This window comes from Burkholderia cepacia, assembly GCF_001039005.1.
In the GTDB taxonomy this organism is placed as follows: domain Bacteria; phylum Pseudomonadota; class Gammaproteobacteria; order Burkholderiales; family Burkholderiaceae; genus Burkholderia; species Burkholderia theae.
The window spans coordinates 1-198,418 of sequence record NZ_LDWR01000018.1 but is presented as its reverse complement, the minus strand read 5'-3'; the positions used below and the strand labels follow the sequence as shown (position 1 = coordinate 198,418).

The following is a 198,418-nucleotide window of genomic DNA, read 5'->3' as shown; positions in this document are numbered from 1 at the left end:
CCGGCCGGACCTTCCCGGCCAGGTCAGAAGTTCACGCGGATCCCGGCCATCACCGCCAGTTGCCGGCTCGAATTGCTGTTCGCGAGCACCGGGATCTGCGCGTAGTTCACCGCGTTGCCGTTCGCGTCGGTGCCGAGCCCCGTCCCGCTCGCGATCTGGCCGATCGCGACCGCGTACAGCGCCGTGCGCTTCGACAGGCTGTAGTTCGTGCCGACGTTCACCTGGTGGAAACGCGTCGTGCCGCGCCCGTCGGTATGCGCGGCGTTGAAGATGTACGCGACGCCGCCCTGCAGCGCGGGCGTGAACATGTACGTGACGTTCAGCTCGCCGATATCGAACGTGAACGCCTGTGTGCGCGGCTGCGCGGTGGTCGAGAAATAGCGGCTGTCGCCGAGGCGCGTATGCGTGTAGGTGAGCGCGACGGTCGCCGCGCCGAGCGTCAGCGAGCCGCCCGCGCCGAACGCGCGCATCGAGCCGGCGTCCTGCAGCAGGCAGTACATCGCGCCCGGGTTGCTGCACGCGAAATCGCCGATATAGCCGCTCGCGCCGCCGAGCGCCGCGTCGAGCGGCTGGTGCAGGTCGAGATAACCGACCGAGAACGCCACCGGCGCGCGCGTGTACGTCGCGGCCACCGAATAACCGCGCTTCGCGGAAAAGTCGCCGGCCTGCCCGCCGAAGCTGAACGTGCCGCCGAACGTGAGGCCGTTGAAATCGGCGCTCGTGAACTTCACCGCGTTGTTGAAGTTGAACGCGGCATTCAGGTTGTCGACGTCGCCGAGATGCGAGCCATACGGCGTCGCCCAGTTGTTGCTCGACACATACGCGCCGAGCATGTCCGTGTACGAATCGTACTGGCGGCCGAGGCCGAGCGTGCCGATCGTGTCCTTGCGCAGCCCGACCCACGCCTGCCGGCTGAACGCGGTGCCGCCCTGCAGCGCCTGCCCGTTCGCGGACAGGAACTGCTGCTCGAGGTTGAACACCGCGTCGAGCCCGCCGCCAAGCGGCTCGGCGCCCTGGAACCCGAAGCGGGACGGCACGAGGTTGCCGCCGCCCATCTGCCACGCATGGCCGCCGCCCGTGCTGCCGTCGGCGCGCGTGAACTGCTGGTTCGTCGAGTAAATGATGCCGGTGTCCACCGTGCCGTACAGCGTCACGCCGCCCGAAGTCTGTGCGTGTGCGTGCATGCAACCCAGCGTGGCCGCGGCTGCGGCCAGTCGTCGTCCGATCTTCATGTCCCGCCCTTTGTGATTATCGATTCGCAGTGCAAACCGATGGTGTTGTCGATATGGGTGACAGGACTCTATCCAGCGAAAATTCAGGACCTCTATCGCAAATCGGCAAACGGTGGAGTGCGCGCCCCGCGACGCGGCCCGACGGCTGCGTCGCGGGGCGCGTGCGTCATGCGGGACGCGTCGTCTGGGAAGGCAGCTCGCCGAACAGGTCGCGATACTCGCGCGCGAAATAGCCGAGATGCGTGAACCCCCAGCTCGCGGCGGCCTCGCCGACGCCGAGCTGCTGCACGGAGGTCGTGCGCAGCATGCGCCGCACCGCGTTCAGCCGGATCGTGCGCAGATAACCGACGGGCGTGACGTCGGCGACACGCTGGAAGCTCGTTTGCAGCGTGCGGCGGCTGCAGCGCAGCGCGCGGCACAGTTCGAGCACCGTGACGGGTTCTTCGGGCCGGTCGCGCAGATGCTTCTCGCAGCGGCTCACGATGTCGCTGTAGGTGGCGTGCGTGATGTCGCGGCGCTCGACGCCGATGCCCTGTTCGAGCGCATCGAGAAACATGCCGAGCATCGCGTCGCGGAACATCTTGCGGGTGGCCGCGTATTCGAGGTGACCGGGGTTGCGCTGCGCATCGTCGATCAGCGCCGACAGCCGCACACCGAGCGCGACGCCCTGCGCATCGGACAGCCGCGTCACGTGCCGCAGCTTGCGCGCGCCGGCCGTGCCGAATTCGGCCTCGCACAGCTCGTCGACCATGTCGGACGCCGCGCTGATCCCGACGAGCCCCATCCCTTCCGGCGTGTGGAACTCGAAATCCTCGCCGGCGCGCAGCGCGAGCAGCGCATAACCGTCGACCGGCTGGCCCTGGAAGGTGCCGGCGAGCGGCACGGACAGCGGCACCGCGAGCGATGTGCGCCCGGCCGGCGCGAGCCCGGTTTGCGCGACGCGCCGGTTGGTCGTTTCGCGGAAGAAGTGGAAATCGTCGTACAGCACCTGCGTGACCGTGCCCTTGAAGCGGCCCGGCGTCATCTGGCGGTAGACCTGATGCCAGCCCGCGATCGCGAGCCCGTGATCGTGCACGTCTTCGTGTGAGCGAGACTGGAACAACATCGGCGCCTCCGGTGAAACCCTGATTCCTGGATGCGACCGACGCGTTCGCCGGGCCGCAACGCCACAGCTTACCCGCGCAAAAACCTGTGCAGTGCGGTTTCGAACGCAAGACAGGCCGCCGACAGCGCGGCGGCCTGCTCGCCGGTCAGGCGGACATAACGGCGAAACGACGGCATCCGGTTCACGATCTCGCTGCCGCCGAACGGCACGATCGCGAGTGTCCAGCGGCCGTCGCGCGCGTCGATCGCGCAGTCGGTCAGGTGCAGCGGCCGCAGCGCGTCGGCCAGCGACGGCTCGGCGACCAGCGCCGCCACCGTGTCGAGGAATCCGGGGTCACATCCGGGCACAAGCACCGCGTCGATGCCCGTGCTGCGCAGCCAGCCGGTCTGCCGCATGCGGGCGCTGCCCTGCGCGGCCGGGCCGCTGGCGGTCGCCGTCACCATCACGCTGACCGTATGCATCAGGAACTGGCGCTCGACGCGCTCCTCGACGCTCACGCGCACGCCGTTCGGCAGCCGCGCCGTCGGGCTGCCGACACCGTCGGCATCGCGCGCGGCGTGCAGATCGGCGAGCACGCGCGCGGCGATCGCGCCGGGCCGATGGCCGGGCGGCGGCGCATCGGGCGCCGCGCGCCACCGGGCGAGCGCGGCCTTCACGACGCGACGTGCTCGTTGCGCAGCACTTCCTCGACCGGCACCGGCTTGAACGGATGCCGGCGCTGCACGACCAGCGTCCAGAACAGCGCGTACAGCGCGGTGAGCCCGAGCATCGCGCCGAACGGCACGTAGATGTCGCGCGCGTTCATGCCGGGCGGCGTGATGTACCAGATCGCGAGCACGATGCCGACGCTCGACACGATCTGCGGCAGCGGGAACAGCGGCGAACGGTACGGGCGCGGCAGGTCCGGGCGGCGGATGCGCAGCATCACGACCGACGCGGTGACGAGCAGGTACGCGGTGCCCCACGCGCACGTCGCGGCGAGCACGAGGTGCAGGATGCTGTCGAGATTGCCGTTGATCAGCCACGCGTGAAAGATCGGCACGATCGCCGCCGCGACGATGCCGACCACGGGCGTCTTGAAGCGCGGATGCAGGTACGCGAAGCAGCGCGGCAGCGCGCCGTCGATCGCCATCCCGTACAGGATGCGCGGCAGCCCGGCCATCAGCGTGTTGATCGTCGCGGCGCCGGCGAACAGGAACGCGACGCCGAACCAGATGCGGCCGAACGGGCCGAGCACCTGCAGCGCGAACGCGGGAATCGCGCCCGGCGTGTCGAGCAGGTGCGTGAGGCCATCGGGGCTCACGGGCACGTTCGCGACCTGGCGGCGGATCGCCGCGCCGTACAGGAACATGCAGATCGCGACACCGACGAGGCCAATCGTCATCGCGCGCGGAATCGTGCGGCCCGGCGACTTCATTTCCGGCGCGAGCGGCGTGACGAACTCGCAGCCGACGAACATGAACATCGCCATCCCGACCAGCGACAGCACGGCCGGCACCGACGTGCCGACTTCCGAGCCGCCGAACCAGCCATCGAGATGCACGGCCGGCGCGGCCACGAGCCCGAGGATCCCGAAGATCATCAGCGACAGCCACATGCCGGCCGTCAGCACGATCTCGAGCTTGCTGAACACCTTGATGCCGATGATGTTGGTGATCGCGAACGTGACCACGAGGCCGACGCCGACGAGCCACGAGCTGTTGTGCTTCTCGAATGCGGCGTTCAGCGATTCGAAATTGACGAGCGCCATGATGCCGCTCAGGATCGTTTCCGCCGTGCCGGCGAACACGTGCACGAGGAAATACGCGGAGATCGTGCCGGTGATCGCCCAGAAGCGGCCCAGCCCGCACGACAGGTAATCGTAAACCGAGCCGGCCGTCGGCAGCATCGCGGCGGCTTCGGAGAACGTGGTGGCCTGCGCCTGCATCATCACGAATGCGATGATCATCGCGACCGCGAACGCCCAGCCGCCCATCCCGAAGCCCGACGTCGCGGTGAGGATCACCGGGCTTGCCATGATGAGGCCGACGGCGCTCGCCAGCGCGGTCGGAAAGCCGACCGCGCCCGCCTTCAGCGCCGTGCCGCCGCCCGCTTCGGCCGGCGAGCCGGCGGGCGTGTCGCCCGCGGCGCCGGTAACTCCTGACCATCCCGACATCTTTGTCTCCTTCCTTTGTTGACCCGAACCCGCGCTTCGTCGCCCGGGCTTCCTGTCGATCAAAACGCGATCCGATGTCGAAAAAATACGCAGGCAAAATAATCCGGTCATAGCGCAAATCGGCAAACCCGCGACGGCGGTCACGCCGCCCGCCACAGGCCTGCCGGCACGCGGTCGCGCCGTCAGGCGAACGGCACGGCCTTGAAGCCTGCCGCGAGCGCATCGACGATCCGATCGAGCTGCTCGCGCTGGATCACGAGCGGCGGCGACAGGATGATCTTCGTGCCGACCGGGCGCACCATCACGCCGTTCTCCCGCGCGACTTCCGCCACCGCGTTCGCATAACCGGACAGCGGGTCGATCGGCTCACGCGTCGCCTTGTTCGCGACGAGGTCGAGCGCGAGCATCAGCCCCTTGCCGCGCACCTCGCCAACCGCCGCGAAGCGTTCCGCGAACGGCTGCAGCGCTTCGAGCAGATACGCGCCCTGCTTCGCCGCATTCGCCGGCAAGTCTTCCTTCACGACGATGTCGAGGCTCGCGATCGCGGCCGCGCACGCAACCGGGTGGCCCGCATACGTGTAACCGTGCATGATCGCGCCGCCGAAGTCCGCGTTCGCGGCGAATGCGTCCTCGATCCGCGCGTTCACGACCGTCGCGCCGAGCGGCACGTAGCCCGACGAGATCCCCTTCGCGAGACACATGATGTCGGGGCGCACGCCCCAGCCGCGGCTGCCAAACATGCTTCCGCTGCGGCCGAAGCCCGTCACGACTTCGTCGGCGATCAGCAGCACGCCGTAGCGGTCGCACACCTCGCGCACCAGCGGCCAGTAGTTGGCCGGCGGCACGATCACGCCGCCCGCGCCCTGGATCGGCTCCGCGATAAACGCGGCGACCGTATCGGGGCTCTGGAACTGGATCTCGCGCTCGAGCATTTCCGCGCAGATCCGGCCGAGTTCCTCCGGATCCTGCGTGAACGGGTTGCGGTACAGCCACGGTGTCTCGACGTGGAAGCAGCCGGGCAGGTTCGGCTCGTAGTTGCGGCGGAACACCGTGTTGCCGTTCACCGACGCGCCGCCGAAGTGCGTGCCGTGATAACCCTGCTTCAGCGAGATGAACTTCGTGCGATCGGCCTGGCCGCGCACCTTCCAGTACTGGCGCGCGATCTTCAGCGCGGTCTCGATCGAATCGGAGCCGCCCGAGCTGTACAGCACCCGGCGCATCCCTTCCGGTTCGAGCAGGTCGATCACCTTCTTCGACAGCTCTTCCGCGCGCGGATGCGAGATCCCGTCGAACAGCTGGAAGTATTCGAGCTCGTCGAGCTGGCGCACGATCGCGTCCTTCACTTCCTGGCGGTTGTGGCCGACGTTCACGTTCCACAGGCCCGCGACGCCGTCGACCAGCTTGCGGCCCTCTTCGTCGAACACGTAGCAGCCGTCGCCGCGCACGATGCGGATCGGCTTGCGCTGCTTCATTTCATTCGGATGCACCATCGGATGCCAGAATTTCGCTTCGTTGTAGCTCATTGCAGTCTCCACTGTCGGATCGTTTGAACGTGGGTCGTTCGGGTTCGAGGTTCGCGCCGCGCGTCAGTGCGCGATGCAGACGGATTTGGTTTCGGTGAAGCCTTCGATCGCGTACTGGCCGAATTCGCGGCCGATGCCCGATTGCTTGTAGCCGCCGAACGGCATCGACGGGTCGAGCGGGATATGGCAGTTCACCCACACGGTGCCGGCCTCGATCTGCGGCACGAGGTTCATCACGCGCTTCAGGTCGTTGCTCCAGATGCTCGCGGCGAGGCCGTACGGCGACGCGTTCGCGAGGCGCACCGCGTCGGCCGCATCGTCGAACGGCACGACGACGATCACCGGGCCGAACACCTCGTCGCGCACGATCGCGCTGTCCGGATGCGGATCGGCGATCACGGCCGGCTTCACGAAATAACCGGGCAGGTCGTCGGCCGGCGTGCCGCCCGCGAGGAACGTGAGGCCCGCGCGGCGCGCGCCTTCGATGTGCTGAATAACCTTGTCGCGATGGTGCGCGGAGACGAGCGGGTTGATCTGCGCGGTCGTGTCGAGACCCGCGCCGAGTTTCATCGACTGCGCGACGCCCGCGAGGCCGTCCGTAAGCTGTGCGTACTTGCTGCGGTGCACATAGATGCGCGACGCGGCCGCGCACACCTGCCCCTGGTTGAAGAACGCGCCGGCGGCGACGCCGTCGAGCGCCTGCGCGACGTCGATGTCGTCGAGCATCACGATCGGGTTCTTGCCACCGAGTTCCAGCGAGAAGCGCGTCATGTTCTGCACGGCCGCCGCGCCGACCAGCTTGCCGGTCGCGGTCGACCCCGTGAACGAGATCTTCGCGATCGACGGGTGGCTCGCGAGCGCGGCGCCGCAGGTGCGGCCGCCGGTGACGACGTTGAACACGCCGGGCGGCACGCCCGCTTCGCGCGCGAGTTCGGCGAGGCGCAGCGCGGTGAGCGGCGTTTCCGGCGACGGCTTCAGCACGATCGTGCAGCCGGCCGCGAGCGCGGGAATCAGCTTCCACACCGCGATCATCAGCGGGAAATTCCACGGCACGATCGCAGCGACCACGCCGACGGGCTCCTTGCGCGTATAGGCCGTATAGCGTGCGCCGGGCGGGAACGGGATCGACACGTCGAGCGTCTGGCCGGTGATCTTGGTCGCCCAGCCGGCCATGTAGCGCACGTATTCGACGCTCGCGCCGACCTCGATCGCGCGCGACACGTGGATCGACTTGCCCTGGTTCAGCGTTTCGAGCTGCGCGAGTGTTTCGGTGTCGGCCTCGATCAGGTCGGCGAGTTTCAGCAGGATGCGTTCGCGGTCGGCCGGACGCAGCCCGCTCCACACGCGGGCGTCGAACGCGCGCTTCGCGCTGGCGACCGCGCGGTCGACGTCGTGCTCGTCGGCGTCCGCGACCGTCGCAAGCCGCTCGCCCGTCGCGGGGTCGTACACGTCGAGTCGCGCGGCCGCGTGCGCGGGCTGCATGTCACCGTCGATGAAGAGGCCGAAATCGCGCGCAACGAAGGTGCGCACGGTGTCGCTGACGGCGACGAAGTTCGTGTTGCTCATGGGCGTCTCGGTATTGTCGTGGCTGGACCGCGTATGCGTGGGCACGCGGGCGTCGTTCCACTGTATCGACGGGGGAGCGCGCTCGGTGAGCGCAAATTGGCAGCGCGTGGGAGGCGCCTGCAGTCGCAAACAACAGACCGCGTCACCGGAAACGGAAGGTGTTACAGGAACAACGCCCCGACCATTTCGGTGCGGTTCGACACGCCGAGCTTGCGGTACATGCGCATCAGGTGCGTCTTGATGGTCGGCTGGCCAAGCGCGAGATCGCGCGCGATCTCCTTGTTCGAGCGGCCGTCTCGCACGAGGCGCGCGATCTGCTCCTCGCGGTAGGTCAGCCGCTCTTCACAGCCGATCCGGTGGATTCCGCGCCGCGCGCGCAGCAGCGGGCTCAGCGCGGCTTCGGCGACCGGCTGCAGCCGCGCGAGCGCGTCGATCTCGCCGGGCGCGAATCGCCCTGCCGTGCTGTTCGCGGCCACGCCGCCGCCCGCTTCGCCCGTGCCGAAGCGCAGCAGCGAGAATGCGCCGACCGTCCGGCCCGCGTCGCGCAGCCAGATCTCGACGACGTCGGCCACGTCGTGCCGCCGCAGGAAGCGGGTCCAGTACGCGGACGCCTCGCGTCTTTCGTCAGGCAATTGGGAAGCGAGCGTGACGACCGCACGCTCGCCCGCCGCGCAGCGCGACGGATGCAGTGGATCGAGCATCCGGTAGCGCGCGACATAGGTGCGATGCATCGATTCCGGCATCCCGAACAGCTCGAAATCGGCCGGTTCGCCGCTCTGGTCGAGCCGGTAGAACACGATCGCGGACGGGCTCGCGAACGCGTCGAACGCTTCCACGCACGCACGCAACGCGCGTTGCCAGTCGGCGGCGTTCTGGTCGGCGGGAACGGAGGGGGTCGGCATGGTGGAATCGGCTGGCGGACGAACGCATCGAAGTTCGGGCCAGCCTACCGGCGCCGAAAAGCGCCGGTGAGCACAAATCGGCAAATCGTCCCGGTGTGGCGGTGTGGCGGTGTGGCGGTGTGGCGGTGTGGCGGTGTGGCCGGTGTGGCCGGTGTGGCCGGTGTGGCCGGAACGACGCGGGCGCGGCGATGCGCGCCCGCTCTGTCAGCGCGCGTTCGCGGCGAACGTGTCGCAGGCGCTGACCTCGCCCGACTCCATCCCGCGCCGCAGCCAGTACACGCGCTGGTCGCTGGTGCCGTGCGTGAAACTTTCCGGCACGACGTAGCCCTGCCCTTGCTGCTGCAGGCGATCGTCGCCGATCGCGGCCGCCGCTTTCAGCCCCTGCTCGAAATCGCCGGGTTCCATCAGCCGCTGGTTCGCGTGCTGCGCGTTGTTCGCCCACACGCCGGCGAAGCAGTCGGCCTGCAGTTCCATCCGCACCGACAGCGCGTTCGAGCGCGCCTGGCTCGAACGCCGGCGCGCGGCGTCGACCTTGTCGGAAATGCCGAGCAGGTTCTGCACGTGATGGCCGACTTCGTGCGCGATCACGTAAGCCTGCGCGAAATCGCCGCCCGCGCCGAAACGCTTGCGCAGTTCGTCGTAGAAGCCGAGATCGATATACACCTTGCGGTCGGCCGGACAATAGAACGGCCCCATCGCCGTCTGGCCCGTGCCGCAGGCGGTCCGCGTCGAGTTCGTGAACATCACGAGCTTCGGCGGCTCGTACTGCGCATGCAGCTGGGTGTTGAACACGCCCGTCCACGTGCGCTCGATATTGCCGAGCACCTTGCGCGTGAACACCGAGCCCGGATCGTTCGCAGGCGCGCCCTGGCGCTGCGTCGGCGCGGGCTGCGCCTGCTGCTGGTGGCCCTGCAGCGCCGATGCGCCTTGGAGCACCACGCGCGGGTCGATCCCGAAGAAATACGACGCGGCCAGCGCGACCACGATCGTGCCGATGCCGATCGTCGCGCCGCGCCCGCCGCCGAAACCGCCGGCACCGCGGCGATCCTCGACGTTCATGCTTTCTCTTTCGTCGTCCAGCCTCATGACCGGCCCTCCCTGTTCTTGTCGATGGTCCGGTCGCGCCAGCGCGCAACCGGGCGATCCGCCGTGGCCACACGATCCACCGGCAGACGCGATGTCTGCGCATCGGGCGCACGCTCGCGCCGATCTCGCCGGCCTGCCGCTCCGCTCGCACGACGGAATCGGCCGGCCAACGTGCCGCGTGTCGATGCGCGGGCACGCCCGCGCTATTGTGCCGGGCTTTCGTGACTTATCCCAAAAATGTGGAGGATAGAGCGATTCGGTGCCGGACATCGTCAGCCTTTGCAAAATGGGCCGCGACCGCTCCGGCTAGCTGGACGCCGTCCGCGTTCATCCTTTCGGCTGATACCGGCACTCGCCGGTGCCGCCTAAAGTGACCGGCAACGCCACCTTTCCGGAGAACGACATGACGCACCCGCAACCCCGCACGATCGCGATCACCGGCGCGGGCACCGGCATCGGCGCCGCGTGCGCGCGCCGCTTCGCCAGCCGCGGCGACCGCGTCGTGCTGATCGGGCGCCGCCAGGCGCCGCTCGACGCGCTGGCCGCCGAGACAGGCGGCCTCGCGCTGGCCGGCGACGCCGCGAGCACGGCCGACTGGGCCGGCTTCCTGCCGCGGATCGCCGAGCGTTTCGGCCGCGTCGACGCGCTCGTCGCGTGCGCGGGCGGTCACGGCGTCGGCCGCGCGGACGAAACCGACGACGCGCAGTGGCGCAACGCGATGCATGCGAACCTCGACACCGCGTTCGTCAGCGCGCGCGCATGCCTGCCCGACCTGATCGCGCAGCGCGGCAGCATCGTGCTGGTCGCGTCGATCGCCGCGCTCGCGGCCGGGCCCGGTGTGTGCGGCTACACGGTCGGCAAGCACGCGCTGCTCGGGCTCGCGCGGTCGCTCGCGCGCGACTACGGGCCGCACGGCGTGCGGGCGAACGCCGTCTGCCCGGGCTGGGTCCGCACGCCGATGGCCGACGCGGAAATGGAACCGCTGATGGCCGCGCACGGCGACACGCTCGACGGCGCGTATGCACGCGTCAGCGCCGACGTGCCGCTGCGGCGCGCGGCCGATCCGGACGAAATCGCAGCCGTCTGCGCGTTCCTCGCATCGCCCGACGCGTCGTTCGTGACCGGCGCGACGCTCGTCGCCGACGGCGGCGCGATGGTCGTCGACGTGCCGACGCTCGCGTTCGACACGCTTTGATGCCGCTGAACGCGCCGCCCACGCCTTCGCTGCCGCCGAAATCCATTAACATCGACCCGATCCGCCGCTTGCGCGGCACCGCCTCACATTCGGGACTCGATGAACATCCGGTTTCTTGAAACCTTCGTCTGGCTCGCGAAGCTGGAAAACTTCCGGCTCACGGCCGAAAAACTGCATACGACGCAGGCCGCCGTGTCGAGCCGCATCGCGTCGCTCGAGGAAGCGTTCGACGTGCGCCTGTTCGACCGCAACACGCGCTCGGCCACGCTCACGCCCGCCGGCCGGCGCATGCTGGCCTACGCGGAGCGGATCGTGCGGCTCGACGGCGAAATGCGCCGCGATATCGATGCGGCGAGCGACGCGGGCCTGATCCGGATCGGCGTGATCGAATCGATCGTGCACAGCTGGTTTCCGGCGCTGATGGCGCAACTGCGCGAACGCTATCCGCGCCTCGACGTCGAGATCACGAGCGACACGACGCTGCACCTGATCCGCCTGCTCAGCACCGACGGCGTCGACCTGATCCTGCAGACCGACCCGGTGCCGGGCCCCGACTTCACGAACCTGCCACTGTGCGAATTCCCGGTGCACTGGGCGGCAAGCCCGCGCCTCGGGCTCGGCGGCCAGCCGCTCGACGTCGCACGCCTGGCTGAATATCCGATCATCAGCTTCTCGCGCCACTCGGGGCCGCACGCGACGATCGAGCGGCTGTTCGCGGCCGTCGAGCGGCCGGCCAGCATCAACTGCATCACGTCGGTCGCCGCGATGATCCGCCTCGTCGCCGACGGCTTCGGCGTGGCCGCGCTGCCGCCCGCGATCATCGGGCGCGAACTGCACGAAGGCGCGCTCGAACTGCTCGACGTCGAGCCCGAATTCCCCGCGCTGCCGCTCGTCGCGACCTACCGCTCGCAGGGCCTGCCCGTCGCCGCACGCATCGCGGAACTCGCCAGCGAAGTCGCGCGCGCGACGTCGGCCGCCGCGAACCTGGTGAAACCGGCCGCACCTACCAGGCCGGATGCCGTCGACACATCGCCCGCCCGTACGTCGGCAAAGACAACGACGAAAGCCAAAGCGAAGCGCACGACAAAAACCGCGCCGCCCGCCGCCGCCCCTGCCGCGAAACGCCGCCCGCGCCGCTCATAAGAAAACCTGTTCACCGCGAATTTGTTTTCTTGTTGGACGGGCGCGGCCCGTCTTCGGGAAACTGCGGTTCCTGACACCCCCCCGTCACGAGGAACCCCGCGATGACCCGCCTTTCCCTTCCGCACGGCCAGCTTTGCGTCTGGACGGATATCGACCCCGCGCACGAAGCCGACTTCAACGCGTGGTGCGACCGCGAGCACATGCAGGAACGTGTCGCGATTCCCGGCTTCACGCACGCCCGGCGCTTTCGCGCGACCGATCGCGGCCCGCGCAAGTACCTCGCGCTGTACGTGACCGACGCGCTCGACGTGTTCCGTAGCAACGCATACCAGCGCGCGTTCACGCAGCAGACCGCCTGGTCGCTCGCGAACTTCGAACGCATGACGGGCACGCAACGACGCGTCGGTGAACTGACGATCGAAGCCGGCGACGGCGAAGGCGCGCATCTCGCGCTGTTCGTGCTGCCGCCGGATCGTATCGACGTGCCGCAGCTGCGCGAACGCTTCGACGTCGCGCTGAACGAGCCGGGCATCCACGCCGCGCGGCTCTTCTGCACCGCACCCGAGCTGTCCGCGCCGATCGGCGCCGATGCGGCCGCCCGCCCGGCCGCCGATGCACTCGTGCTGATCGAAGGCAGCGACGCGGCCACGACGCGCCGCGTGGCTGCCGCGCTTGCCGGACACGACGACGTGCGCACCTTCGACCTGCTGTGGCGCGCCGCCGCGCCGCTGCCGGTGGCGCACCGCGGCAGCGAAGCCGAGCCGGCCACCGCCGCCGCACTGCCTGCCTGAACGCACGAACGCACGAACGCAAACGCCGACATCGGCTGCGCCGCATTCTCCATGTGGCCGACGCGTCGGCCCCGCGCTTCATCCCGCCATCCGTCACGACATGCCCGAACCCATGAGCACTCTCGCCCAGCCCGCCGCCCACGCGCCCCGCCGCGTCCGCAACAGCCGACTCGCGACCGCGAGCATGATCGGCACGTCGCTCGAGTGGTACGACTTCACGATCTACAACACGCTCGCCGCGCTCGTCTTCAACCACCTGTTCTTCCCATCGGTCGATCCACTGGCCGGCACGATCCTCGCGTTCTCGACCTATGCGGTCGGCTACGTGTCGCGCCCGCTCGGCGGCTTCGTGTTCGGCAATCTCGGCGACCGCATCGGCCGCCGCGCGGTGCTGATGCTCACGCTCGTGCTGATGGGCGTGACGACCGCGCTGATGGGTGCGCTGCCGACCTATGCGCAGGCCGGCATCCTGAGCCCGATCCTGCTCGTCGCACTGCGCTTCGTGCAGGGCGTCGCGCTCGGCGGCGAATGGGCCGGCGCGGTGCTGCTGTCGGTCGAGCACGGCGACCAGAAGCGGCGCGGGCTGTCCGCGTCGTGGACGCAGATCGGCCCGTCGTTCGGCACGCTGCTCGGCACCGGCTGCATCGCGCTCGTGACGCTGTCGACCACGACCGAGAACTTCCTGTCGTGGGGCTGGCGCGTGCCGTTCGCGGCCAGCGCGCTGCTCGTCGTGTTCGGCTTCTGGCTGCGGCGCGGCGTCGACGAAACGCCGCAGTTCGAACAGCTCGCCGAATCGCACGCAACCGCCGAAGTGCCCGTCGCCGACGTGCTGAAGTTCCACTGGCGACGCCTGCTGATCGCGGGCGGCTCGCGGATCGGCTCGGACGTGCTGTACGCGCTGATCGTCGTGTTCACGCTGACCTACGTGACGACCGTGCTGCACCTGTCGCGCCCCGTCGCGCTGACGGCCGTGATGATCGGCACGGCCTGCAACGCGCTCGCGGTGCCGTTCTTCGGCGCGCTGTCGGACCGTTTCGGCCGCCGCCCCGTGTATCTCGCGGGCGCGATCGCCGGCATCGTCTGGGCGTTCGCGTTCTTCGCGCTGCTCGATTCGGCGCGGCCCGTCGCGATCGTCGCGGCCGTCGCGATCGGCCTCGTGATCCATGCGGTGATGTACGGCCCGCAGGGTGCGTTCGTCACCGAGCAGTTTCCGACGCGGGTGCGCTATGCGGGTTCGTCGCTGGCCTACACGCTCGCCGGCATCGTCGGCGGCGGCTTCGCACCGCTCGTGATCGCCACGCTGTTCCGGCAGACGGGCTCGACGACGGCCGTGTCGCTGTACGTCACCGCCGCGCTCGTCGTCACGTCGATCGCGCTCCTCGTCGCACGCGAGACCGCGCACCGGCCGCTCGCCGATTGAGCGTCGCCGCATTCCAGTTCATGCCTTTGCACTTCAAACGGATACCCGCATGCAAGCCCTGTCGTTCAATGTGATTTCCCGGCAAGACGCGCCGGCCGCCGTCGACGTCGAGATCGAGCGTGTCGTGATCGCCGGCTGGGCCGGCCGCGATCCGGAAGCGATCCGCGCGCATATCGACGAACTCGCGGCACTCGGCGTCGCGCCGCCGTCGACCACACCGTGCTTCTATCGCGTATCGGCCGCGCTGCTCACGCAGGCGCCGTCGATCGGCGTGCTCGGCGCACGCTCGGGCGGCGAGATTGAATGCGTGCTGGTCGACAGCGCGGTCGGCACGCTGGTCACGGTTGGCTCCGATCATACGGATCGCGAAGTCGAGGCGTACGGCGTGGCCGTGTCGAAGCAGGTGTGCGCGAAGCCGCTCGGGCGCGATGCGTGGCGATATGCCGACGTCGCCGATCACTGGGATGCGATCGAGATGCGCTCGTGGCTGATTTCGCGCGACGGCGAACGGAAGGCGTACCAGCACGGCGCGGTCAGCGGCCTGCTGGCGCCGGAAGCACTGTGGCAGCGCTTCGACGACCGCCGCACGATACCCGCGCGCTGCGCGATGTACGGCGGCACCGTCGCCGTGCATGGCGCGATCGCGGCGATGGGCGACGGCGCTGCGTTCGAGATGGAACTGCACGATCCGGTGCTCGGGCGCAGCCTGCTGCACCGGTATGCGGTCGAGGTGTTGCCGGTTGTGGCGTGACGGACAGCGGGAAACCGCACGGGACGCGGGCGCGGCGGCTTGCAGTCGTCGCGCCTGTTCCTACCTGTACGACTCAAAGCAGTGGTAGTCCGGGAAGTTGAACTGCGAGTTGTCGCAGTACAGCACACCTGCCAGGTTGGTACATCCATTCAATGTGAACATGATTGCTCCCGCAACCGACATTTTCCATCCGGAATACCACATCGCTCCCCCGTTTTCGCATTATCGGTGCTGACCGACATGATGCGCATCGGACACGCGTGGGTATGTGGAGAATTGTCGTCCCGGAGTTCTTCAATTCGCGATGACGCTTTCCCGTGCCCAGGCGTAGCCGTGGCACGGGCCCTGGCTCACTTCAGACACCCCAGCCCCGCCAGCGTCGTCTCCACCGCCGTATCGAGCGGCGTCAACGGCTCACGGCCGAGCACCGCGGTCACGCGCGCGTTGTCCATCCGGAGCGGCTCGCGCCACAGGTAGCGCATCTCCAGCATCTCGCGCAGCGTCGTGACGAACGGCGCCGCGGCCCACACGACCCACCACGGGAATTTGCGCACGGCCGGCCGCATCCCGTGCCGCTGCGCGACGCGACTGATGGCCGCGGCCATCTGCGTGCCGTCCGCATCCCAATGCCCGCCGAGATGGAAACGCGCAAACGGTTCCAGCGTGTCGCGCCGCTCGATCAGCTCGACCATCGTGCGCGCGACGTCCGGCAAGTACGACCACTGATGGCCGACACCCGGCCGCCCCGGCACGCTGATGGTCAACACGGGCCGCCCCGCCTTGATCAACCCCTGCGCGAACCAGTTGTTACCGGCTCGCACCCCGAAGAAATCGCCCGCGCGCACGATGATCGTCCGGACGCCCTGCGCGGTCGCTTCCTGCAGCCGCCGCTCCAGTTCGACACGGATCGCGCCCTTGCGGGTCGTCGGATGCTGCGGCGCATCTTCGCGCAGCACCGGAAACGCGTCGGCGCCGTAGTTGTAGACCGTGCCGGGCAGCACGACGGTCGCCTGCGCCACCGTCGCCGCCGCGATCGTGTTGTCGATCATCGGCAGCACCTGCGTCGGCCAGTTCCGGTAGCCGGGCGGGTTCACCGCGTGCACGATCACGCTGCAGCCGCGCGCGGCCCGCACGACCGCCTCGCGATCCAGCGCGTCGCCGCGCATCCATGTGATGCCGTCGCGCTCCACCACCTCGGCGTCGAGCCCGCGCTTGAGCGCGCGCACCTGCCAGCCGGCATCGCGCAGCTGCCGCGCGACTTCCCCGCCAATCCCGCCGCTCGCGCCGAGCACGAGTGCCTGTCGTTGTGTCCCGCCTGCGTTCGTCGTCATAACCGTGCTCCTTGAATGAATCGTCGTGAGATGCATTCTGGCGTGCGGCCGACTAATAAGGAATTGCTTAACCTGGCAGATCAGCTATACATTTATATATGACCACCGATCTGAACTGGGAGCGTTACCGAACCTTTCTCGCGGTGCTGACGGAAGGCTCGTTGTCCGGCGCGGCGCGGGCGCTCGGCATTACCCAGCCGACGGCCGGCCGCCACGTCGCCGCGCTCGAAGCCGCGTTCGGCCAGACGCTGTTCACGCGCTCGCCGTCGGGCCTGCTGCCGACCGAAACGGCGCTCGCGCTGCGCGGCCATGCGGAGGCACTGCGCAGCGCGGCAGCCGCGTTCGAACGCGCGGCCGCGAGCCACGGCGCCGGCGTGCGCGGCATCGTGCGGATCTCGGCCAGCGACGTGATCGCCGTCGAGGTGCTGCCACCGCTGCTCGCGCAGTTGCGGCGCGACCATCCAGGGCTCGTCATCGAACTGGTGCCGACCGACCGCATCCAGGACGTGCTGAACCGCGAGGCCGACATCGCGGTCCGGATGGCGCCGCCCGCGCAGGACGCGCTCGTCGCGCGGCGCGTCGGCGACATCGAAGTCGGGCTGTTTGCGCGCGACGACTACGTGGCCCGCAACGGTACGCCCGCGACGATCGACGAACTCGCGCATCATGCGCTGATCGGCTTCGATACGGTCACGCCGTTCATCCGCTCGGCGGGGCGCGGCATGCCGCTGTGGAAGCGCGATGCATTCGCGCTGCGCACCGACAGCAACCTCGCGCAGCTCGCGATGATCCGCGCCGGCTACGGGATCGGCTTCTGTCAGACGGGACTCGCGAAACGCGACGCGCGGCTGGTGCGCGTGCTGCCGGACGGGCCCGCGATGAAGCTGGAAACCTGGGTCGTGATGCACGAGAACCTGCGGACCAGCCCGCGCTGCCGGGCCGTGTTCGATGCGCTGGCGGACGGGTTGCGCGCGTATGCGGAGGGGACGGCCGAATAGGAAGACGAAGCGGCCATGCCGGCCGCCGCGCATGTCTACGAAAGATAGACACGAGCCCCGCGCGTCAATCCCCCTGACGCGCAACTCGTCGCTACTCGTAGATTTTCCCCGCGAACAGGATGTCCGCGATACGCCGCCACGGATTGTCGGGCACGTCGTAGAAGCGCAGTCCTTCCTCCGACGCCTCGGCCCAGTCGATCATCGCCTCCAGGTACTCGCCGATCGAGCGGTTTTCCCAGCCGAGCGCCGCGCGCGCATACGGTGACGGCGGCAGGTCGGCTTCGAGCTGCCGCTCCGTGTTCCAGTCATGGCCGAGCACGCGCAGGAAATGGATCAGCGAGCGCTCGTCGACCACGCGCTCCAGTGCGTCCTGCAGCCGTTCGGCCATCTGGCTTTTCAGTTCGTCGTCCATGCTTGTCGTCCCTTGGCGCGCCTCTCGAATACGCACCGCCGCGTGTTGCGCGGCACGGTTTTACATCAGCAGCTGCCGCGACAGCACCTCGCGCGCCTGCGTGACCGACTCGCGCTCGCCCGGCATCGGCGGCGTCAGCGAAAACACCGCGTCGGGCAGCGGCGGCAGCCGGTATTTCGCGCCGAGCCGCATCAGGCCGTCGCCGATCGCCGATGCGCACAGGCAGCCGACGCCCAGCCCCGCCGCGAGCATCGACTGCAGCCCCGCGACACCCGACGCGCTGTGCACGAGCACGTACGGCGTGTGCTGCTCGTCGAGCGAGCGCACCGCGACCTGATGCATCATGCAGTCGTCCGGCAGCAGCACCAGCGGCAGCGGCTCGGGCAACTGCTCGGCGAGCGCCGGCGACGTGACCCACGACAGCGGCTCGCGCCGCAGCACCCAGCGCGTATCGGCCGATGCCGGCCGGAACGGCCCGCTCGACATGTTCATCACGACGCCGAGATCGATCTGCCCCCGCGCGTGCGCCGCTTCGATGTCCACGCTCTTCATCGCGCTCACGTGCAGGCTCAGCTGCGGATAGCACTCCCGCAGCCGCGCCAGCATGCCCGCGACTTCATTCGTGCGGTAGTAATCGGTGATCGCGACGCGCAGCTCGCCCTTGATCGCCTGCCCGCGCAGTTCGTCGAACGCGGCCTCATTCAGCGCGACGATGCGCCGTGCGTGCTGCAGTAGCCGCGTGCCGGCCGGCGTCGGCTCGACGCCGCGCTTGCTGCGCACGAACAGCGGCACGCCGGCGCGCGATTCGAGCTTGCGCACCTGCTCGCTGACCGTCGACTGCGACAGGTGTAGCAGCGGCGCCGCAGCCGTCAGGCTGCCGGCGTCCGCGACCGCCGCGAAAGTACGCAACTGGTCCAGGTCGAAACCGCGCATCGCCGTTCTCCATCCATCGATTAACCCGATGGATGCTACCACTCTTTCCCGCTTTTCCGAATCATGAGCCGCCACCAGAATACGGGGTCAATGGCCGGCCTGCGCCACTCACGCATACGGCCCTCATTTTTTGGACCCAGCTTCCATGACCAACCCTACCCTTGCCCCCTGCGCGCCGGCCGGCGCGGCCGCCGCGGCGACACCGCGCAGCCATCACGGCTGGGCGCTCGTGGTCCTGCTCGTCGGCGCCATTCTGCCGCCGCTCGACTACTTCATCGTGAATCTCGCGCTGCCGGCCATCCGCGACGGCATCGGCGCGCGCCCGGCCGAGCTCCAGCTCGTCGTATCGGCCTATGCGTGCGCGAACGCGGTCGTGCAGATCACGGGCGGCCGTCTCGGCGACCTGTACGGCCGCAAGCGCATGTTCATGCTCGGCATGGCCGGCTTCGTGCTCGCGTCGACGCTGTGCGGGCTCGCCGACAGCGGCACCGTCCTTGTCGGCGGCCGCGTGCTGCAAGGCCTGTTCGCCGCGATCCTCGCGCCGCAGGTGCTCGCGACGATCCGCAGCGTGTTCAGCCCGCAGGAACAGGTGCGCGTGATGGGCTTCTACGGGTTCGCGTTCGGCCTTGCGGCCGTGATCGGCCAGCTCGGCGGCGGCGCGCTGATCAGCCTGCATCCGTTCGGACTCGGCTGGCGCGCGATCTTCCTCGTCAATCTGCCGATCGGCGTCCTGGCGCTGATCGGCAGCTGGCGCTTCATCCCGGAAAACCGGCCGCCGGCCGGCCAGCGTATCGACGTGCCGGGCATGGTGCTGATGTCGCTGTTCCTGCTGATGCTCGTGTACCCGCTCACGCACGGCCGCGAAGCCGGCTGGCCGCTGTGGATGGTCGCGTGCCTCGTCGGCGCGTTGCCGATGCTCGGCGCGCTGCTGGCGGTCGAAGCGAGACGGCTCGCCGGCGGCCGCGATCCGCTGCTCGACGTGCGCCTGTTCCGCAACCCGGTCGTCGCGCTCGGGCTGATGCTTGCGTTCCTGTTCTACATGCTGAGCGCGTTCTTCCTGAGCTACGGGATCTATCTTCAGGGCTGCCTGAACTGGTCGCCGCTTGCGGCCGGGTTCGCGATCCTGCCGCTCGGCCTCGGCTTCCTCGCGAGCCCGCTGCTGATGCCGCGCCTCGTCGGCCGGTTCGGCGGGTATCGCGTGCTGACGCTCGGCTACGTGATGCTCGCGGCCGGCGTCGCGACCGCCGCGGTGCTCGCCCGCGAAAGCGCGCCCGGGCCCGGCTTTTACGCAGGCATCGCGGCGATCGGCATCGGGCAAGGGCTCGTGCTGCCGTCGGTCGTGCGGATCGTGCTCGCGGAAGTCGACGCGGCCCGCGCGGGCGTCGCGTCGGGGATGGTCAGCGCAATGCTGCAGATCGGCGCGGCCGTCGGCGCCGCGACGATCGGCGGTGTGTTCTTCGCGCGGCTCGGCGTGCATCCGGCCGCGGTCGACTACGTGCAGGGGTTCAGGACGTCGATGTTCGTGCTGACGGTCGTATTGGTTGCGTGCATCGCACTATCGATGGCGCTCGGGCCGCTACATCGGCGGCTGCATGCGGGTGCGTGAAACGCGGCGGAAATTGCGCTGCCGGCGAAGCCCCCGGCGCAGAAGCGGTGCATACGCGCCGCTTGCCGGCATCCGGCTCAGCGGTGATGCGGGTGTTTCGCGTGGCGCGCTTCCCACTCGGCCAGCTCGATCCGATAGCGCGCGAGCGCGTCGTCGTACAGATCGAAGACGCACGGCGAGCAGCCGCTGTTGCAGCAGTCTTCCAGTTCAGGCTGTTGAGGCGGGGTCGGACGCGGATCGTCCTCGGACGGATCGGTGGGGGCAGGCGTGGGCACGGCGAAAATCGAATGACGAAGAACGTCCAGTATAAGGGGATGCCGTCGGGCCTGCCCGCGGCATCGCCCGACCGGCGCTGCGTTACATCCCCGGTATCGTCACCTGGTCATGGCGAATCCGCACGTCGTGCATCGATGCGTCGCCACGCGTTCATCGATAATGGTGCGATTGTCGCCTAAGCGTGCGGCGCTGTCGGCGACGCGCTCGCATTGCGCGCCGGGTCGCCGCAATTCGTGCAACCGCGTTTTTCCCATCGACCGACAGGAGTTGCGTCATGGCTGAAGCAGTGAATCCGCCGGAAGTCTGGGCGCCGTTCGGCGCGTTCTCGATGGCCGTGATCCAGGGCGATGGCCGGATCGTGCACCTGAAGGGACAAGTGGCGCTCGATCGAAACGGCCAGGTGGTCGGCGCCGGCGACATGCGCATTCAGGTTCGGCAGACGCTCGACAACATCCGCGACGTGCTGGCCGCGATGGGCGGGCAGATGCGGGATGTGATCTCGCTCGTCCACTACGCGACCGACATCGAAGCCTTCATGCAGGCCGGCGACATCCGCAAGACGTACTTCGCCGAACCCTATCCGGTGACGACGACCGTTCAGGTCGAGCGTCTCTATCATCCGGAGCTGTTGATCGAGATCGCGGCCGTCGCCGAAATTCCGCTGGCGCGGTTTCGGCGGCCTGCACCGCACGCGTGAATCGGCGGTCGGCCACAACGGCACGCGGGCCGACCGGAGCGTTCCCGGCCGGCCGCCTGCACGAGACCCGCGTGCTTACTTCGCCGGCTCGGCCGGCTTCACGGCACCCGCGCCCGACTTGTCGGCGAGCGGCTGCCAGGCGGCGCCGAGCGAATACCAGTCGACGCGACGCGTGAGCGTCATGATCCCGGCGAGGATCGCGAACAGCAGCAGCGAACCAAGCATCAGCGCATTGTCCTCCGACAGCAGCAGCCCGTAGAGCGCCGCATACAGCGTCGCGAGCAGCGCCGCGAACGTCGCGCCGCGCTTCACGCTTTGCAGCACGAACGACAGGTAGAAGCCGAGCAGCCCGATGCACGCGGCGCTCGCCGCGAGATACGCATAACCGAACGCGATGTGCTCCGACAGGCTCAGCAGCAGCAGGAAGAACAGCGCGAGCGACAGGCCGACCAGCGTGTACTGGATCGGGTGAATGCGCAGCCGCTTCACAAGCTCGTACATGAAAAAGCTCGCGAACGTGAGCATCACGAACAGCGCGCCGTACTTCGTCGCGCGTTCAGCTTGCAGATAGACGTTCACGGGTTCGATCACCGACACCGACGCCATCTCGATCGCGCCTTGCCCGTCGCCGGTCGCGACCTGCTCGCGCGCTTTCGTGTTGAACGACGTCACGTGCCAGTTGCTGGTGAAACCGCGCGCGTCGATCGTGCGCTCGCCCGGCAGGAACGCGCCACCGAAGCTCGGATGCGGCCACGTCGACGTCAGCGAGAAATCGTTCTGGTCAGCCACCGGCGCGAACGCGACGGATTCCGCGCCCGCCAGCGGCAGGTCGATGCTGATCGGTACGACCGCCGCCGCGTTTGCCTCCGCCAGCGCCGCGAGATCGACATTCGCGTGCACACCCTGGCGCAGGCTGTCCAGCCGAGTGCCCTGCTCCACGTCGAAGCGCTTGCCGCCGATGCGCAGGTCGGGCTGGGATTTCAGCCCGCGGATATCGCCGATGCCGATCGCGACATACGTGCTGTCGACCGCGAAGCTCACGTGGCCGTCGGCCTGCGGCAGCTTCTTCAGGTCAGGCAGCGCCAGCGTGCCCGTCAGCCGGCTGTCCAGCCCGTACACGAGTGCCTTGTGGATGCCGCGATAGCGCGTCTCGACCTTGAGCGTGCCGTCGACCTTCAGCGTCTTCGGAAACACGAGCAGGCGTTTCGTCTCGCTTCTCAGGCTCGTCTTCGTCGCGCCGCCGGCCGGCGTCTCGTCGCGCACGCGCGTGACTTCGGTGTAGCGCACGACGAGCACCGGCCCCGTCACCGTCTGTGGCCCGGCGTAGCTGGCCCAGATGCTCTGCAGCGCACTCTCGCGATACGCGGCGCGTTCCTGCACGATGCTTTGGACCATGTGCAGCGGGATCAGGATCAATAGCGCGAGAAACGCGGTGATCACGGACTTGAACAACAGGACTCGATTCATTGCTGACGGGTACCGGAGTGGAAGATACGGTCAGCATGATCAGGCCCGGTGAAGGGCGCTTGAAGCCGGCGTGAAGCGAATGTGTGGCGAGCGTGAAGCGCGTTCAGCCCGCCGACGGCAGCGTCAGCGTCGCGCACGCGCCGCCTTCGTCGCGGTTCGCGAGCGCGACCTGGCCGCGGTGCAGCGTCGCGACTTCGCGGACGAAACACAGCCCGAGGCCCGTGCTGCGATCCTGCCCGTCGGGGCGCGGCAGCGAGTAGAAGCGTTCGAACACGCGCGACAGCGCGTAGTCGGGCACGCCGGGGCCGTCATCGGTCACGCGCACCACCGCGACGTGTGCCCTGCCCGCCGGCTGTCGTTCGAGCGCGATCCGGATCGTGCTGCCCTGCGGCGCGAAATCCAGCGCGTTGTCGAGCAGGTTGCCGAGCGCCTGGCGCAGCAGGAACGGATCGCCTTCGACGACCGACGGATCGGCCGTGCCGTTCGCGTCGATCCGCAGGCTCACGCCGCGCTGGCGTGCGCGCGGCTCGATATCGTCGACGAGTTGCTCGAGCGCCGGCAGCAGCGCCACCGGCTCGTGTACCGACAGGTGCTGCTTCTGCTCGACTTCGGCCAGCGCGAGCAGCTTGCGGATCATCTGTTCGAGACGGCCGGCCTGACGGCGGATATTCTCGGTGAAGCGCCGGCGGTTCGCGACCGGCATGTCTTCCTGCAGCAGTTCGGCCGCACCGCTGATCGCGGCCAAAGGGCTCTTCATCTCATGCGTGAGCGTATGGATGTAGGTTTCGACATACTGCCGGTCCTCCAGCCGCCGGTGCATGCTTTCCACCGCGCGCCCGAGTTCGGCCAGCTCGCTCGCGCCCTGCAGCGGCATCGCCGCGCGCTCGCCGGCCGCGATCGCGCGCGCATAGCGCTGCAGGCGCCGCAACCCGAGCACCAGCCACCACGTGCACGCGGCGCCGATCAGGATCGCGCCGCCCATCAGCAATGCGCCGTACAGCATGATCTTGCGCTGGCTCCGCGCGATGAACGGCGCGACGGTCTGGTTCGGCTTCGCGATCGTCAGCACGCCGATGATCTCGTTGCCGCGCCGGATCGGCGCAGCGACGTGCATCACGGTGCTGCTGTCGTCGTTCGGATCGGCACGCGTGCTGCGCGCGCCGTATTCGCCGCGCAGCGTCCGGTACACGTCGTTCCAGTGCGAATAGTCCTGCCCGACCGCGCCGCCGTCCGAGTCGTAACGCACGATACCGTGCGCGTCGGTGATGTAGATGCGGTAGCTGATCGTGTTCTTGTGCATGCCCCACACGTTCGCGCTGACCGGGTTTTCGTGCAGTTTCTCGAGCTGCCGCGCGAAGGCGCCGTCGGCGATATGCCCGTTCGCCATGTCGTCGGCGGCCAGCGTCGCCAGCACCTGCGCGGTGTCGACGAGCGTGTCCTCCATCGCCTCGCGCACGCCGGGCTTCACCTCCTGCACGAACACGCGCAGCGTGATCAGCGCGGCAAGACCGACGATCAGGAAAAAGCCGAAGAAGATGCGCAGGCCGATATGCATGGCGGTGCCGGTCGTTACGGTTGCAGCGAATAACCCATTCCGCGATGCGTGCGGATCGGGTCGCGCTCGGGATCGATCGCGCGCAGCTTCGCGCGCAACGTCTTGATGTGCGTGTCGACCGTGCGGTCAGCCGAATCGAGCGCCTCTTGCCACACGAGGTCCATCAGCTGTTCGCGCGAATAGATGCGCCCCGGGTGCCGGACGAGCAGCGCCAGCAGGCCGAATTCGTAGCGCGTGAGGTCCAGCGCGTGGCCGAGCCACGATACGCGCGCGCCGTCGATGTCGAGCACGAAACCCGGTGCGACGGGCGCACTTGCCACGGCCGGCGCAGGCATCGATTCCGGCGCGGCCGTCCGGTAGAAGCGGCGCAGGATCACGCGCACCCGTGCGGCCAGCTCGCGCGGCGAAAACGGCTTGACCACGTAATCGTCGGCACCGATTTCGAGCCCGACGATCCGGTCGATTTCGTCGTGCCGCGCGGTGAGGAAGATCACCGGCACATCGGTGAAGGTGCGCAGCCGCCGACACACTTCGAAGCCGCTGAGATCCGGCAAGCCGACGTCCAGCACGACCAGGTCGAAGCGCGTGTCGCGCAGATGATCGAGCGCCGCCTGCCCGAGCGTGCAGTGGACAGTCTGCATGCCGTCCGTGCCGAGGGCGTAGACGATCGTGTCCGCGATCGCGATTTCATCTTCGACGATCAGGATATTGGGCTGATTCATGGTGTCAGGCTGGGCTCGCGCGTTTCCGGTGCGACATTGTACGCACGGCCGGACCGCGCGCGAGCCGTTCGCGGGCGCGCTACGCCACGCGGCCGTTCACCGGAATCGACGCGCCGGTGATCGCCTGCGCGTCGGCCGACAGCAGGAATCCGATCGTCGCCGCGATCTGTTCCGGCCGCACCCAGCGCGTGAAATCCGCGTCGGGCATGTCCGCGCGGTTCGGCGGCGTATCGATGATGCTCGGCAGGATCGCGTTCACCGTCACGCCGCGGTCGAGCAGTTCGGCCGCCAGCGCCTCGGTAAGCCGCGCGACGCCGGCCTTCGCGGCCGCGTATGCGCCCATGCCCGCGCCGGCCTTGAACGCCGCGCCCGCGCCGATGTTGACGATGCGGCCGGCCGGGCTCGCGAACAGATGCGGCAGCGCGGCCTTCGATGCATTCAGCGCGGTCTTCACGTTCAATTCGTACATGCGGTCCCACGTGGCGGCGTCGCCGTCGGCGATCGTCTGCCACACGAAGGCGCCCGCGATGTTCAGCAGCGCGTCGACCCGGCCGAACTCGCGCTTTACGATGTCGAGCGCCCGCGCGGCGGCCTGCGGATCGACGAGATCGATGCCGCCGATGCGCAGCGCGTCGGCCGGCACGCCGGGCAGCACCTGCTCGGCCGACACCGCGCCGCGGCCGATCAGCGCGACGCGTGCGCCGCGCTCGCCCAGCCATGCGGCCGTCGCGACGCCCAGATGGCCGAATCCGCCGGTAATCGCGACTGCCTTGCCTTTCAGGTCATGTTCCATCGATGTTCTCTCCTGGATCGAGGGTGGTTTGATGATGCGTGAGGATATGTGATGTCGGCCTCGGCACGGGCACGTGTGGCCGGCGTGCCGACGTGCCGACGTGCCGACGTGCCGACGTGCCGACGTGCCGACAGCGTAGCGCCGTTCACGCGTCCGTGCGCACGGCGACGAGGCTGCGGCGACGCAGCTCCTCCGTCGTTTCGCCCTGATTGCCCGGACGCCAGCCCGGCGGCAGCATCACGAAACGGATCGCGGTCCACACGTCGCGGGCCGTCGCGACGTCGCGGGCCAGGCTCGCCCAGTGCTCGAGTTCGACGACGAACGGATTGCGCGAGCGGGTCGGCGTGACGAGGCCGTAGCGGCACGGCTCGTCGGCGCGCTCGGCGACATAGGTGCCGAACAGCCGGTCGAACACGATCAGCACGCCACCGTAGTTCGCATCGAGATAGTCGAGGTTCGACGCATGGTGCACGCGATGCGCGGACGGCGTGTTGAACACGTATTCGAGCCAGCCGAGCTTCGGCATCCACGTGTTGTGCAGCCAGAACTGGTACATCAGGTTGAACGACAGGATCGCGAGCACGGCTTCCGGACGCACGCCGAGCCAGACGAGCGGCGTGAAGAACATCGCGGCGCCGGCGATCTTGCCGGTCCAGCCGAGACGAAATGCGGACGACAGCGTCAACTGGTTCGGCGAATGGTGCACCGCATGGGTCGACCAGAAGAAGCGCACGCGGTGCGACGCGCGGTGATACCAGTAGTAGCAGAACTCCTGGCCGACGAACACGAGCAGCGCGAGCGCGACGCTGTGGAGCGGGATCGTGAAGAGCCGGTGCGCCCACGCAAAATCGAAGACCGGCGTCGCGAGCGACAGCGGCACCAGCGCGAGCAGCTTGCGGCCCGCGAGATCGGCCAGCGACAGCCAGACCTCGTTCCAGTCGAACGGTTCGGGCTGGCGGCTGCGGCGCCAGGTGAGCACGGCCGCCTCGACGAGCGAGACGGCGATGATGAAAAGTGTGACGAAGTAGGCGAGCTTGCCGGTGGTCGTGAGCATGATGGGTCGTTCCTGCGGTTGAAGTCGGACGCGTCATGTGCGGCACGTGCCGCCGTCGCGTCGAATGAAGCGCACTGTAGTAGGCGCGGAACGGAAAAACCACGCGGGAAATGTGTCGCCGTATGTCGCGGTGAAGCACGTTCGTGCGACGGACGGCGGTCGCGGGCGCTTGCGGACTGGCGGTTTGCCGGTTGATGGCCCGGCGTGAACATGTCGCGCGTGAAATATGTCGCCGTGTGTCGTGGCGGAGCCGGTCGACCGTGTGCGTGCCGGTTGTCGACGGATGCGGATGCGCGACATACGAACACTGCGGTTTCCGAGCGCCGGGACAATCGTCGAACGGTACGCGACTGCGACCGAATGTCGAGGTGACGCGTGCTCCGGTTCTACGTGCAGCACTATCCGCGTTCGATATACATGGCTCAACGCAGCGCATGCATGTTTCAGTCGGCAAATATGTCGCCGCATGTCACAGCGACACCGGTTCGGACTGCGCAGGACACGCGTCGATCGACACCGTTGCCTGCCTCCCTCACGCGACTGCATCGCCGTCGGCCTTGCGTGGTGCGGCACGCCGACGATCGGCGCGGCCGATGCACGCATTCTTCGTACCGAAAAGCAACGCGCCACATGTAACACCGCGACATCTTTTATGACGCGACTGGCGCGCGTCGCCGTCCTAAAGTTCGTCCCGTCGCCACGCCACTGCGTGCACCGCAACGAACCGCAAGGACACCCGATGAAAACCCGCTTCCTTCTCACCGCCGCCGCACTCGTCACGCTCGCCAGCGCGCCGGCCTTCGCCGGTTGGTCCGGCCACGGCACGGCCTACACGCCGCGCGGCACCTACAGCGGCGCGCACGCCGGCTCATGCGGCGGTGGCAGCTGCTCGCATGCGGGCGGCGTGATCGGCCCCGGCGGCGGCCTCGCGACCAATACCGGCACCGTCACGCGCACCGCACCCGGCCAGTTCTCGAACAGCGGCACGGCCGTCGGCCCGAACGGGCGTTCGGTCGAGCACAGCGGCGACACGAGCTGCGCGAGCGGCACCTGCTCGCATACGGGTTCGCTGACGGGCTCGGACGGCCGCAGCGCGACGACGTCGGGCAGCGTGACGCGCAACGGCCCGGGCCAGTACTCGTCGAGCGGCACGATCACGGGTTCCGGCGGCAACACGGCCAGCCACACTGCGTCGACGAATTGCGCAGGCTCGACCTGCTCGCGCTCGGGCACCGTGACGGGCACGGACGGCGGGAGCGTCACGCATTCCGGCAGCGCGACGCGCGTGGCGCCGGGCGTCGTGACGACGTCGGGCGGCTCGACGGTCGTGCACGGCGGCACGGTCTCGACCGGCGGCACGACGGTGATCCACGGCAGCACGGCGGCAGGTGGCACGGTTGTCGTGGCGGGGGGAACGGTGCCGGTGCCCGTTCCTGTGCCGGTGCCCGTCGCACCGCCCCCGCCGGCCGCGGTGGTCGTGACGGCACCGCCGACCACCGCCGCGGTCGCTGTCGCAGCGCCTGCTCCGACGCCGGTACCGGCCGCTGTCGTGGTCGAGGCACCGCCGCCCGCGCCGGCCGCCGTCGTCGTCACGCCGCCGCCGAAGGTCGTGCATGTTGCACCGCCAAAAGCCGTCGTGATCGCACCCGCCCCCGCACCGCGCATCGTGTACGTCGCACCGCCGCCGCCGAAGGTCCTGTACCTCGCGCCGCCGCTGCCGCGTTCCGTGTACGTCGCGCCGCGCGCCGTGTATGTCGCTCACCCGCCGCGCGCCGTCGTCTGGGTGCCCGCGCACTGGGCCGGCCGCATCTGGGTGCCCGCTCACTGGGCATGACCCGGCATCAATCCGTTTCGTTTTCCATCCGTTTCAGTTTCATCAACCACCCGGCCGGCGCAGACCGTCGGCCACGCAAGGAGAAACCCCATGAAGTCCATCAAGAAGATGATTGCCGTCGTCGTTTTGTGTATCGTCTCAGCAGCAGCGTCGGCCCAGCAGGTGCCGCCGGGCGCGGCGAACGGCGGTGCTCGCGTCGAACATGCGCTGATGCAGTTGCAGACCCGCTTCGCCAGCGCGAACACGACGCACGACGGCAAGCTCACCCGCGAGCAGGCCGCCGCGGGCATGCCGATGGTTGCGCAGCATTTCGACGAGATCGACGCGCAGCGCAACGGCTACGTCACGCTCGCGCAGATCGCCAGCTTCATGCGCCAGCGCATGGCGGCCCGCTGAACCCGGACGATCAGTCCGGCCGCGCGGCACGCACCGGGAGGCAGCCGATGGAACAGTCCTGCAGGATCGTCGTGCTCGATGACGAAGCCGAGCTGCGCAACATGCTGCAGCGCTTCCTGACCGGCCACGGCTTCCAGGTCCGCGCGGTCGCCGACGGCAAGCGGCTCGACCGCCTGCTGCAGCGCGAACCCTACGACCTGCTGGTGCTCGATCTGATGATGGAACCCGAGGACGGCCTGAGCGTGTGCCGGCGCCTGCGCGCGGAAGGCCACACGCTGCCGATCCTGATGCTCACCGCGAAAGGCGACGCGGCCGACAAGGTCGTCGGCCTCGAGACGGGCGCCGACGATTACCTGGCGAAGCCGTTCCTCCCCGACGAACTCGTTGCCCGCGTCCGCGCGCTGCTGCGGCGGCAGAAGATGGCGGCCGGCGAGCCGACGGTGACGTCGCAGCAGCTGCGCTTCGGCGCGTTCACGTTCGACGTCGGCCAGCAGACGCTGATGCGCGACGGCGTGCCCGTCGAGATCCATTCCGCGCAGATGCTGTTGCTGCACGCGCTCGGCTCGTCGCCGAACCGCGCGGTGAGCCGCGAGAACCTGCTCGCTCGTGCACGCGGCCGCGACCACGCGGCGCTCGACCGCAGCGTCGACGTGCAGATCCTGCGGCTGCGCCAGATCGTCGAGGAGGATCCCGGCAAGCCGCGCTTCATCAAGACGGTCTGGGGCATCGGCTACATGCTGGTGGCCGGCGTCGAGCCGTGATGCGATTCCCGCTGCCGCGCTCGCTGCTCGCGCGCAACATCGCGCTGCTGGTCGCGCTCGTCGCGTTGTCGCTCGTCTGTTCGCTCGTCGTGCTGCTGCACTACGTGCAACGCCCGCGCATCGAGCGCGCATCGATCATCTTCTCCGACTACGTGCAATTGCTCGACCGCACGCTCGCCGGCATGCCGGCCGACAGGGGCCGCACGATGGTCGCGCAGCTCGGCGGCCAGGCATCGCCGCCGCCCGCCGCGCCACCGCATGCGCCGAGCCTGGCGGCCTTCTTCCGTACCTGGCAGCGCGACGTGTTCATGCAGGCACTCGAACGCCACCTGCCGCCCGACCTCCCGGCGCGCTGGCAGTCGGGCGACGACGAACGCCTGTGGATCCGGCTGCATGCGGCCGGCTCGCCGGTCTGGGTGCCGCTGCCGATGGCCGCCGACGCGCAGGCGAGCGGCATCACGACGGCGCTCGTGCTGTCGGTCGGGCTGGCGCTACTCGCGGCGCTGACCGGCTACCTGATCCAGCTCCACCTGAACCGGCCACTCGACGCGCTGGCACGCGCGGCGCAGCGCGTCAGCGCGGGCGAGCGCCCGCCGCCGCTGCCCACCGACGGCCCGACCGAAATCGCCGACGTGAGCCGCGCGTTCAACCGGATGGCCGACGCGCTGCAACAGGCGGAAGCGACCCGCTCGCTGATGCTGGCCGGCGTGTCGCATGACATCCGCACGCCGCTCACCAAGCTGCGCCTTGCGCTCGCGATGGCGCTGCCGCGCGGCACGCACGACGCGCTCACCGCATCGGCCGAGCATTACCTGGACCAGATCGATACGATCCTGCAGCAATTCATGGACTACGCGGGCAGCGGAGAGCGCGAGACACCGCAACCCGGCGACCTGAATGCGCTGATCGGCCAGCTCGTCGCGGATTTCGCGGGGCTCGGTCACGAATTCGAATTCGACGAAGGCGACGTGCCCGCGTTCGCGTTCCGCCCGATCGGCCTGATGCGGCTGCTGATGAACCTGATGCAGAACGCCGTCGTGTACGGCCGTACCGGCCTCGGCGTGCGTACCTGGACCGAACGGGGCATCGCGTACGCGGTGGTCAGCGATCGCGGCAACGGCATCGGCGCCGCGGAACTCGAACGGCTCAAGGCGCCGTTCAGCCGCGGCGCGAACGCGCGCAGCCATGCGGGCGGCACCGGCCTCGGCCTCGCGATCGTCGAGCGGATCGCGCGCCTGCACGGCGGATCGCTGACGTTTCGCGACCGCGAGGGCGGCGGCCTGGAAGCCGTCGTCGCGCTGCCGCTCGATTCGTCCGGGCCGGCGCGGCCTTCGCTGTCGGCTTGAAGGTCTGGGGAGCCCGGGAGCCTGAGGGCTTGAGGGCCCGACTGATTCGCCGCTTCGCTGCTTGACCGCCTGACTGCTCGATGGCCGTGCGCGCCGGCCCGTGACATGCGCCGACATAATTCCTGCGTGGCGCGTCACGCCCGACCTCCGCATACTTGCGCCTGCGTGTTGCGCAACGGCATGAACCCTCTCCCCGCCAGCGTCCACGCCCCGCTTCCGATCGTTCGCGTTCCTGAATGCCGCGACAGTATCGGCAACTTCATCCAGGCCACGGAGATCGACATGTTCCCTTCCCTTCACGCACTGACCGCCCACGCCAAACGTCTGACCAGTGCCGCGCTGATCGCCGGCGCGCTCGCGATGACCGGCTGCGCATCGACCGCGACCACGGCGACCACCGCCGCGCCGGCGGCCCGCACGCTGCCGCAGGTTCATGCGGATGTCGTCTATGTGTCCCCGTTCGATGTGGACACGACCGACGTCAAGGTCGACGGCGGGATGATCAGCAAGCTCGCGACGCTCGCGAAGGGCTCGTCCGCCGACGTGCAGCGCCAGCAGAGCGCGCTGAAGACCCGCGAGCAGCTCGCCGACGCGCTCGTGCGCGAACTCCGGTCGCAAGGCATTCCCGCGCTGCGCGGTCCGGTGCCCGACGGCCGCGACGCGCTGGTGGTCGAAGGCCGGTTCGAAACGATCGACGCCGGCAACCGCCGCCGCCGCATCCTGATCGGGCTCGGCGCGGGCAAAAGCGAAGTGGGTGCGTCGGTCACCGTGTCGTTCCGGCCGGCCCACGGCGCACCGCAGCCGCTCGACACGTTCTCCGTCAGCGCGAACAGCGGCCACCTGCCGGGCATGGTCGAAACCGCCGGGGTCGGCGCGGCGGCCGGCCGCCTCGCGACGTCGGCGGCGGTCGGCGCCGGCCTGCACGGCGCGTCGGAAGCCAAACACGACACGGTGGCGTCCGATACGGACCGCCTTGCGCGCTCGATCGCGAAGCAACTCGCCACGCAGAACACAGCGAACGCGTGGCTGCCGACGGTGTCGGCGAGCTGACGTGCCGCGGCGCCGCATGCGCGGCCCGGCCAGCGCGCATGCGGGCGGCCGGGCATAATGCGCGAGGCGGGCCCGCCGCGGCGCGCGCCACGGCCATGCAGGGCTACCCGACGGCCCGCGCCGTTCCCGTCTCGAATCCTGAACTTCAACCCGTCAATCCCATGCAAGTACTCGTCGTAGGAACCGGCAAGCTGGCCAACGAGCTGCTCGGCTCGCACCGGCTCGATCCGGCAACCTGTCGCGTGATGCCGTGGTCGGACCGCGCGCGAAACGATGCGCGGCATAACGACGCCCAACGTAACGACGCGCGACGTAGTGACGCCCGATCGATCGTCGTGCATGCCGGTTCCGGCCGCGAACTCGCCGACGCGATCGCGTTCTGCCAGGCGACCGCGTCGCCGCTCGTCGAACTGTCCACCGGCTCCGACCTCGAAGCCGGATCGCACGATTTCCCGATCGTGCTCTGTCCGAACACGAACATCCTGATGCTCAAGTTCATGAGCATGCTGGAAACCAGCGGCCACCTGTTTCGCGACTGCGAGATCAGCCTGTCGGAGTCGCATCAGGCAGGCAAGACGTCCGTTCCCGGCACGGCAGTCGGCATCGGCCATTCGCTCGGCGTGCGGCCGGAGGACATCCGCTCCGTGCGCGACCCGGACGTACAGCGCAGCGAATTCGCGATCCCCGACGATCAGCTCGGCCGCCATGCGGTTCACCGGATCCGCATCGACGACGGCGCGTGCAGCCTGCAGTTCGAATCGCGCGTGTACGGCGCGACGCCCTACGCGGATGGCGTGTCACGCATCATCGAAGCCGTCGGGCAGCACGATCTCGAGCCCCGCCGCTATTCGATCGTCGAATTCATCCAGAACGGCTGGCTGTAGTCGCGACGATGCGCTGCGCGGCCGAAGATGGCGCCGCAGCAAGCAGCTTGCCGGCCGTGGCCGCGTCGCGGCCGGCGCTCTCGCAGTTCTCGCAGTTCTCGCAGTTCTCGCAGTTCTCGCAGTTCTCGCAGTTCTCGCAGTTCTCGCCACTCTCGCCTGTTCGCCGTTACCCGTCTCCCAGCACCGCCCCGCTCTCCGGCAACGTCGCGCCGCCGTCGACGACGATCGTCTGCCCGGTGATGTACGCGGCGTCCGCCGATGCGAGAAACAGCATCGCGTTCGCGATGTCCTCCGGCTCGCCCATCCGCGCAAGCGGAATGTCGCGCGCGATCTGCGCCGCGACCGACGCGTCGCCCAGATTGCCGGCCGCCGGCGTGCGGATCATCCCCGGCTCGACGCCGTTGACCGTCACGTTGCGGCGCGCGAGCTCCAGCGCCGCCGCGCGAATGAAGCCGTTCACGCCAGCCTTCGACGCCGCGTAATGCGCGAGCCCCGGATAGACGACGCGCGGCCCCGTCACCGACGACGTGACGAGCAGCCGCCCGGCCCCCGCACGCTCGAATGCCGGCAACGCGGCCTGCGCGAGCCAAAACAGCGCCGACAGGTTGACCGACAGCGTCCGTTCGAGCGTCGGCTCGTCGATTTGCGCAAATGGCGTCAGCGGAAAATACGCGGCATTGTGGACAACCACATCGAGCCGGCCGCCATCGCGCTCGACCGCCGCGACCAGCGCGCCCAGTTCGTCGCGGCTGGCGGCGTCCACCCGATAGGCACGTGCCTCGCCGCCCGCGCTGGCGAGCGCGTCGGCCTGCGCGGCGGCCGCCTCGCCGTTCAGGTCGGCGAGCGCGACGAATGCGTCGGATTCCGCGAAACGGCGCGCGATCGCCGCGCCGATCCCCTGCGCGGCGCCCGTGACGAGCACGACTCGCCCGCTGAAATCCGCACGCAAGCGGCCGCTGCCCAGCACGGCATTCATCGCTGCGCCTCGCCGCCGAGCGGATGCACGGTTTCGTTCAGTACCTGTGCGTGAGCGCCGATCTGGAAGTTCGACAGCGTACCGAAATCGCCGCCCTGGTAACCGAAGATCTTGCCGTCGGTCTTGCGCTGCGCGAGATCGATCAGCACGACGCCGAGCGTCGGCACCACCTTTTCGCGCCACACGAACAGATACAGCTCGTCGGCGATCCTGAAGTAATGGCAGCGGTCGACATCGGCCAGCCCGCCTTCGACGCCCTGCAGGCACTGCCACGCGTAGAAGTTCTCGTTCAGGTAGATGTGCTCGTAGCATTCGGTCGGGCTGTAGCGGTACATCGTGCGCTTGCCGATCAGCTCGCGCGTCGGCCCGTGCAAAGGCCCCGGCTGCGCGTGGCCGCCGAGCGTGCCGTGCCGGAATTGCGCGTCGACACCCGTGAGCGGCAGCCCGCGCGCGACGCGCGTGAACGCGTCGATGTGCGTGTCGGCTTCGGTCGGCAACACGCCGACGACCGACGTCCACACGCCGTTGTCGAAATCGATCACGAGACTGACCGACGTCGCGCGGGCGGACGAATCGATGTAGTCGACGAAGTACAACCCGTCGCGCAGCCGCGTCACACGGCACGGCTCGCGGCCGCCCGTATCGGTCGCCGCATCGCGCCACTGCAGCGCGCCCGGCTCGAACGTATAGACGCGCCACGCGCCCGACGCGTCGCCGAGCGCCACCGTGCGCCCGGCGAGCGCGTCGACGGGGGCGAGAATGTTCGCTTCCGGTGCGAAGCCGTCCGCAAGCGCGCCAACCTGAATGAATACCGGATCCTGTCGTTCCACCTGCCGTCTCCCGCGCAGCTTCAGGCCCGGCGGGCCGTGTACGCTGCTCATGTGCACATGGTGCGGGCTACGCGCGCCGCGCGGTATCGGCCAAAAGGATGAAGGGCGCGCCGCGCCGGAACGCGCTAAAGTGCACGTCATCCGCGCCGCAACCGGCGCGAGGAGCGCACATGCACCGTGTCACCCACTACCGACGGACCGGCGAAGGCATCGAGGCGATCAGCCTCGAATCCGACCGCGCGTTTCCGCGCCACGCGCACGACGAATTCGGGGTCGGCGTGATCGTGAGCGGCGCGCACCGGTCGTGGAGCGGCCGCGGGCAGGTCGACGCGCTGGCCGGCGACGCGATCATGGTCAACCCGGGCGAGATGCACGACGGTTCGCCGATCGATGCCGGCACGGGCCGGCGCTGGCGGATGCTGTACCTCGCGCCCGCGCTGGTCGCGGGTGTCGCGGCGGAAGAAGACCTCGGCGGCGTCGAGCTTGCGCATCCGGCGGTGCGCGACACGCGGCTTGCCGCCGCCGTCGGCAGGCTGCATGCGCGCATCGTCGCAGGGGAAACCCAGCCGCTCGCCCGCGACGAAGCGCTCGTGATGCTGGTCGCCGGGTTGCTCGCCCGTCACGCGAACCGCACGCTGCCGGCGGCCGGCGTCGCGCCGGCGATCCGCGTCGCCCGGGAGCGGCTCGACGCGGCACCGGCCGCCTCCGTTTCGCTCGCCGAGCTGGCCGGCCTGAGCGGCGTGAGCCGCTTCCAGTTGCTGCGCGGGTTTGCGCGCGAGCTCGGCATCACGCCGCATGCCTACCTGATCCAGTCGCGCACGCGGCTGGCGCGCGCGCTGCTCGCCAGCGGCCTGCCGATCGCGGATGCCGCGGCCGAAGCCGGTTTTGCCGATCAGAGCCACCTGACGCGTGCATTCGCACGCCAGTTCGGGATCACGCCGGGGCGCTTCACGCAGGCCGTTTGACGCTGCTGTTATCCCGGCGCGAGGCCGCCGGGTACACCGTGTGCGAAGTCGGTTGCCGCATCGACCGCTGCCCCCCAATGCCGCCGGTGCGGGCACGCAGCGCACCGCATTCGACACGCCCGCACGTCCACGCGCCCGCTGCAATTTCGTTCAAGACGCGCACTACCGCCATACGCGACGATGCGGCGCATGAAGACACGACTGATTGGCTATCTCTATCTCGCCGCCGCGATGGCGGGCGTCGGCAGTACCGTCATCGCGAGCCGTCTCGCGGCCGGCGGCCTGCCGCCGTTCGCGGCCACGGCGCTGCGCTTCCTGATCGCGACCCCGCTGCTGTTCGCGCTGATGCGCGCGCAACGCATGCGCTGGCCGCGCATTTCCGCGCGCGACGCCTTGCTGCTCGTCATCCAGGCCGCAGCGGGCGGCGTCGGTTATACGGTGCTGCTGATCAGCGGCACGAAGCTGTCGTCGCCGCTCGACGCAGGCGTGATGCTCGGCACCCTGCCGGCGATGTCGACGCTGATCGCGGCGGTTGTGCTGCGCGAGCGGCAGACCCCACGCGACTGGCTGGCCGCCGCGCTCGCCACGGCCGGCGTCGTGTTCGTCACGTTCGCACCCGGCCAGGCGATGCCGTCGCTCCAGACGCTTGCCGGCGATGCACTGGTGCTGGCCGCCGTCGCATGCGAAGCGGTCTTCATCCTGCTCAACCGGCGGCTTGCCGCGCCGTTGCCGCCGCTCGCGCTGTCCACCGCGATGTCGGGCCTCGGCTTCGTGCTCGCGCTCGTGCCGGCCGCGTTCGAATGGCGCGCAGTGGCAAGCGGCTGGACCGTCGGCGCCGTATCGGCGATCGCCTACTACGCGCTGGTGCCGACCGTGCTCGGCTACCTGTGCTGGTATGCGGGCTCGGCGCGCACGAGCGGCACCGAGGCCGCGCTGTTCACCGCCGTCGCGCCGGTCTCGGCCGTGCTGTTCGCGGTCGCGCTGTTCGGCGAGACGCTGAGCGGCACGCGTGTCGCCGGCATCGGGCTCGTCGTCGCGGGCATGCTCGTTGGCGCGACACGGCGGCGCGAACCGCCCGGTCAGGCACGCGAATTGAAGCCGGTACAGCCGGCCGGCCCCGCGCCCTCCGCGCAAACCTCCGCCGACTGATCCGCGTTCATCGCGCGATGGCGGAAACGACGGTCGCGCCCTCCCGTCACACGGCCTGTCGGCTCCCCGGGTTCCCGCGATGCCGGCAGCAGCTGTAGGAATGTGTCCGCACACCGCAAAACCGTTGCGTGTCACCCCGCAAGATGCAATATTCGCGTGGCCGGGACCTTTGACAACCATCGAACAACAAGCTGCCACGCAATGAACAGGAAGGAAGCCAAAACAAGAATCGCGGTGCTGCTGTCCGCGGGAACGAGGAAGGCCGACACGCTGGCCGAACTGTCCGGACAGGGTCTCAAGGATCGCGTGCTCGCCGGCCTGATCGCGTCGCGCCCCGATCCCGAACGCTGCCGCAAGAACAAGGTGCACACCTGGATCCTGGTCGCGCTCGGCATCGCCCAGCTGGCGATCAGCCTCATGCTCGCATATTACTTCTCCGCAGCCGCCGGCGACGCCGGCGTATCGGGCGGCTTCGTCGCGCTGTTCCTCCTGCTGACCGTGCCGCTGTCGTTGCTGTTCATCTGGGGTTTCGCCACCCATCGCGTCGGCGCGTATCACGCATTCATCCTGCTGTCGCTGCTGCAGTTGCCGAAGACCATCGCCGGTCTCGGACGCGATCCGTCGACCGCGCTGCCGGGCCTCGTGGTCACGCTCGTACTGGTGGGCTACGTCTGGTTCGTCCGCAACCGGATGTTCCCCGACTACGGCTGGTTCACGCCGCGCAAGGTCGAAGGCCGCTACGCATTCGTGGAACACGCCTGACGCCGCCGGCGTTAACGCAGCCCGAAAAAAAGCGCCGGGCCGCCCCGCAATCGCGGGACGGCCCGGCGCCTTCTGCATTCGGGAACCAGTCGGCTTACTTGGCCTTTTCGGCCGTATCGCTGATCGCCTGGCCACCCTTCGAAATATCCTGGCCCATGCCGGCGACCGTATTGCAACCGGCGAGCGCGGCGGTCACCACCAGCAGCATTGCAGCAATCGTACGCGTCATTCTCATCCTCCTTCGAATCAACAAGCCCGACCGGGCGAATCGTCTGCGGCATGGCGCCCTGCAAGATGCGGGGCACGGGGCCTGACCTGATTATACGGAGACGGACGCCGCGCGCCAGTACGAACCTGCCGCGTGTCAAGCGAGCCGCACCGCCCGTTCGCGCAGATTTTCCTTGACTTCATTGCGCCAGGAACTAATATACGCACCGCGTATATTTTTCGTCAGGAGCCGCCGATGACCGTTCCCCAGCAAGCCTTCCTACGCGACGCGATGCGCCGCCTCAACATGACCCGCGAAGCATTCGCCAATCGCATCGGCGTCAGCCGGCGCGCGCTGGATACGTGGTTGCTGCCCGACGATTCGCAGGAATCGCGCGGGATGCCCGAGATCGTCGAGCGCTTCGTATCGGAAATCGTCGAGCGTTCGGCACCGGAAGGTGGCGGATATACGCAAAGCGTAGATAACCAAGGGCTCGCGAAGCAGTTCTTTTTCGAGGGCAAGCCGCAACTGCTGTCGGTCGACCAGTTCTCGCGGGAATCGGTCGAGGCGCTGTTCCGCGTGGCCGACGTGATGCAGCCGATCGCGCGGCGCCACAAGATTTCGCGCGTGCTGGAAGGCGCCGTGCTCGGCAACCTGTTCTTCGAGGCCAGCACGCGCACACGCGTGTCGTTCGGCGCGGCGTTCTGCCGGCTCGGCGGCTCGGTGTGCGACACGACGGGCTTCACGTTCTCGTCGATGGCCAAGGGCGAATCGATCTACGACACGAGCCGCGTGATGGCCGGCTACGTCGACGCGCTCGTGATCCGCCATCCGGAGAAAGGCTCCGTGGCCGAGTTCGCGCGCGCGACCAACCTGCCCGTGATCAACGGCGGCGACGGCCCCGGTGAGCACCCGAGCCAGGCGCTGCTCGATCTCTATACGATCCAGCGCGAGTTCTCGCGGCTCGGCAAGATCGTCGACGGCGCGCACATCGCGCTGGTCGGCGATCTCAAGTACGGCCGCACCGTGCACTCGCTCGTCAAGCTGCTCGCGCTGTATCGCGGGCTCAAGTTCACGCTCGTGTCGCCGCCGATGCTCGAAATGCCGGCCTACATCATCGACCAGATCTCGACGAACGGCCATGTGATCGAACAGACGACCGACCTCGCGGCCGGGCTGCGCGGCGCGGACGTCGTCTACGCGACGCGGATCCAGAAGGAGCGCTTCACCGACGAGTCGTTCGAAGGCTACACACCGGATTTCCAGATCAACCAGGCGCTCGTCGACTCGGTCTGCAAGCCCGACACGCTGATCATGCACCCGCTGCCGCGCGACAGCCGGCCGGGCGCGAACGACCTGTCGGTCGACCTGAACCGCGACCCGCGCCTCGCGATCTTCCGGCAGACCGACAACGGGATTCCGGTGCGGATGGCGATCTTCGCGGTGCTGCTCGGCGTCGAGAACCTCGTCCAGCATTCGATGCGCGACGCGACGTGGCGCCCGCCGGCGTACCTCGGGCCGGAGGACGCGGTGTTTCACGGGGTTGATTGAGCCGCACCGAAGGTATCGCGCTCGCCTGCCATCGTTTCAGATTGGCGGGCGAGCTTGCCTGAAACAAAACGCGCCGCATCGCACGGCGCGTTTTTCAATTGCGGCGCAGCCGGTGGGGCCCGCAACCGGAAACTAACACGCCCACGGGTCGATCACGCGAACCCCCATCGCCTCGAACGGTGTGACGTCGCGCGTAGCTACGATCAGGCCGCTTGACTCGGCCGTGGCAGCGATAAAACCGTCGGAAGGTGCGATCGCGGTACCGGCGGCACGAGCGCGCGCTCGAAGGCTCGCATATGCTTTGCTCGCAGCATCGTCGAATGGCAGGATCCGGCCTCGAAATAATGGCAGCACGCGCTGCTCGATGCTCTGATGCAGCTGGTCCCGCCTTCGCCCTTCCGGTAACGCCGCAACGCTGAATCGTATTTCGGCGAGGCTGATCGCCGCTAGAAACAGCGTCTCGGCGTTCTGGGCATCGAGCCACGCGATCACGGCGGCGCTCGGCTCGCGCCGCAGCGGCTCGGCAATGACATTCGTATCAACAAGGATCATTCGAAGCTCATCGGATTGGTTGGCATCGTGTCGCGCTCGACGTCGAAATCGACGCCGCCTGCCGCCCGCCCGATTTCCGCCAGCATCGTTCCCAGCTTGAGCCGCCCGCCTGGCAGAACGGCCTGTTCGAGGATGTCGCGCACTTCGGCTTCGGTGCTGCGCCCGTGCTGGGCCGCGCGGATCCGAAGGGCACGATGCACTTCGTCCGGCAAATTTCGAACGGTAATCACAGGCATGATGCATTCCTTCAAAATGCTTTCGATGCAGTCATCCTGGCATTTTGCAGTCACATGGATTGCCTCGCGACACAATCAATCTACCTCGCTCGAAGATCTCGTCACACTCGGCCAATCGGCCATTTCCCGCCCCTCAACCACGCCTAACCACCCCGCAACATTCGTCAACAATCCCCTTACAAATACAAACAAGAACGCTTCTCATTTAACGGAAAATTACATAGAATGCCGCCTGAAAACAAATCGTAATAATTCCCGGCGGCATGCACATTTCCGCAGCGCACCGCTCCCGGGGCCACATCGCGAGGTCGAAGCGCACCATGAAGTCCCGTCCCGACGAGTTGAAGCTCGGTAAATTCACCACCCTGTGCAGCGTGCTCGCCGCGAGCCCCGCTTTCGCCGACGGCACGCCGCCTTCGGCCCCGTCCAGCACCGAAGGCCATCTCGCGCCGATCGAGATCCAGGGCAAGACCGAGCACAGCTACAAGGCCGACTTTTCCGCTTCCGCGAAATTCACCGCGCCGCTCGTCGACACGCCGAAGTCCGTCACCGTGATCCCGCAGGAACTGATCCGGAACAGCGGCGCGTCGACGCTGACCGAAGCGCTGCGCACCGTGCCCGGCATCACGTTCGGCGCCGGCGAAGGCGGCAACCCGCTCGGCGACCGTCCGTTCATCCGCGGCTACGACACGCAAGGCAGCATGTTCGTCGACGGCATGCGCGACACGGGCGCCACGACGCGCGAGATCTTCAACACCGAGCGCATCGAGATCACCAAGGGTTCCGACGGCGCATACGGCGGCCGCGGCGGCGCGGGCGGCAGCATCAACCTGATCACGAAGGCGCCGCACCTCGGCACGTCGGCCAGCGCGAGCGCGGGCCTCGGCACCGACCGCTATCGCCGCTTCACGGCCGACGGCAACTGGCAGTTCGCCGATCACGCCGCGTTCCGCCTGAACCTGATGAGCCACAACAACGACGTCGCCGGCCGCGACGCCGTCAACAACGAGCGCTGGGGCGTCGCACCGTCGATCGCATTCGGCCTCGGCACGTCGACGCGCGTGACCGCGAGCTACTACCACCTGTCGACGGACGACATGCCCGACGGCGGCATCCCGTACTTCTACACGACGTCGAACAAGCCCGCGAACGTCGGCACGATCTATCCGGCACCCGTCGATCGACACAACTTCTACGGGCTGATCGACCGCGATTTCCGCAAGACCACGTCGGACATCAGCACGATCAAGATCGAACACGACATCACGTCGTCGCTGACGGTCCGCAACACCACGCGCTACACGGAATCGACGCAGGACTACATCTGGACGCAGCCGGACGACAGCCAGGGCAACGTGGTCAACGGCAAGGTCTGGCGCCGCAACAACAACCGCAACAGCTCGATCAACAGCCTCGCGAACCTGACCGAGCTGTTCGGCGAGTTCCGCACCGGCCCGTTCAAGCACAGCTTCACGACCGGCATCGAGCTGACGCGCGAATGGGGCAAGCGCGATACGTACAACGTCGCCACGGATAACGGCAAGGTCTGCCAGAAAGGCATCGGCGCGGCGTCGGGCTACAACTGCACGAGCCTGTGGTCGCCGAACCCGAACGACCCGTGGGCCGGCTCGATCACGCGCGCCAACGACTACGCGCATGCACGCACCACGACGAAATCGATCTACGGCTTCGACACGATCGAGATCACGCCGCGCTGGCAGGTCAATGCCGGCGTGCGCGTCGACGACTACTCGACCCGCTTCACCGACACCAAGGCGAACGGCGGCAAGACCTATACGCGCGACGACACGCTCGTGAACTGGCAGGCCGGCCTCGTGTTCAAACCCGCGCAGAACGGCAGCATCTACGCGTCGTATGCAACGTCGTCGACGCCGGCCGGCATGATGCTCGGCGAAGGCAGCGAAACGCAGTCGCTCACGCCGGGCCGCGGCGGCGTCGGTCCGAACGCCGATCAGTTGTCGCCGGAGAAGAACCGCAGCATCGAGCTCGGCACGAAGTGGAACGTGCTGAACGACAAGCTGTCGCTGACCGCCGCGTTGTTCCAGATCGATACGACGAACGCGCGCGTGACGCTGCCGAACAACCAGTACGCGATGGTCGGCAACAAGCGCGTGCAGGGCCTCGAGCTCGGCGTCGCCGGCCAGATCACGAAGCAGTGGCAAGTGTTCGGCGGCTACACGTACATGAAGAGCGCGCTGCGCGACAACGGCAAGGACAGCGCGAACGACGGCAACCGCTTCCCGAACACGCCGAAGCACAGCCTCACGATGTGGTCGAACTACGACGTGACGCCGAAGTTCACGGTCGGCGGCGGCGCGTTCTACATGTCGGAAGTGTTCGGTGATCCCGCGAACCTGCGCGCCGTGCCGTCGTACTGGCGCTTCGATGCAATGGCGCAATACCGGATCAACAAGAAGCTCGACCTGCAGCTGAACGTGAACAACCTGTTCAACCGCACGTACTTCGATCAGGCGTATCCGGCGCACTACGCGTCGATCGCACCGGGCCGCTCGGCGTTCGTCACGCTGAACGCGCGCTACTGATCGATGGAGGCCGTATCGCTGAAGGCGCTCGCGTCGGTATCGCCGCGCGAGTTCGCCGACATCCTGGCCGGGCCGCCCGAGCGCGCCGCCGCGTGGGTCGCGGCGGCGGCCGATAACGGCATCGTCGATGCGCAGGCCGTCTACGGGCAGTACCTGCTCGACGGGCATGGCGTGGCACGCGATCCGGCTGCCGCGTTCAACTGGTTCCGGCACGCCGCGCGGGCCGGTCATCCGATGGCGATGAACATGCTCGGCCGCTGCTACGAGTTCGGCTGGGGCACGGCCGCGTGCGCGCCGGTCGCCGTGTACTGGTACCGGCTCGCCGCGCAGGCCGGGCTCGACTGGGGCATGTACAACTACGCGACGGCACTCGCGCTCGGCAACGGTGTCGACGAGAACCGCACCGACGCGCTCGACTGGTTCCGCCGCGCGGCCGCGCTCGGTCACGCGAAATCGATCAACCTGATCGGCGGATTCTACGAGGACGGCTGGGTCGTGCCGGTCGACACCGACGCCGCGTTCGACCACTATCGCCGCGCCGCCGTTGCCGGCGACTTCCGCGGCCAGTTCAACCTTGCGCGGCTACTCGGCGAGCGCGGGCAGATCGACGAAGCGCTCACGTGGCTGGCACGCGTGCCGGCCACCGCGACACCCGCGTTCATCGCGAAGATGCGCGCGTATCTCGCATCGTCGCCGCTCGACGCATTTCGTGCGGCGGCGATGCAACTGGCGCCGCACGTTATGGAATCCGCAACATGATGCTTCATATCCCCGGCGTACTGACCAAGACGCAGGTCGCGCAATGCCGCGACGTGCTCGATGCGGCCGAATGGGTCGACGGCAATGCAACGTCCGGCGCGCAGTCGGCGCTCGCGAAACGCAACCGGCAATTGCCGGAAGGCTCGCCGGCGGCGCGCGCGGTTGGCGACGCGATCCAGGATGCGCTCGCGCGCCATCCGCTGTTCTTCTCCGCGGCGCTGCCGCTCAAGGTGTTTCCGCCGCTGTTCAATCGCTATGAAGGCGGCGAGACGTTCGGCACGCATGTCGACAACGCGATCCGGCTGCTGCGCGGCACGGATTTCCGCGTGCGCAGCGATCTGTCGGCGACGCTGTTTCTCGAGGAACCCGATGCGTACGACGGCGGCGAGCTGTGTGTCGAGGATACGTACGGCGTGCATCGCGCCAAGCTGCCGGCAGGCGATCTCGTGCTGTATCCGGCGTCGAGCCTGCATCACGTGACGCCCGTGACGCGCGGCGAGCGCGTCGCTTCATTCTTCTGGATTCAAAGCATGGTGCGCGACGATGCCGATCGCACGCTGCTGTTCCAGCTCGATACGCAGATTCAGGCGCTTTCTGCGGACAAAGGTGGGCGCGACCCGGGCGTGATCGCGCTTACCGGGATCTATCACAACCTGCTGAGACGGTGGGCGGATACCTGAGCCATATAGGGGGCACCGCAACGTCCTGAAACGCGAGCCCCCCTCCGGCCACAACCAGTCCACCGTCCAACGCAGCCGCCTTATGCCCGCTGCAGGATATCGACCGCCTTGTCCGCATCGTCCACCGAATCGACCGCGAAATAGGCAATGAACTGGGAACCCAGTACGGCGGCCGAAACGCCACGAAGATTGATCGCGCCTTCCGCGAGCATCTGGGTCAGTTGCCCGATGATGCCCATTTGATCCAGACCCATTACGCGGACGGAGTGAACGCTCGGGGTGACGCTGAACCCCACCTGCGTGGCCGTGCGAATCACCGCGTCTCCCTGCAGTGGCGCGACAAATACAACACCCTTGCCCGGCACCTCCGATGTGCGGCGTGCGACGATGAATTGCAAGTCCGCGCCGGCAGTCCGCAGAGCGCCCAATACTGTCGCGAGGCCGCCCGGCTTGTCGTCGATGGTTGCCGCCCAGACATCGACACGTTCTACGCTCAGTTCCATGGCAGTCCCTCCCGCCTGAGAACCCTGATAGAAAAAATCTAGATCACGGCAAGCACGCGAGCAAGGCAGACAGCGTCTTCCGGCCCTCGACATCGACGCGCCCTGTCGCGTTTTGCATGCGTCTGGTCACGCGTGACCTTCGCGACTTGCCTCGCTCCGCCGCACTGCCATAAAATGACCATCGTCACATGACCAGGTCCATATCATGATGCCGCACGCTCCCGTTTCGAAATCCGAGTTCAAGGCTCGCGCACTCGAATACTTCCGGCTCGTCGAGTCGTCGGGCGAAAGCCTGATCGTCACCGATCACGGCAAACCGACGCTCGAGATCCGGCCGTATCACGCACGCGAAGCTCAGCCGTTGGACATATTGCGCGGCTCGGTCATGCGCTACGACAATCCTCTCGATCCGATTGCGGAAGATGATTGGGAGGCGTCGCGGTGATCGTGCTGGATACGCATGCATTGGTGTGGTGGGTGGCGGGCGATCCTTCGCTCAGCAAGAAAGCGCGAACCGCGATCGATCGCGCGCGCAGTGAAGGCGCGCTCGCCGCGTCCGCGATCTCGGCGTGGGAGATTGCGATGCTGGTGCGCAACGATCGCCTCGCCCTGTCGATGGATGTCGACGCATGGCTCGCCACGGTCGCGCAGATCGACGGCATGCGCTTCGTGCCCGTCGACGCCGACATCGCCGCGAAATCCACCGCCCTGCCCGGCGCGTTCCACAAGGATCCGGCCGACCGCATGATCGTCGCCACCGCGCGGCGGCTCGGCGCACCACTCGTCACCCGCGACGAAAAAATCCGCGCTTATGCGCACGTGAAGACGCTCTGGTAAGCCTCGCCCGCCCGCAGGACCAACCGCGACACCTCCGCCGCCGGACTCTGGCATATTGGCGATTCGTCTGGCCAAAACGACCACGGACGGCCAGGCGCGGCGCAACACCCCGCCCGCCGGCTCGTGACCCGCAACCGTCATCGCGCCACCTCACCCGCTATCGTGATATCGCTCTCCGATCCCGTTGTCCGGTCGATCGCCCTGATGGAGTCGCATGAAGGGTTTGTCGATCTCGCTACCTTTGACGAGCGCATCGCCGTCGACCTCTCGCGCAGCGTCGTTTCGAACCCGAGCCCGCATTTCCTGAAGGTACGCCGCGGTATCGCCGAACGGCTGGTCGTCGCCGCGCCCGCGCTGCCCGCCGGGCTGCGCCTTTACGTCAAGGAAGGCTATCGCCCGCTCGCGCTCCAGCGCGAATACTTCGCCGACCATCTCGCCGAACTGCGCGACACACTGAATCCGCTGCCGTCCGACGAAACGCTGTACGAACTCGCGAGCCGCTACGTCGCCCCGCCGGAAGTCGCCGCGCATCCGACCGGCGCTGCCGTCGACCTCACGCTGATATCGGCGGACGGCATCGAAGCCGACATGGGCAGCATCATGAACGCCACCAACCAGGAATCGTCCGGCGCGTGCTACACGCACAACGCATTCATCAGCCGCGCGGCCGCACGTAACCGCCAGATGCTGATCGACGCGCTGACGAGCGCCGGCTTCACGAATTACCCGTCGGAATGGTGGCACTGGTCGTTCGGCGACCGCTATTGGGCCGTCATGCAGCGTGAATCCCACGCGATTTACGGCCCCGTCGAGGAAAGCATGCTCGACGAAGGTTCGCGATGACGGTATTTCCGATCTGACGGGCGCGACTCGGTAACATCCTCACTTGCCGATCCCCGCCCGGTCCCGCACAATCGCAGCACCTGTCTCACTCCCCCCGCGCCGATGCCCTATGCGTCACTCGCCACCGGCGTCCTGCTCGCCGGCGGCCTTGGTCAACGCTTCGACCCGAGCGGCCTGCACAGCAAGTTGCTCGCGCTGCTGCCAGACGGCACACCGGTTGCGGTCGCGGCCGCCCGCCATCTCGCGGCGGCCACGGCCGACGTGATCGCGATCGTGCGTCCCGGCGCCGAAAAACTCGCGATTCTGCTGAACGAAGCCGGCTGCCAGGTCGTCTACGCACCCGACACCGAGCGCGGCATGGGCGCGACCCTCGCGGCCGGCGTGCGCGCGACCGCCGACGCGACCGGCTGGCTCGTCGCGCTCGGCGACATGCCGTGGATCGCGGCTTCGACCTACGAAGCGGTGACGCGCGCGCTCGATACGGACGGCGCATCGATCATCGCCCCCGCCCATCGCGGCGTGCGCGGTCATCCGGTCGGCTTCGCCGCGCACCACTACGACGCACTGGCCGCGCTCGACGGCGATACCGGCGCCCGCATGCTGTTCGCGAGCGCGCCGGTGAAACTGCTGGACGTCGACGATCCCGGCATCCTGCGCGACGTCGATACGCCGGCGGATCTGCGCTGACCGCGATCGCGCGGACCACACAACGCATTGCGGTAGACGAACCCGTTCGACGATCGATACCCCGCCGCAAGAATCCCGCTGCAAACGCACGTTCGATTGCCTATAACGGAGACGAGGCGCACCTGCCGCGCCGCCGCCGTCACGCACTGCGCGAGTTCTCCATGACCGATCACACGACCCCGACGCCCGAGCCACCGGCCGACCCGAACCGCGATCCGGAAGACGACCCGCTGTCGTCGCCGCCGGGTCATCACCACGACAACCCGCAACAACCGGACGGACCGCCGAGCAAAGACCCGGTCTAGCCGCGCGTCGGCCGCTGCGCACATTCGCCCCTATTTCCCGTCATGTGCGGCTGGCGGCGGCCGGCCGCCCGTCGCCCGTCACCGCATCGCGTGGCCTATCGCGCCGTATACCCGCCGTCGATCGGCAGCGACACGCCGCTGATCATCGACGCCGCATCGCTCAGCAAAAACAGGATCGGTTCGACCACCTCATCCGGCTCGGCAAAGCGCCCGAGCGGAATCGCCGCCAACATCGGCGCGCGCTTCTCCGGTTCGCTCCACGCGAATTGCGCCATCGGCGTGAGCGTGACGGTCGGGTTCACGCTGTTCACGCGAATGCCGTGCGGCCCGAGTTCGATGCACAGCACGCGCGTGATCGCGTCCATCGCCGCCTTCGACGCGCAATAGCTCAGATGCGCGGGCAGCCCGACGAGCGCGGCCTGGCTCGATACGTTGACGATGCTGCCCCGCGCACGTTCGGCGCCCCGTCCGTCGCATTCGATCATCTTGCGCGCGACAGCCCGCGCGACGAGCGCCGCACCACGCGCATTGACGGCCATCACGCGATCGAAATGCGCGGCGCCGACATCGAGCGCCGCTTCGAGCGACGCGATTCCCGCGCAATTGACGAGGCCGTCGAACGCCTCGTGCGCGGCGAGCGCCGCGTCGATCGCGTGTTCGTCGCCGCCGACATCGATACGCAGCGTATCGCATGCCGTCTCGCCGGCCAGCGCATCGAGCGCGGCCATGTCGCGCCCCGCCGCGACGACCCGCGCGCCCGACTGCGCCAGTGCGACCGCGCACGCGCGCCCGATTCCGCTCGACGCGCCCGTGACGAGCACCCGCGAGCCGCTGAAGTCGAATCGTGTCTTCATGATGATGTGCTCAAGCGGTGCATGATCGGTTTGAGTGCCGGGTACAGCGCCGTGTAGAGCGCGAAACGTGCCGCATACGCTTGCTCGCGTTCGGCATCGGGCCGCGCGCGCTCGACGAGCGTCACCCAGCCGCCCTGCGCGTCGTCGTGCGATACGAGCCCTGCCCCGACACCCGCGAGCAGTGCCGCCCCCATCGCGGCTTCGACGTCCTGCTCGATCGTCCATACCGGAAAGCCGGTCACGTCGGCAATGATCTGCATCCACAGCGCCGAATGCGCGGCACCGCCGACGACGATCAGCCGATCGTCCAGCGCCGTCGCCCCTTGACGGCCGGCCTCGATGTTGTGCCGCAACGCGAACGCGACACCTTCGAGCACCGCGCGATACAGGTGTGCTCGCGTATGCGCGAGACTCAACCCGACGAACGCGCCGCTCGCTTTCGCATCCCACACGGGGCTGCGCTCGCCCATCAGGTACGGCAGGAACAGTACGCCGTCGGCACCGGCCGGCACGCTTTCAGCCGCCTCCTCGAGCAACACGTGCGGATCGCCGTGCGGCAGCAGGCGCGCCGCATCGAGTTCCGCATGACAGAACTGGTCGCGAAACCACGCGACCGACGCACCGGCCGTGATCGCACCGCCGAACACGTACAGGTCGCGCTGCCCGTTGAACACGTGCGGCATGCTGACGAGCCCGTGCCGCGCATCGACATGCCGGTTCACGTAGCCCCAGCACATGCTGGTGCCGATCATCGCGACGTGCTGTCCGGTGCGCGTCGCGCCGGCCGCGAAGGTCGCGACGGCCGCATCGACACCGCCCGCGACGACGGGCGTGCCGGCCTGCAACCCGAGCTGTTCGGTCCATTGCGACAGCAGCCCGCCGACGATCTCAGTCGAATCGACGAGCCGCTCGGGCATCATCGTCGCCGGAATGCCGAGCATGTCGAGCGCATCGTCGGACCACTCACGGCGCGCGACGTCGTACACGCCGCCGATATTGCCGGCCGAACTGTGATCGACCGCGACTTCCCCGGTCAGCAGGTAGATCACGTACGCGTTCGGCGGCAGGAAATACCGCACGTTCGCCCACACGTCCGGCCGCTGGTCGCGCAGCCACAGCATCTTCGTGAAGCCGTAGTAGCTGTCGACGCCGTTGCCCGTGATCACGCGCAACCGCTCGACGTTCACGTTGGCGTTGACCCAGTCGACTTCGGCGGTCGCGCGCCGGTCCATCCAGATCAGGCACGGATGAAGCGGCCGCATGTCGCTGTCGACCGGGATGCCCGAGCCGCCGTACAGGCTGCTCACGCACACCGCGCGGATCGCGTCGGCCGGCACGCCCTGCGCGCGCGCATCGCTCACGCATCCCGCGACGCATTCGAGCACGGCATCGAACCACACCTGCGGCCATTGCTCGGCCCACAGCGGGCGCGGCGTATCGGGCTGGTAACCGGCCGAGCGCCGCGCGACGATCGTGCCGTGCCGGTCGACGAGCAGCGCCTTGGTGCTCTGCGTGCCGATATCGACGCCTATGACGTATTCCATGATGTCTCCGGTGAGGCGCACGCCGGCCGTCAGCGGGCCGGCTTCAGCAGCACCTTGATCGATTCGGGCGATTTCGCGACGCGAATCGCGTCGTCCCAATCGTCGAGCGCGAAGCCGTGCGTGACGATGCCCTTCGACGTGACGAGCCCGCGCGCAAGCAGATCGATCGCGATCGGATAGCAGTATGGCCCCAGGTGCGCGCCGCGCACGTCGAGCTCCTTGCGGTCGCCGATGATCGACCAGTCGACGGTCGTATCCTCGCCGAACACGCTGAATTCGACGAAACGGCCGAGCTTGCGGATCAGGTCGAGCCCCTGGTTCACGCCGACCGGCGCGCCGGTCGTTTCGATATAGACGTCGCAGCCGTAGCCGTCGGTCAGCGCGCGGATGATCTCGCGCGCATCGTCGCGCTTCGGGTTGATCGTCACGTCGGCGCCGTACTGCCGCGCGAGGTCGAGGCGCTCGTCGATCAGGTCGATCACGACGAGTTTCTTCGGCGTCTTCAGGTGTGCGACCTGCGTCATCATCAGACCGAGCGGGCCCGCGCCCGCGATCACGACGACGTCGTCGAGCTGGAGGTCGCCGCGGTTCACGGTATGGATCGCGCACGACAACGGCTCGATGATCGCGGCATCCTCGAGCGACACGCCGAGCGGGATCTTGTGGACGAGCGCGGTCGGCGGAATGCGCATGTATTCGGCCATCCCGCCGTCGGCGACCTCGCGCTGGAAGCCGAAGATGTTGTGCACTTCGCACATCCAGTACTGACCCGACCTGCAATAACGACACTTGCCGCACGGCACGATCTGCTCGGCGATCACGCGGTCGCCCAATGCCACGCCGAAATGTTCGGCCGCGCCATCGCCGAGCGCTTCGACGTAACCGAAGAATTCATGGCCGGGAATCACGGGCGCCTTCACCCACGGGCTTGGGCCGCCCCAGAACATCTTCGCGCCCGTATAGCACTTGCAGTCGCTCGCGCAGATTCCGCACGCGGCGATGCGGATCACGAGCTCGTTCGCGCCGGGGTGCGGCTTCGCGACCTGTTCGACGCGATAGTCCTCGGGGCCGTGGCAGACGACCGCGGTCATCCGCGGCTGGGCTTCGGGTGTCGTCATGAGGTATCTCTTTCGTTGATGATTCGGATATCTGATCGATCACGCGTTACCGCGATCGTTCTCGGCTGATGTAGATCGCGAGCAGGATGATTCCGCCCTTGATCACGTTCTGCACATACGGGTTCACGCCGATCATGTTCAGGCCGTTGTTGAGCACGCCGAGCAGCAGCGCGCCGACCAGCGTGCCGAGGATCGCGCCGCGCCCGCCGGAGATCGACGTGCCGCCCATCACGACGGCCGCGATCGCGTCGAGTTCGAAGCCCACGCCCGCGTTCGGCTGCCCGCTCATCAGCCGCCCGGTCAGCACGATCGCGGCGAGCGCCGACGTGAGCCCGGCCAGCGTGTAGACGATCAGCTTCACGCGCGCGACGCGCACGCCGGTGAGCCGCGTCGCCTGCTCGTTGCCGCCGATCGCATACACGTAGCGGCCGAACGGCATGCGGTCGAGCAGCAGCCACGCGATCGCATAGACCACCAGCATGATCAGCACGGGTGCCTGGATGCCGAGCACCTTGCCGCTGCCGAAGAACGCGACCCAGTCGGGCAGGCCGTCGATCGGATAGCCGCCCGTGTAGATCAGCGCGAGGCCGCGCGCGATGCCCATCGTCGCGAGCGTGACGATGATCGGCGGCATCCCCGCGAACGCGACGAACACGCCGTTCAGGAAGCCGAAACCGAGGCCGACCGCGATGCCGATCGCGAGCGCGGCGACCGCGTTGACACCCGCGACCATCAGCCCGGCCGCGAGCGTGCCCGACAGCGCCATCACCGAGCCGACCGACAGGTCGATCCCGCCGGTCAGGATCACGCAGGTCATGCCGACCGCGATGATCGCGTTGATCGACACCTGGCGCAGCACGTTTTCCAGGTTCGCGGCGGACAGGAAGCTCGGGCTCGCGATCATCATCGCGATGCACACGACGATGAGGCCGACGAGCGGATAAAACAGCGTCGAGCGCCGCAACCGCGCCCACATCGCGCGGCGCGGTGGCGCATCGCCGTTTCCGATGGTGGCGGCCAGCGTCGTCGAAGGCGTGGAAGAAGAATCAGGCAGGTTCATGGGTCGCTCCTCGCGTGCCGGCCGTGGCATGGGTCATGACCGTGTCGGGATCGATCTCGTCGCCTTCGAGCGTCGCCTCGATGCGCCCTTGCCGGAACACGGCAACGCGATCGCACATGCCGACGATCTCCGGCAGTTCGGACGAGATCATGATGATGGCGTAGCCGCGCGCGGTGAGTTCGCGCATCAGCCCGTAGATTTCGGCTTTCGCGCCGACGTCGATGCCGCGCGTCGGCTCGTCGAAGATCAGCACCGACGTGTGATGGTTCAACCAGCGCGCGATCACGACCTTCTGCTGGTTGCCGCCGGATAGCGTCGCGACTTCGGTGTGGATCGACGGCGCCTTCACGCCGACGCGCCGCATCACGTCGTGCGTCGCGCGCGCCTCGCCGCGCCGGTCGATCAGCCAGCGCATCGACCGGTACTTGCCGAGGTTGTTCAACGAGATGTTGTCGCGGATCGAAAACGACGTGACGAGCCCTTCCGTCTTGCGGCTTTCCGGCAGGATGCCGATGCCCGCGCGCAGTGCGTCGGCCGGATCGGCGAGCTTCGCCGCCGCGCCGCGCACGCGCACTTCCTTGCGGTGCGCGCGCGTCGCGCCGATCACCGCGAGCGCCGTTTCCGTGCGGCCCGAGCCGACCAGCCCGGCGAAGCCGAGGATCTCGCCCGCCCGCAGCGCGAAGCGGTTTACCGGGCCGCCGCGCTCGAGCTGCAGCGCGTCGACTTCGAGCACGGCCGGCGCGTCGGCCGGCAGCGCGGGCTTCGGCGGAAAGCTGCTTTCGATCCGGCGGCCGACCATCATCCGCACGAGCTGCTCGACGTCCGTGCGCGCGACGTCGGTCGTCGCGACGTACTGGCCGTCGCGCAGCACGGTGATGCGGTCGCACACCGCGAAGATCTCGTCGAGGTGATGCGAGATGAAGATCATCGCGACGCCCTGCCGCTTCAGCTCGCGCATGATCGCGAACAGGTGCTCGGCCTCGGCCGGCGTGAGCGTGGCGGTCGGTTCGTCGAGGATCAGGATGCGCGCGTCGAGCGACAGCGCCTTGCCGATCTCGACGAACTGCTGCTGCGCGACCGACAGCACACGAATCGGCGCATCGAGATCGATCGACACACCGAGCCGCGCGAAGATGCCGACCGCCGCACGGCGCATCCGCGTGCGGTCGCGCGCGCCCCAGCGGTTGCGCAGCTCGCGGCCGAGGAACAGGTTGTCGACGGCGTCCAGGTGCGGGATCAGGCTGAACTCCTGGAACACGATGCCGACGCCCGTCGCGACCGCCTCGTGATAGTTCGCGAAACGGCGCGCGGCGCCGTCGATCTCGATCGTGCCGGCATCCGGTTGATGAATGCCGCACAGGATCTTCATCAGCGTCGACTTGCCCGCGCCGTTCTCGCCGAGCAGCGCGTGGATCTCGCCGCGCGCAATCTCGAGATGAATGTCGGACAGCGCCTTCACGCCGGGAAAGCTTTTCGTGATGCGGCTGAGCCTGAGTATCGTATCCATCGGCCTCTCCGTGCGAAGGGCGTCGGCCGTGCCGCCGCCCTTCGCGTCGTGTCGCACGTCGTTCACCAGCTGAAGCCCTTCGCGTTGCCGCGATCGACGACCTTCACGTCGACCGGGATCGCCTTCGGCACCGTCGCGCCCCACTTGCGCGCGATCGCGATGCCGAGCGCGATGCGCACCTGGTCGGCCGGGAACTGCGCGGTCGTCTCGATGAACTTCGAGTTCGGCTTCTGGATCGCGGCGATCGCCTCGGGCGCGCCGTCGACGCTCGTCAGCTTGATGTCCTTGCCGGAACCCTCGATCGCGGCGAGCGCGCCCATCGAGCCGCCGTCGTTCACGCTGAAGAGGCCCTTCAGGTTCGGGTGCGCGGAGATCATGTTTTCGGTCACCGACAACGCGGTCGCGCGCTCCTGCTTGCCGTTCTGTGTGTCGACGAGCTTCACGTTCGGAAATTTTGCGAGCCCGGCCTTGCAGCCGCGCACGCGTTCGAGAATCGGCACGACCGGAATGCCGTCGAGGATCGCGACCTCGCCACTGCCGCCGATCGCCTTCGCGAGGTATTCGCACGACATCACGCCCGCGTCGTAATTCTTCGAGCCGACGAACGAATCGACCGGCCCGTTCGCGTTCGCGTCGACGGCCACGACCACCGCGCCGGCCTTCTTCGCCTGCGTGATCGCCGACTGGATGCCGGTCGAATCGGTCGGGTTCACGAGCAGGATGTCGATCTTCTTCTGCAGCATGTCCTCGACGTCGCTCACCTGCTTGCTGACGTCGTGATGCGCGTCGGTGACGACGACCTGCGCGCCGATCGTTGCGGCCGCATCGGTCAGCGCCTTCTGCATTGTCACGAAATACGGGTTGTTCAGTTCCTGGAACGTCATGCCGATCCGCAGCGGCGCGGCATGCGCGGCGGCGGGCAGCAAGGCCGCGACGGCGAGCGCGGCAAGGGCCGCCATGCGGGCGGCGCGGCGGGGGGATGAGGCGGGCGATGCATGCGTCATGACGGTGTCTCCGGTTGTATAAGGCTTTTTCGTGGGTGAGCAAGCCCCTCGCGACGCGGGCGGCGCGATCGGCTGGGTAAAACGGCGTGGAAAACTCAGGTGGGCGGCGGCCCGGCGATCATCCCGGCTGCGGCGCGAGTTCGGGCGCGCCGGGTGTCAGTACGCGCGGCGGCATCGGGTTGCCGGTGGGCGCCGCATGCAGCGCGAGTTCGCGGCTGCGCGCGTTCAGGCGCTGCAGCGCGCGGAATTCGGACGGCGCCATCCCCTTCACCGCGCGGAACTGGCGGTTGAAGTTCGATACGTTGTTGAAGCCGGCCTGGAAGCAGATATCGGTGATGCTCGTATCGTCGGCGAGCAGCATCTGGCACGCGGATTCGATCCGCAGACGGTTCACGTACTGCACGAACGGCATGCCCGTCTGGCGATGGAACGCACGCGAGAACGCGCTGACGCTCTGCCCGGTCAGCTGCGCGAGATCGGATTCGCGCAGCTCGGACGCGAGGTTCTTGCCGATATACGACAGCGCATGGCTGAGCCGCGTGGGCGTGACATCGGCCTGGTCGTACGCGGGGCTCGCGAGCAGCGTGCGCTCGTCGGCGCCGCACAGCCGCTCGAGGATCGTCATGAACAGCGCGATGCGGCGCATGCCGCGCGCCGCCAGCAGTTCGTCGAACAGCGGCGCGATCGCGGCGCTCGTCGCTTCGTCGAAACCGACACCGCGCCGCGCATCGTCGAGCAGCGCCTGCGCATCGCGGCATTCGGGAAACGCGTCCATGCAGCGGCGCACGAACGCCGGATCGAACTGGATCACGAGATTGCGGCGCTCGACGGTTTCGCCTTCGGCCATGTCGCTGACCCAGTTGTGCGGCAGGTTCGGGCCGAGCAGCACGAGATGGCCGGGGCCGAACGAGCCGACGTGATCGCCGACGAAATACTTGCCGCGCGTCGCAACGATCAGATGCAATTCGAATTCGGGATGGAAGTGCCAGCGGATCGTGCGATACGGATAGCCGTGCGACCAGACCTTGAACGACTCGTCGCGTCGCACTTCGACCACTTCGAGATCGGGGTGCATCATCTTGGCGTCTCCATTCCCATGTATCGCTGGCCGGCCTGTTCGGCTGTTCGCGCGTGCGCCGCGTGTTTCGCGCGGCGACGCGACCGGTCGCATGGGAAGCAATGTAGGTCGATCGAGCGCGCGGCTCCACCAACTTTACGCCTGATTTTCGATACTTTTTTGCGCTTTCCGCCCGTAAACGGCGCCAGATGGCAAATTTGTGCAGCGCGGAACGTGCCGGGGCGGCCGCCCGGCCGTGCGATACGCCCGCGCCGGTGTTTACGCCGCCGCGTGCTCGCGCGCCGTGCGCACCTCGTACGTCTTCAGGTGGTTGTACGCGATCCGCAGCAACGACAGCGCGTCGGCCGCCTGCGGGTCGCGGCGCGCGAGCAGATCGCCGATCACATGATCGGCTTCGACGCGCGCATGATTCTCGACGTCGCGCAGCATCGATGCGGTCAGCGGCGACGGCGTCAGCACCATCTGCTGCATCCGCTCGACGGCCGCCGGGTCGGGCCGCTGGCCGTTGTATTCGGCGATTGCGCTGCATTCGCCGACCATCGTCTCCAGCAGGCGGCGGCCGTCCGGCGCGGCGAGAATGTCGCCGACCGAGCCGCGGAACAGCGACGTGCTCGCGGCGAGCGTCGCGAGGAACACCCACTTCTCCCACATCCGCGCGGCGATGTCGTCGCTGAGCGTCGCGTCGAAACCCGCGCCATCGAACACGTCGGCCACCGCGCGCACGCGCGGCGATTCGCCGCCGGCGAGTTCGCCGAACGACAGCCCGGCCGTGTCGTTCAGGTGCACGATGCGCTGCTCGCGATCGAGCGTCGCCGCGATCACGCACAGCCCGCCGAGCACCTGCGCGGCGCCGAACCGGTCGCGCAGCACGTCGAGGTGACGCATGCCGTTGAGCATCGGCAGGATCAGCGTCTGCGGCCCGACGAACGGCGCGAACGAGAGAATCGCGTCGTCGAGGCTGTAGGCCTTGCAGCTCAGCAGCACGAGGTCGAACGGCGCGACCCCGGCGCCCGCATCGCCCGCGCGCACGGTCTGCACGTTCGCGAGCGTCAGGTCGCCGCGCGGACTGCGGATCAGCAGCCCGTCGCGTGCCAGCGCAGCCGCGCGGCCGTCGCGCACCAGGAACGTCACGTCGCGCCCCGCCGCGGCCAGCCGTCCGCCGAAATATCCGCCGACCGCGCCGGCCCCCACCACCAGAATTCGCATCGTTGCCTCCTTTCGGTTTCGTTCAGCGCCGCGCCGCCGCCCGCCCCGGGGCGCCACGCGCGCGCAATCGCCCCGACAGTATAGCGACGCCCGTTATGCATATGCATAGATACCCGTGCCGACGTCGCAGGCATGGGCAGCCGCGCCGCGTCTAAGGGATTACCCGTCTACGGCGATGCGCCGCGCGCGCCGTCAAGACACTTATCCCGTCACGCCGTATTGGCGAGCATCCTCGACTGACCGACCACACACCATGCGCAACCTTTCCCTGAATCAGAAACTCGCCTCGATGATCGTCATCCTGTGGCTCGGCCTGCTCGTGATCGCCGGGCTCGGCGCGTGGCAGACGCGCGCATCGATGATCACGGACCGCCGCGACCAGCTCGCGTCGCTGGTCGCGCAAGCCGCCAGCGTGACCGACCATTACTACAAGCTGTCGCAGCAGAACGCGATACCGGAAGCCGACGCGAAGCAGAAGGCGCTCGAAGCGATCGCCGCGATGCGCCACGGCGCCGACGGCTACATCTCCGTCAACGACTCGAAGCCCGTGATCGTGATGCACCCGATCAAGACGGACCTCAACGGCAAGGACGTGTCGAATTTCACCGATCCGAACGGCAAGCACCTGTTCGTCGAGATCGTGAAGGCCGGCAACGTGGAAGGCGGCAAGGGTTTCGTCGAGTATCTGTGGCCGAAGCCGGGCGCCGACAAGCCGCAGGAGAAAACCAGCGCCGTACAGCGCTTCGCGCCGTGGGACTGGTATCTCGTGACGGGCATGTACATGAACGACGTGCGCTCGGCCGTGCTCGAGAGCATCGGCCGCTGGCTCGCGATGACGGCCGTGCTCGGCGCGCTCGCGACCGCCGTGATGGTGCTGGTGCTGAAAAGCGTGCGCGCGAGCCTCGGCGGCGAACTCGAGGATGCGCTCGACGCCGCGCAGCGCATCGCACAGGGCGACCTGACCGCGCGCGTCGCCGTGAAGCACGACGATCGCGGCAGCCTGCTGCATGCGCTGCACACGATGCAGGGCGGGCTGATCGACATGGTGTCGCGCGTGCGGATGGGCACCGAGAACATCAACGTCGGCGCGAGCGAGATCGCGTCCGGCAACACGGATCTGTCGCAGCGCACCGAGGAACAGGCGGCCGCGCTCGTGCAGACCGCGTCGAGCATGGACCAGATGACCGCGAATGTGAAGCAGAACGCGGACAGCGCCGCGCAGGCCGCGTCGCTCGCCGGCGAGGCCGCGCAGGTCGCGACGCGCGGCAGCACGGTGGTCAACGATGTCGTGCGCACGATGAACGAGATCACCGACCGTTCGCACAAGATCGGCGACATCATCGGCGTGATCGACGGGATCGCGTTCCAGACCAACATCCTCGCGCTGAACGCGGCGGTCGAAGCCGCGCGCGCGGGCGAACAGGGCCGCGGCTTCGCGGTGGTCGCGGCCGAAGTACGCTCGCTCGCGCAACGCTCGGCAACGGCCGCGAAGGAGATCAAGTCGCTGATCGTGTCGTCGAACGAGACCGTCGAGCACGGCGCGACGCTCGTCACGCACGCGGGCGAGACGATGACCGAGCTCGTGCAGTCGGTGCGGCGCGTGAACGAGATCCTCGACGAAATCAGCCACGCGTCGCGCGAGCAGAGCGCGGGAATCGAGCAGGTCAATCGCGCGGTGGGAGAGATGGACCAGGTCACGCAGCAGAACGCGGCGCTCGTCGAAGAGGCCGCCGCCGCCGCGCACTCGCTGCGCGATCAGGCCGAAGCGCTGCGCGACGCCGTCACGCGGTTCGCGTTGCCGGCCTGACGGCGGCGCCTCGGCACGCGCGTGCTCACGCCACGCCGCCGGCCCGCGGCACGGCCGCGCCGGTGCCGAGCCCCAGCCCGGCCGCCCGCTGGATCAGCTCGACGTCGTTGTTCGCGCCGAGCTTCTTCATCGCGCTGATCTTCTGCGCACTGACCGTCTGCTTGCCCTTGCTCAGGCGCTGCGCGATCGTCTTGATCGGCACGCCCGACAGATACAGGCGAATCACCTCGATCTCGCGCACCGACAGCTTCACGGGCGCCTCGCCGCCCTCGTCGAGCGCGTCGACCGCGCGCCTGACAAACGGCGACAGGTAGCATCCGCCGCTGTAGCTCGCATGGATCGCCGTGACGATATGGCCGACGTCGTCGAGCTTGCTGACGACGCTCACGCCGCCGATCGCGAGGATCGACCGGAAGATCAGCGGGTTCTCGTTCGCGACCAGCGCGACGATCCCGGCGTTCGGGCGCGTGCGCCGCAGCCAGTCCAACAGCGCGAGGCCGTCCATCCGCTCGTCGCCGCGGATCGCATAGTCGACCAGCACGATGTCGCAGTCGACGCCGCCGAGCGACGCCACCAGTTCGGCCGCACTCCGGTAGACCGCGACGAGCTCGATCGCGCAGCCGCTGCCGGCGACCTGCTCGATGCCGGCCAGCGTCAGCGGCCAGTCGTACGCGAAGACGATGCGAACATTGAATTTCCTCATACGCGGTTCCTGGTTGTTCACCGGCCGTGCAATGCGGAACGCACGCGGCCGGTTCGACGTTGAAAGGACGTTCGGGATATTTTTATCCCGAACGTCGATTCTATGGAGCCGGGCGCGGGCGGGATATCGGACGGTATATGGATCGGCCGTCGGGGACGTAATACGAGTTTGATATTTGCGCGGGTTCGAACGGCCGGCGACCGGTGCCCAACGGCCGCGGGCATCGGCCAAACGGCCGGCGTTGCGCGCCGCGCGGGCCATGCGGCCGGTCAACAGGTAAAATTGCGGCCTTTGCTGCCATTCCGGGTCACCGGCGGCGAGCGCTGCGCCGATGCCGGCCGCGCGCCACCGCCCTGTTGCCGGCTGCCCGACCTTCTCGCGCTCCTCATGACCGAATCCGATCTGCAATCCGACGACACCTCCATCCACGAACACGGCCTCTGGCGCGACAACGGCTGGACGGCCCGCATCATCAAGAACGAAGACGACGACGGCTGGGCCGTCGAGATGATCAAGGACGGCGAGTCCGAGCCCGCGCTCGTCGGGCCGTGGACCATGGGCCGCGACAAGAAGAACCCGAAGCCGATGGACGCGAACGCGTTCCGCACGCTCGTGAAGACCGCGACCGAGGTGCTGATGCGGCACGAGCAGCAGCGGCGCGCGATGCTGCACAAGGAAGTCGCGGTTCAGGGCGAGGACGGGCAGGACGTGTCGGTGACGCTCGACATCGTGCCGGACGAATTCGAGCCGTACGCGCAGCTCAAGGCATTCGATCCGTACGGCGAGCTGCTGGCCGAAGCAAAGGTGTCCGCCGGCTTCAAGCTCACCAAGGCCAGCGCCGAGCGCTGGGTCGCCTCGGGCTTCGAGCGGCCGGCCTGACCGGGCGCGGCGCGCCGGCGCGCGGGATCAGGCGCCGGCGCCCTGCCGCTCGCGCTGCAGCCGGCGCGCCGCCAGCTTGCGCCGCACGAGCTGCTCAAACTGCTGCGTCGCGACCTCCGGATCGCGCGCGGCCAGCCCGAGCGCGTTGCGCACGAGCTGGATCGGCGTCAGCACGATGCCCCACGGCAGCCCCCACCAGCCGAGCGTGACCGACGCGAGCAGCGCGGCCGCCTGCTTCTTGCGGCCGCAGCGGCGGCAGCACACGTGACGACGCGTCGCCCAGCGCGTGACGAACACCAGCGACACGACACGATGCGACGCGTGGACATCGACCGGATTTCCCTCGCGCAGGCAGATCGGGCATGGCCCGTATCGCCAGTCGTCGACATACAGCCGAACCTTCTCGTCGGGCACCCGTTCGGCCTCGACGACGATCGGATGCGCTTGCGCGCACGCCGGACTGCAATAGCGGTGGCCGTCGATCGACCGCCCGCCGACCAGGAACGTCCTGCCGCAGTGACTGCACTCTGACACGATAACCTCGGATAAGCGTGATGCGCCGCGTGCGGCCGCGCGCGCGTCGATGCGCGGGCGGTCCGGACGGGCCGTTTCCTGTCTTAACGGCCGCCGCCGCACGGTCTTGAGCGGATGCGCGCCAACGCGCGTCAGCCGTGCAGCCCGTGCGAGGTCATCAGGCGGTACAGCGTCGCGCGCGAAATACCCAGCTCGGCCGCGACGTCCGCATGCTGGTGGCGGTGGCGCAGCAGCGTTTCCTCGATCGCGTGCCGCTCGGCCTGCCGGCGCACTTCCGCCAGCGTCGGCGGCTGCCGCGACGTGTACTGGTGCAGCTCGAGATCGGCGGCGGAGATCATCGGGCCGTTCGTCATCACGACCGCGAACCGGATCCGGTTGATCAGCTCGCGCACGTTGCCGGGCCACGGATAGTTGTGGATCGCCTCGACCGCGCAAGGCATGAAGCCGCGAATCCGGTGCGAACAGTCGTCGCGATAGCGCCGCAGCACGTAATCGGCGAGCAGCATGATGTCGCGGCCGCGCGCGCGCAGCGGCGGCTCGTCGATACGCAGCACGCACAGGCGGTAGAACAGGTCGGCGCGGAACCGCCCCATCTGCATCGCGGTCTCGAGATCGACGTGAGTCGCCGACACGATCCGCACGTCCACCGGAATCGACGCGTGTCCGCCGAGCCGCTCGATCTTGCCTTCCTGCAGGAACCGCAGCAGGCTCGCCTGGCTCTCGAACGGCATGTCGCCGATTTCGTCGAGAAACAGCGTGCCGCCGTGCGCGGCCTCGATGCGGCCGATCTTGCGCTGGTGCGCGCCCGTGAACGCGCCGCGCTCATGGCCGAACAGTTCGGCCTGCAGCAGCGTCGCCGGGATGGCCGCGCAGTTCACCGCGACGAACGGCGCGTCGGCGCGCGACGACTGCTGGTGGATCGCTGCCGCCGTCAGCTCCTTGCCGGTGCCGGATTCGCCGGCGATGAACACGGTGGCCTCTGTGTTCGCGACCTTGCGGATCGTCGCGAACAGCCGGCGCATCGCGTCGCACGAGCCGATCATCGTGCCGCCGGCCGGCACCGCGTCCGCGCCCGGGTCGCCATCCGCGAGCTTCAGCATCCCGTACGCATGGCCGACGAGATAGCCGATCGTCGTGTATGCGGTCGCATTGCGCACGTAGTCGAAACAGCAATGGCGGATCAGGCGCGCGACGGTAATGTCGCGCAGCCGCTCGCCATCGGCGAGCGCAACCCAGCCGACGCGTGGGTCGCGCAGCAGCGCCTCGAACGACGCGACGTCGGGCGACGCGAAGCTGCCGAAATCGACGATGCCTGCATGCGGGCGGTTCGCCTTGACGAGATTGAGTGCGTCCGCAACGGTTTTCGCGCGCCACACGTCCCAGCCGCGCGACGCGAGACAGTCGACGAGCGCCGCATCGTGATGCTGCGACAGGTACACGAGCGGCCGCGACGGCGCGACATGATTGCGCCGGATGGCCACGAACGGTGCAGTGCCCGCGTCCCGTTCGACGTCCTGCGGGCCTGACAGCCTGATCTGGCAGCAATAGTTCACGATGGCCTCGTCGCGTAAGGTTATAGGTCGGAACAGCTCGTGCCGGATTGACGTTTCGTTATCGGCAAAAAACGACGCGCTGCGTGTAGATCTGCGGCTCGATGACCGGCTTCGTCGACCGGTTGATATCCTCGCGATAAGCCCGGTAGGTCTTGCCGTTCACCGTCACATCCTCCGCGCGGGCCGTCTCGATCGTATTGAGCCCTTTGCGCTGCCAATCGCTCACCCGGTCGGCCGCCGACAGGCTCGACTCGCCGGCGATCTTCTGCGTAATCGCGCTGCCGTCACTCCACGGCTGCGTCCGCATGTCCTCGGCATGCTGCATCGCCCCGATCGTCTTGCCGGTCGGTGCCGGCCCGTTCTGCGCTTCGAACGGCGTGCCGCGGCCGTACGCGGGCGATTGCCACGACGGCGCGTGCCCCTCCTCCGGCATCATGTAAATCATCTGAGGGTCGCCGACCATCATCATCGGTGCGCATGCCGTGTTGTCGGCGCGGCCGAGCGTCGTCAGCGCCTGCTGGACGCTCACGGCGTTCGCGGCAGTCTGCTCGCTCAGGATCACGAACACCGCGGGATTCTGGAACACCGATTGCGCGGCGGCTTGCGCGCTGATCAGCAGCAGAGCGACCAAAAAGATCCTCATGATTGAGGCCTCCTTGTATCCTCGTCGGGCAAAAAGAGGTGTTGACCTCGGGGATGGGATCAACACCCGTCAAACAGGGACGTCCATCGTGCATCGGGTCCGAACGACTCTCGTGCGACCGGTGTTCCGGTTGCACGAGAGACGGACCCGCATGCTTACGACGACGTGCTCGTCGAGACGACCGCCGGAGCCGGCGTGGCCGGTGCGGCCGGTGCGGCCTGCTGGTCGGCCGGGGCCGGCGGCAGTCCTTGCGCCGGATCGGACAACGCAGGCATATCGGCAGGCTGCGCAGGTGCGGCCGCGGATTCGGCCGCGTCCGGCACCTTCGCGTCGGCAGCCGGCATGTCGGCTACCGCAGGCTGCGCGGCTTCCGGTGCGGGTGCGGGTGCTTCAACGGCGGCCTGCGGAGCCGGTTCGACGGCCTTCGCATCGGCTGCCGGCGCGGGCATCGCAGCGTCCGCTGCCTGCGGCGCGGCGTCGGTTGCGGCTGGCGCGCTGTCCGCGGCCTTCGCATCGGCTGCGGGCATCGCGACGACGGCAGCGGCCGGCGTCGGGTCAGCAGCCGGCGCGGCAGCGGCTTGCGCTGCGTTGTCGGTCGCGGCCGGCATCGGCTCCGGCGCCTTGTCGGCGACGGGCTGCACGGGTTCCGGTGCCTTGTCGGCGACGACCGGCGCGGGCTCCGGTGCCTTGTCGGCGACAACCGGCGCGGGCTCCGGTGCCTTGTCGGCAACCGCCGGCGCGGGTTCCGGTGCCTTGTCGGCAACCGCCGGTGCGGGCTCCGGTGCCTTGTCGGCAACCGCCGGTGCGGCGATGACGGCCGCCGCCGGCACGGCTGCCACTGCGGCTGCCGGTACGAGCGAAGCTGCGGGTGCGGCTGCGACAGCCGGTGCGGCTGCGACAGCCGGTGCGGCAGCAACAGCAGGCACGGCAGCGGCGACCGGTGCGGCGGCTGCAACCGCCGGCGCTGCAACTGCCGGTGCGGCTGCGGCAACTGCCGGTGCAGCAACTGCCGGTGCGGCCGCGGCAACCGCCGGCGCCGCGACTGCCGGTGCTGCCGCAACCGGCGCCATCGTCGGCACGGGCACCGGGACCGGCACCGGGATGGGCGCCGCCTGCACCGCGGTCGTCGCCACCGGGCGAGCCTGTGCCGGCGCCGGCGCGGCAGCGTCGAGCGGCGGCAGGCCCATGCGGTTGCGCACGATCGGATCGTGATACTTCACGTCGTCGGCGACGGTCGCTTCGGCGCTGGGCGCGACATTCGAACGCGCGAGCGGCGCGGTCGTGCCCGGGCACAGGTGGCCGGTCGCTTCCACCGCGCGCCGGTTCGCGTCGCTCTGGCAGAGCAGCGCGAGCGCCACGTCGGTCAGGCCCATCGCACGGAATTCACGTGCATCGAGACGGCGGACGCAGGCCTGGTCGACCAGCGTCGTGCCGCCCGTCGCGCCGAACCCCGGGAACGACACGCCGACGCTCACCGACCCCATGCAGGTGTCGGACAGCGTGGTCGTGAGACCAGGCGCCTGAATGGCCGGGTTCGTCTTGATCGTCTGCGTACCCGAGTAGTTGACGTTTTCCGACGACTGGGTGTTGTACGGGTTGGTGCCGGGCGAACCGGCTGTCTGGAGCGCGCTCGTGCTCTGCGGCGTCACGTTCGATCCGCCGCTCGTGCCGGACGGCATCGTCACGTTCACATTCACGCTCGAATTGCCGCTGCCGCGAACCCCGCTGCTGCTGGTGGCGTTGCCGCCGCGCGAGCTCGTGGTGTTCGTGTTCATGCTCGAGCCGCCGCCCTGGCTGACTGCCGTCGACGACGTCGAAGACTGTGCGCTCGAAGTCGAATCGGCGGTTTGCGCCTGGGCCCCGATCGTGGTCATCGCGAACATGGCCGCACATGCCACCTTGATCTTGTTGCTGTTCATTTCACTCTCCGGACGAGGTTTGACCTCCCACCCAGGCAACCGTACTAATTCCCCTGAATCCCTTCAGCTTTTCCTGCTTCCCCGAACTGCTTCCAGCCGCTGCCCAGCTGGGACCACGAGCCGGCCGACATGCCCTGCCACTGCTGGGAGTCCGGTCCGCCGATGGCATTGCCCGACGAAAGCGTTTGTTGTTCTGACGGTTTGGTTGTCTGGTCAGGGTTGTTTGACGTCTGCATATTCGATTGCACGTCCTCGGCAGCACGGTCAGCGCCATATGCCGTCAGTGACGCAAGCATCAGAGCGGCGGCAATCACTTTCTGCTTCATGCCAACTCCTTACGTGACAACAATGCGGGGAAAGAGACCAGCGTCGCTGAGAAACTGGTCCCCCCACACCTGACTAATGACTGCTCCCGGTCGCGCTGGAACTTGCCTGGCTTCCGCCTGATGCGGACGGAGAGCCGGCCGGCCCGGTACTCCAAACGGTCGACGAGTTGTAGTGATTCGAACCCGTGATCGCGCCTGACCCGCCACTGCCCGTGAGCCCGGCGGCACCTGCGTTGGCATTTCCCTGGTCGTTCGCGCTCGATGCGGTGTAGTGGTTCGCACCCAGCACGATCGTGGCGGAAACCCCTCCCGATAGCGCATTCGCGTTCTCGTTCGTGCTGCTGTTTCCACCGAACGAGCCTGCGGCACCGATACCGCCGCCTGCCGCGAACGCTCCCCCGTTCGTGCCCGAACCGCTGGCTGTCGACGTCGAGTTGTGAAAGGCGGATGCCGTACCAACGGAACCGGACGGTGTCACGGTACTGCCTGCGCTTGCGCCCGCTACCGAATTCGAATTGCTCGTATAGCTGCCGGAGCCGACCAGTACCGAACCGGAAACACCTGCCGCAACAGATTGCGTCTGGTTGGTCGTGGACGAACCGGCTGCCAATGCGGCCGACGATAGGACGGTAAGCGCTGTCGCTAAAATGACTTTGGCTTTCATAGCAATTCCTTGCTGTGAGGTTGTTCGGCAGTCCAGGAACCGGGCGCGCCCTTGCGGAACAAAACCCGGCCCCCGTACCGCCAGCCAATGACGAACGCTACGTGCCCCGGCTTAGTGGTGATACGTCCAGCCGATCGAACCGGCATTCGCGCCGCTCGTGCCGCCAGCCTGTGCACCGCCGAAGCCGAAACCGCCGACCGACGACGATTGCGTGTGGTTGGTGTACGAGATCGAGCCGCTGCCGGGGCCGCCGGCAACTGCACCGGCTGCGCCGAGTGCCGAGCCGGAATCGGTCGCGGAGAAATGACCGAACCCGGCCACACCGGCCATCGTCGAACCGCCACTCGACGAGCTGCTGCTCGACACCGTGCCGCTGCCTGCGAACGCTGCACCCGAAACCGCCAGAACTGCTACTGCAATCAGAAGCTTCTTCATGGTCGACTCCATAACGGCGTGGACTGAATGAGCCAGGAAGATCGCACGCCATCAATCTTCCTGCCTTGAGCAATCCTCATGATAAGGATCACTATTTAATTACGAGAATCATGTTGCCTTTGAAATTCATTTATTTTTCTATTTTTGCCAGCCGAAGTTTAGTTTTGTGTTTCTAAGTTGTCCAAAATTTATTAGTAGGTGTTTTCGATGAATCCTATGAACTTTTATTAATTCCCGAAAACCCCGCCATTGGATTAACCGAAACGACGCGCACACCTTTCCGGCTCGCGATATTCGATACCCCACCGGACGAGATGCCGAAACGCGGCATCCCTTTCCGGGATCGAAAATGCGCGAATACATTTACCACCGCAAATGCAGCGCCGCTCAAAATGCTCTTTTAATCGAGCGATAACGGGCCTGCATCGCAGCCAGGTAACATGTCTTCTCCCTGAGCGATCTACGAAAGGTCTTCCGGATAATCCGGCCGACAGGTATTCGATCTAATCCGGCCGGCGCCAGTATTGGCCTGGCGCAATCGAAACCACCCTGCACGGTCGAAGACGAATCGGCGTCACGCTGTCCGGCACGAACAGACTGACCCATCCGGGTGAACTGAATGAAGGCGAGCAGCGCTGTCGCCCGATTGCCGCGTGGCGCGACAACCGCTCCAGCACGCGAAGCGTGCCGAGGCCGAGAAAGCGGCATGTAAGAACCCGCGAAGCTGGCACTGCGTCGCGAGCAACACCCCGATCTTTCCGACTACCCCACCGATGCGCAAAGTACGCGCCGATCAAGCTACTGCTTATAGTCTTCATCGCCGTTTCCCCGACTGGCTTATTGACGAGGTGGTCGCCCCACATCTTTGTTGCGTCATCTCGACCGCTCGCCGATGCGACCAATACCGCAAGCAGTGTGCCACGCGTTATTCCACCGTTCGTTGCGCGCGGCAAACGGTTGCCACGCGGGCACGAATCGCCGAGAACGTCATTTTTTGTTTCAGGAATGTATCGCGGCAACGGTCCGGCACACGCGGCGATCGTTGAACATCGCGAAGCAATGCCCTGATTTGACGGACGAATCCGGCACGCCGGCCCTCGCCGAACGGTCATATGAACGGTTGTTTCAAACTTGAGAAGCGCGCCGCCGCGCTGGCCGGGCGGCGTCGGTCTTTCCGCTTGCAAACCACGCGGGACGGCGCGTGCGGCCGGTCTCCCATGCCCGGACAAACGGGGATCGAATCGCTTGTCGCCCGGCTCCACCAGCCCGGCACGACCGCTTCCGATATGTCGTCGACATGCATTCGCACCGACAACTGGAACGATTTTGATTCATCCGTGAAAATACCGACACGATCACACGGCAATCGAAAGGTCGAAAAATAGTAAGAATGAAAATATATGTGTCGGCCGATGATGTTGTCATCTCGCCAGTTTACCGGCGTAACAATCAAAACAAATGAAAACTTTCAATTCCACCAGGAGACGGTACATCGCTTTTTTACGTTCATGCGATCCACCTTTCAAAACATGGATCGCGCGATAGCCGGCACATTCAAGAAACGTTTTTAATCCTTTATCGCCGCAGTTCTCACCATTGAAACATTCAAAATCAACACCTGTTTAACGCCCCCCGCCCCGCAAAAGCCTGATCTATCGCGAGTTTCGTCGTATCGAATTGCATCGATCCGGCAATCGTTCGAGTCGCTTTCCTGTCCCCACGATACACACATGAAACACAAATTCGCGTGACGCGCGGCAATTGCGCGACCGCGCGTGCGCACACCGGGACTGCGGCGTCCCTGGCATGCCGATTGCCTGATACCCGGCTCTCACCGAGAGGCACGCCACGGCACGAAGTACACGGATGGCGGCCCGCTCGTCAATCAGCTTGTCGGGGAAACGGCGATGAAGATCACCAGCGATCGATCGACGCTTGCGTCGTTCAAGCATCAGCGGGGAAGTCAGCGAAACCGGAGTGCCTGTCGCGGCGCTTCGTCGACATCAGTCCATGCGAACCATCGCTTGCCGAAACGCTGCCCGTGCAGCGGGATGGAACGTGTGCGCGCCGCCGTCGCGCAAATCGACGTGTGGTTCGACGAGATGTACGACGAAGGAGAGAGCCATGAATGACAGGGTTGCGATCGAGACGCGCGCCGGTCGGCGCGCCCTCGTGACGGGTGGCGCCGGGTTTCTCGGCAGCTACGTGTGCGAGCGCCTGGTCATGGAAGGTGCATCCGTCACGTGCATCGACAGCCTGCTGACGGGGCGCAAGCTCAACGTCGCCGACCTGAAAGCGTCCGGCCGCTTCGAGTTCGTGAAGGGCGACGTGTCGCTCGGACTGCCCGAGCTGCAGGTGGACGAGATCTGGAATCTCGCGTGCGCGGCCTCGCCGCCCACGTATCAGATCGATCCCGTCCACACCATGATGACGAACGTGCTCGGCATGAACCATTGCCTTGCACTTGCGCGCAAGACGGGCGCACGCGTGTTCCAGGCGTCGACCAGCGAGATCTACGGCGATCCGGGCGTGCATCCGCAGATGGAAACCTATCGCGGCAACGTGAACACGATCGGCCCGCGCGCGTGCTACGACGAAGGCAAGCGCGCCGCCGAGGCGCTGTGTTACGACTACTACCGTGCGCACGGCATCGACGTGCGCGTCGCGCGTATCTTCAACACGTACGGCCCGCGGATGTCGCCGCGCGACGGCCGCGTCGTGTCGAACTTCATCGTCGGCGCGCTCAACGGCGTGCCGCTCGAAATCTACGGCGACGGCAAGCAGACGCGCTCGTTCTGCTTCGCCAGCGACCTGATCGACGGCTTCTTCTGCCTGATGGGCGCCAAGCGCAACGTCGGCACGCCGGTCAACATCGGCAACCCCGGCGAATTCACGATGATCGAGCTCGCGGAGAAAGTGCTTGCGATGACGGGCTCGAAATCGGAGATCGTGTTCCGGCCGCTGCCGATCGACGATCCGCACCAGCGCAAGCCCGACATCTCGGTCGCCGCGACCGAGCTCGGCTGGTGGCCGGCGATCGACCTCGACGAAGGGCTGCGCCGGACGGTCGACTATTTCGCCCGTGAACTGTGGCTCGAACCGGTGCTGCGCATGACCGGAGCGACCGCATGAAAGTGCTTGTAACCGGCGGAGCGGGTTATATCGGCAGCCATACGTGCAAGGCGCTCGCTCAAGCGGGACACGAGCCGGTCGCCTACGACAATCTGTCGACCGGCCATCGCGACGCGGTTCAATGGGGGCCACTCGTCGCGGCCGACATTCTCGACCGCGACGCGCTGTCGAAAGCACTCGCCGCGCACCGGCCCGACGTCGTGATCCATTTCGCCGCGCTCGCCTATGTCGGCGAATCGGTGCTCGTCCCCGAGCGCTACTACACGGTCAACGTGACGGGCACCTGCACGCTGCTGAGCGCGATGCGGGCGGCCGGTGTCGGCCAGATCGTGATGTCGTCGTCGTGCGCGACGTACGGCGTTCCGGACGTGCTGCCGATCTCGGAGCGCACGCCGCAGCAGCCGGTCAATCCGTACGGCTTCACCAAATACGCGATGGAGCGGATGGCCGCCGATTTCGAGCGTGCGTACGGGTTGAGGTGGGTCGCGCTGCGCTACTTCAACGCGGCGGGCGCGGACCCCGACGGCGCGATCGGCGAATGCCACGAACCGGAAACGCACGCGCTGCCGCTCGCGATTCGCGCGGCGCTCGGCACGGGCGGTGCGTTCAAAGTGATGGGCACCGATTACCCGACGCCCGACGGCTCGGCGATTCGCGACTACGTGCACGTGAGCGACCTCGCCGACGCGCACCTGAAGGCGACCGCCTATCTGTGCGGCGGCGGCCACAGCGTCGCGCTGAATCTCGGCACCGGCCAGGGGACCTCGGTGCTCGACGCGCTGCGCGCCGTCGAAGCCGTGACGGGGCGCCGCGTGCCGACGGTGATGGCCGCGCGCCGGCCGGGCGATCCGCCCGCGCTGTACGCCGACGCGACAAAGGCCGCGCTGGTGCTCGGCTGGCGGCCGCGCTTCACCGCGATCGAACCGATGGTCGAACACGCCGCGGCGTGGTTTCAGAAGGAACTGCAGTTCGAATCGAACAAGTAGTCGCGCAAGTTTCACGGAAAGGCACCCAGGGGAACAACCATGAATGTGCGGATCGCCATCGTCGGCACGGGCTACGTCGGGCTGGTGAGCGGCGCGTGCTTTGCGGATCTCGGGCACGACGTCGTTTGCATCGACAACAATCGCGGCAAGATCAACGCACTGAACGAAGGCCTCATGCCGATCTACGAGCCGGGCCTCGACACCGTCGTCGCACGCAACGTCGAACGCGGCACGCTGCGCTTCAGCAGCGACCTGGCGGCAAGCGTGCGCGATCGCGACGCGGTGTTCATCGCGGTCGGCACGCCGACGCTGCCGGGCACCGATTACGCGGACCTGCAGTATGTCGAAGCGGCCGCGCGGGAGATCGCGTCGAACCTGATCGGTTTCGCGGTCGTCGTCACCAAGTCGACGGTGCCGGTCGGCACGAACCGGATCGTCAAGCAGATCGTCGAGCGCTGTGCACCGGACGGCGTCGACGCGGCGATCGCATCGAATCCGGAGTTCCTGCGCGAAGGGTCGGCAATCGACGATTTCATGCATCCGGATCGCGTCGTGTTCGGCGCCGAGCATCCGCGCGCGATCGAGATCATGAAAGCGATCTACGCGCCGCTGGAAGCGATGGGACATCTCGTGCTCGCCACCGAGATCGAGACGGCCGAACTCGTGAAGTACGCGGCGAACGCGTTCCTCGCGGTGAAGATCAGCTATATCAACGAGATCTCGGACCTGTGCGAAGCGGTCGGCGCCGATGTCGAGGTGGTCGCGAACGGGATGGGCCTCGACCGCCGCATCGGCGCGTCGTTCCTGAAAGCCGGCCCCGGCTGGGGCGGTTCGTGCTTCCCGAAGGACACGCGCGCACTGAAGGCGACGGCCTCCGAACATGCGGTGCCGCTGCGCATCGTCAGCGCGGCGATCGAATCGAACGCGCTGCGCAAGGAACAGATCCTGCACCGCATCGAGAAAGCCTGCGGCGGCTCGATCAAGGGCAAGCGCATCGCCGTGCTCGGCCTCACGTTCAAAGGCCAGACCGACGACGTGCGCGAAAGCCCCAGCATCGACGTGATCCAGTTGCTCGTCGGCGCGGGTGCGCATATCCGCGCGTACGACCCCGCACGCCCGCACGAGGCGTCGCGGCTGCTGCCGCAGGTGTTCATGGAAGGCTCCGCGGTCGACGCGGTGCGCAGCGCGGACGCCGTCGTCGTGATGACCGAATGGAAAGCGTTCGAGGCGCTCGATCTCGCCGACCTTGCGGACCACATGGCCGATCCCGTGATGCTCGACATGCGCAACCTGTTCAGCGAACGGCTGGCGGTCGACGGCGGCTTTCGCCGCTACGAACGCGTGGGCCGCTCGTGCGGCGAACGCACGGCGGCGGACCCGGCTTCGGAACAACCGCAAGACAGCGAGGACACCCGGCTGCAGCGCGGCCTGCTTCACAACTGATGGTCTGACCTTGACGGGAGAACACCATGAAGAAGCTGGTTGCGTCGCTTGCCGGCGGCCTCGCCCCGGACACCACCGACACCACCGAAACCGACACCGACACCGAAGCCGAAGCCGAAGCCGATCGCACCGACTCGCTGCAAGCAGACGTCCCGCTCCTCGTCCCGCTGATGGACGGCGGGACCAAATTCATCTTCCAGGTCCTCGCGCTGTGCTGGTTCGTCGCGCTGGGCATCTTCTGGCGCTGGTGGCTGCGCGACGAGCACTACGTCGACGCGTTCCGCTTCGGCGTCAACTGCTTCGTGCTGTTCTGGACCACCTTCATTCCCGGCTATTTCATCTTCATCATCCGCTCGGCGGTCGTTCCGAACCCCGCGCTGCCCGTGCCGCGCGACTGGCGCGTCGCGATGGTCGTCACCAAGGCGCCGTCCGAGCCGTTCGACATCGTCCGCACGACGCTGCTCGCGATGCTCGACCAGAGCTACCCGCACGACACCTGGCTCGCCGATGAAGACCCGACGCCCGAAACGCTCGACTGGTGCCGCGAGCACGGCGTCTTCGTGTCGACGCGGCGCGGTGTTGCCGCGTACCACCGGACGAGCTGGCCGCGCCGCACCCGATGCAAGGAAGGCAACCTCGCGTACTTCTACGACACATACGGCTACGACAACTACGATTTCGTGTCGCAGCTCGACGCCGATCACGTGCCGACCCGCACCTATCTCGAGGAGATGCTGCGGCCGTTCGTCGATCCGAAAGTGGGCTACGTGTCGGCGCCGAGCATCTGCGACAGCAACGCGGCCGAGAGCTGGAGCGCGCGCGGCCGCGTGAACGTCGAGGGGCCGCTGCACGGCACGATGCAGGCCGGTTATGCGGGCGGCCTCGCGCCGCTGTGCATCGGCTCGCACTACGCGGTGCGCTGCCGCGCGCTGCGCGAGATCGGCGGGCTCGGGCCCGAGCTTGCCGAGGATCACTCGACCACGATGATCTTCAATTCGAAGGGCTGGCGCGGCATGCATGCGCTGAACGCGATCGCGAACGGCGAAGGGCCGCGCACGTTCGCCGACCTGGCGATGCAGGAATTCCAGTGGTCCAAGAGCGTGATGATCATCATGCTGCGCTATACGCGCCACTATTTCGCGGGCCTGCCGCTGAAGCTGAAGGCGCAGTTCCTGTTCTGCCAGCTGTGGTACCCGCTGTGCGCGGTCGCGATGGCCGGCGGCGTCGTGATTCCGGTCGTCGCGCTGCTCACCGGCCGCGTCTGGGCGCACGTCGACTACCTCACGTACCTCACCTACGCGCTGCCGCTCGCGGCGCTGCTCCTGTGCGTCGTGACCTGGGCCACACGTTCGACCCAGTCGTGCCGCCCGCTGAATACGAAGCTGCTGTCGTGGGAAGGGCTGTCGTTCGTGTTCGCGCGCTGGCCGTGGGTGGTGCTCGGCTGCGCGTCGGCGCTGTTCGATTTCATCCGTGGCAAGGAATTTGCGTTCAAGGTCACGCCGAAGGGCGGCACGATCGAACAGGATGCGCCGCTGCGCGTGGTCGCGCCGTACCTGCTGATCTCGCTGTTCTGCAGCCTGCCCGTCGTGATGGTCGAGAATCCGCGCAATGCAGCCGGCTTCTATCTGTTCTCGACGCTGACGAGCATCCTGTATCTCGTGATCGCTGCCGTCGTCACGGTGAATCACGGCCGGGAGCAAGGGCTCGACGCGTCGGCGTTCAGGCAGATGTTCTTCAGCCGCCTGCCGATGCGCAACGCACTGTTCGTCTACGCGCTCGCGATGCTGTTGACGGGCATCGGGCTGCGCGCGCCGAAAGGCTGGCAGGCGATGATGTGGCGCTCCGGGTTGCCGGTCGTGGTTGCGCCCGCGCCGGGCGAACCGGTGAAGCAACCCAAACTCGGCGCATACGATCCCGACAAGACGCTCGCGACCGATCCGGGCCTCGCGTTCGATCACGTGTTCGTGTCGTGGAACGCGCCCGACATCGGCACGGAAATCGGCGATGCCTATCAGAGCGCGCAGGCGCGGAACCGCTCGCTGATGCTGACCGTCGAGCCTTGGGCGGCTGACGGCACGCGGCAAGGCGCGCTGCTCGCGGACATCGCGCACGGCCGCTACGACACGCGGATCGCGGCCACCTGCTCGGCGCTCGCGGCACTGAAAGCCCCGGTGTTCGTGCGCTGGGGCCACGAGATGGAAACGGACACCGGGCGTTATCCGTGGGCCATCGGCGACGCGTCGGCGTACATAGACGCGTACCGGCGGGTCGTGACCGCCTGCCGCGCGATGACCGACCAGATCCGCTTCGTGTGGTCGCCGGCCGGCAACCGCAACCTCGACGACTATTTCCCGGGGCGCGGCTATGTGGACGATGTCGGCCTGTCGGTATTCGACTGTCCGCGCTGCGCGAGCTGGCCGGCCGGCGGCCATTTCTCCGCGGCGAGCATCCTGCGGACCAAATACGAGCGGGTGAACGACTACGGGCTGCCGGTGATGGTCACGGAGCTTGGTGTCGACGGGTCGACTGCGCGCAAGCGCGAGGAACTCGACGAATTCCAGCGGTCGCTGTGGCGCTATCCGCTGCTGAAGGCGGTGATCTATTTCAACGCGGTCGACACGCCCGGCGCGTGGCCCGCGCACTATGTGCCGGACTGGCGGATCGCGCCGGCGTCGCTGCAGACGGCTGTCGTCGCGAAATGACCGGCTGCCCGGGAAGCGGCCGTGGTCGGCGGTCGGGCGCGGGCCGCACCGGGACAGCCCGACGAAGCGCAATCGACGCAGGTTACTGGTAATCGAGTAAAACCGTCATCGCCCCGGATACCGTTCCCGGCGTAATCGCTGCGGCCGTCTGGATATATGACGCCTGCATCGGTATCGCATACGACCCGCCCGTGGCCTTGTCATAGGCGTCAACCCTGATCGACGTGTCGAAGGTTGCCGCTACACCCTTGTCGTCCGCGACGCGAATCCGCACGCCCTTCGCGCTCGAACCGGCACCGAGCGGCAGCACGCCCGGTGAGCCCGCGATGGCGCCCCCGACCGGATTGAGCAGATACCCGATCCGGTTGTATCCCCGCGGACAGTTGTCGACCTGGAGTTGAAAGCGCTTCGCGCCGGCGGTCGAACCGATACCGCTGAATTGAGAGGGCCTCGCACTCGGCAACGTCACGGTCTGGTTCGGCGCCGAGCAGGTGCCCGCGATCGCCGTCACTTTTCCGGTCGGCGACAAATAGATGCGCGCTCCGTCGGGAACCTCCGCCGTGAACACCGTGAAGTACCACGTTCCCCCGAACGAACCGGACTGGACAGGCTGGCCGTTGCTCAGCAGTTGCACTTCAATCGAAGTGCTGAACTGTTCTTGCGGGTAATTCCCCGTCTTATATCCCTTTCCATTGATCAGCAATTGGGCCGACACCCCCGCGACAGTCGTCGAAATGATCGGCCCTGCCCCGCTGCTGCCTCCGCCAGACGGATAATTACTGATTCCCTTGAACGTGCACCTCGCCTTGCCGCACGCCGCCATCGGCGTAACGTAATAGCGGGATATCACACTGCCGCTCGGCAAATGCTGGGGAACGGAGATGTCTTGCCCGAACGCATGAACCGTGATGAAGGCCGCCCACGCTACCGGCGATGTCGCCATGACGATCCCGGCAACTGCGAGCATGACGACGGGCGTCACGCTCCTGCCGCCCCACGCCCTTTCGGCAATGCTTTCCGCTTTTGCGATTTCGATCGACCTAACGAAAGCACTCCTGATCATAAAAAATTCCCTCCGTCCCGTTGAACGCCATCGGCACGTCGAGTGCCTGTCCATCGGGGTGCCGTCGGCCTCCCGAATTTGACAAACAACGCACAGTGACTTTTATCTCAAAAGAGGGAATTCTAAAATTTGTCACGCCCACATGACATAAGACAATGTTTAATCGATTTCCAAAATTAATAGTACAAGTACTATATTCAGCTGATTTTTTGGGCGCTCGCTCTATTTTTATTTCTGACGTGGACGATGCCCGAACCTGACGGACCGCTCGTCATCCCAACAACTCCTTCCGCCTCAGATGCACGACGTCGCGCATCGGCGGCGCGCCGAACAGCCGGCTGTATTCGCGGCTGAACTGCGACGCGCTTTCATAGCCGACGACGGCGGCCACCGACCCGACGTCGCCGCCCTGCCTCAGCAACAGCCGCCGCGCCTCGTGCAGCCGCAGCTGCTTCTGGTACTGCAGCGGGCTCAGCGTCGTCACGTGCTTGAAATGGTGGTGCAGCGACGACACGCTCATGTTGACCGCCTGCGCGAGCGACTCGACGCGCATCGGCTCCGCGAAGTGATCGCGGATCCATTCGATCGCGCGCGCGATCCGGTGCGTCTGGCTGCCCGCGATGGCCATGTGCCGCAGCCGCGTGCCCTGCCCGCTCGTCATCAGCCGGTACAGCAGTTCCTTTTCGATCAGCGGCGCGACGACCGGAATGTCGGCCGGCGTATCGAGCAGCCGCAACAGCCGCAGCGCGGCATCGAGCAGCGGCGGCGTCAGCTCGGCGAGCGCGATCCCCTCGCCTTCGGGGCCCGCGTCGGGTTCGGGCAGCCGCATCTCGGCCGCGAGCTCGACGATGCGCTGCGGATCGAGCGTCAGCGACAGGCACAGGTAGGGGGCTTCCGGCGATGCGCGCGTCACGCGCGACAGGATCGGCAAGTCGATCGACGTAATCAGGCAATTGTGCGTGTCGTATTCGTAGGCCTGGCCGGCCACGATCACGCGCTTCGCGCCCTGCGCGGCGATCACGAGCGCGGCGCGCGACACGCCGCAGCCGAGATCGACCGGACGCGTGTGCCGATGCAGCATCAGGCCCGGCACGGCCGTCGAATGCGAGCCGTCCGCCGGCGCGAAGCGGCCGATCAGCGTCGCCAGTTCGCGCCGCCCGGATTCGCGCGACGCCACGATATCGGTCATGTCCATGACGCTTCCTCGATTGATTTCCCCGTGTCGCGGGAGCATAGCGAAACGGCCCGCGGCGTGCCCGGGATTTGCAGGATTGTTCAATAAATTTGCAGGATTGGGTAGACGCAAAAACCGGCTGCTCGCGCACACTGCCCGCTAACCGGGCGCATGCCGGGTTTTCCCCATGGAGACATACACAATGCCTACCTCCTTTGTCCTGAACGGCAAGAACGTCACGCTCGACGCCGATCCGTCGATGCCCGTCCTCTGGGCGATTCGCGAACACGCGGGCCTGACCGGCACGAAGTTCGGCTGCGGCATGGCGCAGTGCGGCGCGTGCACGGTGCATCTCGAAGGCCAGGCCGTCCGCTCGTGCGTGCTGCCGCTCGCCGGCATCGCGGGCAAGCACATCACGACGATCGAAGGCCTGCAGAGCAAACCCGCGCAGGCCGTGCAGGCCGCGTGGGTCAAGCTGCAGGTGCCGCAATGCGGCTATTGCCAGTCCGGCCAGATCATGTCGGCCACCGCGCTGCTCGAACAGAACCCGAAGCCGACCGACGCGGATATCGACGCCGCGATGAACGGCAACCTGTGCCGCTGTGCGACCTACGCCCGCATCCGGGCCGCGATCCACGACGCGGCCACGACGCTGGGAGCCTGACCATGACGATCGAACTCGACAACACCGGTTCGGTACGGCCGTCGCGCCGCACGTTCCTGAAGGCCGCGGGCGCCGCGGCCGCCGTCAGCCTGACCATCGGCTTCGAATGGGCCGGCCTCGGCCGCCGCGCGCTGGCCGCCACCGCGCCCGCCACCGACTTCGCGCCGAACGCGTTCCTGCGCATCACGCCCGACGGCGCCGTCACGGTCATCGCGAAGCACGTCGAACTGGGCCAGGGCGCGTATACGGGCATCGCGACGATCGTCGCCGAGGAGCTCGACGCCAACTGGTCGAGCGTGCGCGTCGAAAGCGCGCCGGCCGATGCGAAACGCTATGCGAACCTCGCGTTCGGCACGATGCAGGGCACGGGCGGCAGCTCGGCCATGGCGAACTCGTGGCAGCAGTTGCGCGAAGCGGGCGGCAAGGCCCGCGCGATGCTCGTGTCGGCCGCGGCGGCCCGCTGGAAGGTGCCGGCCGGCGAGCTGACGACGGCGGATGGCGTCGTCACGCACGCGAAGAGCGGCAAGACGGCCGCGTACGGCACGCTCGTCGCCGATGCGTCGAAGCTTCCCGTGCCGGACAAGGTCGCGCTGAAGCAGCCGGCCGATTTCAAGCTGATCGGTCAGCGGATTCCGCGCGTCGACGCCTCGGCGAAATCGAACGGCACCGCGCATTTCACGCTCGACACGACCTTCCCCGGCATGCGCGTCGCGCTGCTGCAGCGCCCGCCGCGCTTCGGCGCGACGGTGAAGTCGTTCGACGCGACGGCCGCGAAGGCCGTGCCGGGCGTCGTGTCGGTCGTGCAGGTGCCGGGCGGCGTCGCGGTCGTCGCGACGGGCTTCTGGGCCGCAAAGCAGGGCCGCGACGCGCTGAAGGTCGAATGGGACGAGGCAAACGCCGAAAAACGCGGCTCGGACGAGATCATGCGCGAATACCGGCAGCTCGCCGACAAGCCGGGCACGTCGGCGCGCAAGGACGGCGATGCCGACGCGGCGATCGCCGGCGCGGCGCGCAAGCTCAGCGCGACGTTCGAATTCCCGTATCTCGCGCACGCGCCGATGGAGCCGCTCGACGCGGTCATCAAGCTGACGGCCGACAGTTGCGAGATCTGGGCCGGCGACCAGTTCCAGACGGTCGACCAGGCCAACGCGGCCCGGGTCGCGGGCCTGAAGCCCGAGCAGGTGCAGATCCACACGCTGTACGCGGGCGGCAGCTTCGGCCGGCGCGCGAACGCGTGGTCGGACTACGTGGTCGAGGCCGTGTCGATCGCGAAGGCGCTCGGCGCGGACGGCAAGCCCGTCAAGCTGCAGTGGACGCGCGAGGACGACATCCAGGGCGGCTTCTACCGGCCGATGTACTTCCACAAGCTCGACGCGGGACTGACCGCGGACGGCCGGCTGGTCGGCTGGCGTCACCGGATCGTCGGCCAGTCGATCCTCGCCGGCACGCCGTTCGAAGCGTTCATGGTCAAGAACGGCGTCGACGCGACGTCGGTCGAGGGCGCGGCGAACCTGCCGTACGCGGTGCCGAACGTGTCGGTCGAACTCGCCACCGTGAAGACGGGCGTGCCCGTGCTGTGGTGGCGCGTGGTCGGCAGCTCGCACACGGCCTATGCGGTCGAGGCGTTCATCGACGAAGCCGCGCACTCCGCCGGCAAGGACCCGTACGCGTTCCGCCGCGACCTGCTCGCGAAGGAGCCGCGCATGCGCGCGGTGCTGGACCTGGCCGCGCAGAAGGCCGGCTGGGATCCGGCCAAGCCGCTGCCGAAGGGCCGCGGGCGCGGGATCGCGGTGGCCGAGGCGTTCAAGAGCTACGTCGCGCAGGTGGCCGAGGTGTCGGTCGACGCGGACGGCAAGGTGAAGGTCGAGCGCGTGGTGTGCGCGGTCGACTGCGGGATCGCGATCAATCCCGACATCGTCGCCGCGCAGATGGAGGGCGGCATCGGCTTCGGGCTCGGCGCGGTGATGCACAGCGCGATCACGCTGAAGGACGGTCACGTCGAGCAGCGCAACTTCGACGGCTACCACGTGCTGCGCATGGCGGAGATGCCGAAGGTCGAGGTCCATATCGTGCCGTCGGCCGAGGCACCCACCGGGGTCGGCGAGCCCGGCGTCGCGCCGGTCGGGCCGGCGGTCGCGAACGCGATCTTCGCGGCGACCGGCAAGCGGCATTACGTGCTGCCGTTCGATTCGGCGGATAGCGCGAAGGCTTGACGGCTGGGTGATGCGCCGGCCGCGGGATGGAGACGTCTCGCGGCCGGCCCCCGAATCCCACCGCCCCCCGCACGTTACGCCAGACGTAACGCCCGTAACGTCGCCCGCCGATGCTACGTAACAATCCTTCAATATTGCTCCGACCCTTTCCGCACTCGCGCCACGCCGCTCGTTAAAAATTCTTTTAAATTCAAGGCCGCCGCGCCGCCTGCCGCAGCGCCATCCGCTGTCGATTCGTGACAATCCTCCTCCTGGCCCGAAAGTTGCTGCACATGGCTGGCAAACACTCCTTTATGGACATGCGAGGGCCACCATGGATTGCAAATATCTGTACATCGACAACATAAAAATCAACTTCGTGCGCCGCACGATCGAAATCGACAACACAATCATTGACGTCACGCCGCGCGAATTCGACGTCGTCGAATTCCTGCTCGACAACATGAACAAGATCGTGCCGCGGCAGGCAATCCAGGAAGCCGTGTGGGGCCGCGAGCTGGGCGTATCGTCGCGCACGCTCGACACCCATATCTCGCGTATCCGTTCGAAGCTGCAACTCGATCACGACAAGAACCTGCGGATCATCCCGATCTACGCGGTCGGCTATCGCCTCGTGCTGTTCGGTGCGGCGATGACGCACGTCGAGCGCCACGACGCGGCGCCGATCCTGCGTGCGGCGCCGCAAGCCGTGATGGCCGCCGACTACGCCTGACGCTTTACCCCGCGCGACGCCTGCCCGCGGCGCGCCTGCAACGCTCCCCCCACCGCGCTGCGCCGTTGCGCAGCGCCTCGCGGCCCGCCAGCCGGGTGCGGCCTGCATGCCGCCCGGCCCGCCAGCCAGTCGCGACCCGACCGCCGCCTCCGGGCGGCGGTCGCTTTTGGTCGCTCGCTGCCGCACAGGCGGCCACACATCCCGCTGCATCGCGCTTCGTAGCGCCCCGCTCCCCGTGCCGCCGCGCGATGCGCACGACTACGGATTCAGGCGCGGCACGCGGCCATTGCCGTCCCTACAATCGACGCAGCAGCCGCGTGCCCCTCCACGCCACCGGCCCCAGAACAACCCGTCGAACCAACGCCGAATTCGCCCCGATCCCGCCGTGCCTGCGCTGTTCCTGACGAATGCCGACGCCGGCGATGCCGCGAACCGGGCCATGCCCGCTGCTTCCGCGCCGCCCGCCGCTGCGCCGGCCGCGGTCGCGCTCGACGCGTCGCCCTACCTGCCGCGCCTGTCCGCCGCCGCCGCGCGCGGGCTGTCGCACGCGTACGGCGCGACCGACGCCGTTCCGGTCACGCTCGGCGAGCACGCGTATGAAGTGCGCTGGCGCGTCGACGCCGAGCCGGCCGCCGATGCGCATGCGTACCGCTTCGTCGTCGGCCCGGCCGCCGGCACGCTGTGGATCGATCCGGTCGCGGAAATCGAATGGCTGGGCGACGCGGCCGATCCGGCCGTGCCCGCGGTGATCCGCGCGGCGCTGCTCGCCGACCTGTGCGCACCGCTCGCGGGCGTGCTGCAGGCCGCGACGCGGCAGCGCGTGGAATTGCTGCCACCGCCCGAGCACGCGCCCGCATGGCGCGTTTTGCCGGCCGCGCTGCGTTTCGAATTGCGGCGCACGGACGGCGCATGGCGCTGCCACGGCGCGCTGCTGTTCGACGCGCCGGATGCGCTGGCCGTGTTCTTCTCGGCGGCGCCGGCCGCGCTTGCCGACGCGCGCGCGGTCTACGCGAACCTGCCCGTGCCGCTCGTGTTCGAGATCGGCCGCACCGAGCTGACGACGGCCGAGCTGGCCGACGTCGTCGGCGGCGACATCATCGCGATCGAACGCTGGCAGGCGCACGAGCAGAACCTGCTGTGCGTCGCGCGGCTGCCAGCCGCGCCGGCATGGGAGATCACCGGGCGGCCGTCGGGTAACCGGCTGACCGTCGAACGAATCAGGGAGATGCCTTTGGAACCGACCCGCACCGACACCACGCCCGCGACGACGCACGACGCGCCGCCCGCCGATGCGCCACGCACGCTCGACGGCCTCGCGGTCGACCTGCGCTTCGAGCTGCCGCCCACGTCGATGCCGCTCGGCGAGCTGAGCGCGCTGCAGCCGGGCGCCGTGATCGAGCTGCAGCAAGGGATCAACCAGAGCGTGATCCATCTCGTCGCGAACGGGATGCTGATCGGCACCGGCCACCTGATCGCGGTCGGCCAGAAGCTCGGCGTGCGTGTCGTCACGCTGACGCAACCCGCGCCGCGCGAGCGCTGAGCGATGGGCAACCTGCCGAATCCGGTCGCGCTGATCGCGGTGATCGCCGCGCTCGGCGTCGCGCCGTTCGCGGCGCTGATGGTGACGAGCTACACGAAGCTCGTGGTCGTGCTCGGCCTCCTGCGCTCCGCGCTCGGGATCCAGCAGGTGCCGCCGAACCTCGTGCTGAACGGCATCGCGCTGATCCTGTCGCTGTTCATCATGGCGCCAGTCGGGATGTCGATTCGCGATGCGCTGCAGGCCCGCCATTTCGACGCATCGGGGCAACTGTCGACCGCCGACATCGGCGCGCTCGCCGATGCCGCGCTGCCGCCGATCAAGGATTTCCTCGTGTCGCACACGCGGCAGCGCGACCGCGAATTCTTCGTGCGCACTGCGACGTCGGTCTGGCCGAAAAATCGCGCGGACGGCATCAAGGACGACGACCTGCTCGTGCTGGTGCCGAGCTTCACGCTCGCCGAGCTGACGAAGGCGTTCCAGATCGGCTTCGTGATCTATATCGTGTTCATCGTCGTCGACCTGCTGGTCGCGAACATCCTGCTCGCGCTCGGGATGCAGATGATCTCGCCGACGACGATCTCGGTGCCGTTCAAGCTGCTGCTGTTCGTCGCGCTCGACGGCTGGTCGCTGCTCGTGCACGGGCTCGTGATGTCCTACCGCGTGGCGGGCCCGGGATGAACGCGCGCGGCCTGCGCACCGCCGCCGCGTGCCTGTGCGCGCTGGCCGGGCTCGCGCTCGCATTCGCCGGCATGCAGCCGCGCATCGCGCAGGCGGCCAGCGGCGCGGGCTTCGCGCAACTCGCACGCGCCTGCGCGCCGAACGTCGATCCCGACACGCTCGCCGCGCTCGTGCGCACCGAGTCGGGTTTCAATCCCTATGCGATCGGCGTGGTCGGCGGGCACCTGACGCGCCAGCCCACATCGCTCGACGAGGCCCGCGCGACCGCGCGCGAACTCACGTCGCGCGGCTTCAGCTACAGCGTCGGCCTTGCGCAGGTGAACGAACGCAATTTCTCGAAATACGGGCTCGACGAAGCGACGATGTTCGAGCCGTGCCGCAACCTGCAGGCCGGCGGCGCGATCCTGACCGAATGCTTCGCGCGCTCGTCGGGCACCGGCCGCGCGACGCAGGCCGCGTTGCGCGCGGCGCTGTCGTGCTACTACAGCGGCAACTTCACGACGGGCTTCTCGAGCGGCTACGTGAGCCGCGTCGTCGCAAGCGCGCAGCGCAACGCGCGCGAAGGCGGCATCGAACCGATTCCCGTCGTGAGCGACACGCCGCCGCCCGAGCGCCGGCGGCGAATGGAAGCCGCCGCCACCACGCCGCCCGAACGCGCGCGCCGGCTGGCATCGCCCGCCGCATCCGCCGATGCGCCGTCGTGCCATGCGCGCCCGGTGATGATGATGTGCCACGGATTGCCGGCAAACCAGGCGAAGCGGCTGTGCGTGCGGTGTCTCGATCAGTGAACGGGTACAGCGCGGGCGAGCGCGCGCGCCGTCGTCATCGTCATCAGCAGCAGGTCGAAGTTTCGATCCCGATCGCGCCGCACGTCTCGTAGCGGGGCCACCCGAATGTCGCACGCCACCCCTCGCGCGATGTCGCACGGCGGGCAGGATACGCGTGCATCGAGCGGGATCCTGCAGCGCGATCCGCCGGCCGGCGGCGATCCCGGCGATTTGACGATCGGCACGCCGCCCAACGTCGGTTGAATGCCGGCGGAATTTCAACCGGAAGGCCGGAAACCCCGACCACCCGCGGCGCGCCGCGTCACCCCGCGCGCTGCGCCTCCAGCCACGACTGGAACATCAGCACCGTCCACAACTGGTGCTGCCAGTTCATCCGGCCGGTCTGGTGCTGCCGCCACAGGCGCTCGACCGCGGCCGCGTCGAAGAAGCCCTCCTCGCGCAACCGCGACGGCCGCAGCAGCGCCTCGGCCCAGTCGCGCAGCGCGCCGCGCAGCCAGTGGTCGACCGGCGCGCAGAAGCCCTGCTTCGGCCGGTCGATCAGCGCGGACGGCACGTAGCGGTCGAGCAGCCGGCGCAGCAGCGCCTTCGACTGCCCTTCCGGCAAGCGCACCGACGCCGGCACGCGCCACGCGAATTCGACGACGTGATGGTCGAGGAACGGCATGCGCGTCTCGAGGCTCACGGCCATCGCCGCGCGATCGACCTTCGCGAGAATGTCGGTCGGCAAGTACGTGAGCGTGTCGATCGCCATCGCCTGCTCGGCGAAGCTCAGGTGCGCGGGCCACGCGGCTACCGTGTCGAGCGGCGTCGGCGGCTCCTGCCCCGACAGCGCAAGACGCTCGGGATGATGCACCGACGACATCAGCAGCCGGTACAGGCCGATCCGGCTCTCGGCCGTCATCACGTGACCGAGCTTGTGCAGGCGATCGCCTATGCGGGCCGCCGATTCGCGCGCCTCCACGCCGCCCCACGCACCCTGCGCGACGGCCGCGAGCTGGTCCGCGTGATCGGGCCGCAGCGCATGCAGCGCGGCGGCGATCCGCGCGCGCACGGCGGCCGGCACGCGATGCAGCTTGCGCCACAGACGCGGCGTCAGGAAGTAGCGCGTATAACCGCCGAACAGCTCGTCGCCGCCATCGCCGGACAGGCTCACCTTCACGTGCCGGCGCGTCATCTCCGACACGAGGAAGGTCGGAATCTGCGACGCATCGGAGAACGGCTCGTCGTATATCGACGGCAGCTTCGGCACGACATCGAGCGCATGGTCGGCGGTTACGTAAAGCTCCGTGTGCCGCGTGCCGAGATGGCGCGCGACGGCCTTCGCATAACCGGCCTCGTCGTAACCGGCTTCGTGAAAGCCGATCGTGAACGTGTCGACCGGCGTCGCCGATTGCGCCTGCATCAGCGCGACGATCGCGGACGAATCGACGCCGCCCGACAGGAACGCGCCGAGCGGCACGTCGGCCTCCATCTGCCGCGCGACAGCCTGGCGCAGGACCGTGTCGAGCTGGCCGACGGCGTCCTCGGCGTTGCCCTCGAACGGCTGCGCGCGGCCGCTCTCGATCGCCTGTTCGAGCGTCCAGTACGCGCGCAGGCGCGGCGTGTCGCGCGCATGCTCGAACTGGATGAACGTGCCGGGCGGCAGCTTGCGAATGCCGCGATAGATCGTGTACGGCGCCGGCACGCTCGACTGGCGCAGGTACAGACACAGCGCGTCGCGATCGACCGTGCCGTCGAAGCCCGGATAACCGCGCAGCGCCTTCAGCTCGGACGCGAACACGAGCGCGTCGCCGATCCGGCCGTAATAGAGCGGCTTCTCGCCGATCCGGTCGCGCGCGAGCGTCAGCACCCGCGATGCGCGATTCCACAGTGCGAACGCGAACATGCCGGTCGCGCGCCGCAGCGTCGCCTCGACGCCCCACGCGACGATCGCCGCGATCAGCACCTCGCTGTCGGAGTGGCCGCGCCACGCCGGTGCGCGACCCGCGCGCTCCAGCTCCGCGCGCAGTTCGCGATGGTTGTAGATTTCGCCATTGAAGACCATGACATAACGACCGCACGCGGACGCCATCGGCTGCCGGCCGTGGGCCGACAGGTCGACGATCGCAAGCCGCCGGTGGCCGAGCGCGATGCCGGCCTCCGGATCGACCCAGATCCCCTGTCCGTCCGGCCCGCGATGCGCAAGGCTCGCCGTCATGCGCGCGAGCGTGCCGCGCGCTGTCTCCTCATCGAAGGCGACGCTATTCAAGAAGCCGTCGATTCCGCACATTTGATTTGTTCGCCCCTGTTGACCTGTTCCGTCACACATGGCGCAACCTCGCGGCCCGCCGTCCGGCGTGACGATCGAGCCATATTACGAAGAAATAATTCAGCAATAATTCACCGGTGAATTCACGTGAATGCCGAAAAAATAAATCACGTCAAGTGCCGCGCGCAGGGTCACGCAAAGGGGCCATATCGAATGGGAACAAGGAAGGCATGCGGACGGGCACGGCGCGGCGCGCGTCAACCCGCGCCGGTCGCCCATTTCAGCAACTGCGCGACCTCGCGGAAATGCTGCTGCTGGATCGTGCCGTTTTCGGGCGTCGATTCGTACAGCGCCTGCGCGAGCCCGACGTTCGCGAGCGTCGGGCGCAGCGCGTCGCGCGCGGCACGCACGATCCGCTCGGCCGCCTCGCCTTCGCCGCGCGCGAGCACCCACGGCAGCGTGCCGATCCCGCCGTAATAGAGCGCGACCGCGACGCGCGGCGAATGGACGACCACCGACGCGAAGCCGATCCGGTCCTGCAGCGACGCGAACTGCGCTTCGCGCGCGAGCTGCCGGCGCTTCGATTCGATATGCGGATCGCCTTCGTCTTCCTTGTGCTCGCGCCGCACTTCGTCGATCGACATCTTCATCTTCTGGTTGAACTCGTGCCGCTGATGCACGATGTCGATCAGCGCCATCACGATATAGATCAGCGCGGCCCAGCCGAACAGCATCATCAGCAGCTTTACGATCAGCGCGAGGATCGAGATCGGCCGCGTGAAACCCGACTGCACGGAAGGGTCGAGCGACTCGAAGATCAGCCAGCCGAGCGTCGCGACGAGCAGCACCGTCTTCAGCAGCATCTTCACGAGATTGACGAGGTTGCGCATCGACCACAGGTTCTTCATCCCCTCGGCCGGATTGAGCCGCGACAGCTGCGGCACGAGGCGGCTCCACGCCATCACGCCACCGACCTGCACGAAGCCCGCGAGCAGGCCCGCCAGCAGCCCGGCCGCGACGATCTGCGCGGACAGCGTCGCCCAGTCGCGCGCGGCGCCGTCGATCAGCACCGCGATGCGCGCGGACGGGTCGGCCGCGCCGGTCGCATCGAACACGAGCCGGAACAGCGCCTGCAGCCGCCCGAACAGCGAACCGATTCCAACCGCGAGCGCGACGCACACGCCGACGAAAAACGCCGACGAAATCGTTTCCGCGCTCTTCGGTACATCGCCTTTCTCGCGTGCCTCGCGCAGGCGCTTCGCGGTCGGCTTCTGGTCCTTTTCGGCCATGTCGGCTCCGCCGTGCGCTCAGCCGCCGCCGTGCGCGGCGAACAGCGCGTGCAACAGCGCCATCAGCCCGCTGTCGGGGCTCAGCAGCGAATGCAGCGACGCGTACACCGCCGGCAGGAACAGCACCATCATCAGCAGCGCGAGCGCGCTCTTCAGCGGCTGCGAGAACACGAAGATGTTGAGCTGCGGCACCGCGCGCCCGACGAGGCCGATGCCGAGCTCGACGAGCACCAGCACGATCGTCACCGGCGCGGCGAGCTTCACCATCCATTCGAAGATCGTGTCGGTCTGCCGCACGATGAAGGTCTGCAGCATCGACGAGAAATCGGGGCCGAGCGAGCCGATCGGCCACCACGCGTACGACTGCGCGAACAGTTGCACGAGCACCTGCAGCCCGCCCGCGGTGACGAACAGCGCGATCGCGACGAAATTGAGGAAGCCCGACGTCGGGCCGCCCTCGTGTCCGCCCATCGGATCGAAGAACGCGGCGCTGCCGCTGCCGGTCTGGAAGTCGATCAGGTAACCGACGCCCTGGATCGCGAACAGCACCGCGCTGAACGCGCCCGCGAGCAGCATGCCGACCACCGCTTCCTTCGCGACGAGCAGGCACCACATCAGGAACGGCAGCGTGGCCACCTGCGCGGAGTCGATCGCCGGCGCGACGAACGCGGCGATCACGACGGCGATCCCGTTGCGCACGAGGCCCGTGATGATCTGCTCGTTGAACACCGGCACGACGAACATGATCGGCAACAGGCGCGGCATTACGTAGAGCAGCGGCCGCAGCATGCCCGCGACATCGTTGAAACCCGCAGCCTGGTCTAGCATCGACGCTCCGCGGCAGCGGGCGGTGCGGCATCGTCGGCGGCATCGGTTGGGTCGACTGCATCGGCTGCATCGGCCATTCCGGCCGCGCCGGTTTCCGCATCGGCCGGCGGCGCGGCCATCGCCGCGTCGAACGCGGCGGCCGCTTCCGGTGGCGCAGCGTGGCCGGACGCGTCGCTCGCCCCGGCCGCCCATGCACCGGGCGTCGCGAAGCGCCGCACCGCGTACCCGTCCGCGACTTCGTCGGCATCGCGCTCGACCCGCGCGGCGCGCGCATGCTGCGCCTTCTCGCCGGCCTTGTCGAGCTTGTCCTCGGCGGCCTTCGCCTTGCGCGCGGCGCGCTGCAGGTCGGCGAGTGTCGTCTCGTGGCCGCGATGCACGTGCGTGGCCTCGCTCACCGACGCGTTCGCGGTGCCGATATGCCGGTCGAACGTGCGTGTGTCGGCGGCCGCGTTCTGCAGTGCGCGCGCCTCGCGCAGGTCGTCGACGAGCCGCGTCTGGATCGCGGCCTTCGCGGCGACCTGCGTGGCGAGCCGCGCGTGCGCGGCCTCGAGCGCGCGCCGGCTTTGCGCGGCGATGCCCTGCTGGCGCGCGGCCGCGACGCGCGCGATCTGGCTGCGCATCTCGCGCACGCGCTTCAGGCGCGCGAGTGTCGCGAGCACGAGGCGGTCGTCGGCTTCAGACATGATCGTTCGCCAGCTTCGTCAGCTTCGCGAGCAGCGCGTCGAAGCGCACGTCCTCATCCGACGCCTGCGTGCAGAACGCGCCGATCGCGTCGCGCGCGCGCAGCGCGAGATCGCCGAGCCGGTCGCTGCCTTCGCGATACTCGCCGATCTGCACGAGCAGCTCGATCTCCTGGTACTTCGCGATCAGCTCGCGCACGCGTGCGGCCGCATGCTGGTGCGCGCGGCTCGCGACGAGCGGCATCACGCGCGACAGGCTCGCGAGCACGTCGATCGCCGGATAGCGGTTCGCCAGCGCGATCTTGCGCGACAGCACGATATGGCCATCGAGGATCGAGCGCACCTCCTCGGCGATCGGGTCCGACTCCTCGTCGCCTTCGACGAGCACCGTGTAGAGCGCGGTGATCGACCCGTTCGCGCCCTGCCCCGCGCGTTCGAGCAGGCGCGGCAGCACCGCGAACGTCGACGGCGGGAAACTGCGGCGCGTCGGCGGCTCGCCGCTCGCGAGACCGACCTCGCGCTGCGCGCGCGCGAAACGCGTCAGCGAATCGACGAGCAGCAGCACGCGCTTGCCCGCATCGCGGAAGTGCTCGGCAATCGCGGTCGCGACGAGCGCGGATTTCACGCGCTCCATCGCGGGGCGATCGGACGTCGACACGACGACGATCGAACGCGCGCGCACCTCGGGCGACAGGCTGTGCTCGATGAATTCGCGCACTTCGCGGCCGCGTTCGCCGACGAGCGCGATCACGTTCACGTCGGCCTGCGCACCGCGCGCGATCATCCCGAGCAGCGTGCTCTTGCCCACGCCGGACGGCGCGAAGATGCCGACGCGCTGCCCGATACCGAGCGTCATCAGCCCGTCGATCACGCGCACGCCGGTCGGAAACGGCGTGTCGATCATCTTGCGCGCGAGCGGGTTCGGCGGGTCCTGCTGCGTCGACACCCACGCGGCGCCCGTCACCGGCCCGCGATCGTCGAGCGGCCGGCCGAGCCCGTCGAGCACGCGGCCGAACAGCCCTTCGCCCACCGGGAATACATGCTCGCGCCCGGACGGTACGACGGTCGTCTCGGGCGACAGCCCGGCCACGTCGCCCAACGGCGTGAGCAGCGTCGTCTGCCGCGAAAACCCGACCACCTCGGCGAGCAGCGTCGGCTGGTTCGGCGTGCGCAGTTCGCAGATCTCGCCGAGCCGCGCGCGGATGCCCGTCGCGTTCAGGATCTGCCCGACCGCGTGATTGACGCGGCCCTGCACCGACACCGGCGAGAAGAACGCGAGCCCCGCGTCGAGTTCGCCGACGAGGCGGCCGCGATCGAACGGCGCGCCGTCGTCGTCGCTGCCGAACGGCTGCGGATCGTCGAGCGGCGCGTTCATCGCGCGGCGCCCTTCAACGCATCGCGGCGGATCGCCTGACGCAGCGCATCGATCTGCAGGTCGAGGCTCGCATCGATGCGCCCGGACGGCGTCTCGACCGTGCACGCGTGACGTTCGAGCTGCGCGTCCTCGACGATGCGGATCTTCTGCCGGTTCGACTGCCCCGCGAACGCGCCGTCGAGCGCATCGCGCATCTCGTCCTTCCGGCCCGGCGCGATCCGCACGATCAGGAACGCCTCGTCGCGCACGAGCGGCGCGATCCGCGCCAGCGCGGCCTCGTACAGCGTCTGCGTGCTCATCTCGCCGACGATCGCGCGCACGGCCTTCACGACGATGTCGGCCATCGCATCCTTCATCGTCTCCATCGTGCGCGTGGCGGCGAGCGCCTGCGTGTACGCCTGCGCGGCCTGCTCGCGCTGCGCGCGGCGCATCCCTTCGTCGTAGCCGGCCGCCTGGCGCTTGTCGAATTCGCGCTGTGCGTCGGCGACGATGCGCGCGGCCTCGTCGTGCGCGGTCGCGATCACCGCGGACGCGTCGAGCAGCGCCGCGTATTCGCGCTCCTTGAGCACCTTGCGCTCCGACAGCAGCTGCAGGTTGTCGCTCGTGATCAGAAAAGCCAATCCCATGACGCAAGCCTCTCGGGAATCAGAAACAGGAACAGCAGTTCGCCGAACTGGTCGCGCTGCGCGCGGTTCAGCCAGTAAGGCGCCTCATCGTCGATCGCGCGGTTGAATTTCAGGCGCACGCGCCGCGCGACCGCATCGCCCGCCACGCCGATGAAATCCGCGAGCAGCCGCCCGCCGCGCGCACGGATCACCACCGGCAGCGCCGCGGGATCGGCGCGCCACGGCTCGAGCGTTTCGGCGAGCGCGCCGAATTCCGGCGCGCGGTCGAGCGCGAGTTCCAGCGCATCGCCGCCGAGCCTCGCCGCGACTTCCGCGCGGATGCGCCGCGCGGCCAGCGCGTCGCGCAGCCAGTTGCGATGCAGCAGCAGCCCCGCATACGCGGCCAGTTGCTCGAGCGCCGCGCCCGGCAGCAGCGCGAGCCGCGCGCACGGGTTCGCGACGTCGAAGTCGTGCCGGCCCGCCACGCCGTTCAGATCGAGCAGGTGCCGCGCGAGCAGCTTGCGGCCGGCCGCGCCGAACGCGTCCGGCGAACGGTAGCGCGCGGGCCAGTCGGCCGGCACGCGCGTCACGTGCAGATAACGATCGGGCCGCAGGTTGAAATCGCAGACGAGCGCATGAAACGCCGCGCGCCGCACGGCGGGCGGCGGCGCAAGCGGCTGCAGCCACGGCAGCGACGCCGCGTCGGGTTGAGCGGGTGCGTCGCCCGGCGGCAGCGCGCGCGGATCGCTCATGCGCCGTCGCGCGCGCCGTTCGGCGTGCGCAGCCCGCCGCCGGCCTGCTGCGCCGACGCGCCGCCGACGCCGTTCGACCCACGCGGCGCACCGAGCAATCCGGCAAGCCGCGCGCCGAACATCCCGCGCCGCGCAGCCGACAGCACGATCACCGCGCCGGTCAGCAGGATCAGCGCGAACACGAGCCAGCCGAGCGGCGAGCGCAGCCGCACGATGTCCGACACCGCGCTGCCGATTCCGTCCACGCGCGTCGCGCGCGCGGCGGCCGGCTGCAGGAACAGCGACACGTTGTCGTACTGCAGCCCTTCGATGCTGTGCGCGACGAGATCCTTGACCATCGGCGCCATCGCGCGCAGGTCGACGCCGGGCCGGTAGCGGATATACACGGCCGCCGACGACGGCTTGATCTTGTCCGCGAGTGGATCGTTCTCCGGAATCACGACCTGCACGCGTGCGACCACCACGCCCTCGATGTCCTGCAGCGTGCGCGACAGGTCCTGCGATACGCCGTACAGGTAGCGCACGCGCTCCTCGGCCGGCGTCGACACGAGGCCCTGCTTCTGGAACAGCTCGCCGAGGCTCGCATAACTCGGCTTCGGCAGCCCGTTCGCCTGCAGCACGGTGAGCGCCGACTGCATGTCGCCGTCCGCGACGCTCACCAGCCACGCGTTGCGGTCTGACGTGTCGCGCGCGTCGTTGTCCTTCGACGCGCTGATGCCCGCGTCGCCGAGCACCGCGACCATCTGGTTCGCGTCGCGCTCCGACAGGCCCGAGTACAACTCCTTCTGGCACCCGGCCAACAGCACGAGCAGCCCCGCGAGCAGCGCACGCGCCGCCCGGTTGCGCCACGCATGCGTGCGTGGCGTCGAATCGATCGTCGTCATCGTTTGTCCGCTTCATGGCGCGTGAGGCCGGTTCCGGCCCGCACGCAGTTAGGGCCTGTTCCCGCTCATAACGGGCTTGCGAACGTGCCTTGCCGGCTGCAGTGCAAGAAGCAAGGAGCGCCGTTTGGCCGAGCCAAACAAGCGACGCGCGACGCCGCAATGCGGCCGGCAAGGCACGTTCCCGACACTAACAAAATTTCATCCAGGGGCTGGCCGCCAGAAGGGCCGATCGCCGCGTCATGCTCCTAGCGAATACGTTGAGTATTCGCTTCGTCCCATTCCTCGCGCTCGGCCCTTCTGGCGGCCAGCGCAAGCCCGTTATGAGCGGGAACAGGCCCTTGTCACTCCTGCGTCTTCAGCACCGTGTGCGTGAAGCCGTTCGCCGCCTGCGCGACCGACAGGCTCAATTGGTATTCCGAAATGGTGGTGGTCGCCGTCCACTGGAAATCCATCGCCTTCACCATCGTCATCAACGGATCGCTGTGGCTGTCCGCCATCGACGTCAGCATCTCGCCGCGATGCTTGTCGATGTTCGCGTACCGCGTGTCGAGATCGTTGCCGTAAGTGCGCAACCGCTCGACCAGCGACGACTGGTTCGCCTGCGCGGGCGTCATCTGCACGGCCGGCGCCGCATCCGCCGGCGCGCGCGACATCGCGACGCCCGACGAAGACGGCGGCGCGGCCGGCGATGCGCCCGGCTGCATCAGCCCATCGAACTGGCGCACCTGCGCCGGATCGGACGCCGAGCCCGTCTGCTGCGCGGCGCCCGCGAGCGCGGCCGCGCCCGGCGGCGCCGCGCCTACGCCTGTCACTGACATGATCTATGCCCTCCTTGGCTGGCAGGCGCCGGACCGGATCGGTCGGGCCCGCCCGGAACAGGCCGGCCGGCACGCGCGCATCCGCCACCGGGTGCCCTTCGCGGGCAGACCCTGCGCACGGCGACGCGCGGCGTGGCCGGCGACCGGCGTCATGCGCGGCCGGCGGAACTCAGGTGTTGCGCAACCTGGGCGTTCGCCGTCCCTTCCTGCGCGGTTACTGCGTTGCTGGTTTCGAACGTCGCGGTCGACTGCTGGACCTGGAAGTTGATCTTCGTCAGTTCGAGCTGCGTCTTGGTCAGGTCGTCCGCCTGCTGCTGGACCTGGTTCGTGTTGGTTGCACTGGTGCTGCTGGTCGGGCCTGGCATGATTCGCTCCTTTGCGTGATGTCCATCCATCTTCCGGCGGCGGCCCCATGCCCCGCCGGCGACGTGAGCCGCCGCACGCGTGCGGCGTCCCGCGTAATGCGCGCACCGCCGTTACGCGATGCGCATGTCCTGTCGCGGCGCTAGTGCGCCGCCTCCTTCGAGGCCCCGATCGCCGCCGCGTCCTGCAGCAGCGTCGGTCCCGGCACCGGTTGCGCGACCCCGGCCGCCGCGCCGCTCGCGAGCGGCGGCACGGGCGGCGCCGGCGCCTGCTCGGGCGCGTTCGCCGACGGGCCGCCGAGCGGCATCGTGATGCGCTGGCCGTTGCGCTCGAACACGACCGCGTCCGGACCGATCGACACGACGACCGCGCCCTCCTTCAGCCGCGCGCCTTCGAAATAGCGGCTGCCGTCCGCCGTCTCGAGATAGCGCTGGTCGCCGTCGCCCGCGAACACGGTCGTGATCTCCGGGATGCCGGCCATCCCGCCGAGCGTCGTCGCCGTGTGCGGCGCGGCCGGATCGGCATCGGCGTCGCGCACGTGATCGACCACTTCGAGCGCCGGGCGCGCGTCCTTCATGTAGTTGCGGATGCGCGGCTCGATCTGCGCGCGCGCGGCCGCGCCCGTCAGCTCGATCCGGCCGCGGCCGAGATAGGCGACCGTCAGCGCGGTATCGCTGAAATAGGTCTGCGCGGTCGCCACGAGATCGCTGACCACGTAGATGTTGCCGAGCGCCGCGTTGTCCACGCCCGCGACGATCTGCGCGACGCGTTCGCGCGCGGCCGGGTCGCTCACGTAGCCCGACACGATCACGCCGTCGTCGCGCGGCGCGACGGCCAGCTCCGGATACGCGTGCAGCAGTTGCTGCAGCCGGTGCGTGCGCGCGAGCACCGATTCGTGCTGCCACGGCAGGCGCCCCGACCACGTGACGAAGCCGTAGCCGAGCGCGCCGAGCAGCACGCCGATCCACAGCGCGACCAGCGCGATCACGAGCCGCCGGCTGCCGAGCCGGCGCAGGCCGCCCGTGAGCCAGCCGAGCCACGCGGCCTCGCGCGCGGTGTCCGGCGCGTCGGCTTCGTCGGGCAGCGCGACGCTCGCCTGCGCGTGCCGCGCGATGCCGAGCCGGATCGAGCCGACCGTCACGACGTCGTGCGGCGTCATCGAGCGGCGGCCCGCACCGAGCGGTTCGTCGTTGAACAGCACCGGCGCGCCAGCCTCGCCGCCGTGGTTCTGCACGGTCACCGCGAGCGCGCCGACCTGCAGGCACACCTGTTTCGCGCCGATCTCGCGATCGGGCAGGATCACTTCGCAGTCGGCCGCGGTGCCGACCCAGTTCGCGCCGCGCGCGAGCGACATCGTGCGGCCGTACATCGGCCCGCTCAGGAAGCACAGGTTCCACGGCGACGCGAGCGCGGCCGGCCCTGCCGCCGCGCCTCCCGCGCCGCCGGGCAATGCGCCGTCGCCGTGCGGGTCAATGATGGTCGTCGACATGGGTGGTGGCTCCTGCGGTCGTCGTCGCCGGCTGCGCCGCCGTATCCTTCGGCGGCGGCAATGCGGGCGGACCGAACTTCGTGCCGGGCAGCGGCTTCGGCGTCAGCGGCACCACGACGTCGTTGTCCGGCGGGCGATACATCGACACGCCTTCCGGATTGGCCGGCCCGTCGGCGCCCGGGTTCACGGGCGAGCCGTCCGGCGCATACATCGACGCGCTCGTCACCACGCGCGGCGTCAGCAGGTAGAACCGCTCCATGTGGTTGCCCGACTTGTCGGTGTACTTGAACAGGTTGCCGATCAGCGGAATGTCGGACAGCCAGGGCACGCCGCTCTTGTTCAGCTTCACCTCGTCGTCGTTGAACCCCGCGATCAGCAGGCTCTTGCCTTCGTCGATCATCGACTTCGTGACGATGTTGCGCTGCTGGATCACCGGGATGTTCGACACGGCCTGGCCCTGCACGACGTTGCCGTCCTGGATGTCGATCGACATCATCACGCTTTGCGGGTTGCCGGATACGGCAGCCGCGTTGCGGATCGCCTCGTCGACGATCATCGGCGTCACCTTGATGCTCGTGCCGGTCGTCACGCTGTACAGCGACGAATCCTGGTAGCCCTGCACCTGCACGTAGAACTGCGTGAGGTTCTCGAGGATCGCCTCGGTGTTGTCGAGCGCGAGCACCTTCGGTTTCGACCGCAACTGCGCCTGCCCCTTCTGCGCGAGCGCATTCACGCGCGTGAGCAGGTAGTTGCGCAGCGAGCCGCCGATCGACGCGGTCAGCGCGATGCCGGTCGGCAGGAAGGTGCCCGTCTGCCCGGTTTCCGACGTGCCGACGCCGAACGTCAGCGGCGGATTGCCCGAGCCGTTGTACTGCGTGTTGCCGTTCAGTGGATTCGCGCCGTTGCCGATCTGCACGTCGCCGTGCGTCGTGTGCAGGCGCCAGTCGATCCCGAGGCTGTCGAGCGAATCCTCGTTGATGTCGATGATCGTCACGTTGATCTCGACGATGCGCGGCCGCTCGTCGAGCTGGTTGATCAGCGACTGGTAGCGGTACATGTTCTCCGGCAGGTCGCGCACGATCACCGCGTTGATCGCCGGATCGGCGACGATCTGCGGCAGCGCGTCGCCGCCGCCGGCGTTCGCGAACGGCGAGATCCCGCCGACCGCGCTGCTGTCGCCGCTATAACCGCCCGCACGCGGGCCGCTGGAGATGTCGGGGAAGTCGAGGCGCGGCACCGCGATCGTCAGCCCCGAGCCGAGCTTCACCTGGCGCGCGGCCTGCCCGAGCGGCGTGCTCGACGGCAGCGCGTTCGTGCCGCCGCCCTTGCCGAACAGCCGGCTCAGGATCGTCGCGACGCCCGGCACCGTCACTTCCTTGCCCGAGCGGTTGATCGTGAAATCCGACGCCCAGCCGTACCTCAACCGGAACGCGCGGATGTCCGCGTGCGCGCCGTTCGCCGACGGATCGCCGACCGAGCCGACCGCCTGCCGCACGAGTTCGACGTAGCGGCGCGGGCCGGCCACGTACACGCTGTTCGAACGGTCGTTGATCACCAGCGTGTAGCGCTTGTCCGGAATCTGCATCGCCTGCAGCGCGCGGCCGATTTCGCCGGCCGCATTCGGCGGGATCGGGATCATCTGCGTCTGCGACTGGTCGGCCGGATCGACGTAGAGGAACGAGCCGTCGTAGTACCACGTGAGCCCGTAGGTCGCGCAGATCGTTTCGAGCGTCTCCTGCGGCGTGCCCGAGAAGCGGCCGCTGATCACGCCGTCGACCTTCGGGTCGACCACCGCCGTCACACCCTGCGACGACGCGAGCTCGCGGATGAAGTCGCCGATCTTCTTGCCGTTCGCGACGATCGTGAACGGCTTGTTGCGCCAGCGCAGGTCCGCGGCGCGGGCCGTGTGCGCGGGCACCATGCACAGCGACGCCGTGAGCAGCGCGGTCGCGCACATGGCGAGCGCGGCCCGTTGCAGGCTGCGCGGTTGAAACCGGATCGGGGCGACGCGTCGATGCATCAAAAAACTCCAGTGGAAGAAACGAACATGCGTTCCAGCGCCTGCTGCGCGAAGCGCAGCACTTCGCCGCCGAGCCAGCCCGACAGCAGCACGAGTGCGACCATCACGGCGATCAACCGCACCGCGATGCCGATGTTGGCGTCCTGTACCTGCGTGACGGCCTGCAGGATCGCGACGACAAGGCCCGTGACGGTGGCGATCAGCACGATCGGCAGCGACAGCAGCAGTACGAGCATCAGCGCCTGGCGCGTCAGGTCGAGGATCGTCGAGCTCGTCATAACACGGCTCCCGGCGCGCGCACGCCAGCGCCCGCGCCGACCGAGCCGTCGTCCGGCGGGTTCTTCACCCAGCCGACCGTGTGCAGCTGCACGTCCTCCTCGACCTCCTGATACGACAGCACCGCGAGTTCGGGCAGCACCGGCTGCAGGATCGTCTTCACGTAGCGACGCGCGCCGAGCGCGACCATCACCGCGAGCCGCGCGGCGCCGTGCGTATTGCCGTGGCCGCCGGGGCCGGCCGCCTGCGCGGCCTGCACGATCGCGCGCACCTGGTCGCCGATGTCCTGCTTGACCGCGCTCGACAGCGCGAGGAAATTGCCCTGCTTGGTGCGCATCACCGCGCTCTCGATCCGCTCCTGCAGGTTCTGCTCGAACAGCACGACCCGCAGCTGGCGCGTCGTGCCCGCATGGCGATCGGTGATCATCCGGCGCAGGTCGACGCGCACGAGCTCGACCAGTGCGATCACGTCGTCGGGTTCGTTCGGCGCCCACGTGATCAGGCTCTCGAAGATCACCCGCAGGTTGCGGATCGGCACCTGTTCGGCCAGCAACCGGCGCAGCACCTCGGTCACGCGCTGCAGCGGCACGAGCCGCGTCAGCTCGCCCACGAGTTCCGGGTGCTCGCGGCGCACCAGATGCACGAGCGCCTGCGTCTCCTGGATGCCCAGCAGCTCGTCCGCATGCTGGCGCACGATCTGCTCGACGTGCGCGGCGAGCGCGCTTTCGCTCGACAGCCACTTGCCGTCCGGCGCGGCGCCGTCGGGCTTGATCCACAGCGCGGTCGCGAACGGGCCGAACGCTTCGGCCGGCTGGCGCTCCGCGCGTTCGGGCAGCGGCGCGACGCCGTCCCACAGCAGCCAGCCCGGTTTCAGCGCGCCGTGCGCGGCGAGCACGTCCTGCAGGTAGATCCGGTACGTGCCGGCCGTGGCGCCTTCGTCGTCGTTCAATGTGATGCGCGGAAACACCGTGCCGATATCCGCGTCGACGCGCGCTTTCGCGCTCGACAGCGCGGCTTGCAGTTGCGCAAGGTTCAGGCTCGTGCGCAGGTCGTCGGACAGCGACACCGCGATCAGCGACGTGACGCCCGCCGCGTGCGACACCTTCGCGGGCTGGCCGTCGTCGGCCGAGCCGACACGCCCCGCGACATGAATCAGGTTGAAGATCGGCGCGGTCGTCTTGCGCTTGAGCTGCGAAATCGCGAACGCGCCGAGGCCGAACGCGATCAGCGCGAACGACCATTTCGGAAAGCCGGGCACGACGAGAAAACCGGTCAGCACGAACGCCGCGATCAGCAGCGCGCGCGGATGCGCACCCAGTTGCTCGCCGAGCTGCTCGCCAAGCTGGCGCTGCCGCGCATCGCGCGTCGCGACGCGCGTCGTCACGATGCCGGCCGCGATCGACACGAGCAGCGACGGGATCTGCGACGCCATCCCGTCGCCGACCGTCAGGATCGCGTAACGCTGCAGCGCCTCGCCGATATCCATCCCGTGCATCAGCGTGCCGACCGCGATCCCGGCGACGATGTTGATGAACGCGATCACGAGCCCCGCAATTGCGTCGCCCTTCACGAACTTCATCGCGCCGTCCATCGCGCCGTGCATCTGCGATTCCTGTTCGAGCTTCTCGCGGCGCTCACGCGCTTCGTCGGCGTTGATGATGCCCGCGCGCAGGTCCGCGTCGATGCTCATCTGCTTGCCCGGCATCGCGTCGAGCGAGAAGCGCGCGCCGACTTCGGCCACCCGCTCCGAACCCTTCGCGATCACGATGAACTGCACGACGGCGATCACGAGGAACACCACGCCGCCCACCACGACGTTGTTGCCGACGACGAGCCGCCCGAACGCGTCGATCACGTGGCCCGCGTTCGCGTGCAGCAGGATCAGCTTGCACGACGCGATGTTCAGCGCGAGCCGGAACAGCGTCGTGAACAGCAGCAGCGCGGGAAACGACGAGAAGCTGACCGCCGACGGCACGTAGGTCGACACCGTCAGCAACACGACGCTCACGGCAAGATTCAGCGAAATCATCCCGTCGAGCGCGGCCTGCGGCAACGGCAGGATGAACAGCGCGACGACCGCGACGATGAACGTCGCGAGGAACAGGTCGGCGCGCGGCGACGCGCCCCCGAGACGCCGTCCGGACACGCCGCGGCCAGCGGAAAACAACCGCTGCCAGTCGCGGGGGAGCGCCTTCGGTTCTGCCATCGTGCCGTTGTCCTGTCGTTATTACCGGCTGGCACGGGCAATCCTCCCCCATGCTGCGCGGACCGTTGAATGGGACGAGTGTAGCGACGCGGATCGATGGAAAAAGGGATGCGCCTCGTAGCGTGAAAGCGCGTTTCCCGGCGGCGCTCGGATCGGACTACGAAACCCGGCGGCGCTTGCGGGCACGCGCCGCCGGAACCGCTTCCATCCTGCTGTGGCCCGCCGACGCGCGCGTCAGGTCAGGGCTGCAGGCGCCGCGCGGCGAGGTACGCGAGCTGCGCGCGGTTCTGCACGTTGAAGAGTTTTTCGAGCGAGCGGATGTGGTGGCCGACCTTGTGCAGCGACGTGCGCAACGCGCTCGCGATCTCCTGGTCGGACAGCCCGTGCACGAGACGGTCGAGCACCTGCTGCTGCTCGTCGCCGAGCGCGAAGCCGCGCATGCGCGCGATGCGCGCCTCGAGGAACGGCAGCGCGACGCGATGCACGGCGAGGCTCACCGACAGCGCGCCTCCGATCACGCGATCGTCGATCCAGTCGGTGCCGTGCGTCTCCGACGTCACGTTCACCGCGACGCGCAGGTCGAGGCGCGGCGCCGACAGGCTGAAAAGCACGCCGCTGTTCATCGCGTGCGCGCGCAGATGGCCGGCAAGCGCCAGCACCTTGCGGTCGCCGCTGCCCTGCGCGGCCGCCTCGATCTCGTCGAGCCGCCACGCGACCGGAAAACCGCTCTGCCGCACCTGCGCGAAGCGCGGGTCGCTTTCGTAGAGCATGCCTTCGATAAACGGCTGCATGAACGTCGCCGGCGCCAGGTCGCGCAGCAGATGCGCGCACAGAATGCGCCGCCCGATCATTTCGTACGCACCGTAACTGAGCGTACTGAAACCGATTTGCCGCAATCGCGCATGGCATTGCACGAAATCGACCGGCGCGAAGTCGGTTTTACCGGGTGCAATTTGAATGCCGGTAAAAACGTCACGCTCGATTGCCTGATATTCATTCGAATAAGCGGCAGCGGCCGTTATATCGGCTTGCGAAAACCATTCGACGCGTGGTGCGCCGTCAGCATGTGTCATGAGGAGCCCGCCCTTTCCCAATATGTGAAACTGCGCCCCGTCACGATCTGGTCTTTTCTTTATGATTTTCTGGTCGTCGTTATATGCGTGCGAATATGAAACTTTCGCCGCAATTAGTATTACGGCATATTACGCGTACACGGGCATTTTTGTACAATGCCCCCGCGTTTCGTCAGGGATGACGGTCGGCGCATATCAAAACGATGCTCGATCGCACCGCCGCGAATGCCGTACACGATACGGCCGCCGCCAGGCGATGCGCGTCGATTCCGAGGGATGGCTCATGTCCGATATTGCATTGCATGAAGAAGCGGTCGCCCCAATTTTTCCCCGCCCGCCGCGCGGGTTGAACACCTGCGCGGACGCGCTGCGGGAGCGTAGCGTGCAGGTCGTCTGGTGCGACGACGTGAAGCGCGGCGATATCGCGCAACCGCACGCGCCGAAGCTCGGCGTCGCCGATACGCTCGCGCTCGCGCAGAGCACGGCCGAGCGCAACCGGATCGTCACGAGCCTGCTGCATCTGACGGGCTTTTCGACGTTCGCGTATTTCGCGCTCGAATTCGCGCGCGAGCGGGTCGAGAGTCTCTACCTGCACGAAGCGTTCACGCCGGCCACCTATCGCGGCGACTACGTGCGCCACAATCATCACGACGTCGATCCGCGCACGCTCGGCGCACGCGTATGCAACATGCCGATCGTGTGGGACCTGCAGCAGTTGCGCCGCGAGCATCGCGAGCGCGACGACGCCCCGCGCGTGACGCCGGCCGCGCTCGAGGGTTTCCTGCAGACGATGCAGGACGACGGGATGTGCAGCGGCATCATGTATTCGATGGCCGTGCCCGGCACGCGGCTGCACGCGTTCATGAGCTTCACCGCGCCGCGCCGCACGCGCGAATGGATCACGCCGGCGACGATCGAGCAGGCGCTGTCGATCGGGTTGTCGGTGCACAAGTTCGCGTCGCCGCAACTGATCTCGACGTCGCGCGAGCGCACGGTCAACGGGCTCACGCCGTTCGAGCAGGAACTGCTGCTCGGCATCGCCGAAGGTGCGTCCGACAAGGAAATCGGCCGGCGCCTCGACACCAGCGCGCACAACGTCGACTATCACCTGCGCAAGCTGCGCAAGCGCTTCGGCGTCGCGAACCGGATCCAGCTCACGTACCTGACGTCGAAGCTCGAACTGATCTGACCGCCGCACGGCGCATGCGAAAAGCGCACGCGTAAACGCACATGCCGGCCTCACGGCCGGCATGTGCGGGTTGCGGCGCGGTGCCGGGTCCGGCGCCGCTTCCTGGACAACGTCCTGCGTTACTTCATCAGCGTCATCTGCACGACCTTCACGATCACGAGACCGACCGCGATCACGAGATAACCGCGCAGCACGGTCATCCACACGCGCGTCGTCAGCGTCATCTTCTGCGGCTCGAGCGTCTCGAGCGGCGGCATCCGCCACGTGTCGCGCTGCGAGCGGTCCACGCCCGGTTCGACGACGCGCTTGTAGCGGCGGATCAGCACCGTCGCGAGATAACCGACGATCGCGAACACGCTGCCGCCCACCAGCACGTCGAGGATCGCTTCGCCGCTGATGTCCGGATACATCACCGAGGCCGTCAGGATGATCGACAGCATCACGAGCACCCAGATCACCGCGCCCGTAAACACGTTGAGCTTCGTCGAGTTGATCCACGGGCCGAGCACCTGCCGGTCGTTGCAGAGCAGCAGCAGGAACACGGTCGCGCTCGGCAGCAGCACGCCCGCGAGCGTCTGCACGGCTTCCGTCAGCAGGCCGAGCGGGCTGCCCGGGATCAGCACCAGCGCCGCGGCGGCCGCGACGATGCCGAAGTAGACGAGATAGAAGCCCTTCGCATCCGACACGTTACGGTGCAGCGAGTGACGGATCTTGAACACGTCGCCGATCGCATAGGCGGTCGACAGCGACACGGCCGCGGCACCGATGATGCACGCGTCGAGCAGCGCCACCGCGAACAGCGTCGCGCTCGTGCGGCCCGCATATTTCTCGAGCCCTGCGATCACGCCGCCGGCATCGGTAAAGTTGCCGAATTCCGGGTGACCCGCGAACAGCTGGGCCGAGAACGCGATCATCGCGACCGCACCCACCAGCACGAAGGCGATACCGATCCACAGGTCGGCCTTCTCATACTTCATGAAGCGCGGCGTGATGCGCTTGTCGATCACGTAGCTCTGCTGGAAGAACAACTGCCATGGCGCAACGGTCGTGCCGACGATACCGATCACGAGCAGCATCACGTCCGACAGCTTGGCGTGCGCGGGCCAGTTCGGCACGAAGAAGTCGCGCGTCATCTGTGCAACCGGCGGATGGATCGACACGAGCACCGGCACGAGCAGCAGGCTCAGCAGGCACAGCCCGATCGCGAACCGCTCGAAGCGCCTGAAATCCCCGGTACTCACCGCGGCCATCGTCAACGCGGCGGCCACGCACACGCCGGCCACCTTCGGCAGCCCGAAGAAATCCAGCACGAACGTGATGCCGATGAACTCGGTAACGATGGTCAACGCATTGAGCAGGAACAAGTCGATCACGCTGAACGCACCCCAGAACTTGCCGAAGCGCTCGAAGATCAGGCGTGCATGGCCGACGCCCGTGACCGCGCCGAGGCGCAGCACCATTTCCTGGTTCACATACAGCACCGGCACGAGCAGCAGCAGCGTCCACAGCAGCGTCGTGCCGTAGTTCTGGCCGGCCTGCGTATAGGTGCCGAATGCGCCGGCGTCGTTATCGCCGACCATCACGATCAGGCCGGGGCCGATGATCGCGAGCAGCGTGCGCAGGCGCGCCCACCACGTACCGCGTGCACCGGTGTCGTGACGTGCGATCGTACCGAGCGCACCGCGGATGTCGCCCAGATGGGCTTCGTCGAGGACGGCGCTGCGTTCGGCGGCGATCGGTGGAGAAACGTTGGATGGCGTGGACATGATTTATTCCGTACGGCTAAGGGTTATCTGATGAGCGTGTGACCTTGGGATGCGCGCGGGGCGGCCGCTCGATGGCGGCCGCGCGTGCGCATGCCGAGGCGCGCTCGGCGCTTCTTTCAGTGGAACAACGATTTCAGCTGGTTCAGCAGGCGGGAGAACACCCGCGGACGGGCGTCGAGCGTCAGCATCCCGTCGTAGTGGGGACGCGATTCCGTGACGTGCGGAAGGTTCGACAGCAGAAGGCCGAAGTTCATGGTCTGGCTCCGTGCGGCGACGGCAGGCGTGCCGGCCGCGTGGTGGGTGCGGGGCCAGTCCGGGGCCTGAACGATGTGTCAGGCTAGTCGGCCGGATTGTCCCTGCGACCCGGGTTCAAAAGGGTCTGTGCGTGTAACGGGCATAAGGGACAACTGTCACTGTCGTTCATGGCGGCTCCTGTGCGGTGTTCCGGAGAACACGGTTGACCGCCGACCGGTTTGGCGGCCGGCATTCGCGAACCCGGAAAAGGCGTGCGCGAACGCGGCCGCCTGCCAGGCGGCGGAGAAACCGGACGGCGCATGCGAAAACGCATCACGCTAACCGGCGCGAATCAGGGTGCACGTAGGGAGTGACTGCGGAATACTGCTGCGCGCACCGTTTGCCTGGGTGACAAACGGCGGCTTCGATGAGGCGCGGACGTCGGTCGCTCAGGCGGAAATTTCGGTCGAAGATCGACTACTGCAGGCGTCCAAGGCGGCGGCCCCAAGAGTGAAGATGCCGGATTCTATGGACCGCCCGAAAGTGAAGTCAACCCCTCGAAACCCCATTTCTCGAAATAATTTTCCCGCCTCGGGACACTGAAAGATTTGCCCTTGAAACCACGTGCCGAAACCTTTCAACGCGTCACGAAGCGGTCACCAATCGATGCGCTCGAACAACGGCGCGGCGCCCGTCGTCGTCCCCTACTCCACCAGTCCTGCGCCGAAACGGACTGTCGCAGCGCTCGCACAACGTGCATCGATTTTTGTGCAGTTTTTACTTGCACCGCAGCAAAAGTCGCGACTACAATCCGCCCCAATTCATCAAGGGAGTCCCTCCGTGGACACATGTTCTAGTTGCAGTTGGATGCCGGTCCAGGCCGGCCAAGCCATCGCGAGATAGCAGCCAGACGCATGTCTTTCGCCGCTAACTCGCATTCGTCGGGTTAGCGCGCTTCCCCCGAGCCGGCCATCGCCGGTTCGTCCGTTGCACGCTCCATTACGTTCCACCCTCCGACCGCAGGCCGCGTCACGCGCCCGCGCTCGATCACGTCGTCCGGCATCCGCCGGACCGGACGGAGGCAGCGTCATGTTTTTTCAATCGTTCGCGGTCAGACTCAAGCGCATCGTGCACGTCGCGTGCGACCGCTCGTTCGTTTCGGGCCTCTCGCCGCTCGCCCACGCATTCAGCAACTGGCGCGGCACGGCGCTCGCCCATGTGCCGGCCGTGCCCCGCCCGCTCGACTGCCTGCTGGTCGCCGCGATGGCGGCCGCGATCGCGCTCGCCGCGCTGCTGTGCTCGGCCGCGTCGCGCCTCGGCTTCGCGCAGGTGTGGCGCGTCGGCGGCTGGTTGCCGTAAGCCCCGCATCGCGCAGCGGTGCGTTGTGCCACGTACCGCCGCGCCACGCTTTCCGCACGACGTTTTCGTTTCTTCAGCCTAACTAATCAAACCACCGACGGAACCCACATGAAGAACTACCTCGAACCTGTCCCGCGCAAGCCGCGCCTCAATGCGCTCGCCGCGCTGCTGCTGTCGCTCGCCGCGGCGCCCGCGTTCGCGCAATCGTCGCAGCCGGCCGCGGCCGAACCAGCGGCCGGCGCCAGCGATGCCGCCGCTCCCGCACAACAGGCCGCCGATGCTGCCGCGCCCGCCCCTACCGGCTTCTGGGAGCGCTCGAACCTGCTCGGCAACATGGGCGGCCTGCGTGACCTGCTCGGCGATCACGGCGTCACGCTGAGCCTGCAGGAAACCAGCGAATACCTGTACAACACGTCCGGCGGCACGAATCGCGGCGGCGCGTACCAGGGGCTCACGCAATTCGGTTTCAACGTCGACACGGGCAAGGCGATCGGCCTGCCGGGCGGCACGTTCAACGTGTCCGGGCTGCAGATCCACGGCACCAACCTCACGCAGCGCTACCTGCAGACGCTGCAGACCGCGACCGGCATCGAAGCGAATTCGACCACGCGCCTGTGGGAGCTCTGGTACCAGCAAGCGTTCCTCGACGGCAAGGCCGACGTGAAGATCGGCCAGCAGAGCGTCGACCAGGAATTCATGGTGAGCCAGAACGCGGCGACGTTCATGAACGCCACGTTCGGCTGGCCCGTGCTGCCGTCGACCGACCTGCCGGCCGGCGGCCCCGCGTATCCGCTGTCGTCGCTCGGCGTGCGGCTGCGCGTGAAGCCGGCCGATGCGTGGACCGCGATGGTCGGCGTGTTCGACGGCAACCCGGCCGGCCGCACCGACGGCGACGCGCAGGTGCTGAACGCGCACGGCACCAACTTCAACCTGCGCAGCGGCGCGTTCGTGATCGGCGAAGTGCAGTACGCGCTGAACGCGCCGCCGGCCGATCCGAAGGCGCCGCAGCCGGCCGGCCTGCCCGGTACCTACAAGCTCGGCTTCTGGTATCAGTCGCAGCACACGAACGACCCGCGCTACGGCACCGACGGCCTGTCGCTCGCGAATCCGGCGAGCAACGGCATTCCGGCGACACATCGCGGCAACTACAGCTTCTATGCGGTCGCGGACCAGATGGTGTGGCGGCCGTCGGCGGACAGCCCGCGCTCGGTCGGCGTGTTCGCACGCGTGATGGGCGCGCCGGGCGATCGCAATACCGTCGATTTCGCCGCCAATGCAGGCGTGACGCTGAAGGCGCCGTTCAAGGGACGCGACAACGACGTCGCCGGTCTCGCGGTCGGCTACGCGAAGATCGGCTCGCATTCGCGCGGCCTCGACGGCGACACCGGCGTCTACACGACGCCCGGCTATCCGGTGCGCCGCGCGGAGACGGTCGTCGAGGCGACCTATCAGTATCAGGTCACGCCGTGGTGGCAACTGCAGGCCGACCTGCAGCACTTCTTCCGTCCGGGCGGCGGCATCCCGAACCCGAACGCGGCCGGTGCGCGCATCGGCGACGAAACGGTGGTCGGCGTGCGCACGACGATCACGTTCTGACGCATCCTGTATGCAAACACGGGCCGGACGGCCGCTCGCGCGACAGTCCGGCCCGTGCGTTTGCCTGCAACGCGCGGCACGCGTCGCGCGTCACTCGCCGTACAGCCCCAGCAGTTTCAGCGTGACGCCGTTGGTCCAGCCGAAGCCGTCCTGCAGCGGATATTCGCCGCCCCCGCCGCCACCCGTGCCGGCACCTTCGACCACGTACTTCTCGACGAGCTTGCCTTCGGTTGCATACACATGCTTCACGTCGGACAGGAAGCGCGTACCGATGTCCTTCGCGAGCGCCGGTTCGGCGTAACGGCGCAGCCCTTCGATCGCGATCCACTGCAGCGGCGCCCAGCCGTTCGGCGCGTCCCATTGCTGGCCCGTGTTCGCGGTCGTGGTCGCAAGGCCGCCCGGCTGCAGCAGCGTGTTGCGTACCTCGCGCGCGGTCGCCTTCGCGCGCTCGGGCCACGCGACACCCGCGAACAGCGGATACAGCGCAGCAGCCGTCACGGCGTCGCGTGGCTTGCGCAACTGCCAGTCGTAGTCGCCGTAGTAGCCGTGGCGGTTCCACAGATAGTGGTTGATCGCGGCCGCGCGCCGCGCCGCCCGCCCTGAAAAATCGCTCACGCATGCAACGTCGTGCGTGACGGTACAGCCCTTCACGATCGTCGTCTCGAGATGGAACATCAGGCTGTTCAAGTCGACCGGCACGATCGACGTCGTGCGGATCGTCGCGAGCGTCTTGCCGTCGCCGAACCAGCGCGAGCTGTAGTCCCAGCCGCTTTCGGCGCCCGCGCGCAGGTCGCTGTACACGTCGTTCGCCGGACGGCCGGGCGCCGACTTCGCGGTCGTCACGTCCTCGAGATACGACTCGTCGCGCGGCGTGTCGCTCGCATCCCAGTAACGGTTCAGCACCGCGCCGTCGGGCATCGCGACCACGTTGCGGGCGGCCTGCCCGCGCGGCGTCGTGGTTTCGCCCTGCATCCAGTACGCATGTTCCTTGCGCAGTTGCGGCAGGTATTTCTGGTAGACCTTGTCGCCTTCGGCCTGCGCGGCGAGCGTGACCATGTACGCGAAGAACGGCGGCTGCGAGCGGCTCACGTAGTACGTGCGGTTGCCGTTCGGGATGTGCCCGATCGTGTCGATCAGGTGGGCGAAGTTGTCGAGCATGTCGTCGACGAGATCCTCGCGCCCCGACACCTGCAGCCCGAGCATCGTGAAATAGGTATCCCAGTAGTAGCCTTCGCGGAACCGGCCGCCCGGCACGACGTACGGCTTCGGCATCGGAATCAGCGAACTGTAGGGCGGCACCGTCGTGCTCGTGCGCGTGAGTTGCGGCCACAACCAGTCGATGTGCTGGCGCAGTGTCTGGCCGGGCGGCGGCGTCACGCCGCCTTCCGGGGGCGGCGTGAAGTGCTGGCCGACGAACGCCTTCAGCGAGAAGCCCGGTTGCGATTTCTGTTGCTGATACAACTGCATGATCGTCGCGGGATCGGTATCGGGCGTCGCGTCGACGAAGGTCTTCTGGTCGGGATAGATCTGCGCGGTCTGCACCGCGACGAACAGGTCGCCGTAGAGCTGGCTCGGCGGCGGCAGCACCGTGCCGGACGCGGGGCCCGCGACCACCGCGGCCGGCACGGCGGACTGACTGGCCGCTGGCGCGGCGGCCTGGTTCGCATTGTCGGCCTGCGCGGCACAGCCGGCGACGGCGAGATACGCGACGGCCAGCGCGGCCGCCCAGCGCAGACGCGGCGCGGGTGGAGCAGAACGGGATGAGAGACTGGCTGACAAGCGGGATGCAATCGATGCGGCACGACGTGACGTCATGACGTGTCCCCTCCTTTCGATGGTGAGTGGATCGGCACGAGGTCTCGTTCGCGCGCGCTCGTCTCGATGGCCCTCGATCGATGCGCGTCGTTGTATCCGGAATGCGAGTGAGGTCGACTGTCGCATGAAACGCGCACCGCACGCAAGTTTCGCGGTCGCGACGACGGGCCGATGTCATGTGTCATGTCACGCGCCGCAGTCGTCTCTTCTTTCACAAGCCGTAACAGGAACGACTGTTGCAACATGCGGAACAACCAGTGTCGCACGTGACGCAACGACCACATTGTGGGCATAATGGCGTCTTTACCGCGCGCCCAGCCCATGTCGCCCGTCTTTCTAGCACCGCTCATCGTTGCCTGTGCGTTGTTCATGGAAAGCGTCGACGCGAACATCATCGTCACCGCACTGCCTGCGATGGCGAGGGACTTCGGGCACAGCCCCGTCACACTGAACATCGCGATCACGGCCTACGTGGTCGGCCTCGGCGTGTTCATCCCGATCTGCGGCTGGCTCGCCGACCGCTTCAGCGCACGCTCCGTGTTCCGCACCGCGATCGGCATCTTCGTCGTCGGCTCGCTGATGTGCGCGGCCTCCAATTCCCTCGGCGTACTCACGTTCGCGCGCTTCATACAAGGCGTCGGCGGCGCGATGATGGTGCCCGTCGGCCGCATCATCATCTTCCGCGCGGTACCGCGCTCCGATCTCGTGCGCGCGATGAACTACCTCGCGATTCCCGCGCTGTTCGGGCCCACGGTCGGGCCGCTCGTCGGCGGCTTCATCACGACCTACCTGCACTGGCGGATGATCTTCTTCATCAACGTGCCGATCGGCATCTACGGGATCTATCTCGCGAGCAAGCACATCGCGAACACGCACGAGCCCGATCCGGGCCCGCTCGACTGGTTCGGCTTCCTGCTGTCGGCCAGCGGCGCCGCGCTGCTGCTGATGGGCCTCACGCTGATCGATGGCTCGCTCACGTCGCGCTCGAACGCCGTCGCCATGTGCGTGGCCGGCACCGTGATGCTCGCGCTCTACGTGCCGTACGCGCGCCGCAAGGAGCGCCCGGTGCTCGACCTCAGCTTCCTGAAGATTCCTACCTACCACGCGAGCGTCGTCGGCGGGTCGCTGTTCCGCATCGGGCTCGGTGCGGTGCCGTTCCTGCTGCCGCTCGCGCTGCAGGAAGGGCTCGGCATGACCGCCTTCCATTCGGGGCTCATCACGTGCGCGTCCGCGCTCGGCGGCGCGGTGAGCCGCTCGACGGCCACGCATACGCTGCGCCGCTTCGGCTTTCGCACGGTGTTGATCTACAACGCGGCATTCGCGGGCCTCGCGATTGCCGCCTATGGCGTATTCCATCCCGGCATGGCGACCTGGGCGATCTGGCTGATCGTGCTCGTCGGCGGCATCTTCCCCGCGCTGCAGTTCACGAGCCTGAACTCGATGATCTACGCGGACATCTCGCCGCGCGACGCGGGCCGCGCGACGAGCCTCGGCAGTGTCGTGCAGCAGATGTCGCTCGGCCTCGGCGTGACAGTGGCCGGCCTCGTGCTGCATGTGTCGCACTGGCTGCAAGGCCATCAGACGATGGTGTGGTCGGATTTCTGGCCGGCGTTCGTCGTGGTCGGGCTGTGCTCGTTCGCGTCAATTCCGATCACGCGGCGGCTGCCGCCCGGCGCCGGCGACGAAGTCGCGCGCGGCAAGCGGCAATAAGTGGCGGGGATGTCGGGGCGTCGCATGACGGCCCGGAGAAACGCGTGCCGCGGCATGACACGTCGGCACGGCAGTCTGAGAAAAACCGGAAAGACAAAAAAAATCAGCGGACATCCACACGGGGCCGGTGCACAGCCGCATGGATGTCCGCTCAGGGCTCCGGGTCTCCCGATGGGGGTTGAGAATCCCGGCTTCGCTTCCTGCGTGCCATTGACATATGTGCGTCGGAAGCGGAATCGTTGCGCACGCTTAGCGTTGCGCCATGAACTGCACTATAGGGAAACTCGCGCAACGCGTCTGTCAAGCATTGTCAGACGCGTCGCAGCGGCGCGCCGCACGTGTGCGCCGCATTCGCGCTAAAGTGGTGCCCGACCTCCACCCTCAGCCGCCATTCCGATGCTTACGCTCTCGCCCGCCGCCGCCCGCGCGCTGCATCTCGCCGCGCAGGGCCTGCTGACGCCGCCCCGCCGCAAGGCGACCAAGTCCGACGTGCTCGACACGGTCCGCCGGATGGCACAGCTGCAGATCGACACCATCCACGTCGTCGCGCGCAGCCCGTATCTCGTGCTGTTCAGCCGGCTCGGCGATTTCTCGCCGCAGTGGCTCGACGAACATCTCGCCGAGGCGCGCCTGTTCGAATACTGGTCGCACGAGGCGTGTTTCCTGCCCGTCGAGCAATTCGGCCTGATGCGCTACAAGATGCTCGATCCGTCGGGGATGGGCTGGAAATACGCGGCCGACTGGCATGAGCAGCATCGTCCCGACATCGAGCGGCTGCTCGCGCGGATTCGCGACGAAGGCCCCGTACGGTCGGCCGATTTCGTTCGCGAGGATGGCGTGAAGGGCAACGGATGGTGGGATCGCAAGCCCGAGAAGCGTCACCTGGAGGTGCTGTTCACGACGGGCGACCTGATGGTGTCGGAGCGCCGCAATTTCCAGCGCGTGTACGACCTGCGCGAGCGCGTGCTGCCCGACTGGGACGACGCGCGCGACCTGCCGCCGCGCGACGCCGTGCTGCCCGCGCTGCTCGACTACACGTGCCGTGCGCTCGGCGTCGTGCGCGCGGACTGGGTGGCCGACTACTACCGGCTGCCGCGCCGTTCGTACCGCGCGGAGCTCGAGCGGCTCGCGGACGCGGGCGACCTGATTCCGGTGGAGATCGGCGACTGGAAGGAACCGGCCTACGTGCATCGTTCGCTCGACGCGTTGCTGCCGGCCGCCGCGGCCGACACGCTGCGCTCGACGGTCACGACGCTGCTGTCGCCGTTCGATCCGGTCGTATGGGATCGGCGGCGCGCATCGACGCTGTTCGATTTCGACTACACAATCGAGTGCTATACGCCCGGGCACAAGCGGCGCTACGGCTATTTCTGCCTGCCCGTGCTGCATCGCGGCCGGCTGGTCGGCCGCGTCGACGCGAAAGCGCATCGCACGCTCGGCACGTTCGAACTGAAGGCCGTGCACGTCGAGCCGGGCGTGCGGTTCGGCACGGGGCTCGCGGCCGACGTCGCGAAGGCCGTGAAGAAACTCGCGGCGTGGCACGGCACGCCGGAGGTGACGGTCGCGCATGCGCCGCCGGCCCTCGTGCAGGCACTCGCGCGCACCTGACGCCGCGTGCCGCCGGCACGCTAACCGAGCATGTGGATGCCGGCGTCGATATAGTGCGTGCCGCCGGTGATCGCCCGTGCACCGTCGCTCGCAAGGAACGCGCAGAACGCGCCGACATCGTCGATATCCGGCGCGTGATGCAGCGGCGCCCGGCGCGCGGTGTCGTCGAGCAGCCGGTCGAAGTCCGGCAGGCCCGACGCCGCGCGTGTCGGCAGTGCGCCCGGCGAAATCGCGTTGACGCGAATGCCCGTGCCGCCGAGTTCAGCCGCCAGGTACCGCACGCTCGCTTCGAGCGCGGCCTTGACCGGCCCCATCACCCCGTAGTTCGCGACAACCTGCTCCGCGCCGAGATAGCTCATCGCCATTAGGCTCCCGCCTCGCGTCATCAGCGGCTCGGCAAGCCTCGCCATCCGGATGAACGAATGGCACGAGGTATCCATCGCCAACGAGAAGCCTTCCGGCGAACTGTCGACCACGCGGCCGTGCAGATCGGCCTTCGGTGCATACGCCACCGAATGCAGCACGAAGTCGATCGCGCCCCATTGCACCGCAATCGCGTCGAACACCGCCGCCATCTGGTCGGGCCGCCCGACGTCGAGCGGCATCCGGATCGGCGCGTCGAGTTGCGCGAACAGCGGCTCGACGTGCGGCAAGGTCTTCTCCGACTGCCAGGTCACCGCGAGCGTGGCGCCCGCCCGGCAAAACGCACGCGCGCATCCCCACGCGATGCTCTGCTCGTTCGCGATGCCGACGACGAGCCCCCGCTTGTGCCGCAACGTCATGTGGCCCTCCGTGTCGATCCGCGCCCTAGCGCTGTGCCGCGATCCATCGCGCGATGTCCGGCCACACCGTCGTCAGCGTGCGCGACCCCATGAACAGGCCGATATGGCCGCCCGGCACGAGCCGGCTCTCGATCCGCGACGCGGGCGTCCCGAGACGGTCGCGCGCCCCGAACACCTGCTCCGGCGTCGTGATGTCGTCGGCCTCGCCGGCGAGCAGATAGGTCGGGCACACGACGTCCTTCAGATCGAGCGTGCGCCCGAGCGCGACGAAGGTGCCGTTCGCGAGCCGGTTCTCCTTGAAGATCTGCACGATCGCCTGCAGGTACCAGCGCCCCGGCAGGTCGATCGGGCTTTCGTACCAGCTCGCGAACACCTCGCGCTTGCGCAGGTATTCGGGATCGTCGAGATGTTCGTACAGGTCGACGTGCTCGGTCAGATAGTGCTGGTCGGGATGCATGTTCTTCCAGCCACGCAACATGAAGCGCCCGCGCATCAGCCCGCCGCCCATCGCAACGAGTTCCTCGTAGAACGACGTCGGATACGTGTGCACCATCCGCTTGATCGGGCCGTCGCCCGCGTCGGTGTCGATCGGCGAGCCCGCCAGCACGAGGCTCGCGACCTTGTGCGGGAAGCGCGCCGCATACATCGCGGACATCCAGCCGCCCTGACACAGCCCGACGAGATTCACGCGGCCGCCGAGTTCGTCGACGCACACGTTCAGCTCGGCCAGATACTGGTCGATCTCGAGGTCTTTCATATCCTCGGTGGCCGAGCGCCAGTCGGTCAGGTACAGGCGCGTCACGCCGTGCTCGCGCAGCGTCTGCATCAGGCTCTGCCCCGGCTGGTAGTCGGCGATCATCGCGCTGTGCCCCGCATACGGCGCATCGACGATCGTCGGCAACCCGTGCGCCGGCGCGACCGAATAATCGCGAAACGTCATCGTCCGCAACTCCAGCAAAGGCCGGTTCGTCGACGCCAGCGCCGGATGCGTGTCGAAGTGGAGCTTCTCCTCTTCCGCGAGGAAGCGGAGATTGCGCGCGGCGATCTCGGAGCCGGCCGCAAACATCGCGGTGGCAGCAGCCATCGGCCAGAAAATCGGCAGCGCGGGGGCGCTGACGGCAGGGGAAGATGTGTCGCGTGCTGTCATCGAAGGTCTCACCGGGTCGAATACCGCGTGGAAGGGATCGCGTCGTCCAGCACGCGGCGCGTGTGCCGCGCGATCATCAGATTTTCGTCGGTCGGGATCACGCGCACCGTCATGCGCGACGCGTCGCTCGAAATCACCGGCAGGCCGGCGGCATTCGCCGCGTCGTCGAGCACGATGCCGAGCCACGCCGCGCGGCTGCAGATCCGTTCACGCACGCGCGGCGCGTGCTCGCCGATGCCCGCCGTGAACACGAGCGTGTCGAGACCGCCGAGCACGCCGGCCAGCGCGGCGAGTTCGCGGGCCGCGCGGTACGCGAACAACTCGACCGCGTGCGCGGCCGACGGTGCGTCGCTCGCGAGCAGCGTGCGCATGTCGCTCGACACGCCAGACACGCCGAGCAGGCCCGATTCCGCATAGATCAGATGCTCGATCTCGTCGAGCGACCGGCCCGCGTGACGCTGCAGGTACAGGATCACGCCCGGGTCCAGCGCGCCCGTGCGCGTGCCCATCGGCAGCCCGTCAACGGCCGTGAACCCCATCGTCGTCGCGACGCTGCGGCCGTTCGCGAGCGCACACAGGCTCGCGCCGTTGCCGAGGTGCGCGACCACCGTCCGGCGCCGCCCCCACGACGGATCGAGCGCCGCAAGCGCCGTCGCGATGTACTCGTACGACAGCCCGTGGAAACCGTAGCGCACGATCCCCTGCTCGGTCAGCGCGCGCGGCAGCGCGAACTCCCGTTCGAGCGCCGGCACCGTCGAATGGAACGCGGTGTCGAAACACGCGACCTGCGGCAGGTTCGGCGCAACCGCGGCAACCGCGCGGATCGCGTCGACGTGATTCGGCTGGTGCAGCGGTGCGAGCGGCGAAAGCGACGCTATCGCATCGAGCACACGCGCGTCGATTCGCACCGGCGCGGTGAAATACGGGCCGCCATGCACGACCCGATGCCCGACGCCGTCGAACGCCGCTTCCCGCCCGACGTGAGCCGCGAACCACGCGTGCAGCGCTTCGATCGCGCCTTGATGCCCTGGTCGCGCGACGGCGCAGTCGGCGAGCGTCGCGCCGTGCGCATCGGCCACGAACAGATGAGGCGCGTCATGCAGGTTCTCGACCTGCCCGTGCAGGCCCGCATCGAGCGAGCGATCCTCGCGCGTGTCGTAGACCGAGAACTTGAGGCTCGACGAGCCGGCATTGAGCACCAGTACGGGATGTCGCATCGCCGCCCCCGTCAGTGGGCGTCGGCCGCAACCGCCGGCGCGGCCACGGGCGCCGCCTTGGCGCGCGCCGCCGTCGCGACGAGCACCGCGACCGCGCAGCTCGCCAGGCGCGTGCGTTCGCTGTCGGCGCGACTCGTCAGGATCACCGGCACGCGCGCGCCGAGCACGATGCCGGCCGCATCGGCATTCGCCAGGAACGTTAGCTCCTTCGCGAGCATGTTGCCGGCCTCGAGGTCGGGCGCGAGGAGGATGTCCGCATCGCCCGCGACCGCGGAACCGAGATGCTTGAGCCGCGCGGCTTCGGGGCTGATCGCGTTGTCGAGCGCGAGCGGCCCGTCGAGCAGCGCGCCGGTGATCTGGCCGCGTTCGGCCATCTTGCACAGCGCGGCCGCGTCGAGCGTCGACGGCAGCTTCGAGCTGACCGTCTCGACCGCCGACAGGATCGCCACCTTCGGCCGGGCGATGCCGAGCGCGTGCGCGAGATCGATCGCGTTCTGCGCGATGTCGGCCTTCTGCTCGAGCGTCGGACGGATATTGACGGCCGCGTCGGTGATGAACAGCGGCTTGTGGTAAGTCGGCACGTCCATGATGAACACGTGGCTCAGGCGCCGCCCGGTGCGCAGCCCCGTGTCGGCACGCACCACTTCCTCCAGCAACTCGTCGGTATGCAGGCTGCCTTTCATCAGCGCCTGCGCGTCGCCCGCGCGCACCAGTTCAACGGCGCGCGCTGCCGACGCGTGACTGTGCGGCGCATCGACGAGCCGATAGCCGGACAGGTCGACGCCGAGCGTCGCGGCGAGCGCCGTGATCCGCGCCACCGGGCCGACCAGGACGGGCACCACGATACCGGCACGGGCGGCGGAGACGGCCGCGTGCAACGATACCTCGTCGCAAGGATGGGCGACCGCGACCGTCACTGGACGTAATGCACGGCAACGCTCGACCAGCGCTTCGTATTTCTGATGCGTGCGGAAATCGGTCATCGACACCCCCTTCGCAATGATCACGTGAACGGATTCTGGTGCGGGACCGGGCGAAATCGTTTGATTCTCGTCAATCGTTTCAGGTGAAGTCCCGATAGCATGAAGCCGCACGATGACATCCGGATGGCCGCGACGCCGCCCCCTGACATGCACATACGCGAAATCCGCTCGAAGATCGCCAGTACCTCGTCCACGCGCAAGATCACCAAGGCGATGGAAATGATGGCGCGCACCAAGATGGCTAGCGCGCAGCGACGTGCGCGCGAGTTCCGCCCGTACGCGGCGCGCATCGGCGCGATGGCCGAACGCGTGCTGCGCGATCGGCCCGACCATGTATCGGCGCTGATGGCGCGACGCGATACCGTGCGCCGCGTCGGGCTGATCGTCGTCAGCACCGATCGCGGGCTGTGCGGCCCGCTCAATGCGCGGCTGCTCGTCGAATGCGTGGATGCGCTCGAACGCTGGGACCGGGCCGGCATCACATGCGAACTGAGCGTGATCGGCGCGCGCGGTATCGCGCCGCTGCTGCGCCACGGCGCGACCATCGCGGCGCGTGCGAGCGGCCTGGCCGCCGAGCCGCACTTCGAGCAGTTGCTCGGCGCACTGCTCGTGCCGCTGACCGCGTTCGTCAACGGCGAGCTCGACGAAGTGCATGTTGCGTACAACCGGCTGACGAGCCCGCTCGCGTACGAGCCGCGCATCGATGCGATGCTGCCGATCGCGGGGCTCGACACCGGCGCACCGGTCAACGGTGCGGCGGCGTCCGATTATCTCTACGAGCCCGCGCCCCAACCGGTCGTGGACACGTTGCTGCTGCGCTACGTCGAGGCGACGCTCTATCAGGCCGTCGTCGAAAACTACGCATGCGAGCAATGCGCGCGCATGTTCAGCATGCAGACCGCGACGGACAATGCCGACCGCGTGTTGCGCGAACTGCGGCACCTGTACCAGAAGACGCGGCAGGCGCAGATCACCACCGAGCTGTGCGAAATCGTCGCCGGCGCGGCGGCAGTCTGAAGGAGTGCATATGAAGACGTCGATGAGGCTCGACATCGTGAGCGTGGAAGCGGTGCTGTATGCGGGCGACGCGCATTTCGTCGTCGCCCCGGGGGAAAGCGGGGAACTGGGGATCTACCCGCACCACGCGCCACTGCTCACGCGGCTCCGGCCGGGCGTCGTGATGCTCGTCGATGCGCCGACCGGCGAGCATCGTCGCCTCCTCGTCGCGGGCGGCGTGCTGGAGGTCAGCCGCGACGGCGTGACGCTGATCGCCGATCACGCGCTGCGCACGCCCGAACTCGACGATCTGCGCGCGCGCGAAGCGCGGCACGCGGCCGACGACTGGCGCCGGCGCTACGCGCAAGAAAACCGGCGCGCGTTCGATTTCGCGTCGGCCCGCGCGGAACTGACGGATGAAATCCGCCGCTTCTTCACGATGGCGCTGCGACAACAGGCGTCTTACGACAATCCGGGCAGCGCCGGCTAGACACCGGCTCCGGTGCCGCGCTCAGTCGCGCAGCTTGCGAAAGCGCGGCGTGCCGTCTTCGAGGTTTCCGTTGAACATCGCTTCCGGCCGCACCCACAGCCCACGCGCATGCGGCCACAGATGCTCGTACACGACCACCGATTCCTCGGTTTCGGAATGGCGGGCAACGCCGATATAGCGATACAGCCCGCCCTTGTAGTGGCGATGCGTCGCGAGCTGTTCGGCTTCCTGTTCGGTCATGGTGTGCGTCTCTTCGGCAAAAACGGAAAGCGCGTATTGTATGCGCTGCGCCGCGCGTCAGCGTTTCGCGTAGATATCGGGGCGGCGGATCTCCATCAGCCGCTCGGGATTCGCGGACGGCCCGAAGCCGACCGGCCTGTACAGTTCGTGCGCGTCGGTCGTCACGAGCATGATGCGACGCAGGCGCTGCACCATCTCCTGCGCGAACACGTGGTCGATCAATGCGCGTCCGTAGCCGTTGCCGCGTTCGGCCGGCAGCACGAACACGTCGCACAAGTACGCGAACGTCGCGTGATCGGTGACGAGCCGCGCGAACCCGACGAGCCGGTCGCCGACATATGCGCCGAAGCACAGCGAACCCTCGATCGCGCGCTCGACCACATCGCGCGGAATGCCCTGCGACCAGTACGCGTCGCGATGCAGGAAGTCGAAGATCGCGTCGATGTCGAGTTCGCGCTTGTCGGTGGAAAATCTCAGCGTGGCGGGGGTGGCAGCGGGCACGTCTGTTCTCCGGTCGGGGGGAAGGCGAAGCATCGACGATACCGCGCCGTGCGGCGGGCTACAAGCGGAACGACCAACCCGCTGCGGCCTGACGGATGCGTATCCTCACGCCGGACGGTGGCAAGCAGCCAAATACGGTCACCCGGCAACTTGTACGGTAACCCGTACATATTTCATCGCCGTGCTATACTTGTACAACCATATGTACAAGTGAGGCAGATCATGCGCACGATTCATTTTTCGGATGCCCGCGGCAATCTGAAGACGGTCATCGACCAGGTCGTCGACGACGCGGACGTCACGCTCATCACGCGCCGCGATGCGCCGAACGCCGTCATCATGTCGCAGGACTACTACGACAGCCTGATGGAGACGGTTCACTTGCTGCGCTCGCCTGCCAACGTCGCCCATCTCGAACGTTCGATCGCGCAACTGCGCAAGGGCAAGGCGAAAGAACACAAGCTCGCCGAGGATGATGAATGAGCGTACGCCGCGTGCTCTTTACTTCCGACGCGTGGGACGACTATGTCTATTGGCAGGGGCAGGATCGCAAGACGCTCAAGCGCATCAACCAGCTCATTCGCGAAGCCCAGCGAACGCCGTTCGAAGGCATCGGCAAACCCGAACCGTTGAAGGCCAATCTGTCCGGCTTCTGGTCACGCCGTATCGACGACACGAACCGCCTGGTCTACGAGGCGGACGATCTTCAGATCAGCATCGTGTCCTGCCACTACCACTACGAGTAGCCGCGCGCTACCCGGTCACGCGCGTCGCGCTTACCCGCTTACCCGCGCACGCATTTCGGTGGATCATGTAGCCCGTGCCGGCCTGTTGCGACCGACCGCGCACGCCGACAACGACCGACCGGAAGGAGACACCCGATGCACGACCGCGCCGTACTCACCGCCTCTGCTCCCCGCCTTGCCCTCGCGCGCCGCTCGGTATGCTGGTTCGCCGCCCTTGCACTTGCGGCCGCGACGCTGCCGGCCGAAGCGGCCGAACTGCGCGTGATGATCTCCGGCGGCTTCACGGCCGCGTACCGGCAACTGGGCCCCGGCTTCACGGCCGCATCCGGCGACACGCTCGACACGATCTCCGGCCCGTCGATGGGTCAATCCAAGGAAGCGATTCCGAACCGCCTCGCGCACGGCGAGAAAGCCGACGTGCTGATCATGGTCGGCTACGCACTCGACCAGCTGATCAAGGAAGGCAAGGTGATCCCTGCATCGCGCGTCGAACTCGCCGATTCGCGGATCGGCATGGTCGTGCGTGCCGGCGCGCCGAAGCCCGACATCGGCACCGTCGAACAATTGAAGGACGTGCTGCTGCGCGCGAAATCGGTCGCGTATTCGGACAGCGCGAGCGGCGTCTACGTCGAGAAGGAAATGTTCCGGAAGCTCGGCATCGAGGATCAGGTGAAGCCGAAGGCGACGATGGTGCCGCGCATCCCGGTGGCATCCGTCGTCGCGAACGGCGACTACGAAATCGGCTTCCAGCAGGTCAGCGAACTGCTGCCCGTGCCGGGCGTCACGTATGCGGGCAAGGTGCCCGAATCCGTGCAGTCGGTCACGCGCTTCGCGGGCGGCATTCCGGTCGGCGCCGATCATCCCGACGACGCGAAGAAGCTGCTCGACTATCTCGCGTCGCCGCAGGCGCAGCCGGTGGTGCGGGCAACGGGCCTCGATTCGGTGACAATGTCGCCCGCTCAATAAACCTGCCACGCCGCTTCATGACCTACCGCCTCATTGCATTCGACTTCGACGGCACGCTCGCCGATTCGCTCGACAGCTTTCTCGCGGCGCTGTCGGAAGCAGCGCGCCTGCACGGCTTTCGCGACGCCACGCCTGAGCTGCGCCCGGCGCTGCGCGGCATGTCGGCGCGCGACATCATCCGTGCGCTCGACGTGCCGATGTGGAAAGTGCCGCGCGTGACGATCGACATGCGCCGCCTGATGCAGCCGCGCGTCGCGCACGTGATGCTGTTCCCCGGCGTCGACGCAACCTTCGATGCGCTCGCCGCGCGCGGCATCCGCATCGCGATTGCCACGTCGAATACCGAGGTGATCGTGCGCGACCGCCTCGGTCCGCGCGCCTGCGACCGCGTCGATCATTTCGCGTGCGGCATCCCGCTGTTCGGCAAGGCACGCCGCCTGCGCGCGCTCGTTCGCGAGGCCGGTGTAAGCGCCGACGAAGTGCTGTATGTCGGCGATGAAATCCGCGACGCCGATGCGGCACGACGCGCGCACATCGCATTCCAGGGCGTCGCGTGGGGCTACACCGCACCCGACGCGTTGCAGGCGCATTGCGCGACGCCGTTGCTGCCCCGCCTCGACGCGTTGCTCGATCGCGTGTGACGCGTTCGCGCGCATCGCATGCGCGACTCGACACGTCGCTCGACCTGCACGACACGGCGGCAACACGATGAAATGCGGATGACATGTTCGTGCATCCCGCACGCCGCAGGCGCGCAAAAATTGCCGCCGCGGCACGCGCAGCAGGTACGCAATACCGGTCCGCGCTCTCGCGCATCGATTCGTCTTACCATCCGTTACACAAGCCACAGCACGGTTGCACCTGCTACCCGACCACCCTCCTAGAATCAGTCGGGCCGGGAAACACTTCGACCGGCGCCGCGGCAGAGCGGCGGTCGAATCCGGCCCGGGCGCGCCCGGTCTCTCGCACAGCTACGGATCATGTCATCCGTCTTTTAACCAGAGCCCCGATCGAAAGGAGGTCTCATGAACCGCTTCCCCCACATCTCGCGCCTTGCTTTGTCTGCCGCTGGCCTGCTGCTCGTCGCCGTGACGGCGACCGCGCAAACCGCGCAACCGGCACCGTCCGCGCCGGCCGCTGCCGCGACGCGCATCCACGAAGCCGACCAGGCCTTCATCACCGACGGCACGAAAACCGTGTCGACGCAGCACGACGCGGCGCGCATCGCCGATTCGCGCACGTCGGACAGCCAGGTGAAAGCCTTCGCGCAACGCGTGTCGACCGACGATGAAAAGATCATCCAGGCGATGCGCGCGGCGAGCCCGCGCGGCGTCGACGTGCCGGCCAACGACCCCGACACGGCCGCACTGGACAGCATCAAGAACCTGCGCGGCGCCGAGTTCGACAAGGCGTACATCGAGCAGGTGGCGCTCGCCGGCCAGCAGAAGGCGATCTCGGCATTCCAGGCCGAAATCGCATCGGGCCGCGACACGAAGCTGAAGGAAGTCGCACGCCAGTCGCTTCCGATCCTGCAGAAGCACTACGCGGACGCGCAGAAACTCGCCGAGCGTCATCACCTCGCATCGGCGCAGTAATCGGCGCGGTAACACGATGCAGCGCCGCGCACCGTGCGCGGCGCACCGCTTCCCCCGTCATCGCGCCGCCCGGTTCCGGTGGCGCGATGCACATCTGACTGCATGACCCGGTGCGCAAACGCGTGCCGCACGTCATGCGCTACACGTTACTTCGCGAGCTTCGCCGCGAGCCGCGCACTCACCTCCGGCCATTCGTCGTCGATGATGCTGAAGCGCACCGAATTGCGCTTGCGGCCGTCCGGCATGATCCGTTCGTGGCGCACAATCCCTTCCTGCTTCGCGCCGAGCCGCAGAATCGCCGCGCGCGATTTCTCGTTCAGCTCGTCGGTCGTGAACTGCACGCGCACGCAATGCAGCGTGTCGAACGCATAGGTCAGCAGCAGCCACTTCGCTTCGGTATTCGCGCGCGTCCGCTGCGCCGATTCGCTCAACCACGTATGGCCGATCTCGAGCTTGCGATGCGTGCGATCGATCTTCCAGAAGCGCGTACTGCCGATCACGCGGCCCGATGTGCGATCGACGATCGCGAACGGCATCACGGTGCCGGCCGCACGCCCCTTCAATGCGGTATCGATATAAGCATCGACCGTCTCCGCGCTCGGCACGGCCGTGACCTTCAGGTTCCACAACTGGCCGTCGGCCGCGGCATCCAGCAGCGCCTGCCGGTCGGATGCGTCGAGCGGCCGCAGTTCGATACGCTCGCCGGTAAGCGTCGGTTGTTCGAGGGAAGGTGAAGCGTCGGTCATGACGAGGTTCCGGAAAGTAACGACGATGGCGGCAAAACATCCATCATACGGCGCGTCAGCCGAGGTGCGCGGCCAGTCGGCGACGGATCGCCTTCGCCTCGGCGCGCAGTGCATCGGCGAACGCATCGACGAGCAGGTTCTTCGGCCGGTGCTCGGGCACGATCATGCTGACCCGGTACGGAAACGAGCGCGTGAGCGGCCGCACGTGCAGGTCGCGCCCGACGAAATCGAGCGCGGTCAGCGGATTGACGATCGCCGCGCCGAGCCCCTGCCGCACGAACGCGCATACCGACACGGCCGACGGGGTTTCGACGACCGAGCGCGGCGCGACGCCGAGCTGCGCGAACGCCTCATCGATCAGGATGCGATACGGATCGTTCAGCGACAGGCTCACGAACGGCCGATCGGCGAGATCCAGCAGATCGATCGCGTCCTGCACGAGCAGCGGATGGCCGTCGGGCAGCACGCATACCTCGTCGACTTCGAGCAGCGGCGTGAGCACGGTGCCGGCCGGCGCGACGTCGTGCTCGGTTAGCCCGAGGTCGTAGCGCTGCGCGGTCAGCCACTCCTCGAGCACCGGCGACTCCTGCGTCGCGACCGACACGCTGACGCCCGCGTGGGCCGCGTGAAAACGCCGGCACGCGCCGGGCAGGATCGCGTGCGAGAACGCCGGCAGCGCGATCACCGACAACTGCCCGTCGCGAAACTCGCGCAGGCGCGCGGCCGTCGCCGCGACGCGCTCGAGCCCCACATACGCGAGCCGCACGTCGTCGAACAGCGTGAGCGCGGCCATCGTCGGCCGCAGCCGGCCGTGCGCGCGCTCGAACAGCGCGAAACCGACGACCTGCTCCATCCGCGCGAGCTCGCGGCTGATCGTCGGCTGCGACGTGTAGAGCATCTCGGCCGCGCGCGTCGTGCTGCCGGTGACCATCAGCGCGCGAAAGACCTCGATATGGCGGTGCGTGAGCATGATCGTCTATATCAGATATAAATCGAATGTCGATAAACAGGCATTTTACTGTATAGCCGAACAGGTGCATCATCGACGCTATCCGTTCATTCGATCCGATTCATCCGCCATGTCCCTCGATTCCTGCCAGCTCGCGACGCTCGCGCAGCAATACGGCACCCCGCTGTGGGTGTACGACGCCAACGTCATCCGCGACCGCATCGCCCAACTGCGCCAGTTCGACGTGATCCGTTACGCGCAGAAGGCGAACTCGAACATCCATATCCTGAAGCTGATGCGCGAAGAAGGCGCGTGCGTCGACGCCGTGTCGCTCGGCGAGATCGAGCGCAGCCTCGCGGCCGGGTTCAGTCCGACCGGCGAGCCGGAAGGCGTCGTGTTCACGGCCGACCTGATCGACCGCCCGACGCTCGCGGCCGTGCTGAAGCACGGCGTGACCGTGAACGCGGGTTCGCTCGACATGCTCGCGCGGATCGGCGAGCACGCGCCGGGCCATCGCGTGTGGCTGCGCGTCAACCCCGGCTTCGGCCACGGCCACAGCAACAAGACCAACACCGGCGGCCCGCAGAGCAAGCACGGCATCTGGATCGACGACGTGCCGCGCGCGATCGAGATCGTGCGCCAGTACGGGCTGAAGCTCGTCGGCATCCACATGCACATCGGTTCGGGCGTCGACTACGGCCACCTGTCGCAGGTGTGCGATGCGATGGTCGATCTCGTTACATCGCTCGGTCACGACATCGACGCGATCTCGGCCGGCGGCGGCCTGTCGATTCCGTATCGCGACGGCGAGCCGCGCGTCGACGTCGACCACTACTTCAGCCAGTGGGACGCGGCACGCAAGCGGATCGAACGGCATCTCGGCCACCCGGTGCGCATCGAGATCGAACCGGGCCGTTTCCTCGTCGCCGAAGCCGGCACGCTCGTCACCGAAGTGCAGGCCGTCAATCGCCGGCCGAAGCACGATTTCGTGCTGATCGACGCGGGCTTCAACGATCTGATGCGCCCGTCGATGTACGGCAGCTACCACGCCGTGTCCGTGCACGCGCACGACGGCGCGCTGCCCGCGGGCCGGCCGCTCGTCGACCTCGCGATCGCGGGGCCGCTGTGCGAATCGGGCGACGTGTTCACGCAGGACGCGGGCGGCGTGGTCACGCACCGCACGCTGCCGCAACCGCAGATCGGCGACCTGCTGTTCCTGCACGACGCGGGCGCGTATGGCGCATCGATGTCCTCGAACTACAATAGCCGGCCGCTCGCGCCGGAAGTGCTCGTCGATCGCGGCACGCCGCGGCTGATCCGCCGCCGGCAGACGATCGACGAATTGCTCGCGCTCGAGACGTTCGAGTAACGCGCTTTCGTCGACACGAAGGCCAACGGCCAGGCTTGCCGCTACCGGCAAGCCTGGCCGTTTTGCTTTTCGGTGTGCCGCCGGTTCACCCGCTCGCGATGCGGAGCAACCGCTCGACCGCACCGTAGCACCCGATGCTTCGCATCATGCGCAACCGCAGCAGATCGCTTGCGCCACCTTCCGCACGCAGAGAAAAACATTCCACGGCGCGCAGAAAGTGCGTGCATCTTTGGAAACACATTCCTTTTTGATGAACCTAAGATTGCCCTCAGTCGCTCAGCATTCGTGTCACCGAATGCACATCGACGAAGCACCCGGTCCACCCTCTCGCAAAGCCGTACGGGCAATCATGAACACCACGCTTGAACTCTTCGCCGCGCACCGGAACACGTTCGACACGCATGTCGCGCGGTCAGCTCGCGCGTCACTCGGCGACCGCTCGCACTGCTCACGCCTTCATCCGCACACGCGCCGCGCCACCGTCGCGCGCGAACGCATGCCGTAACGCACGGCATCACGCACGGCGGCGCACGACACGCGCCGCCACCCGCCGCACCGACTTTCCGCCCACGGCGACGCCGCCCGTCGCCGCGGCTTCGCACACCCTGAATTTTCGACAACAACCACGGAGACGACCATGAAGCACTTCACCCCGACGCTCAAGCAAGGCCTTGCCGCCGCACTCCTCTGCATGGCGGCCGCCACGTCGCACGCGGCAGACCTGCTCGACAGCGTCAAACAGGCCGGCGTGCTGAAGATCGCGCTGGAGGGTACCTATCCGCCGTTCGACTACCGCAATGCTGACGGCCAGCTCGAAGGCTTCGATGTCGACGTCGCGAAAGCGGTCGCCGCACGCCTCGGCGTGAAGCCGCAGTTCGTGACGACCGAATGGAGCGGGATCCTCGCCGGCCTGCAGGCCGGCAAATTCGACGTGATCGTCAACCAGGTCGCGATTACGCCGTCGCGCCAGCAGGCGCTCGACTTCAGCGCACCGTACGTGTATTCGTCGGCGCAACTGCTGCAACGTCAGAACGACGCGCGCGCGTTCAAGTCGCTCGACGAACTGAAGGGCAAGAAGGTCGGCGTGACGATGGGCAGCAACTACGTCGATCTCGTCAAGACCGTGCCCGCGATCGACCTGCAGGTCTACCCGGGTACACCGGAAAACCTGCGCGACCTTGCGGCCGGTCGCATCGACGCGGCGGTCAACGATCGCCTGATGCTCAGCTACCTGATCAAGAACTCGCACCTGCCGCTGCGCCCCGGTTCCGTGCTGGCGGGCGGCGAGGACCGGATGGGCATCCCGTTCCGCAAGGGCAATCCGAAATTCGCGAAGGCGATCGACGATGCGGTCGCGTCGCTGCAGCAGGACGGCACGCTGAAGAAGATCTCGATGCAGTGGTTCGGCGCCGACACGACCAAGCCGGTGACGCAATAACGCAGCCCGCCCCGCGCCCGCGCGCATGAACGCGCGGGCCGTCCGGCACACAATCAGGAGACACGTGATGGAAGCACTCGAACTGGTCGTTCATACCCTGCCCGTGATGGTCAAAGGCGCGGTGCTCACGCTGAAATTCGCGGTGGCGTCGATGGCGCTCGGCCTCGTCGTCGGGCTCGTGATCGCGATCATGCGGATCGGCAGCAACCGGCTCGCCGCAGGGCTGGCGCAGGGCTACGTCAGCCTGATGCGCGGCACGCCGCTGCTCGTGCAGATGTTCGTCGTCTATTACGGGCTGCCCGATCTCGGCATCACGCTCGATCCGACGACGGCCGGCATCTTCACGCTGACGCTCAACGCGGGCGCCTATCTGTCGGAAAGCATGCGCGGCGCGATCCTCGGCATCGGCCGCGGGCAATGGGCGGCCGCGCACAGCCTCGGCCTCACGCATGTGCAGACGCTGCGCTACATCGTCTGCCCGCAAGCGTTGCGCCTCGCGGTGCCGAGCCTCGGCAACACGCTGATCAGCCTGATCAAGGACACGTCGCTGGTCTCGGTGATCACCGTCACCGAATTGCTGCGCTCGACGCAGGAAGTGATCGCCGCGACGTTCCAGCCGCTGCCGCTCTATCTCGCCGCCGCCGCGATCTACTGGGTGCTGAGCACGCTGCTCACGCGGCTTCAGGGCCGCGTCGAAACGCGCCTCGCGCTGCCGTCCACGCATTGAACGCGTGCCGCTCATTCAACCCGACCTCAACGACGGACAGAACATGATTACGCTCGACAATGTTTCGAAATGGTATGGCAAGCATCAGGTCCTCTCGGCATGCAGCGCGGCGGTCTCGAAAGGCGAAGTGGTCGTCGTGTGCGGGCCGTCGGGCTCCGGCAAGTCGACGCTGATCAAGACGATCAATGGTCTCGAGCCGTTCCAGAAAGGCAGCATCACCGTCGACGGCACGCGGCTCGGCGACCCGGCCGCGAAGCTTGCGCAATTGCGCGCCCGCGTCGGCATGGTGTTCCAGCACTTCGAGCTGTTTCCGCACCTGTCGATCACCGAGAACCTGACGCTCGCGCAGGTCAAGGTGCTCGGCCGCCGCAAGGACGAGGCCGTCGAGAACGCCATGAAGCTGCTCGATCGCGTCGGCCTGAAGGCCCATGCGCACAAGTATCCGGGGCAGTTGTCCGGCGGCCAGCAGCAGCGCGTCGCGATCGCGCGCGCGCTGTCGATGAACCCGGTCGCGATGCTGTTCGACGAGCCGACCTCCGCACTCGATCCCGAGATGATCAACGAAGTGCTCGACGTGATGGTCGAGCTCGCGCGCGACGGCATGACGATGGTCTGCGTCACGCATGAGATGGGCTTCGCGCGGAAAGTCGCGCATCGCGTGATTTTCATGGACCAGGGCGCGGTGGTCGAGGACGCGGCCAGCGACAGGTTCTTCGCCGCGCCGCGTTCCGAGCGCGCCCGCGACTTCCTCGACAAGATCCTGCACTGACCGCGCGGCGGCCGCCTCGCTTCGATTGACTGATTGACCCTCAAAGGACGACACCTTGAACCCATTGCATTCGACCGACACCGTACTCGCCCACGAAGGCCGTTCGCACGGCCAGCCCGGTTCGCCCGTGAACCCGCCCGTGTATCGCCAATCGACCCTGCTCTTTCACGGCACCGACGCGCTCGACGCGGTGCGCGGCACGCCGCTCGCATACGGGCGCCACGGCAGCCCGACCACGCGCGCGCTCGAGAAAGCGCTCGCGCGCCTCGAAGGCGCGCACGCCGCGCTGCTGACGCCGAGCGGCCTCAGCGCGATCACGACCGCGCTGCTCGCGATGCTGAATCCCGGCGACCATCTGCTGATGGCCGATTCCGTGTACGACCCGACCCGCTCGTTCTGCGATGAAACGCTCGCGCGCCTCGGCATCGAGACGACCTACTACGATCCGTCGATCGGCGCAGGCATCGCGTCGCTGATGCGGCCGAACACGCGCGCGGTATTCGCCGAATCGCCGGGCTCGCTTACCTTCGAGGTGCAGGATATTCCGGCCATCAGCCGCGTCGCGCACCGGCACGGCGCCGTGGTGCTGCTCGACAACACGTGGGGCACGCCGCTGAACTTCCGCTCGTTCGACCATGGCGTCGACGTGTCGATTCATGCCGCGACCAAGTACATCGCCGGACACTCCGACGTGCTGATGGGGACGATCCTGACGACCGAGGCGCTCGCGCCGAAAGTCACGCGTTTCTATCGACAACTCGGGATGACGGTCAGCGGCGACGACGCGTATCTCGCGCTGCGCGGCCTGCGCACGCTGTCGGTTCGGCTTGAGCGCCACCAGCGCAACGCTCACGTGCTGACCGAATGGCTCGCTGCACAACCGGAGGTCGCGCGAATCCTGTATCCGGCGCGGCCCGGCGACCCCGGCCATGCGCTGTGGCAGCGCGATTTCACCGGCGCGTGCGGGCTGTTCGGCGTGGTGCTGCATCCGCAGCCCGACGAGGCGGTGCGTGCGCTGCTCGACGGGATGACGTGCTTCGGCATGGGGTATAGCTGGGGCGGCTTCGAAAGCCTGATCATTCCGTCCAATCCGTCGCGCAACCGTACCGCCACGCAATGGGCGGCGGCAGGCCCGCTGCTGCGGATTCATGCGGGGCTCGAGCATCCCGACGACATGATCGCCGACCTCGCCGCCGGTTTCGCAAGGATGCGCGCCGCAGCGCTCGCGGAAGCCTGAAGTCCGGCGACGTAGGACACGCCACCCCGCATCACGTTTTCTTCAACGTTCGTCCCACTCTCATAGCGAGACACTCATGAAAGACACGCTGTTCATTCTTCGCCCCGGCTTTTTCAAGGACTCCGAAGGTCCGTTCTACTGCGGCGATTCCGTTTCCGTCGAAGGGCTGCTGAGCTTCTACCCGCAGTTGCGCGACGCCGTCGACGTCGAATACATCGACGCACCTCGGCCGCGCCAGCCGATCGTCGCGCTGATCGGTACGGACAACCAGTCGGCGCCCGTGCTCGTGCTCGGCGACGGACACGCGCCGAAAGACGATGCACTCGCGATTCGCGAGCACGACGGCCGGCGCTTCATCGATTCGCCGGCCGATATCCGCCGGTATCTGTCTTCGCAATACGGCGTGGCGCACGTCGCGTAAGCATGCGGTGCGGTGCCGTGCCGTTTAGCGACGGCACGGCACCGCATCACCCCGCCCGCTGCACGGGCGCCATTTTCGAGAAGTACTTCGCGCCCGCCACGCAGCCGACCACGACGACCGTCACGACGACCATCGACGGCGGCACCGTCTCGTGCAGCAGCCCGGCCGCCAGCAGGAAACCGAAGAACGGCTGCAGCAGCTGCAACTGGCCGACGCCCGCAATCCCGCCGAGCGCGAGCCCTCGATACCAGAACACGAAGCCGATCAGCATGCTGAACAGCGACACGTAGGCGAGCCCCCACAGCGCGGCGGCATCGACGCCGTCGAACGACGCCGGCCACGTGAGCCATGTAAGCGGCAGCATCAGCGGCAACGACAGCACGAGCGCCCACGAGATCACCTGCCAGCCACCGAGCTGCCGCGACAGGCGCGCGCCTTCCGCGTAGCCGAGCCCGCACGCGACGATCGCGGCCAGCATCAGCGCATCGCCGACCACCGACGCCTGGCCGCCGTTGCGCAGCGCAAACGCGGCCACTGCACCGCTGCCGACGATCGAGAAGATCCAGAACGGCAGCCGCGGCCGTTCGCCGCCGCGCCACACACCGAACAACGCGGTCGCGAGCGGCAGCAGCCCGACGAACACGATCGCGTGCGCGGACGTCACATGCTTCAGCGCGAGCGCCGTCAGCAACGGGAAGCCGACCACGACCCCGAGCGCGACGATGGCCAGCGACACGGCCTCGGCACGCGTCGGCCGCCTCTGCTTCAGCACGACGAGCAGCAGCAGGCCGAGCGCGCCGGCGATCGTCGCGCGCGCGAACGTGAGGAACAGCGGATCGAGCCCCTGCACCGCGACACGCGTCGCGGGCAGCGAGCCACTGAAGATGATGACGCCCAGCAGGCCGCTGAGCCATCCGTCGGTCGTTTTTTGCACGGGAAATCCTGAACGGGGAAAGTGGATGACCGATGATCCGCCGCCCGCGAAAAGCGCGTAAGCTACAACCCAATACAATTCGGACAAACTGTACTGGACAACTGGCCGTACAGTTCATTCTTCGCCATGAACCATGCCGCCCCGATTCCCGTTCCGCCCGCCGCGTCGCGCACGCGCGTGGAAACCGTGATGGATACCTTGCGCGCGCGGATCGCAAGCCGCGCGCTGATGCCCGGCGCGCGCGTGCCGTCGATCCGGATGATGGCCGACGGGCTGGGCGTGTCGAAATCGACGGTCGTCGATGCGTACGAGCGGCTCGCGAGCGAAGGCGTGCTCGTCGCGCGGCGCGGCTCGGGCTTCTATGTGTCGGGGCACGCGCCGCCGCTCGCGCTCGCCGATCTCGGCCCGCGCCTCGATCGCGAGCTCGATCCGTTGTGGCTGTCGCGCCAGTCGCTCGAAGCGGCGCCGACGTCCGTGAAGCCAGGCTGCGGATGGCTGCCGTCGTCGTGGCTGCCCGATGAAAGCCTGCGCCGCGCGCTGCGCGCCGTGTCGCGCGACGAATCCGACGCGCTGACCGACTACGCGACGCCGCTCGGCCTGCCCGCGCTGCGCCAGCAGCTTGCCTGGCGGCTCGCGCAGCACGGCGTTCACGCGGAGCCCACGCAGATCTTGCTGACCGACGGCGGCACGCACGCGCTCGACCTCGTGTGCCGCCTGCTGCTGGAGCCGGGCGACACGGTCGTGCTCGACGATCCGTGCTACTTCAACTTCCAGGCGCTGCTGCGCGCACACCGCGCGCGGATCGTCAGCGTCCCGTTCACGCCGAACGGCCCCGATCTGGCGCGCTTCGAGCAGGTGCTCGCCGAGCACCGGCCGCGCCTGTACATCACCAACGCGGCGCTGCACAACCCGACCGGCGCGACACTCGCGCCGCCCGTCGCACACCGGCTGCTGACGCTCGCGGCCGAGCACGGCCTGCTGATCGTCGAGGACGACATCTTCGCGGATTTCGAGAGCACGCCCGCGCCGCGCCTCGCGGCATTCGACGGACTGTCGCGCGTCGTGTCGATCGGCAGCTTCTCGAAGACGCTGTCGGCCGCGATCCGCTGCGGTTACATCGCCGCGCGCCCGGAATGGATCGAGGCGCTCGTCGACCTGAAGCTCGCGACGTCGTTCGGCAACGCGCAGATCGGCGCGAACGTCGTGCACCGGCTGCTGATCGACGGCACGTACCGGCGTCACCTCGACGGCCTGCGCGCGCGTCTCGCGGATGCGATGGGCGAGACGATCCGGCGCCTCGCGCGCGCCGGGCTCGGGATCTGGACCGAGCCGCGCGGCGGCCTGTTCGTATGGGCGCAACTGCCCGACGGGCTCGACGCGGCACGCGTCGCGCGCCACGCGCTGGATCACGACGTCGTGCTGGCGCCCGGCAACGTGTTCAGCCCATCGCACAGCGCGACGTCGTACCTGCGCTTCAACGTGTCGCGCTGCAAGGGGCCCGCGGTGTTCGATGCGCTTGCGCGGGCGATGGAGGCCGCACGCGCGGCGGAACACGGCGGCGCGCAGGCGGATGCGGAACGGTGCGCGCTCGCGGGCGAACCGTGATCGCAGGCGAGCGCACTAACTGCCGATCGCCACGATCTCGGCCACGAAATCGACGAACGCCCGCACCTTCGCGGGCGGCAGATGGCGCGACGGATAGTACGCAAACAGTGGGAACGCCTCGCCGCGCCAATCCGCGAGCAGTTCGACGAGCCGCCCCTGCTCGATCAGCTCCGCGACTCCGCTCGCCTTGAAGCGGGCGATGCCCGCGCCGGCCAGGCATGCGCCGAGCATCGTGCCGGCGTCGTTGACGAGCAGCCGGCCCGTCGTCTTCACCGGCACGCGCTTGCGGCCAAGCTGATAGACCCATTCGAGCGGCTGGCCGGTCAGCGTGTTGCGCATCTGGATGCACGCGTGGCCGACCAGATCGGCAGGCGCCTCGGGACGCCCGTGCCGCTTCACGTATGCGGGCGCGGCGACCGTCACCGCGCGCGTCTCCAGCAGCTTGCGCGCGACCAGCGACGATGACGGCGGCTCACCAAACCGCACCGCGATGTCGAAGCCTTCGGCGACCAGATCGCCCAGTTGCTCGCGTGCCGCCAGTTCCAGCGACAGATCGGGATGGCGCGCAAGAAACGCCGGGAGATGCGGCGCCAGCACCCGCCGCGAGAAATAGGCGTCGACATTCACGCGCAACCTGCCACGGACGGCGGCGACCGAGCCGGCGGCCAGCGTGACCGCGTCGCCGATCCCGGCGAGCAGCGGGCCGATATCTTCGTACAGGCGCCGCCCTTCGTCCGTCAGCGTCACCGACCGCGTCGTGCGATCGAGCAGCCGCACGCCGACGCGCGCCTCGAGCCGGCCCACGGCCCGGCTGACGCCGGACGGCGACAGGCCGAGCGCATCGGCCGCGCGCGCGAAGCTGCCGCTTTCGACGATCGCGGCCAGCACGCCCACGTTCGCCAGAATCCGCCCGTCGATGCCCATGATTTCGCTCATGACAAAAAATCACCAATCAAATGACATGGATTCGATTCCATCAGGAATCGCCGTTCCCTATCATGCAACCCGATGCATCGCGACGGCAAGCCCCTCCGGCGGCCTACCCGAACGCGACAGGCAGATCCGCCGCCCGGCCGTTCCGGCGCGCGCCCCTTCCCTTTTTCGATGAGGATTTCGAACCATGTACGCCATTACCGGTATCACCGGACAGGTCGGCGGTGCGCTCGCCCGAGCGCTGCTCGCATCCGGCCAGCGCGTGCGGGCCATCGCACGCGACGCGGACCGCGCCGCACCCTGGGCCGCGCGCAACTGCGACGTCGCACTCGCGGACATGACCGACGCCGACGCGCTGACGAAGGCTTTCTCGAACGCGGCCGGCGTATTCGTGCTGCTGCCGCCGTGCTTCGATCCGTCCCCGGGATTCCCCGAAACGCGCGCCGTGATCGACGCGGTCGGCGCGGCATTGCACGCCGCGCGGCCGCGCAAGGTCGTCTGTCTGTCGACGATCGGCGCCCAGGCGACGCAGGTGAACCTGTTGTCGCAATTGACGATGATCGAGCAGGCGTTCGCCGATCTGCCGATGCCCGTTGCGTTCCTGCGCCCCGCGTGGTTCCTGGAAAACGCCGCATGGGATGTCGCGACGGCACGCGACGACGGCGTGATCCGCAGCTTTCTGCAGCCGCTCGACAAACCGGTGCCGATGGTCGCCACTGAAGACGTCGGCCGCGCGGCGGCCGCCCTGCTTCAGGACGAATGGACCGGCGCACGCATCGTCGAGTTCGAAGGGCCGCGGCGGGTCAGCCCGAACGACCTGGCGGCCGCGTTCGCCCGCGTGCTCGGCCGCACGGTACATGCCGAAGCCATCCCGCGCGACACGTGGGCAGCGCTGTTCGATGCACAGCGAATGCACTACCCCGAACCGCGCATGCGCATGCTCGACGGCTTCAACGAAGGCTGGATCGATTTCGCGTCGGCACGCGCGGACATTCTGAAAGGGGACATCGACGCGGACGCCGTACTGCGCACGCTCGTCGCCCGCACCGCCTGAGCGGGAACAGGGCGACGGCATCGCATGCTGTCGCCCCGTTCCCGCCTGTCACCGCGTCACGCTTCCCCCGCGTGCGCCCTTGCCCGCACCTCGGCAAACGACGCATCGACGAGCAAGCGCCCCGTATCGAACACCGTTTCGAGCGCCTCGTCCCATTCGCCTTCCAGCGCACGATCGTCCCATGCCACGGGCAGCGTCGTGGTCCGATACTCGCCGGTGCGGCGATTGCGCAGCAGCGTGAGCCGCCCCTTCTTCGAGCGCTTGCCCTGATCGGTGACCGGATCCTTGCGGACGTCGTGCCACACGCCGCCGCGCCGGATCGCCGAGCACTTCATCGCGAAACGCTGCGTATCGCGGTTCAGTTGCTGCAACAGCGCGCCGCCCATGCCGAACACAACGTTGCCGGCCGCATAACCCGCGTCGTCGAGCGCGGAAAGAATCGCGTCGATCGACTGCTCGTCGACGCCATCGCCCTGGATCACGCGCACACGGTTCAGCACGCGCCGCCCCTTGCCGTTCACGGTCGAACCGAACGACGCGTCGAGCGCGCGCACGGTCTGCAGCACGATCGCCATCGGGTCGCCCGAATCGGGTCGCACGACGAGCGTCGCGCCCGAATCGAGCACGGCCTGCCGAAGCTCGCCGCCCCACATCTCGAGCGCGGCGAACAGATCGTAGGAGTCCGACACGACCGACACGATCGCGCCGGGCAGGCCGAAGCGGCGGATCATGTTCCGGTACGCATCGGCCTCGCCTTCGCGCCCCCACGACGTGATCGTGCTGTGTTCGGCCGCCGGCACCGAGTAAGCCGCCATCGGCTCGCGATAGAAGCGGTTCGCGGCCAGCACGCCGAGCACCGTGTCCGAACCCATGAAGTTCACGAGGTGCGCCGCACCGCCGATCGCGGCCGACTCCGCGCTCGACACGCCGCGCGCGCCGAAGTCGTGCAGCTTGAACGGCAATTGCGCGAGATCGTCGTCGGTCTTTTCGAGGAAATGGCGGATCGTCCGCCGCAGGTGCCAGCTACGCGTCGCGACCGTCACCGGATACCAGATGCGCAACAGCATCGTCTCGAGATACGACGCGAGCCAGAACACCTGCGGATCGTCGCATTCGACGGTCATCAGCACGTTGTGTACCGGCACGACCGAACCCTCGGGCACCGCGCGGATCTTCACCGGCAGGTAACCGTCGTAGCGTTCGACGATATAACGCCACCCTGCTTCGTTGAACGGCTCGCCGTGCACCGTGAAGAAATCGCGCGCTTCGTCGATCATCGCGTGCGTGACCGGCTTGCACAGATATTCCTTCAGCAGCATCTGCAGCCCGAAGAACAACGTGCGGTCATAACGACCGCCGCGCGATTCGACGTACGAGAACATCGCCGACGCGTCGGGCGGATATTGCAGGAAGTGGGAAGCCTTGTACGAATCCGTATTGAGGATCGGATTGGCGAGAACCGCGGCAAAGCCACCGAGATCGTTTTGCATGGCTAGAGCTCCTCTAGGCCGTTGACGTGCCGCCGCGTCTGTCGCGGCGGACCGGAATGCGGGGAATCAGCGGATCACAGCTTCCCCAGGAAGTGATACGCGATGTCGAAGTGATCCTCGAACATCACGTTGCGCATCTGCGCGAATTCGTTGAGCGGCACCCAGCGCGCCTTGTCGGCGTCGTCGCTGCCCTTCACGCGCGGCAGCTCGCCGGTCGGGAAGTTGAACAGGCATGCGTGCGTGATCGTGCGGCCGCGCAGCGAACGGGTCGGGTGATCGAACACCTGCCGATCCTTGATCGAGCCGCGCAGCACGGGCTCCGGCAGTTTCAGGCCGGTCTCCTCGCGCAACTCGCGGATGCAGGCCGCGTCGAGCCGCTCGTCCTGGTTCACGAATCCGCCCGGCAGCGCCCACAGGCCGCGGCCCGGTTCGCTGCGGCGGCGCACGAGCAGGATATGGCCCGAGTGCACGACCACCGCGTCGACCGTCACGAACGTGACGGGATATGGCGCGGCCGCCCATGCCTTGCGATACGCGGCGATGAATTCGGCTTCCGACTTCAGCTGCGCGAATTCCGGCTGCGTGCGGAAACGCTCGAGCCAGCCGAACACGGGTTCCGGCACGGCCCACTGCACGAAGCTGTTGGTGCGTTCGGCGAAATACTGGTCGCGGATCTCGGTGGCGGAAATGTCTTCCGTCGCGTCGACGTCGACGAGCTCCCATTGCGGGAACATCCGCAGGTAATACGATGTGGCGTCCTTCTCGTGGCCGATCAGCCCGACCTTGCGCTGCGCGACGTCGCCGAGCGCGGACGCGACCGCGTCCTGTACCCAGCGCACCCAGTCGCCGTCGTTGTAGGTCGAATCCTGCAGCGGCGCGACCGTCACGCGGTCGCGCTCGGACGCGTCGAGCAGCGAAGCCAGCATCTGGCGGCGCTCGTCGAACGAGAACGGATCCTTGATGGTACGGGGCTTGTCGGTCGACCCGATCAGCACGCACACGCGCTCGGCCCGGCTCAGTGCCGACTTCAGCACATTCAGGTGACCACGATGCGGAGGCTGGAAACGACCAATGAAAACGAGCGCGTCGAAGCGCCGGTTCTGTTGCGTGCTCATGAGGCTCCCTCAAGAGATTGAAACGCTTCGGGTCTTTCCCGAAGGGTTGGGATAAATCCTAGGGGAAATCCCGAAGTGCGTCAATCGAGCACATGCTCGACTTGACCAAGTCTGAAGAAATGCACGGCGCCGGCGGGTTACACTCGATTTCATCCCAATCCGCGCTACGGCGCCCGCCATCATGAGGATCTCAGTCAGCCGAACCGTCGGTGTCGATCGCAGACGCCTCTTCACGTGGTCGCAGGATTACGCGCGGCGACTCGTGTGGGACAGCTTCCTCATCGACGCCTATCTGCTCGACAGCACGACGGCCGACGTCGGCGTCGACGCGTTCTGCCGCAGCCAGTCGGGCGCGACGATGGTGTCGCGCTACATCTCGTACCGTCCGCCGCAGGTCGCCGCTGTCGAAATGGTCGACGGGCCGAAGGTGCTCGAACGCTTCAGCGGCAGCTGGAATTTCACCGAACACACGCCGGGCACGACCGAGGTGAAATTCACGTACAACTTCCGCGCTCAGCCGGCCTGGCTGCGCTGGCTGCTCGAACCGCTGATCGGCGCGTTCTATCTCGTGCAGACGCGCCGGCGTCTCGATTCGTTCAAGCGCTGGGCCGAAGCCGAAGCGCTGCCGCACTGACCGGCGCTGCCGCGGGCCGTGCGCCCGCGTGATCCGGCGTGTCCACGCCACCTCCCCCTGAATGCGTTCGAACGCGCCACGGCCGCGCGATCGCGCATTTGCCAGATTCGTCGAACCCGGAGAAACTACGGGCGGCCGTCATTCTGACGGCGGGCCCTGACCGAGAGAACAGGGCTTTCCTCCCTGAAACGGCTTCGACACCAACAACATCCATGAGCCTGATATCCCGATTCTTTGGCCGCAAGGAAGAACCCGAAAACCCGGCCGCGCTGGTCGCCGCATCCGACACCGAAAATCCGCTGAGTGTGACGGTCGTCTTCGACGGTCCGCTGCAGGTCGATATCGCGTCGCTGACGGCCGCGCTGCGTGCGTACCATCCGAGCATGCAGCAGGCGCGCGTCGAAACCGAGCCGACGCTGGAGCAGGTATTCGGGCTCGTCGGCTGGGGCAAGCACGTCGTCCGGCTGGTCGGCTTCGATGCGCCCTATCCGTCCGACGCGCTGGAAGCGTGCGTCGCGCCCGCCCACTACGGGCAGGACCTGAAGCAGCAGGTGCGCGCGAGCCGCAGCCACGTGATCCTGTACTACGCCGGACACGAACCCGATCCGCTCGACCAGTACGTCGCACTGGCGGCCGTCGCCGGCGCGCTGGCCGAACAGAACGGCCTCGCGGTGCTGAACGAGCACGCGCATACGTCGTTGCCGGCCGGTGTCTTCAATGCGAAGGAACTCGGCGAAGAGAGCCTCGAAGTGCTGCGCGCGATCCCGCTGAACCTGTTCTTCTGCGGCTTCGTGAAATACGAGGTCGAAGGCGTCGAAGGCGTGTGGATGCGCACCTATGGCGCCGACGTGTTCGGCCTGCCCGATTTCGCCGCGCTCGCGCAAGGCCATCACGAAGGCGAACGCTATTCCGGCATCTTCAACAACGTGATGCACTACCTGCTCGAAAGCGGCGCGCGGATGCATGCGGGCGAAACGATGCAGGTCGGTTCGGAAACGTTCATGAAGCTGCGGGAACCGCTCGAACACGAGTACTACCTGCAGGGGCCCGCGCAGGTGCTGGTGGTCGAACTGATCTCGGCGGACGAAATCAATCGCTGATCGCAACGTATCGCACCGTGATGCACGGCGCGCGGGTTCGACACTTCGCGAACCGCGTGCGCCGCGGCGTCACATGACGGCGGCGTGACAGCCGCCGCCCGCCCGACGAGGAGACATCCGTGTTCCGCATACGTCTTGGTTTCGCGCTGGCCGCTCTCGGCCTCTCGTTGTCCGCCCACGCCGACAGCATCGACTGCACGCGTGCGAAGACGCGCACCGATCACCTGATTTGCGGCGACAAGGCGCTCGTATCGGCCGACAGCACACTGTCGAGCGCGTACTACGACGCGATCGGCATCGCCGCCGACCAGCCGGCCGTGATCCGGTCCCAACGCGCGTGGCTTGCACAGCGCGATGCGTGCGCCGATGCCGCCTGCCTCGCCACCGCGTACCGCGACCGTACCGCAGCCCTGAAGCAGGTCAAGCACGCGGGCTGGAAAACCTATCGCGACCCGGCGCTCGGCATCTCGTTCGAGTACCTCGCGAACCGGCAGGTGAAGAAGCCATGCCCGGCAATCGGCGGCGATCGCTGCGTCGCGATTGTCGGCCGCAACATGACCTACAGCAACTATTTCATCGCGTTCGAGATCGTCGACGGCGCGCTGGAGCCGGTCGCGGAAAAGGAAGCGGGTTTCGAGCAGCAGGACGACGGCAAGTGGATGACGACTTACGGCCGCAGCGCTGCGCAGGAAGTCGAACGTTTCTCCGGCACCAGCTGGCGCGGCATGCGCGCGACGATCACGTGCGGCATCAGCGACCCGGAAACCGGCTTCCACGCGGCCGGCGGCGAATGCTACTGGGCCGTGCTGAGCAACGGCAAGCGCTCGGCCGTCGCGAATACGCAAGGCATCGTCGGCACCGACGACGCGACGCTGCACAGCGTGTCGACGTTCCGGTTCGAACGTTAGCGGAAGCCGTGACCTGCGCGGCGGCGAACGCTCATGCCGCCGGTGCGTCCCGACTGATCGCCACGCACTTGATTTCCGCGAGCAGGCCAGGATGCGCGAGTTCGGCTACGCCGATCGCGGTCCACGCACATGTCCCGCGCGGAAACACCCGATTCTTCACATCGCGGAAGATCGCCATGTGCCGGCTCAAATCGACGTGGTACGTCGTCATGTCGACCACGTCGTCGAACGTGCAGCCGGCCGCCTCCAGCACCACGCGCAGGTTGTCCCAGCAGGCGAGAAACTGCGCCTCGGGATCGGCAATCACGTCGAGATCCGACGTGCGTCCAACCTGTCCGGCACAGTAAACGGTCGCACCGACCCGCACTGCCGGCGCGTACCCCGCCCGCTCGACGATGCGCTGCATCGTCGGCGGGACAATCACTTCACGATCGATCATCGAGACACTCCCTGGCGCTGGCACACGGCTTCACCGCAATCTCGTCGGCGCGGGCGACGCACCGGCCTCCGATGACGAACGCAGGCGCAATGGCTTGCCCGCCGACGCGCCCGGAATGGTAGCAGCGCACTTTCCGGCCTGATCTGCGGCATTTGGACGCCGGCGCGTCAGCGTACGCCAGGCCGGCCCATCGAAAACGTCTCCGCGCCAGACTCACGGCGCAACGTCACCTCCATACCGCTCAGCCATCCTGACGATTTCAGGATCGGGCGCGCCACCGCGTATAGCCGATCGGCGCTGGGGCCATACAGATACAGATAACCGTCGTTGCCGTCGCGATGCAGCTCGGTCTCGCCGAGTTCGCCCGCCCCTGCCTGCCTCGCTGCAAGATCGAGCCGGCGCTCCAGCGCATGAAGCCGCGGCAGATCCTTCTCGTCGTAGTCGAAGTGGACCATCACGACCGGCCCGGGCGGCTTCGTCGGCAATTCCGCGGCAACGTGGCCGGCGAACAGCATCAAGCCGAACAACGCGGCAAATCGCATTCTTTTATACATCGCCATAACCGGTACGCAATGCCCGCTCAGGTCAATGCGTCGCCGCGCGCGACCTGCTGCCGGGCCTGCGCCTGCGTGCCGAGCGCGGCGGCGATCGCATCGACCGCATCGGCGGCACGCGCCGCGCCGCACATGAACGCGTCGACGGCCGCGAAGCGATGCTCGGGCCACGTATGGATCGTGATGTGCGATTCGGCGAGCAGCACGACACCCGTCACGCCATGTTCGCCGCCGAAATGATGGAAATGCGCGCCGATCACGCGCGCGCCCGACTGTCGCGCCGCTTCGGTGAGGATCGTCTCGAGCCGCGCGGCGTCGCGCAGCAGCGCCGCGTCGATGCCGGCCAGGTCGGCCAGCACGTGCGAGCCGAGCGTCGCGCGCGGCGGCGCGATCCCGTCGCGCGCGGTCATTTGTGCGACCCGTACGACGAGTAGCCGCTGCGGGCCGACGAACTGCCCCAGCCGCTACCGCCCGAACCGCTGCCGCCGATCGATGCGCAGCTGAACAGCGTGACGACGATCAGGCCGTAGATGCCGTAGAGGATGTACCGGATCACGAGTTGCCCCCGTCCGACGCGAAACCCTTCCACAGCCATTCAGGCAGCCACAGCACCAGCAGGCCGATCAGCACGAAGACGGAGCGACCGCTGAACGCGAACAGCGACCCCATGTTGAAGATCACGAGCAACACGCTGAACACGAGCGGCAGCGGCGAGAAACTGTGCGGGTTTTTCCCGCCGAACAGGCCCTTCGCTTCCTTATCGCCGGCCGCCGCTGCGGCCGTCGCGAGCGCCGGCGTGCCGAAGCGTTCGCCGAGCGCGCTGGCCGACAGCGGCCGCGCGCGCGACCAGACGATCTCCGCATCGCTGCGCTCGCGCGTCAGCTTGTCCTTCTGCCAGCCGTAATCGATGATCGACGTGCGATCGCCCACCTGCACGCGCCAGTTGAACGCACCGACCACGTAGACGACCTCCGAGTCGTATTCCTCGCGCAGGCGGTAGGTCTTGCCGCCGTCGGTCACGTCGGACTCGCTGCCGATCGTCGGCCATTGGTCGAGCACCTGCACGCGCTCCCAGCGCCCTTCGCTCTGCACGAGCCACAGGAAACCGCGCTTCGGGTTCAGCAGCAGATATTCGTCCCACGTCTCGGCATCGCCCGGCACGCGGCAACGCATCATGCCGATCACCGTGTATTTCACGCCGTCGAACGTGCCGATCGCACCGAGCTCCAGCGCGCCCTTCACCGATTCGAGCTTGCGCTGCGCCGCAAACACGGTCTGCTGCTCGGCCGTGCACTGCACGCCCGCGTGACAACTGCCGCACACGACGTAGTCGGCGACGTTCGGCGCATACGACAGCGGCGCGCCGCAACTCGGGCACGCGAACGGCACCATCTCCGCGCCGCGCTTCTCGCGCGTATCGGTCTCGGTGTCACGCAGCCCCGTGAACGCGAGCGCGTCGAATTCCAGCGCCTCGCCCGAATAGACCGCCGGGCTTCCGCCGTTCGAATCGGCGTCGGAATAGTCGTAGGTCGCGAACGCGTTGCCGGTCCGCAGATCGACCACGCGCGCCTCCCAGCCGGCATCGACGCGGAACGGCAGCTCGCCGTCGCCGCCCGTGCAGCGCGCGGTGCGCACGTCGGACACGAGGTACGCTCGGCCATCGTGGTCGATCCGCATGCCCGGTTCGAGTGTGCCGAACGCGGGCCACGCGCCGCCTGACGCATCGTCGGGCTCGCGCACCGTGACCGCGTACTGGCCCGACGCATCCGACAGCCAGCCGAACGCGCCGTCGTCGAACACGACGTACCACTCGCTCCAAGCGCCGGCGTCGTAGGTCATCTGGATGCGCCCGAGCACCGTGAACATGCGCTTGCCGTAGCGCCCGGCCGTGCCGATCTGGATCGGCGACGCGTCGTCGAGCACCGTGGCCAGCTCGCCGATGCGCTCGACGTCGGTGCCGCGCTTGAGCAGCGTGCTGCGGCAGAACGCGCAGACGGCCATCACCGCCGCCGCCGAGCGAAACTCGACCGGCGCGCCGCACTGGGGGCACGAAGTGCTGAACATGCGCGACGCTTACCGGGTGAGCTTCGCGAGGATCTCGGCCTTCGCGCGCGAATATTCGTCTTCGGTCACGAGGCCCTTGTCGAACAGTGCCTTCAGCTGCTCGAGCCGCTGCACGTAGTCGGTGCCATCGGCCGGCGCGGCCGGCTGCGCAGCGGCCGCCGGTGCCACGACGGGTGCGACTGGTGCAGCGGCTGGCGCGGCGGCCGGCGCCGGCTGTGCCGCGCCCGCCATCTGGCCGGCCATCGCCTGCCCGATCACGGCACCCGCGGCGAGCCCCGCGCCGACACCGGCGATGCCGCCCGGGTTCTGCGCGGCAAGCGGAATCGCCTGCGCGGTCTGGTATTGCGTGGCGCGCGCGAGATCGCCGGCCATCCCCGCGCCGATCCGCAGGTCGAGCGCCTTCTGCAGCTCCGCCGGCAGCGACACGCTCTCGACCGCGAACGCATCGAGCGCGAGGCCATAGCGCGTGAACACCGGCGCCAGCGCTTCGGCGATGCGCTGCGACAGCAGCGACTGGTTCGCGGCCATGTCGACGAACGGCACGTCGGACGCGCCGAACGTCGTGCTCATCGCCGTGACGACCAGGTTGCGCAGCTGCTGTTCGAGATCGTCGACCGTGTACTGCGCGCGCGTGCCGCTGACCTCGCGGTGGAACGCGCCCGCGTCGACGATCCGGTACGAGTAGATGCCGAACGCGCGCACCTGCACGAAGCCGAATTCGCGGTCGCGGATCGTCACCGGCTGCGCGGTGCCCCAGCGCCGGCCGAGTTGCAGCCGCGTGCTGAAGAAATAGACGTCCGATTTGAAAGGAGACTGAAAGAGTTTGTCCCAGTTCTTCAGGTACGTGAGCACCGGCAGCGTGTTCGTTTCCAGCGTATACAGCCCCGGCTGGAACACGTCGGCGACCTTGCCTTCGTTGACGAAGATCGCGACCTGCGTCTCGCGCACGGTCAGCTTGCCGCCGTAGCGGATTTCCTGGTCTTCCATCGGATAGCGCCAGGCCAGCACGCCGTCGGTGTCTTCCGTCCATTGCAGGACGTCGACGAACTGCTTGCGGATAAACGAACCCAGACTCATGTCGGTCTCCTCGGACGCGTGGCGGTCAGGTCAGGCAGGCGGCATTGATGATGCCGACGACGAGCGACGCGGTGCCCATCAGGCCGCCCATCGCGACGTTGCGATCCTCGATTGCATGATTCATGCCGGGCATCAGGCGCGTCAGCGCCGCATAGGTGATCAGCTGCACGGCCATCGCGCCGACGGCCCAGATCACGACTTCGCCGAGCGTCGAGTTGTGCGCGATGCTGGACGCGAGCGTCAGGCAGAAACCGATCAGCGCGCCGGCGAACGACAGCGTCGCGGCCGCGTTGCCGTCGCGGATCAGCGCCAGTTCGTCGAACGGAGTGACCTTCAGGTACACTGCCGCGAACACAAGAAGCAGCACGAACGCCGACAGTAAATGAACCGCATAAAGATAGGCACTATTCATTCTTTCCCTCGGATTTTGTGCTCGGTTCGCCGCCCCGTCGCCGGCCGGCCCGCACGGGGCCAGCCAACAAAAATCCGCGCCAGTATATCCACATTGCCGAACACTGCACAACGGACGCACCATGCTGCATAGGCGTGCGCTCGTCCTGTCGATCCTCGTGCTCGCGTCGTGCGGGCTCGGCTACGAACTGATCAGCAGCGCGCTGTCGAGCTACCTGCTCGGCGATTCGATCCTGCAGTTCTCGTCGGTGATCGGCTGCTACCTGTTCGCGATGGGGATTGGCTCGTGGCTCGCGAAGTTCGTCGAGGACGACGACGTGCTCGACCGCTTCGTCGACATCGAGCTGCTCGTCGGCCTGCTCGGCGGCGTGTCGGCCGCGCTGCTGTTCGCGGTGTTCGCGTGGCTGGCCGCGCCGTTCCGCGCGGCGCTCTATGCGCTCGTGCTCGCGCTCGGCATGCTGATCGGGATGGAGATCCCGCTCGTGATGCGCGCGTTCGAGCAACGCCGCCAGGCGTTCCGCCATACCGTCAGCGAGGTGCTGACCTTCGACTATCTCGGCTCGCTCGCCGTGTCGCTGATCTTCCCGCTCGTGCTCGCGCCGCGTCTCGGCCTGCTGCGCACGAGCTTCCTGTTCGGCATCCTGAACGCCTTCGTCGCGCTGTGGACGACGCACCTGTTCCGCGACGAGATCCGCAACGTGCGCGGCAAACTGATGCGCGCGTCGCTCGTGATCGGGCTGCTCGTCGCCGGGTTCGCGCTATCGGACCGCATCACGCACTGGGCCGAGCATGGCGTGTACGGCGACGAGACGATCTATTCGGAAACGACGCCGTACCAGCGCATCGTGCTCACGCAGTGGCACGACGACATGCGGCTGTACCTGAACGGCAACCTGCAGTTCTCGTCGCGCGACGAGCACCGCTATCACGAGGCGCTGATCCACCCGACGATCGAGGCGCTGCCGTGGGCGAAGCACGTGCTCGTGCTCGGCGGCGGCGACGGCCTCGCGGTGCGCGAACTGCTCAAGCACCCTAACCTCGAACAGATCACGCTCGTCGATCTCGATCCCGCGATGACGAAGCTGTTCTCCACGTCCGCGCCGCTCGTCAAGTTGAACCAGGGTTCGCTGAAGGACCCGCGCGTGCACGTGATCAACGACGACGCGGTGCGCTGGCTCGAATCGAACGCCGACGTGTACGACGCGATCGTCGTCGACTTCCCCGATCCGACCAACTTCGGGCTCGGCCGCCTGTATTCGGTGCCGGTGTTCCGGCTGCTCGCGCGCCACCTGTCGGAGAACGGCTATGCGGTGATCCAGTCGACGTCGCCGTATTTCGCGCCGCACGCGTACTGGACCATCATCGCGACGCTGCACGAAGCCGGGCTCAATACGTGGCCGTACCACTGCTACGTGCCGTCGTTCGGCGACTGGGGCTTCGTGATCGCCGGCAAGCGCCGCGACTTCACGGTGCCGACGCACTACTCGGTGCCCACGCGCTGGCTCGATGCGCAGACGGCCGCCGAGATGTTCCACTTCCCGGCCGACATGCCGGCGCTGCCGATGACGCCGAACGAACTCAACGACCAGCCGCTCGTGCGCCGCTTCGACGACGACTGGAAACACGTGCTGCGCTGATGGATCGCCGCACGTTCCTCGTCGCGTCGGCGGCCGCGTCGCTCGCCGCATGCGGCCGCACCGGCTGGATCGAGACGACGCCGCGCGTCGGCTACCCCGGCATGCGCGAAGGCCATGCGCTGCGCGACCATGCCACGCTGCCGCCGCCCTCCGGCACGATCGAGACGGACGTCGCGATCCTCGGCGCCGGCGCGGCCGGGCTGTCGTGCGCATGGCAGCTCGCGCGCGCGGGCCACACGCGCTTCGCGGTGCTCGCCGGCCCCGAGTTCGGCGGCAATGCGGCCGGCGGCCGCTTCGGCGATCTCGGCTATCCGAAAGGCGCGCACTACCTGCCATTGCCGTCGCTCGAATCCGCGCATCTGCGCGACATGCTCGCCGATCTCGGCGTGATCGAATCCGCGCCGTTCTCCGCGCGCCCCGTGTACGACGAGCGTGTGCTCGTCCATGCGCCGGACGAACGCCTCTTCATCGCCGGGCAGTGGCAGGACGGCATCGTGCCGACGGCCGGCCTCGACGCCGACGCGCTCGCGCAGCAGGCGCGCTTCTTCGCCTACACGGACGGGCTGCGCACCGCGCGCGGCGCCGACGGCCGCAAGGTGTTCTGCATCCCGATCGCGGAATCGTCGCGCGACCCGCGCTGGCGCGCGCTCGACCGACGCTCGTTCCGCCAGTGGCTGCTCGACGAGGGCTACACCGCGAAGGCGCTGCACTGGTACCTGAACTACTGCTGCCGCGACGACTACGGCGCGGGGTACGAGCACGTGTCCGCGTGGGCCGGCCTGCACTATTTCTCGTCGCGCGGCGGCCATGCGGGCGATGCGAGCGACGGCGCGGTGCTGACCTGGCCCGACGGGCTGCACACGATGGTGACGAAGCTGAGCGATTCGATCACCGCGCGCACCGGCTCGAACGCGTGGTCGCGGGACGGCTTCGCGGTGCGCGCGACCGAACGCGCGGGCGGCGTCGACGTGCTGTGCGCTCGTCTCGGCGACGACGGCGCGCTGTCGACGTTCACGCTGAAGGCGCGGCGCGTCGTGTGCGCGATGCCGCTGTTCGTCGCGGCGCACGTGTTTCCGCAGCTTTCCGCCTACGGCTTCGAACCCGCGCGCGACCTGCCGCCACGCGCGCCGTGGCTCGTGTCCAACTTCCTGCTCGACGGCATGCCGGCCGAAGCGGCAGGCGTGCCGCTCGCGTGGGACAACGTCGTCTACGACGGCGCGGGGCTCGGTTACGTCGTGTCGACGCACCAGCTGATCCGGATGTCGCCGCCGACGCGCTCGGTGTTCTCCGCGTATCAGGCATTGAGCACGCGCGCGCCGGACGACACGCGCCGCTGGCTCGCGCAAGCCGAGCCCGATGCGTTGCGCGAACAGGCGGCGATCGACCTGCAGGCCGTCTACGGGCGCGCGCTGTGGAAGCACGCGACGGCGCTCGAGATCACCGTGCGCGGCCACGCGATGGCGACGCCCGACGTCGGTTTCCTGAGCCGGCCGGGGCTGCTCGCGCTGCGCGAGGCCGACGGCCCCGTCGTGTTCGCGCATGCCGACCTGTCCGGGCTGTCGCTGTTCGAGGAAGCGTCGTACTGGGGCATGCTCGCGGCGCGGCGCATGCTCGCCTGAGCACCGGCTTCCGGCCGGCGCGGCGGCCGCCGATTCGTCATTGCGACGACACCGCCACCCGCTATAATCGCGCGACATTCCGACTGCATTGAGCAGGCCGACGGTGCCGTGCCGTTCGACGCGCCGCATGCCCTCCTCGACAACAACAATGACGAACCGAACCCTCCGACGCCTTCGCCCGTTCGTGCGTGCCGCCGCGCGCGTGCTTGCCTGCGCCCCGCTGCTCGGCGCGCCGCTGGCGCTGCATGCGGCCGACGCCGCAGCCCCCGGCGCCGAGCCCGCATCCGGGCGCTATATCGTCGTCGACACCGGCCACACGCCCGCTCACCCGGGCTCCACCGGCGCGAGCGGCCGCGTCGAATACCGGTACAACCTCGATCTGTCCGCAGCGGTCGCTGAAAAGCTCGCAGCACACGGCGACCGCGTGCTGCGCACGTCGGCCGACGGCCGCGAGATCGCGCTCGACCAGCGTTCGACGCAGGCGCCCGACGCGAACCTGTTCGTGTCGATCCATCACGACTCGATGCAACAGCAGTTCATCGACGCGGGCCGCCAACGCGAATTCCGCGGCTTCTCCGTGTTCGTGTCGGAGCGCAATCCGCACTATGCGGAAAGCCTGCGTTGCGCGAAGGCGATCGCCGAGCGGCTGGTCGCGGCCGGCGAGCGTCCGTCGCTATATCACGCGCAGCCGATCCGCGGCGAGAATCGCCCGCTGATCGACCCGCAACTCGGCATCCACCGCTTCGACGATCTCGTCGTGCTGCGCACCGCGCCGATTCCGGCCGTGCTCGTCGAGGCCGGCGTGATCGTCAATCCCGACGAAGAAGCGCGGCTCGCGCGGCGCGAGACGATCCAGCGCCTGTCCACCGCGATCGCAGGCGGGATCGACGCGTGCACGGTGCCGAAGTGACGGCATCGCCCATCGGGCTCAACGGTTTTCACCCAGTCAGGAGCATCACAATGAAAAAGAAGAATCTGTTCGCATCCTGCGCGCTGCTCGCGCTTGCCGTTCCGTTCGCCGCGCACGCGGCCGGCTGCGCGAAGCCGCACAGCGCGTTCGACCAGGTGTACTGCACCAGCACGCAGTTCTCGCAGAGCGACCGCGAACTCAACGACGAGTACGGGCGCCTGCGCAAGCAACTGAGCGGCGACCAGCAGGCGACGCTGAAGGCCGGCCAGCTCGCGTGGCTGAAGCAGCGCGATGCGCAGTGCAGCGAGACGCGCAACAACAGCTACCTCGTGGATATCCAGTGCGCGAACGACATGACGCAGTCTCGGCTGTCGTTCCTGCGCGAGCGTGAGCGTGAATGCACGAGCACGGGGTGCGTGGCGTCGAAGCTCGGGGAGTAAGGTCTTCGCGTATGCCGTGCCGTGAAGCGTTTCGCGGCGCGGCGCTTCAGCCCCACGAAGGAAACGGCGATGCGACATGAATTCTCCGAAATCCTCAACGACCTCGTCGACTATTTTCTCGTCGGCGATGTTCTGCTGCTGAAGCGCTACAAGGAACAGCACGGGCTGTCGGACAACGTCGCATCCGAGTTCACGTCGAACGACAGCGGCGACAACGCCGTGCTGGAAGGTGTCGTGATTCCGCTGGCCGGCATCGAGAATCATCCGTACACGGTCATCTTCACGCTGGACCACGAAACGCCCGAATTGCTGAAGACGGGAAGCCGCCTGCAGCATCGGCGCGGTGGCTACGTGCTGCGCGTCGAGCATCGTTCGGTCATGCTCTACACGTGGCGCATGCTCGAACGCTTCAACGACGAGACGGTGAACGCGCTGCTCGCGCGTTACCGCGAACCGGGCAGGCCCGTCATCGAAATCGAGAACGGCTGGTACGAAGTCGACATCCTCGGCGGAGAAGTCCCGCGCAACGGCTGGTTCGAACCTGCGTTCGAATTCGTGCTGAAAAGAACCGACGAACCGCAAGATGCGTCGCACGTGGATATCGGCTACAGCTTCGCGATCGACAGCAGTTCGGATCGCGCGAATTGACACGGACACGACAACGCAACAGCAACCGATCAGGCGGATCACGCATGGCACCGAACACGATGACGATCGACATCCGCGCTGCCGAGCCCGTCGACGCCGCGACCATCGCCAGCATCCACGTCGCGTCATGGCAGGCAACCTACACGGGCATCATGCCGGCCCCGTTCCTCGCCGGTCTGTCGGTCGAAAAGCGCACGGCCGCCTGGCGCTGTGCGCTCGACGCCGGTCGGCCGCGCGTCGCGCTCGCGTTCACGGACAACGAGCCGACGGGCTGGATCGCATACGGTCCGACACGCGACCCCGACAAGGATCGCACCTGGGGCGAGATCGAAGCGATCTATCTGCATCCGTCGCATTGCGGGCAACGCATCGGCGCGGCGCTGGTCGACCATGCGTGCCGATCGCTGCACGACGCGGGCCACGCATGGGTGTCGCTCTGGGTACTGGTCGAAAACCGTCGTGCACGGGCATTCTATGAACGCGAGGGTTTCGTCGCGGAAGACGACATCAAGACGTTCGAGATCGACGGCACGCCAATCGAGGAAGTGCGCTATTGGCGCGCACTGCCGAAACAATCGTCATGACTGGATAGTCAGCCCCGCCTCCAAACGCAACTGCATCATCCGCATCAACTCGCGGATCTTCGCGTTGACGGAATTGCGGCTCGCATAAGCGGCAAGCAATTCCAGCGGCGCCGGTGCCATCTCCAGCGGCACGCGCAGCAACCGCCCGTCAGCAAGCTCGGCCGCGCACGCACGCTCGACGAGAATCGCGAAGCCGATCCCGTTCAGCGCCGCCAAACCCGCCATCTCGCCGCTATTGACGCGATACCGGCTCGCGACCGGAATCTTGTGAATCCGCCCGTCGCGGTCGGCGAACTGCCACGGCTGCCCTTTCAGCGTGCTCAACGTCGTGATGCACGGCAATTGCCTGAGCTGTTCCGTCCGGGTCGGCATCCCGGTCCGGGCGACGAGCGACGGCGCAGCCACGACGACGCTCGGCAAACACGCGAGCGGCCTGACGACGAACGTGCTGTCGTCCAGCTTCCCGCGATTGACGATGATCGACAGGTCGATGTCGTCGCGCAACGTCGATATGCCCGCGAGGCTGGTATCGCAGTCGATTTCGACGCGCGGATGGCGGCTCGCGAATTCCGCGACGATCGGCCCGAGCATGCGCGGCCCGATTTCGCCGGGCACGCAGAGCTTCAGCACGCCACGCAACTCCGTTTGCTGCGAGGTCAGCTCGGATTCGGCCAGCGTCAGCGCATCGAGCATCGGCCTTGCGCGCTCGTGCAGCAGGCGCCCGGCCTCGGTCATCCGAAGGTGCCGCGTGCTGCGCTCCAGCAACCTCACACCGAGCCTCGACTCCAGTTGTGCCACATGGCGGCTCACGTTGGAACCCGGCAACGCAAGCGCGCGCGCGGCACCCGCAAAGCTGCCCTCGTCGACGACCGACACGAACACGCGCACCGCATTCAGATCCAGCTTGCTACGCATCATTATCCCGTTTCAGGTATCAAAGCCCGCCATTTTTCATGGCTTATCCCGCCAGACACCGTAATTTACGATGCTCGTCCCGTCAATGCGACGCCGAAGCGCGAACCCGCGACCCAGCGAGCGCTCGCACGACAATACGGAAGGAGCATCATGGATATCGCAATTCTGGGTGCCGGCGTCGCCGGCATGAGCACCGCACTCGCGCTTGCCGGGCGCGGGCACCGGATCCGTCTGTACGAACGCCGGCTATCCGACTCGACGATGGGTGCGGGCGTGGTGCTGTGGCCGAATGCCGGTTTCGTGCTCGCGCAGCTCGGCATCCTGCCGGACATCGTCGAGGTCAGCGGCCACCTGCGCGCGATGCGGTGCATCGACCGGCATGGCAACCCGTTCAAGCTCACCGATATCCGCCAACTCGACCGCCGCATGGGCTTTCCGACGCGCTCGATACTGCGGCGCGACCTGCAGGCCGTGCTCGCGCGACACGTGGCCGCGCGCGGCATTGAAATCTGCTTCGGCCACTGCGCAACGGCCATCGACACCGGGCCGGACGGCCGCGCTGTCGTTCGCTTCGACAACGGCACGGCGATCGCGCCCGATCTCGTGATCGGCGCGGACGGCCGCATGAACTCCGTCGCGCGAAACCATGTCGTCGGCAGCAACACGCCGGTCTATCAAGGATTCGTCAACTGGATCGGCGTCGCGCAGAGCGACGCGCCGCTCGTCGATGAAGTGTCGATATTCGACTACTGGGGCACACGCGAACGGTTCGGTATCGTCGCGATCGATCGGCAGCGCGTGTACTGGGCCGCGGCACGGTCCGAAGCCGACGGCGACGGCGACGGCGACGACACGGTGCAAGGCGATCCGGCGCCGATGCTGGAACGGCTATTCGATGCGTGGCCTGCGCCCATCGCGGACGTGATGCGCGCGACGCCGCCGAACACGATCGCAAAGATTCGCGTGCACGATCTCGATCCGGTCGACGTGTGGCACCGCGGCAACGTGCTGCTGATCGGCGATGCCGCGCATGCGCCCTTGCCCACCTCCGGACAAGGCGCATGCCAGGCACTCGAAGATGCGTGGCACCTCGCCCGTTGTCTCGACGAGTACGGGGAAGGCAACGGCAGCGACCTCGACGCAGCGCTCGCGTCGTTCACGATGCGACGCAGCCTGAAAACCACGGCGATCACCCTGCGTGCCCGCGATTTCGCCCACCGGCTATTCGGCGACGACACGCACGAAAGCGCACGGCAGGTCGATCCGATTGCCGAAATCGACTCCCTGGCACACGCGTGGGGTGCGAACCTGCCGATGGAGCAGATGCGCGACCGATAAGACTCGCTGGCGGCGGCATGCAATCACAGAAACCACCGATACTCCCGCGCGCCGATCTCGTTGCGAAAATCCAGCTCCTCCTGCCGCTTGTTCTCGCAGTACACCATCACGAACTCGCTGCCGAGCCCTTCGCGCACGGCCGGATGATCCTGCATCGCCGCGACCGATGACAGCATCTCCTTCGGAAAATCGATCCCGCTGCCGCGATCCTCGTTGAGCGGCGCGATCGGTTCGGTCCGTGCATCGAGTCCGTGCTCCATCCCGGAAAGGATCGCCGCGAGCACCAGGTACGGATTCGCGTCCGCGCTGGCGAGCCGGTGCTCGATCCGCAGGTTGCGTGCATCCGACTCGGGAATCCGGATGCACGCATCGCGATCCTCGAAGCCCCAGCTTGCGCGGCTCGCCGCATTCACCATCGATCCGTAGCGCCGGAACGCGTTGTGATTCGGCGCGAACACGGGCATGCAATGCGGTAGCAGCGCGAGACAACCGGCCACCGCATGCCGCAGCGGCCGCTGCCCGTCCGCCGCGAGCAGGTTGCGCCCCGCGTCGTCGTACAGGCTTACATGCACGTGCATCCCGCTGCCCGGCGCATGCAGGTACGGCTTGCCCATGAAGCTCGCGCGATAGCCGTGCTGCAGCGCGACGCCGCGCGTGCTGCGGCAGAACAGCGCCGACCAGTCGGCCGCACGCAGCGCGTCGTCGGTGTGGCCGAAATTGATCTCGAACTGGCCAGGCCCGAGTTCGGCCGTGATCACCGTCGCGTCGACGCCCTGCTCGCACGCGGCCTCGACCATCTCGTGCAGCACGTCGGAGAAGCGCGACAGACGCTCGATATGCATGTTCGGCTGATCGTCGCGGTCGTCGCTCAGGCGGTCGCGCGGATACTGCGGCATCCCGTCCGCGAGCTGCGCGGCGAACAGGTAGAACTCGAGCTCGAACGCGACGACCGGCCGGATGCCGCGTGCCGCGAAGCGCCGCAGCACGCGCGCCAGCACCTCGCGCGGTTCGAACTCGATCGGCGCATCGGTGCCGTCGGAGCTGATCAGCATCTGCGCGAGCGGCTGCCGCTCCCAGCGCACGGGCTTCAGCGTGCCTGGGATCAGCCGGCGCGGCGCGTCGGGGTCGCCGTCGTTGAAGCAGTAGTCGCCGATCTTGTACAGGCCGCCCTGCGTGCCGAGCAGCACGCAGTTCTGCGGCAGCTTCAGCAGCGAGCCCGACGCGACCTTCTCGAGCGCGTCGATCGGGTAGCGCTTGCCGTAGAAATGCCCGGGCAGGTCGAGGCAGATCAGGTCGACATAACGGATCTCGGGATGCGCCTGCCGGAATGCGCGGACTTCACCGACCAGCGCGGGAACGACGTCAGCCATGTCTCATCCTTTCCATGTCTTGTATGGCGGTGCCGCAGCGCGGCGAACCGGATTCATGCGGCACGCGGAACAACGTGGCCACATTTAAATCAGTACTGCAAACAGGCTGCGAGGTGCGGCGGCCTGCAACGCCGCCCGCCCCGCCGACAACTCAGGTGAATACCCAGATCACGCGCGTCGGCGCGTCGGTCAGGTTGGCGTAACGGAAGCGCCGGTGCGCGGGAAGCTGGAACGCATCGTTCGGGCCGAGCGTGACGGGCGTGTCGTCGCCGTCGATCCAGATCGTCAGTTCTCCCTCGAGCACGAAACCGCCCTGCTCGTCGCTGTCGTCGACGGGCCGCTCGCCGCTGCTCGCGCCGGGCGCGAGATGGCTTTCGAGGATCGAGAAGCGCGAGCGCATGTTCGGCGACACGAGGATGTCGGTAATGCCGGCCGCGTAATACACGGTGCGCCGCTCGTCGGGCCGCGTGACCCACGGCACGCTGCGCGGCTTGCTCAGGCTGTAGAAATACGTGGTCGGCACACCGAGCGCCTCGCCGATCGCGGTGAGATCCGCGACCGTCGGGCGCGACAGCCCGCGCTCGACCTGCGACAGAAAACCGACCGAGCGGCCGATCCGTTCGGCCAGGTCGTTCAGCGTGACCTTGCGATGCTTGCGCAGGTCGCGGATCAGGATCGCCAGACTTTCTATCTCTTCCTGTTCGTTCATGATGGGTTCCGGTACGGTCAGACGGTATCGCGCAAACGGTACCAAACCTTGCCCAGTGCTTCCAGCGGCGCGGCGAGCCGGTCGCCGCCGGGAAAGCGCGGATTGCGGATGCGCTGGTATTGCGCGAGCAGGCGCTCGTCGCCGAGCACGGCGTCGGCGACCGCGCGCGCACCGGCCAGCGTCGGCAGCACGCCGTGCCCCGAGAAGCCCTGCAGCCAGAAACGCTGCCCGTGGCGGCCGATGTCCGGCGTGCGGCGCATGCTGATGTCGATATGGCCGCCCCACGCGTAATCGAGCGGCACGCCGGCCAGTTGCGGGAATGCACGTTCGAGGTGCGGGCGCGTCGCCGTCGCGATATCGGCCGGGATGCCGCCGAGATACGTGCAGCCGCCACCGAACAGCAGCCGGTTGTCGGGGCTCAGGCGGAAGTAGTCGGGCACGAACTGGTTGTCGATCACGCAGCTGTTCTGCGGCAGCAGCGAACGCGCGACGTCCGGCGCGAGCGGCGCGGTCGCGACCTGATACGTGCCGACCGGCAGCAGCCGGCGCGCCAGGTTGCGATCGAGCCGGTCGACGTACGCGTTGCAGGCCAGCACGAGCACGTCCGCGCGCACTTCGCCGCGCGCCGTGCGGGCGACGTGGCCGCCGGGCGTCTCGCGGCAGTCGAGCACGCGGCTCTGCTCGAAAATGCGACCGCCCGCGCGCTCGATCGTCTGTGCGAGGCCGAGCGCAAGCTTCAGCGGATTCAGGTGGCCGGCCTCGGGATCGTGGAGCGCCGCGAGATAACGCCCGCCGCCGATCCACGCCGGCATTTCAGCCCGCTCGATCACGCGCAGCCGGTCGTAGCCCCAGCGCTCGGCGGCCTCGTCGCGGGCCTGCGCGAGCATCGCGACGCGCCGCGGCCGCACCGCCGCCCACAGGCTCCCGGGCCGGTAATCGATGTCGAAACCGTGCCGCCCGGGCAATTCGCGCACCTCGGCCGCGGCCCAGCGCATGCTGTCCCACAACAGGCGTGCGCCGTCGCGGCCGAGCGAATCCTCGAGCGGCTGCATGTCGCACGACCAGCCGAGCAACGCCTGCCCGCCGTTGCGGCCCGACGCAGCCCACGCGACGCGGCTCGCCTCGAGCACGACGACGCGCTTGCCGGCGAGTGCAAGACGCAACGCCGTATGCAGCCCGCTGAAGCCGGCGCCGACGACGAGCACGTCGGCGTCGATGCGTTCGTCCAGCTCCGGACGACGCGGGATCGGCGCCGGATAGGTGCCGGCGTAGTAGCTTGCGACGTGACGGTCGGACTGCACGAACATGCGGACTCCGGTGAAATTTACCTCGCTAAATTTCATGAAAAATTAGCACGCCAATTTCACGGAGGCAAGCGCGCGGAAAAACGGCGCAGCGACGGGGTAGCCGATACACACGACACCCCAAGAGTCCGACGAACTAAAGTTGCGCTCTTTTCAGGCGGTTTCGGTGCGATTTAACAATTCGCAGAAGTGGCGTGCAGCGGAACGGCTGGAATTGACGACGCGGCAGATTCGCCGGTTGGTCGCCCGGCTTCGGGAACACCGCGCGGCGGGTTTGGTATCGGGACACTGATCGAAACCCGGCAATCGTCGGCTGGACCCAGGAGCTGCCGACCGGGCGCTGTAGATCATCCGGGATCGCTACGCCGATTCCACATCGACGGCAGCGACCATCGATGGCTTGAGGAACGGGCGTCGGCCTGCACGTTTTCAGATCCACCATTGATTAGCTCCTGTCATGGAAAAGTGAAATCCATTTCTACGGTCTAGTCGATAAATTTGGCCGCAAATAGGATTCATGCGTGCAGGCCCTTCTGCCACATCAATCGATTTATCGGCGTGGCTATTCGGGGCGAATAATCGGCTGCTTCCCAGGCTCAGTCAATATCCCGTACCGCGCCGCATCCTGCCCAAGTGCCTGGTTTGGTGGCTAGCCCCACTAGGCGGCATCACACGGAAACACGTGGTCCGAAACGTCGACTTTCCATGGGGTGCAGACAATCGCAAGAGCCGCGTAGTGCTCGGATTGAAAGGCCGGCCTCTGCAGGAGTCGATCCAGGACATGTTCCAGCCGATGATCGATTCTGGCGAAATTCCGGAAGCCGGAAATGCGCCAGCGGGCATCGCGAATCCTGTCGCGTGGAATCGCCATGCCAATGTGAGGTAAGCGTCCTTTTGCGCTGAATCCGGTAATAGACTGCGCGCGGAAGGGTCTTCCGCGAGACCGTCGCGTGTGCTGGTTTTCATGCACGTGATATCAGTGTGGATAATCTTTGTGGGAGGATCTATGTTGCCGTAAATCGATTTGGACCAGGGCTGCCTCACGGCAGCCCCTATTTGCAGCTTCTTAGGCTTTCAGCGTGAAATTTGCGTCGAGATGTGCGAGCGCGGTATGCCATTTCTCAATATTTATGCTAACCAATCAGGAGTGCAATTCAAATGATCAGAAATTCAAGCAGGACGCAACGGGTATTCGCACCTGGATGTATGACGGTGGCACTGGCGCTGACCATTGGTATGCAGGGTGTTTCGCTGGCAGCACAAACGCAAGGCGCCGGCGCCTCTGGTTGGGCACCGACGCGCACGCATGCAGCCTATACCGTCGGCGCGACGTTCAACGGCAATGCGACGGCTCAGGAACCTGTCTCGATCGCCATAGCGTTAAAGCTGCGTAACGAGGACGCCCTGCAGCGCTACATCCATGAATTGTTCCGCCCGGGCAGTCCGTCCTACCATCATTTTCTGAGCGCCAAGGAGAGCATCGCAACGTACGCACCGACGCAACAGCAGGCGCAGGCCGTGGTGGATTATCTGACGGGCCATGGCTTCACCCATGTCCGGATTGCGCCGAACCGCCTGGTGATATCAGCCGATGGGACCGTCGGTGCGGCGCGCAACGCGTTTCGTACCGAGATCGCCCATTACACGCGAGACGGCCACAGTGGCATCGCGAATACGACGGATATCCAAATCCCCGCGAGCCTGAGCGGCGAAGTGGATCATGTGCTCGGTTTGCAGACGCTGAACAGGATGCACACGTTCTCCGTGACGCGTTCTGCCTACCAGAGAAGCGCTTCGGGAAATCCTGCTTACGCACCCCAAGAATATGCGACGGTCTATCACGCTGGTGATACTCCAACCGGAACAGGCACGACAGTCGGGCTCATCGGCTGGGGCAACATGAGCAACCCTGTTAGCGATTTGTCCAGCATGGAGCAGAGCCAGGGCCTGGCTGCTGTACCGACTTCGATCGAATCCACGTCGACCGACAGCAGCAATGATGACAGCGAGCAACTCGAATGGGCCATGGATTCTCAGGCAATTGTCGGGATCAGCGGTGGCGTCAGGAATCTGATTTTCTACACGACAGGCCTCAACTACGTTCAAGATCCGACAACCGGAAACTGGTCTTCTCAGGGAGCAAACAACAGCGAATTGCTAAGGGCCATCAATCTGGCAGTCAGCGACAATACGGCCAAGGTGATCAATATGTCCTGGGGCTTGGCCGAGTGCCGAGGCAGTGCAGGATTTGCGGATTCCGCGTTCCAACTGGGTGTGGCGCAAGGTCAGACCTTCGTCGCGGCGACCGGTGATAACGGGGCTTACCCCTGTAGTAACTCAAACGGATCGGCGCCCGAGAATGGTCACTACAGCGACATTGACACACGCTCCGTGAACTACCCGGCCAGTTCGCCGTACGTCGTGGCGGTTGGCGGTACGACGCTGAATACAAGCTCCTCCGACGTATACATTTCGGAGTCGACGTGGCCCTATAGCGGCGGCGGTATTAGTAGTTCCGAATCTACACCGAGCTGGCAACCGAGCAGCTATCCGTATCGTGAGTTGCCGGATCTGGCTTTTGATGCAGATCCAGACACGGGCATTCTTCTATACCTAACGCAAAGTTCGTCATCGGGTATCCAACAAACACAGTTCGGCGGCAACTCATATGGTGGCACCAGTCTGTCCGCGCCTCTATTCGTTGGCGCATGGGCACGTCTCGAAACGGCAAACAGAAACGGCATGGGCTTTGCCGCTCCGGCGATCTATTCGTATTCGAGTACGTTCCCGTTCCATGACGTCACAACGGGCAACAATGGCTACTACTCAGCCGGCACGGGTTGGGACAACGCTACGGGTTGGGGTAGCTTCGACATTCAGGCTGTAAATGATTTCATTACCAGAACCCCCGGCTTCGTCAGTGCGACCAACCCTTCGTCGAGGTAACTGCTGACTGATGCTGCAGGAGCCCGGACGTCTTTATCCGACGGCCGGACTCTTGTTAATTCGTCGCTTGACGGCTCGGATAACCGCCACCCCCGGTCAGCCTTTACCCAGTTGCACAGCGCCTGTTCAATCGTCCAGTGTCGCCGACACCACCGGCGTGCTTTGCCCGGCCGTCACCAGTTGCATCGCTTCCAGCTTGAACTCGAGCGTGTACTGCGCCCGCTTTGCCTGCCATCGTTTTTCTCCTTGCGTGAGCTTAACCGCTCAGCAACGGATTCGTTTTTCGGGAACAAGCTCAGTCGCTGGCAGTCAGCGTCGGCCCAACTGATCCACTTGGACTTTCCGGGCCAAATCTAGAGCGAGTTTTCCGGCGTTTCGGGTTCGGTTGAACCTGATGAAGGCACCAACTGTCGGGCGAGTTCGGCTGGTGCCAACTCTTTGAGGGCAGAGTGAGGTCGGCTCTCGTTGTAATCCAGGCGCCACGCCTCGACAATCGCCTTGGCTTCTCCCAGCGTTTCGAACCAATGCAGGTTCAAGCACTCGTCGCGGAAGGATTCGTTAAACGTCTCAATGTGGCAATTGTCCGTCGGCTTACCGGGCCTGCTGAAGTCGATTTTTGCTCGGTAGTGGTACGCCCACATGTCGAGCAGACGCCCGGAAAATTCGCTGCCGTTCGCGTACCTGATCCGACTGCATTCCGGCATATTGCTTCTTCCACCGATAGAACGTCTGTTCCGAAATACCGACCTGCCGGATCACATCGGCCACCGGCATACCCAGTTCGGCTTGCCTCAGCACCGCAACAATCTGTTCGAACGAAAAACGTTTCCGTTTCGTGACAAACCACCTCCTGGTTCAGGGTCAAGTTTTCCGCAAAACTCGCGCTCGGCTCGGTCCAGGATTCCTGAAGTGGATCACGTCCATGCTACGAGGAGGAACAGCCGACGAAGCAATCCAGTACGGCGCAAACCGTCCTGGATTACTTCGCCCTTTGGACTCGCAATCACGAAGAGAGGGACCATGCGCTCCGGCCAACGTGTCGTGGCATCAGATCAACGTCTGCATGACGCTCTTTGACTGCATGTAGCTCTTGATTGCCTGGATGCCGCGTTCGCGGCCGATGCCGCTCCGCTTGTATCCCCCCATCGGCACCTCGACCGCCTGGACGTGCCAATCGTTGACGTAGACGGTGCCCGCCTGGAGACCGCGTGTGACACGGTGCACTCGGCTTGCATCCTGCGACCAGACACCGGCCGCCAGCCCGAGAGGGGTATCGTTCGCGATCTCGATTGCCTCCTCTTCCGTGTCGAAGGGGATCAGGACACCGACAGGGCCAAAGATCTCCTCGCGCACGATCGTCATATCGCGCGTGACATCGCCGTAAATCGTCGGTTTGACATAGAAACCGTCGCTCAGGCCCGGTCCAGTCGCCCGCTCCCCGCCCGTTAGCAGCCGGGCACCTTCGCTCCCTGCGGTTTCGATATAGCGCATGACCTTCTCAAACTGGATTTCGTTGGCGATCGGCCCGAGCGTGGGCATCGGATTGTTGATGCCGATCGGAATTCTCTCGGCCGCCGCGACCAGCATTGTCGAGAACTTCTCATAGATCGAGCGTTGTACGATAACGCGCGTGCCTGAAGTACATATCTGGCCGGAGTTCAGGATGAAGCCCATCAGTACCTTCGGCACCGCGACCTCCAGCTTGGCGTCCTCGAAAACAATATCCGGCGACTTGCCGCCCAGTTCGAGGGTAACCGGCACGACCCGATCCGCAGCAACCTTGCCGATCGCTCTTCCGGTCGCGACCGAGCCGGTGAACGTGATCGATTCGACCAGCGCATGCTGGGTAAGCATCGCGCCGACTTCGTTACCGTATCCCGTGACGAGGTTCATGACGCCCGCCGGCAGGCCGGCTTCGTTTGCCAGGCGAACCATTTCCACGGTTGCCATGGACGAGAATTCACTTGGCTTCAGAACCACACAATTGCCTGCTGCCAATGCCGGTGCGACGCATCGGGCTGCCTGATTGACAGGGACGTTCCACGGTGCGATCGCGGCAACCACGCCATAGGGTTCCCAGAGCGTGTAGTTGAACCTCCCGGGGCCAGCGGGAATTGTCTCCCCCTGCACCGTGGCGGCAAGGCTCCCATAGAAATCAAAATATTCGGCTGCCCCCGAAATTGTCAGCGCGGCAAATTGCAAGGGCATCCCGATGTCACGCGTTTCGAGCGCGGCGAGATAGTCGCGATTGTCTGCCACCGCCTCCCCAACCCGGCGCAGGATCTTGCCTCGGGCATGGGGATTCATGTCAGACCATTCGCTCAAGGCGCCAGCGGCATTCGTGACTGCCGCATCAACATCCACCACGCCACCGCGAGCAATGCGTCCAATCAACAGACCGGTACTGGGATCGATTGAATCGAAATATTCGCCATCGGCGGGAGCACGCGATTGTCCACCAATGAACATGTCAAAGGTGGCAATACCATCACTTGTGACCATGGCAACCTCTTCATTTGCTATTTTTCAAGGGGGCTTGAAACGCCTCGAATTGTCGCTGTCGCACCTCTTGCCGATGGTTGTCGGCGGATGCGGTTTCGAGGCTAGTCGGTACCGATGGCCCGTCGCCGTTTTGTGGTTGTCTGCTCTTCGCCAAGGATCTTGGCCACGTTCTCCCCGGTCTTGGCGATGTGGTGACTCAAGAGTTCGACTGCGAGCTTCGTATTCTTGGCGAGAACCGCGTCCATGATGGCCTGGTGCTCCGCCGACACATTGCGTTTGAGGACTCGTACACGAGTCGCAAAGCGGCGATAGCGCTCGGACTGATCAAACAGTTGATCGCAAGTACTCAGGATCCTGGGGTAGCTGCACGCGGAGAGCAGCGCCATGTGGAACGCCTTGTGGAGAATCGTCCAAGGCTCACCGCGCTCGATCTCTCCGGCGGCAATGCGCTGCTCGTGTTGGGTCAGGCGATAGTTCGCGGCGACCACGTTGGCTTCCCAGGCATCGTCCCCGCAGGCCATCGAGTCCGAGAGAGCCTCTGACTCCACGAGCAAGCGCAGCCTTGTGATGTCCCGGAGATCGGACGCCGTTATTGGCGCCGCGCGAAAGCCTCGGTTCTCTTCAAACGTGACCAGTCCTTCGGCAGTCAACCTGTTCAATGCCTCTCGCACGGGCGTGCTGGACAGAGACAGGTCACGCTGCAGAACTTCAACGCGAAGCTTCTCACCAGGCTTCAACTCCCCCAGGAGAATGCGATTCCTGATGCTTGAAAAGGCCTTGTCCGACTGCGCGCCGCGGTTCTCGGTCGCTCCCTCGACCGCAGTCGCAACTGACGCGAACTTGGTCGGCGATAATACTTGTGTAACCATGCATTCCTCTAGTGCAAAACTCTGCCGCCCGCGACAGCCAGAGCAGTACCAGTAATGTACGACGATGCATCGCTCGTCAGGAAGAGAGCTGCTTCGGCCAGCTCCTCCGGCTCGGCAATCCGCTTCATCGGGTTCTGCCGGACGATGTTCGCCAGTACCTCGTCGCCGACAGTCGCGCGCAGCATCGGTGTGTTGGTCGCACCGGGGCAGATGACGTTGGCCCGCAGTCTGGGGGCATGGCTGGCTGCAATGGCCTTGGTGAGCGCGATAACCCCACCCTTGCTCGCGGTGTAGGCCGGATCCGATCCCGTCGGGCTCAGGGCCATGCTCGAAGCGACTGTCACGACGGTGGGCTTCTGGCATTGAAGCAAGAGCGGTACGGCTGCCTTGAAAACGTTGAACGTCCCCGTCAGGTTGATCCGAATGACACGATCCCAATCCGCCAGCGACGTGTCCTCCAGCGACTTTCCGATCGTGATCCCCGCCATGTTCACGATCCCGTCGAGCCCGTGCATGCGTTCTGCTGCCGCATGGACCGCGCGCTCCAGCTCGTCAAAGTTGCCAACGTCCGCCGCCAAACCTGGCTTGCCTAGTTGGGCGGCAGCTGCAGTCACGGCATCGGCGTTCCGATCCAGCAGGACCACGTCCGCGCCGGCCGCGACGAAGACTTCAGCTGTCTTCAGGCCGATCCCGGAGGCAGCGCCCGTCACGAGGATGCGGCGACCTTCCAATGCCGCATTGCGGTCTCGACGATCGGTCATTTCCGGGTCTCTTCCCAGAAGGAGGACGGCAGCAGAAGGTTGCTTTGAATGTCGGTCACCAACGACGCGATTTGCGGGATGACCTCTTGCCACCGGGGATCGGCGCGCAATGCCGCACCGCGCTTCGCGCGATCCTCCAGGCTCTCATACTCCCACATCGAGACGACACGACACAGCTGTCCCACATCGCTGTAATAGTGCCCCTTGCAAACCGAGTGCTCGCTGTGGGCCGGCCAACCGAGGCGGCCATACAGATCGAGGTACTCGAGGGTCTTGCCGGGGCGAATCGTATACGTGCGGTGTTCGATGAACATTTGACAGTCTCCGATCGTGACTATGAAGCGATGCCGGGGCGCGAAGCGGCCAAGTCTGCCTGGGTCAGGAAGGCGTCTGCAAAGAAGCTATCGACCTGGAGCTGACGATGTGCGACGAAGTCGCGCCGAGCCGCGTCGACCATGACAGGCGCACCGCAAGCGTAGACCTGCCAACCGGCCATGCTCGCGATGTCCGCCATGACAGCCTGGTGGACGAACCCTGTCCGGCCTTGCCAGTTGTCGCTCGCCTGCGGTTCGGACAGTACCGGGACGAACGTGATGTTCGGATGGCGCAAAGCCCACTGCCGGGCGCGCTCCAGACGATAGAGGTCTGCCAATCGGCGCCCGCCCCAATACACAAAGGCCTTGCGCCGGTCGATCGCGCCTCGTTCGAGGGCATCCTCGATCATGGCCTCGATGGGCGCGAACCCCGTACCGCTCGCCAGGAAGAGCATCGGCCCCTCTGAGTCTTCCCTCAATACGAAGGTCCCCAGCGGGCCTTCGATACTCAGCATTGCCGACTTCTTCAGCGTGCTGAAGACACGGTCGGTGAAGAGCCCGCCCGGCAGGTGACGGATATGGATCTCGAACTCGGAGACACCGTCCCGGTGCGGGCGGGAGGACAATGAGTAGCTCCGGCGCCGGCCTTCCTCCAGCAAGACATCGACATACTGTCCGGCACTGAACGACAGCTTCCGGTTCATGGGCAACCGCAGCCGCACGATCGCTACATCGGGTGCGGCCAATGTGATGTCGGCGACGCGCACCGGCATCTTCTGCGGAAGGTGCTGCGTCTCCGGCAACTCCGCGACCTGGATCGTGCAGTCGCTCAGTGGCACCGTACGACAAAGCAAGGCCACGCCACGAGAAATCTCCGCCTCGCTTAGAGAATCCGGGTGAATGTCGAAACGCGACACCTCGCCCGACGCGATTGTCGCCCGGCAGTTGCGGCACAAGCCGTTCTTGCAGCTGTACGGAATCCTGACGCCCACCGAGATCGCGGCGTCTAGGATGGTTTGGCCCGGCGCCACGGTCAGGCTGTGACCGCTCGGTTCCAACTGAATGCTGAATGACATAGGGCTTGGGAAAGAAAGGGGTTGGTGTCAGCCCTTCGACGATTCGAACACGTCGCCGAAGTCGAACATGTCGCTGTGCTGGAAGCCGGCGGCGTAGTGCTGGATCTCCCACCAGTTGTGATCCAGGTCCTCGAAGTAGAACGAGTAGACTCCGTGCTGCTCCACGATGTCTGTAATCTTCCCGATCCCATAGCGCTCGCGATTCGCCAGAGCCGCCGCATGAGCGGCTTCCACCTCGGCGTTGCAACTGACATCCACGCCCCAATGACTCAGGTAAGTCACGGGGTGCAGCGCGGATCCGACTTCGACGCACACGATATGAAACTTCATCCCGCACCGAACGGCCATCGAGCGCGGGCCGTGCTGGACACACTCCAGACCCAGGAACTCCTCATAGAACCGGCGAGATTCGCGAAGGCTTTTGCATTCGAGCGTGCCGTGCGAGAGCACATACGGCTTGACGATGGAATCGCGAGCGGGCGGCTCGGCAATGGCATCGTCAAGAAGGTCACTGAGCTGAGTCATCATGGTTCCCTGGATAGAAGGTCAATCGATGTGGGTTTCGAGATAGCCTAGATGCTCAATCTGAACACGCACGTTGTCGCCGGGCTGCAGGAACTCGTTGCGAGCCGTGCCCACACCGGCCGGAGTCCCCGTGAGGATGACATCCCCGGGATGCAGCGTCACTCGACGAGAGAGGTGGGCGATCTGCTCTGCGACGGAGAAGATCATCTGGGAGGTGTTCGAGTCCTGCTTGATCACCCCGTTGACCCATAGACGGATATTCAGCGCCTGCGGATCCGACACGTCTTCCGCTGGTGTAATCCATGGCCCCATCGGGCAGGCGCCGTCAAACCCCTTGTGGGCCGTCCAGTCGAAGTAGAAGGGTGAACTTGCTGCCTTGTCGGAGCGCCGAGCCAGGTCGCGTGCCGACAGATCGTTGGCCACCATGTAACCCGCAACGTGCTTCAGGGCATCCTCAGCCACGACGTTGCGTGCCGGCGTTCCAATCACGACCGCGAGTTCGGCTTCCCAGTCGAGTCTGTTCGAGTCGGCTGGCCGACGAACGTGCTCTCCGGGACCCGCGACGCAACTCTTGTTCGGGCGCAGAAAATGCCATGGTGCCGCGTCCTGACCGGCCTGCGGAGCGGGTTGCTTGAGCACCATCAGCATCTCTTCGAGATGGTCACGGTAGTTCGCCCCCGCGCAATAGATGGTGCCCGGGTACAGGATCGGCGAGTGCAAGGTTGCCCCGCCCAGGTCGATGCCGGTAACGGCCCCCTTCCGGGCGAGGTCGGCATACCGGGTCAACGCGTCATGCGAGGCCCGCCAGTCCGACAGCAGGTCGCTGACGGACACCCCGGGATGGACGGCCGTGGTCGGGCGCACGCCTGCGGCGGCGTCGTAGATGCGATCGTCGACCAGGATGCCCGCTCTTGCGGGGTCGCTGGCTACCGAGTAACTCAGTAGTCGGAAGGACTGTTGCATTCCGGTGCCTCGCTCAAAGGATATTGGCGACCGCACGCCGGCGCGCCTCGGCGAGCGTGGTCTCGACGGCCTGCATGTAGCCCCCCTTCATCCTGACGCCCCTCTCCTTTTCTTCTTGGGACCCAGGCTCCACGTCGGGGAAAGCGACCGAGAAACAGAACGTGAGGACAAGGCCGCGAGAGGACTCGCTGATGGTATTCGTGATCCACCCGACGCTGTTCTTGCGCTCGAAGTGCACCATGACCGGCGCGGTATACGTGATCCGCTCGATGAGGGGCTTGCCCCGCAGGATCGCTTCTCGCAGGAAGCCGTCATCGAATCGTTCGACTATCTTGCAGGTTTCCATGCCAGGTACGAATGCGACGGGGTTCTCGGCCTTCAGTTCCAGAGCCCTCCAAAGTTGCTCATGCGAGAGGACCACTTCGGTGCCTGGCGGATTGACCTCGACTGATGCTGCGTAAGAGAACATGCGACTCCTCACCGGTTGGATGGACGCGCCCCGCAAGGCAAGCGAGGCACGATGGAGTCATGCTAGTTCACAAAAACACAATTCGCAAGAGTCTGCAGAGAATTTACTTCTCTGCGTAATTTCGCGCGCCCATCCTGGCCTTCGATGCGTGCCCGGACGAGCTACCGATCAACTCTTGAGCGTATCCACCAACACATCCACCAGATGCTGCGCAGCCGCCGAAAGCGAGCGGCCGCGCTTGGTTACCAAGGCCACATCGCGCGACACCTTTGGCGCAACCAAGGGCAGCACGACCCGCTCCTTGTGTGCCCCTCGAGCCGCATAGGCAGACGGCATGATGGCCGCGCCCAGTCCGCAGTCGGCCATCCACAGCGCGGTGGACAGAAAGGCGACTTCGTTCACAACGTTCAACGACACGCCCGCACGCGCCGCAGTCGCGTCGATTAGCGGCCGAATGCCATAGCCGGGCCGAACGGTGATCACCGCATGACCGGCCAACTGTGACCAGCGCACCTGGCGTTGCGAGGCCAGCGCATGTCCGTACGGCAGGACGACCGCCAGGTGGTCGCGACGCAGCGTAAGCGTATCCACGTCGGCAGCAGCCCGTTCAGGCGCGCCGATTCCGAAGTCGACATGTTCTCCCACCACGCGCGAAACAAACTGGTCGGGCGCGCAGTCGTCCACCGCTACGTGGATGTTCGGGTACTGCCGCGCGAACTGGCGCAGCGCCTCCGGCAGCACGATCTCGCCGAGTGTAGGCGTCACCGCCACGCTGACGCGCCCGCGGCGCAAGGCGGTCAGATCTCGCAGGCCGGTGCCCAGCGAGTCCAGGTCGCGCAGGATGCGCTCAACCACGACGATGGTCTCGTCGGCTGCGCGCGTGGGGTGCAGAGAACGAGTCGTGCGATCGAACAGGCGTGTGCCGAGGCCGTCCTCCAGTTGACGAATCAACACGCTGATGGCCGATTGCGTGATCGACAGGCGCTGGGCAGCCGCGGTGAGCTTGCGCAACTCGTACACGGCCGCGAACGCGCGCAACTGCTTCAGGGTGGGCGGACGGAGGGTTGGGAAGTCAGGCTGATTCATGGAATAACACGATATGTCGTTCTAAATATTTCATTTTACGAATGAATCAGATTTAGTTCCAATCAATCCCACAAAGACCAATGGAGACAACCATGCCGCTAACCCTCATCCGTGCAATCGTTCACTTCCACAAAGAATCATGAGCTACGACACAGACATCTTCGTCGCCGGCGCAGGCCCGGTAGGCTTGACCATCGCCATGGATCTGAGCTCGCACGGCGTGCGCGTCACGCTGGCTGAGCCGCGCCATTTTGCCGAGCCGCCCAACGTCAAGTGCAACCATGTCAGCGCCCGCAGCATGGAGACCTTCCGGCGATTGGGCATCGCACCGGCACTGCGCGATGCCGGCCTGCCAGCCGACTACCCGAACGACGTGGCGTTTCGCACCAGCGTCACCGGTACCGAACTCGCACGTATTCCCATTCCATGCCGACGGGACCGCTACGACGACACCAGCGGGCCCGACGGCTGGTGGCCCACGCCAGAGCCGCCGCATCGCATCAACCAGACCTACCTGGAACCCATCCTGCTTCGCCATGCCGCCACGCTGCCGGGTGTGACCCTGCACAACAGGACCCAACTCACCGGTTTCGTCCAGGATGCCGATGGCGTGACTGTGGAAACGTTGGACCTTGACAGCGGCAACACGCGCCACGTGCGCGCGCGCTACCTGGTGGGCTGTGACGGCGGCAGTTCCACGGTGCGCAAACAGATCGGCTCGAAGTTCGAGGGCACGGCCATGATCCAGCGCGTTCAGTCCACGTACATCCGGGCGCCCGGGCTGGCTGCCCTGGTCCGCACCCCGCATGCCTGGTGCTCCTACAGCGTCAACCCTCGCCGCTGCGGCACGGTGTTCGCTATCGACGGTCGCGAGACCTGGCTGGTGCACAACCACCTCAACCCTGACGAGCCGGAATTCGACTCGGTCGACCGCGACTGGTCGATTCGTCAGATCCTTGGCGTCGACGCAGACTTCGAATACGAGATCCTCACCAAGGAAGACTGGGTCGGCCGCCGCCTGGTGGCCGACCGCTTCCGCAACGGCCGCGTCTTCATCTCCGGCGATGCCTCGCATCTGTGGGTCCCTTATGCCGGCTACGGCATGAATGCAGGGATCGCTGACGCCACCCACTTGTCGTGGCTGCTGGCCGCCTGCGTACAGGGCTGGGCCGACGAACGCATTCTCGACGCGTACGAGGCCGAACGCCAGCCGATCACCCAGCAGGTTTCGCAGTTCGCGATGGACCACGCGGCCAAGATGATCCGTGCGCGCAGCGCGGTACCGCACAACATCGAAGCTGACGACGAGTCCGGGGCGGCGCAACGCGCGCGCGTCGGTGCCGACGCGTACGAACTGAACGTGCAGCAGTACTGCTGCGCCGGACTGAACTTCGGCTACTTCTACAGCGACTCGACCCTGATCGTCGCCGACGAGGAGGCGCCGCCGAGCTACACGATGGGCAGCTTCACGCCCTCGACCGTGCCGGGCTGCCGCATGCCGCACTTCTGGCTCGCCGACGGCCGTTCGGTGTTCGACGCGCTGGGACCGGGCTACACGTTGCTGCGTCGCGACACCGGTGTGGACGTCGGCGCGCTGCTGCGCGCAGCGGAACTGCACCGCGTGCCGCTGCAGCTGTTGGATGCCGAGCCGCGCGATGGCTGGCCGCAGCCTTACCAGCACGCGCTGGTGCTTGTCAGAAGCGATACGCACGTAGTGTGGCGAGGCAATGCCCTGCCGACGCGCTGCGAGGACCTTGTGCAACGCCTGCGCGGCGTGCCCGTCGCTAGCGAGCGCTGACAAGTTGCCGGGAGAAGCGTCAAGCGCTGTTTCGTGCCGCTGATCGCCATGTAAGGACGCTAGAAGAGGATTGGCCGTCACTGGCCAGCCACCCGATCGAGAACGGAAAAGAAGTCGTGCGCCAAAGGATTCAAGTTCCACCCGACAGTGCACGGCTTCGAGCCCGCGGACCGGATGGCCTGGCCGATCTACGAAACGATCAACGAACACCGCTTACCGGCCGCGTTCCATAGTCGCGAACCGTGAAGTAAAGACGGCTGACCGTTAGAGAGTCATCTGCACCATCGAAAGAAGGAACCGCACATGATTCGCAACCTGTTCAAAGAGAAGCATGTTTGTTATGCCGCGTGAAAACATACGTACCATGCGATGAACTCTTCGGTTGGCCGCCTCACTCGCTTGCGGGCCACGCGGTCATGGAATAGCCGCTTCGCCCGATTGTTTTCGTTTTTCCGGTAGACCTTGCTCTTCCGCTACCGCCTTGGCCTCCCGTATCGCACGATCAAAGGTCGCGGCTCTCGCCACGGTCACGCGGTCAACGCTCACGTGCCAATTGCCGAATTGAAAACGCCAACGAATGCGACGCTCCTCCAATAGGTACGAAAACCATCGCCAGATAGAAGCGTCGTCAGCATTTGCGATGATGGCGGCCTCCAGGCGTATCTTTTGCATCGTGTCCATAAGTCTTAACTGGCGATATGCGGCAATCGCGCCGACAGTCCCGCTTCTATGAGAGCGCGGCGATAAGCAAACGCAGCAAGCGGATAGTCAAAGAAGAAATGCGCCGTCTCGCACTTCTCGGCATAAAAGGGATCGCTGCTATCAACATTCGTCGCAATGCGAAGCGTGCGCGCCCATGCAAAGGAGAGCAACATCCAGCCGAACATCACCAGATAATCGTCGGCGACGCGATATGCAGTTTCGGGATCGGTTGCCTGGTGTTCCTTGATGGCGTATGTCACTCGTTCGACGTCATCGGCCAGCTCCGTCAGGCGCAGACCGACGGCGCGCACTCGCGTCTCTCCCGCACCGCACAGCCGAGCCTCCGCCCGAATGTGCCGAAGCAGGATGCCAAGACCTGCCGCGGCATCGGGCAGCACTTTCCGCACCAGCAAATCGATCGCCTGGATTTCGTTAGTTCCCTCATAAATCATGGCGACACGACTATCCCGCAGCGTCTGTTCGATGCCGTATTCATGCACATAACCGTAACCGCCGAATATCTGGAGCGCGTTCGAAGCAGCCGCAAAGCCGTTTGCCGTGAAAAACGCCTTCGCCACCGGCGTGAGCAGTGATGCGAGTTGCCCTGCCTCCTCCCGAGCGAGCGCATCGGAATGGCGCGCGGCGACATCGAGCCAATGTGCGGTCCAATAGCCTATTGCACGTTCGCCCTCGGCGATGGCGCGCAGCTCCATGAGCGCGCGACGTATTGCAGGATGCCAGGCAATGGGCGCCGCACGGCCCGGTTCGTCCGACACGCCGGGCGGCGTACTCACCGCCCGCATCTGTACGCGTTCCAGCGCATAGGTGTGAGCGCGTTGCCACGCGGTATGCGCATGCCCCAACCCTTGCATCGCGACCTGCAGACGCGCAGCGTTCATCATCACGAAGAGGCAAGCCAGCCCTCGGCCCGGTTCGCCCACAAGCCGGCCGACAGCGCGCTCGAAACGCATCGAACAAGTCGGACTGCCTTTTAGCCCCAATTTTTTCTCCATACCTTCGCAATACACGCCATTGCGCTCGCGCCCACCCCCCTCTCTTTCCAGCCACTCGGGAACGACAAAGAGTGACAGCCCTTTTGTTCCGGGAGCAGCGTCAGGCAGGCGGGCAAGTACGAGATGAACGATATTTTCCGTAAGATCGTGCGCGCCGCCACTGATGAAAATCTTGCTTCCATCGATGAAGTAACCGCCGTTCTGCGGTGCAGGTGTTGCACGCGTCCGAATCAGGGCGAGGTCGCTCCCTGCCTGAGGCTCGGTGATACACATCGTGGTCAGCCATACTCCGCTCGCCACATGCGGCAGCAGTTCGCGCTTGATATCTTCACTGCCATGCGCCTGAAGACAGGCCACTGCGCCATGCGTGAGCCCCGGGGACATTAACCATGCATGATTGGCTCCTGCGAGCATTTCCTGCAAGGCAACGTCCAGAAGCTGAGGCAGTCCCTGCCCACCGCATTCCGTGTCGAGCGAGAGCGTGGGCCAACCGGCTTCCACGTAGGCGGCATACGATTCCCGGAAGCCCGCAGGCATCCTGACCGCGCCCGCTTCGAACCGACATCCCTCGAGATCCGCCGTCGCATTCAGCGGAGCGATGCGTTCCTCGACGAAGCGCGCTGCCTCTTCGAGCACCTGTTGCACGGTGTCCTGGTCAAGATCGGCCCAATCAGGAACCTCCGGCCACCATGATGCTGCGTCGATCCACTCGTCAATCACAAAGCACATGTCGCGTAGCGGCGCCTGATACATCAAGGTCATTTCAGTTGATCCTTTCTCGATTGCCGCTGCGCGCGGATTACACCCATGTCGCTTGCGCCAGCCGCGTACAGGGCTTCGACGATTTCCACACGATGTTGCAGCACCGCGCGCTGATTGATGGAACCCTTGTCGGTCACTTCGCCCAGATCGAGAGACGGCGGCACCGCGAGGAGACACAAGCGCGCGATGAACGTCGCGCTGCCCGTCGCCGTTTCGTTGAGGCGAGCGACGAGACCTTCGAAGAAGGCCCGCACGGCCGGCGCACTCAACACTGCTTGCGCACCCGTACCCGGGGGCAAGGCAGCAAGCATGCGGCAAGCATCCAGCTGCGGGAATATCATGACGCCCACCTCGTCTCGATTCATTCCGGCAATGACTGCGTCCTGCACGTACGGTGCACCCTCGGTAACGATGCGGGCGCGCATGGGCCCGACGCTGACGAAGGTTCCCGAGGCAAGCTTGAAGTCTTCGGCGATGCGGCCATCAAAGGCAAGCCCCAGCCCTGGTTGCTCGGGATCGACGAACCGAACGGCGTCTCCTGTCCGGTAGTAGCCTTCCTCATCGAAGACATTGGTCGCGGCGCCGGCTGTTGCCCGCCAGTAGCCTTGCATGACGTGCGGACCGCGGAACCGCACCTCGAGTTTGCCGTCCACGGGCACCAGCTTGGCCTGACATCCGGGCGCGGGCAACCCGATGTACCCGGCGCCCGAGACAGGCCCGGTCGTGAACAAACACGACGGCGCGGTCTCCGTCATGCCGAGCCCCGTCATGATGCGTATTCGTTCCCCGCAGTGTTCTTGCGTCACTTTCTCGAGGCGCGCCCATGCCGCCTGCGAAAGACCCGCCCCCGCGAAGAAATACACTTTCACACGCGAAAAGAAGCGTTCCCGCAATGCGGCATCGGCTTCGAGCGCAACAACCAATTCTTCCCATCCCTTTGGAACGTTGAAGTAAATCGTCGGTGCGACCTCGCGCAGGTTACGCAGCGTCTCATCGAATTTTCCCGCAACGGGCTTGCCATCATCGATATAGAGCGTGCCCCCGTTATACAGAGCGATTCCGACGTTGTGACTCCCGCCGAAGGTGTGATTCCATGGCAGCCAATCGACCAGCACCGGCGGCTCGCTGCGGAACTCGGGGAACGTCTCGAGGAGCATCTGCTGATTCGCGCACAACATGCGATGTGTCGTAGGCACCGCCTTCGGCAGATTCGTCGAACCGGACGTGAATAGAAATTTGGCAATGGTGTCGCCATTCACACGAGCATGTACGGCATCGATGTCGCGCGATGGGGTGCCCAGCAGCACTGGCAAGAGCGTGACACGCTGGCCGGCGACGGGCACGGCGCTTACACGTTCGACATCCGCGGGCAGGACCGTATCGAGCGCGGGTGTGTAGGCAGAAATGTCGTCGGCAAAGATGAGCCCCGGTGTGAGCAGGTCCAGCACATGACGCAGCTTCCCGTAGTCGGTGGAGCCAAGCGAATAAGCTGGGGAGACCGGCGCGTAGGGAATACCTGCCCACATCGCACCCAGCGCCATCTGGATATGCTCGATACTGTTTCCGGACAGGACGACCAACGGTCGCTCCGCGCTGAGCCCGCGATCGAGCAAAGCCTGACCGATGGCCCGCGCCTGTTCGGCCATCTGGTCGTACGTCGTCGCCCGCCAGACACCACTCGCATCGCGTCGCGCTACAAACCAGCGGTCGGGATAGTCGCGCGCCCCGCTTTCGAGGCGGTCCGTGATCCGTTCGGGATACCTGCCGAGCTGCTCCTGTGCTTCGATATACCAGCATTCCTCGCGTCGTTCGATGCGTGGTGTGACTGAGCCGATGGTGACGCGCCTGAAACCGGGCATGCCGTCATTGGCGTGGCTTTGGTGCGATTCCAAATCCTGCCTCCTTGTCGAATCGCCGCCCCGCCTCACACGTGGAACGGCGGCGCGATTTCTTCACGTTTGCCGCTCGATCACAATTGGCGTGCGGCAAGCAGCCGATGTCAGATCGGATAGTGTGCGGGCGCTGTATTCACCGTAATCCACCGCAAATCGGTAAATTCGGCAATTGACGCCTTACTTCCAAAACGACCATATCCGCTCGCCTTGACGCCCCCGAACGGCATCTGCGCCTCGTCATGTACGGTGGGTCCGTTAATGTGGCATATGCCCGACTCGATACGTTTAGCCACGTTCAACGCACATGCGATGTCGCGGCTGAACACCGCGGCCGACAACCCGAATTGGCTGTCGTTTGCTACCGCCAGAGCCTCTTCGTCACCGTCCACGCACTGCACCGTCACGACGGGACCGAACGATTCGTCGGCATAGAGCTTCATGTCGCGGGAGACGTTCTCCACGATAACCGGTTGCATGATCGCGCCGTTCACCTCGCAGCCCAGCGGCAGCCTCGCTCCCTTCTCGCGCGCATCTTCCACGAGCGCCTGAACGCGCCGTGCCGATGCCTCGCTTTCCAAAGTCCCGAGAATCGAGCCTGGCTGCGTCGGACCGCCCGCCTTTAGCGTGCGAGCCTTTGCAATGAGCTTTTCGATGAACGCATCAGCGACCTTTCGATCGACGATCACGCGCTCAGTCGACATGCAGATCTGCCCTTGATTGAAGAACGCACCGAATGCAATGCCTTCCACCGCGGCATCGAGATCCGCATCGTCGAGCACGAGCACCGGGGCCTTGCCGCCAAGTTCCAGCAACGCCGGCTTGAGGTGCCGCGCCGAGATTTCCGCGACGATCCGACCCACGCGCGTCGAGCCCGTGAAGTTCACGCGCTTGACGAGTGGATTCGCAATAAGTCGCTCGACAATCGCGGGGGCATCCTCGGGGGCATGGGTCAACACGTTGACGACTCCGTCACCCAAACCCGCATCGTCGAGCACCTTGCCGATCAATGTGTGCACGCCTGGGCATCCTTCCGACGCCTTTAGTACTACCGTATTGCCGCACGCGAGCGGCATCGCGAGCGCGCGCGTCGCGAGAATCACCGGAGCGTTCCATGGCGCCATGCCGAGCACTACGCCGCACGGTTGGCGCACGGCCATCGCAAGCTTGCCTGGAACGTCCGACGGAATCACGGCGCCATCGATTTGAGTCGTCATCGCCGCAGCCTCGCGCAGCATGTCGGCCGCGAGCGTGACGTTAAAGCCGTACCAGTTCGCCATCGCGCCCGTTTCCGCCGCACCGACGGCGATAAAATCCGCCGCCCGGGCATCCATGCAATCGGCTGCCGAGAGCAGGCGCGTGCGACGCTCGGTGGGACCTAACGCCGCCCATGCCGGAAATGCGCGCGCCGCAGCGGCGACTGCTTCATCGGCGTCCTCGATTGTGGCCGCTGCTGCGCGCGTCGCCACGACGCGCGTTGCCGGATTGATACGCTCGAAAGTTTTTCCGTTTGACGCGGACCGGGCCACGCCGTCGATCAACAGGCTGGTTTCATGCACGCCCGACTCCTTCGTTGGCATTGTGCGATCCGACGCTCAGCGCTTATAGGCCTGCAGGCCCGGCTTGATGCTTTTTTCGTCGAGGAACTGCTTGAGGCCCTTTTCCCGGCCCCCTTCGCGATCGCGGTGAGTCGCCTGATCGAGCTTCGCATAGAGGTAATCTTCGTTCTGCTCCCACGTGAGTTCGCGGCACCGCTTGAAGCCGTGCTTGGCATTGCGCAGCACGACGGGGTTCTTGTCGAGCAGCTTCGCAGCCAGCGCCTGCGTTTCCTCGCGCAGTTGCGCGCGCGGCACGCTCTTGTTGACGAGCCCCATCTTCGCGGCCTGCTGCCCCGTGAACGTATCGCCAGTCATGATGTAGTAGAGCGCCTCACGGTGTCCTACCGTATCGGCCATCGCCTTGCTGACGAGGTTGCCCGGGGGAATGCCCCAGTTGATCTCCGAAAGACCAAACACCGCTTCGTCTGCCGTGATGGCGAGATCGCACGCGACGAGCGGCGAAAAACCGCCACCGAAGCACCAACCGTTGACCATCGCGATGGTCGGCTTCGAATACATGCGCAACAACTGCCACTGCCAGCGGCTCGCGTCGCGACGAATGCGTTCCTGAACCACATCCGGACTCGAGTCCACTTCACGAAAATACTCCTTCAGATCCATGCCCGCCGTCCACGCGTCACCTTCCCCGGTCAACACGAGAACTTGCGCCTCCTGATCGAGCTCGATCGTCTCGAGGACGTCGATCATCTCCTTGTTGAGCGTCGGGCTCATCGCGTTGCGTTTTTCGGGGCGATTGAACGCAACCCAAGCGATGCCATCCTGGACAGTGGCGTTGACCGTTTTCCAGCGACCTGCGTAACTCATGTTCTCTCTCCGTGGATGCCGAAACTATTGTGGCCTGATCTCGATTTAATATCAGGCGACCTGATAAGTAAAGTGCAAATTTGATCTGCTCGGTGTAAACCCACACATTTGATAGGAAACCTACATAAATTACATAGCATTCGCCATTGCATGGGATCTGGCATGCGCGGCGATTGCATCTTGTACTTCAAGCATTCGGAACCGATCTACCTGAATGACGTCTCAGCTGCCTTTCCCGACATGACAACCGTGACAGCGTATCCGCCATGGTCGTGGCAGGAACAGGCCTTTTCCGTCGCCCGGCATAAACTCAATGCACCGGCAGCGCAAGCGTAGTTCGTGACAACTGGAATAGTGTTTTTTGACTACTCCAATGTGATGGACGGCAGACTCGAGACCGTCAAGCGATATCCACCGCAGGCCGTGCCCCTGTCGACATGCCTGCACACGGGATCGTGTCGATCACGAATCACTCAATCGCCGAAACTCCGGAGGACCAGCGCATTCTTCACGGATACGACGCCGTCAACCTGCTCCGCCGTTTTCGCGGCAAGGTCGATCTCCCGCTGGTATGGCACCGTCCCGGCAAGCGTTACCACGCCGTCATGGCAAATGGTCGTGATGTTCTGTGAATCGAGGCTCCGCTCCTTGACGAGCCGCTTTCGAACGGCTCGGCAAAGCTCGCGATTCGCGGCGCGCGTCGCATTCGGGCTTGGAGCAATCTGTGACGAAGCCGAGACCGGATTTGCCGCCACACCGCTGCCGACTTGTGCCAACGCCAGCGTATTCGCGGCAATCAGCAACACGCTTGCGGCCCCACCGATAAGCCTGAAAATAGTCATCGTGATAGTCCTGTCATGTTCTTAGAATGAATGCCGTATGCCGATGCTCGCGCCAAACGTATTGCCGGCAGGCATGAGGAATGCCGCTATGTTGCTCGCGAGCCCCGTATTCATGGCGCCATGATTGTTCACGAAACCGAGCTGAGTGTAGAGCGAGGTTCGCCGCGAAAGCATATATTGGGCGCCAAGAGAAGCCAGCAGGGAGTGGTTATTCTTGTCGTTCCTGTCAGTCGTATATTGGACGCCCGCGTTCAACGCAATATCCGGTATAGGGATGTACTCGAGACCGCCGCCGTAAACATTGTTGTTGAATCCTCCAGCAACCTTGTAGTTCGAAAACGATGCCTTGATCGTTACCGGGCCCAAGTGATACCCGAGGCCAAAGATCCGGCCCTCGAATTGCAAGGTTGACGGAATCGGCGTATTCAGTTGACTCCCGCCGTTGCTGTCGAAGATCGCAATATCCGCGGACAAACTTCCGATCTGGTAATCAAGGCTGCCGGAATACGCGCGCCCTGCCTGGAACGAACCGGGAACATTGCCGAACGAGTACATCGCGCGCACCTTGAGACCGTCGATCCGCGGGCTCGTATAGGCGATCGAGTTCGGCGTCGAGATACCGGTCGCCAATACATTGTTGGCGTAGTTCACGATGCTGCTGCCGAAATACGAAAAACTACGCGGATCCAGATGGTCCACCGCAATGAAGAACGGGGAATATTGCAGACCCGCCGACACCGTACCGTAAGGACTATCAATTCCGATCCATGCCGACCGGCCGAACAAATTGCCATTCGAACTATTGAAGCCGCCGTTCGTCACACTGATGCCGCTTTCGAGCTTGAAGATCGCACGCATGCCGCCGCCGAGATCTTCCGCCCCGGACAGCCCGAATCGAGAACCGGACCACCCGCTGTCCTGCAAAGACAACTCCTTTCCGCCATTTCTCCCAGTCGCGAAATTCAAAGTCTTGCTCGTGTACTGCATATTCGCATCGAGTACGCCGTACAGGGTCACGCTGCTCTGCGCGTGCGCCGAAACGGAAAACCCGAACCCTGTTATCGATAGTGCGGCCGTGCGCCTCACCGCTTTCCAAAACCTCTTCTCCATTGAATGTCTCCTGTTTACCTGTATTTTTTATTTTTTACTACTAATAAGGTTTCCTACTCTGCAACCAAAGCAAATTCGGCTGCCCCATATTGCGCGCATCAATCAACTTGCCTCCTGATGCGACCGGTGTTGCGAAAATGCAAAAGCGCGGGAAAACGACAACGGTACGTTGAGTGATTTTCTCAACTAGCAAGGAGCCGAGACGGCCTCCAGTCGTTTGTAGCGGAGAGCGTTAGCCAAGAGGTTTCTGGAACCCGGATGCCACGTTGATCGGGTCCGCGGCGATCTTCGGTACGCGCCACCGAATACGACGCAAGGCCGACCGACAAGTTGCCAAAAGCCATGCCGCGTCCCATGGAGCGATCAGTTGGGCGGGCCTCGTACAAATAAAATCATTTCGGATTCCTATTTGCATTGAACGGAAATGCTCGTGAAAAAGAGCAACTTCAGCTTGATGCGTGGATAACCCCCGCTTACGTGAGCGCACGCGCTCCGATGGATGGCTGAAGATGGCCGGGAGCGCTACCGGCCACGCCAGATCGGCTTGCGTTTTTCGGCGAAAGCCCGCAGGCCTTCCTGGCGGTCTTCTGACTGGAAGGCCTTGGCGACCAGGGCCCTCTGCCCCTCCCACAGCGCTGCCTCGGTTTGTTCGTTCGCTGCCTGCACGACGGCCTTGCTGGCGGCCAAGGCCAATGGCGAGTTCTGCACCAAGCGCTGCCCCAGCGCCACGGCGTCCTGCAGTGCGTGACCCGGAAAGGACAGTTGGTTGACCACCCCATGCTGATGAAAATAGGCGGCCTCGCGGATATCCCCGGTCAACGCCAACTCCATCGCCAAGTGGTGCGGCATGCGACGCGGCAGGCGAAACAGGCCGCCGCCAATGGCGACGGAGCCATTGCGCACCTCCGGCAGACCGAGCTTGGCACTGGATGCCGCAACGATGAGGTCGCAGCTTAGGCACAACTCGAGCCCGCCGCCGACGGCATATCCTTCCACAGCCGCGATCAACGGCTTGATGGATGGCTTGCGGAACATTCCGAAGCCACCTCGCTCTGGCGTGGCCGGCCGCTCACCGCGCGCCAACGCCTTCAGGTCGGCACCGGCGCAGAAGGTGTCGCTCGCGCCAGTGACGACCCCGACGAACAGGCTGTCGTCCGCATCCAGCATGTCCATGGCGACCTGCATCTGTTGCGCAGTGGCCAGATCGAATGCGTTCCGAGCCTCGGGACGATCGATCGTGATGATCAGGATGCCGCCTGCGCGCTGAGTCTTGATATTCTGCGTTTCGCTCATGGCAGACTCACATAGAGAACGAGAAGCCACCGTTGACCGGATAAGTCTGGCCGGTGATCCAGTCACTGGCGCCGGACGCCAGGAACAGCACCATGTTGGCCACGTCAGTGGGCCTGCCCGGGCGGCGGATGACATAGTGCGACATCATCTTCTTGAGCCGCTCGGGGTCGTCCTTCAGGCGCGCCTCGATCGGCGGCGTGAGCGTGGCCGCGATGGCCACGCAGTTGGCGGTAACCTGGTAACGCCCCATGGAGCGAGCCACTGCGCGCATGAGGCCGGCCGCGCCGGCCTTGGCCGCGGAATACACTTCAAGATCGGATTGTCCAACGCGGCCGGCGTCGGAGATGACGGTGATCAGGCGGCCGCTCTTGCGCTCGATCATGTCCGGAATCACGGCGCTCGTGCAGTTGATGACGCCGTACAGATTCACATCCACGGCACCGCGCCAGACCTCCGGGCCAACCTCCCAGAACGGCTTGCGACCGTCAGGTGAAGGATTGGCGCCCAGATTGCCTGCATTGTTGACCAGCACATCGACCGGGCCGGCCAGATCGCGCACTTGTGCGACCATGGCCTTGACATTGGCGTAGTCGGTCACGTCGGCCTGCACGGCATGAGCCTTGCCGCCGGCGTCGCCGATGGCCTTGGCGACTGCCTGCGCGCGCTCCATGAAGTAGTCGTTGACGATCACGGTTGCACCGTGGGCTGCCAGGTGTTCGGCCACTTGCTTGCCGACACCTTGGCCCGCGCCCGTCACCAGCGCCACGCGCCCCGTCACATCAAGAATGTCGCTCATACTCGTCGTTCCTTTCCAGTCCAGTAGGGATCTCTTAGTTCTCGCTTGAGGACCTTGCCCATTGCGTTGCGGGGCAGGTCCTGGACGAACACGATGCGGCGCGGCCGCTTGTAGGACGCCAGGTGCTGCTCGCAATGCGCCAGCAAGTCGGCCTCGCCTGCTACACGTCCGGCCTTGAGTTGGCAGAACGCCATAACCTGCTCGCCGAAGTCCTCATCGGGGATCCCGATGACAGCGACGTCCTCGACCGCGGCATGACGCTGCAGGACTGCCTCGATCTCGGCCGGATAGACGTTCACGCCACCGGTGATGATCATGTCCTTGACACGATCGGTAATGAACAGATAGCCGTCCTCGTCCAGATAGCCAACATCGCCGGTTCGGAAGAAGCCGCGCGCATCCAGCACGTCCTCGCCAAGTGCAGGTTCATTGAGGTACTGCTTGATCGTGATGGGCGTCTTGACCCACAACTCGCCAATCTGGCCCACTGGCTGCAGGTGCTCGTGATGGGCAGTGCGAACCTCGACCGACACATGACGGAAGGGCAACCCGCTTGAACCTGGCTTGCGCTCCTGCATGGCAGGCAGCATCGCGCAGACCATGCCGGTCTCCGTGGAGCCGTAGGTCTCCAGCAAGGTATCGCGGCCGAAGTGGGACAGCATCCACAGCTTGAGTGCATATGGAACCGGCGCCGCTCCCACCGAGACGCGGCGGATGGACGACACGTCGTATCGCGCCAATACTTCAGGCGCCAGCCCTGCCAGGCGTTTGAACATGGTGGGCACCCCCGACCACAGGTCGACGCGGTGCTTCTGGATCAGCGCAAGTACGCCCTCGGCGTCGAACCGGCGCTGCAGCACCAGGGTGTGCCCCTTCCGAATGGCGCTCCGAATCTGGTTGGGGCCCGAAGCGTGATGCATGGGCATGTTGACCAGTTGTACTCGTGCGCCTCCGACGAAGCTGACCGCGTCGCGGCTTTCGAGGTATTCGCGCAGCGTGGCAAGGTCCGTCGATGGCGTACCTACGGCCACGCCCTTCGGCCGGCCCGTGGTACCGGAGGTATAGATCAGCAGGCTAGCCTCTGATAATGATTGGCGCTCTACTTCGGGCGCCTCAAACAGTTCCGGCCAGTGCAGAAAGCCTTCACCTGGCGTTTCGATACTCACAGCCAGTGGCACTTGCGCGAACTGGACCGCGCGCGTAGCGACGGCCAGATCTTGCGCGTCGGTAATGAAGACCCGTGCGCCACTGTTGGACAGCAGATAACGGGTCTCTTCGTCCGTCAGCCTCCAGTTCACGCCGAGAATCGAGCAGCCCAACTTCGCAAGGGCCCCCGCAATCACCAGCCATTCCAGGCGCACCTCCATGCTGAGCGCCACGATGTGGCCGCGCTCGACACCGGCCTGATGCAACGCCTCCGCGATCCGGTTGGCTCGCGCGTTCAGGTCCCGCCAAGTCAGACTGCGCTCGCCTTCGATGCAAGCCAACACGTCAGGGGTTTGGGCGGCCCAGTATTCAATGCTGCCCGGTCGAATCTCGTCGGTCACTTTTCTTCCTACTGGCAAGACATGGTGACTAAAATGTAAATACTTGCGGTACGACAAGCAAGTATGGATTTCCCTAGAGCATCCAGCCGCCCGCCCGACCTCACCCAACACACTCGCAGCAACTCGGCGCCCTGCGAATGCAGCCCCGCCACCGGGTTTTGGCCGCGACGCGCGCAATATCTTCGAACGAACAGCCAGTTCGGTGCGTACAGGCGTCGACCAGCAGTGTGATCCTGGGGACCCGTTTCGGGCATGCGGTTTAGGGGAAATTATACTTGCGAGTTATACCGCAATTATTATAAATTCCAGTCACTTTTCCTTGCCATCAGGACAGACGTGACCGACGAGATCAGACCCGGGAGCATTGAATACTGGGCCGCCCCCTCCCCGAAGTGCTGGCTTGCATTGAAGCCAAGCGTCGCATTTGCCCCATCGGTTTCGACCAGATCGACGAACTCGCCTGGCAGCCTCGCGGCGAAGCCGGTTCACGGGACATGGACCGGCCTTGCCCACATGGGCGGCCTTGATGTGGTCGCGCATGCACACATGCTGCGACGTGATTGATCGACCGCGGACTCATCATCGAATCGAAAGGCCATCCATGAGTAGACAGCTTCCGGAGGCAATTGCGAAGCGGCTGCGACTGCCGGTCATTGCTGCGCCAATGCGGCGAGTGTCCGGCCCCGACCTGGTGATCGCGGCCTGTCGCAGCGGCATCATCGGCTCGTTCCCCACCGCAAATACCGACGATGCACGCGAGCTCGACCGATGGCTCCAGCGCATCGAATCGGAACTATCCGATGGAGATGGGCACTTTGCGCCGTGGTGCGCCAATCTTGTCATTCGGCACGGCGAGGAGAAGCTGCGGCGCGACGTCGAGGTCATTGTCCGGCACGGTGCGGAGATGGTCATCACGAGCGTCGGCTCGCCGGCTCCGGTCATCGAGCCGCTGCATGAGGCGGGCTGCCTTGTCTTCTCGGACGTCGCAACGATCAGGCATGCTCAAAAGGCGGTCGAAGTCGGCGCGGACGGCCTGATCCTCCTGACCGCCGGGGCCGGTGGCCAGACCGGATGGCTCAATGGATTTGCGTTCGTCAGGGCAGTCCGCAGCTTCTTCGATGGCCCAATCGTTCTGGCGGGCGGCGTCAGCGATGGCACTGCCTTGTTTGCCGCACAGGCGCTTGGGTGCGATCTCGCCTACATGGGCACGAGGATGATCGCGGCCGAAGAAAGCATGGCATCGCCCGCCTACAAGAACATGCTGCTCAGCTCGACTGCGGACGACGTGGTGCTGACGCGCGCCATCACCGGTCTTCCTACAAGCATGCTGGGGCCTTCGCTCGTTGCCGCCGGGCTCGATCCGCGGGACCTCGACGAGTCCGCCACGCCCGCCCAAGCGCGGGAGCGATACAGCCAGCCCAAGGACCCGGATGCGCCCCGGCGATGGTCCAGCATCTGGAGCGCCGGTCATTCGGTCAGCGGCGTGGCGCGCATCGAGCCGCTGGCCGAGATTGTCGCGGCGACCGAGCGTGAGTTCGACGCCGCACGGCTCCAGGCCCTTTCTTTGGCGAATTCCCCCCACTTAGATGTTTGAGCCTCTTATCAATAACCATGAAGATGACGACTTTCGTACGGGCGCTCATCGCCCCGGTTGCGGCCTTTATAGACATTGGCGCCGCCGCGCAGAGTCGCTATGACGACGCAGCGCTCTGCGCCGAAGCAACGCGATCAATCCTGATGCGCAATGGTTGATTAGAAGGAGGACAGACAATGCGATTGACACCATATGACAAGCTTACGGGCTTCGGCTCGGTCGACGATGCGCCGAACTTGTCGGCTGCGTTTCGTCGGTGCTTTGGCAGCTATCGGATTCGCGCGAACGGCATTGCCCATCACGCCGTCATCGGCGGCGAGGGCCCGCCCCTTCTCCTGCTGAGCGGATGGCCCCAAAGCTGGTTCATGTGGCGCTATTTGATGTTGCGCTTGGCGCGCGAATACAAGGTTATCGCGGTTGATCCACGCGGGGTCGGCCTATCGGACATTCCCGCCGATGGCTACGACTCTGAAACGCTCAGTGCCGACTTGCTTGCCCTGATGAGCGAGCTCGGCCACGATCGCTTCGCGATGGCGGGACACGACATCGGGATGTGGACGGGCTGGGCGATAGCCGCCGACGCGCCTGACCGAATCGCCCGGATCGCGCTGGGCGAAGCGCTCATTCCCGGCACCATGCCCTCACCCCCGCTTATCAGCGACGATCGGCGCCCCAGCGATCGCCTATGGCACTTCAATTTCAACCGCGCCTACGAGATAAACGAAGCCTTGGTCGTGGGTCGAGAGGACATCTATTTTGGTCATCAGTTCAGCTCCAAGGCCGGTCATCCAGATGCGGTTCCGGGCTACGCGCGCGACTATTATGTGGAACTGCTTCGCCGCATCCCCGGTGCGCTGAAGGCCAGCTTCGACTATTACCGCGCGATAGACCAGTCGATTCCGCAGAATCGACGTCGCATGACGGCGAAACTTGACATGCCGGTGCTCGGTTTCGCGGGCGCGTTGTCGATCGGCAAGCGTATCGAGCAACAGCTCACGCCTCTTGCGAACAATGTCACCGTGCTCGTCATCGATGATTGCGGTCACTATCCTGCCGAGGAGCAACCCGAACAGCTGCTCTCGGGTTTCGTAGAATTCTTCAGGCCGTGGCGGGATGAGTGAGCTCAGCCCCACCCAGACGTGGACCCGCACGTCAAGCTCGCCTGGTTCAGGCGCGGGCGTTGGAAGTATCGGAAAGGTGGGGCGTGTCCGGCCCGCCAGCGTGGATGGAGAGCCGCCTTCGTCACTGCACTTCGAACGGCTGGTTGCACCCATGCCGCCGCCAACGCACATCGACACGACGACGCACCCGGCGACACGCTTCTGAATTCGACCACGGCATGGCCCGTCAGATGGGCCCACAACATCCCATAAAATTGACCGATCGAGATCGCTCCGCCGCGAGCGGCGACACGCCGGCGATGAATGCCATCGCGGCCTTGTCGTCCGTGGCGCACTTCTGCTCGCGCACGCGCGAAAGCAAGGCCGTTTTGTACTGAATGATGGCGTCGGCGATCGGGCGGGCGCATTCGCTCCAAAGTTGCTGCTTGGCCTCGGTGTGCACGCGCAGCTTGCCGCCATTGACGAAGGCCACCGAGCAACGCAGCCGGTGGCACGCTTCGCCGCGGTTGAGGCCTTCCGTATGGACCGACGCAGGTCGATATCGTTGATGAAGCGCGGGACGTGACGCGTGCGGCAGAGATTGTCGAGTTCCCGGAGCGTTTTTTCGTCTGGCTCTGGCGCTTGTAGCCCGATAGCTTGCGTACGATGTTCGAACACGTCACTGGTCGGCGAGCTGCCGGCGGATCAGATCGCGCCGTAAGTCGCGTCCAGCACGGTGAGGGTTGCCTCACGAAGCTTCAATGCGCGCTCTGTTGCTTTAGCCTCCTTCGCCCAACCTTCCATCGGTACTTCGATGCTGATTGGAATATCGTTCGGAAGCGCACGCAATATGCTCGCGAGATCCAGGCTGCCCTGACCGGGGATCAGACGCTCGGCACGCGCCTGATAGAGCAGTGTTTCGAGATTCTTGGGGCGTTCGGCGAGCGCGTCGCAAAACTGCAGATAGTGAAAGTACTCACGCGGCAATGCGCGCAGCTCATCAGTCGAAGAGGCGGCGCGATCGAAGTGGATCGGATCGACGAGAAGGCCGGCATTCGTCCTGCTCGCCGCCTTGACGATACGCGCGCCCTGCGTAATATCCTTCACATTGGTCCACGGCATCGGTTCAAGCGTCGGCGTGAGCCCAAAGGGTGCGGCGAGGTCGCACAGCTTCGCGAAGTTGTCCGCAGTGCGCGCTACGTCAGGGTCATTGCCTGCGACGAGCACGTAACGCGCGCCGAGTTCGGCGGCTGTATCGAGCATCGGCTTGTAGTCGGCCACATCCGTCTCGGGCTTGAGCCGCAAGATCTCGGCATCAAGCACTTCAACGCCGGTGTCCTTCAGACGCGCGAGCGTCTCGCGCTTCGATGGTGTATCGCCAATGAAGTCATAGCGCACTTCCGTCTCGGTGGCCGGCAGTAGCCGCAGGCCCACGAAATCGTAGCCAGCATCTGCCGCGCACTGGACGATTTGCGACGGCGTCAATTCGATCACCGTCAAAGGGGCAAGGCACAACGGGCGTCGGTTCCGGCGGGAAGTTTCCTGTGACATCTATATCTCCATGTGTGGAATGGTCAAGCTCCCCCGCCGATTCGGCGTGGCACAGTTATGCGTCACGGCGGGAATAGCTCTCGAGCCGGTTAGCTCAGAGAGGTAAGCCCACGGCTCAACTGGTGGACGCACCAAGGTTTGCCCCTTACCACGGGCGGCGTGAATTTCGTCTCTCCGCCAGGAGAAGGAAATTCACGATGAAAGCTGCAAAGCGTTGCTCGCAGTGACAACGCCGCCCTCGACGGCCAGCCCGGGATCAGCGAGCCCGTAGGTGGTCGCCCTCGGGCCAATCGCCCTCGCCCCTGGTGAGCGTAACTTCCTTCCGGGACGCCTCACCGGCCGCCTTGCCCGTCACCGCCATCGCCGCCGTCACGTGACTGATCTAGCGCTTAGGCAGCCACCTTTTCCACTCAGACGAATGCTAAGTGCGGACGCATCAAACCCTTTCAGACATGCCACGTCATACGCGCCGCTCTTTTCCGGTCCAGTAGGGATCTCTTAGTTCTCGCTTGAGAACCTTGCCCATTGCGTTGCGGGGCAGGTCTTGGACGAACACGATGCGGCGTGGCCGCTTGTGGGACGCCAGATGCTGTTCGCAATGCGCAAGCAAGTCTGCCTCGCTTGCTGCTCGTCCGGCCTTGAGTTGGCAGAACGCCAGAACCTGCTCGCCGAAATCTTCATCGGGGATCCCGATGACAGCGACGTCCTCGACCGCGGCATGACGCTGCAGGACTGCCTCGATCTCGGCCGGATAGACGTTCACGCCACCGGTGATGATCATGTCCTTGACACGATCGGTAATGAACAGATAGCCGTCCTCGTCCAGATAGCCAACATCGCCGGTTCGGAAGAAGCCGCGCGCATCCAGCACGTCCTCGCCGAGCGCGGGTTCGTTGAGGTAATGCTTGATCGTGACCGGCGTCTTGACCCACAACTCGCCGACCTTGCCCACTGGCTGCGGATGGCCGAGAGAATCACGAACCTCGATCGACACGTGACGGAAGGGCAACCCGCTTGAACCTGGCTTGCGCTCCTGCATGGCAGGCAGCATCGTGCAGATCATGCCCGTCTCGGTGGAACCGTAGGTCTCCTGCAAAGTATCGCGGCCGAAGTAAGACAACATCCACTGCTTGAGTGCATATGGAACCGGCGCCGCTCCCACCGAGACGCGGCGGATGGACGACACGTCGTATCGCGCCAACACTTCGGGCGGCAACCCTGCCAGGCGCTTGAACATGGTGGGCACGCCCGCCCAGTGGTGAACACCATGCTTCTGGATCAGCGCAAGTACGCCCTCGGCGTCGAACCGGCGCTGCAGCACCAGGGTGCGCCCCTTCCGGATGGCGCTCCACGTCTGGTTGGGACCGGAACCGTGGTGCATAGGCATGTTGACCAGTTGTACCCGCACGCCCTCGACGAAGCCCGCCAGATCGAGGCTCTCGTAGTATTCGCGCATTGTGGCCGGGTCCGCCGATGGCGTGCCCAAGGCCACGCCCTTCGGCTGGCCCGTGGTACCCGAGGTGTAGATCAGCAGGCTGGCCTCTGACAATGATTGGCGCGCCACCTCGGGCGCCTCAAACAGCTCCGGCCAGTGCAGAAAGCCTTCGCCTTGTGTTTCGATGCTCACCGCCAATGGCACTTGCGCGAACTGGACCGCGCGCGTAGCGACGGCCAGATCTTGCGCGTCGGTAATGAAGACCCGTGCGCCACTGTTGGACAACAGGTAACGAGTCTCTTCGTCCGTCAGCCTCCAGTTCACGCCGAGAATCGAGCAGCCCAACTTCGCAAGGGCCCCCGCAATCACCAGCCATTCCAGGCGCACCTCCATGCTGAGCGCCACGATGTGGCCGCGCTCAACACCGGCCTGATGCAACGCCTCCGCGATCCTGTTGGCTCTCCCGTTCAGGTCCTGCCAAGTCAGACTGCGCTCGCCTTCGATGCAAGCCAACACGTCAGGGGTTTGGGCGGCCCAGTATTCAATGCTGCCCGGTCGAATCTCGTCGGTCACTTTTCTTCCTACTGGCAAGACATGGTGACTAAAATGTAGAATACTTGCAGTATGACAAGCAAGTGTTGATTTCCCTAAAACACTCACTCCAGCCCCCCCCCTCCCTCTTGGATCACCCGACCTTACCTGGCGCGCACATCGAACCATGACACTCTCCCTACTCAAGCCTACGCTGTATCAGGCCGAACCAGCACCCAGCCGTCCTTCGCTCCGAGGCATGCATTGCGGCGCCTGCGGCCACGTGTTCTTTCCGCCCCAGGATCTGGGCTGTGAGCGATGCGGCGCCGTCGGCAGCGCACTGCAACCCCGCGAACTTGCCGGCAGCGGCACGCTGATGGCGCGCGTCACGGTGCACGTCCACGCCAAGCCGGAGCGCCCCGCCCCCTTTGTCATCGGCACGGTGCGCCTGGACGACGGCCCCATGGTGCGCACGCTGCTGGACGCCTCGCCCGACACCCTCCCTCCGATCGGTAGCCCCATGGTCGCCGTGTTGTCTCCGGTGGCATCCGCGGAAAGCCCCGTCGTGCACGACTTGCGCTTTTCGCTCGCTCAACCGAATCAGTCCCAGGAGTAAGCCATGCCCGTCACCCTTGCCTCCCTGCGCCCCGTCTACGTTGTGGGCGCGGGACTGCATCCCTATCAGCCGCTGAGCGAAACGCCCTACGTACAACTCGGCCTCACCGCAGCCCGCGAGGCGTTGGCCGATGCGCACATACCATGGGAACTCGTGGAGTCGGCCTACGTCGCCAAGGCCCTGCTCCCCATGGCCGTCGGTCGGCCGATGTTGAGGCACCTGGGCGCCACCGGGCTGCCCATCACGCATGTCGAGAACGCATCGGCCTCAGGCTCCGCTGCTTTCCGTCAAGCCTGCATGGAAGTCGCATGCGGTATGAGCGACATCTCCTTTGCCATCGGCGTGGACAAGCCGACCACGATGGGGCCGCGTGCGGAAATGCTGACCGGCATCCCCAGCCTGGCCGACGATGCCATCGTCCCGTTCACGCAGTTCGCACTACTGGCCGATGCCTACGCGCACCGCACCGGCTGTTCGTTCGAAGATATTGCGCGCGTCGCGGTCAAGAACCTGCGCAATGCCAGCCTGAACCCGTTTGCCCAGCGCCAGCAGGCCAAGACGCTGGACGAGATCCTGGGCGGCAGGAAAATTTCCGGCCAGTTCACGAGCCTGCAATGCACTCCCGTGGGCGAAGGCGCAGCCGCCGTGGTGGTTGCCTCCGAAGAGGGCCTGCGCCGCGCCGGCCTGGGACTGGAGCGCGCGGTACGCGTGACCGCTTCGGCAGCTCACAGCCAGCGCGTCTACGCCGACCCCACGCGCTACGACGAAATGCTGACCCAGGAAACCGTCGAAGCCGCACTGAAACAGGCAGGTGTCAGCGCCAGCGACCTCGACGTGATCGAACTGCACGACGCCTTCACGGTCGAGGAGCTCGAATACCTCGAAGCCATCGGCGTATGCGGTCACGACCAAGCCGCGGGCCTTCTGAAGGAGGGCGCCTTCGACATTGGCGGGCACTGCGCCGTGAGCCCCTCGGGGGGCTTGATCGGCATGGGACATCCGATCGGCCCCACTGGCCTCGGGCAGATCGCGGAAGTCACCAGGCAGTTGCGCGGCGAAGCGGGCGCGCGGCAGCACCCTGGTGCGCGGATCGGGCTGGCTCACATGGTCGGGCTCGGCGCGGTATGTTTCGCCCACGTCCTGCAGAGCCTCTAAGACGGTTCCGGTTCAGTCATTTGGCGACGAATTCGGAATGGCTCGGCACGGGGCGAACCCGGAAGCGGTGAACACCCATAAGGGTGTACATGACATCCATTCGCCGATCCCGGCGGCGGGCGCAGGCAGGGATTACGGCACCTTGAAGCTTGCGCCGCTTGCCGCGATCCCTAGACGTCTCGGGCCCCGCCGATCATACTCACAAGTCCGTGCTCATCACCATTTTCTTGTGAGCCATATCACAAATCAATAAGATAGCCACATGTCACGTACATCTCTCTTTTCTTCGGAAGATCCGGACCCCGGCATGACTGCAAACACCCCTCGTGTGCGCCGCACTCAGGCCGAGCGCGTCGCCGAATCGGACCGCCGCCTGATGGAAGCCGCCATCAGGCTCATCGCCAGGGTCGGGTATACCCATACCACGCTCGAATCCATCGGCATCGAAGCCGGTTACAGTCGCGGCTTGGTCCAGCATCGCTTCGGCAGCAAGGACCAGATGCTGGAAGAACTGGTCAACAAGATCGCCACGGATCAACGCGAAAGGTTGCTGGCGCGATTGCAAGGCCTGCGCGGCATGGACGCGCTGCTCTGCGAGATCGACTGCTATCTCGAAGGTATGGACACGCCTCCCGAACGCGCCCGCGCGTTCTACATGCTGATGCAGGAATCACTAGGGCCCGCCCCGCACATCCGCACCGCATTCGCAGCCATCAGCGCGCGCTGGCACCGGGCGCTGGCCCGTCAGATTGAGGTCGGACAGGAAGCCGGCCAGATCCGCCCCGACGTCGATCCCGCCGCCGAGGCACGGCTGTTGATCGCCACACTTCGTGGCCTGCGCATGCAGTCCATGCTCGATCCGAACACCAGCAATATCGCGAAGTCCATCGACTCGCTCAAATGCGGCCTCCGCGCCAGACTGCTGCAGACCCTCTAGACAACTCGAGCCCTTCGATCAGGCGTAGGGTTTATGCTCATCGTTATTTTTATTGCTAGCCATACCGCAAGTAAATAAGATGGTCACATGTCACGCATGCACCTGTTGCCGTCCGAGGCTCCAATCTCCGGCATCTCGACAAAAAGCGCCGTCACTTTAAACGGAGGGCGCACGCAGCATGTTGCGATGACGAAAACGAAACCGCCTGACCGGAGACAAACCCATGGCAAACACCCTATCCATTTCAAGCTCGCAAGACACGGCGATCAACGACCAGTCCAGTCCAGGCTGGATCGCGGCACGGCTCGACCGGCTCGAAGCCTGGCCATACCCGCCCATTGTGCTGATGATGGTGGGAATCACCTTCTTTTTTGCCTACTTCGACATCAGCAACATCGCCACCGTGCTGCCGAGCGCGATGCATGAGTTTCACGTCGGGAAAGAGGCTGCGGCCGTCGTGGTGAGCCTTGGGCTCTGGGGTTACATCGTTGGTGGCCTGGTGACCAGCGTGATCGCCGATCGAATGGGACGAAAGCAGGGTTTCCTGCTTGCGGCAATGCTCTACGGAGTAGGCTCTGTGGTCAACGGACTGGCATGGAACTTCAACATCTTCGCCGTCGCCCGCTTCGTATCCGGCATGGGTATTGGCGCGGCGCTCACCGTGATCAGTACTTACATGAGTGAGATCTCCCCTGCGAAGGGCCGTGGACGCTATATGGCATGGACCACACTGCCCGGGCTCGTTGGCTCGGCGCTAGTTCCGTGGCTTTCCTTTTGGCTTGTGCCCAATTTCGCCCACGGCTGGCGCGTGATTCTCGTTCTCCCGGTTGTCGGGACACTGTTCGTGCTGTTCTGGATCAAGCACTTTCCGGAGTCGCCGCGTTGGCTCGTTGCGCACGGTCATGCGCGAGACGCCGAACGGATCGTGGCAGCAGCCGAAGCACTGGCGCGAAAGAAAACCGGCCGCGCGCCCGCACCGGTATTGGCGCCCGCACAAATCGATGTGCACAGCCGCGGCATTTCCATCATCTTTGGCCGCCGCCTGTTGCCCTGGACCATTTTGTTTTTCGTGATCTGGTTTCTGAATTACCTGCCCATTTACGGCGCGATCAGCATGGGCGTGACCTTGCTCGTCGATCACGGTATACCGCTGCAAAAAAGCATTCTACTGACCATCGGCTACAGCATCGGAATCGTACTCGGCGGTTTGGTCGCTCCGTGGATCGCCGACCGCATGCCGCGCAAGTGGCCGGCGTTCATCGCCACGGTCGTCTTGGGCATCAGCCTGATCCTTCTGGGCATGTATCCCAGCAACACGATGATTGCGATCGTCTACTTCCTGCTCGCGTTCCAGGCTGGCATCTTCGCGCCTTCGGTCTACTTGCTCACGGCCGAACACTTCCCGACCGCCGGGCGTGCGACCGGCATCGCGATCTGCAACGCCGTCGGCCACGTGGGAGGCGCCGTTGCGCCATTCTTCATCATTGGGGTCTACCAATCGGTCGGATTCGCGACCACCTGGACGGTACTCGGCATTGTCATCTTCGCGTTAGCCATCGCGCTGCTGCCAACCAGGAATACCACGGGCGTTTCGCTGGAAGCGATCAGCGATGCAACTCCGGCGCCCTGACCCGACCGGCGCATCCGCTTCAGCTGATGCGCCAGTTGCGGCCTGCGCCGTGCCCGCGTTCGACGCAGCCGCGAGAAGGAAGCGTTGAACCCTATCCGCGACGCACTTATGCAACGCCACTTCGCGCCGCCATTTGACAGCAAAGGCTACCCACAAAATGCCCACTTCAATTGACGCTCTCTTTCGCCCGCTTCGTATCCGCTCTCTCGAACTGCCCAATCGAATCGTCATGGCCCCCATGACACGGGCGTTTGCCCCTGACGGCTTACCCGGGGAGCCCCACGCCGCATACTATCGTCGCCGGGCCGAGGGCGGAGTCGGCCTCATCCTGTCCGAAGGCGTGGTGATTGATCGCCCTGCGTCGCGCAACGGTCCCGGGCTACCGTTCTTTCATGGCGAACCGGCGCTGCGCGGCTGGCAAGGTGTCATCGACGCGGTCCACGGCGCACGCGGACGAATGGGGCCGCAACTGTGGCACACCGGCTCCGTCAAGAACACTCGAGTAGATTGGGAACCCGAAGCAGTGGTCGAGAGCCCTTCCGGCCTTTGTGCGCCCGACGAGCCTCGCGGTGAAGCGATGAACGATGAAGCGATCGCCGATACGATTGCTGCCTTCGCAAACGCGGCCGCCGACGCAAAGCGCCTCGGCTTTGATACCGTCGAGATTCACGGCGCGCACGGCTATTTGATCGATCAGTTCTTCTGGGCCGGCACGAACTTGCGTACCGACCGTTACGGCGGCGCGACCATCCGCGAACGAGCCAATTTCGCCGCCGAAATCGTGGCTGCAGTTCGCGTGGCAGTCGGACCGGATTTTCCCATTTTGATGCGTCTTAGCCAGTGGAAGCCGCAGGACTACGACGCAAAAATTGCGCAAACGCCGGATCAGATGGCCGACTGGCTGCAACCGCTCGTAGACGCAGGGGTGGACGTGCTGCATTGTTCTCAGCGGCGATTCTGGGAGCCTGAGTTTCCCGAGATCGATGGCGCCTCTGGTCTGAATTTCGCTGGATGGGCCAAGAAGCTGACTGGCGCTGTAACGGTCAGCGTCGGATCGGTGGGCCTGTCCAACGAGTTTAGAGCTGCATTTGCCGGAGAAGGCGCTGGCAGCGTCGGCCTGGACCCGTTGATCGAGCGGATGGAACGCGACGAGTTCGACTTGATCGCAGTGGGCCGAGCGCTGTTGAGCGACCCTCAGTGGGTGGCGAAGATTCGTGCAGGTGATGCGGCACGCTTGAAAGGGTTTGATGCGTCCGCACTTGCGACGTTCGTCTGATTGAAACGACCCGCTTAACCAGGCACACGGCTGCCGCGTTGTTCGGTGAGCCACTTGTCGAAGGTACGCACGTCGGGCTGACGCGCCAGCAATGCCGGTATGTCAGCGAGGTAGCCAGCCTCCCCAAACCACTCGAACATCCTCCGGACATCATAGGGCAATGGGCGCAATAGCACCCTGGGCAGCGGGAATGGCAGCCCGGCCGACCGTCCATGGCGCTTGAAGGCAGCGACAATCTGCGCACGGGTCAGCTCGACACCGGCGATTTCCTCGGACTTGCCAAGAAATTCACCCGGATCGTCGAAGGCCCGCGCAACCCAATTGCCAATGTCGGCCGTTGCGATCATCTGGAGTCGCTTCGTCTCGGGCACATAGCTGCGCAGCAGTGCCAGCAGCACGGCTCGTAGTGCCGGCCTACTAAAGTTGTCCATGAAGAACACGGGACGAACGATGCTGGCGGGAAGGCCAATGCTGCGGATGTGTTCCTCGACAAGCCACTTGCTTTGAAAATGCGGTACGGCCGAGCCCCGATCAGCTCCCCCCACCGATGCATAGATGAAGTGCCTTACTCCTGCAGCTAGCGCGGCATCCGCCACAGCAATGCCCCGGTGAGTCTCTACCTCCGCACCTTGCTCGGACCCTTGAACGGAAAAAACGCCATATGCGTCGGTGAAAGCGATCCGCAACGAGGCCGAGTCGTCCATGTCGGCCGGGACGACCTCGATGCCACCCGCGGCCAATTGTTGCGCCGCCTCGGAGCCAGGATTTCTGGAAAGCGCACGAATGCGCCAATGACCATCCGCCCTCAACGAGCGAGCCACGGCACCGCCCTGTTGCCCCGTCGCACCTAGAACAACGATGGTTCTGAAAGTCATGGTATGAAAATCGACCGTTTTGATAACGTTAAAAATATCGACTGTTTTGAATCAAAGGACAAGGACGACGAAAAACAGAATTGTCGAACAATGCTGTCAAAACCGCACTTCTTCGCTCAGTTCTACGTATCACCAATCAGTCGGACCGTCGTCGATAGCGAACTCAGCTCCGGTTAAGCAATAGCAGGTCTGCAAGCGACGCCCGGAGCTTGAGCGACAATCGCACGTTCCCCACCGAGAAGCGAGAAGTGAGAGGTACGCGATGCATTGACCAACGACTGTCACCTTGAGCGCATTTCTCGCCGCATTCACACGAAGACATGCTGCACGTGGTGGCGACCGGTTCGATCCGATCCGCTTCCGGCACGTTCCCAATGAACGTGATCGACCTGTCCTTCATGAAAACGGCGATATCCAGCACAATTACGTAGCACGAACACTCGCTGTCGATCGACCGCCCAGCGTCATCCACGACAACCCTATGGCGATCAGTCCGCAGGCTGTCATGCCGGCGATCATTGGCAACGGACTGTCGCTCGCGAACCACCCCACCACGGCCGTCGCGGCCGCGCCGGTCAGTATCTGCACCGTTCCCAACAGCGCAGACGCCGTTCCCGCGATATGGCCGTGCTGCTCCATCGCGAGCACGCCTGTCGTGGGAATCACAATACCCATGAATGCACTGGCAAGAGCGTAAAGGGCGATCAATACCCACAGCCGGTCACCGATGGCAACATAGTAGGCCAGAAGGATCAGCAGGACGGAACCGCACACATGTACGCTGACCTTGATCACCCGCTCGATGCCGAAGCGTTCGCACAATGCACCGTTAAATTGTGCCGCGGTAAAGAACGACGCCGCATTGAACCCGAAGGCAAGGCCATAGTGTGCCGGCGACAGGCCATAGTGGTTGATCAGCACGAACGGCGAGTTGGCCAGGAAGATGAAGAAAATTGCTAACGCACAACTGCCGATGAGCACCAGACCCAGATAGCGGCCGTTACGCAGCAATAGCATGTACGAACGCATTGTCGTGCCGAAGCTGCCGCCAATGCGGGCGTCGCGTGTGCGCGATTCCGAGAGCATCGTCAGGGCCAATGCCAATCCGGCCAGCGCCGCAAAAGTCACCACCCAGAAAACACCGCGCCAGCCCGCATGGGCAATGACAATGCTGCCGACCAGCGGTGCGAGAATCGGCGAAATGCCAAATACCAGCATCAGCATCGAAATCAATCGAGTGGCGTCATTGCCGGTATGCAGGTCGCGCACCACGGCGCGCGGAATCACCATGCCTGCGGCCGCGCCGAGGCCTTGTACGGAGCGAAGCGCGACAAGCGAGTCGATGCTTGTGGCCAAGGCGCAGCCGATGCTCGCGGCGACGAACAATGCCAGTCCGAAATAAAGTGGCGGCTTGCGTCCCACGACGTCCGATACAGGGCCATAGATGAGTTGGCCGACGCCCATCGACACGAAGAACGCCGTCAAGCTCAACTGCGTGGTACTCATATCCGCACCCATGCTCCGGCTAATCATCGGCAGTGCAGGCAGGTACATATCGATGGCGAATGGCCCGATCGCGGATAGCAGGCCTAATATCAACGCGACTCTGAAGAATCGGGAATACATAAAATTACCTCGGTTGGGGCGCACGAACCATACAGGTTCGCGACACCAAAAAGATTGCTGAGCCCGCATTCACATCGCTTGTCGGCATGCGCTTCCAGCACTCGAGTCGTTCCGACGCCTCCGCTGGCGTCCAAGGTGCTCGCACGGTTCCCGCGTCACGGGCATCCACTGCACACGCCAACGAAAGTAAACAGCGCCTAGTTTCGAGCTGAAGCCTCAGCTCTGCCATCGTCAACAAGTGCATCCGGCGCACGCGGCGTCTCGCCGGCGCGCTGGACCCAACCACCGCCCAATGCACGGTACAGGTCGACCAGGTTCGTCCAGCGCGCCAGACGCGCGCTGATCAGCGACTGCTGCGCCGAGTACAGGTCCGTCTGCGCGGTCAGCACCGACAGGTAGCTGTCGACGCCGTTCTTGTAACGCAGGTCTGACAGGTCGAAACGGCGCTGCTGCGCGTACTCGTTGCGCTCCAGCGCGGCGATCTGCTGGTCGTACGTGCCGCGTGCGGCCAACCCGTCCGACACTTCGCGGAATGCCGTCTGGATCGCCCTGTCGTAGTTCGCGATCTCGATGCGCTTCTGCACGTGCGCGAGATCGAGGTTGGCGATGTTCTGCCCGCCCTCGAAGATCGGCAGCGCAATGTTCGGCGCAAACGACCACGCCGCCGTGCCGGCCTTGAACAGGCCGCCGAGCGTCGGGCTCGCGGTGCCGAACGCCGCCGTCAGCGAGATGCGCGGAAAGAACGCCGCACGCGCCGCGCCGATGTTCGCGTTCGCGGCCAGCAGCGTCTGCTCGGCCTGCATCACGTCAGGACGACGCGTCAGCAGGTCGGACGGAAGGCCGGCCGGCACGTCCGTCAGCAGGTTCTGCGAGTCGAGCGGTATGCCCGGCGGCAGGTCGTCCGGCAGCGGCTCGCCGATCAGCAATACCAGCGCGTTCACGGCCTGCGCGCGGGCGCGTGCCTGCGCCTGCTGGTTCGCGAGCGCCGTCTCGACGACCGTCTGAGCCTGACGCAGGTCGAGCTCGGAGCCCGTGCCGTTGTCGAACTGCAGCTTCGTCAGGTCGTACGACGCCTGCGCGGACTTCAGCGTGTTCTCCGTGACCTTCAGCAAGTCGTCGGTCGACAGTAGCGTCAGGTACTGATCAGCCACCTGCGACACCAGTGAGATCTCCGACGCCTGCCGTGCGTAAGCGGTCGACAGGTACTGCGCGAGTGCCTGATCCTTCAGACTCTGCACGCGGCCGAACAGGTCGAGCTCCCACGACGCCGAAAGCCCAACGTTGTAGGTCGTCGAGATGTTCTGGCCCGGCACCGAGGTCAGCGCATTCGGCAAACGCTGACGATTGCCCGTGCCCGTCGCATCGAGCGTCGGGAACAGGCCGGCGCGCGTGATCTGGTACTGCGCACGCGCCGCCTCGATGTTCAGCACCGACACGCGCAGGTCGCGGTTGTTCTTCAGCGCGATTTCGATCAGCCGCTGCAGGCGCGGATCGACGAAGAATTCGCGCCAGCCGATGGCGGTCGCCGCCTGGCCGTTCGCGCTGCGCGCGCCGGCAGCACCCGGCTGCGTCGCATAGACGCCGCCGGCCGGGAACGCCTGTGCGACGGGTGCGTCGGGCCGCGTGTAATGCGGCGCCATCGTGCAACCCGTGGCAAAGAGCGCGACCGCGATTGCAGTCAAAGCGTGTTTTTGCATCATCACTGTCCCTTGTTGCCTTCGTCGCCGTTGCCCGGCTTCTCTTCGTGGTGCGAGTGCTCCTGAGCCAGGCGCAGTGCCTCGTCGACGTCTTCCTTCTCGCCGCTGAAGATCGCGCGGATCTTCACGAAGAACATCGGGATCATGAAGATCGCGAGGAACGTTGCCGTGATCATCCCGCCGATCACGCCCGTGCCGATCGCGTGCTGGCTCGCCGAACCCGCGCCGTTGCTGATCGCGAGCGGCATCACGCCGAGAATGAACGCGAGCGACGTCATCAGGATAGGACGCAGCCGCAGGCGCGCCGCTTCCAGCGCGGCCTCGATCGGCCCCATCTTCTCCGTCACCTGCAGCTCGCGAGCGAACTCCACGATCAGAATCGCGTTCTTCGCGGACAAGCCCACGGTGGTCAGCAGGCCGACCTGGAAGAACACGTCGTTCTCGAGGCCGCGCATCGTCGCCGCGAGCAGTGCGCCGATCACGCCGAGCGGCACCACCATGATCACCGAGAACGGGATCGACCAGCTTTCATACAGCGCCGCGAGACACAGAAACACGACGAGGATCGAGATCGCGTACAGGATCGGCGCCTGCGAACCGGACTGGATTTCCTGGAACGACAGACCCGTCCACGAATAGCCGATGCCCGTGGGCAACTTCTTCGTGAGCTGTTCCATCGCAGCCATCGCCTGACCGGTCGACTTGCCCGGTGACGCCTGACCCTGGATTTCCATCGCCGACACACCGTTGTAGCGCTCGAGCTTCGGCGAACCGTACGTCCAGTGACCGGTCGAGAAGGCGCTGAACGGCACCATCCCGCCCGACCCGTTGCGCACGTACCAGATGTTCATGTCTTCCGGCGTCATCCGGAACGGCGCGTCGGCCTGCACGTACACACGCTTGATCCGGCCGTCGGTGTCGAGGAAGTTGTTCACGTACTGCGACGCCCACGCGATCGAGAACGTCTGGTCGATCGCATCCGCCGTCACGCCGAGCGCATTCGCCTTCTCGCGATCAATGTCGACCTTGTACTGCGGCGTGTCGTTCAGGCCGTTCGGGCGCACGCCCTGCAGCGTCGGATCCTTCGAGGCCATCCCGAGCAGTTGGTTACGCGCGGCCATCAGCGCATCGTGACCGAGACCGGCGTTGTCCGTCAGCTCGAAGTCGAAGCCGGCGGCCGTACCGAGTTCAGGAATCGACGGCGGGTTGAACGGGATCACCAGCGCGTCCTTGTAGCCCGCGTAGCGCCCGAACATCCGGCCGATCAGCGCCTGGACCTTCTGGTTCGCATGCTGACGCTGCGAGTAATCCTTCAGGCGAACGAACACGAGACCGGAGTTCTGGCCGCGGCCCGCGAAGCTGAAGCCAGCCACCGTGAACACCGACTCGACGATTTCCTTCTCGTCCTTCAGCAGGTAGTCGGAAATGTTCGCGAGGGTCTTCGCGGTCGTTTCCTGCGTCGAGCCCGACGGCGTCTGCACGATCACGAACAGCAGGCCCTGGTCTTCATCGGGCAGGAACGACTTCGGCAGGCGCACGAACAGCAGGCCGACCGCGACGATCACGACCAGATAAATGATGAGCCAGCGGCCCGAGCGCTTGATCACGTGGTGCACGCCGACGTGGTACTTGTCGCGGCTATTGTTGAACGTGCGGTTGAACCAGCCGAAGAAGCCCTTCTTCTCTTCGTGATGCCCTTGCGGGATCGGCTTGAGGATCGTCGCGCACAGCGCCGGCGTCAGAATCAACGCGACGAGCACCGACAGCACCATCGCCGACACGATCGTCAGCGAGAACTGGCGATAAATCGCGCCGACCGAACCGCCCGAGAACGCCACCGGCACGAACACCGCCGACAGCACCAGCGCCACGCCGACGAGTGCGCCGGTGATCTGGCCCATCGCCTTCTTGGTCGCTTCCTTCGGTGATAGGCCCTCTTCGGCCATCACCCGCTCGACGTTCTCCACCACCACGATCGCATCGTCCACCAGCAGGCCGATCGCGAGCACGAGGCCGAACATCGACAGCGTGTTGATCGAGAAGCCTGCCATCGACATGATCGCGAACGTACCGAGCAGCACGACCGGCACCG

At 66.3% G+C, this 198,418-nt stretch carries 188 protein-coding genes and 5 pseudogenes; 82 read left to right on the top strand and 111 right to left on the bottom strand.

Annotated features, from left to right (window positions below):
* Positions 1 to 23: 23 nt before the first annotated feature.
* The 8 genes from VL15_RS11895 to VL15_RS11860 form a co-directional block, all read right to left on the bottom strand.
* Positions 24 to 1,232 (bottom strand): porin, encoded by a 1,209-nt coding sequence (locus VL15_RS11895; protein WP_048245682.1) that lies wholly within the window; start codon positions 1,230 to 1,232, stop codon positions 24 to 26.
* A gap of 166 nt (positions 1,233 to 1,398) precedes the next feature.
* A complete protein-coding gene (locus VL15_RS11890; RefSeq protein WP_048245681.1) occupies positions 1,399 to 2,337 on the bottom strand; it encodes a helix-turn-helix domain-containing protein in 939 nt (312 codons plus the stop codon).
* Between the two features lie 68 nt (positions 2,338 to 2,405).
* Positions 2,406 to 2,993 carry a DUF3156 family protein gene (locus tag VL15_RS11885; RefSeq protein WP_048245680.1) on the bottom strand — a complete coding sequence of 196 codons (588 nt, stop codon included), beginning with the start codon at positions 2,991 to 2,993 and terminating at the stop codon, positions 2,406 to 2,408.
* A complete protein-coding gene (locus tag VL15_RS11880; protein WP_048245679.1) occupies positions 2,990 to 4,492 on the bottom strand; it encodes an APC family permease in 1,503 nt (500 codons plus the stop codon). Before VL15_RS11880 ends, VL15_RS11885 begins: the two co-directional genes overlap by 4 nt.
* 182 nt (positions 4,493 to 4,674) lie before the next feature.
* On the bottom strand, positions 4,675 to 6,015 hold the full coding sequence (locus VL15_RS11875; protein WP_048245678.1) for an aspartate aminotransferase family protein: 1,341 nt from the start codon (positions 6,013 to 6,015) through the stop codon (positions 4,675 to 4,677).
* Between the two features lie 63 nt (positions 6,016 to 6,078).
* The gene (locus VL15_RS11870; RefSeq protein WP_048245676.1) at positions 6,079 to 7,581 is read right to left on the bottom strand and encodes an aldehyde dehydrogenase family protein; all 1,503 of its coding nucleotides are present in this window, start codon (positions 7,579 to 7,581) and stop codon (positions 6,079 to 6,081) included.
* Between the two features lie 161 nt (positions 7,582 to 7,742).
* Positions 7,743 to 8,483: a helix-turn-helix transcriptional regulator gene (locus VL15_RS11865; protein WP_048245675.1), complete on the bottom strand. Its 741-nt coding sequence runs from the start codon at positions 8,481 to 8,483 to the stop codon at positions 7,743 to 7,745.
* A gap of 204 nt (positions 8,484 to 8,687) precedes the next feature.
* A complete protein-coding gene (locus tag VL15_RS11860) occupies positions 8,688 to 9,569 on the bottom strand; it encodes a neutral zinc metallopeptidase (protein WP_048245674.1) in 882 nt (293 codons plus the stop codon).
* A 403-nt stretch (positions 9,570 to 9,972) separates the two neighbouring features.
* Here VL15_RS11860 and VL15_RS11855 point away from each other — a divergent pair, with 403 nt between their 5' ends.
* From VL15_RS11855 to VL15_RS11835, 5 genes are all read left to right on the top strand, one after another.
* A complete protein-coding gene (locus VL15_RS11855; protein WP_048245673.1) occupies positions 9,973 to 10,764 on the top strand; it encodes an SDR family NAD(P)-dependent oxidoreductase in 792 nt (263 codons plus the stop codon).
* 99 nt (positions 10,765 to 10,863) lie between these two features.
* Positions 10,864 to 11,907, top strand: coding sequence for a LysR family transcriptional regulator (locus VL15_RS11850; protein WP_048245672.1), 1,044 nt, complete (start codon positions 10,864 to 10,866; stop codon positions 11,905 to 11,907).
* Positions 11,908 to 12,008: 101 nt separating this feature from the next.
* Positions 12,009 to 12,698 carry a DUF4286 family protein gene (locus tag VL15_RS11845; RefSeq protein WP_048245671.1) on the top strand — a complete coding sequence of 230 codons (690 nt, stop codon included), beginning with the start codon at positions 12,009 to 12,011 and terminating at the stop codon, positions 12,696 to 12,698.
* A 100-nt stretch (positions 12,699 to 12,798) separates the two neighbouring features.
* Entirely contained in the window at positions 12,799 to 14,118 is a 1,320-nt protein-coding gene (locus VL15_RS11840) for an MFS transporter (protein WP_048245670.1), read from the top strand.
* A 49-nt stretch (positions 14,119 to 14,167) separates the two neighbouring features.
* On the top strand, positions 14,168 to 14,869 hold the full coding sequence (locus VL15_RS11835; RefSeq protein WP_048245668.1) for a DUF2848 domain-containing protein: 702 nt from the start codon (positions 14,168 to 14,170) through the stop codon (positions 14,867 to 14,869).
* Between the two features lie 350 nt (positions 14,870 to 15,219).
* Here the strand turns inward: VL15_RS11835 and VL15_RS11830 are convergent, their stop codons facing one another.
* Positions 15,220 to 16,200, bottom strand: a complete 981-nt coding sequence (locus VL15_RS11830) for an NAD-dependent epimerase/dehydratase family protein (RefSeq protein ID WP_048245667.1) — start codon at positions 16,198 to 16,200, stop codon at positions 15,220 to 15,222.
* Positions 16,201 to 16,298: 98 nt separating this feature from the next.
* Here VL15_RS11830 and VL15_RS11825 point away from each other — a divergent pair, with 98 nt between their 5' ends.
* Positions 16,299 to 17,198, top strand: coding sequence for a LysR family transcriptional regulator (locus tag VL15_RS11825; RefSeq protein ID WP_048245666.1), 900 nt, complete (start codon positions 16,299 to 16,301; stop codon positions 17,196 to 17,198).
* A gap of 91 nt (positions 17,199 to 17,289) precedes the next feature.
* On the opposite strand, the gene VL15_RS11820 is transcribed toward VL15_RS11825, so the two are convergent.
* The gene (locus VL15_RS11820; RefSeq protein WP_048245665.1) at positions 17,290 to 17,610 is read right to left on the bottom strand and encodes a DUF7660 family protein; all 321 of its coding nucleotides are present in this window, start codon (positions 17,608 to 17,610) and stop codon (positions 17,290 to 17,292) included.
* Positions 17,611 to 17,670: 60 nt separating this feature from the next.
* Entirely contained in the window at positions 17,671 to 18,543 is an 873-nt protein-coding gene (locus tag VL15_RS11815) for a LysR family transcriptional regulator (protein WP_048245664.1), read from the bottom strand.
* 145 nt (positions 18,544 to 18,688) lie between these two features.
* Here VL15_RS11815 and VL15_RS11810 point away from each other — a divergent pair, with 145 nt between their 5' ends.
* On the top strand, positions 18,689 to 20,149 hold the full coding sequence (locus VL15_RS11810) for an MFS transporter (RefSeq protein WP_048245663.1): 1,461 nt from the start codon (positions 18,689 to 18,691) through the stop codon (positions 20,147 to 20,149).
* A gap of 77 nt (positions 20,150 to 20,226) precedes the next feature.
* On the opposite strand, the gene VL15_RS11805 is transcribed toward VL15_RS11810, so the two are convergent.
* Positions 20,227 to 20,424, bottom strand: a complete 198-nt coding sequence (locus VL15_RS11805) for an oxidoreductase-like domain-containing protein (protein ID WP_129515344.1) — start codon at positions 20,422 to 20,424, stop codon at positions 20,227 to 20,229.
* Between the two features lie 275 nt (positions 20,425 to 20,699).
* On the opposite strand from VL15_RS11805, the gene VL15_RS11800 reads away from it, so the two are divergent.
* On the top strand, positions 20,700 to 21,122 hold the full coding sequence (locus tag VL15_RS11800; RefSeq protein ID WP_048245661.1) for a RidA family protein: 423 nt from the start codon (positions 20,700 to 20,702) through the stop codon (positions 21,120 to 21,122).
* Positions 21,123 to 21,197: 75 nt separating this feature from the next.
* Here VL15_RS11800 and creD read toward each other — a convergent pair whose 3' ends face one another.
* The 5 genes from creD to VL15_RS11775 all read right to left on the bottom strand — a co-directional run bounded on the left by creD (position 21,198) and on the right by VL15_RS11775 (position 26,713).
* Entirely contained in the window at positions 21,198 to 22,589 is a 1,392-nt protein-coding gene (gene creD, locus VL15_RS11795; RefSeq protein ID WP_048245660.1) for a cell envelope integrity protein CreD, read from the bottom strand.
* Positions 22,590 to 22,692: 103 nt separating this feature from the next.
* A complete protein-coding gene (creC, locus tag VL15_RS11790) occupies positions 22,693 to 24,144 on the bottom strand; it encodes a two-component system sensor histidine kinase CreC (protein WP_048245659.1) in 1,452 nt (483 codons plus the stop codon).
* A gap of 14 nt (positions 24,145 to 24,158) precedes the next feature.
* The gene (gene creB / locus VL15_RS11785) at positions 24,159 to 24,866 is read right to left on the bottom strand and encodes a two-component system response regulator CreB (protein WP_048245658.1); all 708 of its coding nucleotides are present in this window, start codon (positions 24,864 to 24,866) and stop codon (positions 24,159 to 24,161) included.
* A gap of 79 nt (positions 24,867 to 24,945) precedes the next feature.
* Entirely contained in the window at positions 24,946 to 25,659 is a 714-nt protein-coding gene (locus VL15_RS11780; RefSeq protein WP_048245657.1) for an SDR family NAD(P)-dependent oxidoreductase, read from the bottom strand.
* 145 nt (positions 25,660 to 25,804) lie between these two features.
* Positions 25,805 to 26,713, bottom strand: a complete 909-nt coding sequence (locus VL15_RS11775) for a sterol desaturase family protein (protein WP_048245656.1) — start codon at positions 26,711 to 26,713, stop codon at positions 25,805 to 25,807.
* Positions 26,714 to 27,452: 739 nt separating this feature from the next.
* On the opposite strand from VL15_RS11775, the gene VL15_RS11770 reads away from it, so the two are divergent.
* The 6 genes from VL15_RS11770 to VL15_RS11745 all read left to right on the top strand — a co-directional run bounded on the left by VL15_RS11770 (position 27,453) and on the right by VL15_RS11745 (position 32,984).
* Positions 27,453 to 28,547 carry a hypothetical protein gene (locus VL15_RS11770; protein ID WP_048245654.1) on the top strand — a complete coding sequence of 365 codons (1,095 nt, stop codon included), beginning with the start codon at positions 27,453 to 27,455 and terminating at the stop codon, positions 28,545 to 28,547.
* Between the two features lie 90 nt (positions 28,548 to 28,637).
* Positions 28,638 to 28,943 carry a hypothetical protein gene (locus VL15_RS11765; protein ID WP_080970799.1) on the top strand — a complete coding sequence of 102 codons (306 nt, stop codon included), beginning with the start codon at positions 28,638 to 28,640 and terminating at the stop codon, positions 28,941 to 28,943.
* A gap of 47 nt (positions 28,944 to 28,990) precedes the next feature.
* The gene (locus VL15_RS11760; RefSeq protein ID WP_048245653.1) at positions 28,991 to 29,704 is read left to right on the top strand and encodes a response regulator; all 714 of its coding nucleotides are present in this window, start codon (positions 28,991 to 28,993) and stop codon (positions 29,702 to 29,704) included.
* Positions 29,704 to 31,050 (top strand): ATP-binding protein, encoded by a 1,347-nt coding sequence (locus VL15_RS11755; protein WP_048245652.1) that lies wholly within the window; start codon positions 29,704 to 29,706, stop codon positions 31,048 to 31,050. Before VL15_RS11760 ends, VL15_RS11755 begins: the two co-directional genes overlap by 1 nt.
* A 282-nt stretch (positions 31,051 to 31,332) precedes the next feature.
* Positions 31,333 to 32,100, top strand: a complete 768-nt coding sequence (locus VL15_RS11750) for a DUF4410 domain-containing protein (RefSeq protein WP_048245651.1) — start codon at positions 31,333 to 31,335, stop codon at positions 32,098 to 32,100.
* 161 nt (positions 32,101 to 32,261) lie between these two features.
* Positions 32,262 to 32,984 (top strand): hypothetical protein, encoded by a 723-nt coding sequence (locus VL15_RS11745; protein ID WP_048245650.1) that lies wholly within the window; start codon positions 32,262 to 32,264, stop codon positions 32,982 to 32,984.
* Positions 32,985 to 33,150: 166 nt separating this feature from the next.
* Here the strand turns inward: VL15_RS11745 and VL15_RS11740 are convergent, their stop codons facing one another.
* A complete protein-coding gene (locus VL15_RS11740; RefSeq protein WP_048245648.1) occupies positions 33,151 to 33,960 on the bottom strand; it encodes an SDR family oxidoreductase in 810 nt (269 codons plus the stop codon).
* Positions 33,957 to 34,790 (bottom strand): molybdenum cofactor biosynthesis F family protein, encoded by an 834-nt coding sequence (locus tag VL15_RS11735; protein ID WP_048245704.1) that lies wholly within the window; start codon positions 34,788 to 34,790, stop codon positions 33,957 to 33,959. Before VL15_RS11735 ends, VL15_RS11740 begins: the two co-directional genes overlap by 4 nt.
* 170 nt (positions 34,791 to 34,960) lie before the next feature.
* On the opposite strand from VL15_RS11735, the gene VL15_RS11730 reads away from it, so the two are divergent.
* The 3 genes from VL15_RS11730 (at position 34,961) to VL15_RS11720 (ending at position 37,666) form a co-directional block, all read left to right on the top strand.
* Entirely contained in the window at positions 34,961 to 35,755 is a 795-nt protein-coding gene (locus VL15_RS11730; protein ID WP_048245647.1) for an AraC family transcriptional regulator, read from the top strand.
* A gap of 189 nt (positions 35,756 to 35,944) precedes the next feature.
* Positions 35,945 to 36,904 (top strand): DMT family transporter, encoded by a 960-nt coding sequence (locus tag VL15_RS11725; protein WP_048245646.1) that lies wholly within the window; start codon positions 35,945 to 35,947, stop codon positions 36,902 to 36,904.
* A gap of 201 nt (positions 36,905 to 37,105) precedes the next feature.
* Positions 37,106 to 37,666 carry a hypothetical protein gene (locus VL15_RS11720; RefSeq protein ID WP_048245644.1) on the top strand — a complete coding sequence of 187 codons (561 nt, stop codon included), beginning with the start codon at positions 37,106 to 37,108 and terminating at the stop codon, positions 37,664 to 37,666.
* Positions 37,667 to 37,760: 94 nt separating this feature from the next.
* On the opposite strand, the gene VL15_RS11715 is transcribed toward VL15_RS11720, so the two are convergent.
* Positions 37,761 to 37,895 carry an entericidin A/B family lipoprotein gene (locus VL15_RS11715; protein ID WP_009688930.1) on the bottom strand — a complete coding sequence of 45 codons (135 nt, stop codon included), beginning with the start codon at positions 37,893 to 37,895 and terminating at the stop codon, positions 37,761 to 37,763.
* A 234-nt stretch (positions 37,896 to 38,129) separates the two neighbouring features.
* Between VL15_RS11715 and VL15_RS11710 the strand changes: the two genes are divergently transcribed.
* A complete protein-coding gene (locus VL15_RS11710) occupies positions 38,130 to 39,425 on the top strand; it encodes an aspartate carbamoyltransferase (protein WP_048245643.1) in 1,296 nt (431 codons plus the stop codon).
* 132 nt (positions 39,426 to 39,557) lie between these two features.
* Here VL15_RS11710 and VL15_RS11705 read toward each other — a convergent pair whose 3' ends face one another.
* Together VL15_RS11705 and VL15_RS11700 are read right to left on the bottom strand one after the other, a co-directional pair.
* Positions 39,558 to 39,977 carry a type II toxin-antitoxin system VapC family toxin gene (locus VL15_RS11705; RefSeq protein ID WP_048245641.1) on the bottom strand — a complete coding sequence of 140 codons (420 nt, stop codon included), beginning with the start codon at positions 39,975 to 39,977 and terminating at the stop codon, positions 39,558 to 39,560.
* Positions 39,974 to 40,213 (bottom strand): FitA-like ribbon-helix-helix domain-containing protein, encoded by a 240-nt coding sequence (locus VL15_RS11700; RefSeq protein WP_048245703.1) that lies wholly within the window; start codon positions 40,211 to 40,213, stop codon positions 39,974 to 39,976. Before VL15_RS11700 ends, VL15_RS11705 begins: the two co-directional genes overlap by 4 nt.
* Before the next feature lie 320 nt (positions 40,214 to 40,533).
* Here VL15_RS11700 and VL15_RS11695 point away from each other — a divergent pair, with 320 nt between their 5' ends.
* From VL15_RS11695 to VL15_RS11685, 3 genes are read left to right on the top strand one after another with little or no spacing between them, the layout of a single operon-like run.
* Positions 40,534 to 42,777, top strand: a complete 2,244-nt coding sequence (locus tag VL15_RS11695; RefSeq protein ID WP_048245640.1) for a TonB-dependent receptor — start codon at positions 40,534 to 40,536, stop codon at positions 42,775 to 42,777.
* 3 nt (positions 42,778 to 42,780) lie between these two features.
* A complete protein-coding gene (locus VL15_RS11690; protein WP_048245638.1) occupies positions 42,781 to 43,536 on the top strand; it encodes a tetratricopeptide repeat protein in 756 nt (251 codons plus the stop codon).
* Positions 43,533 to 44,216 (top strand): Fe2+-dependent dioxygenase, encoded by a 684-nt coding sequence (locus tag VL15_RS11685; RefSeq protein WP_048245637.1) that lies wholly within the window; start codon positions 43,533 to 43,535, stop codon positions 44,214 to 44,216. The genes VL15_RS11690 and VL15_RS11685 overlap by 4 nt, the downstream gene beginning before the upstream one ends.
* Before the next feature lie 80 nt (positions 44,217 to 44,296).
* Here VL15_RS11685 and VL15_RS11680 read toward each other — a convergent pair whose 3' ends face one another.
* Positions 44,297 to 44,719 (bottom strand): amino acid-binding protein, encoded by a 423-nt coding sequence (locus VL15_RS11680; RefSeq protein ID WP_048245636.1) that lies wholly within the window; start codon positions 44,717 to 44,719, stop codon positions 44,297 to 44,299.
* A 205-nt stretch (positions 44,720 to 44,924) separates the two neighbouring features.
* Between VL15_RS11680 and VL15_RS11675 the strand changes: the two genes are divergently transcribed.
* The 5 genes from VL15_RS11675 to VL15_RS42665 all read left to right on the top strand — a co-directional run bounded on the left by VL15_RS11675 (position 44,925) and on the right by VL15_RS42665 (position 47,391).
* The gene (locus VL15_RS11675; protein WP_048245635.1) at positions 44,925 to 45,164 is read left to right on the top strand and encodes a type II toxin-antitoxin system Phd/YefM family antitoxin; all 240 of its coding nucleotides are present in this window, start codon (positions 44,925 to 44,927) and stop codon (positions 45,162 to 45,164) included.
* Positions 45,161 to 45,556, top strand: a complete 396-nt coding sequence (locus tag VL15_RS11670; RefSeq protein WP_048245702.1) for a type II toxin-antitoxin system VapC family toxin — start codon at positions 45,161 to 45,163, stop codon at positions 45,554 to 45,556. The genes VL15_RS11675 and VL15_RS11670 overlap by 4 nt, the downstream gene beginning before the upstream one ends.
* Positions 45,557 to 45,760: 204 nt before the next feature.
* The gene (locus VL15_RS11665; protein WP_048245634.1) at positions 45,761 to 46,399 is read left to right on the top strand and encodes a M15 family metallopeptidase; all 639 of its coding nucleotides are present in this window, start codon (positions 45,761 to 45,763) and stop codon (positions 46,397 to 46,399) included.
* A 102-nt stretch (positions 46,400 to 46,501) separates the two neighbouring features.
* Positions 46,502 to 47,086: a nucleotidyltransferase family protein gene (locus VL15_RS11660; protein ID WP_048245633.1), complete on the top strand. Its 585-nt coding sequence runs from the start codon at positions 46,502 to 46,504 to the stop codon at positions 47,084 to 47,086.
* 161 nt (positions 47,087 to 47,247) lie between these two features.
* Entirely contained in the window at positions 47,248 to 47,391 is a 144-nt protein-coding gene (locus VL15_RS42665; protein ID WP_165948077.1) for a hypothetical protein, read from the top strand.
* Between the two features lie 95 nt (positions 47,392 to 47,486).
* Here the strand turns inward: VL15_RS42665 and VL15_RS11655 are convergent, their stop codons facing one another.
* The 8 genes from VL15_RS11655 to panE all read right to left on the bottom strand — a co-directional run bounded on the left by VL15_RS11655 (position 47,487) and on the right by panE (position 56,762).
* The gene (locus VL15_RS11655) at positions 47,487 to 48,245 is read right to left on the bottom strand and encodes an SDR family oxidoreductase (RefSeq protein ID WP_048245631.1); all 759 of its coding nucleotides are present in this window, start codon (positions 48,243 to 48,245) and stop codon (positions 47,487 to 47,489) included.
* Entirely contained in the window at positions 48,242 to 49,789 is a 1,548-nt protein-coding gene (locus tag VL15_RS11650; RefSeq protein WP_048245630.1) for an FGGY-family carbohydrate kinase, read from the bottom strand. Before VL15_RS11650 ends, VL15_RS11655 begins: the two co-directional genes overlap by 4 nt.
* A 29-nt stretch (positions 49,790 to 49,818) precedes the next feature.
* On the bottom strand, positions 49,819 to 50,907 hold the full coding sequence (locus VL15_RS11645) for an alcohol dehydrogenase catalytic domain-containing protein (RefSeq protein ID WP_048245629.1): 1,089 nt from the start codon (positions 50,905 to 50,907) through the stop codon (positions 49,819 to 49,821).
* Between the two features lie 46 nt (positions 50,908 to 50,953).
* Positions 50,954 to 51,967 (bottom strand): ABC transporter permease, encoded by a 1,014-nt coding sequence (locus VL15_RS11640; protein WP_048245628.1) that lies wholly within the window; start codon positions 51,965 to 51,967, stop codon positions 50,954 to 50,956.
* On the bottom strand, positions 51,954 to 53,474 hold the full coding sequence (locus VL15_RS11635) for a sugar ABC transporter ATP-binding protein (protein WP_048245701.1): 1,521 nt from the start codon (positions 53,472 to 53,474) through the stop codon (positions 51,954 to 51,956). Before VL15_RS11635 ends, VL15_RS11640 begins: the two co-directional genes overlap by 14 nt.
* A gap of 62 nt (positions 53,475 to 53,536) precedes the next feature.
* Entirely contained in the window at positions 53,537 to 54,478 is a 942-nt protein-coding gene (locus VL15_RS11630) for a substrate-binding domain-containing protein (RefSeq protein ID WP_048245627.1), read from the bottom strand.
* 118 nt (positions 54,479 to 54,596) lie between these two features.
* Positions 54,597 to 55,556: an AraC family transcriptional regulator gene (locus VL15_RS11625; protein WP_048245625.1), complete on the bottom strand. Its 960-nt coding sequence runs from the start codon at positions 55,554 to 55,556 to the stop codon at positions 54,597 to 54,599.
* Positions 55,557 to 55,814: 258 nt separating this feature from the next.
* Positions 55,815 to 56,762 carry a 2-dehydropantoate 2-reductase gene (panE, locus tag VL15_RS11620; RefSeq protein ID WP_048245624.1) on the bottom strand — a complete coding sequence of 316 codons (948 nt, stop codon included), beginning with the start codon at positions 56,760 to 56,762 and terminating at the stop codon, positions 55,815 to 55,817.
* A 253-nt stretch (positions 56,763 to 57,015) separates the two neighbouring features.
* On the opposite strand from panE, the gene VL15_RS11615 reads away from it, so the two are divergent.
* Positions 57,016 to 58,569 (top strand): methyl-accepting chemotaxis protein, encoded by a 1,554-nt coding sequence (locus tag VL15_RS11615; protein ID WP_048245623.1) that lies wholly within the window; start codon positions 57,016 to 57,018, stop codon positions 58,567 to 58,569.
* 25 nt (positions 58,570 to 58,594) lie between these two features.
* Here VL15_RS11615 and VL15_RS11610 read toward each other — a convergent pair whose 3' ends face one another.
* Positions 58,595 to 59,272 (bottom strand): response regulator transcription factor, encoded by a 678-nt coding sequence (locus VL15_RS11610; protein WP_048245621.1) that lies wholly within the window; start codon positions 59,270 to 59,272, stop codon positions 58,595 to 58,597.
* Positions 59,273 to 59,659: 387 nt separating this feature from the next.
* On the opposite strand from VL15_RS11610, the gene VL15_RS11605 reads away from it, so the two are divergent.
* Positions 59,660 to 60,151 (top strand): hypothetical protein, encoded by a 492-nt coding sequence (locus VL15_RS11605; RefSeq protein ID WP_048245620.1) that lies wholly within the window; start codon positions 59,660 to 59,662, stop codon positions 60,149 to 60,151.
* 27 nt (positions 60,152 to 60,178) lie between these two features.
* On the opposite strand, the gene VL15_RS11600 is transcribed toward VL15_RS11605, so the two are convergent.
* From VL15_RS11600 to VL15_RS11575, 7 genes are all read right to left on the bottom strand, one after another.
* On the bottom strand, positions 60,179 to 60,685 hold the full coding sequence (locus tag VL15_RS11600; RefSeq protein WP_048245619.1) for a hypothetical protein: 507 nt from the start codon (positions 60,683 to 60,685) through the stop codon (positions 60,179 to 60,181).
* A 131-nt stretch (positions 60,686 to 60,816) separates the two neighbouring features.
* Entirely contained in the window at positions 60,817 to 62,238 is a 1,422-nt protein-coding gene (locus tag VL15_RS11595) for a sigma-54 dependent transcriptional regulator (protein WP_155420189.1), read from the bottom strand.
* 58 nt (positions 62,239 to 62,296) lie between these two features.
* On the bottom strand, positions 62,297 to 62,881 hold the full coding sequence (locus tag VL15_RS11590; RefSeq protein ID WP_048245618.1) for a hypothetical protein: 585 nt from the start codon (positions 62,879 to 62,881) through the stop codon (positions 62,297 to 62,299).
* Positions 62,882 to 63,036: 155 nt separating this feature from the next.
* The gene (locus VL15_RS11585) at positions 63,037 to 64,800 is read right to left on the bottom strand and encodes a chemotaxis protein CheA (RefSeq protein ID WP_048245617.1); all 1,764 of its coding nucleotides are present in this window, start codon (positions 64,798 to 64,800) and stop codon (positions 63,037 to 63,039) included.
* Between the two features lie 44 nt (positions 64,801 to 64,844).
* Positions 64,845 to 65,126: a hypothetical protein gene (locus VL15_RS11580; protein WP_048245616.1), complete on the bottom strand. Its 282-nt coding sequence runs from the start codon at positions 65,124 to 65,126 to the stop codon at positions 64,845 to 64,847.
* 73 nt (positions 65,127 to 65,199) lie between these two features.
* Positions 65,200 to 65,790, bottom strand: coding sequence for a hypothetical protein (locus tag VL15_RS39925; RefSeq protein ID WP_080970798.1), 591 nt, complete (start codon positions 65,788 to 65,790; stop codon positions 65,200 to 65,202).
* Positions 65,791 to 65,901: 111 nt separating this feature from the next.
* Entirely contained in the window at positions 65,902 to 66,225 is a 324-nt protein-coding gene (locus tag VL15_RS11575) for a hypothetical protein (protein ID WP_048245615.1), read from the bottom strand.
* A gap of 1,907 nt (positions 66,226 to 68,132) precedes the next feature.
* Here VL15_RS11575 and VL15_RS43155 point away from each other — a divergent pair.
* Genes VL15_RS43155 through VL15_RS11550 form a run of 5 tightly spaced genes read left to right on the top strand, consistent with a single transcriptional unit; the run spans position 68,133 to position 74,488 of the window.
* Complete coding sequence (locus VL15_RS43155; RefSeq protein WP_230684430.1) at positions 68,133 to 68,357, top strand: hypothetical protein; 225 nt, start codon at positions 68,133 to 68,135, stop codon at positions 68,355 to 68,357.
* Entirely contained in the window at positions 68,350 to 69,357 is a 1,008-nt protein-coding gene (locus VL15_RS11565) for a UDP-glucuronic acid decarboxylase family protein (RefSeq protein WP_048245614.1), read from the top strand. Before VL15_RS43155 ends, VL15_RS11565 begins: the two co-directional genes overlap by 8 nt.
* Positions 69,354 to 70,343, top strand: coding sequence for a UDP-glucose 4-epimerase GalE (gene galE, locus VL15_RS11560; protein ID WP_048245613.1), 990 nt, complete (start codon positions 69,354 to 69,356; stop codon positions 70,341 to 70,343). Before VL15_RS11565 ends, galE begins: the two co-directional genes overlap by 4 nt.
* Positions 70,344 to 70,382: 39 nt before the next feature.
* Positions 70,383 to 71,786: a UDP-glucose dehydrogenase family protein gene (locus VL15_RS11555; protein WP_048245612.1), complete on the top strand. Its 1,404-nt coding sequence runs from the start codon at positions 70,383 to 70,385 to the stop codon at positions 71,784 to 71,786.
* Positions 71,787 to 71,812: 26 nt separating this feature from the next.
* Positions 71,813 to 74,488 carry a glycosyltransferase gene (locus VL15_RS11550; RefSeq protein WP_048245611.1) on the top strand — a complete coding sequence of 892 codons (2,676 nt, stop codon included), beginning with the start codon at positions 71,813 to 71,815 and terminating at the stop codon, positions 74,486 to 74,488.
* 82 nt (positions 74,489 to 74,570) lie between these two features.
* Here the strand turns inward: VL15_RS11550 and VL15_RS11545 are convergent, their stop codons facing one another.
* Together VL15_RS11545 and VL15_RS11540 are read right to left on the bottom strand one after the other, a co-directional pair.
* Entirely contained in the window at positions 74,571 to 75,551 is a 981-nt protein-coding gene (locus VL15_RS11545; protein ID WP_053077625.1) for a fimbrial protein, read from the bottom strand.
* Positions 75,552 to 75,822: 271 nt separating this feature from the next.
* Positions 75,823 to 76,746, bottom strand: coding sequence for an AraC family transcriptional regulator (locus tag VL15_RS11540; RefSeq protein WP_048245610.1), 924 nt, complete (start codon positions 76,744 to 76,746; stop codon positions 75,823 to 75,825).
* A 181-nt stretch (positions 76,747 to 76,927) separates the two neighbouring features.
* Between VL15_RS11540 and VL15_RS11535 the strand changes: the two genes are divergently transcribed.
* From VL15_RS11535 to VL15_RS41905, 7 genes are all read left to right on the top strand, one after another.
* The gene (locus VL15_RS11535) at positions 76,928 to 77,389 is read left to right on the top strand and encodes a (2Fe-2S)-binding protein (protein ID WP_048245609.1); all 462 of its coding nucleotides are present in this window, start codon (positions 76,928 to 76,930) and stop codon (positions 77,387 to 77,389) included.
* 2 nt (positions 77,390 to 77,391) lie between these two features.
* Positions 77,392 to 79,602 carry a xanthine dehydrogenase family protein molybdopterin-binding subunit gene (locus VL15_RS11530; RefSeq protein WP_048245608.1) on the top strand — a complete coding sequence of 737 codons (2,211 nt, stop codon included), beginning with the start codon at positions 77,392 to 77,394 and terminating at the stop codon, positions 79,600 to 79,602.
* 313 nt (positions 79,603 to 79,915) lie between these two features.
* Positions 79,916 to 80,314: a winged helix-turn-helix domain-containing protein gene (locus VL15_RS11525; RefSeq protein WP_048245607.1), complete on the top strand. Its 399-nt coding sequence runs from the start codon at positions 79,916 to 79,918 to the stop codon at positions 80,312 to 80,314.
* 385 nt (positions 80,315 to 80,699) lie between these two features.
* A complete protein-coding gene (sctQ, locus tag VL15_RS11520) occupies positions 80,700 to 81,854 on the top strand; it encodes a type III secretion system cytoplasmic ring protein SctQ (protein ID WP_048245606.1) in 1,155 nt (384 codons plus the stop codon).
* 3 nt (positions 81,855 to 81,857) lie between these two features.
* The gene (gene sctR, locus VL15_RS11515; protein ID WP_048245605.1) at positions 81,858 to 82,532 is read left to right on the top strand and encodes a type III secretion system export apparatus subunit SctR; all 675 of its coding nucleotides are present in this window, start codon (positions 81,858 to 81,860) and stop codon (positions 82,530 to 82,532) included.
* Positions 82,529 to 83,320: a lytic transglycosylase domain-containing protein gene (locus tag VL15_RS11510; protein ID WP_048245604.1), complete on the top strand. Its 792-nt coding sequence runs from the start codon at positions 82,529 to 82,531 to the stop codon at positions 83,318 to 83,320. Before sctR ends, VL15_RS11510 begins: the two co-directional genes overlap by 4 nt.
* Positions 83,321 to 83,425: 105 nt before the next feature.
* Complete coding sequence (locus VL15_RS41905; protein WP_155420188.1) at positions 83,426 to 83,563, top strand: hypothetical protein; 138 nt, start codon at positions 83,426 to 83,428, stop codon at positions 83,561 to 83,563.
* A 58-nt stretch (positions 83,564 to 83,621) separates the two neighbouring features.
* Here VL15_RS41905 and asnB read toward each other — a convergent pair whose 3' ends face one another.
* From asnB to VL15_RS11435, 15 genes are all read right to left on the bottom strand, one after another.
* Positions 83,622 to 85,589: an asparagine synthase (glutamine-hydrolyzing) gene (asnB, locus tag VL15_RS11505; RefSeq protein ID WP_048245603.1), complete on the bottom strand. Its 1,968-nt coding sequence runs from the start codon at positions 85,587 to 85,589 to the stop codon at positions 83,622 to 83,624.
* Between the two features lie 236 nt (positions 85,590 to 85,825).
* Positions 85,826 to 86,857, bottom strand: coding sequence for an EscU/YscU/HrcU family type III secretion system export apparatus switch protein (locus tag VL15_RS11500; protein ID WP_048245602.1), 1,032 nt, complete (start codon positions 86,855 to 86,857; stop codon positions 85,826 to 85,828).
* 18 nt (positions 86,858 to 86,875) lie between these two features.
* Positions 86,876 to 87,685 (bottom strand): type III secretion system export apparatus subunit SctT, encoded by an 810-nt coding sequence (sctT, locus tag VL15_RS11495; RefSeq protein ID WP_048245601.1) that lies wholly within the window; start codon positions 87,683 to 87,685, stop codon positions 86,876 to 86,878.
* Positions 87,679 to 88,368, bottom strand: a complete 690-nt coding sequence (locus VL15_RS11490; protein ID WP_048245600.1) for a hypothetical protein — start codon at positions 88,366 to 88,368, stop codon at positions 87,679 to 87,681. The genes sctT and VL15_RS11490 overlap by 7 nt, the downstream gene beginning before the upstream one ends.
* Positions 88,361 to 89,740 carry a type III secretion system ATPase SctN gene (gene sctN, locus VL15_RS11485; RefSeq protein ID WP_048245599.1) on the bottom strand — a complete coding sequence of 460 codons (1,380 nt, stop codon included), beginning with the start codon at positions 89,738 to 89,740 and terminating at the stop codon, positions 88,361 to 88,363. Before sctN ends, VL15_RS11490 begins: the two co-directional genes overlap by 8 nt.
* Positions 89,737 to 90,366 (bottom strand): type III secretion system stator protein SctL, encoded by a 630-nt coding sequence (sctL, locus tag VL15_RS11480; RefSeq protein WP_048245598.1) that lies wholly within the window; start codon positions 90,364 to 90,366, stop codon positions 89,737 to 89,739. The genes sctN and sctL overlap by 4 nt, the downstream gene beginning before the upstream one ends.
* On the bottom strand, positions 90,348 to 91,097 hold the full coding sequence (locus tag VL15_RS11475) for a SctK family type III secretion system sorting platform protein (protein WP_048245597.1): 750 nt from the start codon (positions 91,095 to 91,097) through the stop codon (positions 90,348 to 90,350). The genes sctL and VL15_RS11475 overlap by 19 nt, the downstream gene beginning before the upstream one ends.
* Entirely contained in the window at positions 91,094 to 91,981 is an 888-nt protein-coding gene (gene sctJ / locus VL15_RS11470) for a type III secretion system inner membrane ring lipoprotein SctJ (RefSeq protein ID WP_048245596.1), read from the bottom strand. Before sctJ ends, VL15_RS11475 begins: the two co-directional genes overlap by 4 nt.
* Before the next feature lie 341 nt (positions 91,982 to 92,322).
* The gene (locus tag VL15_RS11465) at positions 92,323 to 92,799 is read right to left on the bottom strand and encodes a hypothetical protein (protein ID WP_048245595.1); all 477 of its coding nucleotides are present in this window, start codon (positions 92,797 to 92,799) and stop codon (positions 92,323 to 92,325) included.
* Between the two features lie 149 nt (positions 92,800 to 92,948).
* Positions 92,949 to 93,164, bottom strand: coding sequence for a hypothetical protein (locus VL15_RS11460; RefSeq protein WP_048245594.1), 216 nt, complete (start codon positions 93,162 to 93,164; stop codon positions 92,949 to 92,951).
* Positions 93,165 to 93,304: 140 nt separating this feature from the next.
* The gene (gene sctD / locus VL15_RS11455; RefSeq protein WP_048245593.1) at positions 93,305 to 94,651 is read right to left on the bottom strand and encodes a type III secretion system inner membrane ring subunit SctD; all 1,347 of its coding nucleotides are present in this window, start codon (positions 94,649 to 94,651) and stop codon (positions 93,305 to 93,307) included.
* Entirely contained in the window at positions 94,632 to 96,671 is a 2,040-nt protein-coding gene (sctC, locus tag VL15_RS11450; protein ID WP_048245592.1) for a type III secretion system outer membrane ring subunit SctC, read from the bottom strand. Before sctC ends, sctD begins: the two co-directional genes overlap by 20 nt.
* Complete coding sequence (gene sctS / locus VL15_RS11445) at positions 96,671 to 96,949, bottom strand: type III secretion system export apparatus subunit SctS (protein WP_009687668.1); 279 nt, start codon at positions 96,947 to 96,949, stop codon at positions 96,671 to 96,673. Before sctS ends, sctC begins: the two co-directional genes overlap by 1 nt.
* Positions 96,946 to 99,153 (bottom strand): type III secretion system export apparatus subunit SctV, encoded by a 2,208-nt coding sequence (gene sctV, locus VL15_RS11440; protein WP_048245591.1) that lies wholly within the window; start codon positions 99,151 to 99,153, stop codon positions 96,946 to 96,948. Before sctV ends, sctS begins: the two co-directional genes overlap by 4 nt.
* A 239-nt stretch (positions 99,154 to 99,392) precedes the next feature.
* Positions 99,393 to 100,226 (bottom strand): helix-turn-helix transcriptional regulator, encoded by an 834-nt coding sequence (locus VL15_RS11435; RefSeq protein ID WP_048245590.1) that lies wholly within the window; start codon positions 100,224 to 100,226, stop codon positions 99,393 to 99,395.
* 283 nt (positions 100,227 to 100,509) lie between these two features.
* Between VL15_RS11435 and VL15_RS11430 the strand changes: the two genes are divergently transcribed.
* Positions 100,510 to 101,415: a helix-turn-helix transcriptional regulator gene (locus tag VL15_RS11430; RefSeq protein ID WP_048245697.1), complete on the top strand. Its 906-nt coding sequence runs from the start codon at positions 100,510 to 100,512 to the stop codon at positions 101,413 to 101,415.
* Positions 101,416 to 101,534: 119 nt separating this feature from the next.
* Here the strand turns inward: VL15_RS11430 and VL15_RS11425 are convergent, their stop codons facing one another.
* Both VL15_RS11425 and VL15_RS42660 read right to left on the bottom strand, forming a co-directional pair.
* On the bottom strand, positions 101,535 to 103,181 hold the full coding sequence (locus VL15_RS11425) for an NRAMP family divalent metal transporter (RefSeq protein ID WP_048245589.1): 1,647 nt from the start codon (positions 103,179 to 103,181) through the stop codon (positions 101,535 to 101,537).
* A gap of 116 nt (positions 103,182 to 103,297) precedes the next feature.
* A complete protein-coding gene (locus VL15_RS42660) occupies positions 103,298 to 103,435 on the bottom strand; it encodes a hypothetical protein (RefSeq protein WP_164992047.1) in 138 nt (45 codons plus the stop codon).
* Between the two features lie 1,069 nt (positions 103,436 to 104,504).
* On the opposite strand from VL15_RS42660, the gene VL15_RS11420 reads away from it, so the two are divergent.
* Together VL15_RS11420 and VL15_RS11415 are read left to right on the top strand one after the other, a co-directional pair.
* Positions 104,505 to 104,774, top strand: a complete 270-nt coding sequence (locus tag VL15_RS11420; RefSeq protein ID WP_048245588.1) for a hypothetical protein — start codon at positions 104,505 to 104,507, stop codon at positions 104,772 to 104,774.
* A 108-nt stretch (positions 104,775 to 104,882) separates the two neighbouring features.
* On the top strand, positions 104,883 to 106,370 hold the full coding sequence (locus VL15_RS11415) for a carbohydrate porin (RefSeq protein WP_048245587.1): 1,488 nt from the start codon (positions 104,883 to 104,885) through the stop codon (positions 106,368 to 106,370).
* Between the two features lie 90 nt (positions 106,371 to 106,460).
* Here VL15_RS11415 and treA read toward each other — a convergent pair whose 3' ends face one another.
* The gene (gene treA, locus VL15_RS11410) at positions 106,461 to 108,185 is read right to left on the bottom strand and encodes an alpha,alpha-trehalase TreA (RefSeq protein ID WP_048245586.1); all 1,725 of its coding nucleotides are present in this window, start codon (positions 108,183 to 108,185) and stop codon (positions 106,461 to 106,463) included.
* A gap of 321 nt (positions 108,186 to 108,506) precedes the next feature.
* Here treA and VL15_RS11405 point away from each other — a divergent pair, with 321 nt between their 5' ends.
* Complete coding sequence (locus VL15_RS11405; RefSeq protein ID WP_048245585.1) at positions 108,507 to 109,895, top strand: MFS transporter; 1,389 nt, start codon at positions 108,507 to 108,509, stop codon at positions 109,893 to 109,895.
* A gap of 396 nt (positions 109,896 to 110,291) precedes the next feature.
* Positions 110,292 to 111,503, top strand: a complete 1,212-nt coding sequence (locus VL15_RS11400) for a winged helix-turn-helix domain-containing protein (RefSeq protein WP_048245584.1) — start codon at positions 110,292 to 110,294, stop codon at positions 111,501 to 111,503.
* 20 nt (positions 111,504 to 111,523) lie between these two features.
* Here the strand turns inward: VL15_RS11400 and fabI are convergent, their stop codons facing one another.
* Genes fabI through VL15_RS11380 form a run of 4 tightly spaced genes read right to left on the bottom strand, consistent with a single transcriptional unit; the run spans position 111,524 to position 115,743 of the window.
* The gene (gene fabI / locus VL15_RS11395) at positions 111,524 to 112,285 is read right to left on the bottom strand and encodes an enoyl-ACP reductase FabI (RefSeq protein WP_048245583.1); all 762 of its coding nucleotides are present in this window, start codon (positions 112,283 to 112,285) and stop codon (positions 111,524 to 111,526) included.
* Between the two features lie 25 nt (positions 112,286 to 112,310).
* Entirely contained in the window at positions 112,311 to 113,432 is a 1,122-nt protein-coding gene (locus tag VL15_RS11390; protein ID WP_048245582.1) for an alpha/beta fold hydrolase, read from the bottom strand.
* 8 nt (positions 113,433 to 113,440) lie between these two features.
* The gene (locus tag VL15_RS11385; protein ID WP_048245581.1) at positions 113,441 to 114,649 is read right to left on the bottom strand and encodes an acetate/propionate family kinase; all 1,209 of its coding nucleotides are present in this window, start codon (positions 114,647 to 114,649) and stop codon (positions 113,441 to 113,443) included.
* Between the two features lie 11 nt (positions 114,650 to 114,660).
* Positions 114,661 to 115,743: a phosphate acetyltransferase gene (locus tag VL15_RS11380; protein ID WP_419188662.1), complete on the bottom strand. Its 1,083-nt coding sequence runs from the start codon at positions 115,741 to 115,743 to the stop codon at positions 114,661 to 114,663.
* 36 nt (positions 115,744 to 115,779) lie between these two features.
* Between VL15_RS11380 and atpG the strand changes: the two genes are divergently transcribed.
* Positions 115,780 to 116,649, top strand: coding sequence for an ATP synthase F1 subunit gamma (gene atpG, locus VL15_RS11375; RefSeq protein ID WP_048245580.1), 870 nt, complete (start codon positions 115,780 to 115,782; stop codon positions 116,647 to 116,649).
* Between the two features lie 10 nt (positions 116,650 to 116,659).
* Positions 116,660 to 117,118, top strand: coding sequence for an ATP synthase F1 subunit epsilon (gene atpC / locus VL15_RS11370; protein WP_048245579.1), 459 nt, complete (start codon positions 116,660 to 116,662; stop codon positions 117,116 to 117,118).
* A gap of 21 nt (positions 117,119 to 117,139) precedes the next feature.
* Here the strand turns inward: atpC and VL15_RS11365 are convergent, their stop codons facing one another.
* On the bottom strand, positions 117,140 to 117,358 hold the full coding sequence (locus VL15_RS11365) for a DUF1653 domain-containing protein (protein WP_006480837.1): 219 nt from the start codon (positions 117,356 to 117,358) through the stop codon (positions 117,140 to 117,142).
* A gap of 57 nt (positions 117,359 to 117,415) precedes the next feature.
* The gene (locus VL15_RS11360; RefSeq protein ID WP_048245578.1) at positions 117,416 to 117,859 is read right to left on the bottom strand and encodes a GNAT family N-acetyltransferase; all 444 of its coding nucleotides are present in this window, start codon (positions 117,857 to 117,859) and stop codon (positions 117,416 to 117,418) included.
* A 222-nt stretch (positions 117,860 to 118,081) separates the two neighbouring features.
* Here VL15_RS11360 and VL15_RS11355 point away from each other — a divergent pair, with 222 nt between their 5' ends.
* The 5 genes from VL15_RS11355 (at position 118,082) to VL15_RS11335 (ending at position 121,166) form a co-directional block, all read left to right on the top strand.
* On the top strand, positions 118,082 to 118,342 hold the full coding sequence (locus VL15_RS11355) for a type II toxin-antitoxin system Phd/YefM family antitoxin (protein ID WP_011547275.1): 261 nt from the start codon (positions 118,082 to 118,084) through the stop codon (positions 118,340 to 118,342).
* Positions 118,339 to 118,605 carry a Txe/YoeB family addiction module toxin gene (locus VL15_RS11350; RefSeq protein WP_048245577.1) on the top strand — a complete coding sequence of 89 codons (267 nt, stop codon included), beginning with the start codon at positions 118,339 to 118,341 and terminating at the stop codon, positions 118,603 to 118,605. Before VL15_RS11355 ends, VL15_RS11350 begins: the two co-directional genes overlap by 4 nt.
* A gap of 135 nt (positions 118,606 to 118,740) precedes the next feature.
* Positions 118,741 to 119,571, top strand: a complete 831-nt coding sequence (locus VL15_RS11345) for a substrate-binding domain-containing protein (RefSeq protein WP_048245576.1) — start codon at positions 118,741 to 118,743, stop codon at positions 119,569 to 119,571.
* Between the two features lie 17 nt (positions 119,572 to 119,588).
* Positions 119,589 to 120,212, top strand: a complete 624-nt coding sequence (locus VL15_RS11340; RefSeq protein ID WP_048245575.1) for an HAD hydrolase-like protein — start codon at positions 119,589 to 119,591, stop codon at positions 120,210 to 120,212.
* 384 nt (positions 120,213 to 120,596) lie between these two features.
* The gene (locus tag VL15_RS11335) at positions 120,597 to 121,166 is read left to right on the top strand and encodes a DUF4142 domain-containing protein (RefSeq protein ID WP_048245574.1); all 570 of its coding nucleotides are present in this window, start codon (positions 120,597 to 120,599) and stop codon (positions 121,164 to 121,166) included.
* 146 nt (positions 121,167 to 121,312) lie between these two features.
* On the opposite strand, the gene VL15_RS11330 is transcribed toward VL15_RS11335, so the two are convergent.
* Complete coding sequence (locus VL15_RS11330; RefSeq protein ID WP_048245573.1) at positions 121,313 to 121,912, bottom strand: GNAT family N-acetyltransferase; 600 nt, start codon at positions 121,910 to 121,912, stop codon at positions 121,313 to 121,315.
* A 55-nt stretch (positions 121,913 to 121,967) separates the two neighbouring features.
* The gene (locus VL15_RS11325; protein WP_048245572.1) at positions 121,968 to 122,882 is read right to left on the bottom strand and encodes a LysR family transcriptional regulator; all 915 of its coding nucleotides are present in this window, start codon (positions 122,880 to 122,882) and stop codon (positions 121,968 to 121,970) included.
* Between the two features lie 109 nt (positions 122,883 to 122,991).
* Between VL15_RS11325 and lysA the strand changes: the two genes are divergently transcribed.
* From lysA to VL15_RS11295, 7 genes are all read left to right on the top strand, one after another.
* Positions 122,992 to 124,230, top strand: a complete 1,239-nt coding sequence (lysA, locus tag VL15_RS11320; RefSeq protein WP_048245571.1) for a diaminopimelate decarboxylase — start codon at positions 122,992 to 122,994, stop codon at positions 124,228 to 124,230.
* A gap of 349 nt (positions 124,231 to 124,579) precedes the next feature.
* Positions 124,580 to 124,735, top strand: coding sequence for a hypothetical protein (locus tag VL15_RS41900; RefSeq protein ID WP_155420187.1), 156 nt, complete (start codon positions 124,580 to 124,582; stop codon positions 124,733 to 124,735).
* Positions 124,736 to 124,867: 132 nt separating this feature from the next.
* The gene (locus tag VL15_RS11315) at positions 124,868 to 125,668 is read left to right on the top strand and encodes a transporter substrate-binding domain-containing protein (RefSeq protein WP_048245570.1); all 801 of its coding nucleotides are present in this window, start codon (positions 124,868 to 124,870) and stop codon (positions 125,666 to 125,668) included.
* 67 nt (positions 125,669 to 125,735) lie between these two features.
* Positions 125,736 to 126,395: an amino acid ABC transporter permease gene (locus VL15_RS11310; RefSeq protein WP_048245569.1), complete on the top strand. Its 660-nt coding sequence runs from the start codon at positions 125,736 to 125,738 to the stop codon at positions 126,393 to 126,395.
* A gap of 43 nt (positions 126,396 to 126,438) precedes the next feature.
* A complete protein-coding gene (locus tag VL15_RS11305) occupies positions 126,439 to 127,164 on the top strand; it encodes an amino acid ABC transporter ATP-binding protein (protein WP_048245695.1) in 726 nt (241 codons plus the stop codon).
* A 55-nt stretch (positions 127,165 to 127,219) separates the two neighbouring features.
* Positions 127,220 to 128,401 (top strand): cystathionine beta-lyase, encoded by a 1,182-nt coding sequence (gene metC / locus VL15_RS11300; protein ID WP_048245568.1) that lies wholly within the window; start codon positions 127,220 to 127,222, stop codon positions 128,399 to 128,401.
* Positions 128,402 to 128,477: 76 nt separating this feature from the next.
* A complete protein-coding gene (locus VL15_RS11295) occupies positions 128,478 to 128,822 on the top strand; it encodes a DUF3088 domain-containing protein (protein ID WP_048245567.1) in 345 nt (114 codons plus the stop codon).
* Positions 128,823 to 128,868: 46 nt separating this feature from the next.
* Here VL15_RS11295 and VL15_RS11290 read toward each other — a convergent pair whose 3' ends face one another.
* A complete protein-coding gene (locus VL15_RS11290; protein WP_048245566.1) occupies positions 128,869 to 129,756 on the bottom strand; it encodes a DMT family transporter in 888 nt (295 codons plus the stop codon).
* Positions 129,757 to 129,882: 126 nt separating this feature from the next.
* Between VL15_RS11290 and VL15_RS11285 the strand changes: the two genes are divergently transcribed.
* Positions 129,883 to 131,361 carry a PLP-dependent aminotransferase family protein gene (locus VL15_RS11285; protein WP_048245565.1) on the top strand — a complete coding sequence of 493 codons (1,479 nt, stop codon included), beginning with the start codon at positions 129,883 to 129,885 and terminating at the stop codon, positions 131,359 to 131,361.
* Between the two features lie 15 nt (positions 131,362 to 131,376).
* Here the strand turns inward: VL15_RS11285 and VL15_RS11280 are convergent, their stop codons facing one another.
* A complete protein-coding gene (locus VL15_RS11280) occupies positions 131,377 to 132,285 on the bottom strand; it encodes a LysR family transcriptional regulator (RefSeq protein WP_048245693.1) in 909 nt (302 codons plus the stop codon).
* 196 nt (positions 132,286 to 132,481) lie between these two features.
* On the opposite strand from VL15_RS11280, the gene VL15_RS11275 reads away from it, so the two are divergent.
* Complete coding sequence (locus VL15_RS11275; RefSeq protein ID WP_048245564.1) at positions 132,482 to 133,348, top strand: NmrA family NAD(P)-binding protein; 867 nt, start codon at positions 132,482 to 132,484, stop codon at positions 133,346 to 133,348.
* 56 nt (positions 133,349 to 133,404) lie between these two features.
* Here the strand turns inward: VL15_RS11275 and VL15_RS11270 are convergent, their stop codons facing one another.
* On the bottom strand, positions 133,405 to 134,838 hold the full coding sequence (locus tag VL15_RS11270; protein ID WP_048245563.1) for a nicotinate phosphoribosyltransferase: 1,434 nt from the start codon (positions 134,836 to 134,838) through the stop codon (positions 133,405 to 133,407).
* Positions 134,839 to 134,912: 74 nt separating this feature from the next.
* Positions 134,913 to 135,953 carry a bifunctional nicotinamide-nucleotide adenylyltransferase/Nudix hydroxylase gene (locus tag VL15_RS11265; protein ID WP_048245562.1) on the bottom strand — a complete coding sequence of 347 codons (1,041 nt, stop codon included), beginning with the start codon at positions 135,951 to 135,953 and terminating at the stop codon, positions 134,913 to 134,915.
* Positions 135,954 to 136,134: 181 nt separating this feature from the next.
* Between VL15_RS11265 and VL15_RS11260 the strand changes: the two genes are divergently transcribed.
* From VL15_RS11260 to VL15_RS39075, 3 genes are all read left to right on the top strand, one after another.
* The gene (locus VL15_RS11260; RefSeq protein WP_048245561.1) at positions 136,135 to 136,587 is read left to right on the top strand and encodes a type II toxin-antitoxin system RatA family toxin; all 453 of its coding nucleotides are present in this window, start codon (positions 136,135 to 136,137) and stop codon (positions 136,585 to 136,587) included.
* Positions 136,588 to 136,799: 212 nt separating this feature from the next.
* Complete coding sequence (locus VL15_RS11255; protein ID WP_048245560.1) at positions 136,800 to 137,687, top strand: DUF4261 domain-containing protein; 888 nt, start codon at positions 136,800 to 136,802, stop codon at positions 137,685 to 137,687.
* A gap of 119 nt (positions 137,688 to 137,806) precedes the next feature.
* Positions 137,807 to 138,595 carry a lysozyme inhibitor LprI family protein gene (locus VL15_RS39075; RefSeq protein ID WP_053077624.1) on the top strand — a complete coding sequence of 263 codons (789 nt, stop codon included), beginning with the start codon at positions 137,807 to 137,809 and terminating at the stop codon, positions 138,593 to 138,595.
* 31 nt (positions 138,596 to 138,626) lie between these two features.
* Here the strand turns inward: VL15_RS39075 and VL15_RS11240 are convergent, their stop codons facing one another.
* The 7 genes from VL15_RS11240 to VL15_RS11215 all read right to left on the bottom strand — a co-directional run bounded on the left by VL15_RS11240 (position 138,627) and on the right by VL15_RS11215 (position 143,141).
* Positions 138,627 to 139,001 carry a RidA family protein gene (locus tag VL15_RS11240; protein ID WP_230684429.1) on the bottom strand — a complete coding sequence of 125 codons (375 nt, stop codon included), beginning with the start codon at positions 138,999 to 139,001 and terminating at the stop codon, positions 138,627 to 138,629.
* A 200-nt stretch (positions 139,002 to 139,201) separates the two neighbouring features.
* Positions 139,202 to 139,576, bottom strand: coding sequence for a hypothetical protein (locus tag VL15_RS11235; protein WP_230684428.1), 375 nt, complete (start codon positions 139,574 to 139,576; stop codon positions 139,202 to 139,204).
* Positions 139,577 to 139,614: 38 nt separating this feature from the next.
* Positions 139,615 to 139,998: an adenosylmethionine decarboxylase gene (gene speD / locus VL15_RS11230; protein WP_048245558.1), complete on the bottom strand. Its 384-nt coding sequence runs from the start codon at positions 139,996 to 139,998 to the stop codon at positions 139,615 to 139,617.
* Entirely contained in the window at positions 139,995 to 140,144 is a 150-nt protein-coding gene (locus tag VL15_RS41895) for a hypothetical protein (protein WP_155291822.1), read from the bottom strand. The genes speD and VL15_RS41895 overlap by 4 nt, the downstream gene beginning before the upstream one ends.
* Positions 140,141 to 141,652 carry a DUF4178 domain-containing protein gene (locus tag VL15_RS11225; RefSeq protein ID WP_048245557.1) on the bottom strand — a complete coding sequence of 504 codons (1,512 nt, stop codon included), beginning with the start codon at positions 141,650 to 141,652 and terminating at the stop codon, positions 140,141 to 140,143. The genes VL15_RS41895 and VL15_RS11225 overlap by 4 nt, the downstream gene beginning before the upstream one ends.
* A 9-nt stretch (positions 141,653 to 141,661) precedes the next feature.
* On the bottom strand, positions 141,662 to 142,729 hold the full coding sequence (locus VL15_RS11220; RefSeq protein ID WP_048245556.1) for an SPFH domain-containing protein: 1,068 nt from the start codon (positions 142,727 to 142,729) through the stop codon (positions 141,662 to 141,664).
* Between the two features lie 25 nt (positions 142,730 to 142,754).
* The gene (locus tag VL15_RS11215) at positions 142,755 to 143,141 is read right to left on the bottom strand and encodes a DUF350 domain-containing protein (RefSeq protein WP_048245555.1); all 387 of its coding nucleotides are present in this window, start codon (positions 143,139 to 143,141) and stop codon (positions 142,755 to 142,757) included.
* 121 nt (positions 143,142 to 143,262) lie between these two features.
* Between VL15_RS11215 and VL15_RS11210 the strand changes: the two genes are divergently transcribed.
* The 6 genes from VL15_RS11210 to VL15_RS11185 all read left to right on the top strand — a co-directional run bounded on the left by VL15_RS11210 (position 143,263) and on the right by VL15_RS11185 (position 148,978).
* Positions 143,263 to 144,777, top strand: coding sequence for a polyamine aminopropyltransferase (locus VL15_RS11210; protein ID WP_048245554.1), 1,515 nt, complete (start codon positions 143,263 to 143,265; stop codon positions 144,775 to 144,777).
* On the top strand, positions 144,777 to 146,396 hold the full coding sequence (locus VL15_RS11205) for an NAD(P)/FAD-dependent oxidoreductase (RefSeq protein WP_048245553.1): 1,620 nt from the start codon (positions 144,777 to 144,779) through the stop codon (positions 146,394 to 146,396). Before VL15_RS11210 ends, VL15_RS11205 begins: the two co-directional genes overlap by 1 nt.
* A gap of 148 nt (positions 146,397 to 146,544) precedes the next feature.
* Positions 146,545 to 147,306, top strand: a complete 762-nt coding sequence (locus VL15_RS11200; protein WP_048245552.1) for an N-acetylmuramoyl-L-alanine amidase family protein — start codon at positions 146,545 to 146,547, stop codon at positions 147,304 to 147,306.
* Positions 147,307 to 147,356: 50 nt separating this feature from the next.
* Positions 147,357 to 147,746, top strand: a complete 390-nt coding sequence (locus VL15_RS11195) for a lysozyme inhibitor LprI family protein (protein ID WP_048245551.1) — start codon at positions 147,357 to 147,359, stop codon at positions 147,744 to 147,746.
* A gap of 69 nt (positions 147,747 to 147,815) precedes the next feature.
* Positions 147,816 to 148,394, top strand: coding sequence for a hypothetical protein (locus VL15_RS11190; protein WP_048245688.1), 579 nt, complete (start codon positions 147,816 to 147,818; stop codon positions 148,392 to 148,394).
* Between the two features lie 44 nt (positions 148,395 to 148,438).
* Positions 148,439 to 148,978 (top strand): GNAT family N-acetyltransferase, encoded by a 540-nt coding sequence (locus tag VL15_RS11185; protein WP_048245550.1) that lies wholly within the window; start codon positions 148,439 to 148,441, stop codon positions 148,976 to 148,978.
* Here the strand turns inward: VL15_RS11185 and VL15_RS11180 are convergent.
* A complete protein-coding gene (locus VL15_RS11180) occupies positions 148,973 to 149,893 on the bottom strand; it encodes a LysR family transcriptional regulator (protein WP_048245687.1) in 921 nt (306 codons plus the stop codon). The two genes, VL15_RS11185 and VL15_RS11180, sit on opposite strands and share 6 nt — an antisense overlap.
* Positions 149,894 to 150,043: 150 nt before the next feature.
* On the opposite strand from VL15_RS11180, the gene VL15_RS11175 reads away from it, so the two are divergent.
* The gene (locus VL15_RS11175; RefSeq protein WP_048245549.1) at positions 150,044 to 151,231 is read left to right on the top strand and encodes an FAD-dependent oxidoreductase; all 1,188 of its coding nucleotides are present in this window, start codon (positions 150,044 to 150,046) and stop codon (positions 151,229 to 151,231) included.
* A gap of 23 nt (positions 151,232 to 151,254) precedes the next feature.
* On the opposite strand, the gene VL15_RS11170 is transcribed toward VL15_RS11175, so the two are convergent.
* The 3 genes from VL15_RS11170 to VL15_RS11160 form a co-directional block, all read right to left on the bottom strand.
* Entirely contained in the window at positions 151,255 to 152,601 is a 1,347-nt protein-coding gene (locus VL15_RS11170) for a glutamine synthetase family protein (protein WP_048245548.1), read from the bottom strand.
* Positions 152,602 to 152,752: 151 nt separating this feature from the next.
* Positions 152,753 to 153,310, bottom strand: a complete 558-nt coding sequence (locus tag VL15_RS11165; protein ID WP_048245547.1) for a helix-turn-helix domain-containing protein — start codon at positions 153,308 to 153,310, stop codon at positions 152,753 to 152,755.
* A 17-nt stretch (positions 153,311 to 153,327) separates the two neighbouring features.
* The gene (locus VL15_RS11160) at positions 153,328 to 154,617 is read right to left on the bottom strand and encodes an NAD(P)/FAD-dependent oxidoreductase (protein WP_048245546.1); all 1,290 of its coding nucleotides are present in this window, start codon (positions 154,615 to 154,617) and stop codon (positions 153,328 to 153,330) included.
* 187 nt (positions 154,618 to 154,804) lie between these two features.
* On the opposite strand from VL15_RS11160, the pseudogene VL15_RS43780 reads away from it, so the two are divergent.
* A pseudogene (locus VL15_RS43780) lies at positions 154,805 to 154,957 on the top strand (helix-turn-helix domain-containing protein); the annotation flags it as partial.
* 815 nt (positions 154,958 to 155,772) lie between these two features.
* Complete coding sequence (locus VL15_RS11155) at positions 155,773 to 157,560, top strand: S53 family peptidase (RefSeq protein WP_080970797.1); 1,788 nt, start codon at positions 155,773 to 155,775, stop codon at positions 157,558 to 157,560.
* A 44-nt stretch (positions 157,561 to 157,604) separates the two neighbouring features.
* Here VL15_RS11155 and VL15_RS43775 read toward each other — a convergent pair.
* The 12 genes and pseudogenes from VL15_RS43775 to VL15_RS11105 form a co-directional block, all read right to left on the bottom strand.
* A pseudogene (locus tag VL15_RS43775) lies at positions 157,605 to 157,746 on the bottom strand (IS3 family transposase); the annotation flags it as partial.
* A 167-nt stretch (positions 157,747 to 157,913) separates the two neighbouring features.
* A pseudogene (locus tag VL15_RS11150) lies at positions 157,914 to 158,234 on the bottom strand (integrase core domain-containing protein); the annotation flags it as partial.
* On the bottom strand, positions 158,152 to 158,334 hold the full coding sequence (locus tag VL15_RS43770; RefSeq protein ID WP_419188660.1) for a transposase: 183 nt from the start codon (positions 158,332 to 158,334) through the stop codon (positions 158,152 to 158,154). The gene VL15_RS43770 and the pseudogene VL15_RS11150, both read right to left, overlap by 83 nt.
* A 273-nt stretch (positions 158,335 to 158,607) precedes the next feature.
* Complete coding sequence (locus VL15_RS11145; protein ID WP_048245545.1) at positions 158,608 to 160,062, bottom strand: aldehyde dehydrogenase family protein; 1,455 nt, start codon at positions 160,060 to 160,062, stop codon at positions 158,608 to 158,610.
* A gap of 101 nt (positions 160,063 to 160,163) precedes the next feature.
* Positions 160,164 to 160,931, bottom strand: coding sequence for a GntR family transcriptional regulator (locus VL15_RS11140; RefSeq protein ID WP_053077622.1), 768 nt, complete (start codon positions 160,929 to 160,931; stop codon positions 160,164 to 160,166).
* Positions 160,932 to 160,939: 8 nt separating this feature from the next.
* Positions 160,940 to 161,692, bottom strand: coding sequence for an SDR family NAD(P)-dependent oxidoreductase (locus VL15_RS11135; RefSeq protein ID WP_048245544.1), 753 nt, complete (start codon positions 161,690 to 161,692; stop codon positions 160,940 to 160,942).
* On the bottom strand, positions 161,689 to 162,006 hold the full coding sequence (locus VL15_RS11130) for an NIPSNAP family protein (protein WP_048245543.1): 318 nt from the start codon (positions 162,004 to 162,006) through the stop codon (positions 161,689 to 161,691). Before VL15_RS11130 ends, VL15_RS11135 begins: the two co-directional genes overlap by 4 nt.
* 20 nt (positions 162,007 to 162,026) lie before the next feature.
* Positions 162,027 to 163,082, bottom strand: coding sequence for a CDP-6-deoxy-delta-3,4-glucoseen reductase (locus VL15_RS11125; RefSeq protein ID WP_048245542.1), 1,056 nt, complete (start codon positions 163,080 to 163,082; stop codon positions 162,027 to 162,029).
* 27 nt (positions 163,083 to 163,109) lie between these two features.
* Positions 163,110 to 163,610 carry a VOC family protein gene (locus tag VL15_RS11120; protein ID WP_048245541.1) on the bottom strand — a complete coding sequence of 167 codons (501 nt, stop codon included), beginning with the start codon at positions 163,608 to 163,610 and terminating at the stop codon, positions 163,110 to 163,112.
* 18 nt (positions 163,611 to 163,628) lie between these two features.
* The gene (locus tag VL15_RS11115; RefSeq protein ID WP_048245540.1) at positions 163,629 to 164,570 is read right to left on the bottom strand and encodes a fumarylacetoacetate hydrolase family protein; all 942 of its coding nucleotides are present in this window, start codon (positions 164,568 to 164,570) and stop codon (positions 163,629 to 163,631) included.
* A 13-nt stretch (positions 164,571 to 164,583) separates the two neighbouring features.
* Positions 164,584 to 165,039 carry an SRPBCC family protein gene (locus VL15_RS11110; RefSeq protein ID WP_048245539.1) on the bottom strand — a complete coding sequence of 152 codons (456 nt, stop codon included), beginning with the start codon at positions 165,037 to 165,039 and terminating at the stop codon, positions 164,584 to 164,586.
* Between the two features lie 168 nt (positions 165,040 to 165,207).
* A complete protein-coding gene (locus tag VL15_RS11105) occupies positions 165,208 to 166,125 on the bottom strand; it encodes a LysR family transcriptional regulator (RefSeq protein ID WP_048245538.1) in 918 nt (305 codons plus the stop codon).
* Positions 166,126 to 166,264: 139 nt separating this feature from the next.
* Here VL15_RS11105 and VL15_RS11100 point away from each other — a divergent pair, with 139 nt between their 5' ends.
* Positions 166,265 to 167,923: an FAD-dependent oxidoreductase gene (locus VL15_RS11100; RefSeq protein ID WP_048245537.1), complete on the top strand. Its 1,659-nt coding sequence runs from the start codon at positions 166,265 to 166,267 to the stop codon at positions 167,921 to 167,923.
* Positions 167,924 to 168,046: 123 nt separating this feature from the next.
* Positions 168,047 to 168,157: pseudogene (locus VL15_RS41890) on the top strand (amidohydrolase family protein); the annotation flags it as partial.
* Positions 168,158 to 168,337: 180 nt separating this feature from the next.
* Here VL15_RS41890 and VL15_RS39900 read toward each other — a convergent pair.
* From VL15_RS39900 to VL15_RS11055, 10 genes are all read right to left on the bottom strand, one after another.
* Positions 168,338 to 168,604 (bottom strand): hypothetical protein, encoded by a 267-nt coding sequence (locus tag VL15_RS39900; protein WP_080970796.1) that lies wholly within the window; start codon positions 168,602 to 168,604, stop codon positions 168,338 to 168,340.
* Positions 168,605 to 168,609: 5 nt separating this feature from the next.
* Positions 168,610 to 170,400 (bottom strand): acyl-CoA dehydrogenase family protein, encoded by a 1,791-nt coding sequence (locus tag VL15_RS11095; RefSeq protein WP_048245536.1) that lies wholly within the window; start codon positions 170,398 to 170,400, stop codon positions 168,610 to 168,612.
* On the bottom strand, positions 170,397 to 172,259 hold the full coding sequence (locus tag VL15_RS11090) for a feruloyl-CoA synthase (protein WP_196319575.1): 1,863 nt from the start codon (positions 172,257 to 172,259) through the stop codon (positions 170,397 to 170,399). Before VL15_RS11090 ends, VL15_RS11095 begins: the two co-directional genes overlap by 4 nt.
* Before the next feature lie 140 nt (positions 172,260 to 172,399).
* On the bottom strand, positions 172,400 to 173,851 hold the full coding sequence (locus VL15_RS11085) for an aldehyde dehydrogenase (protein WP_048245534.1): 1,452 nt from the start codon (positions 173,849 to 173,851) through the stop codon (positions 172,400 to 172,402).
* Positions 173,852 to 173,887: 36 nt separating this feature from the next.
* Complete coding sequence (locus VL15_RS11080; protein ID WP_048245533.1) at positions 173,888 to 174,715, bottom strand: p-hydroxycinnamoyl CoA hydratase/lyase; 828 nt, start codon at positions 174,713 to 174,715, stop codon at positions 173,888 to 173,890.
* Positions 174,716 to 175,188: 473 nt separating this feature from the next.
* Positions 175,189 to 175,557 carry a BON domain-containing protein gene (locus VL15_RS11075; protein ID WP_048245532.1) on the bottom strand — a complete coding sequence of 123 codons (369 nt, stop codon included), beginning with the start codon at positions 175,555 to 175,557 and terminating at the stop codon, positions 175,189 to 175,191.
* Positions 175,558 to 175,578: 21 nt separating this feature from the next.
* Positions 175,579 to 176,667, bottom strand: a complete 1,089-nt coding sequence (locus tag VL15_RS11070; protein WP_048245531.1) for a porin — start codon at positions 176,665 to 176,667, stop codon at positions 175,579 to 175,581.
* Positions 176,668 to 177,189: 522 nt separating this feature from the next.
* Positions 177,190 to 177,960 (bottom strand): crotonase/enoyl-CoA hydratase family protein, encoded by a 771-nt coding sequence (locus VL15_RS11065; RefSeq protein WP_048245530.1) that lies wholly within the window; start codon positions 177,958 to 177,960, stop codon positions 177,190 to 177,192.
* A gap of 7 nt (positions 177,961 to 177,967) precedes the next feature.
* Positions 177,968 to 178,756 (bottom strand): SDR family NAD(P)-dependent oxidoreductase, encoded by a 789-nt coding sequence (locus VL15_RS11060; protein WP_048245529.1) that lies wholly within the window; start codon positions 178,754 to 178,756, stop codon positions 177,968 to 177,970.
* Positions 178,753 to 180,303, bottom strand: coding sequence for a class I adenylate-forming enzyme family protein (locus VL15_RS11055; protein ID WP_048245528.1), 1,551 nt, complete (start codon positions 180,301 to 180,303; stop codon positions 178,753 to 178,755). Before VL15_RS11055 ends, VL15_RS11060 begins: the two co-directional genes overlap by 4 nt.
* Positions 180,304 to 180,904: 601 nt before the next feature.
* On the opposite strand from VL15_RS11055, the gene VL15_RS11050 reads away from it, so the two are divergent.
* Positions 180,905 to 181,897, top strand: coding sequence for an NAD(P)H-dependent flavin oxidoreductase (locus VL15_RS11050; protein WP_048245527.1), 993 nt, complete (start codon positions 180,905 to 180,907; stop codon positions 181,895 to 181,897).
* A 176-nt stretch (positions 181,898 to 182,073) separates the two neighbouring features.
* Complete coding sequence (locus tag VL15_RS11045; protein ID WP_048245526.1) at positions 182,074 to 183,018, top strand: alpha/beta fold hydrolase; 945 nt, start codon at positions 182,074 to 182,076, stop codon at positions 183,016 to 183,018.
* Positions 183,019 to 183,262: 244 nt separating this feature from the next.
* Here VL15_RS11045 and VL15_RS43765 read toward each other — a convergent pair.
* The 3 genes and pseudogenes from VL15_RS43765 to VL15_RS11030 all read right to left on the bottom strand — a co-directional run.
* A pseudogene (locus tag VL15_RS43765) lies at positions 183,263 to 183,692 on the bottom strand (Tn3 family transposase); the annotation flags it as partial.
* Between the two features lie 10 nt (positions 183,693 to 183,702).
* Positions 183,703 to 184,548, bottom strand: a complete 846-nt coding sequence (locus VL15_RS11035) for a sugar phosphate isomerase/epimerase family protein (protein ID WP_048245524.1) — start codon at positions 184,546 to 184,548, stop codon at positions 183,703 to 183,705.
* A gap of 460 nt (positions 184,549 to 185,008) precedes the next feature.
* Entirely contained in the window at positions 185,009 to 186,556 is a 1,548-nt protein-coding gene (locus VL15_RS11030; protein ID WP_048245523.1) for a class I adenylate-forming enzyme family protein, read from the bottom strand.
* A 145-nt stretch (positions 186,557 to 186,701) separates the two neighbouring features.
* Between VL15_RS11030 and VL15_RS39070 the strand changes: the two genes are divergently transcribed.
* The 5 genes from VL15_RS39070 to VL15_RS11005 all read left to right on the top strand — a co-directional run bounded on the left by VL15_RS39070 (position 186,702) and on the right by VL15_RS11005 (position 192,128).
* Complete coding sequence (locus tag VL15_RS39070) at positions 186,702 to 187,130, top strand: Zn-ribbon domain-containing OB-fold protein (protein WP_080970794.1); 429 nt, start codon at positions 186,702 to 186,704, stop codon at positions 187,128 to 187,130.
* Positions 187,131 to 187,133: 3 nt separating this feature from the next.
* The gene (locus tag VL15_RS11020) at positions 187,134 to 188,285 is read left to right on the top strand and encodes a thiolase family protein (protein WP_048245522.1); all 1,152 of its coding nucleotides are present in this window, start codon (positions 187,134 to 187,136) and stop codon (positions 188,283 to 188,285) included.
* Positions 188,286 to 188,592: 307 nt separating this feature from the next.
* Positions 188,593 to 189,222 (top strand): TetR/AcrR family transcriptional regulator, encoded by a 630-nt coding sequence (locus VL15_RS11015; protein WP_048245521.1) that lies wholly within the window; start codon positions 188,593 to 188,595, stop codon positions 189,220 to 189,222.
* A 223-nt stretch (positions 189,223 to 189,445) separates the two neighbouring features.
* A complete protein-coding gene (locus tag VL15_RS11010; RefSeq protein WP_048245520.1) occupies positions 189,446 to 190,852 on the top strand; it encodes an MFS transporter in 1,407 nt (468 codons plus the stop codon).
* 157 nt (positions 190,853 to 191,009) lie between these two features.
* Positions 191,010 to 192,128: an NADH:flavin oxidoreductase gene (locus tag VL15_RS11005; protein WP_048245519.1), complete on the top strand. Its 1,119-nt coding sequence runs from the start codon at positions 191,010 to 191,012 to the stop codon at positions 192,126 to 192,128.
* 14 nt (positions 192,129 to 192,142) lie between these two features.
* Here VL15_RS11005 and VL15_RS11000 read toward each other — a convergent pair whose 3' ends face one another.
* The 4 genes from VL15_RS11000 to VL15_RS10985 form a co-directional block, all read right to left on the bottom strand.
* On the bottom strand, positions 192,143 to 193,003 hold the full coding sequence (locus VL15_RS11000) for an NmrA/HSCARG family protein (protein ID WP_048245518.1): 861 nt from the start codon (positions 193,001 to 193,003) through the stop codon (positions 192,143 to 192,145).
* Positions 193,004 to 193,426: 423 nt separating this feature from the next.
* Entirely contained in the window at positions 193,427 to 194,629 is a 1,203-nt protein-coding gene (locus VL15_RS10995) for a multidrug effflux MFS transporter (RefSeq protein ID WP_048245517.1), read from the bottom strand.
* A gap of 197 nt (positions 194,630 to 194,826) precedes the next feature.
* On the bottom strand, positions 194,827 to 196,329 hold the full coding sequence (locus VL15_RS10990) for an efflux transporter outer membrane subunit (protein ID WP_048245516.1): 1,503 nt from the start codon (positions 196,327 to 196,329) through the stop codon (positions 194,827 to 194,829).
* The coding region (locus VL15_RS10985) for an efflux RND transporter permease subunit (protein WP_048245515.1) at positions 196,329 to 198,418 on the bottom strand (2,090 nt) is incomplete at its 5' end. The genes VL15_RS10985 and VL15_RS10990, both read right to left, overlap by 1 nt.

Bases quoted from the DNA above. Each gene is read 5' to 3' on its own strand.
- VL15_RS11895 (WP_048245682.1), bottom strand. From the start codon at position 1,232: ATGAAGATCGGACGACGACTGGCCGCAGCCGCGGCCACGCTGGGTTGC.
- VL15_RS11890 (WP_048245681.1), bottom strand. From the start codon at position 2,337: ATGTTGTTCCAGTCTCGCTCACACGAAGACGTGCACGATCACGGGCTC.
- VL15_RS11880 (WP_048245679.1), bottom strand. From the start codon at position 4,492: ATGTCGGGATGGTCAGGAGTTACCGGCGCCGCGGGCGACACGCCCGCC.
- VL15_RS11875 (WP_048245678.1), bottom strand. From the start codon at position 6,015: ATGAGCTACAACGAAGCGAAATTCTGGCATCCGATGGTGCATCCGAAT.
- VL15_RS11870 (WP_048245676.1), bottom strand. From the start codon at position 7,581: ATGAGCAACACGAACTTCGTCGCCGTCAGCGACACCGTGCGCACCTTC.
- VL15_RS11865 (WP_048245675.1), bottom strand. From the start codon at position 8,483: ATGCCGACCCCCTCCGTTCCCGCCGACCAGAACGCCGCCGACTGGCAA.
- VL15_RS11860 (WP_048245674.1), bottom strand. From the start codon at position 9,569: ATGAGGCTGGACGACGAAAGAGAAAGCATGAACGTCGAGGATCGCCGC.
- VL15_RS11855 (WP_048245673.1), top strand. From the start codon at position 9,973: ATGACGCACCCGCAACCCCGCACGATCGCGATCACCGGCGCGGGCACC.
- VL15_RS11850 (WP_048245672.1), top strand. From the start codon at position 10,864: ATGAACATCCGGTTTCTTGAAACCTTCGTCTGGCTCGCGAAGCTGGAA.
- VL15_RS11845 (WP_048245671.1), top strand. From the start codon at position 12,009: ATGACCCGCCTTTCCCTTCCGCACGGCCAGCTTTGCGTCTGGACGGAT.
- VL15_RS11840 (WP_048245670.1), top strand. From the start codon at position 12,799: ATGCCCGAACCCATGAGCACTCTCGCCCAGCCCGCCGCCCACGCGCCC.
- VL15_RS11835 (WP_048245668.1), top strand. From the start codon at position 14,168: ATGCAAGCCCTGTCGTTCAATGTGATTTCCCGGCAAGACGCGCCGGCC.
- VL15_RS11830 (WP_048245667.1), bottom strand. From the start codon at position 16,200: ATGACGACGAACGCAGGCGGGACACAACGACAGGCACTCGTGCTCGGC.
- VL15_RS11825 (WP_048245666.1), top strand. From the start codon at position 16,299: ATGACCACCGATCTGAACTGGGAGCGTTACCGAACCTTTCTCGCGGTG.
- VL15_RS11820 (WP_048245665.1), bottom strand. From the start codon at position 17,610: ATGGACGACGAACTGAAAAGCCAGATGGCCGAACGGCTGCAGGACGCA.
- VL15_RS11815 (WP_048245664.1), bottom strand. From the start codon at position 18,543: ATGCGCGGTTTCGACCTGGACCAGTTGCGTACTTTCGCGGCGGTCGCG.
- VL15_RS11810 (WP_048245663.1), top strand. From the start codon at position 18,689: ATGACCAACCCTACCCTTGCCCCCTGCGCGCCGGCCGGCGCGGCCGCC.
- VL15_RS11800 (WP_048245661.1), top strand. From the start codon at position 20,700: ATGGCTGAAGCAGTGAATCCGCCGGAAGTCTGGGCGCCGTTCGGCGCG.
- creD (WP_048245660.1), bottom strand. From the start codon at position 22,589: ATGAATCGAGTCCTGTTGTTCAAGTCCGTGATCACCGCGTTTCTCGCG.
- creC (WP_048245659.1), bottom strand. From the start codon at position 24,144: ATGCATATCGGCCTGCGCATCTTCTTCGGCTTTTTCCTGATCGTCGGT.
- creB (WP_048245658.1), bottom strand. From the start codon at position 24,866: ATGAATCAGCCCAATATCCTGATCGTCGAAGATGAAATCGCGATCGCG.
- VL15_RS11780 (WP_048245657.1), bottom strand. From the start codon at position 25,659: ATGGAACATGACCTGAAAGGCAAGGCAGTCGCGATTACCGGCGGATTC.
- VL15_RS11775 (WP_048245656.1), bottom strand. From the start codon at position 26,713: ATGCTCACGACCACCGGCAAGCTCGCCTACTTCGTCACACTTTTCATC.
- VL15_RS11770 (WP_048245654.1), top strand. From the start codon at position 27,453: ATGAAAACCCGCTTCCTTCTCACCGCCGCCGCACTCGTCACGCTCGCC.
- VL15_RS11765 (WP_080970799.1), top strand. From the start codon at position 28,638: ATGAAGTCCATCAAGAAGATGATTGCCGTCGTCGTTTTGTGTATCGTC.
- VL15_RS11760 (WP_048245653.1), top strand. From the start codon at position 28,991: ATGGAACAGTCCTGCAGGATCGTCGTGCTCGATGACGAAGCCGAGCTG.
- VL15_RS11755 (WP_048245652.1), top strand. From the start codon at position 29,704: ATGCGATTCCCGCTGCCGCGCTCGCTGCTCGCGCGCAACATCGCGCTG.
- VL15_RS11750 (WP_048245651.1), top strand. From the start codon at position 31,333: ATGTTCCCTTCCCTTCACGCACTGACCGCCCACGCCAAACGTCTGACC.
- VL15_RS11745 (WP_048245650.1), top strand. From the start codon at position 32,262: ATGCAAGTACTCGTCGTAGGAACCGGCAAGCTGGCCAACGAGCTGCTC.
- VL15_RS11740 (WP_048245648.1), bottom strand. From the start codon at position 33,960: ATGAATGCCGTGCTGGGCAGCGGCCGCTTGCGTGCGGATTTCAGCGGG.
- VL15_RS11730 (WP_048245647.1), top strand. From the start codon at position 34,961: ATGCACCGTGTCACCCACTACCGACGGACCGGCGAAGGCATCGAGGCG.
- VL15_RS11725 (WP_048245646.1), top strand. From the start codon at position 35,945: ATGAAGACACGACTGATTGGCTATCTCTATCTCGCCGCCGCGATGGCG.
- VL15_RS11720 (WP_048245644.1), top strand. From the start codon at position 37,106: ATGAACAGGAAGGAAGCCAAAACAAGAATCGCGGTGCTGCTGTCCGCG.
- VL15_RS11715 (WP_009688930.1), bottom strand. From the start codon at position 37,895: ATGACGCGTACGATTGCTGCAATGCTGCTGGTGGTGACCGCCGCGCTC.
- VL15_RS11710 (WP_048245643.1), top strand. From the start codon at position 38,130: ATGACCGTTCCCCAGCAAGCCTTCCTACGCGACGCGATGCGCCGCCTC.
- VL15_RS11705 (WP_048245641.1), bottom strand. From the start codon at position 39,977: ATGATCCTTGTTGATACGAATGTCATTGCCGAGCCGCTGCGGCGCGAG.
- VL15_RS11700 (WP_048245703.1), bottom strand. From the start codon at position 40,213: ATGCCTGTGATTACCGTTCGAAATTTGCCGGACGAAGTGCATCGTGCC.
- VL15_RS11695 (WP_048245640.1), top strand. From the start codon at position 40,534: ATGAAGTCCCGTCCCGACGAGTTGAAGCTCGGTAAATTCACCACCCTG.
- VL15_RS11690 (WP_048245638.1), top strand. From the start codon at position 42,781: ATGGAGGCCGTATCGCTGAAGGCGCTCGCGTCGGTATCGCCGCGCGAG.
- VL15_RS11685 (WP_048245637.1), top strand. From the start codon at position 43,533: ATGATGCTTCATATCCCCGGCGTACTGACCAAGACGCAGGTCGCGCAA.
- VL15_RS11680 (WP_048245636.1), bottom strand. From the start codon at position 44,719: ATGGAACTGAGCGTAGAACGTGTCGATGTCTGGGCGGCAACCATCGAC.
- VL15_RS11675 (WP_048245635.1), top strand. From the start codon at position 44,925: ATGATGCCGCACGCTCCCGTTTCGAAATCCGAGTTCAAGGCTCGCGCA.
- VL15_RS11665 (WP_048245634.1), top strand. From the start codon at position 45,761: ATGGAGTCGCATGAAGGGTTTGTCGATCTCGCTACCTTTGACGAGCGC.
- VL15_RS11660 (WP_048245633.1), top strand. From the start codon at position 46,502: ATGCCCTATGCGTCACTCGCCACCGGCGTCCTGCTCGCCGGCGGCCTT.
- VL15_RS42665 (WP_165948077.1), top strand. From the start codon at position 47,248: ATGACCGATCACACGACCCCGACGCCCGAGCCACCGGCCGACCCGAAC.
- VL15_RS11655 (WP_048245631.1), bottom strand. From the start codon at position 48,245: ATGAAGACACGATTCGACTTCAGCGGCTCGCGGGTGCTCGTCACGGGC.
- VL15_RS11650 (WP_048245630.1), bottom strand. From the start codon at position 49,789: ATGGAATACGTCATAGGCGTCGATATCGGCACGCAGAGCACCAAGGCG.
- VL15_RS11645 (WP_048245629.1), bottom strand. From the start codon at position 50,907: ATGACGACACCCGAAGCCCAGCCGCGGATGACCGCGGTCGTCTGCCAC.
- VL15_RS11640 (WP_048245628.1), bottom strand. From the start codon at position 51,967: ATGAACCTGCCTGATTCTTCTTCCACGCCTTCGACGACGCTGGCCGCC.
- VL15_RS11635 (WP_048245701.1), bottom strand. From the start codon at position 53,474: ATGGATACGATACTCAGGCTCAGCCGCATCACGAAAAGCTTTCCCGGC.
- VL15_RS11630 (WP_048245627.1), bottom strand. From the start codon at position 54,478: ATGACGCATGCATCGCCCGCCTCATCCCCCCGCCGCGCCGCCCGCATG.
- VL15_RS11625 (WP_048245625.1), bottom strand. From the start codon at position 55,556: ATGATGCACCCCGATCTCGAAGTGGTCGAAGTGCGACGCGACGAGTCG.
- panE (WP_048245624.1), bottom strand. From the start codon at position 56,762: ATGCGAATTCTGGTGGTGGGGGCCGGCGCGGTCGGCGGATATTTCGGC.
- VL15_RS11615 (WP_048245623.1), top strand. From the start codon at position 57,016: ATGCGCAACCTTTCCCTGAATCAGAAACTCGCCTCGATGATCGTCATC.
- VL15_RS11610 (WP_048245621.1), bottom strand. From the start codon at position 59,272: ATGAGGAAATTCAATGTTCGCATCGTCTTCGCGTACGACTGGCCGCTG.
- VL15_RS11605 (WP_048245620.1), top strand. From the start codon at position 59,660: ATGACCGAATCCGATCTGCAATCCGACGACACCTCCATCCACGAACAC.
- VL15_RS11590 (WP_048245618.1), bottom strand. From the start codon at position 62,881: ATGAGGATCTTTTTGGTCGCTCTGCTGCTGATCAGCGCGCAAGCCGCC.
- VL15_RS11585 (WP_048245617.1), bottom strand. From the start codon at position 64,800: ATGAACAGCAACAAGATCAAGGTGGCATGTGCGGCCATGTTCGCGATG.
- VL15_RS11580 (WP_048245616.1), bottom strand. From the start codon at position 65,126: ATGAAGCAGAAAGTGATTGCCGCCGCTCTGATGCTTGCGTCACTGACG.
- VL15_RS39925 (WP_080970798.1), bottom strand. From the start codon at position 65,790: ATGAAAGCCAAAGTCATTTTAGCGACAGCGCTTACCGTCCTATCGTCG.
- VL15_RS11575 (WP_048245615.1), bottom strand. From the start codon at position 66,225: ATGAAGAAGCTTCTGATTGCAGTAGCAGTTCTGGCGGTTTCGGGTGCA.
- VL15_RS43155 (WP_230684430.1), top strand. From the start codon at position 68,133: ATGAAGATCACCAGCGATCGATCGACGCTTGCGTCGTTCAAGCATCAG.
- VL15_RS11565 (WP_048245614.1), top strand. From the start codon at position 68,350: ATGAATGACAGGGTTGCGATCGAGACGCGCGCCGGTCGGCGCGCCCTC.
- galE (WP_048245613.1), top strand. From the start codon at position 69,354: ATGAAAGTGCTTGTAACCGGCGGAGCGGGTTATATCGGCAGCCATACG.
- VL15_RS11555 (WP_048245612.1), top strand. From the start codon at position 70,383: ATGAATGTGCGGATCGCCATCGTCGGCACGGGCTACGTCGGGCTGGTG.
- VL15_RS11550 (WP_048245611.1), top strand. From the start codon at position 71,813: ATGAAGAAGCTGGTTGCGTCGCTTGCCGGCGGCCTCGCCCCGGACACC.
- VL15_RS11545 (WP_053077625.1), bottom strand. From the start codon at position 75,551: ATGATCAGGAGTGCTTTCGTTAGGTCGATCGAAATCGCAAAAGCGGAA.
- VL15_RS11540 (WP_048245610.1), bottom strand. From the start codon at position 76,746: ATGGACATGACCGATATCGTGGCGTCGCGCGAATCCGGGCGGCGCGAA.
- VL15_RS11535 (WP_048245609.1), top strand. From the start codon at position 76,928: ATGCCTACCTCCTTTGTCCTGAACGGCAAGAACGTCACGCTCGACGCC.
- VL15_RS11530 (WP_048245608.1), top strand. From the start codon at position 77,392: ATGACGATCGAACTCGACAACACCGGTTCGGTACGGCCGTCGCGCCGC.
- VL15_RS11525 (WP_048245607.1), top strand. From the start codon at position 79,916: ATGGATTGCAAATATCTGTACATCGACAACATAAAAATCAACTTCGTG.
- sctR (WP_048245605.1), top strand. From the start codon at position 81,858: ATGGGCAACCTGCCGAATCCGGTCGCGCTGATCGCGGTGATCGCCGCG.
- VL15_RS11510 (WP_048245604.1), top strand. From the start codon at position 82,529: ATGAACGCGCGCGGCCTGCGCACCGCCGCCGCGTGCCTGTGCGCGCTG.
- VL15_RS41905 (WP_155420188.1), top strand. From the start codon at position 83,426: ATGTCGCACGCCACCCCTCGCGCGATGTCGCACGGCGGGCAGGATACG.
- asnB (WP_048245603.1), bottom strand. From the start codon at position 85,589: ATGTGCGGAATCGACGGCTTCTTGAATAGCGTCGCCTTCGATGAGGAG.
- VL15_RS11500 (WP_048245602.1), bottom strand. From the start codon at position 86,857: ATGGCCGAAAAGGACCAGAAGCCGACCGCGAAGCGCCTGCGCGAGGCA.
- sctT (WP_048245601.1), bottom strand. From the start codon at position 87,685: ATGCTAGACCAGGCTGCGGGTTTCAACGATGTCGCGGGCATGCTGCGG.
- VL15_RS11490 (WP_048245600.1), bottom strand. From the start codon at position 88,368: ATGTCTGAAGCCGACGACCGCCTCGTGCTCGCGACACTCGCGCGCCTG.
- sctN (WP_048245599.1), bottom strand. From the start codon at position 89,740: ATGAACGCGCCGCTCGACGATCCGCAGCCGTTCGGCAGCGACGACGAC.
- sctL (WP_048245598.1), bottom strand. From the start codon at position 90,366: ATGGGATTGGCTTTTCTGATCACGAGCGACAACCTGCAGCTGCTGTCG.
- VL15_RS11475 (WP_048245597.1), bottom strand. From the start codon at position 91,097: ATGAGCGATCCGCGCGCGCTGCCGCCGGGCGACGCACCCGCTCAACCC.
- sctJ (WP_048245596.1), bottom strand. From the start codon at position 91,981: ATGACGACGATCGATTCGACGCCACGCACGCATGCGTGGCGCAACCGG.
- VL15_RS11465 (WP_048245595.1), bottom strand. From the start codon at position 92,799: ATGTCAGTGACAGGCGTAGGCGCGGCGCCGCCGGGCGCGGCCGCGCTC.
- VL15_RS11460 (WP_048245594.1), bottom strand. From the start codon at position 93,164: ATGCCAGGCCCGACCAGCAGCACCAGTGCAACCAACACGAACCAGGTC.
- sctD (WP_048245593.1), bottom strand. From the start codon at position 94,651: ATGTCGACGACCATCATTGACCCGCACGGCGACGGCGCATTGCCCGGC.
- sctC (WP_048245592.1), bottom strand. From the start codon at position 96,671: ATGCATCGACGCGTCGCCCCGATCCGGTTTCAACCGCGCAGCCTGCAA.
- sctS (WP_009687668.1), bottom strand. From the start codon at position 96,949: ATGACGAGCTCGACGATCCTCGACCTGACGCGCCAGGCGCTGATGCTC.
- sctV (WP_048245591.1), bottom strand. From the start codon at position 99,153: ATGGCAGAACCGAAGGCGCTCCCCCGCGACTGGCAGCGGTTGTTTTCC.
- VL15_RS11435 (WP_048245590.1), bottom strand. From the start codon at position 100,226: ATGACACATGCTGACGGCGCACCACGCGTCGAATGGTTTTCGCAAGCC.
- VL15_RS11430 (WP_048245697.1), top strand. From the start codon at position 100,510: ATGTCCGATATTGCATTGCATGAAGAAGCGGTCGCCCCAATTTTTCCC.
- VL15_RS11425 (WP_048245589.1), bottom strand. From the start codon at position 103,181: ATGTCCACGCCATCCAACGTTTCTCCACCGATCGCCGCCGAACGCAGC.
- VL15_RS42660 (WP_164992047.1), bottom strand. From the start codon at position 103,435: ATGAACTTCGGCCTTCTGCTGTCGAACCTTCCGCACGTCACGGAATCG.
- VL15_RS11420 (WP_048245588.1), top strand. From the start codon at position 104,505: ATGTTTTTTCAATCGTTCGCGGTCAGACTCAAGCGCATCGTGCACGTC.
- VL15_RS11415 (WP_048245587.1), top strand. From the start codon at position 104,883: ATGAAGAACTACCTCGAACCTGTCCCGCGCAAGCCGCGCCTCAATGCG.
- treA (WP_048245586.1), bottom strand. From the start codon at position 108,185: ATGACGTCACGTCGTGCCGCATCGATTGCATCCCGCTTGTCAGCCAGT.
- VL15_RS11405 (WP_048245585.1), top strand. From the start codon at position 108,507: ATGTCGCCCGTCTTTCTAGCACCGCTCATCGTTGCCTGTGCGTTGTTC.
- VL15_RS11400 (WP_048245584.1), top strand. From the start codon at position 110,292: ATGCTTACGCTCTCGCCCGCCGCCGCCCGCGCGCTGCATCTCGCCGCG.
- fabI (WP_048245583.1), bottom strand. From the start codon at position 112,285: ATGACGTTGCGGCACAAGCGGGGGCTCGTCGTCGGCATCGCGAACGAG.
- VL15_RS11390 (WP_048245582.1), bottom strand. From the start codon at position 113,432: ATGACAGCACGCGACACATCTTCCCCTGCCGTCAGCGCCCCCGCGCTG.
- VL15_RS11385 (WP_048245581.1), bottom strand. From the start codon at position 114,649: ATGCGACATCCCGTACTGGTGCTCAATGCCGGCTCGTCGAGCCTCAAG.
- atpG (WP_048245580.1), top strand. From the start codon at position 115,780: ATGCACATACGCGAAATCCGCTCGAAGATCGCCAGTACCTCGTCCACG.
- atpC (WP_048245579.1), top strand. From the start codon at position 116,660: ATGAAGACGTCGATGAGGCTCGACATCGTGAGCGTGGAAGCGGTGCTG.
- VL15_RS11365 (WP_006480837.1), bottom strand. From the start codon at position 117,358: ATGACCGAACAGGAAGCCGAACAGCTCGCGACGCATCGCCACTACAAG.
- VL15_RS11355 (WP_011547275.1), top strand. From the start codon at position 118,082: ATGCGCACGATTCATTTTTCGGATGCCCGCGGCAATCTGAAGACGGTC.
- VL15_RS11350 (WP_048245577.1), top strand. From the start codon at position 118,339: ATGAGCGTACGCCGCGTGCTCTTTACTTCCGACGCGTGGGACGACTAT.
- VL15_RS11345 (WP_048245576.1), top strand. From the start codon at position 118,741: ATGCACGACCGCGCCGTACTCACCGCCTCTGCTCCCCGCCTTGCCCTC.
- VL15_RS11340 (WP_048245575.1), top strand. From the start codon at position 119,589: ATGACCTACCGCCTCATTGCATTCGACTTCGACGGCACGCTCGCCGAT.
- VL15_RS11335 (WP_048245574.1), top strand. From the start codon at position 120,597: ATGAACCGCTTCCCCCACATCTCGCGCCTTGCTTTGTCTGCCGCTGGC.
- VL15_RS11330 (WP_048245573.1), bottom strand. From the start codon at position 121,912: ATGACCGACGCTTCACCTTCCCTCGAACAACCGACGCTTACCGGCGAG.
- VL15_RS11325 (WP_048245572.1), bottom strand. From the start codon at position 122,882: ATGCTCACGCACCGCCATATCGAGGTCTTTCGCGCGCTGATGGTCACC.
- lysA (WP_048245571.1), top strand. From the start codon at position 122,992: ATGTCCCTCGATTCCTGCCAGCTCGCGACGCTCGCGCAGCAATACGGC.
- VL15_RS41900 (WP_155420187.1), top strand. From the start codon at position 124,580: ATGAACACCACGCTTGAACTCTTCGCCGCGCACCGGAACACGTTCGAC.
- VL15_RS11315 (WP_048245570.1), top strand. From the start codon at position 124,868: ATGAAGCACTTCACCCCGACGCTCAAGCAAGGCCTTGCCGCCGCACTC.
- VL15_RS11310 (WP_048245569.1), top strand. From the start codon at position 125,736: ATGGAAGCACTCGAACTGGTCGTTCATACCCTGCCCGTGATGGTCAAA.
- VL15_RS11305 (WP_048245695.1), top strand. From the start codon at position 126,439: ATGATTACGCTCGACAATGTTTCGAAATGGTATGGCAAGCATCAGGTC.
- VL15_RS11295 (WP_048245567.1), top strand. From the start codon at position 128,478: ATGAAAGACACGCTGTTCATTCTTCGCCCCGGCTTTTTCAAGGACTCC.
- VL15_RS11285 (WP_048245565.1), top strand. From the start codon at position 129,883: ATGAACCATGCCGCCCCGATTCCCGTTCCGCCCGCCGCGTCGCGCACG.
- VL15_RS11280 (WP_048245693.1), bottom strand. From the start codon at position 132,285: ATGGGCATCGACGGGCGGATTCTGGCGAACGTGGGCGTGCTGGCCGCG.
- VL15_RS11275 (WP_048245564.1), top strand. From the start codon at position 132,482: ATGTACGCCATTACCGGTATCACCGGACAGGTCGGCGGTGCGCTCGCC.
- VL15_RS11270 (WP_048245563.1), bottom strand. From the start codon at position 134,838: ATGCAAAACGATCTCGGTGGCTTTGCCGCGGTTCTCGCCAATCCGATC.
- VL15_RS11265 (WP_048245562.1), bottom strand. From the start codon at position 135,953: ATGAGCACGCAACAGAACCGGCGCTTCGACGCGCTCGTTTTCATTGGT.
- VL15_RS11260 (WP_048245561.1), top strand. From the start codon at position 136,135: ATGAGGATCTCAGTCAGCCGAACCGTCGGTGTCGATCGCAGACGCCTC.
- VL15_RS11255 (WP_048245560.1), top strand. From the start codon at position 136,800: ATGAGCCTGATATCCCGATTCTTTGGCCGCAAGGAAGAACCCGAAAAC.
- VL15_RS11240 (WP_230684429.1), bottom strand. From the start codon at position 139,001: ATGCAGCGCATCGTCGAGCGGGCGGGGTACGCGCCGGCAGTGCGGGTC.
- VL15_RS11235 (WP_230684428.1), bottom strand. From the start codon at position 139,576: ATGCGATTTGCCGCGTTGTTCGGCTTGATGCTGTTCGCCGGCCACGTT.
- speD (WP_048245558.1), bottom strand. From the start codon at position 139,998: ATGACCGCGCGCGACGGGATCGCGCCGCCGCGCGCGACGCTCGGCTCG.
- VL15_RS11225 (WP_048245557.1), bottom strand. From the start codon at position 141,652: ATGTTCAGCACTTCGTGCCCCCAGTGCGGCGCGCCGGTCGAGTTTCGC.
- VL15_RS11220 (WP_048245556.1), bottom strand. From the start codon at position 142,729: ATGAGTCTGGGTTCGTTTATCCGCAAGCAGTTCGTCGACGTCCTGCAA.
- VL15_RS11215 (WP_048245555.1), bottom strand. From the start codon at position 143,141: ATGAATAGTGCCTATCTTTATGCGGTTCATTTACTGTCGGCGTTCGTG.
- VL15_RS11210 (WP_048245554.1), top strand. From the start codon at position 143,263: ATGCTGCATAGGCGTGCGCTCGTCCTGTCGATCCTCGTGCTCGCGTCG.
- VL15_RS11205 (WP_048245553.1), top strand. From the start codon at position 144,777: ATGGATCGCCGCACGTTCCTCGTCGCGTCGGCGGCCGCGTCGCTCGCC.
- VL15_RS11200 (WP_048245552.1), top strand. From the start codon at position 146,545: ATGACGAACCGAACCCTCCGACGCCTTCGCCCGTTCGTGCGTGCCGCC.
- VL15_RS11195 (WP_048245551.1), top strand. From the start codon at position 147,357: ATGAAAAAGAAGAATCTGTTCGCATCCTGCGCGCTGCTCGCGCTTGCC.
- VL15_RS11190 (WP_048245688.1), top strand. From the start codon at position 147,816: ATGCGACATGAATTCTCCGAAATCCTCAACGACCTCGTCGACTATTTT.
- VL15_RS11185 (WP_048245550.1), top strand. From the start codon at position 148,439: ATGGCACCGAACACGATGACGATCGACATCCGCGCTGCCGAGCCCGTC.
- VL15_RS11180 (WP_048245687.1), bottom strand. From the start codon at position 149,893: ATGCGTAGCAAGCTGGATCTGAATGCGGTGCGCGTGTTCGTGTCGGTC.
- VL15_RS11175 (WP_048245549.1), top strand. From the start codon at position 150,044: ATGGATATCGCAATTCTGGGTGCCGGCGTCGCCGGCATGAGCACCGCA.
- VL15_RS11170 (WP_048245548.1), bottom strand. From the start codon at position 152,601: ATGGCTGACGTCGTTCCCGCGCTGGTCGGTGAAGTCCGCGCATTCCGG.
- VL15_RS11165 (WP_048245547.1), bottom strand. From the start codon at position 153,310: ATGAACGAACAGGAAGAGATAGAAAGTCTGGCGATCCTGATCCGCGAC.
- VL15_RS11160 (WP_048245546.1), bottom strand. From the start codon at position 154,617: ATGTTCGTGCAGTCCGACCGTCACGTCGCAAGCTACTACGCCGGCACC.
- VL15_RS11155 (WP_080970797.1), top strand. From the start codon at position 155,773: ATGATCAGAAATTCAAGCAGGACGCAACGGGTATTCGCACCTGGATGT.
- VL15_RS43770 (WP_419188660.1), bottom strand. From the start codon at position 158,334: ATGCCGGTGGCCGATGTGATCCGGCAGGTCGGTATTTCGGAACAGACG.
- VL15_RS11145 (WP_048245545.1), bottom strand. From the start codon at position 160,062: ATGGTCACAAGTGATGGTATTGCCACCTTTGACATGTTCATTGGTGGA.
- VL15_RS11140 (WP_053077622.1), bottom strand. From the start codon at position 160,931: ATGGTTACACAAGTATTATCGCCGACCAAGTTCGCGTCAGTTGCGACT.
- VL15_RS11135 (WP_048245544.1), bottom strand. From the start codon at position 161,692: ATGACCGATCGTCGAGACCGCAATGCGGCATTGGAAGGTCGCCGCATC.
- VL15_RS11130 (WP_048245543.1), bottom strand. From the start codon at position 162,006: ATGTTCATCGAACACCGCACGTATACGATTCGCCCCGGCAAGACCCTC.
- VL15_RS11125 (WP_048245542.1), bottom strand. From the start codon at position 163,082: ATGTCATTCAGCATTCAGTTGGAACCGAGCGGTCACAGCCTGACCGTG.
- VL15_RS11120 (WP_048245541.1), bottom strand. From the start codon at position 163,610: ATGATGACTCAGCTCAGTGACCTTCTTGACGATGCCATTGCCGAGCCG.
- VL15_RS11115 (WP_048245540.1), bottom strand. From the start codon at position 164,570: ATGCAACAGTCCTTCCGACTACTGAGTTACTCGGTAGCCAGCGACCCC.
- VL15_RS11110 (WP_048245539.1), bottom strand. From the start codon at position 165,039: ATGTTCTCTTACGCAGCATCAGTCGAGGTCAATCCGCCAGGCACCGAA.
- VL15_RS11105 (WP_048245538.1), bottom strand. From the start codon at position 166,125: ATGAATCAGCCTGACTTCCCAACCCTCCGTCCGCCCACCCTGAAGCAG.
- VL15_RS11100 (WP_048245537.1), top strand. From the start codon at position 166,265: ATGAGCTACGACACAGACATCTTCGTCGCCGGCGCAGGCCCGGTAGGC.
- VL15_RS39900 (WP_080970796.1), bottom strand. From the start codon at position 168,604: ATGGACACGATGCAAAAGATACGCCTGGAGGCCGCCATCATCGCAAAT.
- VL15_RS11095 (WP_048245536.1), bottom strand. From the start codon at position 170,400: ATGACCTTGATGTATCAGGCGCCGCTACGCGACATGTGCTTTGTGATT.
- VL15_RS11090 (WP_196319575.1), bottom strand. From the start codon at position 172,259: ATGCCCGGTTTCAGGCGCGTCACCATCGGCTCAGTCACACCACGCATC.
- VL15_RS11080 (WP_048245533.1), bottom strand. From the start codon at position 174,715: ATGAGTTACGCAGGTCGCTGGAAAACGGTCAACGCCACTGTCCAGGAT.
- VL15_RS11075 (WP_048245532.1), bottom strand. From the start codon at position 175,557: ATGACTATTTTCAGGCTTATCGGTGGGGCCGCAAGCGTGTTGCTGATT.
- VL15_RS11070 (WP_048245531.1), bottom strand. From the start codon at position 176,667: ATGGAGAAGAGGTTTTGGAAAGCGGTGAGGCGCACGGCCGCACTATCG.
- VL15_RS11065 (WP_048245530.1), bottom strand. From the start codon at position 177,960: ATGAGCGAAACGCAGAATATCAAGACTCAGCGCGCAGGCGGCATCCTG.
- VL15_RS11060 (WP_048245529.1), bottom strand. From the start codon at position 178,756: ATGAGCGACATTCTTGATGTGACGGGGCGCGTGGCGCTGGTGACGGGC.
- VL15_RS11050 (WP_048245527.1), top strand. From the start codon at position 180,905: ATGAGTAGACAGCTTCCGGAGGCAATTGCGAAGCGGCTGCGACTGCCG.
- VL15_RS11045 (WP_048245526.1), top strand. From the start codon at position 182,074: ATGCGATTGACACCATATGACAAGCTTACGGGCTTCGGCTCGGTCGAC.
- VL15_RS11035 (WP_048245524.1), bottom strand. From the start codon at position 184,548: ATGTCACAGGAAACTTCCCGCCGGAACCGACGCCCGTTGTGCCTTGCC.
- VL15_RS39070 (WP_080970794.1), top strand. From the start codon at position 186,702: ATGACACTCTCCCTACTCAAGCCTACGCTGTATCAGGCCGAACCAGCA.
- VL15_RS11020 (WP_048245522.1), top strand. From the start codon at position 187,134: ATGCCCGTCACCCTTGCCTCCCTGCGCCCCGTCTACGTTGTGGGCGCG.
- VL15_RS11015 (WP_048245521.1), top strand. From the start codon at position 188,593: ATGACTGCAAACACCCCTCGTGTGCGCCGCACTCAGGCCGAGCGCGTC.
- VL15_RS11010 (WP_048245520.1), top strand. From the start codon at position 189,446: ATGGCAAACACCCTATCCATTTCAAGCTCGCAAGACACGGCGATCAAC.
- VL15_RS11005 (WP_048245519.1), top strand. From the start codon at position 191,010: ATGCCCACTTCAATTGACGCTCTCTTTCGCCCGCTTCGTATCCGCTCT.
- VL15_RS11000 (WP_048245518.1), bottom strand. From the start codon at position 193,003: ATGACTTTCAGAACCATCGTTGTTCTAGGTGCGACGGGGCAACAGGGC.
- VL15_RS10995 (WP_048245517.1), bottom strand. From the start codon at position 194,629: ATGTATTCCCGATTCTTCAGAGTCGCGTTGATATTAGGCCTGCTATCC.
- VL15_RS10990 (WP_048245516.1), bottom strand. From the start codon at position 196,329: ATGATGCAAAAACACGCTTTGACTGCAATCGCGGTCGCGCTCTTTGCC.